This window comes from Flagellimonas olearia (assembly GCF_009184425.1).
In the GTDB taxonomy this organism is placed as follows: Bacteria; Bacteroidota; Bacteroidia; order Flavobacteriales; family Flavobacteriaceae; genus Flagellimonas; species Flagellimonas olearia.
Window position 1 is genome coordinate 661,033 of the sequence record NZ_WELG01000001.1, and the last position, 230,686, is coordinate 891,718.

At 42.5% G+C, this 230,686-nt stretch carries 191 protein-coding genes and 2 tRNA genes (1 of these 193 cut by a window edge); 94 read left to right on the forward strand and 99 right to left on the reverse strand.

The window, feature by feature from the left end; translation table 11 throughout:
- The 3 genes from F8C76_RS18665 to F8C76_RS02730 all read right to left on the reverse strand — a co-directional run.
- Positions 1–3,435, reverse strand: a 3,435-nt coding sequence (locus tag F8C76_RS18665) for a cadherin-like domain-containing protein (RefSeq protein WP_170283964.1), incomplete at its 3' end; no start/stop codon positions are given.
- Between the two features lie 11 nt (positions 3,436–3,446).
- The gene (locus F8C76_RS02725; RefSeq protein WP_152130364.1) at positions 3,447–3,995 is read right to left on the reverse strand and encodes a DUF4347 domain-containing protein; all 549 of its coding nucleotides are present in this window, start codon (positions 3,993–3,995) and stop codon (positions 3,447–3,449) included.
- A gap of 466 nt (positions 3,996–4,461) precedes the next feature.
- Positions 4,462–5,058: a Crp/Fnr family transcriptional regulator gene (locus F8C76_RS02730; protein WP_129654519.1), complete on the reverse strand. Its 597-nt coding sequence runs from the start codon at positions 5,056–5,058 to the stop codon at positions 4,462–4,464.
- Between the two features lie 335 nt (positions 5,059–5,393).
- Between F8C76_RS02730 and F8C76_RS02735 the strand changes: the two genes are divergently transcribed.
- From F8C76_RS02735 to agaR, 7 genes are all read left to right on the forward strand, one after another.
- On the forward strand, positions 5,394–6,530 hold the full coding sequence (locus F8C76_RS02735) for an SIS domain-containing protein (RefSeq protein ID WP_249042345.1): 1,137 nt from the start codon (positions 5,394–5,396) through the stop codon (positions 6,528–6,530).
- Between the two features lies 1 nt (position 6,531).
- On the forward strand, positions 6,532–7,455 hold the full coding sequence (locus tag F8C76_RS02740; protein WP_152130365.1) for a 1-phosphofructokinase family hexose kinase: 924 nt from the start codon (positions 6,532–6,534) through the stop codon (positions 7,453–7,455).
- On the forward strand, positions 7,448–8,398 hold the full coding sequence (locus tag F8C76_RS02745; protein WP_152130366.1) for a carbohydrate kinase family protein: 951 nt from the start codon (positions 7,448–7,450) through the stop codon (positions 8,396–8,398). The genes F8C76_RS02740 and F8C76_RS02745 overlap by 8 nt, the downstream gene beginning before the upstream one ends.
- A gap of 1 nt (position 8,399) precedes the next feature.
- On the forward strand, positions 8,400–9,242 hold the full coding sequence (locus F8C76_RS02750) for a class II fructose-bisphosphate aldolase (RefSeq protein ID WP_129654516.1): 843 nt from the start codon (positions 8,400–8,402) through the stop codon (positions 9,240–9,242).
- Positions 9,223–10,218 (forward strand): amidohydrolase family protein, encoded by a 996-nt coding sequence (locus F8C76_RS02755; RefSeq protein ID WP_152130367.1) that lies wholly within the window; start codon positions 9,223–9,225, stop codon positions 10,216–10,218. The genes F8C76_RS02750 and F8C76_RS02755 overlap by 20 nt, the downstream gene beginning before the upstream one ends.
- Positions 10,219–10,237: 19 nt before the next feature.
- Positions 10,238–11,683, forward strand: a complete 1,446-nt coding sequence (locus F8C76_RS02760; protein ID WP_152130368.1) for a Gfo/Idh/MocA family protein — start codon at positions 10,238–10,240, stop codon at positions 11,681–11,683.
- A gap of 94 nt (positions 11,684–11,777) precedes the next feature.
- A complete protein-coding gene (agaR, locus tag F8C76_RS02765) occupies positions 11,778–12,536 on the forward strand; it encodes a transcriptional repressor AgaR (protein ID WP_152130369.1) in 759 nt (252 codons plus the stop codon).
- Between the two features lie 69 nt (positions 12,537–12,605).
- Here the strand turns inward: agaR and F8C76_RS02770 are convergent, their stop codons facing one another.
- The 5 genes from F8C76_RS02770 to F8C76_RS02790 are packed head-to-tail and all read right to left on the reverse strand — an operon-like array spanning position 12,606 to position 19,130.
- A complete protein-coding gene (locus tag F8C76_RS02770) occupies positions 12,606–13,685 on the reverse strand; it encodes a serine hydrolase domain-containing protein (RefSeq protein ID WP_152130370.1) in 1,080 nt (359 codons plus the stop codon).
- 6 nt (positions 13,686–13,691) lie between these two features.
- A complete protein-coding gene (locus tag F8C76_RS02775) occupies positions 13,692–15,326 on the reverse strand; it encodes a serine hydrolase domain-containing protein (protein WP_152130371.1) in 1,635 nt (544 codons plus the stop codon).
- Between the two features lie 4 nt (positions 15,327–15,330).
- Positions 15,331–16,629, reverse strand: a complete 1,299-nt coding sequence (locus F8C76_RS02780; protein WP_152130372.1) for a M20/M25/M40 family metallo-hydrolase — start codon at positions 16,627–16,629, stop codon at positions 15,331–15,333.
- 9 nt (positions 16,630–16,638) lie between these two features.
- Entirely contained in the window at positions 16,639–18,249 is a 1,611-nt protein-coding gene (locus tag F8C76_RS02785) for an N-acyl-D-amino-acid deacylase family protein (RefSeq protein ID WP_152130373.1), read from the reverse strand.
- 2 nt (positions 18,250–18,251) lie between these two features.
- Positions 18,252–19,130 (reverse strand): aminotransferase class IV, encoded by an 879-nt coding sequence (locus tag F8C76_RS02790; RefSeq protein ID WP_152130374.1) that lies wholly within the window; start codon positions 19,128–19,130, stop codon positions 18,252–18,254.
- A 167-nt stretch (positions 19,131–19,297) separates the two neighbouring features.
- Here F8C76_RS02790 and F8C76_RS02795 point away from each other — a divergent pair, with 167 nt between their 5' ends.
- Positions 19,298–20,434 carry a formylglycine-generating enzyme family protein gene (locus F8C76_RS02795; protein ID WP_249042346.1) on the forward strand — a complete coding sequence of 379 codons (1,137 nt, stop codon included), beginning with the start codon at positions 19,298–19,300 and terminating at the stop codon, positions 20,432–20,434.
- A gap of 25 nt (positions 20,435–20,459) precedes the next feature.
- On the opposite strand, the gene F8C76_RS19000 is transcribed toward F8C76_RS02795, so the two are convergent.
- The 4 genes from F8C76_RS19000 to F8C76_RS02815 all read right to left on the reverse strand — a co-directional run bounded on the left by F8C76_RS19000 (position 20,460) and on the right by F8C76_RS02815 (position 26,837).
- Positions 20,460–22,406 carry an OmpA family protein gene (locus F8C76_RS19000; RefSeq protein WP_152131452.1) on the reverse strand — a complete coding sequence of 649 codons (1,947 nt, stop codon included), beginning with the start codon at positions 22,404–22,406 and terminating at the stop codon, positions 20,460–20,462.
- Positions 22,407–22,417: 11 nt separating this feature from the next.
- Positions 22,418–23,344: a PorP/SprF family type IX secretion system membrane protein gene (locus tag F8C76_RS02805; protein WP_152130375.1), complete on the reverse strand. Its 927-nt coding sequence runs from the start codon at positions 23,342–23,344 to the stop codon at positions 22,418–22,420.
- 33 nt (positions 23,345–23,377) lie between these two features.
- A complete protein-coding gene (locus F8C76_RS02810; RefSeq protein WP_152130376.1) occupies positions 23,378–26,158 on the reverse strand; it encodes a T9SS type B sorting domain-containing protein in 2,781 nt (926 codons plus the stop codon).
- A gap of 205 nt (positions 26,159–26,363) precedes the next feature.
- Positions 26,364–26,837, reverse strand: a complete 474-nt coding sequence (locus tag F8C76_RS02815) for a CAP domain-containing protein (RefSeq protein WP_242502130.1) — start codon at positions 26,835–26,837, stop codon at positions 26,364–26,366.
- A 369-nt stretch (positions 26,838–27,206) separates the two neighbouring features.
- Between F8C76_RS02815 and F8C76_RS02820 the strand changes: the two genes are divergently transcribed.
- From F8C76_RS02820 to F8C76_RS02835, 4 genes are read left to right on the forward strand one after another with little or no spacing between them, the layout of a single operon-like run.
- Positions 27,207–27,728, forward strand: coding sequence for a 5' nucleotidase, NT5C type (locus F8C76_RS02820; RefSeq protein ID WP_152130377.1), 522 nt, complete (start codon positions 27,207–27,209; stop codon positions 27,726–27,728).
- Positions 27,729–27,736: 8 nt separating this feature from the next.
- Positions 27,737–28,465, forward strand: a complete 729-nt coding sequence (locus tag F8C76_RS02825) for a carboxylesterase family protein (RefSeq protein ID WP_152130378.1) — start codon at positions 27,737–27,739, stop codon at positions 28,463–28,465.
- A 5-nt stretch (positions 28,466–28,470) separates the two neighbouring features.
- A complete protein-coding gene (locus F8C76_RS02830; protein ID WP_152130379.1) occupies positions 28,471–29,190 on the forward strand; it encodes a M15 family metallopeptidase in 720 nt (239 codons plus the stop codon).
- Between the two features lie 13 nt (positions 29,191–29,203).
- The gene (locus F8C76_RS02835) at positions 29,204–30,136 is read left to right on the forward strand and encodes an alpha/beta hydrolase (protein WP_249042347.1); all 933 of its coding nucleotides are present in this window, start codon (positions 29,204–29,206) and stop codon (positions 30,134–30,136) included.
- Here F8C76_RS02835 and F8C76_RS02840 read toward each other — a convergent pair.
- Genes F8C76_RS02840 through F8C76_RS02850 form a run of 3 tightly spaced genes read right to left on the reverse strand, consistent with a single transcriptional unit; the run spans position 30,133 to position 33,037 of the window.
- Complete coding sequence (locus tag F8C76_RS02840) at positions 30,133–31,317, reverse strand: THUMP-like domain-containing protein (protein WP_152130380.1); 1,185 nt, start codon at positions 31,315–31,317, stop codon at positions 30,133–30,135. The two genes, F8C76_RS02835 and F8C76_RS02840, sit on opposite strands and share 4 nt — an antisense overlap.
- Positions 31,318–31,324: 7 nt before the next feature.
- Positions 31,325–32,425: an AI-2E family transporter gene (locus F8C76_RS02845; protein ID WP_152130381.1), complete on the reverse strand. Its 1,101-nt coding sequence runs from the start codon at positions 32,423–32,425 to the stop codon at positions 31,325–31,327.
- Between the two features lie 3 nt (positions 32,426–32,428).
- Entirely contained in the window at positions 32,429–33,037 is a 609-nt protein-coding gene (locus F8C76_RS02850; RefSeq protein WP_249042348.1) for a DUF4159 domain-containing protein, read from the reverse strand.
- Between the two features lie 81 nt (positions 33,038–33,118).
- Between F8C76_RS02850 and F8C76_RS02855 the strand changes: the two genes are divergently transcribed.
- Positions 33,119–33,898 (forward strand): DUF1223 domain-containing protein, encoded by a 780-nt coding sequence (locus F8C76_RS02855; protein WP_152130383.1) that lies wholly within the window; start codon positions 33,119–33,121, stop codon positions 33,896–33,898.
- On the opposite strand, the gene F8C76_RS02860 is transcribed toward F8C76_RS02855, so the two are convergent.
- Genes F8C76_RS02860 through tsaD form a run of 3 tightly spaced genes read right to left on the reverse strand, consistent with a single transcriptional unit; the run spans position 33,895 to position 36,014 of the window.
- On the reverse strand, positions 33,895–34,599 hold the full coding sequence (locus F8C76_RS02860; protein WP_152130384.1) for a 16S rRNA (uracil(1498)-N(3))-methyltransferase: 705 nt from the start codon (positions 34,597–34,599) through the stop codon (positions 33,895–33,897). The two genes, F8C76_RS02855 and F8C76_RS02860, sit on opposite strands and share 4 nt — an antisense overlap.
- A 3-nt stretch (positions 34,600–34,602) precedes the next feature.
- Entirely contained in the window at positions 34,603–34,929 is a 327-nt protein-coding gene (locus tag F8C76_RS02865) for a TfoX/Sxy family protein (RefSeq protein WP_152130385.1), read from the reverse strand.
- 56 nt (positions 34,930–34,985) lie between these two features.
- Positions 34,986–36,014, reverse strand: a complete 1,029-nt coding sequence (gene tsaD, locus F8C76_RS02870) for a tRNA (adenosine(37)-N6)-threonylcarbamoyltransferase complex transferase subunit TsaD (protein WP_152130386.1) — start codon at positions 36,012–36,014, stop codon at positions 34,986–34,988.
- A gap of 128 nt (positions 36,015–36,142) precedes the next feature.
- Between tsaD and F8C76_RS02875 the strand changes: the two genes are divergently transcribed.
- The 4 genes from F8C76_RS02875 (at position 36,143) to F8C76_RS02890 (ending at position 43,607) form a co-directional block, all read left to right on the forward strand.
- Positions 36,143–40,537, forward strand: coding sequence for a translocation/assembly module TamB domain-containing protein (locus F8C76_RS02875; RefSeq protein WP_170284010.1), 4,395 nt, complete (start codon positions 36,143–36,145; stop codon positions 40,535–40,537).
- Positions 40,538–40,668: 131 nt separating this feature from the next.
- Complete coding sequence (gene pfkA, locus F8C76_RS02880; protein ID WP_129654492.1) at positions 40,669–41,655, forward strand: 6-phosphofructokinase; 987 nt, start codon at positions 40,669–40,671, stop codon at positions 41,653–41,655.
- Positions 41,656–41,678: 23 nt separating this feature from the next.
- Positions 41,679–42,680 (forward strand): type I glyceraldehyde-3-phosphate dehydrogenase, encoded by a 1,002-nt coding sequence (gene gap / locus F8C76_RS02885; protein ID WP_152130388.1) that lies wholly within the window; start codon positions 41,679–41,681, stop codon positions 42,678–42,680.
- Positions 42,681–42,755: 75 nt separating this feature from the next.
- Positions 42,756–43,607: an N-acetylglucosamine kinase gene (locus tag F8C76_RS02890; protein ID WP_129654490.1), complete on the forward strand. Its 852-nt coding sequence runs from the start codon at positions 42,756–42,758 to the stop codon at positions 43,605–43,607.
- Here the strand turns inward: F8C76_RS02890 and F8C76_RS02895 are convergent.
- Together F8C76_RS02895 and F8C76_RS02900 are read right to left on the reverse strand one after the other, a co-directional pair.
- A complete protein-coding gene (locus tag F8C76_RS02895) occupies positions 43,600–43,980 on the reverse strand; it encodes a RidA family protein (RefSeq protein WP_152130389.1) in 381 nt (126 codons plus the stop codon). The two genes, F8C76_RS02890 and F8C76_RS02895, sit on opposite strands and share 8 nt — an antisense overlap.
- Positions 43,981–44,023: 43 nt before the next feature.
- On the reverse strand, positions 44,024–46,726 hold the full coding sequence (locus F8C76_RS02900) for a putative LPS assembly protein LptD (RefSeq protein ID WP_152130390.1): 2,703 nt from the start codon (positions 46,724–46,726) through the stop codon (positions 44,024–44,026).
- A gap of 130 nt (positions 46,727–46,856) precedes the next feature.
- On the opposite strand from F8C76_RS02900, the gene F8C76_RS02905 reads away from it, so the two are divergent.
- The 16 genes from F8C76_RS02905 to F8C76_RS02980 all read left to right on the forward strand — a co-directional run bounded on the left by F8C76_RS02905 (position 46,857) and on the right by F8C76_RS02980 (position 66,413).
- Positions 46,857–48,062, forward strand: coding sequence for an N-acetylmuramoyl-L-alanine amidase (locus tag F8C76_RS02905; protein ID WP_152130391.1), 1,206 nt, complete (start codon positions 46,857–46,859; stop codon positions 48,060–48,062).
- Between the two features lie 69 nt (positions 48,063–48,131).
- On the forward strand, positions 48,132–49,097 hold the full coding sequence (locus F8C76_RS02910; protein WP_152130392.1) for an MlaD family protein: 966 nt from the start codon (positions 48,132–48,134) through the stop codon (positions 49,095–49,097).
- A 3-nt stretch (positions 49,098–49,100) separates the two neighbouring features.
- A complete protein-coding gene (locus tag F8C76_RS02915; RefSeq protein WP_152130393.1) occupies positions 49,101–50,426 on the forward strand; it encodes a 4Fe-4S dicluster domain-containing protein in 1,326 nt (441 codons plus the stop codon).
- 10 nt (positions 50,427–50,436) lie between these two features.
- The gene (locus F8C76_RS02920) at positions 50,437–51,222 is read left to right on the forward strand and encodes a (Fe-S)-binding protein (RefSeq protein WP_129654484.1); all 786 of its coding nucleotides are present in this window, start codon (positions 50,437–50,439) and stop codon (positions 51,220–51,222) included.
- Position 51,223: 1 nt separating this feature from the next.
- Positions 51,224–51,706: an ABC transporter ATPase gene (locus F8C76_RS02925; RefSeq protein ID WP_152130394.1), complete on the forward strand. Its 483-nt coding sequence runs from the start codon at positions 51,224–51,226 to the stop codon at positions 51,704–51,706.
- Between the two features lie 92 nt (positions 51,707–51,798).
- Entirely contained in the window at positions 51,799–54,711 is a 2,913-nt protein-coding gene (locus F8C76_RS02930; protein WP_152130395.1) for a serine hydrolase domain-containing protein, read from the forward strand.
- 29 nt (positions 54,712–54,740) lie between these two features.
- Positions 54,741–55,883 (forward strand): N-acetyl-alpha-D-glucosaminyl L-malate synthase BshA, encoded by a 1,143-nt coding sequence (gene bshA, locus F8C76_RS02935; RefSeq protein ID WP_129654481.1) that lies wholly within the window; start codon positions 54,741–54,743, stop codon positions 55,881–55,883.
- A gap of 3 nt (positions 55,884–55,886) precedes the next feature.
- The gene (locus F8C76_RS02940) at positions 55,887–56,333 is read left to right on the forward strand and encodes a hypothetical protein (protein ID WP_152130396.1); all 447 of its coding nucleotides are present in this window, start codon (positions 55,887–55,889) and stop codon (positions 56,331–56,333) included.
- Between the two features lie 120 nt (positions 56,334–56,453).
- Positions 56,454–57,626 carry an OmpA family protein gene (locus tag F8C76_RS02945; protein ID WP_152130397.1) on the forward strand — a complete coding sequence of 391 codons (1,173 nt, stop codon included), beginning with the start codon at positions 56,454–56,456 and terminating at the stop codon, positions 57,624–57,626.
- A gap of 138 nt (positions 57,627–57,764) precedes the next feature.
- Complete coding sequence (locus F8C76_RS02950; protein ID WP_152130398.1) at positions 57,765–59,471, forward strand: carbamoyltransferase family protein; 1,707 nt, start codon at positions 57,765–57,767, stop codon at positions 59,469–59,471.
- Positions 59,471–60,919 carry an MBOAT family O-acyltransferase gene (locus F8C76_RS02955; RefSeq protein WP_152130399.1) on the forward strand — a complete coding sequence of 483 codons (1,449 nt, stop codon included), beginning with the start codon at positions 59,471–59,473 and terminating at the stop codon, positions 60,917–60,919. The genes F8C76_RS02950 and F8C76_RS02955 overlap by 1 nt, the downstream gene beginning before the upstream one ends.
- Positions 60,920–60,977: 58 nt before the next feature.
- Positions 60,978–61,886 carry a hypothetical protein gene (locus F8C76_RS02960; RefSeq protein ID WP_152130400.1) on the forward strand — a complete coding sequence of 303 codons (909 nt, stop codon included), beginning with the start codon at positions 60,978–60,980 and terminating at the stop codon, positions 61,884–61,886.
- A 6-nt stretch (positions 61,887–61,892) separates the two neighbouring features.
- Positions 61,893–63,125, forward strand: a complete 1,233-nt coding sequence (locus F8C76_RS02965) for a GNAT family N-acetyltransferase (RefSeq protein WP_152130401.1) — start codon at positions 61,893–61,895, stop codon at positions 63,123–63,125.
- A gap of 15 nt (positions 63,126–63,140) precedes the next feature.
- Positions 63,141–64,145 (forward strand): polysaccharide deacetylase family protein, encoded by a 1,005-nt coding sequence (locus F8C76_RS02970; RefSeq protein ID WP_249042349.1) that lies wholly within the window; start codon positions 63,141–63,143, stop codon positions 64,143–64,145.
- Positions 64,142–65,143 (forward strand): GNAT family N-acetyltransferase, encoded by a 1,002-nt coding sequence (locus tag F8C76_RS02975; RefSeq protein WP_152130403.1) that lies wholly within the window; start codon positions 64,142–64,144, stop codon positions 65,141–65,143. Before F8C76_RS02970 ends, F8C76_RS02975 begins: the two co-directional genes overlap by 4 nt.
- A gap of 139 nt (positions 65,144–65,282) precedes the next feature.
- Complete coding sequence (locus F8C76_RS02980) at positions 65,283–66,413, forward strand: acyltransferase family protein (protein WP_152130404.1); 1,131 nt, start codon at positions 65,283–65,285, stop codon at positions 66,411–66,413.
- Here the strand turns inward: F8C76_RS02980 and F8C76_RS02985 are convergent.
- From F8C76_RS02985 to F8C76_RS03045, 13 genes are all read right to left on the reverse strand, one after another.
- Complete coding sequence (locus tag F8C76_RS02985; RefSeq protein ID WP_152130405.1) at positions 66,350–67,207, reverse strand: formyltransferase family protein; 858 nt, start codon at positions 67,205–67,207, stop codon at positions 66,350–66,352. The genes F8C76_RS02980 and F8C76_RS02985 overlap by 64 nt on opposite strands.
- A gap of 4 nt (positions 67,208–67,211) precedes the next feature.
- Complete coding sequence (gene asnB / locus F8C76_RS02990) at positions 67,212–69,113, reverse strand: asparagine synthase (glutamine-hydrolyzing) (RefSeq protein WP_152130406.1); 1,902 nt, start codon at positions 69,111–69,113, stop codon at positions 67,212–67,214.
- Between the two features lie 10 nt (positions 69,114–69,123).
- A complete protein-coding gene (locus F8C76_RS02995; protein ID WP_152130407.1) occupies positions 69,124–70,281 on the reverse strand; it encodes a glycosyltransferase in 1,158 nt (385 codons plus the stop codon).
- Between the two features lie 9 nt (positions 70,282–70,290).
- On the reverse strand, positions 70,291–71,346 hold the full coding sequence (locus F8C76_RS03000) for a glycosyltransferase (RefSeq protein WP_152130408.1): 1,056 nt from the start codon (positions 71,344–71,346) through the stop codon (positions 70,291–70,293).
- A 1-nt stretch (position 71,347) separates the two neighbouring features.
- Positions 71,348–71,935: a serine O-acetyltransferase gene (locus tag F8C76_RS03005; RefSeq protein WP_152130409.1), complete on the reverse strand. Its 588-nt coding sequence runs from the start codon at positions 71,933–71,935 to the stop codon at positions 71,348–71,350.
- The gene (locus F8C76_RS03010) at positions 71,925–73,016 is read right to left on the reverse strand and encodes an O-antigen ligase family protein (RefSeq protein WP_170283965.1); all 1,092 of its coding nucleotides are present in this window, start codon (positions 73,014–73,016) and stop codon (positions 71,925–71,927) included. Before F8C76_RS03010 ends, F8C76_RS03005 begins: the two co-directional genes overlap by 11 nt.
- A gap of 82 nt (positions 73,017–73,098) precedes the next feature.
- Entirely contained in the window at positions 73,099–74,190 is a 1,092-nt protein-coding gene (locus tag F8C76_RS03015; protein WP_170283966.1) for a glycosyltransferase, read from the reverse strand.
- A 30-nt stretch (positions 74,191–74,220) separates the two neighbouring features.
- Positions 74,221–75,186, reverse strand: coding sequence for a glycosyltransferase family 2 protein (locus tag F8C76_RS03020; RefSeq protein WP_152130412.1), 966 nt, complete (start codon positions 75,184–75,186; stop codon positions 74,221–74,223).
- 49 nt (positions 75,187–75,235) lie between these two features.
- The gene (locus tag F8C76_RS03025) at positions 75,236–76,771 is read right to left on the reverse strand and encodes a lipopolysaccharide biosynthesis protein (protein WP_152130413.1); all 1,536 of its coding nucleotides are present in this window, start codon (positions 76,769–76,771) and stop codon (positions 75,236–75,238) included.
- A gap of 213 nt (positions 76,772–76,984) precedes the next feature.
- Positions 76,985–78,271, reverse strand: coding sequence for a nucleotide sugar dehydrogenase (locus F8C76_RS03030; RefSeq protein ID WP_152130414.1), 1,287 nt, complete (start codon positions 78,269–78,271; stop codon positions 76,985–76,987).
- Positions 78,272–78,298: 27 nt separating this feature from the next.
- Positions 78,299–79,633, reverse strand: a complete 1,335-nt coding sequence (locus tag F8C76_RS03035) for a UDP-glucose dehydrogenase family protein (RefSeq protein WP_152130415.1) — start codon at positions 79,631–79,633, stop codon at positions 78,299–78,301.
- Positions 79,634–79,709: 76 nt separating this feature from the next.
- Complete coding sequence (locus tag F8C76_RS03040; protein ID WP_152130416.1) at positions 79,710–80,708, reverse strand: SDR family oxidoreductase; 999 nt, start codon at positions 80,706–80,708, stop codon at positions 79,710–79,712.
- 142 nt (positions 80,709–80,850) lie between these two features.
- Complete coding sequence (locus F8C76_RS03045) at positions 80,851–81,885, reverse strand: NAD-dependent epimerase (RefSeq protein WP_152130417.1); 1,035 nt, start codon at positions 81,883–81,885, stop codon at positions 80,851–80,853.
- Positions 81,886–82,234: 349 nt separating this feature from the next.
- Between F8C76_RS03045 and F8C76_RS03050 the strand changes: the two genes are divergently transcribed.
- On the forward strand, positions 82,235–83,734 hold the full coding sequence (locus tag F8C76_RS03050; protein WP_152130418.1) for a hypothetical protein: 1,500 nt from the start codon (positions 82,235–82,237) through the stop codon (positions 83,732–83,734).
- 73 nt (positions 83,735–83,807) lie between these two features.
- Here F8C76_RS03050 and asnB (F8C76_RS03055) read toward each other — a convergent pair whose 3' ends face one another.
- The 5 genes from asnB (F8C76_RS03055) to F8C76_RS19050 all read right to left on the reverse strand — a co-directional run bounded on the left by asnB (F8C76_RS03055) (position 83,808) and on the right by F8C76_RS19050 (position 89,665).
- Positions 83,808–85,622 (reverse strand): asparagine synthase (glutamine-hydrolyzing), encoded by a 1,815-nt coding sequence (gene asnB, locus F8C76_RS03055; RefSeq protein ID WP_152130419.1) that lies wholly within the window; start codon positions 85,620–85,622, stop codon positions 83,808–83,810.
- A gap of 84 nt (positions 85,623–85,706) precedes the next feature.
- The gene (locus F8C76_RS03060) at positions 85,707–86,693 is read right to left on the reverse strand and encodes a GNAT family N-acetyltransferase (RefSeq protein WP_152130420.1); all 987 of its coding nucleotides are present in this window, start codon (positions 86,691–86,693) and stop codon (positions 85,707–85,709) included.
- Between the two features lie 9 nt (positions 86,694–86,702).
- Positions 86,703–87,296: a sugar transferase gene (locus F8C76_RS03065; RefSeq protein WP_152130421.1), complete on the reverse strand. Its 594-nt coding sequence runs from the start codon at positions 87,294–87,296 to the stop codon at positions 86,703–86,705.
- 15 nt (positions 87,297–87,311) lie between these two features.
- A complete protein-coding gene (locus F8C76_RS03070; protein WP_152130422.1) occupies positions 87,312–88,529 on the reverse strand; it encodes a DegT/DnrJ/EryC1/StrS family aminotransferase in 1,218 nt (405 codons plus the stop codon).
- The gene (locus tag F8C76_RS19050) at positions 88,526–89,665 is read right to left on the reverse strand and encodes a glycosyltransferase family 4 protein (protein ID WP_335341877.1); all 1,140 of its coding nucleotides are present in this window, start codon (positions 89,663–89,665) and stop codon (positions 88,526–88,528) included. Before F8C76_RS19050 ends, F8C76_RS03070 begins: the two co-directional genes overlap by 4 nt.
- Positions 89,666–89,891: 226 nt before the next feature.
- Here F8C76_RS19050 and F8C76_RS03080 point away from each other — a divergent pair, with 226 nt between their 5' ends.
- The 3 genes from F8C76_RS03080 to F8C76_RS03090 are packed head-to-tail and all read left to right on the forward strand — an operon-like array spanning position 89,892 to position 95,019.
- Positions 89,892–91,841 (forward strand): polysaccharide biosynthesis protein, encoded by a 1,950-nt coding sequence (locus tag F8C76_RS03080; RefSeq protein ID WP_152130423.1) that lies wholly within the window; start codon positions 89,892–89,894, stop codon positions 91,839–91,841.
- A gap of 12 nt (positions 91,842–91,853) precedes the next feature.
- Positions 91,854–92,618: a polysaccharide biosynthesis/export family protein gene (locus tag F8C76_RS03085; RefSeq protein ID WP_152130424.1), complete on the forward strand. Its 765-nt coding sequence runs from the start codon at positions 91,854–91,856 to the stop codon at positions 92,616–92,618.
- 40 nt (positions 92,619–92,658) lie between these two features.
- A complete protein-coding gene (locus F8C76_RS03090; protein WP_152130425.1) occupies positions 92,659–95,019 on the forward strand; it encodes a GumC family protein in 2,361 nt (786 codons plus the stop codon).
- Positions 95,020–95,024: 5 nt separating this feature from the next.
- On the opposite strand, the gene F8C76_RS03095 is transcribed toward F8C76_RS03090, so the two are convergent.
- Entirely contained in the window at positions 95,025–95,768 is a 744-nt protein-coding gene (locus tag F8C76_RS03095; RefSeq protein ID WP_152130426.1) for a tyrosine-protein phosphatase, read from the reverse strand.
- Positions 95,769–96,069: 301 nt separating this feature from the next.
- On the opposite strand from F8C76_RS03095, the gene F8C76_RS03100 reads away from it, so the two are divergent.
- The 6 genes from F8C76_RS03100 to F8C76_RS03125 all read left to right on the forward strand — a co-directional run bounded on the left by F8C76_RS03100 (position 96,070) and on the right by F8C76_RS03125 (position 101,423).
- Positions 96,070–97,344: a sensor histidine kinase gene (locus tag F8C76_RS03100; protein ID WP_152130427.1), complete on the forward strand. Its 1,275-nt coding sequence runs from the start codon at positions 96,070–96,072 to the stop codon at positions 97,342–97,344.
- Entirely contained in the window at positions 97,337–98,041 is a 705-nt protein-coding gene (locus F8C76_RS03105; RefSeq protein ID WP_152130428.1) for a response regulator transcription factor, read from the forward strand. The genes F8C76_RS03100 and F8C76_RS03105 overlap by 8 nt, the downstream gene beginning before the upstream one ends.
- A gap of 73 nt (positions 98,042–98,114) precedes the next feature.
- Positions 98,115–98,357 (forward strand): hypothetical protein, encoded by a 243-nt coding sequence (locus F8C76_RS03110; protein WP_152130429.1) that lies wholly within the window; start codon positions 98,115–98,117, stop codon positions 98,355–98,357.
- A 72-nt stretch (positions 98,358–98,429) separates the two neighbouring features.
- The gene (locus F8C76_RS03115; protein ID WP_152130430.1) at positions 98,430–99,521 is read left to right on the forward strand and encodes a sensor histidine kinase; all 1,092 of its coding nucleotides are present in this window, start codon (positions 98,430–98,432) and stop codon (positions 99,519–99,521) included.
- Between the two features lie 11 nt (positions 99,522–99,532).
- Positions 99,533–100,852 (forward strand): sigma-54-dependent transcriptional regulator, encoded by a 1,320-nt coding sequence (locus tag F8C76_RS03120; RefSeq protein ID WP_152130431.1) that lies wholly within the window; start codon positions 99,533–99,535, stop codon positions 100,850–100,852.
- Between the two features lie 211 nt (positions 100,853–101,063).
- On the forward strand, positions 101,064–101,423 hold the full coding sequence (locus tag F8C76_RS03125) for a hypothetical protein (RefSeq protein ID WP_170283967.1): 360 nt from the start codon (positions 101,064–101,066) through the stop codon (positions 101,421–101,423).
- 54 nt (positions 101,424–101,477) lie between these two features.
- Here F8C76_RS03125 and F8C76_RS03130 read toward each other — a convergent pair whose 3' ends face one another.
- The 8 genes from F8C76_RS03130 to F8C76_RS03165 all read right to left on the reverse strand — a co-directional run bounded on the left by F8C76_RS03130 (position 101,478) and on the right by F8C76_RS03165 (position 111,923).
- Complete coding sequence (locus F8C76_RS03130) at positions 101,478–104,165, reverse strand: hypothetical protein (protein ID WP_152130432.1); 2,688 nt, start codon at positions 104,163–104,165, stop codon at positions 101,478–101,480.
- A 246-nt stretch (positions 104,166–104,411) separates the two neighbouring features.
- Positions 104,412–105,782, reverse strand: a complete 1,371-nt coding sequence (gene mnmE / locus F8C76_RS03135) for a tRNA uridine-5-carboxymethylaminomethyl(34) synthesis GTPase MnmE (RefSeq protein ID WP_152130433.1) — start codon at positions 105,780–105,782, stop codon at positions 104,412–104,414.
- Between the two features lie 157 nt (positions 105,783–105,939).
- The gene (locus tag F8C76_RS03140) at positions 105,940–107,001 is read right to left on the reverse strand and encodes a hypothetical protein (RefSeq protein ID WP_152130434.1); all 1,062 of its coding nucleotides are present in this window, start codon (positions 106,999–107,001) and stop codon (positions 105,940–105,942) included.
- Between the two features lie 155 nt (positions 107,002–107,156).
- The gene (dnaN, locus tag F8C76_RS03145; RefSeq protein ID WP_129654441.1) at positions 107,157–108,275 is read right to left on the reverse strand and encodes a DNA polymerase III subunit beta; all 1,119 of its coding nucleotides are present in this window, start codon (positions 108,273–108,275) and stop codon (positions 107,157–107,159) included.
- 119 nt (positions 108,276–108,394) lie between these two features.
- Positions 108,395–110,059, reverse strand: a complete 1,665-nt coding sequence (gene gldG, locus F8C76_RS03150) for a gliding motility-associated ABC transporter substrate-binding protein GldG (RefSeq protein WP_152131455.1) — start codon at positions 110,057–110,059, stop codon at positions 108,395–108,397.
- Complete coding sequence (gldF, locus tag F8C76_RS03155) at positions 110,059–110,790, reverse strand: gliding motility-associated ABC transporter permease subunit GldF (protein WP_129654440.1); 732 nt, start codon at positions 110,788–110,790, stop codon at positions 110,059–110,061. The genes gldG and gldF overlap by 1 nt, the downstream gene beginning before the upstream one ends.
- The gene (locus F8C76_RS03160) at positions 110,790–111,092 is read right to left on the reverse strand and encodes a putative quinol monooxygenase (protein ID WP_152130435.1); all 303 of its coding nucleotides are present in this window, start codon (positions 111,090–111,092) and stop codon (positions 110,790–110,792) included. Before F8C76_RS03160 ends, gldF begins: the two co-directional genes overlap by 1 nt.
- On the reverse strand, positions 111,093–111,923 hold the full coding sequence (locus tag F8C76_RS03165; RefSeq protein WP_152130436.1) for an SAM hydrolase/SAM-dependent halogenase family protein: 831 nt from the start codon (positions 111,921–111,923) through the stop codon (positions 111,093–111,095).
- Positions 111,924–112,044: 121 nt separating this feature from the next.
- Between F8C76_RS03165 and F8C76_RS03170 the strand changes: the two genes are divergently transcribed.
- The 5 genes from F8C76_RS03170 (at position 112,045) to acs (ending at position 118,043) form a co-directional block, all read left to right on the forward strand.
- Entirely contained in the window at positions 112,045–113,004 is a 960-nt protein-coding gene (locus F8C76_RS03170) for a PhoH family protein (RefSeq protein ID WP_129654437.1), read from the forward strand.
- A gap of 8 nt (positions 113,005–113,012) precedes the next feature.
- On the forward strand, positions 113,013–113,972 hold the full coding sequence (locus F8C76_RS03175) for a phosphoribosylaminoimidazolesuccinocarboxamide synthase (protein ID WP_152130437.1): 960 nt from the start codon (positions 113,013–113,015) through the stop codon (positions 113,970–113,972).
- Positions 113,973–114,044: 72 nt separating this feature from the next.
- The gene (locus F8C76_RS03180; protein WP_129654435.1) at positions 114,045–114,299 is read left to right on the forward strand and encodes a DUF4212 domain-containing protein; all 255 of its coding nucleotides are present in this window, start codon (positions 114,045–114,047) and stop codon (positions 114,297–114,299) included.
- Entirely contained in the window at positions 114,299–116,074 is a 1,776-nt protein-coding gene (locus F8C76_RS03185; RefSeq protein WP_152130438.1) for a sodium:solute symporter family protein, read from the forward strand. The genes F8C76_RS03180 and F8C76_RS03185 overlap by 1 nt, the downstream gene beginning before the upstream one ends.
- A 61-nt stretch (positions 116,075–116,135) precedes the next feature.
- On the forward strand, positions 116,136–118,043 hold the full coding sequence (acs, locus tag F8C76_RS03190) for an acetate--CoA ligase (protein WP_152130439.1): 1,908 nt from the start codon (positions 116,136–116,138) through the stop codon (positions 118,041–118,043).
- A 3-nt stretch (positions 118,044–118,046) separates the two neighbouring features.
- On the opposite strand, the gene F8C76_RS03195 is transcribed toward acs, so the two are convergent.
- From F8C76_RS03195 to F8C76_RS03205, 3 genes are all read right to left on the reverse strand, one after another.
- On the reverse strand, positions 118,047–118,727 hold the full coding sequence (locus F8C76_RS03195; RefSeq protein ID WP_249042350.1) for a 3'-5' exonuclease: 681 nt from the start codon (positions 118,725–118,727) through the stop codon (positions 118,047–118,049).
- Complete coding sequence (locus tag F8C76_RS03200; protein ID WP_152130440.1) at positions 118,724–120,643, reverse strand: DUF294 nucleotidyltransferase-like domain-containing protein; 1,920 nt, start codon at positions 120,641–120,643, stop codon at positions 118,724–118,726. The genes F8C76_RS03195 and F8C76_RS03200 overlap by 4 nt, the downstream gene beginning before the upstream one ends.
- A 430-nt stretch (positions 120,644–121,073) precedes the next feature.
- Positions 121,074–121,147, reverse strand: a tRNA-Met gene (locus tag F8C76_RS03205).
- Positions 121,148–121,285: 138 nt separating this feature from the next.
- On the opposite strand from F8C76_RS03205, the gene F8C76_RS03210 reads away from it, so the two are divergent.
- Both F8C76_RS03210 and F8C76_RS03215 read left to right on the forward strand, forming a co-directional pair.
- A complete protein-coding gene (locus F8C76_RS03210; protein ID WP_116218958.1) occupies positions 121,286–121,669 on the forward strand; it encodes an START-like domain-containing protein in 384 nt (127 codons plus the stop codon).
- Positions 121,670–121,721: 52 nt separating this feature from the next.
- Complete coding sequence (locus F8C76_RS03215; RefSeq protein ID WP_152131457.1) at positions 121,722–122,576, forward strand: aminotransferase class IV; 855 nt, start codon at positions 121,722–121,724, stop codon at positions 122,574–122,576.
- Here F8C76_RS03215 and F8C76_RS03220 read toward each other — a convergent pair.
- The 5 genes from F8C76_RS03220 to F8C76_RS03240 all read right to left on the reverse strand — a co-directional run bounded on the left by F8C76_RS03220 (position 122,569) and on the right by F8C76_RS03240 (position 127,101).
- Positions 122,569–123,129 carry a YqgE/AlgH family protein gene (locus tag F8C76_RS03220; RefSeq protein WP_116219329.1) on the reverse strand — a complete coding sequence of 187 codons (561 nt, stop codon included), beginning with the start codon at positions 123,127–123,129 and terminating at the stop codon, positions 122,569–122,571. The two genes, F8C76_RS03215 and F8C76_RS03220, sit on opposite strands and share 8 nt — an antisense overlap.
- 123 nt (positions 123,130–123,252) lie before the next feature.
- Positions 123,253–123,525, reverse strand: coding sequence for an HU family DNA-binding protein (locus F8C76_RS03225; RefSeq protein ID WP_129654430.1), 273 nt, complete (start codon positions 123,523–123,525; stop codon positions 123,253–123,255).
- 177 nt (positions 123,526–123,702) lie between these two features.
- Positions 123,703–124,665 carry a methionyl-tRNA formyltransferase gene (gene fmt, locus F8C76_RS03230; protein ID WP_129654429.1) on the reverse strand — a complete coding sequence of 321 codons (963 nt, stop codon included), beginning with the start codon at positions 124,663–124,665 and terminating at the stop codon, positions 123,703–123,705.
- Positions 124,643–126,538: a RecQ family ATP-dependent DNA helicase gene (locus F8C76_RS03235; RefSeq protein ID WP_152130441.1), complete on the reverse strand. Its 1,896-nt coding sequence runs from the start codon at positions 126,536–126,538 to the stop codon at positions 124,643–124,645. The genes fmt and F8C76_RS03235 overlap by 23 nt, the downstream gene beginning before the upstream one ends.
- Positions 126,538–127,101 carry an AAA family ATPase gene (locus F8C76_RS03240; protein WP_152130442.1) on the reverse strand — a complete coding sequence of 188 codons (564 nt, stop codon included), beginning with the start codon at positions 127,099–127,101 and terminating at the stop codon, positions 126,538–126,540. The genes F8C76_RS03235 and F8C76_RS03240 overlap by 1 nt, the downstream gene beginning before the upstream one ends.
- An 84-nt stretch (positions 127,102–127,185) precedes the next feature.
- Here F8C76_RS03240 and F8C76_RS03245 point away from each other — a divergent pair, with 84 nt between their 5' ends.
- The 3 genes from F8C76_RS03245 to murA all read left to right on the forward strand — a co-directional run bounded on the left by F8C76_RS03245 (position 127,186) and on the right by murA (position 129,531).
- On the forward strand, positions 127,186–127,473 hold the full coding sequence (locus tag F8C76_RS03245; protein ID WP_129654426.1) for a DUF493 family protein: 288 nt from the start codon (positions 127,186–127,188) through the stop codon (positions 127,471–127,473).
- 84 nt (positions 127,474–127,557) lie between these two features.
- Positions 127,558–128,208, forward strand: a complete 651-nt coding sequence (locus F8C76_RS03250) for a DUF4290 domain-containing protein (protein WP_152130443.1) — start codon at positions 127,558–127,560, stop codon at positions 128,206–128,208.
- Between the two features lie 15 nt (positions 128,209–128,223).
- Positions 128,224–129,531: a UDP-N-acetylglucosamine 1-carboxyvinyltransferase gene (gene murA, locus F8C76_RS03255; protein ID WP_152130444.1), complete on the forward strand. Its 1,308-nt coding sequence runs from the start codon at positions 128,224–128,226 to the stop codon at positions 129,529–129,531.
- 4 nt (positions 129,532–129,535) lie between these two features.
- On the opposite strand, the gene F8C76_RS03260 is transcribed toward murA, so the two are convergent.
- The 10 genes from F8C76_RS03260 to F8C76_RS03305 form a co-directional block, all read right to left on the reverse strand.
- Positions 129,536–129,952, reverse strand: a complete 417-nt coding sequence (locus F8C76_RS03260; protein WP_152130445.1) for an SRPBCC family protein — start codon at positions 129,950–129,952, stop codon at positions 129,536–129,538.
- Positions 129,953–129,965: 13 nt separating this feature from the next.
- Positions 129,966–130,346, reverse strand: a complete 381-nt coding sequence (locus F8C76_RS03265; RefSeq protein ID WP_152130446.1) for a DoxX family membrane protein — start codon at positions 130,344–130,346, stop codon at positions 129,966–129,968.
- 12 nt (positions 130,347–130,358) lie between these two features.
- Positions 130,359–130,856: an SRPBCC family protein gene (locus tag F8C76_RS03270; RefSeq protein WP_152130447.1), complete on the reverse strand. Its 498-nt coding sequence runs from the start codon at positions 130,854–130,856 to the stop codon at positions 130,359–130,361.
- Complete coding sequence (locus tag F8C76_RS03275) at positions 130,853–131,305, reverse strand: SRPBCC family protein (RefSeq protein WP_152130448.1); 453 nt, start codon at positions 131,303–131,305, stop codon at positions 130,853–130,855. The genes F8C76_RS03270 and F8C76_RS03275 overlap by 4 nt, the downstream gene beginning before the upstream one ends.
- Positions 131,292–131,630 (reverse strand): metalloregulator ArsR/SmtB family transcription factor, encoded by a 339-nt coding sequence (locus F8C76_RS03280; protein WP_152131458.1) that lies wholly within the window; start codon positions 131,628–131,630, stop codon positions 131,292–131,294. Before F8C76_RS03280 ends, F8C76_RS03275 begins: the two co-directional genes overlap by 14 nt.
- A 133-nt stretch (positions 131,631–131,763) precedes the next feature.
- Positions 131,764–132,771, reverse strand: coding sequence for a pirin family protein (locus F8C76_RS03285; protein ID WP_152130449.1), 1,008 nt, complete (start codon positions 132,769–132,771; stop codon positions 131,764–131,766).
- A 5-nt stretch (positions 132,772–132,776) separates the two neighbouring features.
- On the reverse strand, positions 132,777–133,661 hold the full coding sequence (locus F8C76_RS03290) for a VOC family protein (protein WP_249042351.1): 885 nt from the start codon (positions 133,659–133,661) through the stop codon (positions 132,777–132,779).
- 3 nt (positions 133,662–133,664) lie between these two features.
- Positions 133,665–135,092 (reverse strand): amidohydrolase, encoded by a 1,428-nt coding sequence (locus tag F8C76_RS03295; RefSeq protein WP_152130450.1) that lies wholly within the window; start codon positions 135,090–135,092, stop codon positions 133,665–133,667.
- Positions 135,093–135,192: 100 nt separating this feature from the next.
- Complete coding sequence (locus F8C76_RS03300; protein WP_152130451.1) at positions 135,193–136,506, reverse strand: cryptochrome/photolyase family protein; 1,314 nt, start codon at positions 136,504–136,506, stop codon at positions 135,193–135,195.
- Between the two features lie 9 nt (positions 136,507–136,515).
- Positions 136,516–137,013: an SRPBCC family protein gene (locus F8C76_RS03305; protein WP_152131460.1), complete on the reverse strand. Its 498-nt coding sequence runs from the start codon at positions 137,011–137,013 to the stop codon at positions 136,516–136,518.
- 191 nt (positions 137,014–137,204) lie between these two features.
- Between F8C76_RS03305 and F8C76_RS03310 the strand changes: the two genes are divergently transcribed.
- Positions 137,205–138,059, forward strand: a complete 855-nt coding sequence (locus F8C76_RS03310) for a DUF2911 domain-containing protein (RefSeq protein WP_152130452.1) — start codon at positions 137,205–137,207, stop codon at positions 138,057–138,059.
- 46 nt (positions 138,060–138,105) lie between these two features.
- Here F8C76_RS03310 and F8C76_RS03315 read toward each other — a convergent pair whose 3' ends face one another.
- The 6 genes from F8C76_RS03315 to F8C76_RS03340 form a co-directional block, all read right to left on the reverse strand.
- Positions 138,106–139,812, reverse strand: coding sequence for a sodium:solute symporter family protein (locus F8C76_RS03315; RefSeq protein WP_129654414.1), 1,707 nt, complete (start codon positions 139,810–139,812; stop codon positions 138,106–138,108).
- 109 nt (positions 139,813–139,921) lie between these two features.
- The gene (locus F8C76_RS03320) at positions 139,922–142,453 is read right to left on the reverse strand and encodes a PIG-L family deacetylase (RefSeq protein ID WP_152130453.1); all 2,532 of its coding nucleotides are present in this window, start codon (positions 142,451–142,453) and stop codon (positions 139,922–139,924) included.
- Between the two features lie 93 nt (positions 142,454–142,546).
- A complete protein-coding gene (locus F8C76_RS03325; protein ID WP_152130454.1) occupies positions 142,547–143,491 on the reverse strand; it encodes a septum formation inhibitor Maf in 945 nt (314 codons plus the stop codon).
- A gap of 34 nt (positions 143,492–143,525) precedes the next feature.
- Positions 143,526–144,125, reverse strand: coding sequence for a Maf family nucleotide pyrophosphatase (locus tag F8C76_RS03330; protein WP_152130455.1), 600 nt, complete (start codon positions 144,123–144,125; stop codon positions 143,526–143,528).
- On the reverse strand, positions 144,118–144,645 hold the full coding sequence (locus F8C76_RS03335) for a KdsC family phosphatase (protein WP_152130456.1): 528 nt from the start codon (positions 144,643–144,645) through the stop codon (positions 144,118–144,120). Before F8C76_RS03335 ends, F8C76_RS03330 begins: the two co-directional genes overlap by 8 nt.
- A complete protein-coding gene (locus F8C76_RS03340) occupies positions 144,629–145,390 on the reverse strand; it encodes a Rossmann-like and DUF2520 domain-containing protein (RefSeq protein ID WP_152130457.1) in 762 nt (253 codons plus the stop codon). Before F8C76_RS03340 ends, F8C76_RS03335 begins: the two co-directional genes overlap by 17 nt.
- A gap of 135 nt (positions 145,391–145,525) precedes the next feature.
- On the opposite strand from F8C76_RS03340, the gene F8C76_RS03345 reads away from it, so the two are divergent.
- From F8C76_RS03345 to bshB1, 4 genes are all read left to right on the forward strand, one after another.
- Entirely contained in the window at positions 145,526–148,693 is a 3,168-nt protein-coding gene (locus F8C76_RS03345) for a cytochrome c biogenesis protein CcsA (RefSeq protein ID WP_152130458.1), read from the forward strand.
- 174 nt (positions 148,694–148,867) lie between these two features.
- On the forward strand, positions 148,868–150,283 hold the full coding sequence (locus tag F8C76_RS03350) for an MATE family efflux transporter (RefSeq protein WP_152130459.1): 1,416 nt from the start codon (positions 148,868–148,870) through the stop codon (positions 150,281–150,283).
- A gap of 38 nt (positions 150,284–150,321) precedes the next feature.
- Positions 150,322–151,488 (forward strand): trans-sulfuration enzyme family protein, encoded by a 1,167-nt coding sequence (locus F8C76_RS03355; protein ID WP_152130460.1) that lies wholly within the window; start codon positions 150,322–150,324, stop codon positions 151,486–151,488.
- A gap of 8 nt (positions 151,489–151,496) precedes the next feature.
- Positions 151,497–152,219, forward strand: a complete 723-nt coding sequence (gene bshB1 / locus F8C76_RS03360) for a bacillithiol biosynthesis deacetylase BshB1 (RefSeq protein WP_152130461.1) — start codon at positions 151,497–151,499, stop codon at positions 152,217–152,219.
- A gap of 6 nt (positions 152,220–152,225) precedes the next feature.
- Here bshB1 and F8C76_RS03365 read toward each other — a convergent pair whose 3' ends face one another.
- Positions 152,226–154,238, reverse strand: a complete 2,013-nt coding sequence (locus F8C76_RS03365) for a tetratricopeptide repeat-containing sensor histidine kinase (RefSeq protein WP_439108297.1) — start codon at positions 154,236–154,238, stop codon at positions 152,226–152,228.
- Between the two features lie 352 nt (positions 154,239–154,590).
- Between F8C76_RS03365 and F8C76_RS03370 the strand changes: the two genes are divergently transcribed.
- A tRNA-His gene (locus F8C76_RS03370) sits at positions 154,591–154,666 on the forward strand.
- Positions 154,667–154,764: 98 nt separating this feature from the next.
- On the opposite strand, the gene F8C76_RS03375 is transcribed toward F8C76_RS03370, so the two are convergent.
- Positions 154,765–156,330, reverse strand: coding sequence for a M28 family peptidase (locus tag F8C76_RS03375; RefSeq protein WP_152130463.1), 1,566 nt, complete (start codon positions 156,328–156,330; stop codon positions 154,765–154,767).
- 168 nt (positions 156,331–156,498) lie between these two features.
- Here F8C76_RS03375 and F8C76_RS03380 point away from each other — a divergent pair, with 168 nt between their 5' ends.
- Entirely contained in the window at positions 156,499–157,755 is a 1,257-nt protein-coding gene (locus F8C76_RS03380; RefSeq protein ID WP_152130464.1) for an NAD(P)/FAD-dependent oxidoreductase, read from the forward strand.
- Between the two features lie 83 nt (positions 157,756–157,838).
- Complete coding sequence (locus F8C76_RS03385; RefSeq protein WP_152130465.1) at positions 157,839–158,774, forward strand: hypothetical protein; 936 nt, start codon at positions 157,839–157,841, stop codon at positions 158,772–158,774.
- 3 nt (positions 158,775–158,777) lie between these two features.
- Here the strand turns inward: F8C76_RS03385 and F8C76_RS03390 are convergent, their stop codons facing one another.
- Positions 158,778–159,422, reverse strand: coding sequence for an alpha/beta hydrolase (locus tag F8C76_RS03390; RefSeq protein ID WP_152130466.1), 645 nt, complete (start codon positions 159,420–159,422; stop codon positions 158,778–158,780).
- A gap of 61 nt (positions 159,423–159,483) precedes the next feature.
- On the opposite strand from F8C76_RS03390, the gene F8C76_RS03395 reads away from it, so the two are divergent.
- From F8C76_RS03395 to F8C76_RS03455, 13 genes are all read left to right on the forward strand, one after another.
- The gene (locus F8C76_RS03395; protein ID WP_129654400.1) at positions 159,484–159,906 is read left to right on the forward strand and encodes a PaaI family thioesterase; all 423 of its coding nucleotides are present in this window, start codon (positions 159,484–159,486) and stop codon (positions 159,904–159,906) included.
- Complete coding sequence (locus F8C76_RS03400) at positions 159,887–160,948, forward strand: chorismate-binding protein (protein ID WP_249042353.1); 1,062 nt, start codon at positions 159,887–159,889, stop codon at positions 160,946–160,948. Before F8C76_RS03395 ends, F8C76_RS03400 begins: the two co-directional genes overlap by 20 nt.
- 54 nt (positions 160,949–161,002) lie before the next feature.
- Positions 161,003–162,739: a 2-succinyl-5-enolpyruvyl-6-hydroxy-3-cyclohexene-1-carboxylic-acid synthase gene (gene menD, locus F8C76_RS03405; RefSeq protein ID WP_152130467.1), complete on the forward strand. Its 1,737-nt coding sequence runs from the start codon at positions 161,003–161,005 to the stop codon at positions 162,737–162,739.
- A 35-nt stretch (positions 162,740–162,774) separates the two neighbouring features.
- Positions 162,775–163,116, forward strand: coding sequence for a DUF2853 family protein (locus F8C76_RS03410; protein ID WP_129654398.1), 342 nt, complete (start codon positions 162,775–162,777; stop codon positions 163,114–163,116).
- Positions 163,117–163,190: 74 nt separating this feature from the next.
- Positions 163,191–164,021 (forward strand): CvfB family protein, encoded by an 831-nt coding sequence (locus tag F8C76_RS03415; RefSeq protein ID WP_152131462.1) that lies wholly within the window; start codon positions 163,191–163,193, stop codon positions 164,019–164,021.
- Positions 164,022–164,182: 161 nt separating this feature from the next.
- On the forward strand, positions 164,183–164,782 hold the full coding sequence (locus F8C76_RS03420; RefSeq protein WP_129654396.1) for an SPOR domain-containing protein: 600 nt from the start codon (positions 164,183–164,185) through the stop codon (positions 164,780–164,782).
- Positions 164,783–164,856: 74 nt separating this feature from the next.
- Positions 164,857–165,693: a 1,4-dihydroxy-2-naphthoate octaprenyltransferase gene (menA, locus tag F8C76_RS03425; RefSeq protein WP_313847393.1), complete on the forward strand. Its 837-nt coding sequence runs from the start codon at positions 164,857–164,859 to the stop codon at positions 165,691–165,693.
- Between the two features lie 33 nt (positions 165,694–165,726).
- Complete coding sequence (locus F8C76_RS03430) at positions 165,727–166,482, forward strand: LytR/AlgR family response regulator transcription factor (RefSeq protein WP_129654394.1); 756 nt, start codon at positions 165,727–165,729, stop codon at positions 166,480–166,482.
- 545 nt (positions 166,483–167,027) lie between these two features.
- Entirely contained in the window at positions 167,028–168,989 is a 1,962-nt protein-coding gene (locus F8C76_RS03435; protein ID WP_152130469.1) for a sensor histidine kinase, read from the forward strand.
- 49 nt (positions 168,990–169,038) lie between these two features.
- The gene (gene menC, locus F8C76_RS03440) at positions 169,039–170,091 is read left to right on the forward strand and encodes an o-succinylbenzoate synthase (protein WP_152130470.1); all 1,053 of its coding nucleotides are present in this window, start codon (positions 169,039–169,041) and stop codon (positions 170,089–170,091) included.
- Positions 170,082–171,020 carry a CPBP family intramembrane glutamic endopeptidase gene (locus tag F8C76_RS03445; RefSeq protein ID WP_152130471.1) on the forward strand — a complete coding sequence of 313 codons (939 nt, stop codon included), beginning with the start codon at positions 170,082–170,084 and terminating at the stop codon, positions 171,018–171,020. Before menC ends, F8C76_RS03445 begins: the two co-directional genes overlap by 10 nt.
- Positions 170,998–172,077, forward strand: a complete 1,080-nt coding sequence (locus F8C76_RS03450) for an AMP-binding protein (protein WP_152130472.1) — start codon at positions 170,998–171,000, stop codon at positions 172,075–172,077. Before F8C76_RS03445 ends, F8C76_RS03450 begins: the two co-directional genes overlap by 23 nt.
- Positions 172,078–172,150: 73 nt before the next feature.
- On the forward strand, positions 172,151–173,890 hold the full coding sequence (locus F8C76_RS03455) for a carboxypeptidase-like regulatory domain-containing protein (protein ID WP_152130473.1): 1,740 nt from the start codon (positions 172,151–172,153) through the stop codon (positions 173,888–173,890).
- 70 nt (positions 173,891–173,960) lie between these two features.
- On the opposite strand, the gene F8C76_RS03460 is transcribed toward F8C76_RS03455, so the two are convergent.
- Positions 173,961–175,736: a carboxypeptidase-like regulatory domain-containing protein gene (locus F8C76_RS03460; protein WP_152130474.1), complete on the reverse strand. Its 1,776-nt coding sequence runs from the start codon at positions 175,734–175,736 to the stop codon at positions 173,961–173,963.
- Between the two features lie 153 nt (positions 175,737–175,889).
- Here F8C76_RS03460 and F8C76_RS03465 point away from each other — a divergent pair, with 153 nt between their 5' ends.
- From F8C76_RS03465 to F8C76_RS03475, 3 genes are all read left to right on the forward strand, one after another.
- A complete protein-coding gene (locus F8C76_RS03465) occupies positions 175,890–177,236 on the forward strand; it encodes a M24 family metallopeptidase (protein ID WP_152130475.1) in 1,347 nt (448 codons plus the stop codon).
- Between the two features lie 170 nt (positions 177,237–177,406).
- Positions 177,407–179,155, forward strand: a complete 1,749-nt coding sequence (locus F8C76_RS03470; protein WP_152130476.1) for a DUF2135 domain-containing protein — start codon at positions 177,407–177,409, stop codon at positions 179,153–179,155.
- A gap of 2 nt (positions 179,156–179,157) precedes the next feature.
- On the forward strand, positions 179,158–181,326 hold the full coding sequence (locus tag F8C76_RS03475) for a DUF2135 domain-containing protein (RefSeq protein ID WP_152130477.1): 2,169 nt from the start codon (positions 179,158–179,160) through the stop codon (positions 181,324–181,326).
- Between the two features lies 1 nt (position 181,327).
- Here the strand turns inward: F8C76_RS03475 and F8C76_RS03480 are convergent, their stop codons facing one another.
- Positions 181,328–182,956, reverse strand: a complete 1,629-nt coding sequence (locus tag F8C76_RS03480; RefSeq protein WP_152130478.1) for an acyl-CoA carboxylase subunit beta — start codon at positions 182,954–182,956, stop codon at positions 181,328–181,330.
- Between the two features lie 63 nt (positions 182,957–183,019).
- Here F8C76_RS03480 and F8C76_RS03485 point away from each other — a divergent pair, with 63 nt between their 5' ends.
- The 3 genes from F8C76_RS03485 to ettA all read left to right on the forward strand — a co-directional run bounded on the left by F8C76_RS03485 (position 183,020) and on the right by ettA (position 185,977).
- Positions 183,020–184,003 carry a Gfo/Idh/MocA family protein gene (locus F8C76_RS03485; RefSeq protein ID WP_152130479.1) on the forward strand — a complete coding sequence of 328 codons (984 nt, stop codon included), beginning with the start codon at positions 183,020–183,022 and terminating at the stop codon, positions 184,001–184,003.
- A gap of 72 nt (positions 184,004–184,075) precedes the next feature.
- A complete protein-coding gene (locus F8C76_RS03490) occupies positions 184,076–184,252 on the forward strand; it encodes a CAL67264 family membrane protein (RefSeq protein WP_236640936.1) in 177 nt (58 codons plus the stop codon).
- 33 nt (positions 184,253–184,285) lie between these two features.
- Positions 184,286–185,977 carry an energy-dependent translational throttle protein EttA gene (ettA, locus tag F8C76_RS03495; RefSeq protein ID WP_152130480.1) on the forward strand — a complete coding sequence of 564 codons (1,692 nt, stop codon included), beginning with the start codon at positions 184,286–184,288 and terminating at the stop codon, positions 185,975–185,977.
- A 10-nt stretch (positions 185,978–185,987) separates the two neighbouring features.
- Here the strand turns inward: ettA and F8C76_RS03500 are convergent, their stop codons facing one another.
- Both F8C76_RS03500 and F8C76_RS03505 read right to left on the reverse strand, forming a co-directional pair.
- Entirely contained in the window at positions 185,988–186,668 is a 681-nt protein-coding gene (locus F8C76_RS03500; RefSeq protein ID WP_152130481.1) for a hypothetical protein, read from the reverse strand.
- 69 nt (positions 186,669–186,737) lie between these two features.
- Positions 186,738–187,532, reverse strand: coding sequence for an MBL fold metallo-hydrolase (locus F8C76_RS03505; protein WP_152130482.1), 795 nt, complete (start codon positions 187,530–187,532; stop codon positions 186,738–186,740).
- A gap of 165 nt (positions 187,533–187,697) precedes the next feature.
- Here F8C76_RS03505 and F8C76_RS03510 point away from each other — a divergent pair, with 165 nt between their 5' ends.
- Positions 187,698–188,585, forward strand: coding sequence for a DUF8428 domain-containing protein (locus F8C76_RS03510; protein ID WP_129654378.1), 888 nt, complete (start codon positions 187,698–187,700; stop codon positions 188,583–188,585).
- Between the two features lie 74 nt (positions 188,586–188,659).
- Here the strand turns inward: F8C76_RS03510 and fumC are convergent, their stop codons facing one another.
- The gene (gene fumC / locus F8C76_RS03515) at positions 188,660–190,057 is read right to left on the reverse strand and encodes a class II fumarate hydratase (protein WP_129654377.1); all 1,398 of its coding nucleotides are present in this window, start codon (positions 190,055–190,057) and stop codon (positions 188,660–188,662) included.
- A 138-nt stretch (positions 190,058–190,195) separates the two neighbouring features.
- Between fumC and F8C76_RS18670 the strand changes: the two genes are divergently transcribed.
- Entirely contained in the window at positions 190,196–190,369 is a 174-nt protein-coding gene (locus tag F8C76_RS18670; protein WP_165357395.1) for a hypothetical protein, read from the forward strand.
- A gap of 51 nt (positions 190,370–190,420) precedes the next feature.
- Here the strand turns inward: F8C76_RS18670 and F8C76_RS03520 are convergent, their stop codons facing one another.
- The 4 genes from F8C76_RS03520 to prfB form a co-directional block, all read right to left on the reverse strand.
- Positions 190,421–192,916 carry a TonB-dependent receptor gene (locus F8C76_RS03520; protein WP_152130483.1) on the reverse strand — a complete coding sequence of 832 codons (2,496 nt, stop codon included), beginning with the start codon at positions 192,914–192,916 and terminating at the stop codon, positions 190,421–190,423.
- A gap of 101 nt (positions 192,917–193,017) precedes the next feature.
- The gene (locus tag F8C76_RS03525; protein WP_152130484.1) at positions 193,018–193,488 is read right to left on the reverse strand and encodes a hypothetical protein; all 471 of its coding nucleotides are present in this window, start codon (positions 193,486–193,488) and stop codon (positions 193,018–193,020) included.
- A 49-nt stretch (positions 193,489–193,537) separates the two neighbouring features.
- On the reverse strand, positions 193,538–193,879 hold the full coding sequence (gene arsC, locus F8C76_RS03530) for an arsenate reductase (glutaredoxin) (protein ID WP_152130485.1): 342 nt from the start codon (positions 193,877–193,879) through the stop codon (positions 193,538–193,540).
- Positions 193,880–193,907: 28 nt separating this feature from the next.
- Positions 193,908–195,003 (reverse strand): peptide chain release factor 2 gene (gene prfB, locus F8C76_RS03535; protein WP_152130486.1). Its coding sequence is split into 2 segments (ribosomal slippage): positions 193,908–194,939 and positions 194,941–195,003, totalling 1,095 coding nucleotides; the frame shifts between segments, so codons are not numbered across the junction.
- Between the two features lie 180 nt (positions 195,004–195,183).
- Here prfB and F8C76_RS03540 point away from each other — a divergent pair.
- A complete protein-coding gene (locus F8C76_RS03540; protein ID WP_152130487.1) occupies positions 195,184–197,586 on the forward strand; it encodes a zinc-dependent metalloprotease in 2,403 nt (800 codons plus the stop codon).
- A 154-nt stretch (positions 197,587–197,740) separates the two neighbouring features.
- Entirely contained in the window at positions 197,741–198,766 is a 1,026-nt protein-coding gene (locus F8C76_RS03545) for a threonine aldolase family protein (RefSeq protein WP_152130488.1), read from the forward strand.
- A 1-nt stretch (position 198,767) separates the two neighbouring features.
- On the opposite strand, the gene F8C76_RS03550 is transcribed toward F8C76_RS03545, so the two are convergent.
- Entirely contained in the window at positions 198,768–199,094 is a 327-nt protein-coding gene (locus F8C76_RS03550) for a YbaB/EbfC family nucleoid-associated protein (protein ID WP_152130489.1), read from the reverse strand.
- Between the two features lie 145 nt (positions 199,095–199,239).
- Here F8C76_RS03550 and F8C76_RS03555 point away from each other — a divergent pair, with 145 nt between their 5' ends.
- The 3 genes from F8C76_RS03555 (at position 199,240) to capB (ending at position 203,792) form a co-directional block, all read left to right on the forward strand.
- Positions 199,240–201,294: a S9 family peptidase gene (locus F8C76_RS03555; protein ID WP_249042354.1), complete on the forward strand. Its 2,055-nt coding sequence runs from the start codon at positions 199,240–199,242 to the stop codon at positions 201,292–201,294.
- 72 nt (positions 201,295–201,366) lie between these two features.
- Positions 201,367–202,407, forward strand: coding sequence for a cysteate synthase (gene capA / locus F8C76_RS03560; protein WP_152130491.1), 1,041 nt, complete (start codon positions 201,367–201,369; stop codon positions 202,405–202,407).
- Positions 202,408–202,532: 125 nt separating this feature from the next.
- A complete protein-coding gene (capB, locus tag F8C76_RS03565) occupies positions 202,533–203,792 on the forward strand; it encodes a cysteate-C-fatty acyltransferase (protein ID WP_116218891.1) in 1,260 nt (419 codons plus the stop codon).
- A 14-nt stretch (positions 203,793–203,806) separates the two neighbouring features.
- Here the strand turns inward: capB and F8C76_RS03570 are convergent, their stop codons facing one another.
- Together F8C76_RS03570 and F8C76_RS03575 are read right to left on the reverse strand one after the other, a co-directional pair.
- Complete coding sequence (locus tag F8C76_RS03570; RefSeq protein ID WP_152130492.1) at positions 203,807–204,328, reverse strand: SMI1/KNR4 family protein; 522 nt, start codon at positions 204,326–204,328, stop codon at positions 203,807–203,809.
- Positions 204,321–204,539 (reverse strand): helix-turn-helix domain-containing protein, encoded by a 219-nt coding sequence (locus F8C76_RS03575; protein WP_129654367.1) that lies wholly within the window; start codon positions 204,537–204,539, stop codon positions 204,321–204,323. The genes F8C76_RS03570 and F8C76_RS03575 overlap by 8 nt, the downstream gene beginning before the upstream one ends.
- 147 nt (positions 204,540–204,686) lie before the next feature.
- On the opposite strand from F8C76_RS03575, the gene F8C76_RS18675 reads away from it, so the two are divergent.
- Positions 204,687–204,845 (forward strand): hypothetical protein, encoded by a 159-nt coding sequence (locus F8C76_RS18675; protein ID WP_165357392.1) that lies wholly within the window; start codon positions 204,687–204,689, stop codon positions 204,843–204,845.
- A gap of 25 nt (positions 204,846–204,870) precedes the next feature.
- Here the strand turns inward: F8C76_RS18675 and F8C76_RS03580 are convergent, their stop codons facing one another.
- From F8C76_RS03580 to F8C76_RS03605, 6 genes are all read right to left on the reverse strand, one after another.
- On the reverse strand, positions 204,871–205,254 hold the full coding sequence (locus tag F8C76_RS03580; RefSeq protein WP_152130493.1) for a hypothetical protein: 384 nt from the start codon (positions 205,252–205,254) through the stop codon (positions 204,871–204,873).
- Between the two features lie 121 nt (positions 205,255–205,375).
- Positions 205,376–206,002 (reverse strand): FMN-dependent NADH-azoreductase, encoded by a 627-nt coding sequence (locus tag F8C76_RS03585; RefSeq protein WP_152130494.1) that lies wholly within the window; start codon positions 206,000–206,002, stop codon positions 205,376–205,378.
- A gap of 54 nt (positions 206,003–206,056) precedes the next feature.
- On the reverse strand, positions 206,057–206,641 hold the full coding sequence (locus F8C76_RS03590) for a Crp/Fnr family transcriptional regulator (protein WP_152130495.1): 585 nt from the start codon (positions 206,639–206,641) through the stop codon (positions 206,057–206,059).
- A 64-nt stretch (positions 206,642–206,705) separates the two neighbouring features.
- A complete protein-coding gene (locus F8C76_RS03595) occupies positions 206,706–207,524 on the reverse strand; it encodes a DUF2490 domain-containing protein (RefSeq protein WP_152130496.1) in 819 nt (272 codons plus the stop codon).
- On the reverse strand, positions 207,521–208,639 hold the full coding sequence (locus tag F8C76_RS03600) for a GTP cyclohydrolase (RefSeq protein WP_152130497.1): 1,119 nt from the start codon (positions 208,637–208,639) through the stop codon (positions 207,521–207,523). Before F8C76_RS03600 ends, F8C76_RS03595 begins: the two co-directional genes overlap by 4 nt.
- A 66-nt stretch (positions 208,640–208,705) precedes the next feature.
- Entirely contained in the window at positions 208,706–209,692 is a 987-nt protein-coding gene (locus tag F8C76_RS03605) for a transporter (protein WP_152130498.1), read from the reverse strand.
- A gap of 85 nt (positions 209,693–209,777) precedes the next feature.
- Here F8C76_RS03605 and F8C76_RS03610 point away from each other — a divergent pair, with 85 nt between their 5' ends.
- Genes F8C76_RS03610 through F8C76_RS03625 form a run of 4 tightly spaced genes read left to right on the forward strand, consistent with a single transcriptional unit; the run spans position 209,778 to position 215,223 of the window.
- The gene (locus F8C76_RS03610; protein ID WP_152130499.1) at positions 209,778–210,038 is read left to right on the forward strand and encodes a DUF4834 family protein; all 261 of its coding nucleotides are present in this window, start codon (positions 209,778–209,780) and stop codon (positions 210,036–210,038) included.
- Positions 210,039–210,062: 24 nt separating this feature from the next.
- The gene (locus F8C76_RS03615) at positions 210,063–212,495 is read left to right on the forward strand and encodes a YfhO family protein (protein ID WP_152130500.1); all 2,433 of its coding nucleotides are present in this window, start codon (positions 210,063–210,065) and stop codon (positions 212,493–212,495) included.
- The gene (locus F8C76_RS03620) at positions 212,495–213,763 is read left to right on the forward strand and encodes a glycosyltransferase family 4 protein (RefSeq protein WP_129654358.1); all 1,269 of its coding nucleotides are present in this window, start codon (positions 212,495–212,497) and stop codon (positions 213,761–213,763) included. Before F8C76_RS03615 ends, F8C76_RS03620 begins: the two co-directional genes overlap by 1 nt.
- On the forward strand, positions 213,763–215,223 hold the full coding sequence (locus F8C76_RS03625; protein WP_152130501.1) for a lipopolysaccharide biosynthesis protein: 1,461 nt from the start codon (positions 213,763–213,765) through the stop codon (positions 215,221–215,223). Before F8C76_RS03620 ends, F8C76_RS03625 begins: the two co-directional genes overlap by 1 nt.
- A 70-nt stretch (positions 215,224–215,293) precedes the next feature.
- Here F8C76_RS03625 and F8C76_RS03630 read toward each other — a convergent pair whose 3' ends face one another.
- From F8C76_RS03630 to uvrA, 5 genes are all read right to left on the reverse strand, one after another.
- Positions 215,294–216,457 carry a hypothetical protein gene (locus tag F8C76_RS03630; RefSeq protein WP_152130502.1) on the reverse strand — a complete coding sequence of 388 codons (1,164 nt, stop codon included), beginning with the start codon at positions 216,455–216,457 and terminating at the stop codon, positions 215,294–215,296.
- A 112-nt stretch (positions 216,458–216,569) separates the two neighbouring features.
- Positions 216,570–218,504, reverse strand: a complete 1,935-nt coding sequence (locus tag F8C76_RS03635; RefSeq protein ID WP_152130503.1) for an OmpA family protein — start codon at positions 218,502–218,504, stop codon at positions 216,570–216,572.
- 10 nt (positions 218,505–218,514) lie between these two features.
- Positions 218,515–219,456 (reverse strand): PorP/SprF family type IX secretion system membrane protein, encoded by a 942-nt coding sequence (locus tag F8C76_RS03640; protein ID WP_152130504.1) that lies wholly within the window; start codon positions 219,454–219,456, stop codon positions 218,515–218,517.
- A gap of 47 nt (positions 219,457–219,503) precedes the next feature.
- Positions 219,504–223,943, reverse strand: a complete 4,440-nt coding sequence (locus F8C76_RS03645) for a T9SS type B sorting domain-containing protein (protein ID WP_170283970.1) — start codon at positions 223,941–223,943, stop codon at positions 219,504–219,506.
- Positions 223,944–224,247: 304 nt separating this feature from the next.
- Positions 224,248–227,025, reverse strand: coding sequence for an excinuclease ABC subunit UvrA (uvrA, locus tag F8C76_RS03650; RefSeq protein WP_152130506.1), 2,778 nt, complete (start codon positions 227,023–227,025; stop codon positions 224,248–224,250).
- 251 nt (positions 227,026–227,276) lie between these two features.
- Here uvrA and F8C76_RS03655 point away from each other — a divergent pair, with 251 nt between their 5' ends.
- Positions 227,277–227,858, forward strand: a complete 582-nt coding sequence (locus F8C76_RS03655) for an RNA polymerase sigma factor (RefSeq protein WP_116218873.1) — start codon at positions 227,277–227,279, stop codon at positions 227,856–227,858.
- Between the two features lie 249 nt (positions 227,859–228,107).
- Here F8C76_RS03655 and F8C76_RS03660 read toward each other — a convergent pair whose 3' ends face one another.
- On the reverse strand, positions 228,108–228,770 hold the full coding sequence (locus F8C76_RS03660; protein ID WP_152130507.1) for an endonuclease III domain-containing protein: 663 nt from the start codon (positions 228,768–228,770) through the stop codon (positions 228,108–228,110).
- A 55-nt stretch (positions 228,771–228,825) separates the two neighbouring features.
- Here F8C76_RS03660 and bcp point away from each other — a divergent pair, with 55 nt between their 5' ends.
- Positions 228,826–229,284, forward strand: coding sequence for a thioredoxin-dependent thiol peroxidase (gene bcp, locus F8C76_RS03665; RefSeq protein WP_152130508.1), 459 nt, complete (start codon positions 228,826–228,828; stop codon positions 229,282–229,284).
- A gap of 147 nt (positions 229,285–229,431) precedes the next feature.
- Here bcp and F8C76_RS03670 read toward each other — a convergent pair whose 3' ends face one another.
- Positions 229,432–230,686, reverse strand: the 3' portion of a protein-coding gene (locus tag F8C76_RS03670; RefSeq protein WP_152130509.1) for a TonB-dependent receptor. 230 nt of this gene lie beyond the right edge of the window; 1,255 of the gene's 1,485 nt are visible here — the last part of the coding sequence; its start codon lies off the right edge, out of view; its stop codon occupies positions 229,432–229,434.

Here is a 230,686-nt window from a genome sequence, read left to right on the forward strand (position 1 = left end):
TCCGTCACCATCGGTATCGGTATCCTCGGTCGGGTCTTTCGGGAAATCGTCATTGATGTCCAAGGTACCATCACCGTCATCATCGTCATCGGTATCATCCGGGATTCCATCACCATCGGTATCTTGGGCGGCAGTTATGCTTGCACTATACGTAGTGGTGCTCACGGCATCATCCCTATCTTTTACCTTAAAGGAAAATGAAGCATAGTTTGCACCATATCCCCCATTTTCGGTGGTGTATGTTAATAAGGTAATGTCATTGATCATGTCGTTGAGGGAGACCGGGTTTCCATTATATTCCAAAGTTCCATTGGCTGGAAGGGAAATAATCTGAATCCCATTGAAAGCATCACTTGGGTCATCATCCGTAAAAGTGAAATCGCTCACAGCAAAAGTATAGGCAATATCCTGAATCACATCCAAGGTAATATTGCCTCCCTCTGGAAGGTCATTCACATTGTTGATATTGAAGGTAACGGTTACAGTCGAAGAGAAAGAAACAGCATCTTCAAAATTATAGGTGAAGCTATCTGTGCCAGACTCATCACCATCATGCTCATAGGAGAAAGTACCATCGGCATTAAAAGTAAAGGAAGCTGCATGCGATGGACCTGAAATCAAATGGTACACCAAGTCATCGCCATCAACTTCCACATCGTTGGTGGAAACATCCTCATTCAATGAGGCGTTTTCATCCAAATTGAAGCTATCCGCATTTGCCACGGGCAAGTCGTCTTTCGGCAAAATGGAGAGTGTAATTTTGGCCGTTGTTTTCTGACCTTGATCATCCAATTCATAGGTAACGGTATCCGTACCATTTTCGTTGGCATTTGGGGTATAGACCACCTGATTGCTTCCGTTGACCACAGCTGTACCTTTGGTACCTTGTGTGGTAATGGTCACTGTTGGGGTCACACCTGTATCATATACGTCATTGTAGAGTATATCAATAGGGTCTGATGGGGTATCCTCGTCCAAAATGGCCAAGTCGTCATCCGCGCTTACGACAAGTGTGATATCGTAAGGACCAAAAGATGCCGTACCTTCGTTGCCAGCATTATCTTTTACCTCAGCATGGATGTACCACCCAGAACCCCCACTGTTGAAGGAAGTCGTTTTTGACTGGCTGTTGCTCCAAGAAGTCCATGCAGCATTGTCCGTGGCTGGAGGGGTGGCACTTTGCACTTTGGCAAAACGTTGCACATCAAAACCACTACCGCCATTTTCATCTTGGAACACCAATAGAATGTCTGTGTCGGTATCCAAACTTCCACTTGCAGGGTTTGCCGTAATGGTCGGTACGGTATTATCGTCCACAATGGTAAGTGTTCTATAAAACGGCTCCGACCATACTCCTGTATCGGTCTGTGTTCGCATACTGATGATATAATCGGCCGATAGATTATTGTAGGCCGAGAAATCAGTGATTGGGGTCGAAGCATTATAAATCTCCGAATCTATCGGGTCCCCGTCGCCATCATAGGTGCGCTGGGTAACAATCCATTCTTGAGTTGACAATGTTCTACCATAAGGGTCGATGGAATTATCAACAATGGTTATGGTCATATTACCAGAATAAGTATTCAATACATCTGGTTGTATTGTAAACTGGGCAATTGGCAAATCTGAAGAACCACCAGATCCAGCTGTTTTTTCAACATAAATACTTGCAGGGCTACTCCAGGTACCTTGGTGATCCTGAACACGTAGCATCACCAAATATTCACCATCACTGACAGCGTTTTTGTCAAAGGCTCCAGTGTTCCAATCGTTGGTGGAGGCTGCATCTACGGATTTCCATTTCCATTCGGATTGGGCAATACCATTGTTGGCACCTCCATCCAAATCATAGGATGTATTATTGATAAAACCGGTATCTGCACTGTAGGTGAAACTTGCTACGGGTCTTCTGTGAAAATAAAGTATGGTAGGTGCCGTTGGAAAATCTTCAAAGGTGAAAGTATACTGGCCTACCTTATCGTAGGTTTCAGGCAAATCATCAAGATATATACCGGACCATGAGACTCTACCTTCGGAATTATCAAAATAGGTTTCGTCATGGGTGATGCGCCATCGACCATTGGGGTAACTGGCATTGGCGGTATTGGTCTTCAATTCTGTGGGTGTCACGTCTATTTCCACAGATCGGTCCGTGAAGAAGACTTCCCCATCAGTAATGGTCCCAAACTGATACTTTTCATAAATGTATTGGGCCATTTCATCAATCCAAGTGGACCAACTGCCTGAATCCCTGTTAATAAAAGTACCTTGGTTATTGTTTTGGGTGATAAAGCGTTCAAACTGCACCTCATTGGTGTTTGTTCCCCATCCAATATAGTGAATGTCCTCGTTGATGGTACGCATTAAAATTTCGGCCAAGTCGGCATCATTGTCAAAATCAGCCACCTCAAGGTCGTCCAAGTTTACGTTAAATCGCAAGGCGCTGTTTCTCCATTGGGGTTCACGCAATACGTCTTTAAAGGCACGTAATTCCAATTTTTCAATGTTGATGTCCTTGAAATATGCTCCGGATTGTTCATGCACGTAAAAACCATAGCTGCCTTGGGCATGGGTAGTGTCATCAAAATTAAAGGCTTCCACCCAATCGGTTCCGGCAGTGCCACCACCACCTCTTCGGGAGACTTTGATATTATTGCCATTTAAGTCAATTTTAAAGTCTATGGTCTGTCCATTGAAATATGCATCAAACATGTCCGCTCTAGTTCCGTTCCATCCATAAGTAGCGGAGCCGGAATTTCCACTATTGGTATTCAATGCCAATACGGTTATTGAGCCATTTTCTACTTTAATGATTGCTTCTGCGGGGTCACCATCGGTTCCATAACCGCTAATATTACCACAAGCTGAGTGGTTATCTATAATGTAGGCATAGAAGTTCTGGTTGTCCACTTTTCTAAAGATGAAACCTACTTCACCATGCGCATAAGGAGCTTCACTGAGTCCCCAAGTTGCTGAAATGGAACCGTCAGCGATATCCCCAGTGGGATCGTACATGGCAAACCCCCATCCGTAGGAAGTATACCTGCCCACAAAATCTGCAATGACCCGGTTGGTTCCAGAGTCAAAGGAGAAATAATCCCCAGTGTATGAGCCGTGTACGGGTGGTTCGGTTCCGTTGAAGTTCATTTTGTTCCAGCTGTTGAAAATGTCGCTGGCATCTGCTTGGTCCGAGGATATGGAGCTTCGTTGAAAAGCCTCTACCCTTAGTTTTCCCAAGGGAATTCCTTTTAAGTGCATGGCTTGTTCCAGATCATCCTCAAAAGTGGATAGATCTAGATTAGCCGACCCTACGGTCACCATTACGTCTACATTGGGTCCTTGTTCTACCTTCATATCCACCGTTTGGGCCTTTACGGTCCCTGCCAGTAGAAATAGTACGAAAAGCGATAAAAAGCTTGTAAAAGTCTGTTTCATGGTCGGTTGATCTATTGAAATATTGAATTTTGTGTGGGTTGGTTCATAGTGGTATGGTCAAACGTAAGGTTGCTCCCGAAAACTGAGCTGCAGTTGGTGGGTACGGCAATGTTGAAGTACGATTTATCACTGATTTTCTTGAGTAGGGCCAAACCTTCCGTATTGGACCCCAGGTTGCAGTCATAGATAATGAGCTGAATGTGGTCGCCTTGGTAGAGTCCTTCCAGCATGGACAGCTCAAATTCTTGATCTACACCATCGGAATCGTAGGTGGTGTTTCCCAGTTCAAAAGTATTATAGCTTGCATTGGCAAACAGGTGGATCGCCAGTGTGGAACGATGATTTTCCAGGTACTCCCTAATGGATTTCCAGGGATTCCCATTTCCATCAATTTCCAATACCTCAGCATTGCTGGGCAAATTGTCCATGACCTGTTGTTTCTGTGAATACTTGGCATCCAGGACTACAACACTGTTGGATTGTGCCATGGTTGCAGTCACTGCAAAAAGGAATAGGCAAAAAAAGGATTGCATAAATTTCATGTAGATTGAATCTTTCATTGATTTTTGGTTTAAGGTTGTGTCAATTGTTTTTTTTGGTCTTTATTTCGGTTGAGTTAAGGCATAGGAAGGTCATGCCTGCAAAATCGAGGCAATTCACTTAGTGGTTCCAAAATCTATGGTACCGTCCTTAAATCAGGAAAATGTATGGGGTGGGTTCTAGTAAATCTCTTCCATAAAAGGGAACTATTTTTAGTTGGTTTTTAGGTTGTCGTGTTTGTTGTTTTCTTACAATCACAACATTGAGAATTGTACAATTTTTCTTATTCTTCACCTAAGAAACGGAGGTGGTATAGTCTTATTTTATGAAATCGTTCGGGGAATTGACAAATATCAATTTAGAATCATTTTCTTACACTAAATGAAGCGGAATAACCCCTAAACCCCCTGTTTCAGTAGAATGGGCAAAGGGTAATTCTTACAAAAGATAGGTTTGGCGGAGGGTTTATAGCCTTGATACGGCCTTCTATAGGATTTCCTTCATGATGCGGGAAAGGGTTTCCGGTCTCATGGCCAAAAAAGAAGCCAGATGTTTTCTGGGGATTCTTCCTACAATATCGGGTCTAATGTTTTCCATAAAATAGAGAACCCGCTTTTTTGCATTGGGAATTCGAGCTAAATACACCCTATGCTCCGCCAAAATATAGTATTGTTCGAGCATGATGCGATTGATTTGGCGTATTTCCGGAAAATGATTGAGGCAATACTTATAATCTTCATAGTCCAGATAGTCGCAATGGGTTTCCTCAAGACTTTGGATAAACTCCCTGCTCTTCTCATTTCTAAAGAAACCTGTTATAGAGGTAAAGATTTCATTTTCAGAGTCAATCCATGTGGTAATCTCTGTGGAATCAATTAAAAAATACCCCCGGACCATACCTTTTTTTATAAGGTAGAGTCTATTGCAGACTTCCCCGGCCCTGCTAATGATTTCATTTTTTCTGAAAAAGCAGCTTTTAATCTTGTTGGCCAGATAGGACTTAAGCTCTGAACTGAGTGGATAAATGGAATTAAGGTACAGGATAATGAAGAGATTCTTCTCTAAATTCTGGTTGGCATGCATTTGGAATGCTGGTTTTGGTATAAAGTATTGAACAATGCTTCAAAAACACCAAAATGGGGCGGGACAGGTATTTTTGGACCCGAAAGATACGGCTTGATACGTATATGAAGTAATGTTTTTGTTAAAAATAAACATTTGCACCACAGATATTGATATTTATCAATTTTCGTCTTTGGTTTAATAGGCCTTGATATAAATACAAATACTTTGAAAATAAATTTATTTTAAATAAAAAGGAAACGAAAGCTTTTTTTTGTGAAACATTTTAGTTTATTTTGTTGATAGGTCAGCTACATAGAGTTGGCCATACCTAACCAATAAAGTAGAATATGACCATGGAAATGGTAGAAAATAATAAAACCTATACAGAAATAGAGATTTTCCAGCAACCTGAAGTTTGGAAAAAAGTCTTCGAGGAAATTCAGGGACAACGGGATGGGATCGGCAAGTTTCTCTCCTCTCATTTGTCGAATGGCAACACAACCATATTGTTGACGGGAGCCGGTTCATCTGCCTTTGTTGGGGAATCGGTGGAACTTGTCATTGCCGAGGCTACTGGGCTCAATACTAGGGCCATTGCCACCACAGACTTGGTTACGCATCCTGAAGCAGTGAACCCTTTATCCGACACTCCTGTTATTTTGATATCCTTTGCACGATCCGGTAACAGCCCCGAAAGCGTGGAAACGGTAAAGTTGTTGGAGTCCAGATTGGGAAAACTAAAACATCTGGTAATTACCTGTAACCCGGACGGAGCCCTCGCCAAAATGGCGGAGCGGGATTCCTCCACACATTATTGTATTGTATTGCCAGAGGAGACCAATGATAAGTCCTTGGCCATGACCAGTAGTTTTTCATCCATGCTGCTTTCCAGTTTATTGGTGTTCAACTTGGACAAGTTGGATGAGGCACAGGCTTGGGTAGAGCATGTTGGAAAGGAAACTTCCAAGATTTTTGATAACGCAGAACTTTTGAAGGACTTGGCTCGCTTGGACTTTGATCGGGCCATCTTTTTGGGGTCAGGTCCACTTTTGGGCATCGCCAATGAATGCCATCTGAAGTTACAGGAACTCACAGATGGTCAGGTAATTTGTAAACACGATTCCTGTTTGGGTTTCAGACATGGCCCTAGGGCCGTGGTCAAGGAAAATACCTTGTTGGTCTTCTTCCTGTCTCCTGATGCCCATGTGGCCAAATATGAGAATGATCTTGTTTCCAGCATTGTTCAAGGGGGTGGTTATCTTGATATGGTCTTGGTGGGACAAGAAAACGAATCCATGGAATCAAACTATATGGTTCCAGTAAACAAGCACCCCAATGATGTTGCAGGTGTTTTTATCTTGCCCTATGTGGTCATAGGTCAGCTTTTGGGACTCTATAAATCGCAGGAGTTGGGACTGAATCCTGATAATCCTTCAGTTAACGGAGCCATTAGCAGAGTGGTGCAAGGAGTAACCATATACGAGAAGTGACATGATTCTTTGTATCTGTCCAAATCCGTCCATTGACAGTTATGCCTATTTTAATGCGTTTGAAATAGGTTCGGTCAACCGTATGGAAAAAATAAAACCCTATCCGGGAGGAAAAGCGACCCATGTTGCCTTGGCTTTGGCCGAAATGGGAAAGCAAGTGACCCTCTTTGGGTTTTGGGGTGGGACCACAGGGCAATGGATTAAGAAAGAATGTGAAAAAAGAGGAATACAGGTTGAAGGGGTAGAGCTGTCTGAAAACAACAGGCAATGTTATACCTTCCGTTCGGAAGATGCTTCTGTGGCCAACACCGAAATTTTGGAACCTGGGCCAACCATAAGTCCAGAAGATTGGGAAGCCTTTACCCTAAAGTTGCAGGAATTTGTGGAGCGATCGGAAATGGTGAACCTGTCGGGCTCTTGGCCCAAAGGCGTACCGGAAAATGCAAGTCAGGTTGTGGCCCAAAGCTGTAAGGGTTTGAACAAGAGATTGATGTTGGACGGAACTGGAATCCAATTAAAGAATGCCCTTCAGTCCGGGTTTTATGGACTGCATATCAATGAACATGAGGCCAAAGACCTTTTTGGAACCGAGGACGCTGAAAAAGTACAGGGAGCTTTAAAGGATAACGTGCAACTTCTGGCGCTGACCAAGGGTAAAAAAGGACTTTACCTAGCGGATGGAGCTGAAGTGGTACATGCCCTAAAACCTTTGGAGAAAGTAATCAGTACCGTGGGTAGTGGGGATTGCCTTACCGCAGGTATATTGTATGCCCTTTCGGAAAATAGGTCCTTGGAGGAAGTGGCCCGCTATGGAGCGGCCTTTGGGGCGGCCAATTGTGTCAATGACGATTTGGGCATGCTAAAACATAAAGATGTAATGGACTTTTTACCATCGACCGAAACCAAACTTTTGTGCCATGGCTAAAAACGATCTACTGGTAGTTGGGGAACTTAATGTGGACCTTATCCTTAATGGAATTCAAGGGTTTCCCCAAATAGGAAAGGAAATTGTGGCCAACGACCTAACGCTCACTTTGGGAAGCTCTTCGGCCATTATGGCCGCCAATGCGGCGGCATTGGGTCTTTCTACCGGTTTCGCCGGAATGGTGGGCAATGATCAATTTGGGGATTATGTCCTGGAAACCTTGGAAGAGCGTAACGTAAGTACGGCTTTCGTGAGAAGGTCGGACAGCTATCAAACAGGGGTGACCGTAGTGATGAATTATGATGAGGACAGGGCGAATGTTACCTATTGTGGGGCTATGGAGGCCATGACCTCTTTGGATATCCCATGGTTTGAAATGTCTAACTATAGACACTTTCATTTATCCAATTTCTTTTTGCAGAAAGGACTCCATCAAGAGATTACGGCCATATTTAAAAAAGTAAAGAGCCTGGGGCTTACTACATCACTGGATTTACAATGGGATCCTGCTGATGTATGGAATTTTGACTACAAAGAATGTCTGCCCTATGTTGATGTATTTATGCCCAATGAAGCGGAAATTTTACGACTCACCCAAGAAGATAGTGTAGAAAGTGCGTTGAAACAGGTGGAACCCTTTGCCAATACCATAGCCCTCAAAATGGGCAGTAAAGGCAGCTTGGGAATCAAGAATGGGAATCGGATCCAAGCATCGGCCTTCAAGGCTGATGTTTATGTGGACTCCATCGGTGCAGGGGATTCGTTCAATTCTGGATTTATTGCAAAATACCTGCAAGGGGCAGAACTTGGGGATTGCCTTTTGAATGGTAATTTGATGGGGGCCATCAACACCACAATGGCAGGAGGAACAGAGGCTTTCAAGGATAAAAAAGCCCTACAAACGAAAATAGAACAATTACAACATAGCAAAACAACATCCTAGTATGGAGCTTAAACAAACACTGAAAGAATTCACAAAACAGGGGCGAGGGCTTTTGGCGACAAACTACTATAATGTGGAAACCTTGCATGGCGTACTTAAGGCGGCATCGGATTTAAATGAACCCATTATTTTACAGCTGACCAAGAGTTCCATTGATTATATGGGACTTGAGACAGCAGTAAATTTAGGACGTTCCGGACTAAAACAGTTTGGCGTTACGGGTTGGATACACTTGGATCATGGAGGTTCCGTTGAGTTGGCCCATAGATGCCTGGATGCCGGATTTGATTCCGTGATGATCGATGGAAGTGAGCTCCCATTTGAAGAAAATGTGGCCATGGCACAGGAAGTAGTGGAATTGGCCAAACAATACAAGGCCCATGTAGAGGCCGAACTGGGTTTTGTGGCCAAATTGGGTCAATCTACAGAAGGAGCAGGTTTCACCCAACCCGGTGAAGCCAAGGATTTTGTGGAACAAACCGGGGTTGATGCCTTGGCCATTGCCATTGGAACGGCCCATGGATTTTACAAGAGCGAGCCCAAGTTGCAGTTGGAGCTTTTAAAGGAAATTGCAGCGATTACCCCTTCAACCTTGGTGTTGCACGGTAGTTCGGGTGTACCCCATGATCAGGTGCAAAAAGCCATATCCTTGGGGATATGCAAGATCAACCTCGCTACGGAAATCAAGAATATCTTCATGAAAACGCTCCAGGAAAGATTAAGGAGCAATGAGGAAATAGACCTTAGGAAAGTCTTTCCTGTGGCAACCAATGCTGTCACGGAATTAGTGAAGACCAAACTATTGATGGTAAAGAACGAAAACCATGCTACGACCATTCTTTGATGCCCATGTGCATCTGAATACAGAAAGTGGGGAAAAGATGAAAATGGCCTTAGGCCATGACGCCTATTTTTTGTCCATAAATACAGAGGTCCCTTTCTTTCCTTCTTTAACAAAACAGGAAGATATGGTCCATTCCTTAAACGCAACTTTTGGAGATCGTGCTGTGTATATCTGTTCCTTTGATATGGAACGATGGGGGAAGGAGGACTGGTTGACCAGTGTATTGAACCAAATCCAGAAGGGTATCGCCCGTGGGGCGAAGGGAGTAAAGATGTGGAAAAATATTGGCATGGATGCCGAACTCCGGGATGAGAATGGAAATTTTCTCATGCTGGACCACCCTGCATTCGATCCCATTTATGAATACATTCAGGCCAATGATTTGGTTCTTATCGGCCATCAAGGGGAACCCAAGAATTGCTGGCTGCCCTTGGATGAGATGACCGTGGATTCGGACCGCAACTATTTTAGTGCGCATCCTGAGTACCATATGTACCTTAACCCCGAGTATCCCTCTTATGAAGCCCAGATTGAGGCGAGGGACAATATACTTAGGCGTCACCCCAAATTAAAATTTGTGGGCTTGCACCTTTTTAGTCTGGAATGGAATCTGGATGAGGTGGCCAAACGGTTGGATGATTTTCCAGAGACCATGACCGACTTGGCGGAGCGAATTTGCCATGTACAATATCAAGCATTGGAAGACCGTGAAGGGGTGAGGGATTTTTTTATCAAATACCAGGACAGGGTCATTTATGGGACAGATGTGATTGATGATGGTTCCCTATCTGGTAAGGAAGTGGCAGATAGATTGGAACACTTATGGAAATTCCACTGGGAGTTCTTTGCAACGGACAATACCATGGAAGCACCGGAATTCAAGGGAAAATTTAAAGGCTTGGCCTTGCCCGAGACGGTGCTTGAAAAGATTTTTTATACAAACGCTGTCAAAACCTATGGGAAGCCAGGGAATTGATGGACTAAAACTCAATCTTATGAAAAACAACAGGAGAAATTTTATACGCTCAGTCTCCATAGCGGGAATTGGCGTTGTCGGTGCCAATGCACTGGTTTCTTGCAAGAATGAATCTTCATCATCGGCTACCGGGGCGGGAACTGCTACATCGGTCAAGGATTATGGGAAACAGATTTTTAATATGTCCGGATATGCGGCTCCAGCATTGGAGACCGTTCGGGTTGGATTTATAGGATTGGGAATGAGAGGCCCGGCTGCTGTCGGGCGCATCAGACTTATTGAAGGCGTTGAAATAAAGGGTCTCTGCGATTTGGTTCCTGAAAAAGTGGAAAAGGCCAAAAAAATATTGGAAGATACCACGCATACCCCCGATACCTATTCCGGTAGTGAGGAGGTTTGGAAAGAGATGTGTGATCGTGATGATATCGACCTGATCTATATTGCCACTCCTTGGGCACTGCACACCCCTATGGCCGTATATGCCATGGAAGCTGGTAAACATGTTGCCGTTGAGGTTCCAGCGGCCAAGACCATAGACGAATGCTGGCAGCTGGTGGAAACTTCCGAGAAAACCAAGAAGCATTGCATGATGCTGGAAAATTGCTGCTATGATTTCTTTGAACTATTGACCTTGAATATGGCCAGACAAGGATTCTTTGGGGACATTATCCATGGTGAAGGAGCCTATATCCATGATTTGGTGGGCCTCAACTTCAATAAGGAAACCGGATATGAGGATATGTGGCGTTTAAAGGAAAATGCCACTCGTAATGGAAGTTTGTATCCTACCCACGGCTTGGGTCCCATCTGCCAGGTCATGAACATCAACCGGGGAGATAATATGGACTACCTTACCTCATTATCCACGAATGATTTCACCATGCATCAAAAAGCGGTGGAACTGGCCAAGGAAGATTCTTTCTTCCAAGAATATACCGATGCTGCCTTTAGGGGTAATATGAACACCACCTTGGTCAAGACCAAAAAAGGAAAGAGCATCATGATCCAGCACGATGTAAGCTCACCCAGACCGTATTCCAGGATACATTTGGTGAGCGGTACCAAAGGTATTGCCCGTAAATGGCCCGAACCATCCAGGGTGGCCACTGGGCATTCTTGGTTCACAGAGGAGGAAATGAAGGCCTTGGAAGAACAGTACACCCCTAAGATTGTGAAGAAAGTGGGGGAAATGGCCAAAAAAGTAGGAGGCCATGGAGGAATGGACTTTATGATGGATTGGAGGCTTATCGACTGTTTAAGAAATGGACTTCCTTTGGATCAAGATGTGTATGATGCAGCACTTTGGAGCGCTGTTGCTCCTTTAAGCGAGCAATCCGTTGCCAATAGGTCGCAATCCATTGATGTTCCAGACTTTACCCGAGGTAGTTGGGAAAGCAATGCCCCAGTGGATATTTCTTTGGAGAAGGGAGCCACTACAGGGGTCAATATGAGCGTCTTAGGATAGCTTTTCAATCAGGATTAATGCCAATAGGCGGTTTTTTGGTTATAAGATTAAAGTTATATTTGCCTTTGTAGCTAACCATAGGCAATAAATTTTGATGAAAAAAACTGCATACCGTAGGGCGAAAATCCTTGAGGAACTCGATAAGGATGGCCAAGTAAATGTCAATATGCTCAGCAAACTCTTTGGTGTCAGTGAAGTCACCATTAGGAATGATCTGGACAAATTAGAGAAGAACAATTTATTGGTCAGGGCCCATGGAGGGGCATTCAAATCCAACAACCTTATTCTAACCTTCAGTCAGAAGAAAAAACTGAATATGGAAGTGAAGACCCGGATTGGAAGAAAAGCCGCCTCACTTATAGAAGAAGGAGATACCATTCTCTTGGATTCTGGAACGACCACTTTTGAGATTTCAAGGTTTTTGCGAGACTTTCAAAAGCTCACCGTAATCACCAATGCGTTGGACATTGTGAACAACTTGGCCCAGCAAGACAATTTGGAAGTGTTCATGCCTGGAGGATATCTCAAGGAATTTTCAATGTCCTTGGTAGGGCCGTTGGCCGAACGTAACCTGAAACAATTGTCCTGTAACAAGCTGTTCTTGGGGGTGGATAGCATTAAACCGGATAAAGGCGTATTTACCCACCATATTGAAGAGGCCCAGTTGAACCAGCTGATGATCAATCTTACCGAAGAGGTGATTCTGGTTTCCGATAGCTCCAAATTTTCCAAATCGGGAATGGCATTTATCTGTGAATGCGATCACATCCATAAATTGATCACGGACAATGGCATTTCGGATGAGCACTTAAAAGCCTTGGAAAAACATAATGTGGAAGTGATAGTGGTATAAGCCCTTCAACAACATAATACAAAAGCCCCATTAATGGGGCTTTTTACTTTTTTGATATTTCTTACGGAATCATTTGAGGGTGTCGTCAAAAATTTCGGCGGCCTTTTGGGCTGCTTTTAAACGCACACTGGAGGAGTTCCTCCGGCCATAAATGGCTTTCGTCTTGAAGGCCAAAACCGTCTCTATGGCAGGATATACCGTTATGTTCTGGCCCATGGCCCCTTTGGCAGAATAGGCTCCTTCAAAACGAGGGTCATCCACAGTTTGCCATAGCCACCACATATATCCGTAGCCATAATTGATGCCTGTTCCCTGGAAAACGGGAACATTGCGGTTGAGTTCTTCATGTGAGGTGCGGGATTTCAACATTTCATTTACCCAAGATTCGCTGAGTACTTGGACATCTTTCCATTTGCCCTTGTTGAGCATCAGTAAGCCCAAACGGGCCATGTCACGGGTGGAAAACCACATGGGATAGGCTAGATATTTTGAAATGGAAGTATTGCCTTCCTTTTGTTGTACGGAGCGGTCCCAATCCTGCATATGCAATGGGTTGGCCAGTTGGTGTTCTACCTCGTCGTAGATGTTGCGGCCGGTCTCTTTTTCAAAAATGTAGCCCGCTACATTAAAGTCCCAATTGCTGTACAGCCAATAGCTTCCGGGTTTTACCGAACCCCGCTTGGGGGCATACTCCTGCATGCCACCGGGATACCCTTCAGGATGATACACTCCTGATCGCGCAGAGATAATATCCTGGATGGTAGCGGTCTGTTCAATAGGGAGGATGCCTTCCACGTCATCTATGCCAAGTTCTTTGATCGTTTTATTGAGGCGGATAGTGCCATCTTCCACATATGGCCCGTAAAGCATGGACAACACACTTTTCCGACAAGAGGCAATATAACTGAGTTCCTCCAAATCGCCATATTCAAAAACTACCTTGCCCTTGTGAACAATCATGAGTCCGGTAATTTTGGTGCTATCGATAAGGTATTCTTGAAACGCCTGTGCCTTTGGATTTTGCCAAGCCATGGCTTCTTCTGGACTTGCTTTGTGCCATACGCGGTCCGGGAACTCTTGTGCCTCAAGAGCAAAGCATGCGAGTATAAAGAAAGCCGTGAAGACTTTGTTGAGGTCAGTTGTTTTCATATTGAATCATTCTGTTTTCTTGAACCAAAGGTTCCGAGCCCTGCCGTTGGATGCCCGCATACCTTTTATGTTTCCCGTATCATCTCTGATAAATGTTAGTACACTCAACGGATACTCGCCCTCGAAGAGGTCTTTTTGCTTTTGATGGAGCTCTAATTTCCCATGCCGGATATGGTGGGCGTACAGTTGTCCATCTGAAAAATGGAGGGTATAGGCCGTTTGGATTTCAGGGGCGTAATATGTACCGACATACTCCTCTGCATTTTTTGGGTCCAACGCCACAGGGGAATATTTTTTAAAGACCAAGGGGGCGCCGCTATTGCGCTGCAAGGTCATTGTATTTCCATCAAAGGTGAGCACGGTTTTGTTTTCAGGGTCAACTGCCTCGAACCTATCGGAGTCCATGGGGATGAATTTTGGACTTCCCCCAATCAAAAGTAGGGTATCCCCACTTACTTCAATTTTCTGCTCTTGAAGGGTAATATCATCCCAATATAAGCCTGCATAAGATTGCATTTTGGCTTTTGAGACTCTTTTTAGAGACTTAGGTGCTGGTGAGTGGGACGGCTCTAAAAGAACTTCTGCAATTTTTGAAACCTTCGAAGCTGGGGACGCGCTGGAAAAATTGGTAAGTACTACAATACTCATTTCTTTTTCGGGAAACACGGCAACGTTGGAACGGAATCCGCCAATGGCCCCTCCGTGGGTAATCCGTTTTTCACCGAAAAGTTCATCCACATTCACCCCAAAGGCATATTGATTGGGACTGCCGTCATTCAAGGGGTCCATGGTTAACATGAGTTCGAATGCTTTTTCCCAACCAGAGATGGGTTCATAAAAGTTTTTCAAGTACCCTAAAAGATCATCGGTGGTGGTGTGCATGTTCCCGGAGCCTACATACCCCCAATATTCCACGGCACGTTCAAAACCATCAACGGTGGGGAGGTACGAAGTTGCATTATTGGGCATAACCCGGTTGTATTGGTCTTCCACGTAGGTATTTTCCATTCCTAAGGGAACAAATACATCTTCCCGCATATAATCCACAAACGATTTGCCCGTGACTTTTTCAATAATGTTCGCCAAGAACATATAACCGGTGTTGCAATACAGGTATTCCGCCCCGGGGTCAAAATTCAATTCTTGCTGATCTATAATGATTCGATCCAGGTCTGCATTGGTCTTGGCATCATCACCCCGCCATCCCGCCAAGGAAAAAAGGGCATGGAGGCTTCGTAGCCCACTGGTGTGGTGCAGCATATGGCGTATGGTGATTTTTTGCCCAAGGTTGGGCAATCCATCAATATAAAGGTCAATGGTATCGTCCACAGATAGTTTGCCTTGTAGATGCAACAGAACAATCCCCAAGGCACTGAACTGTTTGGAAACCGATGCCACATTGAACTGGGTTCCCGGGGAATTCGGCACCAAATATTCCAAACTGGCCAAACCATACGCTTTGGAAAAAACTGTTTTATCCCCCTGCATTACGGCAATGGCCCCTCCGGGGTGGTTGGGACGGTTCCAGTCGAGGAACAGACTGTCAATCTGAGCTGTTTTATCCTCGGATAACTGGGCGAAAGCCATTCCATAAAATAGAAAAGTGACGAGGAACAATGGAGTGTAAAAAGAACGTTTCATGGTATTACTTTTTAAGTCCTGCTTCGGCCAAAGTGATCAATAGGGCCAGTTTAATGGATTCGGGCCCTGTTTCATCATTCAGGTACCATTCGTGGAGGGAGTGTGCCCCTCCACCTTTACCGCCCCTGCCAATACATACGGAAGGAATTCCTTTGGACACGGGGATGTTGATGTTGGTTGAACCACGACCCAATTTGGGTTCCACTCCAAAGTATTCCGTGGCGGCCATTGCTCTTTGAATCAAGGGTAGGGAAGGGGAAAGCTCCCCGGAAGGACGGTCTCCAATTTGGACCAATTCATAAGTGACCTCACCTCTTATACCGCTGGAATTATATTCGGAGATGGCCTCTTCTACGGAGGTCTTGAACAAACGTTCAGTTTCATCCAGATTCTTGGGATCTATTGCGCGCATATCAACTTCCATCCAAGATTCAAAGGGAATGGAGTTCACCGAGGTTCCTCCACCCATTCGGCCCACATTAAAACTAGTTTTTGGGATATTTCCCGAAGTATAGGCCCATGCATCGGATGAAAAGGTGGAGATGATCTTGCCCAGGGCATGGTGCGGATTGGCGAGGCCAAAATCGCCCCACGAATGGCCGCCCTTACCTCTAACAATTACTTTGTAGCGTTTGGAGCCCAGTCCGGCATTGCTGATTCGGCCAATATCACCACCATCTATGGCAATCCAGGAGTCGATATCCAGTCCAGATTCGTTGAACAGATATTTCATGCCCCGAAGGTCTCCCAGACCTTCTTCACCTACGGTTCCAACAATAAGCAGGTCTTTTTGGGTCTGGATTTCGGATTGGTTCATGGCTTTCAACAGACTGATGAGCATGGCAAGGCCACGGGTGTCATCCCCAATACCGGGAGCTTTTAGGGTATCACCTACTTTAGTGACCGTTGCATCGGTACCTTCCGGGAAAACCACATCCAAATGGGCATCCACTCCCACAAAACCGGATTCCCCTGAAGTTCCTTTCCGTAAACCGATAACGTTGCCCACCTTGTCGGTCCACAGACTGTCCACTCCAGCCGCAAGTAACATTTGGCCAAAAGCTTTACCTCTTTCCTCTTCTTTGAACGGAGGGGCCAAGATTTCAGTCAGGGTCACGAGATCTTTTGCGGTTTGATCTTCTTGTGAATCGATATGTCCAAAGGCAGTCTGCACCTTTTTGGACTTGGCCAACTTGGCAATTTCTTTGGTATACTCCTTTTCGGTTTTGACACTCTGCTGTGCAGAAACACAGACAGATATCAGAGCAATGGCTATGAAGGGAGCTTTTAAATATGATTTCATAGGTCTATTCTATTGTTTTCGCAATACTTTACCGGACCGGGCATCTACAAAAGTGCCATTGTCCACGGTTAAATTTCCATTTACAATGACAAAGGGGATGCCTTCCGGATATTGGTGCGGTTTTTCAAAAGTAGCTTTGTCAATGACAGTTTCAGGATTGAAGATGACCATATCCGCCTTCATGTTTTCCTTGATCTGTCCTCTGTCCGTTAGTCCTAGGGTCTGTGCGGGCAAAAGGGTCATTTTCCGAATGGCTTCTTGAAGTGACAAGGTCTTTTTCTCACGTACATAATGCCCGAGTACCCGAGAAAAGGTTCCATACCAACGGGGATGAGGGTGGCCCATACCCGGTTCTACCAAACGCCCATCCGAACCTATCATGGTTTGTGGGTGTTGCATGATCCGCGTTACATCTTCCTCGGCCATGGCATGAAAGACACAGGCAGCTCCGCCGTTCAATTGTGCCTCAATGACCAGTTCCGCACCGTTTTCCACGGTGGGTTCCAATCCTTTTTGTTCTACCCAATATTTTAATGTTTTTCCCTCCAGTTCAGGTTGCCATTCCACTTTTGCAAATTGAATACGGTTCAGGTCGGAACCTCCTCTATCATTTAAAATGTTGAAGACAATGCCATTTCGGATGCTGTCCCTAAGTATGGGGTCCGAAACTCTTTTTTCAAAGGCTTCCAGTCCTCCGGCCATGGACCAACTGGGAATGATGACGGATATTCCGGTATAGCTGGCCGTATACGGATATTGGTCCATTTTGATGTCCAACCCCCTTGCTCGGGCAGAATCTACCATGGACAGGGTACGGGAACTTTTTCCCCACATGGGTTTTCCTATGGCCTTGTGGTGGGTGAGCACCACAGGAATATCGGCCTGCTCGGAAATTTGAATGGCTTCGGCAACGGCATCAAAAAGGCCCAGACCTTCTTCCCGAAGGTGGGAAGTATAGATTCCACCATATTTTGAAGCTACCTTGGATAGGGCAATGACCTCTTCCACATTGGAAAAAGTGCCTGGTAAATACTTAAGTCCAGTGGAAATCCCATAGGCTCCCGCCTGCATGGCACTGTCCACTTGGGCTTCCATGGCTCTTTGTTCTGTTGGGGTGGGAGTTCGGTTTTCCAACCCCATGATGTTTCTACGGATGGTATTATGTCCAACCAAGTAGGCGACATTCATTCCGATGCCTTTGGCTTCAAGGCTGTCCATAAAAGACCCCAAAGGCCATGGAGAACCCCCATCAGGTCCGCCCAGTGCCGTGGTGACCCCTTGCCTTACATGGCTTTCGCAGGAAGAAAGTTCCATAATGGGTTCCAAATGCGTGTGCATGTCAATAAAACCGGGAGCAACAGCAAGCCCTTGGGCATCTATGGTTTGGGTGGCGATGGCATCGTCCAGATTCCCGATCATAACGATCATGGAATCCTTTATGGCAATATCGGCCATGATTGGGGTGTTGCCAGATCCGTCATAAACGGTTCCGTTTAAAATCAGAAGGTCATAATTCTTCGTGCCTCCACACGAAAAAATGAATAAGAGGCATAGTCCCACACCGATTTTTTTAAGGGAATCAAGGTATGGACGGGTATTGGTTTTTCTAAAATTGTGCATGGTTATACTATCAATGTTGAGGAATCCAATTGCTTGAGTTCTGCAAAGGCTTCCTGTAGTTTTAAGGTGGTTTTTCCAATGGCGTCCGGAACATGGAAACGATGTTCCCCAAGTTGTGCAATCGAGGCAATTTGGGTTGTAGTTCCAGTGAGGAAGGCTTCATCCATTGAGGAAACCACATTGGCGGCGATGGGCTCTTCCACCACAGGAATCTCCAGATTCCGGCACAATTCCAGCACAATTTTCCGGGTGACACCATTTAAGATGTGTTCGTTGGCCGGATGGGTGTACACTTTTTCATCCTTTATAAAAAAGATATTGGTATGGGAACCTTCAGTGATCAGTCCATCCCGGACCAGTACAGCTTCATCCGCGTTTTGGTTCATAGCCATTTCATTGGTCATAACATTGCCCAATAAGGAAATGGACTTGATGTCACACCTATGCCAACGGAAATCAGGCTCAAGAATGGCCGTTATATTTTTTGAGTTGATATGGGGAAGTGAAAAAGGCAGGGCATACATCATGGTCGTAGCGGGGTAACCCTTCGGATAGGCATGCTTTCTCGGGGCCACGCCACGGGTCACTTGCATATAGATCAGGCAGGATTTTTCCTCGAGGGAAGCAGCGTGCAACAGAGGAGCAATTTGGGTCTCTAATTGACCAACATCATAAGCAATGTTGATTTTATCCAAATTCTCTTGCAAGCGGTCCAAGTGGGCCTTTTTATAAAATATGCTATGGTCCAATTGCACCATGACTTCGTAGATGCCGTCCCCAAAAAGAAACCCGCGATCAAATACCGATATCTGGGCAGCATCAGAGGGATAAATGGTCCCGTTCAGGAAAACCTTTTCAGGAAAATTACCTCTTGGAAGCATAGTTGGTGGTCGGTTTTAAATGGTATTGCTTGTGAAGGTAACGGTTATTTTCCTAAATAAAAACTCGATTTTGACAGGGCTATGGGGATTTTTTACCGTCTGGATTTAATACCTTGCAAGGGTAACAGAATTGGAAGTCATAATAAAGTTTCAGGAAGGTATTTTGTATGGAAGGAAAGCTAAGGGGCGTGTATAGTGTGAGTGGATTGTTAATGGTATTGATTACCCTATCGTTATTAAGTTGCGGGGAAAAGGAAAAGAAGCAAGAAGAGGATGACAAGGAATCCCAAGTAGAGGAGAAGTTGGACCTTTCCTCTTTGGATACCATACCTCCCATTGCTATTCCCGAAGGGATGGTATGGATTCCTGGAGGGGTGTTTATGCAAGGAGCTGTGTCATCAGACAGGATGGCCATGCCCCATGAGAGTCCTGCCCATGAAGTTGCGGTAAACGGTTTTTACATGGATGCGCATGAGGTCACCAATGCCCAATTTGCTGAATTTGTGAAACAAACGGGGTATATCACTGTAGCGGAACGCGAGATTGAATGGGAGGAAATGAAGAAGCAACTCCCCGAAGGAACGCCCAAACCCCACGATTCCATTTTACAGCCCGGTTCGTTGCTGTTCAAAAAGACAAAATCCAGCGTGCCCAATCTTTATGATTATTCCCAGTGGTGGAAGTGGGGTATCGGCACCAATTGGAAACATCCCGATGGACCGGAAAGTTCCCTTGAAGGAAAGGAGAACCATCCCGTGGTACACATTGCTTATGAAGATGCCATTGCGTATTGTAATTGGGCGGGAAGGCGCTTACCCACCGAAGCGGAATGGGAATATGCTGCCCGTGGCGGTAAGGAAGACGCCATTTTTTTCTGGGGCAATGATTTGGAACAGCTCAGTTCAAATGCCAATACCTGGGAGGGGGAGTTCCCGGTGGAAAACCTCAAAGCCGATGGGTTTGAGAAGCGTGCCCCGGTAATGTCCTATCCCCAAAACGGGTATGGTCTCTATGATATGGCCGGTAATGTATGGGAATGGACCAATGATTGGTACAATACCCAATATTATGGACAGCTCCAAGCCGAACAGCAAGTGGCTTTGAACCCGCAAGGAGCCTCAACGCCCTATAATGCCACTAACCCCTATGCCCGAGAAAAGGTTATCAAGGGAGGGTCTTTTTTATGCAGTGCCTCCTATTGTGCCAGCTATCGCATTTCGGCACGGATGGCTACCAGTCTGGATTCCTCTTTGGAGCATTTAGGGTTTAGGACTGTTCTAGATCCGAGCATGATCAAAGAGTAACTTGCTTGGGAACAGTCCTATGGCACTATTTTCTGGCGTTTTGGTCTCCCAAATCCTTTTCCACAATGATGAAATCGGATCGGCGGTTGACCAGATGTTCCTGTTCACTGCACCTGACTCCGTTGGAGCAGTGGTTCCTGAGTTGATACTCCCCATAGCCTCTTGCGCTTTCAATTCTGTTGGAATCAATGCCTTTGGCAATGAGGTAACGCATGGTAGACTTGGCGCGGTCATCGGACAATTTTAAATTGTATTGATCGGAGCCCCTGGAATCAGTGTGCGATTCAATCTTGATTTTGATGCCTGGAAATTCGCGCATGGCAAAAAGTACCTTTTCCAACTCAATTTCTGCCCGTGGGGTAATGTCAGACTTATCGTATTCAAAATAGATAGGATTCACTTTGATTTTTTCGATGTCTCCATCCTTAATGACCAAGCTTTCGAAGGGGGTTAGATAAATCATGTTGTTCATGGAGGCCTTTTGAGGATTTTCACCAGTGGGCACAAAAATTTCCTTTTTCACGTATTTTGGTTTGATGAACACCAGTTTATTTTCCTTGTTGCAAGGCAATACGAAACGGAAGAATCCGGTTTCATCGGTTTTCATGGCATCCAAAAGTCCCAAGTTCACATCGTAGAGTTCAATACTGGCCAGAGGAATGGGTTCGCCGGTTTTTTCATCCAGTACATATCCGGAATATTCAAGACAATCAATAGGCTTGGCCTTTTTTAAATAGTAGATGTCGTCGTCCCCGGCACCACCAAATCGGTTGGATGCAAAATAACCATCCCCTGAACTGTGGTCCATTACCAATGAAAAGTCATCCATATTGCTATTGATGGGCTTTCCAAGGTTTTGGGGCAGGCCATAACTGGTTTTGGACTTGATCGTTGAGGTGAAAATATCCAACCCACCCAGACCATAATGACTATCCGAAGAGAAATATAGGGTATTGTCATCCACAAAAGGGAACATCTCCCTGCCTCGGGTGTTGATGGTCTCCCCCAAGTTCATGGGCGGGGTAAGAGCATCGCCGTTCAAGCCAAGTTCAACCACGTACAGATCGCTTTCTCCATGCCCACCCGGCATATTGGATGTAAAATACAGATACTTACCATCCGGGCTCAATGCCGGATGTCCACACGAGTATTCCTTACTGTTGAAGGAAAGGGAAGTAACATTGATAAGGGTATTGGCATAAATCGTTCCTTTTAGGATCTGCATATTGGAGAGTCCTTCACTATTGGCATTTAGTTTGTTTTTTTTGATAAAATTCCTGGTAAAATAGATGGTGTTGGACCTTGGGTCAAAGGCCACATTGGAATCGTGAAAAGAGGATTCCAGGTTTTCCAGAAACTTTTCAGGAACAAATTGCGACATGTGGGGGTTGGTGAGGTAGAGGTCTAGGTACGGTTGGTTGTTCCACGGATACAATTTTCCATTGGATTTTAGGGTGTCCCTGGCCGATGCAAATACCAGCATATCATCATAGATTGAAGGGGAAAAGTCTGATTTATCACTATTGAATTCCAGATTCTGAACTTCGTATTTGGGGTTTTTCAGCAAAAGGCTATCGAGGTTTCTTTTTTGTGCCATGATCATATCCAATCGGTTTTGATCGGAGTAAAAATCACGAAGAAGCTTATCAGCTTGATCGGCTTGCATGCTGGCCTTTAGACATTGAACCAGTTTGATGATATTGTTTTCACCCATTCTATTGCCCTCAATGGCGTAGAGTTTCTGATACCAATCCTTGGCTTTTTGATATTCATTCCGGTTAAAATGACTATCGGCCAATCTTTGGATTACATGGATGGAAGGCCTACTTTTTCGCATGGCCAAATCTTGATAGAGTACAATGGCCTTTTCAAATTTGAAATCGTTGAACAGTTCATCGGCCTTTTCCAATTTGCTTTGTGGAAAAACACTGGTAAAGACAGATAGTGTTAGGAAGAGTATTATTTTTTTCATCATGGTGCTTTTTAAAAGAATCTGGGGGACAAAGCCCTTTTGTTGGCATTAAAAACGGTGTATTTCAAAATAATCTCGTGAGAGCCGTCATTGTAGTTGTCCAATCCAGAGGTGGAATAATCATAGGCATAGCCTATAAAGAATTTTTTTGCCAAGTGGAACCCGGCCAATGCGCTGATGGCATCATCGTAGCGATAGGCGAGTCCAAAGCTTACTTTTTCTTGGAATAGGAAGTTTGCCGAGACATCCACGGTCAAAGGGGCTCCCGAAACATGCTTGGTCAATAAGGCAGGTTTGAACATGATGGAGCTGGAAACATCAATAACATAACCTCCCATAAGGTAATATTGGGTTTTCCTATCGGTCACGGTAACCTCATTGTCATTATATATTTGCGAATTCATGAGGTTGTCACTGGACAATCCCACATACCAGTTGGTACTGTAAAAGAAGGCGCCAACCCCAAATACGGGTCTGGTCTTGTTCAGGTTTTCCGCAAATATGGGGTCTTGGTCATCCGCGTAATTTCCCTTGGACCAATCTATGGATAGGATGTCCAGTCCAGCATTCAGGCCAAGGGAGAGTTTGGTCTCTAGCCCTGTTGGGATCTCATAGGCGAAATGTCCGTTGATCTTTACATCGTTGGATGCCCCAATTTTATCATTGATGGCCGTTAGGCCAAGACCGATTCGTTTACCGGTTCTCCCTTGCACGGTGAACGATTGGGTTTCTGGAGCTCCGTCCAAGCCAACCCATTGTGTACGGAAGAGCACATTGGCCTCGAAATTGCCGGAGGTTCCCGTATATCCTGGGTTGAGTACCGTGGTATTGTACATGTATTGGGTGTATTGCGGGGCTTGCTGCGCCTGTAGTTTGGTTAGGGATAGGACCAAAACCAGACCTGTGAGTATGCCGAGATTCTTTATGTTGCTATTCATAATTATTGGATTTATAGGTTTGGGATTTGGATTTTATCGTGCCAGTTGTAGCCAACCCACAAGATTTCTGTTGAGCTCGGGAATATTTACCACATAATAGTAGGTGCCTGAAGGGAGGTGTTGCCCTTTGCCCATGACACCGTTCACATTGGCAATTCCATCCCAATTGTTCTGATAGTCCATGGCTTCGAAGACTTTATTACCATTACGATTGAAAATCTGGAGCGTGTTGGAATAGTTTTCTATACACTCTATTTCAAAGAAATCGTTGTAACCATCATTGTTTGGGGTGAACTCGTTGTAGACCTGTAAACAGAACTCTTCCCCCAATACTTCCCCGCAGTCTTCAACTTCCACTTGTAGTTCTGTGGCTTCGGTCGGGGTACAACTGGTGCTGTCCTCATATAGAACACTGATTGAAGTGTTTTGAAGTTCGGTCCATATGACCGTGGCACTGGAGTCGGTTGTACCTCCACCATCGACTATGGTTCCTCCTGTAACAGTCCAGGTGTAGTTTTGTTTTCCACTTTCCGTGGAGTAAGTGTATTGTTCTTCTTCCAGACAGGCTTCACTTGTTTGCCCCGTCAAGGTTATGGGTTGGTCCTCCAAGAGGGTAACGGTAATCCCAATCCGCGTCAAGACAGATATGGGAATATCCAAAATACCTGCAAAGTATACAGAGCCATCGACCAAAGGAGTATTGAGGTCAAGGGCTACCGAGGCGTCCAAACTATCAAAGAACACGATGTCGTTTCCTGCCACTTGCAAATCCAATAAAGTGGGATTGTCGGATGCACAGAAAATCTGAAGAAGATCATCTACGATAAGTTCGGGAAGATCCACCGTGATATCTCCGGTCAGGGTACAAAGTGCCCCTTCCAAGAATACCTCAATGAGGCCATCAACATCCAAAGCCATGTCGGTACCATCAACTGCAATATCAAAAGCCAAATTGGTATCCAAGACCCCGGTATAGATTTGTCCATTGATGAAAAGGGAGACGGTATCCCCAACATTGGCATCACCGTTTACTGATCCTGTTACATTATAGGAGGGAGCCCCTTGAAAAAAGTCAATCAGATTTGAAAGGCTGATGACAGGGGTTGAGTCAATGGTAATGCTATTGGTAGAGTCAATAATGTCTACCGTGGCTTGGGCCAAATCCCCAGCGGCATTCTCACAACCGGCGGAAGCTTCGGTAATACGCACATAGAAGTTGTAGGGTCCACCGGCTTCATCCAGACCGGTTATGACAAGGGTCCCATTTGAAGTAATGGAATAGGTAACGGGGCCTTGGACAAGTCCATTGGTGATTTCATTGGTGCCATTGATATCAAAATACCACGTATAGGTTCCGTTGATTGTGCTTGAGGGAACAAGGGTAACTTCGCTGGATGAGCATATGGGGCTTTCATCCCCGGTAATGTTGATATCACCTGCCGTAGGGATGTCAACCACGGTAACGGTAACAGGCACCCTTGGAGATTCCTCTGGACAACCTGGCTTGGCTGCTGCCACATAATAGATAGAGGTGGTGTTCAACACAGGAGTTGTATAAGCTTCTCCTGAATTTACGGTGTCCAACAGATTTCCACCCGTTTCGGCATCATACCATCTTAGTTCGTTGCCCCCGGTAGTTGTGGCGATTAGGTCAACGGAGTTTCCGGTGCAAATGCTCACATTTTCCGAATTGGCATCCAATATAGGTAGGGCTGGAGCCCGATAAATATCAAAAATCTGCAGTTGCTGTTCCAGCGCAACATTTAACAAGGATGACAGACGGACTGTGATTCGGGTTGCTTCATCACCAGGTGCAACCGCTATGGTTGCTTTTTGACCATCTTGGAGCAATCCCAAGAGATCTAAGGTCAGTATATTGTTCAGGCTCTCTGTGTAAAAGGGGGACTCAGCACCATTTTGGGCAATTACATCAATGGAATTGGCCACCCCGGCTTGAAGCAGAGAAGGATTTATGGCCAGGGTGATATAATAATTATCATCAGAGTTGGAGGGTGTATCAAAATAGGCAGTCTGTTCTATACTTGCAGCGACACCCAATATACCGAGACTTAGTTCTGAAAACGTATTTATATCACCGTCCAGAACCAGATGGGGATCGGTGACACCAGCCCCGCCCAAGTCCAGTAGGTCCAAAGTGAGCCCAGTACCCGTAAAGGAAGTATAGGTAGGGAGACCACATGAGGCCAATCCTTGATTGTGGAAAGCCCCAAAAACATCCAAGGTCTTGGTATTGTTGAGTCCAAGCAATGCCCCTATCTGATTGGTCATCCGTATGCGGTTGTATTGGGCATTTGGAGTAATGGCCATAAAATAGTCATTATCAACATTGGTCACCACTTTCAGTTGACCGGTAGCAAATGCATTAGCCTCACCTGATGCTTCCTCCAAAACGGTGATACTGCCATTTTTTGCGGTCACTGTAAATTCTTGGTTCCCTATAAGGACAGCACCTGCAATATCCGATAAGAGTCCTCCAAGGCTTCCTCCCAATAGATAGGGAAGAAGTTCATCTTCCGTTTCCAGTTTAACATATGATGTAGTATTGGGGTTCAAAGCTGATGGAAATTCCATTTCCAAATGTCCTGAGTAGGCCCCAACACCCAATAGGATACCGGTGCTGGCCCTTATTCCCGCATTAGTGGTTAAACTACCGTCCACAGCATTTGCGGACAGATCTACTTCGTCTTCACTTACAATGGTTGTTGCAATGGTTTGTCCTGCAATATTAAACGAAATTAAAAAAGATAAAATGAGAAATATGTAATAATATTTCTTAAGTATTGATTTATCCATATCTAAAGCATTTTATTTTTGTATATAACAGAAAAAAATGTTAAATATTTTGAATCGACGGAAAATACTTACTAAAAAAGAAAGAAATATGAATAAATAATTGATTTACAGTATATTGATTATTTTCACTCTTTAAAAGGGTTTAGAGTAAAATTTAGTTATACTAACAAGAAAAGTATCTAGTGGCAGGCCATCAAAAAAGATGTTATCTGTAAAATAGTTGCGTAAAATACAGTACCCCTTCAGGGTCAGATTTAATACTTACTGCAGTAAAATCATAATTCCCTTCCATGACTTTTTGGTGGGTTGGACTTTTGGACCATGCATCAACCAAAGCTTCGGCAGAGATATATCTGCGTCCAAGATTCTCGGCCACATGACTCGCATTGGTCTCCATGGCCAATTCAGACGAGCGTTTTTCAAAATCCTTATGGCTTATTTCTCCATCCTTGACCATGGTATTGGTATGGGCTGTGGCATATGCGTAAGCGGTGACATTAAACTCTAAGGCAGTGAGGTTTTTAGAAAGGCGATATTCATTCACAAGGTGCAAAACTTCCATTTCCATATCAGTGGCCGTGCTGGCCACAAAGAAAGCTTCTTCCTCATCTGTGGAGGAGGTGCTACATGAGACGAAAAATACAGACAAAAACAGTAAGCGAACAACGGCGAATTTCATTCTTTTCACAGCGAATTTTTTAAAATCGTGTGCAAAAGTAGCTTGCTGTTCCAGTTAAAAAACCATCAAAGTGAGTACTTTATATAAACGGTGGATAAAAGGCGATGAAGTGCGTGCTTTTCAAGTTTCACCCTGTGGTATGGCCAATAAATACAGCTCCTTATCGATAAAACACATTCCGCCTTCCAACAGGATTTTGGTCACTATCCCATGAAAAAAAATCATGGAATGAAATCAATCTAAAGAAGAATGTCAGTGAAGGTTTTATTTTATTGTCAAATCAAACAAAATAAGCCCCTATGATTATCATTCTGTAAATTTCTTTTGTTTGTTTTGGATTTTGCCGTACTTCATCAAAAAATATAGAATATGATCATTTTTGTGGATATGGATGAGGTGATTGCGGATACCTACGGAGCGCATTTGGAATTGTACAACTCGGAATTCAATGCCCAAATAAAACTCGAAGATTGCCATGGAAAAGGAATAAAGCAATGTGTTGCCGAAGAACATCTGGAAATGGTAAAGGGATATACGGCTCGGGATGGGTTTTTTAGAAACTTGGAGGTATTTCCAGACAGTCAGGAGGTTTTGCGGGAACTGTCCAAGGAGCATGAGGTCTACATTGCCTCCGCCGCCATGGAGTATCCAAACTCATTACGTGAAAAATCGGATTGGTTGGATGAACATTTTCCGTTCATCCCATGGCAACATCGCATTCTATGTGGTCATAAATATATTTTGAAAGGAGATTTGCTGATTGATGATCATTCCCGTAACCTGAAACCCTTTGAAGGTAGAAAAATCATGTTTACTTCTCCCCACAACATGAGTGATACTGAGTTTGAACGCGCTGATAACTGGAAGGAAATCGCAGCCAAACTTTTGTAGATTTGTGAATGCGATTATTTCTTAGGGTACCCCATACATTGCTTTTAGGCACTTTTTTATTGTTTCAAGCCTGTGCCGCCCAATCCAATCTCATTGAAGGGGAACAAGTGACCGTAACCAAGGAAACCCTACAGTATTATCTGTACTATCCTGAAGATTACCTATCCAACCCTTCACAAACCTATGGTTTGTTGCTCTTTTTGCACGGTGGAGGGGAATCTGGGGAATCTCAAGAGGAATTCAAAATGAATGAGCCCCCCAAACTTTTAAAAGAAGGAAAACAATTTCCATTTTTAATATTGGCGCCGCACAACCCCCATGAAAGAAAATGGTGGAATACGGAAGCCGTTATGCAACTTTTGGATTCCATTGTTGCCGAGAACAGGGTCGATATAAACAGAATATACCTGACAGGGATAAGTAGGGGAGGTAATGCCGTATGGGAGCTGGCTACCCAATACCCGGATAGGTTTGCTGCCATGGCGGTAGTATGTGGTATGGCGCCCTTACCATATGCCCATTGGATTGACAGGGAAATGCCCATTTGGGTGTTCCATGGCGAATTGGATGAAACCATCCCGGTTGAGGAGTCCGATGCCATGGTGGAAAAGCTTAAATCAATGAATTACAATATCCAATATACAAGATATAAAGGGGTAGGCCATAATGCATGGGACAGGGCTTACACCACAGATTCTTTGTATACTTGGTTTGCCAAACAAAAACGGATAAATTAAATGTTATGAGATATTGCATCATGTTCCTGGGGTTGATGTCTATTTTTTCCGGTTGCCAAGGAAAACCGAAAGAAGCCAAAACGGAGGAATCGGTTGAAATGGTTACAACGGAGCCGGTAGACTCCATCGTGGTCCAAGAACCTCAAGGAGCATTAAAAACTTTTGAAGGTCTGGCAGACACCACCTTTGTACGTTTGGCGGATTTTAGCAACGACTTTGCCTATGACCTGAGATACGCCACGGAAAATAATTTCCTAAAGGCAAAGGTGTACGACTGCGCGGAGTGTTATACACGGGTAAAAACAGCCAAAGCGCTTATCAAGGCCAATGCCGATTTTAAAGAAAAGGGGGTAAGAATAAAGTTTTTTGATTGTTACCGACCCAATTCCGTTCAATATAAAATGTGGGCCATTGTGCCCAACCCCCAATATGTGGCCAATCCGGAGAAGGGATCCATCCATAATAAAGGTGGTGCGGTGGACATTACTTTGGAAGATTTGGAGGGAAACGAATTGGATATGGGGACGGACTTCGATTTTTTTGGGAAAAGGGCCTATCATGACAACCTGGACCTACCAAAAGAAATCCTGGAGAATAGAAAACTGCTGAAGGAAACCATGGAGTCCCATGGGTTTTGGTCCATAAGAACCGAGTGGTGGCATTATAATCTTTCAGCAGGTTCCAATGATAAAGTGGCCAATTTTAAATGGGAATGTCCTGAGTGAAAATAATCAAGATATGATGAAAACAATTAAAAAGTTAGCTCTAGTATTTGTATTCATTTCTGTAAACGCATCAGCACAAGATGCTATTGTGCCGCTTTGGCCCAATGCAGTTCCCAACCAAAATATGGATACCGATGAAAAGGAGCAAGTAGAGTATAGGGAGTCAGGTATAATTTGGGTCACCAATGTTCAAAAGCCAACCTTGGAGGTGTATCTTCCTGCAAAGGGAAATGCCAATGGGAAGGCTGTAGTTATTTTCCCTGGCGGTGGATATTCCGGATTGGCGTACGATTGGGAAGGTAGGGATATCGCCAAGGCTCTAAATGGAAATGGTGTTGCTGGAATAGTGGTGAAGTATCGATTGCCACGTTCCAAATCGATTGTGGCAGACCAACACATAGTTCCCCTGCAAGATGCCCAACGGGCCATCAGGTTGGTGCGTAGCAAAGCCAAAGAGTGGAATTTGGCGGAAAATGAAATTGGTGTCATGGGGTTCTCCGCAGGAGGACATCTGGCTTCTACCTTGGGCACACATTTTGAAGACGTGGTATACCCAGCACAGGATGTCATTGATGGGATTTCTGCCCGTCCGGATTTTATGGCGTTGATCTATCCCGTCATCACGCTTAAGGAGCCTGCCGTGAATATGGGGTCAAGGGAATCCTTGGTGGGTAAGGAGCCTACCATGGAACAATTGAATTATTTGTCCAACGAAAAACAAGTGAAGGACAATACACCCCCAACTTTTTTACTTCATGCAGCAGATGATAATCCAGTGCCCGTGGAGAACAGTCTTATGTTTTTTGAAGCTTTAAAGGCCCATAACATTTCGACTACCATGCACATTTACCCTTCGGGTGGACATGGTTTTTCTTTAGGGCATAAGAACAAGGGATTAAAAAATTGGCTTGATCTTTTTGTTGCTTGGCTTGAGAATTTAGATTAATCCAGTACTTTGGAACAGTCAAGAACCAACAAAGAATCGTCATGGTTTTTGGTAAAGAATAGATAGCGATCTCCTCCGTCCTTAATTTTATGTTTTTTTCGTATTTCGGCCACAGATAGTGGAAAGTTTCGGGTGGTGACGTTGGCCTTAGTCTGTGAAAAGCTTCGCAAGGTCTTTTTTGAATAGGGGAGAACCTGTACTATGGAAAACCTTCTCCCTGGGAATTCCACCAGTGTTTCGGACGTGTACAAATGGGAGTGCTGGTGTAACTTTTGCAATCCATATTTCTCCCCCACGATTTTAAATCCACCGGATTTTAAAATGGCGGCATTGGGTTCATAAAGGAACCTTTGGGGGCTCCCCAATTTCGTGGAACTTACTTTTTCTTCATTAAGGACAAAGTCGAATACAACCTCTCTGTCATGGGTGAAATTGATGGTCTTGATCATGACATCCCCGGTGTGATGCTGTTCCAATAGGTAGAGCAATTCCTTTACCTCGTTATTGACGGCCACCACATGGACTTCCTTTACAAAACTAAGTTCTTCCAAGCCTTGGGTGAGGTCCAAAATAGGTGAAACTTTTATCAAGACTTTTTGGGTATGGTTAAAAAGAAGGGGTAGTTGTTCAGGAATATTGGGAAGGCAATCCTTGAGCAAAAAAACCTTTCCGATGTTCTCATTTCTTCGTGATGGATCTACAAAAATCCAGTCGTATTTCTGAGAGTTGTTTTGTAAATAATGAATGCCATCCTCCGGAACGCAAGTGATGTTTTCCTGTCCTAAAACCCCAAAATTATAGGTGGCAATTTCACTGAGTTCCGTATTGATTTCACAATGAAATACCTTCTCGATTTTTTTCGAAAAAAAGTAGGCATCAACCCCAAATCCTCCGGTAAGATCTAACAGGTTTTTTCCGTCTACCAAGCCAGCCTTATAACGAGCTGTTTGCTCGGAACTGGTCTGTTCAATATTCAGCTTATTGGGGTAATATATGTTTGGGGTAGTGAACCAGGTTGGAAGCTTGTCCTTGCATTTTTTCTTGGCTTCGAGCTGCTCTACCAGCTCTTTTTGGGAAATCCCGTCAAAAAGGGGTTTTTGGAGTAAAACTGACAGCGTGTCAGTATCCCAATTTTCATTTATAAATAATTGTACACCAGTATGTAATATCAATTTATTCAAACTGACACTATAAGTTTTTGGTCAATTTCTTCACAAAGGAATATTCCGCCAAAAATTCCTTTAAAATCACCTTTATGGCGGTATATCCAGGTACGGCAACCACCATCCCGACCACTCCAAAAAGTAGTCCAGCGATAATGATCACCAAGAAGATTTCAAGGGGATGTGACTTTACGCTGGTCGAAAAAATAAAGGGTTGTGAAAAGAAATTATCCACCAATTGACCAATGGTCAAACCGATTAAAACATACATGGCTTTGGGCAGGATAACGGTGCTAAAATCGGCTCCCAAAAAACTGGTCATGGTAAGGGTCACCATGATCACTCCGCCAATGATCGGACCAATGTATGGGATAATGTTGAACAGGGCGCAGAGGAAGGCAATCACAATTGCATTTTCCACGCCAACAATCAACAGTGCAATAGTGTAAATCACAAACAGGATAAAAAGCTGAAGAAGGATGCCCGCAAAATATCTTGAGAGCAATCCGTTGATTTTATCAATGGATTTTACGAGGTTACTTTCCTTGTCATCGGGAACGAAAGTAAGCATACCATTTTGGAACAATTTGCTGTCCTTTAAAAAGAAAAAGGAGATGAACAGCACCGAGAACAGACCTATGCTAAAATTGCTCAGTACATTCATAAATGAATTGAGAAAATTGGGAATGAACCCCAAGTCAAGACCTTTAAGAAAACTTTCCTCCAAATGGGATTCCTCCACCAAGCGTTCCACGTTTCCGGAAGAGGCCCCAAAATATTCCAAAATCTGAAAATACAGTTTGTTGATATCGCCTTTTAACGCTTCAATATCCAACAGGGAAAGGTTTTTGCTCTGTTCCGAGATCAGGGGTACAAAAAGCGCCAATATGCCCATAAAAATACCGAGCATGAAAATCATGGTGGCAATTACGGCAAGCGTGTTGGGGAACTTAAGCTTTCTTCGTAAAAAGAGAACCACGGGCCTGCCCAAAAGGGCAATTACCGAGGCAATGGCCAAATAGGTAATCACGGATTGAATTTTGTACAGAAAGTAGCCCAAAAGAACCACGCCCACAATAATGGCAACGGCCCTTAGAATTCCATTGGCAATGGTCTTTGAGGTCATAGATTAGCTTTTAAAGGCATATTCAACAATATTGGAACCCATTTGCAGTGCCTTCAACCGTACCTCTTCGGGGTCGTTGTGCACCGATGGGTCTTCCCAGCCATCCCCTAGATCACATTCAAAGGTAAAGAGCAAGAGTAGCCTGCCCTTGTCAAAAATACCTAAGGCTTGAGGTCTCTTGCCATCGTGCTCGTGTATTTTGGGAAGTCCGTTGGGGAACTTGAATTTTTGATCAAAAATGGGGTGGTCCGAGCCCAGTTCTTCCAATTGTTTATCAGGAAATACCTTGAGAAGTTCCCTTCTCAGGTAGGGTTCCATTCCATAATTGTCATCAATATGTAAAAAACCACCGGAAAGGAGGTAGGTCCTCAGATTTTGGGCCTCTTCGTCTGTAAAAAAGACGTTGCCATGCCCGGTCATATGCAGAAAAGGATACTTGAATAGGGTAATGCTTCCTGTTTCTACCGTTTCTGGTTCCGGATTGATTTTGGTGCCGATGGCATTGTTGCAAAACGCAATGAGGTTGGGCAAGGCCGTTGGGTTGGAATACCAGTCCCCACCCCCTCCATACTTAAGGATGGCAATCTCTTGGGCGCCCACTGTGCCCATCATAAAAAAAGTTAAAATGCAACCTAGTCTGGTAAGTTGTCCCATGGATTTGCGATTAACCAACTACTCAAAAGTACGGTATTCATGATTAAAAAAGCCATAATTGCCTCATTTGCCTTTTTTGCGATGTCCTTGATGGCGCTCTACACGGCACGGACCAAGGAGGTTTCAAGTTTCATACCGGCAATGGAAACCCAAGAAGCACCTGTGGTGGTCTTGGAGCTCTTTACTTCCCAAGGGTGTTCCAGTTGTCCGCCGGCCGATATTCTTTTGGATAAGGTGAAAAGGGAATTTCCCAATGAGGTTTTTGCACTTTCCTATCATGTGGATTATTGGGACTATATAGGATGGAAGGACCCTTTTGCCAAACCGGGCCATAGCCTTAAGCAGCGTGAATACAATAAAAAGTTGGGTTACGATGGCAACTATACCCCTGAGATGGTACTTAATGGGAGTCTTCATTTTGTGGGATCCAACAAAGTCAAACTCTATGAAGAAATCAATTCCCATCTAAAAGAGAAGGCCCAGAACGGAATTCAGATACATAATGTTGTTGCTGATGCGAATGCCGTTTCGTTTGAATATGCCGCTACGGGGGACTTGGGCCATAAAGTGTTGCGGGCCATTTTGGTGATCGATGAACGAACCACAGAAGTGAAACGAGGAGAGAATCGGAATAGGACTTTGCAGAACAGCAATATTGTGGTAGAGGAAGCTTATTTGGATTTGGAGGCTTCGGCTGGAAAAACTAGTATAAAAATTCCCCAATTGGTTTTGGAATCTGACAGTCTGACCCTTGTCTTGTTAGTCGAAACTGAAAATCTTGACATCACTGCTGCAGCCAAGGCCCAAGTAAAGCGCTAACTGTTAATGATGGCCACGGTGGTACAGGCCACAATTGCCGCGGTTTCAGTACGTAATCGGGTATTGCCCAAAGAAATGGGGATGAATCCCTTTTTACGGGCCAAGTCAATTTCTTCTTTGGAAAAATCTCCTTCGGGACCGATAAGGATGGTAAGGTCCATATCGGAAATGACCTTTCGTTTAAGCTCCATCTTTTCACCATCATCACAATGCGCAATGAATTTGAGGCCTGTTTGTTCCTGTTCCAAAAAGTCCCTGAGAGGTATCGCAGGATTCAGTTTGGGCAATACGGTCTGTAAGGATTGCTTCATGGCCGATTGCAGTACACGCTCCATACGGTCCTGTTTGACCACTTTTCGTTCGGAATGATCGCAAATGATCGGGGTGATCTCATCCACTCCGATTTCGGTGGCTTTTTCCAAAAACCATTCGTAGCGATCGTTCATTTTGGTGGGGGCCACTACCATGTGTAGCGCATATCTTTTGGGGATGGTCTTGTGTTTTGATACAATCGTTGCCCTGCATCGCTTTGGGTCGGAAACAATGATTTCCGCTTCGTATCGGTATCCCTTTCCATTGGTGATATGAACAATATCCCCCTCTTTTTTCCGAAGGACTTTGGCAATGTGCTTGCTTTCTTCGGGAGGAAAGGTGAATTGGGTAACGCTGTTGTCCAACAAAGGGTTATAGAAAAGTTGCATAGGCTATAGTTTGGTTTTGGCGTGTTCCAGGCCCAGTTCAATCCATTGGTGCAATTGTTCCTCAGTGACAAAGCCTTTTTGGGAGACAAAGACAAATTCTTTCATGGGTTTCCCGGTAAAATCCATGGGTCGTACACATTCCTGCTGCAAGATACGGTCCATTTTCGCTCGAACCACACGAACCATCAATTCGTCTTTTACCACACCCACGGTCATTTTGCCTTCATGTAGAAAAGCAATGCCCCCGAACATTTTCTTTTCGGTAAACTCTTCTGGTAAGAGACCCAATAGATATTGGACCCTACGGGCTATTTCTTCATTGTAGGCCATGTGCCGGTATTCTGCTATGCTCAAATATCCGAATAATCCATGAATCTAGGGATGTCTTAGCTCCCAATCGCATAACGGGCCTTGGCGGCCACACTTTGGTCTGTAAAATCAACTTTCAGAAATTTTAGGTAGCCCACAATCCCGATCATGGCGGCATTGTCCGTGCAATAGGCAAACTTGGGGATATAGGTTTTCCATCCCAGTTTTTCCTCGGCTTCCTTGAGTCGGGCACGTATGCCGGAGTTGGCGGCCACACCGCCTCCAATGGCAATCTCTTGGATTCCGGTTTGCTCCACGGCCAAGGTCAGTTTATCCATCAAGATCTCCAAAATGGTATGCTGTACCGATGCGCAGATATCGTTAATGTTTTCCGAAACAAAATCAGGGTTCTTTTGGGTTTCCCGCTGAAGGAAATACAGGATACTGGTCTTTAAGCCACTAAAACTGAAATTGAGCCCATCCACCTTGGGTTTTGGAAATTCAAAAGCATGTGGATTCCCTTCCCGGGCATATTTATCTACCAATGGGCCACCGGGATAGGGTAGTCCCATAAGCTTGGCGCTTTTGTCAAAAGCCTCGCCCACGGCATCATCCAGGGTCTCTCCAAGGACCTTCATGTCAAAATGGTCACAGACTTTCACAATCTGTGTATGTCCCCCGCTAATGGTCATCCCCAAAAATGGAAACTTCGGAGGGGTATTGTCACCATCTTCAATAAAGTGGGCCAAAATATGGGCTTCCATATGGTTCACCTCGATTAAGGGAATGTCCAACCCCAAGGCCAAAGACTTGGCAAAGGAGGTGCCCACGAGCAGCGAACCCATAAGTCCGGGGCCACGCGTAAAGGCTATGGCAGATAGTTGTTTTTTATCGATATTTGCCTTGGCCAAGGCCTGATGAACCACAGGGACAATATTTTGCTGATGGGCCCGTGAAGCCAACTCTGGGACAACACCACCATATTGCTTGTGGATTTCTTGTGTGGCCACCACATTGCTCAGTACCTTTGTATGGCACAAAACGGCGGCAGATGTGTCGTCACAAGAAGATTCAATGGCCAGAATATATTTTTTTGGATTTGTCACTGGTTTTGGAACAAAAATTGGTCATCAAAGGTAAAACATAAAGCCCTATCAAAAAACTTCGTAAAATACTAATACGATTCTTTTTGGCCCTAGTACTGCTTATGGTATTGGGGTCTTTGGTGTTGTCCATGCCGGTGGTGCAGACCAAAATTGCGAAGTACGCCACCAATTCCATCAATACGGAGTTCGGGACCAACATACAGATCGATCGTGTTAGCCTTTCACTTTTTACACTCAATGCAGGTATCAAGGGAATTTATATCGAGGATTATCAGAAAGATACCCTGGCTTATATCCATAAGCTGAGCACTTCTATATTGAACATACGGAACATGGCCAATGGAACGTTGGAGTTTGGCGACATGGAAGTGGACGGTATCCTTTTTAACCTGAAGACCTATGAAGGGGAGCGGGACACCAATCTGGACGTGTTTGTGGCCAAGTTGGATGACGGAAAGCCCCGTCCGCCGGGGACACCTCCCTTTTTCATGTCGACCGATGAAATCCAAATCAATAGTGGTAGGTTCCGGTTGATCGATGAAAATTTGGAGGCGCAAGAGGTCCTGAATTTTTCGGAGTTGAAGATATTGGCCAAGGACTTCCAGATCTTGGGGCCAGAAGTGACCTTGAATATTGAAGACCTTTCCACTTTGGCCAAACGGGGCATTCGACTTAAGAAACTGACCACAAATTTTAAGTACACGAAGGAACAGATGCGGTTTGATTCCCTTCTCGTTGACACGGAAGAATCCGAGATCAAAGGGAACTTGGTCTTTAATTATAATCGGGAAGATTTTGCCGAGTTTTTGGACAAGGTGAACATCGAGGCACAATTTGATGAATCCAGTGTGGCCCTAAACGAAGTGAATGCATTTTACAATGAGTTTGGAAAGGACAGGATAGTGACTTTTTCCGGACAGATGGGAGGAGTGCTCAATCAACTGGAAGTGGATGATCTTTATGTGCATATGGAAAATACCGGGATCCATGGCGATTTTGTATTCTCCAATATTTTTTCTGATGAGGCCCCCTTTGTCATGCGGGCCGATTTGGACAATCTTACCTCCAGCTACTATCAATTGAGGGCCATTTTGCCGAATATTTTGGGGGAAAACATTCCTGAAACTGTGCAAAAGCTAGGGCAATTTACGGTTAGGGGCGATGCAGAAGTGACGGAGACGTCCTTAGATGTAAAAATCAACCTCAATACAGCGGTGGGGAGTAGCTATATGGATGTGCAAATGACCAATCTCCAAGCAAAAAATGATGCTTCCTACATTGGATTTATATCCCTTATTGATTTTGACTTAGGAGATTTTATCGAAGATGATGAATTGGGGCTGACCTCCTTGGATTTCAATGTGGAAGGAAAAGGATTTGCCGCTGAAAATTTGAATACTGAGGTTATTGGTGATGTCTATAAACTGCAGTTCAATAATTACGAATACAATAACATTAAGGTTTCAGGAATCTTAAAGGATCAGTTGTTTGATGGCTCCCTGCTTTGCAATGATGAAAATTTCCGATTCGATTTTAAAGGTTTGGCGGACTTTGGCGGTACCGAGAACAAATTCAACTTTATTGCTGCCGTGGATTACGCCGATCTTAAGGAACTCAATTTTATTGATGATAGCATTTCCATATTCAAAGGTCATATAAATATGGATATTGAAGGAAGGACTTTGGATGATATGGTGGGTCAGATGCGTTTTTCCAACACCACCTATCAAAATATAAATACGACCTATTATTTTGAGGATTTTGCTGTTTTTTCCTCATTTGATCGGGATACGGTCCGTACCATTGAGATCAATTCGCCGGATATCATCACAGGGTATGTCAAGGGAAAATTCAAAGTCAATGAAGTAGGGAAATTGGTGCAAAACTCCGTGGGAAGCATTTATACCAATTATAAGCCCTTTGAAATTTCAGAGGGACAACATGTGGACTTCAACTTTAAGATTTACAATAAAATTGTGGACGTTTTCTTTCCAGAAGTGGTCTTTGGGCCCAATACCTTTATGAGGGGTAGTATTATATCGGATGAAGGCGATTTTAAAATGACGTTTAAATCACCAAGTATAGAAGCTTTTGACAATACATTTGAAAATGTAGAACTGAAGATCGATAATAAGAACCCTCTTTTCAACACCTTCGTTTCGGTGGAAGATATGTCCACGGTCTATTATGACATTAAAGATTTCAGTCTTATCAATACCACATTGAAGGACACGCTTTTCTTTAGAACGGAGTTCAAGGGGGGAAGCGAATACAACGATAGCTACAACCTCAATTTCTATCATACCTTCAACGAGAACAACCGATCGGTCATTGGCCTTAAAAAATCGGATATCAGCTTTAAGGGGAACACCTGGGTACTGAACAAAGATGGGAACAGTAAAAACAAGGTTATCATCAACAAGACCTTGGATAGCATAATCATTGAGGATGTGGTGATGGACAATAACAACAAGGAGCAGATCAGACTCCGAGGCGAATTGGCCGATTCCACCTATAAAGATCTGGATCTACAGTTTAAGATTGTGTCCCTCAGCAAGATTACCCCTGCCATAGACAGCCTTAAGATGAACGGATCTGTGGATGGTTTTCTCAACATCCTACAAAAAGATGGGAAGTATCTCCCCACATCCAGTCTAAATGTGAAAGACTTTAGCGTGAATGGCATGCGTTTGGGAGATTTGGAAGTGGGTATTTTTGGGAACAACAATCTTACCCAATTTGGGGTGAGTACTTGGCTCGTTGACAATGGTAAGGAGAAGATGAGTATCAACGGGAAGGTGACCAATATCAACAACAAACAACAGGTGGACCTTGCGGCCAATTTCACAGATTTTAGTTTGGAACCCTTCAGCCCATTGGGCGATGGGGTTATTTCCAACATACGGGGCAGCGTCATAGGAAGTGCCAAGATTACCGGAGATTTATACAACCCGTCCATTAATGGAACCTTAAGTCTCAACAATGCAGGAATCGGTATTCCCTACCTCAATGTGGATTATAATTTTGCGCCCTATTCCCGTGTCCGCCTTTTTGACCAAACTTTCTATTTTGAGAATGTAGGGCTGTCCGATGTGGCGGAAGGCACCAAGGCCACTCTGGACGGAACCATAAGTCATACCGGGTTTTCCGACTGGTACCTTGGGTTGGATGTGGACACCAAGAACAATCGGTTCATGATTCTTAATACGGAATATGATGAAGAATCCCTTTACTATGGAAAAGGCTTTATCAACGGTACAGGAAGTATTTATGGGCCAACCGACGCCTTGACCATTGCTGTGGATGCGACCACGGCGAGGGGCACTTCCCTAAAAATTCCGTTGAGTGATGTTACCAGTATTGGGGACTATTCGTTTATCAATTTCATTGAAAAGGGAGAATCCAATTCTTTTGAACAAGAACGGGTGTTACAAGAGTATCAAGGTCTGGAAATGGCCTTTGACCTCGCGGTGACCCCAGAGGCCGAAGTAGAGATCGTTGTGGATCAGAGTACAGGAAGTTCCCTTAAGGGAACCGGAGAGGGAATTCTGTTGATAGAGATCAATACCAATGGAAAATTCAATATGTACGGGGAGTTTGTTGCTGTAACGGGGGAGTACAATTTTAAATATGGTGGGGTGATTGACAAAAAGTTCAAGGTGCGCCCGGGTGGCACCATTCTTTGGGAACGGGATCCCTTGGCCGCCCAGTTGAACCTCGAGGCCGTATACGCCCTGAATGCCAATCCAGCCCCATTGTTGGACAATTCCGGTTTTGCGGGAAGGATTCCCACAGAGGTAATCGTTCGTTTGGATGGGGAGTTGGAAAGCCCCAATATCAATTTCGATATTGACTTCCCCGGAACCAGTTCCGTGGTACAGTCCGAGCTCCAATACCGATTGCAGGATCCCACCGTAAAGGAGCGAAATGCCTTTTTTCTTTTGGCGCAGGGAACATTTGTGGATTCTCAGTCGGGAATCAACCAACAGGCTGTTACCGGAAACCTAATACAGACTGCCTCCGGCCTCTTGAACCAAATCTTGGGGGGTGACAATGACAAGTTCAATCTGGGAGTATCCTACGAACAAGGTCTTTTGGACCCCAATGCCAGTACACGGACCGAGAATAGGATAGGGGTCACGGTTTCCACCCAGATATCGGATAGGATTTTGGTCAACGGAAGGGTAGGAGTGCCCGTGGGAGGAGTTTCCGAAACTGTAGTGGCCGGCGACGTGGAAGTACAGGTACTATTGAATGAGCAAGGGACCCTAAGCGCAAAGATCTTTAACCGGGAGAACCAAATCCAACGATTTTTGGCCGAACGACAAGGGTATACCCAAGGGGTTGGTCTGTCCTATCAAGTGGATTTCAATAGTTTTAAGGAACTCATGCAGAAGGTCTTCAAAAAGAAAGAAAAGGCACAGGAGCCCCCAAGGCAAAAAGAGGCAACGGAAGTCATGGGACAGGATAGTCTGATCCGGTTTATGCCCAAGAAAGATTCTCCCGCCAAAACAGGGCAATAGGCTTGTTATTTTTCACGCTTTTTGAGGAATTCTTTACGAAAACGTTTGAAAAAATCAATGAAGGTAAATAAATTATTAAGCCATTCATATTTTGGATAAAGTTTCCTAGTTTTGACCCTTTAAAATTTTGAATGGCTTCAGAAATAAAGAAAATAGGAGTTTTTACCTCTGGAGGAGACTCCCCGGGAATGAATGCAGCGATTCGTTCTGTAGTCCGAACTTGTGCTTACTTAAAAATTGAATGTATTGGTATCTATCGTGGATACCAAGGTATGATAGAGGGTGATTTCAAGACCCTTGATGCACGGAGTGTAAACAATATCATCAATAAAGGCGGAACCATTCTTAAATCTGCCCGTTGTGAGGAATTCAGGACAAAGCAAGGAAGACAAAAAGCATACGACCAATTGGTCAAGGAAGGCATAGATGCCTTTGTGGTGATTGGTGGTAATGGTAGCTTTAACGGTGCCATGCTCTTCAACCAAGAGTTTGGTTTTCCAGTTATGGGTATTCCGGGCACCATTGACAATGATATTTTGGGATCTTCCTATACCATTGGTTTTGATACCGCGATCAATACAGTGGTCGAAGCTGTGGATAAGATCAGGGATACAGCCAGTTCCCACAATCGTTTGTTCTTTGTGGAGGTCATGGGAAGGGACGTGGGCCATATTGCCTTGAACGCAGGTGTTGGGGCCGGTGCCGAGGAAATTTTGATTCCCGAATTGAACCTAGGTCTCGAACGTTTGGTAGAGTCCTTGAAACGAAGTAAAAAATCAGGCAAGTCTTCCAGTATCGTAATCGTTGCCGAAGGCGATAAGATTGGAAAGAATGTCTTTGAGCTCAAAGAATATGTGGAGGAACATTTGCCCATCTACGATGTAAGGGTATCCGTTCTGGGACACATGCAACGTGGTGGGAATCCAACCTGTTTTGACCGGGTTTTGGCCAGTAGAATGGGTGTGAAGGCCGTGGAGAGCCTGTTGGAGGGCAAATCCAACTTCATGGTGGGGATAAAGGATACCAAATTGGTGCTTACCCCGATTGCAGAGGCCATAAAGGCACATACGGAAATAGACCAAGAACTCATTAGAGTTTCTGATATAATGACAACATAATTTAAAACCAAAAAGGAGAGAAAATGTCAAAATTGAAAATAGGAATCAACGGATTCGGTAGAATTGGAAGGTTGGTGTTTCGTGCAACCGTAAAAAGGGACAATGTAGATGTAGTGGCCATTAACGATTTGCTGGATGTAGAGCACTTGGCCTATTTGTTGGAGTATGACTCTGTGCATGGAAGATTCGATGGAACCATCGAAATTAAGGATGGAAATCTTATTGTAGATGGAAAAACCATCAGGATCACCGCAGAACGTGACCCTAAAAACTTGAAGTGGGACGAGGTTGGCGCCGATGTTGTTGCCGAATGTACCGGTATTTTCACCACTTTGGACATGGCACAATCCCACATTGATGGTGGCGCCAAGAAAGTAGTTATCTCTGCTCCGTCCAAGGATGCCCCAATGTTTGTTATGGGGGTAAACCACCAAGATGTCAAGGCATCTGACACCATCATTTCCAACGCATCCTGTACCACCAACTGTTTGGCACCAATCGCAAAAGTTCTTAACGATGCCTTCGGTATCGAGGAGGCTTTGATGACCACGGTACACGCCACAACTGCAACCCAGTTGACGGTTGATGGTCCATCCAGAAAAGATTATAGAGGTGGTAGAAGTGCCCTTTTGAACATCATTCCAGCGGCTACAGGTGCTGCAAAAGCGGTGACCAAGGTAATTCCATCTTTGGAAGGTAAACTTACCGGTATGGCCTTTAGGGTACCAACTGCCGATGTTTCAGTAGTGGATTTGACCGTTAAATTGGAAAAGGAGACATCATACGAAGGAATCAAAGCTGCCATGAAAGCTGCTTCAGAAGGTGAATTGGCCGGAATTTTGGGTTATACCGAAGAATTGGTAGTGTCCCAAGATTTTGTAGGTGATGTTAGAACTTCCATCTTTGATGCCGATGCGGGAATTGAGCTGAACTCCAAATTTTTCAAGGTGGTATCTTGGTACGACAACGAAACCGGATATTCAAACAAGTTGGTAGATTTGGCCGAGCACGCTGCGAGCCTTTAATAATAGTATCTTGCATATAAATCCAGAAGAGGGTGTAAAGCCCTCTTTTGGATTCAACCAAAAACTTTGACGCATATGATTTTGATTGTGGATAGTGGAGCCACTAAATCCGATTGGATTGCATTGGATGACAAGGGGAAACAATTGTTCCTTACCCAAACCCTTGGGTTAAGTCCAGAGGTGCTCACACGTGAGGTGATTGAGGACAGGTTGGCCAATAATTTTGAGCTTTCCAAGAATAGAGAAATCGTTAGTCAATTGTATTTCTACGGTGCCGGTTGTGGCACGGATAGAATGAAGAATTTCCTAAAGGTAATTTTCAAGGATTTTTTCCCCAATGCCAAGGCAGAGGTTCGGGAAGACACCTATGCGGCCATATATGCCACGACCAAGATTGGACGTCAAGGAATTGTCTGCATATTGGGTACAGGATCCAATTGCAGTTATTATGATGGTCATCAATTGATGCAAAAGGTTACCTCGTTGGGCTATATCCTAATGGATGATGGTAGCGGTAACTTCTTTGGAAGAAAGTTGTTGCGTGATTATTACTTCCATAAGATGCCGCAGGATTTGGGAATCAAATTTGCCAAGGAATATAATCTGGAGGCAGATGTCATCAAAGAAAACTTATACAAACAGCCCAACCCAAATACCTATTTGGCCACGTTTGCCCGTTTCATTATCGAAAACAAGGAGCACCCGTATTGCAAAGGGGTCATAGAAAAAGGATTGCAACAGTTTGTGAACAACTACATTATGCAGTTTGAACTGGCCACCAAGGTACCTATCAACTTTGTGGGCAGCATAGCACACTTTCTGCAGGACGAACTAAAAGCCTGTTTGGAAAGGAACGATCTTATTCTTGGGGTAATCCGCAGAAGACCTATAGAAGGTCTGGTTGAGTTTCACCAAGAAACTATTTGACCGCGATCATAGAAATTTCAACATTTACAAATTTTGGAAGATTGGCTACTTCCACGGTTTCCCTGGCTGGGGCCGTATCTGCATTGAAATAAGTACCATATACCTCGTTTATTTCCGAAAATTGGTGCATATCCTTGATGAAAATGGAGGTTTTTACCACATGATCAAAGGTTAGACCGGCTTCTTCCAGAATGGCCTTGAGGTTTTCCATGGACTGCTTCGTCTCCTTTTTAATATCCCCTTCCACCAATTTGCCCGTAGCGGGATCTATTGGAATTTGTCCGGAAATGTATAGGGTGTCCTTGATCCATACGGCTTGATTGTAGGGACCAATAGGGGCAGGTGCCTTTGGAGTGTTTATGATTTTCTTCATGGAAGTTTATGCTTTTGTTTAGAGACTTGAAGATATTCAAAAATTATCTTCTACCGCTAAAAGGCTGGCTTCTATTTTCCCACTTCAAGTCACTCAAGATGGAGCTCTTTATACCAATAAAGAAATACCATCGCTCATAACGGCCAAAGGGAGTCCAGTCAAAACTGAGCCTAAAACTGTTCAAATCCCTGTTAAAATTGAACCTTGTATCGGCAAATCCCTTGTTTTTAAGATCATATCCAGAGTTAAAGCCCACTTCCCATTTAGGGGAAAGTTGAACATTTCCAGAAAACATCAAAGAGTGGTTGGTAATTTGTTTTTCCCGATTTCGGTTGCTGTAGGTAGCCACATAAGTGAGCCGTACGTCCCATGGAATCTGGGTGTTGTATGTTGGGTTGTCCACTTCACCATCGGAAGAATCATCTTTGTTCCCAAAGTGGGATTCGCCATTCCTGGTGCCCTTTAACTCAAATGGATTTGCCCCATAGTCCGGTTCTTCCTGTTTCTCTTTGTCCTCCTTGTTTTTTGCTCCTTTCTTAAACATGTCACTGTCCAAGGTAAAGCCTGTATTCAATCGTGCGGATGTCAGTCGAGCCAATCCTCCTCCATTTTTGATGTTAAGGGTATTGATTCTTCTACCATTGTTATCTATGGCATACGGGTCAAAGGAGGCCGAAAAGTTAATGGGCACCTTCTTGATGATCTCTGTGGAACCCGAAAGATTGATAGGGCTTAATTTTAAGGAATCCGCCTCAAAATTATAACTGGTGGAAAGGGTAAGATTACTTAGGATACTGATTTTTTTCGGTTCTGTGGCCGTGGAGTCCTTGTCCCTCACCTTGGCTTCCAAGGTGTTCTGCAATGAAAAATTCAGGGAGCTTCCCTTGCTCAACGAAGGCCTTCCGTAAACACTGGTCTCAAAGGGAGTGTACTGCACCTCATCGCCATCGCCATCAATATAAGTATCATAAAATTGTTCAAAGGACGGGGTGTAACTGTATCCAATGGAGGGTCGCATAACATGGCGTATGGCCTGAATCTTTTTGTCCTCACCAAAATTAAAGGTACCATAGATCACGGTACCTATACTGGCACCCAGGTTGTAGCGGTTAAAGCGGTCAAACCCAGCCACGGTGTCGGTAACAACCGCTTGTTCCTCCTCTACATATCTGCGGCGTATGGTCTCCAAGGTCCATACATCCTCATAACCTCCGTTTAAACTGACACTCAAGTATTTTGCTACCTTAAAGTTGGTGCCAATGGGAATACGGTGTCTGGCCCCGACCCGGGCACCTTCGAACATTTTGCTGGTAAAAAAATCCTCCTCATTGGTGGTGATGCTGTTCTGGGCGTTCACATCATATTGAAAGTTGATATTCTGTAAGATTCCCTTTTTTATTCCATCGCGTTTGGCAAATGGGAATATACGTTCCATACTGGCCTGAAAGGTTGGTAAGGACATATTGATGGTCCTTTCCTCGGTTCGGGTATTTTGGGTATGCGTCAACGTAAGACTGGCATTCACGGAAGGGTATTCCGGAAACGTTTTGGAATAACTGATGGAAGATGCAAAGGTGTTCGTCTGCGAATTGTTCCTATTTATTTGATTGAGCGAGTTGGTGTAATATTGGCTACTTCCTAAGTTCACGGATGCCGAGAACCTCGAATAAGGACTGGCTTTTGGGTCTTGGGTGTGCGATATACGAATGTTGTAGTTGCTCGTTCTACTATAATCATCAAAGCCTTTTTGACTTTGGATCAAGTTTTCGAAGTTAAAATTGACATTCCCCCGGAACTTATAACGCTTGGAATATTCTGATTGCCCCCGGAACCCGTAACTACCGTTGGTGTAGAAATCACCCGTAACGCTAAGGTCAACATACTCGCTGATGGGTAAATAATATCCCCCATTCTGAAGGAAATACCCTCTTTGGGGGTCGTTTCCAAAAGTGGGGAACAAAAGCCCTGCTACCCGACCTGTCGTCAGTGGAAAATAGGCAAAAGGCAATGCTACCGGGGTGGGAACATCCACTATATACATGTTACTGAACCCAGCAATGATTTTTTTCTTGGGCACAAACTTGGCCTTTCGTACCCGTATGTAATAATCGGGATCAACCGTATCCTTTGAAGTGGTGAGTTTGGCCTCGCTTAAAAAGTAAACCGAGTCGTTCTCTTTTTTGGTGACTTGGGCATACACTTTCATGGCATCACTGCCCAATTGGCCCAAACCGGCCTGTTGTTCCGTTCGGGAATTCCAGATAAGGGCCTTCTGCGTATCAAAATTAAAACGAATGGAGTCCGGGCGGACTTCATTGCTCCCTTGTTTAAAATAGGGAATTTGTGAGTAGGTGCCCGTGGAGTCCTTCATTCGGCCCGCATACACCTCATTTTTCACATAATCCATTATAATGACACCTGCTTTGAGCTCGGTATCTTGATAATAGATTTCAGCCTCGTCATACAGATAAATTTTGTTATCTTTCTGACTGAGTTTTACATATTCCTTGGCTTTATATTTAATTTTATCCAATAACAAAGGCTGGTTTTGGGATGCGGAATCCACCTCAACGGAATCCACTGCATTGGGGCCTTTTAGGAAATCTGAAGTAAGGATGGGAGCCGTTATACTATCCTTGATGGCTTTGATGGGCAAAGGGGTAATGAGGTCTTCCTGAGCCACCGAGGATATTGTGCCACAAAGAAGAACAAATAGGAAAACTAAAAGATGTTTGTTTGATTGCAACGTGATAAATCCTATTTTTGTGCTGGTTTGGCTCAGTTTTTGGGCTCAAACTTACATATATTTTTTGTTCTGATTATGGCTGATTACGATATTTTTAACCATTACAGGACACTATAATTACTCGGTTCTTATGAATAAAAGCAGGTCAACATTTTTGGTTTTTCTCCTTACACTCCTCACACTGACATCTTTTACCAAAAATAATACCGAAGTACCTCCCAAGGATAAATTCATTGTGGTTTTGGATGCTGGTCATGGCGGACATGATCCAGGAAACCTTGGAAATGGGTATCTGGAAAAGGATATATCATTGAATATTGTGCTGAAGGCTGGAGAAGAACTAAGCAAGGACCCCAACATAAAAGTCATATACACCAGAAAGGACGATACATTTGTTGACCTCTTCAAAAGAGGGGAAATTGCCAATCAGGCCAATGCCGATCTGTTCGTTTCGGTCCATTGTAATTCCCATAGTTCGGACGCCAGTGGAGTGGAAACCTTTGTTTTGGGAATTCACAAGAACAAGCAAAATTTTGAAGTGGCCAAAAAGGAAAACTCCGTAATCTATTTGGAAGATGATTATGCACAGCGTTATGCCGAGTATGACATCAATTCCCCTGAATCTGTGATAGGCCTTACCATTATGCAGGAAGAATTTTTGGACCAAAGCATCATGTTGGGAAAAAGACTTCAGGACAATTTCACCAAAAAATTGAAAAGGAAGGACAGAAAAGTAAAACAGGCAGGGTTCATTGTGCTGCACCAAACCTTTATGCCCAGTGTTTTGGTGGAAGCGGGTTTTTTGACCAATAAAGGAGAAGGCAGTTACCTGAACTCCTCAAAAGGACAAGGTGAGATGGGCAAGGCCATTGCCAATGCTGTTTTGGCCTACAAGGCAGATATCAGCGGGGCACCTGGACCACGGGAAACAAGTCTCGAAATCGAAGATACCGAGGTTGCCGTGAACCTCCCTGAAGAAACCAAACCCATACAGGAGGAAAAGAAGGAAGAGTCCAAGCCTCAGTCTACACCCCCGGTGGAAATCAAAAAAGAAACGGTGACCCCAACCACCACCAATAAATCGGATGTGGTATTTAAAATCCAACTTTTGGCCAGTGCCAAGAATATTCCGCTCAATGGTCAAAATTTTAATGGTTTGGACCAATTGTCACGGGAGCCGTTTAAAAATCTATATCGATACATGTATGGCAATGCAAGTACTTTGGAAGAGGCAAAACGCCTAAAATCCAATGCCGATGCCAAGGGGTATACCACTTCATACATTGTGGCCTATAAAAACGGAAAACGCGTACCCATATCACAAGCGGTCAATTAGGAGTGTAAAAACAATGACAGTCTTGTTAAAATTATTCCTAATTTTGTTTAGAACCATAAACCGAATCTTTTGAAACTATCCAGGGAAATCAAAACTGGGATTATAGTACTCGTTGGGATTTTGGCCTTCATCTTTGGGCTGAGTTATCTTAAATCCGCCTCCCTTTTTGAAAACAATAAAACATTCTACGCAGTTTATGACAATGTTGGTGGACTGCAACCCGGCACCCAAGTGTCCATCAATGGATTCACCGTGGGTAATGTGAACAATATTAAGTTCAAGGACAGCTCGGGAAAGCTGGTGGTTACCTTTACCGTGAGCAATGAATTTGATTTTTCCGGGAACAGCGTGGCCGAACTTTACGATACCGGTATCATTGGAGGAAAGGGAATCCAGATAAATCCCGTTTTTGATAATGCCCCGCTGGCAAAATCAGGAGATACACTCACTTCAAACATAAAACCGGGAATCACGGAACTGGTGCAGCAAAAACTCACCCCTTTGCAGATGAAGGTGGAGGGAGCGGTTTCCAATGCCGATTCACTACTGATGAACGTAAACCAGATTTTGGACGATCCCACCAAAAAAGAACTCAAACAGACCATTGTGGCCCTTCACGAAATGGTGAATGCCTTTAAGGGAAGCGCGGACAAGCTCAATGGATTGTTGGCGAACAATAAGGAAGAATTGGATAATTCCTTGAAGAATGTGGACAAAATCACCACCAATTTTTCAAAACTGTCCGATTCATTGGCCAATGCAGGTCTGGCCCAGACGATCTCCAATTTTCAGCTTACGGTGAACCGATTGAACTCCGTGCTCGAAAAAATCGAGAAGGGCGAAGGGTCTTTGGGAAAGCTTACGCAGGATGAGCAACTGTATAAAAACCTAACGGATGCCTCAAAGGAATTGGACCTTCTGCTGCAAGACTTCAGGCTGAACCCTAAACGATATGTAAATGTATCCGTGTTCGGGAAAAAACAGAAAGAATATGCCCTTCCCGAAAATGACCCTGCCCAACAACAGGAAAACTAGCCTATGGAATACCTGCCCAACATTCTTTTTCTTATAGCCCTTATTGTGGGAATAGGTTTTTTTACAAGAAATGTGAAAAAACTGTCCAGGAACATCAAATTGGGGAAAGATGTTGATGTAAGCGACAACAAGTCGCAGCGTTGGCAAAACATGCTGCGTATCGCATTGGGACAGACCAAAATGGTGGTTCGTCCCGTGGCCGGTCTTATGCACATTATTGTGTATGTAGGCTTCATTATCATCAACATTGAAGTGTTGGAAATAATCCTTGACGGGATTCTAGGGACCCACAGGCTATTTTCATCTTTGGGAGGCCTTTACGATTTCCTCATCGGTTCTTTTGAAGTTTTGGCCCTTTTGGTAATCGTGGCCGTCGTGGTTTTTTGGATCCGTAGGAACATTATCCGATTGAAACGGTTTATTAAACCCGAGATGAACGGATGGCCCAAGAAAGATGGGAACATGATCCTATACATCGAGTTTGTTTTGATGTTGCTGTTTTTGACCATGAATGCTGCCGATTTTCAACTACAACAATTGGGAGCGGAACACTATACCAAAGCAGGTGCTTTTCCAATAAGTCAATTTATAGTACCGTTATTGGACGGATTGCCCGTATCCACATTGATGGTTATTGAACGCACAGCATGGTGGCTGCACATTTTAGGAATATTGGCCTTTTTGAACTATCTCTATTATTCCAAACACCTGCACATTCTTTTGGCATTCCCGAACACCTATTACGGAAGGGTAAAGCCCCAAGGGGAGTTCAATAACTTGGAATCGGTGACCAATGAGGTCAAATTGATGATGGACCCATCGGCAGACCCATTTGCGGCACCGCCGGAAGGAGCAAGTGCAGTACCTGAAAAGTTTGGCGCTTCGGATGTCATGGACTTAAGTTGGGTGCAATTGCTCAATGCATACACCTGTACCGAGTGTGGTAGGTGTACTTCCGAGTGTCCGGCCAATCAGACCGGAAAAAAACTGTCCCCAAGGAAGATCATGATGGATACCCGCGACCGTTTGGAGGAAGTGGGCAAGGTCATGGATGCCAACAAAGGGGAGTTTGTCCCAGATGGAAAGCAGCTTTTGGGAGACTATATCAGCCATGAAGAGATATGGGCATGCACCACATGTAATGCTTGTGTGCAGGCTTGCCCCGTGAGCATAGACCCCTTGTCCATTATCGTGGAAATGCGAAGGTATCTGGTAATGGAACAATCTGCGGCGCCAACGGAGCTGAACAATATGATGTCCAATATAGAAAACAACGGGGCGCCTTGGCCATACAACCAAATGGACCGTTTAAATTGGGTGAACGAATAATTTTAGGACTATGAGCGAGCAATTGACAGTGAAGACCATGCAGCAATTCATGGCCGAAGGAAAGCAGCCGGAAATATTGTTCTGGGTGGGCTCAGCTGGTAGTTATGATGATCGTGCCAAAAAGATAAGCCGGGCCTTTGTAAAGTTGTTGAATAAAGCCAAGGTGGATTTTGCCGTGTTGGGACCTGAGGAAAGTTCTACCGGGGACGTGGCCAAAAGAGCGGGAAATGAGTTTCTGTTCCAAATGCAGGCCATGATGAACATTGAAGTACTGAACGGCTATGAAATCAAGCGAATTGTGACCTGTGACCCGCATTCCTTCAATACCCTTAAGAATGAATATCCAGGCCTTGGTGGAAAATACGATGTAGTGCACCACACCCAATTCCTAAAGGAATTGTTGGATTCTGGACGTTTGACCATTGAAGGCAACACCTACAAGGGAAAACGCATTACCTTCCATGACCCTTGTTACTTAGGTCGTGCCAATTCGGTTTTTGAAGCGCCCAGGGAAGTACTCTCCAAAACAAATGCCGATTTGGTGGAAATGAAGCGGCACAAGAGTAGGGCATTGTGCTGTGGAGCAGGAGGGGCGCAAATGTTCAAGGAACCGGAAAAGGGAGATATGGACATTAATGTCTTACGAACGAAAGATGCTTTGGAGACCCAACCCAACATTATCGCAACAGGATGTCCCTATTGCAATACCATGATGACGGATGGCATCAAAGCCCATGAAAAAGAAGATAGTGTTTCGGTTTTGGATGTGGCCGAACTTTTAGCAAACTCCATTTAGTATGTTGACAGAATTTAAGGACCTTCCAGGTCACTCAAGAATATGGATCTATCAATCCAATAGAAGTTTTACGGATGCCGAACTCGAGGAAATCGAAGAAAGCTTATCAGCATTTTTAAAGGAATGGACTGCCCATGGTAGTGAGCTGCATGCCGGTTTTGAGATTCGGTATAAAAGATTCATCATCATCGGGTTGGACCAATCCAACACAGGAGCTTCGGGATGTTCCATTGACACATCGGTGCACTTTATCCAAAGTTTGGAACAGAAATACAATGTGATTTTACTGGATAGAATGAACGTCTCCTTCAAACAGGGAGAATTCATCGCGTACAAGCCATTACAGGATTTCAAACGGATGGCAAAGGAAAAGGCGATATCGAAGAACACCATCGTCTTTAACAATTTGGTGGCCAGTAAATTGGAATATTTGGAGAATTGGGAAGTCCCCGCCAGCGATAGTTGGCATGCCCGTTTTGTGTAGCAATACTCTTAAATTATCTTAATTTCCGTGCATTCTTCGATGAAATGCAATATTTTTATATGCGATAAGTTCATGTCATAGGCAAGATATTTATGCGATTAAACTACTACTTTTCCCTTCTTTTATTGTTCAGTGTGTGCCTTCGCGGTCAAAATGACCCTTTGGTTGTAAAAGATTCCTTGGCCCAAGCCCATTGGGTGGAAGGTCAATACCAAAAAATGTCCTTGGAAGAACGGGTGGGGCAACTGTTCATGGTGAGCATTGCTTCGAACCAAGATAAGGCTGCCACCGACAAAATAACCACATTGGTGAAGGAACAGGCTATTGGCGGGGTTATTTTTTTACCAGGCAGCCCTGTAAAACAAGCTAAATTGACCAATACCTACCAATCAGAATCCAAAATTCCTCTCCTGATCGGGTTGGACGCTGAATGGGGGCTAGCCATGCGATTGGATTCAACCTATGCCTTCCCTTGGAACATGACGCTGGGAGCCATTCAGGATAACAAAACCGTGGAAAAGGTAGGATATCAGATAGGAAAGCATGCCAAACGCTTGGGCGTACACATCAATTTTGCGCCAGACCTGGATGTGAACAACAATCCCAAGAACCCCATTATTGGAAACCGTTCTTTTGGTGAAGACCCCATAAATGTAGGTCAGAAGGGTGTGGCCTTCGCAAAGGGTATGGAAGCCGCTGGAGTCCTTTCATGCGGAAAACACTTCCCCGGTCATGGGGATACAGCTACGGATTCCCACAAGGCATTGCCCATTATCGCTTCAAATAGGGAAAGATTGGATTCCATTGAACTTTATCCGTTTGACAAGGCCATCAATAATGGTCTGAGTTCGGTGATGATTGCCCATTTGGCCGTTCCAAGCCTGGAAGAAAGAGAAGGGTTTCCGTCCTCACTTTCCAAAAGTATTGTGGTGGACCTACTTCAAAATGAAATGGGTTTCAAAGGATTGGTTTTTACCGATGCTCTTAATATGAAGGCTGTTTCAGAGTTCGCGCCGGACGGAGAGGTGGAACTACAAGCATTTTTGGCAGGAAATGATATGTTGTTGATGCCTGTGGATGTGCTATCGGCCAAGAAAAAGCTTATGGAGGCCTATGAAGCTGGGACCATTACGGAGGAACGCCTTTCCCATTCCGTGAAAAAGATTTTGATGGCCAAATACAAAGCTGGGTTGTCTGATTATAAGCCCATTGAGCTGGAAAATCTTTATGAGGATCTCAATGGTATTGAAAACGATGTCATTTACGAGGAAGCGATTGAAGGAGCCATTACGGTGGCTAAAAATAATTTCTCCTTGATGCCCATCAAAAAATTGGAGAACAAGAAAATAGCCTATGTCCATTTTGGGGATGATGAGGGAGCACCTTTTTTGGATGCATTGAACCAGTATTTCAAGGTTACGGCCATCAAGGCAAAGGATATTGCTGGATACCGGAAAGAGTTGGCCAATTATAATTTGGTCATCATAGGGTTTCACAAAAGCAATGCAAGCCCTTGGAAAGGGTATAAATTTTCCAAGAATGAGATTTTTTGGCTGGAGGAAATATCGCGTATGCGCACCAGTAATACCATTTTGACCCTTTTTGCCAAACCCTATGCCCTTTTGGATGTATTGAATTTTGATGCAATGGATGGCGTGGTGGTAGCGTATCAGAACAGTAAAATTGCCCAAGAAAAAGCGGCAGAGGTCATTTTTGGTGCCATTGGCGCCGATGGTAAACTTCCCGTCTCTGCACATCCAGAATTTCCAGTAAACACAGGAGAGAAACTGGAATCTTTGAAGCGTTTGGGGTATAGCATCCCGGAACGGGTAGGGTTGAGTTCCACAGGACTTGCCGAAGTGGATAGTTTAGTACATTCAGGTCTGGATTCCCTGATGTTTCCCGGGGCACAGGTTTTGGTGGCCAGAAAAGGTAAAGTGGTCTACAATAAAAGTTTTGGAAAGCCTACTTATGATTCCACGAGACATGTGAATGCCAATTCCATTTATGACTTGGCTTCGTTGACCAAAATATTGTCCACGCTGCCATTGATCATGAAAATGGAGGAGGAGGGAAAAATTGCCTTGAACAATACTTTTCAGGAATTGGTACCAGAATATGGAGAGACGGAACTAAAGGACGTAACCGTCCTCAAGGCTTTGTCCCACTACGGGCGTCTTCCGGCTTGGATCGCTTTTTATCTGGACACGCTTACCAAGGAAAGAAAACCTTCCGATGAATTTTATAGAAAATCACCCACTGAAGGGTATTCTTATCAGGTGGCCGACCATTTGTATCTCACGAATGCCTATAAAGACTCCATCTACGATAGAATAGGTAGGCAAAGTTTAAAATCAAATCGATACCGATATAGTGATGTAGGCTATTATGTTTTTAAAAAATATATTGAGGATACGTATGGCAAGCCTATTGATGAGCTTATCAATGAGTTTCTCTATACGCCTTTGGGATTGCAGCATACCGCATTTAATCCCTTGCATAAGTTCCCGAAAGATGAAATAATCCCTTCAGAGGAGGATGACTATTTTCGATACCAGACCATTCAGGGATATGTGCACGATATGGGAGCTGCCATGCAAGGTGGAGTAGGGGGACATGCCGGACTGTTCAGTACGGCCAGTGATGTAGCCAAGATCATGCAGATGTACCTACAGGGTGGATATTACGGAGGGGTTCGTTTTTTGAACGATAGGACCGTAAAGAAATTCAATACCTGTTATTTCTGCAATAAAAATGTACGACGTGGGGTGGGATTTGATAAACCCCAGTTGGAAGAGAGTGGCCCAACTTGTGGTTGTGTATCCCATAAGAGTTTTGGGCATAGTGGCTTTACCGGAACGTATACGTGGGCAGACCCGGACGCGGAGTTGGTCTATGTGTTTTTGTCCAATAGGACGTATCCATCGGCTACCAATACCTTGTTGATCAAGTCTGGTCTTAGGACGAGGATACAACAAGCTATTTATGATTCCATTATAAATTAACAAGCAAATATTACCGTAGCTTTGTTTTCATGAAAATTGCAATTGTTTGTTATCCCACCTTTGGAGGGAGTGGTGTAGTGGCCACCGAATTGGGAATAGCCTTGGCGGAGAGAGGGCATGAAGTGCACTTTATTACCTATAAACAACCGGTTCGATTGGGACTTTTAGGTAACAACATCCATTTTCATGAGGTCCATGTTCCCGAGTATCCCCTTTTTCATTATCAACCCTATGAGCTGGCATTGTCCAGTAAGTTGGTGGATACCATAAAAATGTATGAAATCGAGTTGCTGCATGTGCATTATGCCATCCCCCACGCTTATGCGGGCTATATGGCCAAAAAGATGCTTCAGGAGTATGGGATTTTTATTCCCATGATCACCACTTTGCACGGAACCGATATCACTTTGGTGGGAAAACACCCTTTCTATAAGCCTGCCGTCACCTTCAGTATCAATAAATCCGATGTGGTCACCTCGGTTTCCGAGGCCCTGAAAAAGAGCACATTGGAGTTGTTTGAGATTGAAAGGGATATTGAGGTAATTCCAAACTTTATAGAAAAAAACAAGTATAGCACAGAATATACAGATTGCCAACGCTCTTTGATGGCCAAGGACAATGAGCGTATCATTACCCACATCAGTAACTTTAGAAAGGTAAAACGTATTCCTGACGTCATTAAGGTTTTTCAGCGTATTCAAAAGGAAGTTCCTTCAAAATTGATTATGGTGGGAGAGGGGCCCGAAAAGGAGAATGCAGAGCAGATGTGCGATGATTTAGGTCTAAAGGATAAGGTGTTGTTCTTGGGTAACAGTACCGAGATTGATAGAATTCTCTGCTTTTCAGACCTCTTCCTGCTACCTTCGGAAACGGAAAGTTTTGGTTTGGCGGCCCTAGAAGCCATGATTAACAAGGTTGCAGTGGTTTCCAGTAACACCGGAGGTATTCCAGAAGTGAACATTGATGGAGTTTCAGGCTTCTTATCCAATGTTGGTGATGTGGATGATATGGCCTCCAAGGCCCTCCAGATATTGAAGGACGACCAGACTTTGGAGAAATTCAAGCAAAATGCCTACAACGTTGCTTCCAAGTTTGATATTGTCAATATATTACCCCTGTATGAAGAAATCTACGAGAAAGCCTATAATTCCAGATTCAAGAATACCGTCTAATATATGAGATATGCCGTGTCTTTACTCATGTTGATTGGTTTGCTTTCCTGTAAGGCGCAATCCCTATATGGGGAAAAAATGGAAGATTTGGTTTTGGTGGCACATGATGGATATAGTGGTATCCCGGAGTATGAGACCAAGGTAATACAGGATGCCAAGTCGTTGAACAAATTTTATGCACAGATCAACAAGACCAGAAAGCCTGGTCTTCCTGTTCCGATTATTGATTTTTCCACGGAAACGGTTTTGGTAGTCTGCTTGGGAGAGCTTCAAGGAGAAAAAGAGCCACTTTTGTCAAGAATTCAACAAACTGAGGATGAACTATTGGTGGCAATAGAGCTGTCCACACCGGCTAAAAAAGGAGAATCCCAAGCTGTTTCGTACCCTTTTTATTTATATAAAATGCCATATACCTCAAAGGAAATCTATTTTAAAAAGGTAGGGTGGTAAACCTAAAACGAATCACTCATTTATTGCGTCTCATCGAAAATTAAAGCACTTGAAAGTGCAAAATTTATCTTTTTGAACAGTTGGTATAGCTTTGTTCTTGATAACCTCAAATCTTACATAATGAATATTTCAAGATTGGCCTGCGTGGCTTTGGCATGTATTTTAACCACATCTACTTTTTCCCAAGAACCAGAATTGGAGCTGACCAAGAAAGATAGCATTGTAAATAGCTATTGGCTTGTTTCTTTGGGAACCAATATGGTGGACGACTCTGGCCATGAATTTAGCAGACTTTTTGATATAGAAGGTGCTTGGAATATGGTTCCTTATCCATCCAGGATCAGTGTGGGTCGCTATTTTAAAAATGGATTGGGCCTGGAAGCCATCGGCAGCTACAACAAGTACAAAGAAGGAAAGATTGTTGATCAAGTAATAAACCCAGAGGACAAGGATTATTTTGGAATAGACTTTAGGGTGAGCTATGACCTTAACATGATATTAGGGGAGACCGGTTTCTTTGACCCTTATATTGGAATTGGAGCTGGATATACAGATGCCAATGACCAAGGTAGGGGAACATATAATGCTACGGTGGGATTCAGGACGTGGCTCTCCGACCATTGGGGATTGGATTTTAATACTACAGGCAAGTGGGCCATGAGCACAGAGAATGCCACCAATCACATTCAACATGCATTAGGTGTAGCCTATAGGTTTAATGTTGAAAAAGGACTTTCCAGAAAAGGACAGGAAAAATTGGCTTTACTGGAAGAAATGGAAAAAGAGCAGCAAAGGGTACAGGATTCCATAGCCAAAGCTGAAGAGGCCAGACTATTGGCAGAGCGCCTGCAAAGAGAAAAGGAGGCTTCGGAACTTGCTGCTGCTGAAAAGGCCAGAAAAGATGCCGAAGATGCCAGACGTGCCGCTTTACAGAATAAAATCAACCAATTGGGCAATGTATACTTTAAGCTGAATTCATCATACCTTACCAGCAAGGACAAAGAATTGTTGGATGAGCTTGTGGCCATTATGGAAAGTGAACCCACAATAACCATAAAAATTACTGCCCATACGGATTCCCGAGGAACCCATAAATACAATCAATGGTTGTCAGAAAAAAGAGCTGAGCGTACAGTGGACTATGTTATCTCAAAAGGAATTTCTTCTGATAGAATAGAACATGATGCTTTTGGAGAAACCCAGCTGATCAATGATTGTAAGGACGGGGTATATTGTACCGAGGAAGAGCATTCTAAAAATAGAAGATCAGAGTTCATTCTTTTGGGCTATTAATCATAGTGCACAGTAACGAATAAAATTAAATTTGGACGATATTCTGGAAATGAAAAAAGTAAAGATCTTATTTTCAGTGCTCAAAACTAAAATTAACCAAGGAACCTCCCCATCCTATTAAATAATTCACTTACAAATATGGTCATACTAGGCTTAAACTATTATTTTCATGATTCATCCTCTTGTATAGTTAAGGATGGAAAACTTCTAACGGCAATAGAGGAAGAAAGGTTGAACAGAGACAAGCATACGCAAAAATTCCCAAAACTATCTGTTGAAAGATGTCTTAAAGATTCTGGACTGAAATTTTCAGATGTGGATCATATTGCGGTTTCCATCAAACCAAAACACAATAGGGGTAAAAAAGTATTGTTTATACTTTCCAAGATGTTTTCCATGCTTAAATCACGCAGCCTGCTCCGGTTTATTGGATATCAGATTGGTTATCCGTATTTGAAGCAACGGGATTTTTGGGCGTGGTACAACGAACATTGGGGGACATCTGATAAGAAACCGAAGGTTCACTTTGTTGAGCACCATTTGTCCCATGTGGCTGGCTCTTTTTTTGTGTCTCCTTACAAAGAAGCCGCGTTGCTGGGAATAGATGGAGCAGGGGAGTGGGCAACTACTTGGATTGGTCACGGTAATGGGTTGAAAATAAATAAGATAAGCGAGAATTTTTTCCCACACTCATTAGGGGCCTTCTATGAAATTGTAACTCAATTTTGTGGTTTTAAACCTAACTATGATGAAGGAAAGACCATGGGGCTTGCACCTATGGGAAATCCTGAGACCTATAAGGCCGAAGTTGAAAAAATCATTCAGGTAGATAAGCATGGAAGGTTTAAAATGGACCTATCCTTTTTTAATCCTCAATTTGTAGGATATTCAGAAAAATTTGTTTCCGTATTTGGTAAGCCAAGGGAAAAAGGAGCTCCTTTTGAAGAAAGGCATAAAGATGTGGCTGCGGCTTTCCAAAGAGTTCTGGAAGACAAAGTTTTGCAAATTTGCGATATACTTTATGAAAAAACCAAGGCAGAGTATTTGGTGATTGCTGGAGGTGTTTCCTTGAACAGTGTCATGAACGGGCGGATTGTTAGGGAGAGTAAATTCAAAGATGTTTATGTGATGCCCGCCGCCGGTGATAATGGGACCGCGCTTGGTGCCGCGTATTATGTTCACAATGGTATTTTGGGCAATGAACGGAACTATGTTCACGATAACCCATATGTGGGGACTTCGTATTCCAATGAAGAGATCAAAAAGGTGCTTGACGGTGCTAAACTATCGTACCAATATGTTGAGGATATTTGTGAGCATGCCGCAGAATTATTGGAAAAAGGAAGGATTCTTGGATGGTTTCAGGGACCTATGGAGGTTGGTCCAAGGGCATTGGGCAGTAGGAGTATATTGGCCAATCCTGCTTTTCCAGATATGAAGGATAAGATAAATTCGGAGGTCAAGTTTCGAGAAGCCTACAGACCATTTGCCCCATCGGCAATTGTGGAAGCAAAGGACGACTTTTTTGATTTGAAAGTGGAAGCACCTTTTATGCTTAAAGTCTGTAATGTATTGCCGGAAAAGCAGAAAATCATTCCTGCGGTAACTCACGTTGATGGAAGTGCAAGGTTACAGACTGTTAGACGGGAATTGCACCCTAGATATTATGATTTGATCAAGGCTTTGGGTGAAAGAACAGGGGTGCCGGTTGTACTGAACACAAGCTTCAATATTCAAGGAGAACCTGTAGTGGAATCACCAAAGGATGCGATACGTTGTTTCTTCTCTACTGGATTGGATGAATTGGTCATTGGTAATTACGTTTTAACGAAAACGGCGTTATAATGCTTTTTAACTCGCTTGAGTTTTTCATATTCCTGCCATTGGTCTTTGTGCTGTACTGGTTTGTAACCAATAGTAACCTTAGACTACAGAATGCATTGATAGTGGTTGCGAGCTATGTTTTCTATGGTTGGTGGGATTGGCGTTTTCTTTCGCTGATAGTATTCAGCACTTTAGTGGATTATGTCATAGGAATTATACTCAGGGGAGAGGAGCGGGAAGGACGCAGGAAGTTTCTTCTTTGGACCAGTTTATGTGTTAACCTAGGTTTTTTGGGTTTTTTCAAGTACTACAACTTTTTTGTGGACAATTTTGTAGAGGCATTTTCTTTCTTTGGCCAACCGATAAGTAAGGGTACCTTGAACATTGTTCTTCCAGTGGGAATAAGCTTTTATACCTTTCAGACCCTTAGTTACACCATAGATGTGTATCGAAGGAAACTGGAACCCACAAAAGATTTTGTTGCTTTTGCGGCTTTTGTAAGCTTTTTCCCTCAATTGGTTGCTGGGCCAATTGAAAGAGCGACAAATTTGTTGCCACAGATTTCAATGCGCAGAGAGTTCAAGTATAATCAAGCAGCTGATGGGGTTAAATTGATTATCTGGGGACTTTTTAAAAAGGTGGCAATCGCGGATGCTCTTGCCCCCATTGTAGATGATATCTTTGCCAATGCAGGTTCTTACCCGGCCAGTACGTTGTTTATGGGAGCCGTATTCTTTGGTTTTCAAATTTATGGGGATTTCTCAGGATATTCAGACATAGCAATCGGAACCGCCAAACTTTTTGGAATAGAATTGATGTCCAACTTTAAGTTTCCTTACTTTTCAAGGGACATAGCAGAGTTTTGGCGAAGATGGCATATTTCGTTGTCCACTTGGTTTAGGGATTATCTGTATATTCCTTTAGGAGGATCTAGGGTCAAGAAAAGTATTGCGATCAGAAATGTTTTTATAATTTTTTTGGTCAGTGGATTTTGGCATGGCGCCAATTGGACTTTTATTATTTGGGGAGCTATCCATGCATTGATGTTTATACCACTTTTTCTGTTTGGACAACACCGTAGGCACTCAGGGGATATAATTGGCTCCACTGGTGAAAATTTCTTTAATGGTCAACTTGTCAAAGTCATAGGAACTTTTATTTTGGTTACTCTTTCTTGGATTTTTTTTCGTGCGGAGAGTGTTAATGATTCTTTTGTATATATAGGTAGGCTTCTTACAGATTTCTCTATGGATAGGTACAATCACCCAAGGGGCTATAGAATGGTAGACTATTTTATTCTTTTGCTGTTTTTTATTGCCTACGAATACATTATAAGAAAGGATGAACGTAGACCGTTCAATTTTAAATATAAAGGTGTTAGATTATTGATGTATATCTTAATCGTCTTCACCACAATTTTGTTTTACGATAGTGGAACGGATAGGTCATTCATTTATTTTCAATTTTAAGGCTGTGGGAAAGTTTTTTAAGCGTATCGTTTTTTATGGTTTCATAATATTTATCGCCATGGAAGTTTTGGTTCGTTTGTTCCATTTATACAATGATACGCCCGATTGGAATCTTGCAAAGGACAATACTTACAAACGAGTTCCCGGACAGACCGGTTATGCGGTTTATGGCAATAGAAGGCAGGTAATGGCCCCATATAGGATCAATAGTTCCGGATATAATTCCTTTAGGGATTTTGACCCTGTTGAGGATGAGATTGAAATTGCCATTTTTGGAGATTCTTTTATTGAAGGGTTTCATCAAGATTATAGGAATTCCTTGGGTAAAAAAGTGGAAAGAGGATTGTCCAATGTCCAGGTCTACGAATATGGCCATTCTAATTTTGATTTAGCCGATGTAATGTACTTGGTGAATACCAATACATCTGACATGGACAAGATTGATTTTATTGTTTACGCTATTGATTATGAGTATGACTTGATGAGGGACACATACAAGGTGGTTCCAAGAAAAGTAGTTTTTCCCTTATTGAGGCATTCTAAATTTTTGGTTTATTTATTGGACATTGGGATGATAGACCAAATAAAGAAGGTTTTGAGAAAATGGAATGTTGGACAAGCTCCCAGAGAAGGTGTGGGGAAAAAGATTGATAGGGATAGCCTATTTTTACACAATTTTAAGACTTTGACCAACAAGTATGGATTGGAAAAGAAAAAAGTTGCTTTTTTGCTTGACGGTCGCCATACCTCAGACCAATTTTTGAAATACTTATCCGACAACGGAATACAAATTATTGATTATGGTTTGGCTTTCCAAGTTTCCGAAGATCAAGGCGTTCCAACGACGCTTATATATGACCAACATTGGAATGACCATGGTAGAGAGCTCATTGCTGAACAAATCATTGATTATTTCAATAAAAAGAACCAATACAATAGCTTTAAGCAGAAAAAAAGTGCAGAATAAATATATATGAATCCATTTGTTCAAAAAGAATTTACTTCAAAATGGGTAAAGTTTTTTTCCAATAACAGGAAGCCTTATCATTTTGATTTCCTTAGTCCGGTGCCTTTTGTAAGGAGTAAGGCTCGATATATTTTTTATAATGTAGGGCGGAATATCACAAATGGTCTGACCTATAAACTCAACGAAAAATTTCAGGACTATAGGAAAAAGGTATTTTTATTATATGATGTGATTTCTTATCAAGAAGAGTCGGGAAACAGTCTTCCTAAAGGTATTGGCATCAAGAAAGTAAGACAATATAAAGGGTATTTAACAAGACTTTCAAGATATACTGATTTCGATGATTTCTTTTTAAGCCACTATTCTTCATCTTCGAGGATGAAGTTGCGGAAGAATGAACGTAAGCTCAATACTAACTTTTCTGTAGACTATAAGATTGTTTATGGCGAAATTGACAAAGATTCATACCATGAATTAATGGACCGTCTTTTTGAGTTAATTGATCATAGGTTCAAAACTCTTAGAATAGACAATGACATCATCAACAAAAAGGAGTATTATCGAGAGCTTTTTTATGACATGATCTTGGCTAAAAAAGCAATCATCCATATGATATGTCATAATGATCTTCCCATAGCGATTTCCCTTTCATTTATTTCGGGGGATACATTACTCTATGCCATAAACACTTTTGATACGAGGTATCGTAGATATAATTTAGGTCATTTAGCCATTGTGAATATGGTTAAATGGTGTTTTGCCAATAATATGCAGATTCTGGACCATTCCAAAGGTACTTATGACTATAAGCTGAGATGGGCTAATGAATCATATTTCTTTGAGAATCATATATTATATGATCGCCATTCAATGAAGTGTAGAATGACGGCCACAATGATGGCTAAATATTTTACGTTTAAACAGCAACTAAGGAATAAAAAAATAAACGAAACTTATGTAAAGCTCAGGTTTAAGTTGAATCCAAAAAGGAATGCCGTTAAGGATGGGGAAAACATAAAGCTGGTAGATTTAAAGGAGAAAAGTATAAATGATAACGATTATGATATTCTGTCAAACAAAGAAGTGCACAAACTTGATATTGCAAGCGTCGTTTATGATTTGATTTATTCAAATCCCCAATCTATGGATAATGTCAAGGTACTTAAGCGAAAAGAAAATTGTTGGGAATATATAGTGCTTGCAAAGGGGATACGAAAAAAAATAATGAGGACTGTTTGAGTAAAGATTGAAATGATGGAAAAAGGAAAATTTGTTATTTCCCTTGATTTTGAGATTTATTGGGGGGTTCGTGACAAAAGAACACTTCAAGACTATGGGGAATCGTTGAAAAAAGTTCATGAGATTGTACCCAGAATGTTAAAATATTTTGATCAATATGGTGCAAGGGCAACTTTTGCGACAGTTGGATTTTTATTTGCCAAAACCAAAAAGGAACTTCTTGAATTTAGCCCAAAGAAAAAACCCGATTATCAAGACAATAATTTGTCGCCTTATGACGATTCATTTATAAAAGTAAAGGAAACCTATAATGATGACCCATACCATTTTGCACCAAATCTTATTAATCTCATTTTAAACCACCAAAATCATGAATTAGGTACGCACACCTTTTCTCATTTTTATTGTCTTGAACATGGACAATCGTCCGAAGACTTCAGAAATGATCTTGAGGCTGCTATAGGGATTTCAGCCAAATATGGCAATCAGATTAAATCAATTGTATTTCCAAGAAACCAAGTTAATATGTCTTATTTGGATATTTGTGAAGAACTGGGAGTCGTATCGTACCGAGGAACAGAGAAAGTTTGGTTTAACAGAGCAGATAGTGAGGCTGATACAAGTTTATTCAAGAAAATATTTAGAACGCTTGACTGCTACTTAAATATATCAGGATATCATACCTATTCAATGAATGAGGTAGCGAAGGTGTTTCCATATAATATTAGATCAAGTAGATTTTTGAGGCCTTATAATTCCAAATTGGGCTTTTTGGAGTTTTTGAAATTGAATAGGATAAAACGGGCTATGACGCATGCAGCCAAGAAAGGTGAGATTTTCCACCTTTGGTGGCATCCTCATAATTTTGGAAATAATACCGAGAAAAATTTTAAAAATTTATTAAACATATTGAAACACTATTCCTATCTCAAAAGAGTGTATGACTTTGATAGTTGTACAATGTTGGAGGTAGCCAAGGATTTGGATTCTCATAAGGATAAATCAACTATGATTAAATGAACCCATTTTTTTCAAAAAGCTTTACGGGTAACTGGATTCGTCACTTTGCTCCCAGACATAAGGTTGTAAGGTTGAACTTTATCAGGCCAATGGAATTTGTGAGGAAAAAATTCTCACCATATTATTTTAATGTAGGAAAAAATCTTACCAATGGGATTCACTATACCATTGATTCAAATGAATCTGATTTCAAGGGAAAAGTCTTACTGATTCACGATGTGCATCAATATTTTCATGAGCAACCAAAACAGGTCCATAAACGTTTAAAAATTAAAAAAGTTCCACAGTATAAAGGTTACCTGTCACGCCTAGATGGTTATAAGGATATAGACGGGTATTTATTGGAGAACTTATCAAAAAAGGGAAGATATAAAGTTAGGGATGGGGAAAAGAAATTAGCGAAACAGCATAGAATCGATTTTAAAGTGTTCACAGGGCCAGTCCCAAAGAATGAATATGATATTGTTATGTCTGCCCTTTATGGGATTTTATCCAAGCGTTGGGATGATTTAGGTAAGGATAATGATATTTTAAGAGACCGTGATTACTATTATGATTTGGTCTACGATATGATGCTGTCGAACAAAGCAAGTTTAAATGTACTTTATGCAGATGATACGATTATTGCCGTATCATTGTGTTTTCTTTCCAGCAAAGTACTTTATTTTGCCATAACATCCTTTGACCCCGATTATTCCAAATATTCTTTGGGACATGTTATTATTGGAAAGATAATGAAGTGGTGTATAGACAATGGTATAAGTTATTTCGATTATTCAAAAGGGGACAATGATTACAAGAATAGATGGGCAACCGACAGTTATTTGTTTGAGAACCATATTCTTTATGATAAAGGTTCCGTGAGCGCATTTTTAATAGGAAATTACCTCTATTATTTTTACAGGTTTAAACAAGAGTTGAGGGATAAGAAGATTAACGTTGTTTATTCAAAGCTAAAGTACCGTTTAAAGAGTATAGGTTTAATGCATAAAAATTAAAAAGAGCAAGAGTTGCATTAGATACATTCCATGAAATTTTTACTTCAACGAAAATGTTACGGTTTTATCGTGTAATTAAATGTTTATTGAATGAAAATGGTAGGTTTGTTTCCAATGTGATGAAAATGATTTTTAGCATATGATAAAAAAATTAAGGTCATTCGGGTGGGATTGGTTTGAAAGGAAATCATCCCAGCGTTATATCCCTGAAATTGATGCGCTAAGGTTTTTTGCGATTATTCCTGTAATGCTTGTACATTTTAGTGGTGCCCTGTTGAGTCATAATGTGAGCTTTGATCGGGCTTTGATCGATGAGGGTAACGCTGCCAGACATCTTCTTTTGCACGGTAATTACGGTGTACACCTGTTCTTTGCCATAAGTGGTTTCATTTTGACGCTTCCTTTTATAAAGAAACAAAGAAGTGAGTTAAGGTTCAAAAAATACTTTATCCGCAGGTTGGTCCGTATAGAGCCTCCTTACATCATAGCCATAACCATTTTTTTAGTGGTACATATTTTTTTGGGAGAGCAGAGTATTACTTTTTTATTGGAGAGATATTTAGCATCCTTTTTTTATGTTCATAACATTGCCTTTCTAGATAGCTCATACATTTTACCTGTGGCTTGGAGTTTGGAAATTGAGGTGCAATTTTATGTTTTGATGCCATTGTTGTTGTTCATCATGAAAATGTTTGACACGGCATACTGGCGTTACTTTATATATGCTTGTCTACTGCTTTGTTCAATGTACACTGATATTTTTCCATTTGTTGACCTAAACCAGTATATGAGGTTCTTTTTGGCTGGAATAATTTCTGCGGATTTATACGTTAACAAGGCTTTCAAAAGGAAAGTGTTTTGGGATATAGTCTTCGTTATTTCATTACCTCTATTTTTTGTTTATGATAACAACTGGCTAAGATTCTTCTGCCTTTTTGGTATTGTGACCTCTTCATTAAATGCTGTCTATTTAAGAAAGTTGTTATCGAATAGGTTGGTGACCATAATAGGGGGGATGTGTTATTCCCTATATTTACTTCATTATCCCTTATACCATTTGATGATGAAAATATTCACCAATAAACTCACGTTTTTTGAGACCTTTGAAATGAACTACTTGTTCCAAGGGATTATCTTTGTCCCTCTTTCAATAGTAATGATCAGTCTTTATTTTATATTGGTGGAAAAACCTTTTATGGTGTTAAGTCAAAAAGTTGGAAAACCCAAAGAAGTTTCAAGTTCGAATGAAACACTTACAACTTCAAAATAGAAACTTCCAATAAGACTTTTTACTTTCATTGCTTTATGAGTCCTGAGCATTCTGAGAAACTGGGAGATTGAAGGTGTGGTATATTTTACACCATTTTTTTGGGACGTACGGGCTAGATGAAAGTGTTCAAAATTTTCCAAAACCTTTACCATGCCTCCAGTGGATTTCTGGATTATATTGGCAAGTGTATGTGTAACGGTATCACCCAATTTATTGTGAAAGGTAATCGGTACAAGTTCCTTTAGCAAAATATTACCCGTATCGATGTGTTTGTCAATTTCATGTATGGTATAACCACTGTGGTCGGATGCGTTGTATATTTGCCAAATTACGGCATTCGCATTTTGGTAAAGTGGCAATTCTTCATAGTGGATATTGATCATACCATACCTTGGGGTTTTAAAAACCCTTTCTCCAATGTAGCTGTTTCCAATACTAATACCCAGTTCGGCCCCTGAATTTTTCATGAATAAAATTGTATCCGGGTGGTTTATGTTAGGAGTGGTTTTAAAAGGAATGTTGTTTTGTCTGCAAATTTCATCTATGGGAGCAATGTTTAAATGATTAATTATGTCTGTGCTATACCATTTGCGCATTCGTACACCATTAAGTGCCCCCAGAGGACCGATCTTGAAAATTTTTCTTACGCGACGCCTATAGTACTTCCGTTTGTTCATTACCTTCCCTTGGTTATAAATAACCATTTTCACATTTAGTTTGTCTGAAGTCAGCAATGTCTCCAAATGGAGAGAAGCACTGTTTCTTAAGTTACTGGTCAATATCAAGACATCCATATTTTCACGATTTTAAGTAGTGATTGTAATACCATTTTTGAAAACAGTAAAAGGTCCATACTGCATCTGAATTATCTTCCTTACCGGTAATATGGTCACCAACAAGCTTTTGTGCCGTTTTGACATTAAATATTTGTTGATTTTCCAAAAACTTTGAATCTATGTAAGATTCCAATTCCTTACAAAGCCCAGATCTAAGCCAGTCACCGACTGGGGTGTTGAAACCTCGTTTACTTTTTTCCAAGAATCCACCAGGAAAATCTTCTTTAAAAGCTTCCTTAAGAATGTGTTTTTTACTCCATCCCTTCAGTAGAAAATCCTCAGGCAGGCTATTGGTGTAATTCCATAAGGCCTTGTTCAAAAAAGGGGCTCTGCATTCTAGGGATGCCAGCATGCTTGTCCGGTCTACTTTTGGCAGCATACCTCCTTCAAGGGAAAGAACCCTATCAATTTCCCTATAATGCGTTAGGGATACAGGTTTATCAATTCCCGTTTTCTGCTTGTACTCCAAAAATAAATCGGGAATATAATTTTTTTCAAGTAAAAGACCTTGGAGCTTTTTTTGGGTATTGCCCAGCGAAATGATGTCCCAATAGTATTCGCCATTGTAATCAATCGTTTGCATCATCCTTTTGGCTTTGTACCGCCGACCTTTTTTATCATCTGGAGTACGCAGCAAGGGAGCAGAGATTTTATTCAAAAATGTATGTAATCCTTTGGGGACGATATTGGTATATCTCTGATTGAGTTTACCCACATAGTATTTGTTATACCCTCCAAAAACCTCATCACCTCCATCGCCAGTAAGTGCTACTTTAACATGTTCCCTTGTTTTTTTTGATACTAGGTAGGTGGGAAGTGCAGCCGCGTCTGAAAATGGTTCATCAAAATTGTCAAGTATTTGGTGGATATCATTTTCCAGGTCCTCCTCGTCTATTATGAACTCGTTATGGTTGCTATTTATCATTTTGGCAACCAATCTGGATTTGTCCGACTCATCAAAGGAAGATTTTTTGAAGCCAATTGAAAAAGTGTTTATTTTCTCACTTTGTGTTCTGGACAAACAAAGCGAAACAATGGAAGAGTCAACCCCTCCAGAGAGAAAGGTACCTAAAGGGACATCGGAAATGGACCTACTTTCAACACTTTGCTCCACAAGTTCCTTAACTTCTTTTTTGGCCTGGGAAAACGAAATTGATCGACTTTCCTTAATCTCATCCGACTGTATTTTTTTAATCTCCATACAGTTGTCTTCCAAATTGTACTGAATGAAGTGATTGGCCTCTAACTTGTTTATATTCCCATAAATGGTATGTGGGGCAGGAATGTACCCTAATCTTAAATATAGATTGAGCCCTTTTTTTGAAATTTCGGGTTTAGAGACCTGTGGTAACAGTGACTTCAATTCTGAGGCCCATACAAATTGATGGTTGTTTTTATAATAGTAAAGTGGTTTTTCCCCAAAGAAGTCACGTGCAATGAATACCTTTCCTTTTTCTTTGTCGAAGATGCTAAAAGCATACATGCCATCTAACTTGGCAAAAGAACTTTCACCTTCTGTCTCATATAGTTTTAGGATGACCTCCGTATCACTGTTAGTTTCAAAATGAACCCCTCTAGCAACCAAAGCATTCTTAAGGACACGATAATTATAGATTTCACCATTGAACACGATAACAAGCTTACCATTTTTACCATAAATGGGTTGCGAACCATTGTTAAGATCAATGATTGACAGTCTCTGCATTCCCAGGGAAATAATAATATCTGATTCTAGTTGCTCCACAAAGGTTCCTTCCTCATCTGGCCCTCTATGCAAGATGAGGTTGTTCATGGCATTTATCTTCTCCTTAGCTTGGGAGAGGTTACCGTTGGAGCGTTCCACAAAACCGTTAATACCACACATTGATTATTGATTAGTTTATAATAAATTGGTTGAAGAGCTTATAGATGTTATCTAATTGGTAATCTTTTGACCGTTTTAAACTTTGCAAGCTCAAGCGTTCCAGTTCTTTTGGATTTTCATAAAGATAATCCAAAGCCATTGCAAGACCCTCTGGGTCATTTACATTCACAAGAATACCATATTTCCCAACAAAGAAATCGCCTTTAAGAACTGTAAAGTCCTCATTTTCATTGAGCAGTTCTTTTGGACCAGAAAAGCAATTGGTCGATATACATGGCAATCCTGCAGCCATGGCCTCTAGCAATGCATTGGGGAATCCCTCGGTATTGGAGGAAAGCACGAAACAATCGTAGGTAATAAGAAATTCGTTAACATTTTTGTATCCTCCCCCTAAGAGCTTTACCTGTTTCTCCAGCCCCATATCTGCAATACTTGAAATAAGGTCATTCTTCAAGTTTCCTTGACCAATTATACTTAAATTATGTTGGTTTTTTGAACATTTAATTGCTTTAACAATGGAAATCTGGTTCTTTCGAGGTATCAAAGACCCTACGGTAATCACATTTATTGGACCAGTTTTTTGAGCAAATTTGGAACTTTCAATTACGTTTTTTGGAATTTCAATGGGGTTATATATGACTTCCATTGGAATTTTTATTCCAAAGTTATCTTTCAGGTCTTGATTGATGTATACGGAATTGGAAAATAGTTTATCGCATCTATTGTAGAATACGGGATAGAAAAGTTTTGAAATGTAATGAGACACCTTTTTGGAGGTATTGTTAGAAGGAAAACCACGCTCGCTGATTAGAAATTTAATGGAAGGATGGAGCATAGAACTTATACCATTTAAAAAATTGGGAAAGGGCAAAAAGGAGATGGCATAACGGATTTTACGCTTTCTTAGGAGCCAATTGTATTTAAATAATATTGCAACGGCACATATTATTTTAATTATCATAGGGCTAGTCGAGGGTCTATTGGTAAAACCTATAACTTCCACCTCTTCTGGAATATTATAATGTCTTTCTTTAAAAATTAGAAAAAGGGTCACACTGTAATCATCCACAAGTTTTTTTAATAGTAAACTTATAACTTTCTCCGCCCCAGCAGGACCTAATCCCAGGTTTAGAATACTTAGCTTTGGCTTATCTGCACAACTTTCCATCTACTTGGTTTAATATATATTTTTGATTTTCATAAGAAGCCTTTCATATTGGAGAAGAATCTTTGATGGATGGAATTTTTCCAAAACCGAATTACTTACTGTTATTGGATTCATTGAATCAAAGACCATTAACTTATTCAGGAACTCGTTTTCATCGTTCACCAAAAACCCATTGACCCCGTTTTCAATAATTTCCTTGGTTCCCCCGGGCACATCAAATGCAATACAAGGAGTGCCAACCGTACAGCTTTCAAGCAAAGCGTTGGGAAACCCTTCTACATAAGAACCTTGAAGAAAAAGGTCATGGGAAGCTAAATACTCATGGACGTTATTGGTATGGGGTACAAAAACAATTTTTTTGTCAATGTTCAGCTGTTTGGCTAAGCCCCAAAGAACATCCTTAAGGGTGCCTTGACCTATTATGGTATAAAGAAAAGGGTTGTCCAAGGCCGATAGTATCCTTAAAATCCTAGAATGCCCCTTAACCTCTTCAAGCCTTCCTACGGTAATATATTTTATGATTTCCCCATTGGAGGGTTTTTTTTTGATTTTTGGAATATAGGTTATTGGGTTGTTGATTACCTCAAGCTTGTTTCGGGGAATATGGTAATTTAAACTTAGGTCTGATGCCATATCATTGGATTGGCAGATTATAGCATCAAATTTTGTATATAAAAAGCGAACCATAACTTTTAATAGGGGGCTACTTTTTCTTTTGCTTAATACTGTGGCTTCCCTTGCTACAAATTTCATTTTCGGAAACAAAAAAGAAATAAATGCCATAATAAGGTTTAGATGGAAGATGCTGCTGACCACTATTTCTGGTCGCTCATTCCTGAGAAAATGTATTAACTTGGGTATGGCATAAAGAACTCTGGGCTTTTCAAAATAGATGATATCCACCCCATCTACATTTAATTTGGTTTCATGGGGACTCCCAATGACCACCAAGGTGCTGTGAAACCTTTTTTTGTCCACATTGGCGGCCACAAAGGAAAGTATCCTTTCAGCTCCACCCGCAGTTAAGGAGGGAAGTATAAAAATTATTTTTGTTTTATCCTTCAAATCAGGCTTTTATATGTTTGATAATCCGGCTGATATCTATTTCCTTTATTTTTTTGGCAGGGTTTCCCGCTATTAAAATGCCTTCCTCTTCAAAAGATCTGTTAACGACAGCGTTTGCTCCAATAGCAATATTATTGGCTATTGTAATGTTTCCATAAATTTTTGCTCCTGGGGCTATATAAACATTGTCCCCTATTTTGGGAGCATTGCTATCCCCTCCTGAAGCACCTATATTGACACAAGCATGAATCCTGCAATTTTTTCCGACCTGTGCTTTTTGATTTATAACGATTGTACCGTAATGTACTATGGACAACCCAGGTCCAAATACATGGGGTGGAATGGAAAATCCAAGTTTGAGTGATAATTTTTTATATCTGAATTTTAGATAATAACAATATAGTTTTGAAAGGACAGAGGTTTTAGTACTGTAATATTCAACCTTCCTCATTAACATTTGAAAATTATAAATGTAATAAGGGCTTAGCAAGTTTTTTATCTTGCTCTTGAGGCTTGGGTTAGTCATTCCAAGAGCAACGGAATCCATTAAAATAGCCTGTTTGTAGTCTTCTTTTGATTTATTGTTCATCTATGACAGATTTAATTTGGTAATAGATCCACAGTGAGGAGAAGATAACGTAATAAAAGTTGAAAAAATTATGACTGGCAAGACACCAAAAGGCCAAAGCAAAGCTTTGGAGAAAAAGATGAGGATGTTGTTTCAGGAAAAATATACTCCTTGTCATCAAGAACCCAATGAAAGCTATAAATAAAAGGAATGGCAAAAAACCTGCCTCTCCTGCAAGTAGCAAGTAGGTATTATGAGCCCCATAGTTAAGCCCGAGTTCATTTCGGTCCAGAACACCTTGAAAAGTACCATAGCCATTCCCCAAAATAGGTTTGTTCATAATAGGCTCGTAGAATGCCGCCCAAGTCTCGGTCCTTGATTGTTTATCTATTTGGTCCATGGAGCCATTTTCAGTATGGACAAGTGATTTAAGTTGCTGTAATCTTACATTGTTTAGACCTAGTTCGGATTCAAAGAAGAAAAGTGCCAAAAGAGTTAAAAAACCAAAAGCGAACATTCTTATGTTTTTAATGTTCACATAAATAGCTAGGATGTTGACAATTATCCAAATAACAATAAATGTCCGTGAAAAGGTAAGTAGTCCTAAAAATGTAAAACAAAATTGTCCTAAGAGTCCCGTTAATCTATTTTTCAGACTATAACATAAAGCATACCCAGATATGCATACAAATCCTGCTTCATTTGGGTTTAGATATAATCCGGAGAATCTTCCATTTGGGCTCACACCAAACATCGCGTGGATTAAAATGCTAAATGCTCCAATTAGATATAGGTAGAATAGCTGTTTGTTGTTCGTTCTTTTCATTATTTCCGTTCCTGATAACACAACAACAACGAATTTTAAAAATTCCTGAATAATATCATTAGGCTCTTCTATATAATTGAAACTGGAAATGAAATAATAACTAAAACCAGTTATTAAGAGTGGGAAAGTTGGTTTAGACTTATCAGAAACAACATAATAAACTGCAAGCAGTAAAAGCATTAAATAGTTTAATACACCACTGAGGCCAAATCCAATGTACCGTGCCACGGCTGAAGGAATGTTTAAAATAACAAACACAATGGCAATTTGGCCCAAAAGATTTAGGCGATATTCGGTACTATTTTCGGTTATAGATTTGATTATGATAAGCTGTTATTTGTTTAAATTATTTCATTGTTCAGTTCAATAATTTATTTATGGTCTTTTCCCATTCTGAAATTACATTTTCTGCTTTATATTTTTCTGATTCCCTTTGGGCATTGTTGCCCAAGGAAGCTATTAATTGCTGATTCCCTGAAAGTTCAATGGTACTTTTTGTCAACTCATCCAGTTCATTGGTGGAAATCAAAATTCCATTGCGCATATTTTCAATAAGCTCTCTTGGTCCATAATCACAATCTGTTGATATGCATGCCAACCCAAAGTGCATTGCTTCAAGCAGTGCATTTGGAAAACCTTCTGAATTGGAAGCAAAAACAAAAATCTTGGCTTTATTGTAATAATTATGAATGTCTTTGACTCCTGAAATGATTTGTATTCTCTCTGTTTGCCCCATCCTTGAGATCATGGCCTCCAGTTCTTTTTTCATTCCGCCATCACCAATAAGCAACAAGGACCAGCTAGGATCTTTCAAGTTGGAAAATGCTTCAATGATACTTTTCTGATTTTTGTTTGTATCCAATCTGCCAACGCTAAGTATTATATTTTTTCTATTTGGGGTATGGTCAACCAATTGAGAGAGTTCTGGTGAAATAGGATTTTTTAATACAAGAATATTGGAGTTTAACTTTTTTGCCAAATAATACTCCTTTACGGCAACGGTTTGAACGGTCAACACATTGGCTAATGGATAAAATAACATTCTTGACATACGCCAAAAAAAGGATAAATATTCTTTCTTTGGATTATTTCGTTCACAAATAATACAGGGTATTCTATTGAGTCGAGCTGCTATTATCGACATCACATTGGAACTGGTAATGAACCCGATCAGTAAATCAATTTTTTCCTCTTTTACTATGGATGTAATATTTCTAGCGATTTTATAATTTAATCGTATTGAGCCTATTGGACCTTTAAGCCGATCCATATCCTTGATCTTGCAAGATTTTAGCAGAACACTTTTGTTTAAAGGATAAAACGAGGGGGACTCCTTAAAAGTTATAATGGTAATGCAATACTTTTGGGACAGCAGGTTGGATAATATTGAAATAACCCTTTCTGCTCCCCCATGGGACATTGAGCCGATTACAAAACCAATTTTTTTCATATTAGAATTAGAGTGAACCACCATTTAAGCCTAATTTTTAATACGCTGGTTATATTCAAGGACTTTTCCAAAACCATGTACCGAAAGGAATCTACTGAGCCATATATGAATGTGCAATCTAATATCAAAAACAAAATTTTCTTTTATTTTTTGTTTTATCCATCTTCTTTTATCAAAGCTAGTGTCAACCTCATGATTATGGAACAGTTTCTTATAATGTAGTATTAACTTTTTTAGCATATGGATTCTAACTACCCTGTCTAACCCCAAACCGATCAATTCCTGTTGTAAATACAAACTGGCGTCAATGGATTGTAAATGTTTTTCTGAATACTTTGATTTTGTGACACTTCCGTAATTTCTGAGGTATTTGTAAAAAGGAAATGAAACATGTACAATCTTGTTCTTGATATTTTTGGACACATCTACTGTAAAATAAACGTCTTCTGCAATTATGTTGGATCTGAACCTTATATTTTGAACAAGTTCTTTTTTGTAAATACGTCTCCACACAGCAGTTTGGCCATACAGTACAATTCTTTTTAAGTATTGTTTTTTTGTTTCAACCGTTATTTGTTCTCTCTTGACGAAAGATTTATCTAGGGGAGATTCATATACATAGTCATCAACTTCAATTGTTTCACATTCTACAATGTCTATTGAGTCAGAATCAAGATAACTTATCATGATTTCCAACATTGATGGGTGAATGTAATCATCACTGTCAACAAAACAAACGTAATCACCGGAGCATTTCTCCAAACCTGCATTTCTGGCACTACCAGCGCCACCATTAGGTTGATTGATTACTAGGATATTATCATGTTTGGCACCAACCTCGTGGCAAATCTCGAGACTTTTATCAATGGACCCGTCATTGATCAATAGTATCTCTATGTTTGAATAGGTTTGGCCAAGAACGCTGGACAAACAGTCTTCAATATATTTTTCCGCATTGTACACGGGAATTATTACGCTAACTTTTTTTGCTTCCATACTATTATTTCTATGTATTAAATGCGATGGGCATAATGCCAAGGACTTTTCATAAAAACTTTCTTTTTATTAGATTGAACAAACGATCTAATAAACTACGGAAACCTTTGCTCAAGGGATACATGATGGCGCTCATGGTTAATATGGCTATGGCTGTAATAATGAACGATTTCAAAAACCATTCTTGATATGAGCCTACATGCATAAAATTAATCTTATGCATTATTTTGTTGATTACAAGGTAAGATATTGGAATTGATGCTGATAATTTGAAGAATTCAACCCAGTATTTTAACAAGCTGAATTTTAAGTGGTATTTAAAAAGAAAGAAAGGTTTCCAAACTAAGGAAATTAGTGTTAAACTTATTGTATAGCCAAGCACTATACCAAGAATACCCCACTTTAGACCCAACCAAATAGAAATGCCCAAATTAAGAACAGCTTGAGTAATTGATGCCCACGTATCATTATAAGCACCGTATCCAATAACAAACTGGTCAACAGGCTTTTTTACTTGGCCAATGTATATGTTTAGGATAAGAAAAAACAATATACTTTGCTCAAAAAGATATTTTTCTCCGATCCAAAGAGTTACAAAGTCATTAGTGAGGAAATATAGAGCAATGAACAGGAAGCCTCCAATGAAATGTCGTAAAGACATAATTTCCCAGAAGACCGAGTTTATATTCTGCTTGTTGTTTTCTGCCAATAAGTTTCCAATACTAGCCTGCATACCGTCCAACAATTTGTTGGAAAAAGTAGATGTATAGTTAAAGATCAACATATAATTTCCATAGTATGCTACACTTTTTAGATTTATAATTGAGTAAATCAATATTTGATCCGTTCCAATAAGAATAAACCAAGCCAATCTGTGAATTACAATTTGTTTAATCTTGCCAAGAACGTCCGGAAACTTTTTAGGCTTTAGTTTAAGCATTGAATCGGTAAAAAGCCAGTCATAAGTCTTCTTGGCTTGACTTCTCAAACCTATTATCAATGTAATCGTAAAAACCACCTCGATTGTTACCCAAACATAATAATTTTGAAAAATGTAAAGCAATACTATCTGAACTATTGTTTTAATCAGTCCAACACCCTGAAAGAATCTGGTAATTACGTAATCCCTTTGGTCTGCCTGAAACAAAATCGTATGGTAATTGAAAAAATAATTGGAAACGGCTGCAAAAAGGGTGGAGAGATATGCGTAATAAATTAGTATAAAGGAGAACGGTAAATCTTTGAAGAAAAAAGGGAAAAAGAGACTTATACCAATTCCCAGGCAAAGAATTATAGTACCTATTTTCTTGTAAAAATGTGCAAGATAAACAACAAGGTCCTTTATTGTTTTGCGTTCCGAGTGCAATAAAGGTTTGTATAGGGCATAACTAACAGCCGTCCCAATCCCTAACTCGGCAATGTTTAGAATTGATAAAACCTTGGTGAACAGGGTGGTAAGTCCTATGAAATCATCACCGAGAAAGTCTAAAAAAACTTTTCTGGAATAAAACCCCAATATTATTGTCAAAGAATAATAAAGGACACTTACTTGTGCATTTTTCAAGCTTTTCTTTATCCTACTCACTACACGATTGGTTAATGTCCATAGAAGGACTACATGGCTATAGTTTTAGTTAAACTGATTCATGGTCAACAACTAGTTTGGACTTATAAAATGTACTGAAACCTAAATTCAGCTTTTATTGATTTTATATATAAAATGTTATGGAACGATTATTAAATACCCAACATGTTGTCATAATACATATGGAAGTTCAATAACAGAATAGTATTTAGGTTAAAGTCTTTTGTTCACTGTAGTTTGGCTTAGGACTCCTTTGACATCATAAAGAATTCCATCATCGGTCAATACTTGATCAAAATTTGTGTTCATGAATTCTTTGTGCGCAACAGTGAGAACAACGGCATCAAATTTTTGGTTTGGAAAATCATTGATGATCGACAAGCCATATTCGTGTTCCACCTCTGTTATTGATGCCCACGGATCATATACTGTAACCGAAGCACCATAGCTGCCGAGGTTCGTTATAACGTCAACAGCTTTGGTATTTCTAACATCGGGACAATTCTCCTTAAATGTAATCCCTAAAACCAATATGTTTGAGCCCTTCACCTTAATATCATTCTGCACCATAAGTTTCACCACTTCAGAGGCGACATATTTACCCATGCCATCGTTCATTCTTCGACCGGCCAAAATAATTTCGGGATGGTAGCCATATTCTTGTGCTTTTTGAGCCAAATAATAGGGGTCTACTCCAATACAGTGCCCGCCTACCAATCCGGGCTTAAAGGGCAAAAAGTTCCATTTGGTGCCTGCTGCGGCAAGGACATCGTGTGTATCAATATCCATTAAATTGAAAATCTTTGCCAATTCGTTCACAAAGGCGATATTGATATCTCTTTGGGAATTCTCGATTACCTTTGCAGCTTCTGCAACTTTTATCGAAGGTGCCAGATGTGTACCTGCTGTAATGACGGAAGCGTATAGATTGTCTACCTTTTTGCCAATCTCGGGAGTTGAACCTGATGTTACCTTTAGAATTTTTTCTACTGTATGCTCTTTATCACCAGGATTTATTCGTTCAGGGGAGTAACCCACAAAAAAGTCTTTGTTGAAAACCATACCACTGACCCTTTCCAGGACAGGAACGCACTCGTCTTCAGTTACGCCTGGGTATACCGTTGATTCATATATCACAGTATCTCCTTTTTTCAAAACTTTGCCAACTGTTTCACTAGCCTTATAAAGCGGGGTCAGGATAGGTCGATTAGTCCTATCCACAGGTGTTGGAACGGTCACCACATAATAATTACAATCGGAAATATGTCCCAATTCATTGGTACAGTACAATCCTGTCGCCTCCATTTCTGGCTCACTTGTAAGCACACTTTGAAGGACACTGTCTTCAACCTCTAAGGTGGTGTCCTTTCCTTGCTGCAATTCACTTATTCTATTTTGGTTAATGTCAAAGCCAATTACAGGATATTTGGTGGCAAAAAGCCTAGCCAAGGGTAGTCCTACATATCCTAGTCCTATTACCGCAATCTTAATATTGTCCATAGAGGTTGTTGTTTCTTTATTATAATGTTAATTTGTTTTACCGATTTGATGATATTCTATTCCTATTTCGGCCAAAAGTTCATGATTGAATTGGTTTCGTCCATCAAATATCACAGGAGGTTGCTCCAATCGATGTTTTATTTCTTCGAAGTCAGGCGATCTAAATTCTTTCCATTCCGTTAAAAGAATCATTGCATCAGAATCCGTTAGGGTATCGTATTTTGAGTCACAATAGGTTATGCTTTCAATATCCTTTAAATAAAAGTGTTTTGCTTCATCCATTGCTTTGGGGTCATACGCTTTGATCTTAGCTCCCCTGGCGACCAAATCTTTGATAATGTAGATGGCGGGTGCTTCGCGCATGTCATCGGTTTCTGGTTTAAAGGCAAGCCCCCATACGGCAAATGTTTTCCCTTTTAAATCATCACCAAACCGTGCGACCACTTTTTTGGCAATTACAAGTTTCTGCCTGTCATTAACATCTTCTACAGCTGAAATCAACTGTGCTTCATACCCTTGGGACTCGGCCATGCGTTTTAAGGCTTTGACATCCTTTGGGAAGCAGGAGCCTCCGTACCCACTCCCGGGATATATAAAACTATATCCAATTCGGTGATCGGAACCTATGCCAATCCTTACTTTGTTTACGTCAGCCCCAACCAGTTCACATATATTGGCAACTTCATTCATGAATGAAATTTTGGTGGCCAGCATGGCATTGGCCACATACTTTGTCATTTCTGCAGATTTAACATCCATGGTTATCAATCGGTCCATGCTACTTCTAAAGAACGGAGAGTACAGAGACCGCATTTTTTTGGTTGCAGCTTCATCATTGGAACCAATCACCACTCGATCGGGTTTCATGAAATCGTTAATGGCATCCCCTTCTTTTAAAAATTCAGGATTGGAAACCACTTGAAAATCTATTTTAACCCCACGTTCATCAAGTTCCTTTTGTATGGCATCTGAAACTTTGTTGGCAGTCCCAACAGGTACTGTAGATTTATCAATTACAATTAAGGAGTTACTCATGTGCTGGCCAATTTCCTTGGCAACTTGTAGTACATATTGTAAATCAGCCGAACCATCTTCACCCATTGGAGTGCCTACCGCGATAAACGCAAGATCACAGGTTGCCAAATGATCTTTCAGTACAGTGCTAAAATGAAGCGTACCGTTGGCCACATTCCTTTTAACCATTTGTTCAAGACCCGGTTCGTATATGGGAATGACTCCTTTTTTGAGGTTCTCAATTTTTTTTGCATCTACATCTATACAGGTAACATTGTTGCCCATTTCGGCAAAACAGGTGCCACTAACAAGGCCTACGTAGCCAGTTCCAATAACGGTTAAATTCATTCTCTATATTGATTTACTTCTTAGGGGTATATGAAAATTTGCAAGATTGTATTTGGATAACGTCCAATATGTTTGTTTATTTTAGGTTGTCCCAGTACCATTTAACAGCTTCTTGCAGTCCTTTTTCAATATCAAAATTAGGACTGTAGCCCAGCAACTCCTTCCCTTTTTCTATGGACGCCAATGAGTGGGGGACGTCACCGGTTCTTTCGGATCCATATTTTACATCTATTTTTGCTATCTCATGATCGTAGTTGCTTAAATAGTGTTTTAAAAGAGACACCAACTCATTTAGGTCCGTTCGCTGTCCATAGGCGACATTGTAGACAGTGTTCACCGCTCTAGGGTCTTGGGACATCAAGGCTCTCATATTCATTTGAACCACATTATCTATATATGTAAAATCCCTGGAATAGCTACCATCACCATTGATAGTGGGGCTTTCATGGTTAATCAATTGGATTACAAATTTTGGGATTACGGCGGCATAGGCCCCATTGGGGTCTTGTCTGCGTCCAAAAACATTGAAATATCGAAGACCTATGGTTTCCATCCCATATGTTTTGGAAAAGATATCGGCATAAAGCTCATTCACATATTTGGTAATGGCGTAAGGGGATAATGGTTTGCCGATTATATCCTCGACCTTTGGGAGCTCCTTGGAGTCCCCATATGTGGAACTACTGGCTGCATAGACAAAGCGTTTCACGTTTGCATCCCTAGCGGCAACAAGCATGTTCAAAAAACCTGAGACATTTACCTCATTGCTGGTTATAGGGTCGTTGATTGAGCGGGGTACAGACCCCAGAGCAGCTTGGTGGAGCACAAAATCCACATCTTTGCAAGCTTCTTTACATGTGGTTAAATTCCTGATATCTCCCTCGATCAGTCTAAAATTCGGATTATTTAAAAAGGGAGCGATATTTTCTTTTTTACCTGTTGCAAAGTTGTCCAAAACAGTAACTTGGTTTCCGTTTTCCAAAAGAAATTCAGTAAGGTTTGACCCTATGAACCCAGCTCCTCCGGTTACCAAAACATGAAAGTGGGATTTGAAGTCCAATATGTTGTTTTTCATTTTTTATTCTATGGTTGAGGCGCAAAAATCCATAAAAAAAAATAAAAAGCTACGCGGTTTTATATTAACTGTACATAAATTCCGATAAAGAGTTTTTAAAAGTAAAACCAAAACAATTTACCAATTCATATAGAGCTGCCTTTTATCCATCTTTTTTATTGTAGTAGTCTTTGTACCACTCGATAAACTTCTTTACACCAAGCTTTACTGGTGTAGAGGGGCTATAACCGTAATCGTTGATCAAATCATCAACATCTGCCCATGTTTTTTCCACATCACCTGGCTGCATGGGCAACATTTGCTTTTTGGCCTTTATATGCAGTTCTTGTTCAATAATATCTATAAAATCCATCAATTTCACGGAATCATTATTGCCAATATTATATATCTTATAAATATTTCCTTCCTCTTTTCTTTTCTGTGAAGGGCTTTCAATGATTCGCAAAATCCCCTCCACGATATCATCTACATAAGTAAAGTCCCTTTCCATTTTACCTTCATTGAATACCTTTATGGGTTTATTTTGGGTAATCGCATCAGTAAAAAGGAACAAGGCCATGTCTGGCCTTCCCCAAGGACCATATACTGTAAAAAACCTTAACCCAGTGGTCACAAACCCAAAAAGATGGCTGTAGGTATGCGCCATTAACTCGTTACTTTTTTTGGAAGCAGCATAAAGGCTTATGGGATGATCAACATTGTCATCAGTTTTAAATGGTATTTTTTTATTGGAACCATAAACACTGGAGCTGCTGGCGTAGACTAAATGCTCAATACCATAGTTTCTACAACATTCCAATATATTCAAAAACCCGGTAATATTACTGTCAACATAAGCTTCGGGATTTTCCAAACTATACCTAACCCCTGCCTGTGCGGCGAGATTACATACAACGTTAAATTTCTCCTTTTCAAATAATTTAGGAAGCTCTTGCCTATTTTCAAGGGACAACCTGATAAATTTTAGATTGGGATACTTTTTGCTTTCACAAAGCATATCCACATTTTCTGCACAATCCTTGGCTATTCCCAGCTGATTTAGCCTGGCATACTTAAGATTTATATCATAATAGTCATTTATATTATCAAGAGCCACCACTTCATGGCCATTTTCAAGAAGTCTTCTGGTAAGATGGAATCCGATAAAACCAGCAGTGCCCGTAACCAATATTTTCATTTGATATATAATTCAATTTGATATTACAAAGTTGCTAAATCCATATTGAAACATCATGGTTTCAAACAGGAAAATATGGGCTAATGTTAAGGTGAAGCAAACAAAATAGGTAGTTCATCGATTTTTCTGTTAAAATCACTCGATGAAGTGATCTGTTTTATCGATGTATTACGTAAGTCCGTGAAAATTTTGTGTATAACTAGATGATAACTTATGAGAGAGGATAAATCATTGATTCTTAATTCCCTTAAATTTGCAATCAAAAGTGCATTTCATCGAATAAATCAATCTTTTTATCTAAAAAACAAAGTTTCATCGTTAATTTTACAGTACCCCAATGAAGATAATTATGAAAAGATTGCTTTTTAAAACAAAAATGACATCAATCATCCTATTCCTTAGCCTTTTGCTTGGATCATGTAATAAGGACAGTGATTTGTTTTACGATATTGTTCAGGAAGATATTGAGGAGACTATAGATGAGAACCAATCTGAACAAGGAGAAACCCCTGGCGAAAGCGTTGTTGACAATGAGGTTTCCAGTGAATTGAAAGCTTTCCCAACCGCTTTTGGAGCTGGTGCTTATGTCACTGGAGGAAGAGGAGGCAAAGTTATTTATGTTTCCAATTTAAATGATAGTGGCCCCGGAAGTCTGCGGGATGCCTTGGAGGCATCTGGCAAACGGATGATTGTGTTTTCCGTTGCTGGAGTCATTAATCTTGAGTCTAGTTTATTCGTTAGAAATGGTGATTTCACAATTTCCGGCCAAACGGCCCCTGCAGGCGGGATAACAATAGCGGGTGCCCGTGTTGTTTTTCAGGATAGTGACAATATGATTATCAGATATATTAGGTTTAGAGGAGGTGTTGGCAGCCATAATGATTCTGTAAGCGGTTATTATCTTGATGGAGCCATATTCGACCATTGTTCTGTTGGATTTGGTGCGGACGAAGCTATTAGTATAATAACGGATGTTGTTGGTAAGACGACAAGTAATATTACACTTCAACGGTCTTTGATGGGAGATAGCAAAACCGGTGGATTGTTTGGTTCAAGCGAAAACCCTTCGGGAGTAGGGGATATCTCTGTACTGGAGAATCTATGGTATAATATAACCCATAGATTTCCCAACATTTATTCTGATGGAAATGTTGAGGTAATAAATAATGTGATTTGGAGATATGTATACAGGACCAGTAGCAATACGGATGGATATAAGTTGAATCATATCAATAACTGGCATTTGTTTTCCCCAACAAACTCGTTTGAATCATTGTATAAAACGGGCCCAAAACATTCCATTTGGAGTTCAAGTGATCGAGCTCCTTCAATTTATAGCCATGGTAATGTTTATGAACCATACTATTCAAATCCTGATATTGACAACTTTGATGATAGTTGGAGTATTCATGTGACTTATGATAATTCATTGAAAAGGGACGACCCTTTGCCTAAAAACTTCAAAAGTGATTTGGACTTTCCATTGTTGGGTGCACCAATTAATATAAAAACGGCATATGAGGCTTTCAGCGACGTATCTACAAATGTAGGGGCAAATGCAAGGCTTGACGCCAATGGAAATGTTTTAAACAATCTCGACGTTTTGGATGTTGAATACTTAGATGCCGTAACTTCCGGTACGATTTTACCAAGGAGAGACCAATTGACCCAATATATAGTGCCGCCTATAAATGGAGGAGCCCATTATGTGGATAATGATAATGATGGTATGCCTGATGAATGGGAGGAAGCCAATGGTTTGGACACCTCTATAGATGACAGTGCTCAGGACAAAGATGGTGACGGGTATACCAATCTCGAGGAGTTCTTGAATCTTGTAGATTTATAGAATAAACCTGAAAAATATGAAAAGAGCCCACTATCCAGTGGGCTCTTTTTTTGACCATATTGGATTTTTTTGATCAAATGGTATTCATCTTATCATACATAGTGTACCATTTTGCCAGCATATACAATTTCCAAATATTGGCGGAATGATCTGCTTGCCCTGTAAAATGTTCATCTAGAATAGACTTGCATTTGGAGACATTTAAATTAGGTACTCTGGTTAAAAAATCATCATTTAGGGTATTTTTAAACTCATCCTTTAAATCCTCCCTTATCCACTTGGCCAGAGGTATTGAAAAACCTTTCTTGGGTTGGTTAAAAATGGTTTCGGGGATATACTCATTTAAGAGATCTCTTAAAATTCGTTTTTGTCGATTACGTTGATAACGAAAAGACACAGGCAAGGTTCTGGCAAATTCTATAATTCTGTAATCAAGAAAAGGACTGCGAACCTCAACGGATGAAGCCATGCTTGCTCGATCTACCTTCACGTTACTGTCGTTTTCCAACCAGAGTTTGATATTAAGATCGGCAGCCTTTTGTAGAAAATCATTGGACCAAGATTTGTAACCTTGGTAATGCTTCATCCAACCCTGTTGCTTTGTTTTAAGGAGCATTCCCTTTCTGGAAAAAATATTTTCAATAAATCCATTTCGATCTTTTGTGAGCAACGCATTTCTTACCCTATGGTTGTTTTGTCCAATAAAATTCAGGAAAACGGGCTTAGAAAGAAATTTGCGGATTCCAAAAGGGATGTCAATAATAGATTTATGTTTGATCAATGAATCGAAATAGGTATAGCCTAAAAAGCTTTCATCGCCACCATCACCTGCCAATGCCACCGTTACATGATTTTTTGCCACTGCATTTAGTAACAACGTAGGCAATGCGGAGCTATCAGCAAATGGCTCTCCATATATTTCGGTGACTTTGGGAATAAGAGATGAGATATCTGAAATACGACAGATTATTGTTCTATGATTGGAACCAATGATCGTTGCATATTCTTCAGCTTTTTGGCTTTCATCATATTCCTTAACATCAAAGCCCACAGAAAAGGTATTAATGGGGTCTTTGGAAACTTTCATGGCAATACTGGATACTAATGCAGAATCAATTCCACCCGATAGAAAAGCACCGATAGGGACATCGGATTGCAGTCTAATCTTAACGGCATCAAAAAGCAATTCTTTTAATTCTTCTTTGGCCAACGCATAATTTCGTTTCTTTTTGGAAACGGGTTTAAGGTTCCAGTATTCATTGATTGTTTTACTGTTATCGTTAAGGTTGATGGTCATAAAATTGCCAGGGGGGAGTTTGTAAACATCCTTTACAATGGTATATGGACTTGGAATGAACATGCAATCCAAGTAAATGGAAACGGCCTCTTCATCCACTTTTTTGCCCTTAAGCAACGGTTGAATTTGGCTACAAATCTCAAAAGTCCCATCTTTCCAGTAATAATAAAAGGGTTTCACACCCAATCGATCTCGAGCACAGAAAATAGTTTTGGCATGTTCGTCATAGATACAGAAGGCAAACATTCCATTTATTTTCTGCAAAAGTGCTTCTCCCCATTCTTGATAACCAACAAGCAATACTTCGGTGTCGCTTTCAGTACAAAAGGTATGTCCAAGACTTTGAAGCTCAACCTTTAAATCTTTGTAGTTATATATTTCCCCATTAAAGACGATGTATAAATGTCCGTGGCGCATGGGTTGATTGGAACGTGGGTCAAGATCCAGAATAGACAGACGTAGGTGTCCAAGATACAGATTGTCTTTTTTTTGGATTCCCATATGATCAGGACCTCTATATTTAATGGATTCCAACTTAAGCCTGACATTTTCTTCTTCAAATGGTATGTTAGTTAGATAAATTCCACACATATGTTGTTGTTTGGTTCAAATATCAATTCCTGAACTCGTTTAAATGGTTAACAAATAAAATAGGTTCATTGGATAAAAACTTGTTTAATTATCCTTTTTGAGGACCTTGCGGTATACTTTCCGGGCAAATTGTTTGAGACGGAAATAAAAGATTAATATAGTAGCAATTAGGATGGACTTGGGTGATCTCTTATCGTACAGTATATGATGTTCGAAAGAATATTTTTTGGTTGCCCATCTGTGTTTGTAACCATAGGAACCTTTGCCCAAATCATAAAACTTGAACTTTTTGTTAATGGAATATTCAATGTTCTTGATTAGACGAATATTTCCAATCCCATACTTAAGGAAATCATCATCCAAGATAGGAATGGCACTAAAAAGAAATTCTGATGAATTATAATTGAAACTTACGGCTATGGGGGTTCCGCTTACTTCAACACTGGTGATAGAAGCCTGGTTGTTCTGGATTAGCCTAAAAAATAGACTTTTATACCAATTCTTGATTTCAATTGGAGAGTGTGCGTTGGTTGTGTTTTTGTTCGTGAATCTTTTGTCTATCAGGAGGAACAGGGATTCAAAAAGGTATTCGTATTTTTCTACTGGGATATTGCTCTCATAAACCTTATATTCCACAAGGAGTTCACCTTCCATTTTTTTCTTGCTTGCAACAAGTTTCTTTTTTCTTCTACCACTTAATTTATCGGCCAAATATGAGTTTATTGAGTCATAATTGTTCAAATCTATAAGGTAGCCGTAGTATTGTTTTGATTTTAGAACCCCCATTTTATTAGGGATGTTGGTGGTATCAATATGCACAAAATCAGGGATGTCATAAATTAAAAATACTTTGCCTTTAAAGTCATCCTCTAGTCCCGTTTGATCCAATGAGTAGGAAATACCACAGGTTTTGTACTTACCTACGTTGGTATAGAGCGGAAGAAATTTGTTCTTGGTAAAAGAGACACCTTTTATAGAACGGAAATTATGGGCTTGCTTACCATGAAAAAAACTTTTCATCCATTCTTCAGCATATATATCGGAAGTAAAAGGATTGTTTTCAATCATCATAATGAAAAATCATTTTAGGTTTAGGATTGATTTCATGGTCAAGCATATTATTTTCAAATCTGTCACAAAACTTTGTTGGCTGATATATTCTTTGTTTAAGCTCAACTTTTTGGGCATAATTTCCTCAATGTACTTTTTGTGTGGATCAGGAGCATCTTTTAATAGCTCATTCTCGTTTCTGAACAAAATGGATGCATAATCGGTTATCCCAGGTTTTACGTTTAAAACCTTTAAGTCTTCAGGGCTGTACAGGTCTACATACTTTCTTACTTCGGGTCTTGGACCAACCATACTCATTTGGCCCAAAAGGACGTTGAACAGTTGAGGCAGTTCGTCAATCTTAAGCTTTCTTAAATAATAACCCACCGATGTGACCCTAGGATCCCGGTCACCTACGGTTATCAACCCTTTCTTGTCCGAGTTGAGATACATTGTCCTGAATTTGAAGATATTAAAATCGTTGTTGTATCTCCCCACACGTTTCTGTTTGTAAATGATTGGTCCCTTGGAACTCAGTTTGATCAATACTGATGAAAGCAATAATATGGGGCTGGTCAGCACTATCCCAACTGATGAAAGAAAAATATCAAGTATACGTTTCATATGATAAAGTCTAGCCTATGTAGTTGCCATTAAAACCGATTCCACACAGGATGCGACCGTTTCGCACACGTGTATTATTTCTTCCTTGGTCAACTGGGGGTATATGGGCAAGGAGATTTCATTCTCGTATAGGGCAAAGGCCGTTGGGCAATCTTCAATGCGGTACCCCATTGATTTGAACAAACTCAAAAGCGGCAGAGGTTGAAAATGTACATTCACGGCAACATCCTTGGAAGAAATCTGATTTATAATCTCATCTCTTTGCTTTTCATTCACATTTTTGATCCGGAGTGCATAGATATGACAAGAAGATATAGTAGCGCCATCACTGTAATTCGGGAGGATGGCCCATTTTTTTTCGCTAAAATACTTGTTGTACGTCAAGAAGATATCTTTCCTTTTTGGTAAAATAACGTCCTTGTAAATGGCCAATTGTCCTAGACCTATTGCGGCAAGTACATCGGGCATATTTATTTTTAGACCTGGGTAAACAATATCATACCGCCAAGCACCTGCCTTTGTTTTGGTAAAGGCGTCTTTGGTCTGTCCGTTAAGGGAGTAACATCGAAGATCGGCATAAAGTTCCGCATTGTCAAAAGGCTCTGGAAAGTTGAGACATATGGCCCCGCCTTCGGCGGTGGTCACGTTTTTTACTGCGTGTAACGAGAAAATGGTCACATCCGTATGCTGGCCTACCGAAACACCTCTGTACTTTGCGCCCAAGGAGTGTGCGGCATCAGAAATAATCAATATTCTTGCAAGCTTTTCTTGAATTTCGTTTGAAGGTTCAAACAGATGTGCTTTGCGGTTTATCAGCGTATTTAAAGCTTCATAATCGCAGGGCCACCCTCCTATATCCACGGGCATTATGGCCTTGGTTTTTTTATTGATGGCTTTCTCAATATTGGACATTGATATATTGAAATCATCACCAACGTCAACAATTACGGGAGTTCCACCTGCATGAATAACACTCAATGCTGTGGCAGCATAGGTGTAGGCAGGAACAATGACTTCATCTCCCTCCTGTATTCCAAACCATTTTAGCATTAGTAAGGCACCAGACGTCCAAGAGTTTACACAGAGAACTTTTGGAGCTTGACAAAATCTCTCAATCTGGTTCTCCAGTTCTTTTACTTTTGGTCCTGTGGTTATCCAACCAGAATTTAAAGAATCTAAAACTTCATTTTTGATATTCTCATCAATATAGGGAGGTGAAAAAGGTATTTTCATAAATATTCTGCTTTGGTTAAAACTTCTTTTCCATTGCTGCTTTTCATGGCCAAGCATGAAAAATATAACTGCATGTAATCTTTACTGATTTTATCAATTGAAAATTGCTCTACATGTACTTTGGCATTCGCCGCGCAACTATCATAAAGTCCTTTATCCCTGGCCAATAGTATCATGGCTTCCGCCAATTGGTTTGAATTGTCGACATCAACAAGAATGCCTTCTTTTCTGTCCCTGATGATTTCTTGGCATCCCGGAACTTTGGTGGTGATGGAGGGAATGCCTGTGGCACAGGCCTCCAGTAAGACCCTTGAAAAGCCCTCCCTGTATGTTGGAAGAACAAATGCGCTGGAAATTTGAAGCCAATGGGGGATATCTGTTCTTGGGCCCAACCACTCCACATATTCTGAATATTCTTCCAATATTTGTTGATTGAGACGTTTGGAATTTTCTTCCAATGGGCCTATTAGCAAGAACTTGAATTTGTAACCTTGATCGGAACAGATTCTTGCGGCTTCCAAATAATTGATTACGCCTTTTTCGTAAACCAATCTGGCCACACAACAAAAAGTGAAGGTTTCTGACTGTTTTTTATGTGAACCAGTATATACGTCAAGCTCTATTCCACTTCCATAAATGAGTGAACTATTGGTCTCATTCACGAGGTGTTTGTTCAAAAAGAAGTCTCTATCTTGCTTATTTTGAAAAGTAGTATGGGTGACCCTATTGCGCACCAATCTATGAAAGGAGGCGTGGACTTTTCTTAATATTCTATTCTTTGGGCCATTTGACATGAAGATTGTCCCTAAGCCTGTTATGGTTCGCACAATTTTTGTGTTAGCACTCTTTAAGGCAAGTGGCACCAAAAAAGCGGGTTTGGTATCAAAAGTTTGGACAATGTCGAACTTTTCATTTCGGAAATAGCGGTTGTAGAACCAAAGAGTATGAATATCTGATATGGGGTTAAGCTTTCTGTTTAAGGCGTACTTTAGATAACGTATCTGCTTAGGGTATGTATAATCTGCTGACCCTATAATGGTCACATCAAAGCCGTTTTGCATCAACCGTTGAGCGAGGGGAATCCTCTTATGGGCATCCTCACCCCCGACTAAGCAAATTTTAACTTTGGTACGCACAATAGCTTTGATTTAGGTTTAAAGCAAATATCTAAATTCTAAAAGATATAGAATTACATTAACCATAGGTTTTAGTTAAAATGAAGGTTTACCTTGTTATATTGTCACTTTAACGGGCCTTTATACTAGGGTAGGGTCATTTAAGCGATTAATAAACCGTTTTACCGATTTATCAGAGCTTGACTTGGGTTTATTTTTACATTTGTTATGTACAAATTTTGCCCCTATGAACTTCTTTAAAACTTTGCTATTTGAGAATATCGGGAGATATGGATCCAAACGAATGGTTCTTTTTATTGACCTATGTCTAATAGCACTGTCCTTTATTTTGGCCTACTTCATACGTTTTAATCTGAGCTTTGATTTTGACGTGCAAAAACTTTGGACCCAATTGCCTGTGGTGCTTTCTCTTTTTTTGGTTTCTTTTTTGATTTCTGGAAGCTACAAGGGAGTTGTAAGGCATACTGGTATGAAGGATGTCTATGCAATTTTCAATGCTGTTTGCTTGGCAAGTATTGGTGCAATTGTAGTTGTTTTGCTCAATAGATATATGGATTTGGTATTGGATTTTACCATTCCTCTGTCAATTATTATTATAAACAGTTTGGTTTCCTTTATCGCTTTGACTGCATCTAGATATGTGTTTAAAATTTGCTATGAGAGTTTAATGAAGAGCGGCCATGACCCTGCTAAAAATATTATTTTGTACGGAGCTGGAGAATCAGGGATAATTACATACAATACATTGACCAATCATTCAAAGTTGCGGGTTAAGGTGGTAGGTTTTGTGGATAGTGATTTACAGAAAGTCGGAAAACATATCAATGGGGTAAAAGTATATGATAAGTCTATATTGACGGACGAGTTTGTCAGATACAATAATATCTCCGAAGTAATTTTTTCAATTCAGAATATAAGCCCCAAACAGTTGAGAATTTTGGTAAATGAGATTGTTGATTTACCGGTTAAAGTGAAAATTGTTCCTCCAGTGGAAGACTGGATCAATGGGGAACTTAAAATCTCACAGATCAAGAGGGTGCAGATAGAGGATTTATTGGATCGCCCACCCATTGAGATAAGAAATAGTAAGGTGGCCAACGATTTTCAGAATAAAGTTATAATGGTTACTGGCGGGGCTGGATCAATTGGAAGCGAATTGGTAAGACAAATTTGTAAGTATAACTACAGAACACTCATTGTTGTTGACCAGGCCGAGTCCGCTCTTTACGATCTTCAACAAGAGTTGAAGCAATCTGGGTTCTATAATTTCATCCCCATTGTAGGTGATATACGTGACAAGAATAAAATGCGGGTCTTATTTGAGGAATATAGACCGGACAGAATCTTTCATGCAGCAGCCTACAAGCATGTCCCACTAATGGAACAAAATCCATATGAAGCTGTAAAAATCAATGTGGCGGGCACAAAGACCATAACTGACTTAGCTGTTGATTTCAAGGTGGAAAAGTTTGTTTTTGTTTCAACGGATAAAGCAGTGAACCCAACCAATATCATGGGCGCATCCAAGCGTATTGCCGAAATGTATATAAGTTGTAGGCAACAGGATGGGTACACAAAATTTGTTACCACAAGATTTGGAAATGTTTTAGGGTCCAATGGTTCGGTGATACCTTTATTTAGAAAGCAAATAGAAAAGGGAGGACCTTTGACCGTAACGCATAAGGAAATCACCAGATATTTTATGACTATTCCTGAGGCATCCCAATTGGTGTTGGAGGCTGGAGCAATGGGAATGGGTGGTGAAATATTTATTTTCGATATGGGAGAGTCGGTTAAAATAATGGACTTGGCAAAGAATATGATTCGCCTTTCCGGATTACATTACCCGGACGACATTGATATTAAAGTTACGGGCTTACGTCCCGGGGAAAAGCTTTATGAAGAACTGTTGGCCAATGGAGAGAACACACTTCCTACATACCACGATAAAATCATGATCAGTAAGGTTCGGGACATTGACTATAATACCACTAGAACATTGATTGAAGAACTTTGCATTTCAAATCTTTTCTTCAAAGACAATGTTGTCCAATTGATGAAAAAGATTGTACCGGAATATATATCCAACAATTCAGATTTTTGTAAATTGGACAACCAGAAAAAATTGGTTGGCACCAAAAGTCATGAAAGTGAAATTCCCCAACTAAATAACTAAATAGATACCTCAATGTACCAAAAAGTAAAATTTGCATGCAGCATTGCTCTTGTATGCATACTGGCGTCATGTACGCCCTCCAAAGACGTTGTTTATTTCCAAGATGCAAGCCAATTTGAAACTTTGGTCGATAATAATACATTTACAACCAAGTTCAAAGTGGACGATTTATTGAGTATTCATGTTTCTACATTGGATCCAGAAGCCAGTGCGCCTTTTAATTTATTTAGAGGGGCAGAGGAAGGGGGCATGAGGGCCGAGCAGGTAAATTATTTGGTTGATAAAAATGGGGAGATAGACTTTCCCGTTATAGGAAAAGTAAAAATTATTGGACTTTCTCCAAGTGAAACGAGAGAGTTGTTACGTGAGAAATTGGCAGATTACCTTAAAGATCCAATTATAAACATAAGGATAAGAAATTTTACTGTTACCGTTATGGGGGCGGTCAATAGACCGGGAACTTATTCCGTAAATGGGGAACAGATCACCATAATGGAAGCATTGGGGCTTGCAGGAGATATTAATATTAAAGGTAGAAGGGACAATGTAATGGTGCTTAGAGACTTTGATGGCACTAAAGTTTATAATAGAATAGACCTGAATAGCAAGGAAGCACTAAAATCCCCCGTCTATTACCTTACCCAAAACGACGTTGTGTATGTTGAACCCAACAAATCAGGAAAGACAGCATCTAGTTTGGACCAACGAGCTTCAATAGCGGTTTCCGTGATATCAATTTTGATTACTTCCACTGTAGTTTTATTGACTAGAAATTAATTCGTTTAGATTGTAAGTTTTATTATTTCTGTAAGATATTATGGCCGACCCCAAATTTGACCTTAAGAGTATTTTAGATTCTTTCCTGAAACAGTGGAAATGGTTTCTTGTTAGTGTATTGGTGTTTATTTCATTGGCATTTTTATACATGAGATATTCAATTCCACAGTATAGTGCATCAGCCAAGATTCAAATTATTGAGGATAAGGGTGGAACATCTGAATTAAGTGTGTTAAAAGATTTGGATATTTTTTCTGGAGGAAAAACTCAAATTGAAGATGAGGTTGAAATTCTCATGTCACGTAGTAATTTGGTAGAGGTTGTCAAGAAATTAAAGCTGAACGTAAGATATTTTGTACTCGGAAATATACGAGACAGTGAACTCTATGGAGGTAAATATCCGTTTAATATTAATTTTATTTCTCCAGATTCAATAGTGAACAAATCCACTCACCAGTTTTTTGTAGAGATTGTTTCCAGTACTTCTTTTAAATACTCAGAAAGCGAAGATTCGCCGTTTAAGCAGTATGATTTTGGATCCAATGTTAAAACCAAAATAGGAGATGTAATATTGATTCCCAATACGGAATACCTTGAATCTTATAGAAATCATCGCCTAAAAATTGTTGTGCGCCCAATACCTAAAGTGGCTTCTGGATACCGACAAAGATTGATGGTAAGTCAGGCCGCAGAATTTTCAAACATAATTAACATAGCGTTGGTCGACCCTGTAAAAGAAAGGGCTATAGATGTGATAGATGAGCTTGTTTTAACCAATAACGCAAATGCTGTTGCAGATAAAAAAGCAGTTGCAGACAGGACTTCCGCTTTCATCAATGATAGAATAGCTGAAATCTACACAGATCTCTCATCGGTTGATGAGTCTGCTGAAACCTTCAAAGAAAATAGGGGTATTGCGGACTTAGGTTCACAGAGTAGTGTTAATTTTAGCCAGAGTGCTGCAAGTGAGCAAGAGCTTCAAAGTGCAAATATCCAGCTGAATATTGCGAACTCAATGAAGGATTTGATTGGTGAGCAAGAAGGTTTTGATATTATTCCTACCAATGTTGGACTGGATGATTCAGGGATTTCAAATGCGGCCCAACGTTACAATGATTTGGTGGCACAAAGGAACAGATTACTGGAAAGTTCCAATGAGAAAAACCCAGTTATTGTAAAACTGGATCAACAATTGGAAGCTTTAAAGCGGGGGATGCAGTCTAGTTTGAATAATGTAACCAACAATTTGGATTTAAGGGTAAATAGCATAAGCAAGCAACTCTCCCAAATTAACTCAAGGATTTATGCAGCTCCAAGTAATGAAAGGGCCTTGAGGGATATTTCCAGACAACAGCAAACCACAGAGTCTCTATACCTGTACTTATTGCAGAAAAGGGAAGAGTCGCAAATAGCTTTTGCCTCTGCTTCCCCAAAATCAAAAATTGTGGATGCTGCATATGGATCTAATCAACCCATCTCCCCCAAACCAAAACTAATCTATTTGGGAGCAATTCTCGTTGGATTATTAATACCATCTTCCATAATCTATTTGAGGGATATTTTAGATAGCAAGATTCACAACAAGTTGGATTTGGAGAACAACGCAGGTGATATCCCAGTACTTGCTGAAATCCCAAAAATTGGCAAGAAAGCCAGTAAATTGGTTAAAAAAGAAGACCGTTCCGTACTCGCGGAGTCCCTAAGGATTTTAAGGACCAACTTGGACTATATCCATAAGTCCAAGGGAAAAAGTGATAAAGCCAATATTATCTTTGTTACTTCCAGTGTCCCTGGAGAAGGAAAGACCCTGATATCTTCCAATTTGGCAAACATCTTTGCCAATACAGGTAAAAAAGTTTTGCTTATAGGAGCTGACATTAGGAACCCAAAATTATATACATTCTTTTCGGGAGATACTGACTCCACAGACAATAAGCCCAAAAGAGATGTGAAAATTGGGTTAACGGAATATTTGAGCAACCCAAGTGTACACTTGAAGGACATCATTAATCCTGCACAGGACCTGTATGGCAATGTAGATTTGATCTATTCAGGTAAAATACCGCCCAACCCTACAGAATTACTTATGAACGACAGAATGGAAGAGTTGTTCAACGAAGTATCTGATGGGTATGATTATGTGGTAGTGGATACAGCCCCTCTGATGGTAGTTACTGATACGCTTCTGATCAGCGAGTATGCAAATCAAATACTATACGTGGTCAAAGCCGGGGTTACGGAAACAAAAGTGTTGGATTTTCCTTTGAAACTCAAAAAGGAAGGAAAACTCAAAAACCTCTCCTTCGTGGTCAACAATGTGAAACAGAACAACTTGGGGTACGGAGGGAAATACGGCTACGGATACGGCAAGACCATTAAAAAATGGTGGAGCTTTGGTTAATATAATCAATAAAAGGTTTGTATTGTATTTTCAATGATGGGAAGCAAAAGGTTTAGGTTGCTTCTGGATATTTTGGTTTCCTTGATGAGGGATAATTGCCTCATATTATGAACATCCGAACCCACATAGTCAATCAACCCGTCGCGCAATAGTTTCATGGCTGTTTTCTGAACCTCATTCCCATAGGCAAGTGGGTTAAGCGACTGAAGATTCAACTGAAACAAAATTCCTTGTCGCTTTAAGGAAGGGTAGATTTTGTACTTTCTATGGTAATACATATAGCGTTCGGGATGGGCAAATATTGGGAAATAGTTGTGCATGGCTATCTTATCAATGGCCTCGTTAAAATTCAGCGAAGGCTGTAGGTAGGACATCTCTATCAAAAGATATTCTCCTTTTAGGGCCATGACCTGCTCACTTTCCAGTAAATTTTCAAAATTGTCATCAATCATGTGCTCAGCCGCTGGTTCAAGCGAAATATTGGCCATTTGCTTGGATATTATTTCATTCACAAGCAATTTATGGGCCGCATATATGGTGTTGGGGGTATTGTCGTAATGATTGTGCATGATATGGGGAGTGCAAACAAAAGTTGTAATACCCAGCTCAGAAAAACCGTTCAACAAGTTTATGGACTCTTTCACATTTTTGGCCCCATCATCTATACCGGGGAGTATATGGTTATGTATGTCCACCAAGCCATGCAGATAATCGGCCAAGAAGTATTTTTTTTGAAAAAAATGAAACATGCTTAAAATTTGGAAAACAAATATAAGGGATATGTGAAACAGGCTACACAAACCTTTCCCTATAAAAGAAGAGATTAAATAAAGAAAAGGGTACAATTAAAAAGGCCAATCCAATGGATTGACCTCTTCAGTGTTTTTCGGAAAAAGTTACACTACTTAATTCTTTATTAACTAAACTCAAGGGTAAAAATAAGGACTTGTACAGTAACTTGGGATTAACAAAAAAACAAAAAGATTAATGAAAGATTAATCTACTTAACCAATGGGTAAATTGCTGGTGTTTTTTTACTTATTTCGCAATATGCTGACAAAGAGAAACGTATATGTTGTTGTTTTTGTGGTCTCTGTCATTGGACTTTTGGTAGTACAGTATCAATATTTGAAGGTAGGGCTGGGCTTGGCCCGGGTACAGTTTTCAAAAAAAATAGACGAAGCAAGAAGCCATATCAATGAGGAACTTTCCGAGTTCAATACGCTTTCCTATACCCTTGCCAATGCCATAACCAAGGATACTTCTGAAGTGAGAATCGGTTTGGACAGTCTGGAAAGAGCCTCACAGTTTTACCTGAATGATTACATATCCTATCAACTGGGCGTGTCGGGGATAGACGCTCCTTTCACATATGCCTTGTATGCTAGGGATTCCACGCTATACCTTAGCTCTCAAAAGCCACATGTAAAGGGTAAGGACATACTCACCTATCCCATAAAAATTGAAGGGTATCTTCCCGAACATCTACAAAAGGAAGTGATCTTGGAGCTGGGCTTTGAGGATATCAATACGTATTTCTACCGTCAGCTGAATGGTCTTACCATTCCAGGGCTGTTATTCCTTTTGGCTATTATAGTGGTAGTGTTTTGGGTGTTACGATCTTTTTATTGGCAGAGCAGTATCATTACCACTACCAACGATTTTATAAACAATCTTACCCATGAGCTCAAGACCCCGGTATTTTCCATAGGCTTGGCAAGCAAAATACTGGAAGATGGTCTTCCGGAGGATAAGAAACCGGTTCTTGAACTCATACGCAGGGAAACAGATAGACTCAAACAACATATAGACAAGGTGTTGGAGTTGGCCAGCTTGGAATCGGGAAAAAAACTGATGCAGTTCGCCGAATTGGATTTTAGACCTGAGCTTAACCGGATATGTGAGGATTTTAAAATGCTTGCACAGTATGAGAATACGGATTTTGAATATCAATTGGAAGAAGGTCCGTATCATATGCGCTTGGAAAAGTTCCATTTGGAAAACGCCATTCTCAACCTATTGGAAAATGCCAAAAAGTATGCGGACGACCCCAAAGTACGGTTAAAGGCCCATGTGCATCGAAGGAAGTTGATCATTGCCATTTCAGATAATGGACAAGGTATTTCAGAAAAGGAACGAAAACGGATTTTTAGAAAATACTATAGGGTGCAAAATGGTGGCCTACACAAAGTAAAGGGGCATGGTATTGGTTTGTCCTACGTGCAAAAAATTGTGCGGATGCACCATGGCCATATTAAAGTGGATAGTGAACTGGGAAAGGGGACTACGTTCACGCTTTCTTTTAACCTAACAAAAAATGGATAACACGTATAAATTGATTTTGGTGGAAGACGATGCCTCCTTGGGGTATTTGCTTTCGGAGTATTTGGGAATGAAGGGCTTTACGGTCTCGTGGGCCAAGGATGCCAAAGATGCACTCTTAAAAGTCAACGCCAATGTGTTTGATTTGGCCGTTTTGGATGTAATGTTGCCAGATATGGACGGTTTTGAACTATCCCAAAAGATTAAAAGCATAAACCCCCAGCTTCCATTTATTTTTCTAACCGCACGATCCTTAAAAATAGATGTGTTGAAAGGGTTTTCCCTAGGTGCTGTGGATTACCTGAAGAAACCCATTGATGAAGAGGAGCTGGTGGTAAGGATCCATGCGCTTTTATCCCGTTTGTCAAGTACGCAACCAGAGGAAGGACAAGTATCCAGTTATCAAATAGGCGATTACACCTTGGACACGGATAGATTTAGCCTGAGATATAAAGATGAGGAGATAAAACTTACGGGTAAGGAGTTTGACCTTTTATCTTTACTGGCGATAAATATGAACCAACTTTGCACACACAAGGAAATCCTGACCACCATTTGGGATAAGAACGACTACTTTAACAAAAAGAGCCTCAACGTTTTCATCTCACATTTGCGAAAACATTTGGCCAAAGATTCCAGAATAAGTATTGTGAATGTAAACAGGAGAGGATTTATGCTCCGTGTGGAAGAAAGCAAATAATCTTTGTCGATTTAAAGTCATGGCCCGGTTTTTGTGGATTTCTCTGGATAATCCAACCAACCATTTTAGTTAAATGTTTAAATTTTTACGTAGCGAATCAAAAAAAACACCATTGGCCCATTTGGATGAACTTTTTAAGCAAACCATTTCAAAGTTGCCGGTCAATGAACAAATTGCCTATTGCCAAAGACTTATAGAAAGTTCCAAATACCAATTGACACAGCAATGCCCAAAAAAGGACTCATCCTATTTAAAGGGCCTCATTTTGGCAGCAGATGATGAAATCCAGAAATTAAGTTCAATAACCACAGATTAACTACACTTCCGTTTATAGTACCCTTCCATTTTGTAGATAGGAAATTAGTAATTTGCAAACAAAGAGAAAGCTTTGCATACTGCTGAAGAAAAATTAAGGGAGCGGATTAAGGAATTGACCTGTTTGTATGAGGTAACTTCTTTGATCGTGAATTGCGACTATGAGCAAATTGAAGAGGTGTTGCGGGCAATAGCCCATTGTCTTCAACGTGCCTGGCAATTTGATACCGATGCCCTTGTGGAGTTACAGACTTCATCATTGAACATCAAAACAGATGAAGAAATGGGGAAATCTGTCTTTTTGCAGTCCTCCATTAAGGTTTTTAATGAGCAAGAAGGTTTTATCAGGGTAGGGTACCCCTCATCCAAGTACACACGGTCCGATTTTCTTATAGAGGAACAGCGGCTTTTGGACAATGTATGTCTTGAAGTGGGAAATCTCTTGGAGCGTAAGGAAATCAAGGAAAACCAAGTGGATATCCGTAGACAGGTGGAGCAAGCAGACCGCTTGCGTATTCTTGGGGAGATTACAGCAGGGATTGCCCATGAGCTGAATACACCATTGGCCAATATTTTGGGCTTTGCCGAATTGTTGCGGGAACGGATTGAAGGAGACGCTGATGCAGAAAAGGATTTGGACAAGATTATTTCCAACGCTATATTCTCTAGGGAAGTGGTCAAAAAGCTGATGTTTTTTGCCTGCGAAATGCCACAGGAGAGGGCCAGGGTCAACATAGTACCCATAATTAAGGATGCCATTGACCTTTTAGGCACCACACTAAGTAGAAATGAAGTGAGTTGTGAATTGGAGCTTGGTCAGGAAAACATCACCCTAAAGATTGATAAGATCCAGTTGACGCAGGTACTTTTTAACCTTATTGTGAATGCCCTGTATTTTTCCCCTCCGAAGGGTAAGATAGTGGTAGCTGTCTGTGAACATCAAGAAACGGTGGTCCTTAAGATTTCGGATGAGGGAATTGGCATACCTGAGGACATGGCGAATAAAGTTTTCGACCCCTTTTTTACGACCAAACCCGTGGGAGAGGGTAGTGGATTGGGATTAAGTGTGGTGCACGGTATTGTAAAAAGCCATCAAGGCACCATCAAACATATGCCCAATAGCCCCAGTGGCACTATCTTTACCATAGAATTTCCCAAACTATAAAAAAAGTCAGGATGTTGAAGAAGGAAAATATACTGCTGGTAGATGATGACATACAGATTTTGGAGCTGCTGCAACGGCATTTAACATCCATGCACTACCATACCTATAGCGCTGTTTCGGTCAAGGAAGCACTGTACATTTTAAAAGATACGGCAATTGACCTCTTGATTACCGACATCAACATGCCGGACATCAATGGCATTCAATTGATCAAATATATGGCGGAACATTATCCGGATATTCCCAAACTGGTAGTTACCGGATTTCCATCAATCGATGATGCCATGAGGGTTATAAAATCCGGGGCCACGGAATATATTACAAAGCCTTTCACGAAATCGGAATTGGCCGATGCTGTTCAAAAATCCTTGGAATGTACCCAACACCGAAAATCCAAAGAGAAGGTGTTTCCAAAGGCGCAGCAAGGCTATGGGGAAATGATCGGCACCTCGGAGGCCTTTAAAGAGGTTGTGGAGATCATTGAACGGGTAAAGGACAACCATGCCACCATTTTGGTCCAAGGTGAAAGTGGAACAGGAAAGGAGCTTGTGGCCCGTTCCATTCATTATTCGGGCAAGTTTGCAAGAGCTCCATTCATTGCCGTCAATTGTGGGGCCATACCCGAGAATCTTCTTGAAGCCGAACTTTTCGGATACACCAAAGGGGCATTTACGGGTGCTTTTGAAACCCGGAACGGTTTTTTTCAGGCAGCCAATAATGGAACCATTTTTTTGGATGAAATTGGGAACGCCTCCCTAGCTGTTCAAGGGAAGTTGTTACGGGTTTTGCAGGAAAAGGAAGTTACCAAAGTAGGTTCACAAAAATCTGAAAAGCTTAATGTACGTGTCATTGCTGCCACCAACAGCAGCTTGACCGAACTTATCGAGAAGAAACTTTTCAGGGAAGATCTGTATTATAGACTCACAGTGGTCTCCATATCCGTACCTCCCCTTAGAGAGAGAATTTCCGATATTCCTATGTTGGTATCCAAGTTTCTTCAAAAGTATGGAGTGGAGTATAAGGACCGATTGGTAGGAATTGCTCCAGATGCGCTTGAAATACTGGAACGCTATCCATGGCCGGGAAATATCAGGGAACTGGAAAATGTTATCCAAAGAGCCGTTATAATGAGCGATGGCCAAGTGACCGTAAAGCATTTACCTGAGCAGGTGAAATTTCAAATAGATTTTCCTGAGCAGGCCTTGAAACCGCTCAAGCAAGTAGAAAAGGAATATATAGAAAAGGTGCTGGTAGCTACCGGGAACAACAAGACAAAAGCGGCTGAAATATTACAAATTGACCGTAAGACCCTTCGGGAGAAATTAAAATAGAGGTGAGGAGAAATGCACCATGCGGGTAATTTTCACCCACTCCCCAATTACGGATTTCCAAGAGTGGTATTTGTAATAGTCTAATTTTCAATTATTTATTTTTAGCAATGGTGGATGTGGCATTTTAGGCACACACTTTGCTTAAATCTGAAAGTATTATCATGTGCTTATGTCACGGAGGCAAAGTAATATGGTAACTTATTGAATTGCTATGAAAAAATACATATTTGCGTTGATGTTTTCAGTTTTCACCCTTGGGCTTCAGGCCCAATCTGTCCATATGGGTGAAATTGCTGTTGGGGATATTCTTGAGGTAGGTAAACCAGAATCCTCCCAATACGCACACATTGCATTCCCCAAACCCAATTTTATCATTAAACGTGGTGGATTGGCCAATTACAAAAGGGTAGAGGGGAACAAGGTTGTGGTTACTTCCGTTAAGGAGAAAAAAGATGGATCCCTACGAATAAAAATAAAAAAGACCGATGGCAGTCGTTTTTTTGGCAGCCATTGGCAAGTAGCGGCCAATGTCAAGGAAGCATTGGAGTCTGGCGAGCTTAGAAGAATCTAGTTTATTGATTGATGTGTTGTGCCCGACCCTGTTTCTCATTTGTTTGCTTAAAGGTTAGTTACTGGGGTCGGGCTTTTCATTAAGCCCTTTTTTTTCTTCCACCGAATATTCTTTTGTGGCATAACCCAAGCGGCCATCTTCCGAAATGGCCTCCACAATGATGATGTACTCTCCCAATATATCACCATTATAGAAACTACTGGAGGTATTCTGTGTTTGGTCCATGAAAATATTCGGTTGCCAATGTATTACCGATCGTAGGTCTGGTTTATCCTCTTGGGATGGAACGGGTTTGTCATATTTGGGAGCATAAAATTGTTTCACCGGTGTAAATAGGGATACCGAGGCCTTGAGGGTTCCTAGCTCTGGTCGGATAGGGGCCTGGACTCCCACGCCACCTTTGGTGGTTATAGAAATGATATGGCCCAAAGATGGTATTTCAAATAAGTCGGCCTGTGGAAATACGGTAAGGTATCGAGACTTGAAAAACTTGGCGTATTTTATGAGTTCCACGCGTTCCACTATCTCGGGAGACATGCTGGGGACATATTCGTAAAGATGGTTTTCCAGCAATTTTCCATCCACCATCAATAAAGTGGCTTCCCTGCTGCCGCCCCTTACGTGCGCCAACATAAACCCGTCCGGGAATCGCTCTATGGCTATTTGATCACCATAGTTGAACAAAAGGATGCTATATAATCCATACGACCATTCTTTTTCTTTGTCCCGTATATCATCACCAGAAATGATCACATCCGGTTCTCCGTATTTTTCATAAAGTTTTGCCCGCTCGGGAGTAAGAAAATGGTCTGAAACCACCACTTCGTCCAATTGGGTAACCCCATACAGAGAGTCAAATACCATCTCGGTACGAAGTCTTTCTTTCCCAGCCTCCATTACAGCCTTGACCACGGTGTCCGATTCTCGGATGATAGGTTTCTGTGTGTAGGTAATCTCAGGTGGGCTTATCGTGTCCAAACGTATATTGTGATTGACCTTCTTTCCCTTGGGGTCTACAGTGCTTAATAGATATTGCATTTTCGGACCGTAATCGTCATCCAATACAAAGCCGAATCGACCTAAACTATCGGTTTCCGTGGTGTAAAATTTGGTTGCTCTCCCAAAAGTGGCCAGGCTAACATTTATAGGTTCTGATGTATTTGATTTGTTTCGCAAAACTTGTACAGCCCCATTGATCTCAAGGCCTTTTTCCGGCCAAAATAAAGTATGCCCCGTTCGTTTTATGGGATATTGGTAATTTCTCCAACCCTGGGTGAGCAATAGCGCGTCCAAAGCCTCGAAACGTTCTGGGGTTTGAACCCTAAAATAATAATCCGGATCTTCTATGTCACCCCGTATTTCTGAATCCAACAGGAGATAGGAACGGATGGTATTGATGGATTCTGGTTGAAAGTGTGCTTTGTTCAGGACAAGGACCGATAAACTGATGTTTTTTGATTCGGATGGTGGCCCAATAATATGCAGGTTCAATTGGGTCTTTTCCCTACGACCATATACGTTTTTATCTGTCTGAACTCTAATATCCAAAGCTTCCCCATCTTTATGATTAAAGAAAAGTCGTTCAGCAATAGGCTGTTTAGCTTGATCCATAAGGGTAAAAACCAAGATTCCTTCAGGAAGTTCATTAGATGGCATATCCTTTACCAGTTTCCCATTTTTTAATGGGCCCTCCAGTAAAAAATAATCCTTCCCCCTACAGGCAACCTTGATATAAATTTTTCCTTTCAATTGGTTTGAAGAGATTCGGGTCCAGATTTTTTCGCCAACTCGGGATACCGATAGAGTACTCCCTTTCGGGGATACCTTGGGCAACGGATGGATATGGGTAGTTGTCCCAGTGGAATCATTATGTTCCGAAACTTTGGCATAATAGGTTCTTGCACTGTCAACCTGTATAGTCAAGGTTCCCATTCCTAAATGATTGGTTGAAAAATCACTGATAGGTTGCCCCTTATCATTAAAAACAGTGCCCTTTAAGCGTGCTCCTTTGCCATCTGTCCCTAAGGACTTAACGCCCAATTTATTGAGGAACCCATGAACCAGCTGTCCGCTTTCTGGAAAAAACTGTACATCAACGGATTTTTTCCTGAGGATGATGGTTTCCGAGTGGTATGAATCGGGGTTTTCTCCCAAGGATAAGGTTACCCAATCCACATTTTCGGGAGTTTCATAATCCAAGGTATAAATCCCATCTTTCTTCTTTAGTTCCAAGGTATCCTTTCCCACTCCATAATTGAGATACACAGGAATTTGTTTTTGGTCGGTGACTCCGATAGTGGAGCTGATTTCTCCAGTCAACAGAAATTTACCCGATTCCAGTTCGGTGGTGGTCAATGTATGTAAGATACCATTGTTGGTTGGGGATTCGGGTGTTATGATGTTGACATAGTCTTCAAAAATGAAATCATTGCCATAATTTCTGTTCCATTGGGTATAGGCGCGAATGAGGTAAAGGCCCACAGGGTAATTTTTACCCAGTTCAAAGGAACCATTACCCAGGCCCGAAGTCAGTTTGGTCAATTTGTGTTCAATGACCTTTCCATCGGGGCCAATTAAATCAACATACAACACCTGGCTTGTTGTACTTGGCAAATGATTTTCGGAGTCCACCACAACAGCTTTGAACCATATGTCCTGGTCCGTAGCATAGACCTGAGAACTCAATTGGATATAAATCTTTTCGGCCAAGGAGACATCCAATCGCCCATTGGTCTGTGCCATGGAAAGTAAAGGGAATAAAAGAAAAATTATGAGCAATCTATATAGGGATAAGGTCCAGAAGGTTCGGACAGTCTTTTTATGTTCACGTATTCTCTTTTTGGGCAAGATACAAGTGATTTAAATTGCTGAAATTTGGATGCTTACACTAAAATAGGGATTTGTTGGAGACTTTAGGCATGGCAACACATATGATGCTTAAATGGGATCAAATCTTTGGCCAAGGGTAAATTTGGAGGTCTTAGGAATTTATTTTCCGATGCAGAAATTGGAGAATATATTCCCCAATAAATCATCCGTGGTGACACTTCCAGTGATTTCACCAAGATGAAAGAGTGCTTGCCTGATGTCTATCGCCACAAGATCGCTTGCCAAACCAACGTCCATGCCCTCTTTTACTTTTTGTATTTCCTCCAGTGCTTTCAACAGGGCATCATAGTGTCTGCTGTTGGAAATAATGGTGCTGTCCCCACTCAACGCCCCTGAGTCTACAAGACTTAGGAGTTTGTTTTGAAGTTCTTCCATACCCGTCTGCTGCTTGGCCGAAAGGAACAATAGATTTGGGATTTCCTTTTTGAGCTGCCCCTTTTGTTCATCATTCAGAAGGTCTACCTTGTTGCAAATGACCAAAAGTTGTTTATTGGGATATTTATTCTTGATTTTTTCCAGCTCGGAACGGTCAAAATCAATGCGATCAAACAAGAAAATGATTAAACGCGCTTTTTCAATCTTGTCAAAAGTACGCTCAATACCAATTTTTTCAACGATGTCCTCGGTTTCCCGTATCCCAGCGGTATCTATAAACCTAAAATTTATACCATTAAGACTGATATGGTCCTCCACCGTATCGCGGGTAGTACCCGCAATGTCGCTTACAATGGCCCTTTCTTCATTCAACAGGGCATTGAGAAGGGTAGACTTGCCCACATTGGGCTGACCCACAATGGCCACGGGTATGCCATGCTTGATGACGTTGCCCAAAGCAAAGGAGTCGATTAGTTTTTTGAGTACTTCGCTGATTCGGTTCAAGAGGGCATTGAACTGGGTACGATCGGCAAATTCCACATCCTCTTGTGAAAAATCGAGTTCCAATTCTATCAAAGAAGCAAAGTTGAGAAGTTCTTCCCTGAGTTTTTGGATTTCGTTGCTAAAGCCGCCCCGCATCTGCTGCATGGCAATGTCATGCGCCGCTTCACTATCGCTGGCAATAAGATCGGCCACTGCTTCCGCCTGGCTCAGATCCATTTTACCATTCAAAAAGGCTCTAAGGGTGAACTCCCCGGCAGAAGCTGTTCGGCACCCTTTCTGTAGTATCAATTGTATGATCTGTTGTTGGATATACGGAGATCCATGACAAGAGATTTCCACCACATTTTCACCGGTATAGGAGTGGGGTCCCTTAAAAATGGAAACCAACGCTTCATCCAAGACCTTACCATCATCAACAATATGCCCCAAATGAATAGTGTGACTCTTCTGCTTGGCCAATTCTTTCCCTTTTACCGATTGAAAAACGGAATCAGCCATGGAAATGGCATCCGGACCCGAAATACGAATCACGGCTATGGCCCCAGTTCCTGATGGAGTGGCAAGGGCAACGATGTTATCATTGTACAACATTTGACAAAATTACAATATTTGGATTGGGTTAAAATACTTTCTATAAATCGAAGCCTATTACCAAATACTTTTAAAAAAATAAAGGCTAGAATTCTTATTCTAGCCTTTATTCGTGTATTATCAGGTTTATAACCTAGTTAAAGGAGTGGTTGTCCCATTATTGACAGACAACTGCATGCGCAATAACATAGATTTCGCCATCTAAATTCTCTTCAATGGAATATTGACCAGGGGCCACTGTGGGTTTACCTTTTTTATCAACTGGGAACATCTCGTTACCAGCATAGGTGTGAGTTTCATCAACATCATAAGCTTCATCAATATTGTAGGTAACAGTCACATTTCCATCCACATAACTTACATCAACGGTGCCTACCAATTCTCCTTTTGAGATGTCGCACTGACCAGCACCGGCATAAATTTCATATGATTCCTCGGTTCCTTCAGCCAATGGACCAATGGACCAGCCCCATCGTTTATTAAAACCTTCTTCAATAAAGCAGGTGTTACCATCGTTTCCTCGAGCAAAAGCGGTTTCGCAAGAAGGTTCACTTACTTGACATTCAATTTTGTAAGGTAGCAGTAACATTTGCAAACCATTATCAGGTACCAATACTATCCCGGCGAAATCACCAGATGCAGGAACAAATCCATCTCCTTCTGAAGTTGCCAAACTAACCAGTTCGCTGATCCTAGATTGTTCATATGTACCCAAACCACTGCAGCTGGTGCACGACTCACCTTCAACAAGTACCCATATAGCTGCTTGTAAATCACCATAGGTAAAAAGTGTACCGTCTGAGGATGGTTCTCCAATAATCTTTTGGTTCAATAACCAGTTTAAAGAATCAAAGTTATCCACAACTTCAAATGGCAAACCAGTCAAATCACTGTAACTGGAAATAACTTGAGCATCGAAACAGCTGGACAATCCTTGATCTTCATCAATGCACCATCCAGGATATATCCCGGCCAAGGGACCATCGGTAATTTCAATATCCCAATATGTTCCAGTGGAAGAGGTAACGCCTTGGCCAATGACACAGGCAGATACGGTTTCGGGCAATGGAGCAAGAGAAGCCTCCAAGCATCCATCTTCAGTAACAATACCCGCGGAGATATTGACTGAGGATAACTCTTCTTTTGAAACAGGTTCGGTTTCGCAAGAGTAGAAAGCAAATGCGAAAATCGCAAATGCGGTTAGTGTTATTTTTTTCATGTTCAAAAGTTTAAGGTTAAAATCATTAATTGAATAAAAGTATAAAACATCTTATTCAACGGATTTTATCCACGATGAACACAGGTTATAATCGATGAAAAGCACACATGGTCCGTGGGGTCACATGAAAAAAGTAAAAACTGTAGGAAACCCCTTTAATTATTGAGCATTACAGGCATAACCAGCATGGTCACGTGCTCTCCTTCATCCAGTCCATCAATAGGGGTAAGGATACCCGCCCTGTTGGGCAAGCTCATTTCCAATGAAACATCATCGGAAGAAAGATTATTGAGCATTTCTACCAAAAAACGTGAGTTGAACCCGATCTGCATATCATCCCCTTGGTAGGAGCAGGACAGACGCTCCTCGGCCTTATTGCTGTAATCCACATCCTCGGCGGATATGTTCAGCTCGGCTCCAGCAACCTTCAAACGGATTTGGTGCGTGGTCTTGTTCGAAAAAATGGAAACCCTTCGTACTGAACTCAAGAATTGATTTCTGGAAATGGTCAGTTTATTGGGGTTTTCCTTGGGAATTACCGCCTCATAATTGGGGTATTTTCCATCAATCAATCTACAGATCAATACTGAACTGTCAAAAATGAATTTGGCATTGCTGTCATTGTACTCGATGGTTACCTCGGATTCCGAACCGGCCAAAATCCCCTTTAACAGATTCAAAGGTTTTTTGGGCATAATGAATTCGGCCACTTCCGAAGCGGTCACATCCTGCCGTTGGTATTTTACCAACTTGTGGGCGTCTGTGGCCACAAAGGTGAGATTCTCCGGGGAGAACTGAAAGAACACCCCGCTCATTACCGGGCGAAGGTCGTCATTGCCAGCGGCAAAAATGGTCTTATTGATGGCCGTTGCCAAAATATCACCCAAGAGCGTGGTAGAACTTGGATTGGAAACTTCAACGGCTTTTGGAAATTCTGCACCATCCGCGTAGGCCAAGGCGTATTTACCGTGGTTTGAGCTTATTTCCACTGTATTGTTATCTTCAACAACAAAGGTCAGAGGTTGTTCTGGAAACGTTTTTAGCGTGTCCAACAACAACCGGGCAGGAACCGCAATGGTGCCTTCGGCATCTGAATCCACTTCTAGTACCGAACTCATGGTGGTTTCCAGGTCGGACGCTGAGACCGTAAGTTGATTTTGTTTTAGATCAAATAGGAAATTGTCAAGGATGGGCAAGGTGTTGCTATTGTTGATAACTCCTCCCAAAACCTGCAATTGTTTCAATAAATATGTACTGGATACAATAAACTTCATCAAAGAAATTCTTTAGCTATGTTGTCCGTTGGATGTTTCATCCAAGTAAACGGGCCGTGTAATCGACAAAAGCAAATATATCTTAAAACGATTAAGCAGAGAAACAAATTTATTAACAGCTAGGCGGTGAATTTTCGCTTTCTCACATAGTTGAAGAAAATGCCCAAAACCAATGTCAATACAACTGGTATACCGATGTTTATTAGCTGCCATCGTGTTTTCTGTTCCGCAATTTTTTCAACATCCAAGAGCGGGATGGACACTTTTCTGTTTCGAATGTTTATAAGTCCGGTATTGTCCAAAAGGTAATTGGTGCAGTTCACCAAGAATTCCTTGTTGCCATAGAAACTATTGGTCCATTTGTCATACCCAAGTTCCAAGGGTCTGCCGTTACGCAATTGGTTTTTGATGACATCCCCATCGGAGATGACAATCATTTTGTTTTCAGGACCTTGTTCCTCGGTATTTCGAAGATCTAAGGGTTTAACCCGGTTCTTGTACATGGAAACAAAATCTCCCTCGATCAAAACGGCCAAGGGTAGGTCACCATTAGTGTACGATTCCCTATCCGGAGGATTGTTTAAAATATCCAAACTGATCTGTCTGGGGATACCATCAGTTTTCGACAGGGGGGAGCTCTGGAGCAAAACGGTCTTTTGGTAATCGTTGTCCAATACTTCCATAGGGCTGGTGAACTGGTATCGAACCGCTTCTATATTGGTGTTGATGGGGTGGTTGTTCCTTGAAAACACCATGGGATTGTAATACCAGGGAAGGGGATTGTATTGGGAATCATTTCCTTCCCCTGTGGCCAATACAATTTGGGTAAAGTACATATCGTTGACCAATACCGGGTTGATACGCACCCCGTACTGAAAGAAAAAATCCTTGAGGTTAAGGTCACGGGGCAAGGCAAATGCACTTCCTTCGCCACTATAGATGCTATCCATTTCCATGGCCACTTGATCCATCAACCAAATGGATTTACCACCCTGCACCACAAATTGATCCAATACGTACTTTTCTTGATCGGTAAAGACTTCTGTGGGTTTAGCCACCACAGCCAAGTCAAAGTTTTTGAGCTGGTCCAGGACCTTTTGGGGGCTGGTTGCCACGGAATCCAAAGTAATGGCCCCAATATTATAATAATCGCGAATGGTGGTCAGGTAATCGGCCAAATATAGATCATCGAGCTCTCCATTTCCTTTGATCACGGCAATACTCTTTTTATCCGTAATGCTCAATTTCGTAAAGGCATCGGCAAAGGCGTACTCCAATTGCTGCACCGAATTGTTGATGCGGTCTTCGGCCGTTGAGCCGAGTTTGTTCTTTAAAAGTGGAACTTTAACGGTATTGTCCTTGTAGTTGACCATGGCCCAAGGAAATACCAATTCTTGGGAAACCTTTCCGTTCTCTTCAACCGTGATATTGGCGGGTTGAAGGCCTAGACCTTGAAGTTCTGCAATGGTCTGTTGGGCCTGACTTTCATCTTCCAAAGGATCTACCAAATTATATTTGATGTTGCTGTTTTTTGAAGCAAAAGATTCCAACAACTGAATGGTCTCGGTTTTGAGTTTGGAAAATTCTGGAGGGATGTTTCCATCCAACAATACATCCACAATGACAGGGGAATCAAACTTTTGGACCACCTCCACGGCTGGTTGGGACAAGGTGTAGCGTTGGTCTTCGGTCAAGTCCAATCGGGTATATACCAAACTTGCAATAAGATTCAGTACAATGACAACAACAACGGCCTTAAGCACGGAAACAAAAAACTTTGACATCATCTGGGCAATTGTTTTAGGCGTTGATGGGTGAGGTACAGAAAAAAGAGGGTCAGGGAGATAAAGTATATCAAGTCCCTGGTGTCCATGACCCCTCTGGCGATACTGTCAAAATGCGATTTGGCTCCCAGACCCTGTATCCATTGTTGGGTTTCCCCATTGGAAAACAGAGAGGACAAGGCATCAAATCCATTGAAAATCATGAAACAAATGAGGATACCCACCAAAAAGGCAATGATCTGGTTATCCGAAAGGGTAGAGGCAAAGATTCCAATAGAGGCATAGGCCGCTATGAGGAACAACAATCCAAAATAGGAGCCGATAACCACTCCTAAATCAAAATTACCCTCAATGACCCCCAAGTTGGAAATCGCAAAAACATAAATGATAGTGGGAACCACGGCAATGACACATAACAGAAATGCGCCCCAGAATTTGCCCAAAACCAACTTCCAAACCGAAATGGGTTTGATCAACAACAATTCCAAAGTACCCATTTTGCGCTCCTCTGAAAAACTCTTCATGGTAATGGCCGGAACCAAAAAGACAAAAATCCATGGGGCCAACAAAAAAAAGTTGCCCAAATCCGCAAAGCCGTAATCAAAAATATTGTACTCCCCTTTAAACACCCATAGAAAAAGACCATTGAGCAGTAAAAAAGATCCTACGATCAAATACCCAATGGGGGATGTGAAAAAAGACTGGACCTCTCTTTTAAAAATTGCAAACATTATTCTGGAGTTGAGGAATTTACCTTGGCTACGCTCCAAGCTTCCGGTTTATCGGCAAACAGGGTTTTGGTATGTCCCCAAACCGTTCTAAAAAAATCTGATGTCCTATAGTTTTCCAAATCTGATTCCTTTTCCCAGAAGCTGTACGTAAAAAACACGCTTGGATTCTTGAGGTCTTGGTAAAGGTCCACCTTGGAACACCCTTCAAAAGCCAAAATCCCGTTTTTCGATTCATCAAAAATTCGCTCAAAACTAGGAATATTTTCGGGTTTAAAGGTGAGTTTTACGATGCGTATCAGCATTTATGAAAAATTTATGGTTACAATGTCCCTGTAGTTCAATCCCAAAAGGGTAGAAGCCCCTCCTACGGAATTCAAGTCACTTTTATAAATGGCAAGCTCAATATATCCGGCAGAATTGAACAAGGCCAGGGCGTCACCGGGACCTTTTCGTTGACTCCTGTCCAAGTCGAAATTGATAATGCCGTTATAGCTTTTCTGGATTTCCTTGATCTTGGTGGTGCGGGCGGTCAGTTCATAGTCCCGTCCATTGCGATAGGCTTCAAACAAGCTTCGCTGTATGTTGGTGACCACATTGCCGTAGTTGTCAATATAAATGACATTTCCAGAAATGGTCCTTCCATCATTGGAGACACGGGGTTCAAATTCCTTGAGTTCCTTGAGTGCGGCAAAAGGTTTTCCAATCACCTCCAATTTACCGCCCCGGGCAATATGGCAGGCCACTTGTACAAAGACATTCAATACGGGAAAAGAACCGGATTGGGTATTGGGCAGTTGTATTTCCACTACTTTTTCGGGAGTCACCTCCGATGTGATCAATGAAATGACCCCACTATTGGCACTTACAAAATAATGTCCATCCACCTGCACCACAATATGCTGGTTTTCAGGGGACAGTTCGGAATCCACCCCAACAATATGTACGGAGCCCTCTGGAAAGGAACGGTAGGCATTTTTAAGGATATAGGCACACTCTTGGATGTTGAATGGACCTATGGCATGGGAAATATCAACAATGTTCACCTCGGGCAGACTACCCAGAATGGTCCCTTTTACAGCACCTACAAAGTGGTCTTTATAGCCGAAATCTGTAGTTAAGGTTATGATTGCCATGCAATACTGTTGATATGTTTTTCCACGCTCGAATTGATTTTTGGTTAAGTTTGTGGAGTAAAATTACATTAAAAAAGAAAGAATCCAATTCTTCAAAAAATAACTCTAAACACCCCGTTTTTTGAACGAACTTATAATTGAACTCACGGATATAAGCCCCCAGGACTTCTTCGGGCAACAGAACGAGAATATTGAACTGCTCAAAAAATATTTCCCAAAACTGAAAATCGTTGCCCGTGGCAATAAGATAAAGGTGTATGGGGATGAAGAACTCTTGGAAGAGTTCGACAAGCGATTTGATATGCTCACGAGCCAGTTTGCAAAGTATAACAAGCTTGATGAGAACATGATCGAGCGCGTACTCACCAGTGATGGAAATGAGGACCATGTGGCATCCAAAAGCAGCGGGGACGTCTTGGTCCACGGTGTAAGCGGCAGATTGATAAAAGCCCAGACCGTAAACCAAAGAAGAATGGTGGATGCTTGCAAGGTGGATGATATGGTCTTTGCCATTGGTCCGGCCGGTACAGGAAAGACCTACACAGGAGTGGCCTTGGCCGTAAAAGCCTTGAAGGAAAAGCAAGTACGGCGCATTATCCTTACCCGTCCCGCTGTGGAAGCAGGGGAAAACCTTGGTTTTCTTCCAGGTGACCTTAAGGAAAAACTAGATCCATATATGCAACCTTTGTACGATGCCCTCCGGGATATGATTCCCGCTGAAAAATTGGCAAAGTACATTGAGGATGGTACCATTCAGATTGCTCCCATGGCCTTTATGCGGGGACGTACCTTGGACAATGCCTTTGTGATCTTGGATGAGGCGCAGAATACCACCCATGCCCAAATGAAGATGTTCCTTACCCGTATGGGAAAGAACGCCAAGTTTTTGCTAACGGGGGATCCTGGGCAAATAGATTTGCCCAGACGCGTCATTTCGGGCTTAAAGGAAGCTTTGCTTATCCTTAAGAATGTGGATGGCATCAGTATCATTTATTTGGATGACAAGGACGTTATTCGCCACAAACTGGTCAAAAAGGTTATCGACGCCTACAAAAACATAGAACACCAAAACCAATTCTAAACAAGATTATGGGGCAAAATACAGTAATGGCCACGGATTTTCATTTTCCGGGCCAAAAATCGGTATACAAAGGAAAAGTAAGGGAAGTATATACATTGGAGAACGATATCCTGGTCATGGTGGCCACGGACCGTCTTTCAGCTTTTGATGTGGTCATGCCCAAAGGAATACCTTACAAAGGGCAGATTCTGAACCAGATCGCTACCCAGATGATGAAGGACACCGAAGATATTGTGCCCAATTGGTTGATGGCCACCCCAGACCCCAACGTGGCGGTAGGAAAGGCCTGTGAACCCTTTAAGGTTGAAATGGTGATACGTGGATATCTTTCTGGTCATGCGGCCAGGGAGTATAAAGCAGGAAAACGTTTGCTATGCGGGGTACCTATGCCCGAAGGCATGAAAGAAAACGATAAGTTCCCAGAACCCATCATCACCCCGGCCACCAAGGCGGAAAAGGGAGATCATGATGAAGATATTTCCAGGGAAGCGATTTTGGAGCGCAGCATTGTCTCGAAAGAGGACTACGAGGTTTTGGAAAAATATACCAGGGCCCTGTTTCAGAGAGGGACAGAAATTGCAGCCAAACGCGGATTGATTTTGGTGGATACCAAATATGAGTTTGGGAAGACCAAGGATGGGGAGATTGTACTCATCGATGAGATCCATACACCCGATTCCTCACGCTATTTTTATGCGGATGGATATGCAGAGTTGCAAGCGAAAGGAGAACCTCAAAAACAATTGTCCAAAGAATTTGTACGTCAGTGGTTAATTTCAAATAATTTTCAAGGTCTGGAAGGTCAGGTTGTACCCGAAATGAGCGACGTCTACATCGAATCGGTTTCTGAAAGGTATATTGAACTGTATGAGAGTATTACAGGAAAAGATTTCGAAAAAGCAGATGTTTCAAACATTGATGAACGCATTAAATTCAACGTTTCGGAGTATTTAAACAAACTTTCTTGAAAATGTTATCCCTTATAATTTTGAGTGCTGTTTTCTGAAGATTTCATATATTTCAGCCACTAAAATTATAAAATGGACATTAAGCAGAGAGAAAAGTATTGGAAAGAAAATTTAAAGTACCTGGGCATTCTTCTTGCCATTTGGTTTTTGGTTTCTTTTGGGTTTGGGATCCTTCTTGTGGATCAACTGAATGCCTTTAAATTGGGAGGTGTTAAATTGGGCTTTTGGTTTGCCCAACAAGGATCGATTTATGTATTCGTGATCTTGATCTTTGTGTATGTCCGACTCATGAACAAATTGGATAAAAAATATAACCTGGACGCATAATGGATATACAAACTTGGACGTTTATTATCGTCGGGCTCACTTTCGCTTTATATATTGGAATTGCTATTTGGTCCAGAGCGGGATCTACCAAAGAATTTTACGTTGCAGGAGGAGGAGTGTCTCCCTTGGCCAATGGATTGGCCACAGGCGCGGACTGGATGTCTGCGGCATCTTTCTTGGGAATGGCAGGAATTATTGCTTTTGCAGGATACGATGGTTCCGTATACCTTATGGGATGGACCGGTGGATATGTGCTTTTAGCATTGTTATTGGCCCCTTATCTGCGAAAATTCGGAAAATTTACGGTTCCTGATTTTATCGGAGATCGTTATTATAGCAACGTGGCCCGTACCGTGGCCGTTGTTGCGGCATTGTTTGTATCGTTCACCTATGTGGCCGGACAAATGCGTGGAGTGGGTGTGGTCTTTTCCCGCTTCTTGGATGTAGAAGTGAATACTGGGGTGTACATAGGTATGGCCGTCGTATTTTTCTATGCGTTCTTGGGAGGGATGAAAGGGATCACTTATACACAGGTAGCACAATATTGTGTGTTGATTTTTGCATTTATGGTACCCGCCATTTTTATTTCCCTTATGGTTACCGGAAATCCAGTTCCCCAATTAGGGTTCGCTTCATCTGGTGAAGATGGGGTTTATTTGTTGGATAAGTTGGATGGGTTGATGACCGAACTGGGCTTTACGGCCTATACGGATGGCACCAAATCCATGACCGATATGTTGTTTATCACTGCGGCCTTGATGATGGGTACCGCAGGATTGCCTCACGTGATCATCCGCTTTTTTACCGTACCAAAGGTTAGTGATGCCCGTAAGTCGGCCGGGTATGCATTGCTGTTTATCGCTATTTTGTATACCACTGCACCGGCGATTGCCGTATTTGCACGTACCAACCTAATCGAAACCGTGGAGGATACTCCCTATGAGGAAATTCCAGCTTGGTTTACCAAATGGGAAAATACAGGTCTCATCGCATGGACGGATAAGAATGGGGATGGAAAGATCCAATACCTTCCGGGTTCAGCGGTTGAAGGCAGACAACCCGAGTTTGTTGAAGGTAGGGGGGCACAAGGACAACGGATGATTTCCAATGCCAGCGCTTCAGCCAATGAATTGTATGTGGACCGTGATATCACCGTTTTGGCAAACCCTGAAATTGCAGGATTGCCCAATTGGATCATTGCTTTGGTAGCCGCAGGAGGATTGGCAGCAGCTCTATCTACTGCAGCAGGATTACTTTTGGTAATTTCCACATCTATTTCCCATGATTTGATCAAAAAGCAGATTGCTCCGGACATTTCGGATAAAAAAGAACTATGGGTTGCCCGTTTCTCAGCACTTTTGGCTGTAGTGGTAGCCGGATATTTTGGTATTCACCCTCCAGGCTTCGTGGCCTCGGTGACTGCCTTGGCCTTTGGTTTGGCCGCATCTTCATTCTTTCCGGCCATTATCATGGGAATCTTTAGCAAGCGTATGAATAGGGAAGGAGCCATCACAGGTATGGTCGCCGGACTTGGTATTACATGCTATTACATTGCCCGTTTTAAACTCGGTTGGATTGGAAACCCGGAAACCAGCACCCAAGAGCACTGGTGGTGGGGTATTTCACCTGAAGGTTTCGGAACCATGGGTATGTTGGTCAATTTTGCTGTGTCTATTTTAGTTTCAAGATTTACACCAGCTCCTCCGGAAGAAGTACAGGGTATTGTGGAAAACATACGTATACCTAGTGGGGCCGGAGAAGCAATTGAGCATTAATTCTGGTGAAAGTCCCTCTCTTTTTTTAATTTTAAAGGCACATAAAAATTTACTATAACTAATGAGTAATTACCATATTAAGCATCTGGAAGAATATTTTCAGGTGTATCGTAAATCTGTTAGAAACCCTGAGGATTTTTGGGAGGAAGTAGCGGAAGAACATTTTTTTTGGAGAAAAAGATGGAACTCCGTTTTGGAATGGGATTTCACAAAGCCCGAAATCAAGTGGTTTGATGGAGCGCAGCTCAATATTACCGAAAACTGTATAGACCGCCATTTGCGCAGTCGTGGCGATAAAACTGCCATTCTTTTTGAACCCAATGACCCCAATGAGGAAGCAGAGCATATTACCTATCGTGAGTTGCACGAAAGGGTTTGCAAATTTGCCAATGTTCTCAAGGATCAAGGAATAAAGAAAGGAGATCGTGTGGTCATTTATTTGCCCATGATTCCTGAATTGGCCATTTCATTGTTGGCCTGTGCACGTATCGGTGCCGTTCATTCTGTGGTGTTTGCAGGATTTTCTTCAACAGCCTTGGCCACACGTATCAACGATTGTGGTGCCAAAATGGTATTGACTTCGGATGGTTCGTACAGAGGCACCAAGACCATCGACCTAAAAGGTATTGTGGACGAAGCTTTGCAGCATTGTCCAAATGTGGAAACCGTATTGGTGGCCAAACGCACCGGAGAAGAAATCCCGATGCAAGAAGGTCGTGACAAGTGGTTACAACCTCTTCTGGACAAAGCATATTCTGATTGTGTTCCGGAAATTATGGATGCGGAAGACCCGCTCTTTATTCTGTATACTTCCGGTTCTACAGGTAGACCCAAAGGAATGATGCATACTACTGCAGGGTATATGGTCTACACGGCTTATACCTTTAAAAACGTCTTCCAGTATAAAGAACAGGATGTGTATTGGTGTACGGCAGATATCGGCTGGATCACCGGGCACTCCTATATTGTATATGGACCTCTTGCCAATGGAGCTACCACAGTGATGTTCGAAGGTGTGCCTTCCTATCCTGATTATGGTAGGTTCTGGGAAGTGGTTGAAAAACATAAAGTAACCCAATTCTATACGGCCCCAACGGCAATTAGGGCCTTGGCCAAGGAGAATTTGGATTTTGTGACCAAGCATGACCTCTCCAGCCTTAAGGTTTTGGGAACTGTTGGAGAACCCATCAACGAAGAAGCTTGGCACTGGTACAACGATCACGTTGGAGAGAAAAATTGTCCCATTGTGGATACGTGGTGGCAGACAGAAACAGGAGGTATCCTGATTTCACCCATACCTTTTTCAACACCTACAAAACCCACATATGCCACACTGCCTATGCCCGGTGTTCAGCCTGCTTTGGTGGATGAGAATGGGAAGGAGATAAAAGGAAACCAGGTGGAGGGTAGATTGTGCATTAAATTTCCATGGCCTTCCATAGCACGGACTATTTGGGGAGACCACCAGCGTTATAAAGACACCTATTTCTCTGCTTTTGAAGGGAAATATTTTACAGGTGATGGTGCCCTTCGGGATGAAGTGGGCTATTACCGAATTACCGGTAGGGTGGATGATGTGATCATTGTTTCCGGACATAATCTGGGTACAGCACCCATTGAAGATTCCATTAATGAGCACCCTGCGGTGGCAGAATCTGCCATTGTTGGTTTCCCTCACGATATTAAAGGGAATGCGTTGTATGGCTATATCATCTTAAAGGAAACTGGAGAGACCCGGAATAGGGACAACCTCAAAAAGGAAATCAATCAATTGATCACGGAACATATTGGACCTATCGCCAAGCTGGACAAGATTCAGTTTGTGCCTGGTTTGCCCAAGACCCGTAGTGGTAAGATCATGAGACGAATCTTAAGAAAGATTGCTTCCAAAGACACTAGTAATCTGGGAGATACTTCAACTTTGTTGAACCCGGAAGTGGTCGAGGTAATCATGAAAGAAAGTCTATAAGACTTAAAGCCCAAATTTTGGTGGATTTTGTTTTTTGAACAGATCTTTCAAATTTTTGGGCTTTAACTTTTCCACAATCGCCAGAAAAGCAATGGCAGTGATCAACGTGTCGCCCAGGGCGGTATGCCTATCTTTTTTGGAAATCCTGAACTTTTCGGCAAGCTCGTCCAAGGAATAGTTTTCTTTCTTTCGGAGTACCGTAGAAATTAGCAAGGTCCGTTTGTAGAGCAGACCGGTATCCAATGTTTTATTGAGCAATTGGGGGAGGCCGTTCCGTTTAAGGGCGGCATTGACCATACCCACATCGAACAATACATGGTGGCCCACAAGCACATGGTTTTTGGCATAGGCCAAAAATTGTTGCAATGCTTCCAGTTCGGATACACGTTCCTTCTTACTTTTCTTGAGGATTCCATGGATTTCAGCACTTTCAGCATCATAATGCTCCTGCTCTATATATACTTCAAAACTTTCTTTCACGACTATGGTGTTGTCCCTGAGTTTTAAGGCCCCGATGCATAGCATTCGGTCTTTGGTCATATTGAACCCAGTGGTTTCGGTATCGAGCACCACAAAAGTGTTCTCGGATATCGTTTCCGGAAGTTTATCCTTGAAATAATTGGCGTAGGTTTCCCAGAATTCCGGAAGTTCCAAGTGCTTCTTTTTTGAGAAAAACCCCATCATCGCAAAAGATTTTTTACTTGAAACCGTATTTGCAATAGCTCTTGGATTTCTTTGATGGTCTTGAAAGTACGCTTGAGCTTTATTTTTTCCTCCTTGTTCAATTGGTCCAAGGCGATGTATCTACCAGAATCATTATGTTGTAGGCCCTGCCTTGTCCTGAACTTTAAAAGGGCCTTGCTGGCATACGAAGCTGCCAAATAGAGTTCTTTGTTTTTGGGTTCCAGTTCGGCCAGTTTTTCATAGCGTTCCGCGGTGTTGTTGATGGATTTTATGGAATGGGAAAGAATCAAGACCCTCGCGGCATCAATAATGGGCATGAGGGCGCGAAGTTTCAAATCAAAGAAATCTTTGTGTTCCCCATCTTGTTCCACCAAAAAGTCCCTAAAAAATCCGGATGGGGATGGATTTTGCAATGCTCCACTGGCCAAATGGGTCAGGAATTGGGGATACTTCTTCGCATTTTCAAAAATGTGAAGGGAAAGCTCATCGGCGAGTGCTTTTTCGCCGTAATTGACATTGAAATCGAAGAAAATGGAAGATAGGAGAATTTCGTCCGGACCGGGATTGTTCATCCAATGGGAGGTAACCTCTTTCCATTCCTCCAAACTATGACACCACAGCGGATTGGAGGCCATCATTTCAGCCGGACAATATTCAAACCCTACTAAGTTGAGTTCCGTTGAAATTTGTTTGCCCAGCTGTAAAAAATAGGCTTGGGTCTCTTCCTTTTGCTCCGTTGGAACATCTTCGTAAAGAATGGCATTGTCCTGATCGGTAGTGAGTAACTGCTCGCCACGGCCCTGACTCCCCATGGCCAACCATGTAAACTTTACGGGAGGAGGGGTCTCCATCTGGTCAATACAAATTTGTATGACTTGTTTGATGGTGGCATCATTGAGTTCGGAAATGATTTTGCAGACCAATCCCATGGGAATGTTCTGTTCCAAATAGCCCTGCAATAGGTTTAAAATGCTATGCCGAATGGTCCGGAGTCTTTGGGAATCCGTTGCCCGTTTTATCGCTCGCATGAGTACGGCAGGGTTATTGCCTAGGGCCACCATAACATCGTGTTTGGAAAGAATGCCAATGGCGGGAGTGTCCGTGGTTCCATCCTCAGTTAGGCACAGATGACTGATCTGGCTTTTCATCAAAGCCATTTGGGCTTGGGTAATGGTCAGGTCCTTCGAGTAGGTAATGACCGGGGAAGACATGATGGCTTCGGCATTCTCTGTAATGGAAACCAATCCTGTGGCAACCTTGTTCCTTAAATCTTTATTGGTGATGATTCCAATGGGAAGTCCATCTTGGGTAACCAGAACACAGCCTACATTTCTTTGGGTCATGGAAGCGGCCAACGATTTTATCTGGGTTTCCTTGGAACAGGTGACCAAATTGGTGGAGTAACGAACGGGCTGTAGGTCCAGCATTTTGGTTTCGGGGTTTCCTTCCGCTTCATTGGGAACCCCGTACAATTTGCCCCTATGTTTAAGAGAATAGGGGTTCCGCGTGTTGGAGGCAAAGCTTTCTATTAAAAAATCCCCAACTTGTTGATTCTCCAGAGCAATGGGCTTGAACTCTTGAATGGGAATGGCATACAAAATGGTTTCTTCGCGTGCTGTGGCCTGAAGCTTGTAGTTTTCGTGCGCCAATAAGGGACGGAGACCAAAAATATCCCCTTCATCACAAATGTCCAGCATTTGTTGCGACCCTTTTTTGGTTAGGGCCACAGCTCCTTTGTGCACCACATAAAAGTAGTTATGGGGAGGCTCCTTTTCAGAAAAGACCAAGCTATTGTTCTCCTTATGGATAATGGTGACCTCATAGGACAATTTTTCCAATTGGTGTTCCGCCAAAATATTGAAAGGAGGAAATTTTTTTAAAAAATCGGCAACTCTTTCAGAAATGGTGTTCTTCATACCATAAATGTAATGGTAAAACCCATGGTAAGGATGCACTTCAAAAGAAAAAAGACCATCGAACAGGACGGCCTTTCAAATATGTATACGGAATTAAGGTAGTTTTTTCTAGAGTGTTGAAAGATACCTTATAATAAGGCCAAACCTAGGCCTATCAATAGCATGGAAGCTACCATAAGGATTTGAACTGTTTTTGTTTTCCCTCTTTTTGTAAGTAAGATTCCTAACATAATTCTCTTATTTTGAATTAAGATACGATTTTGTTTTTACATACCGTTTAAGGATGTGGTTCCATATACGGATTAAAAAAGGTTAGGATGATGAGCTGACAAACAAAAGGGGAGAATTTTTTGTGGGAAATACACAAGAAAGGTGATAAAAGAAGAAGGGCCAACAATTTGATAAACAATTGGTTGACCCTCCGTAAATGTAGCGAGAGGGAGACTTGAACTCCCGACCTCAGGGTTATGAATCCTGCGCTCTAACCACCTGAGCTACCTCGCCGTGGTTTCGCTAAGCGGGTGCAAATATAAAGTTTAATTTTTGCTGAATCAAAATTCAGGATTAATTTATTATTTGATATTTATTTTTTTATCTTCCCAAATTATATCAATTGTTGAAAAGGGATAATAGAACAGTATAATGAGCGATAAGGTAAAATTTGAAATTGAGTTTGTAATCCAAGCATCCCCACAGTTGCTTTACCAATATATTTCCACTCCATCCGGACTTTCCGAGTGGTATGCCGATAATGTGAACTCCAGAGGTGAGATATTCACTTTTATTTGGGACGGGGCCGAAGAACAGGCCAAAATGTTGAAACGAAAAAGCGAGGAATTTGTCAAGTTCACTTGGGTGGACAATGAGGATGACTCCTTTTTTGAGATGCGTATCATTGTGGATGAAATCACCAAAGATGTTTCTCTCTTCATAACAGATTTTGCTGAAGATGATGAAGTGGACGAGGCCAAGATGCTTTGGGAAAACCAAATTTCCGATCTTAAACAGGTATTGGGCTCCAAATAGTGGTATTCTCAACTAAGCCGTATATTTGACCTTGATTTTTCAAGGTTTTTTTATGGTAAATCTCAACGGAGAACTTTTTTCAGCTGAATCGGATATCTTCACTTCTGCCAATAGGGGGCTTAAGTATGGTGATGCCCTTTTTGAGACCCTCAGGTGTGTCAAGGGAGACCTTTTCTTTTGGGAAGACCACTATTTTAGGTTGATGGCTTCCATGCGAATGCTACGTATGGAAATTCCCATGACGTTTACCTTGGAATTTTTGGAAGCGGAAATAAAGAAGACCATTAGCGGAAATCAATGGGATGATGAAGCCGTAAGGGTCCGTATCACTATTTTTAGGAATGATGGGGGATTGTATGCCCCATTGACCAATAATGTTTCCTATCTGATTGAAGTGGGGGCCATGGCATCTCCATTTTATCTCATCCAAGATGACGGTTATGAGGTGGAGCTTTTCAGGGACTATTATGTCAACAAGGATATGCTCTCCACATTAAAGACTACCAATAAAATTCTGAATGTGGTAGCCAGTGTATATGCCCAAGAAAATGGTTATACCAATTGTTTATTGGTGAATACGGATAAAAATGTGGTTGAAGCCATTAATGGCAATCTTTTTTTGATTAAAGGAAATACGGTAAAAACCCCGCCACTGGGTGATGGATGTCTCAATGGAATCATTCGAAAAAAAATCATGGAGATAGTGGAGTCCATGGAGGGCTTTCAAATGTTGGAAGAATCTGTCTCACCTTTTGAGCTCCAAAAGGCGGATGAACTTTTTATAACCAATAGCATTATCGGCATTCAGCCCATAAGCAAATACCGCAAAAAACAATTTGTAAACACCGTCAGCAAAGGTCTTGTGGGCAAATTGAATGCCAAGGCCCGAATGGCCCAGACTAGTTAAGGGAAGGGTTTTCAGGAGCATTGGACCATAAGAGGTAATCGCCACCCAATTCCACCATTTTTTCTTTCCAGAAAGAAATTGAGGATTTTCCCAAAATACTGCTTTCGTACTCGTTTTTGACCACTACCCAAGACTTGGAGGAAAGCTCGTTGTCCAATTGCTGTGACCCCCATCCTGAGTACCCCAAAAAGAAGCGAATGTCCTGTTCGGTAATGATTCCGTTATTGATGAGCTCAACGATTTTCTCAAAGTTTCCACCCCAAAAGATACCATCGGAAATCTCAACACTGTCTTCAATCAATCCGGGAACTTTGTGGATGAAATAAAGATTGTCCTGCTCCACGGGACCGCCATTGAATACTTTGAACGGAATGGTAATTTCGGACACAAGGTCACAAATGGTATAATCCAACGGTTTGTTAAGGATAAACCCAACAGAGCCTTCATGGTTGTGCTCGGCAAGTAAGACCACGGATCTATTAAAAGAAACATCACCCGTGAGCGAAGGTTCTGCAACAAGCAATGTGCCTTTTTCTGGTTTTGGACTTACCATTTTCATGGACTACTTGACTTTAATTGCAGTATAATATACAACATTTACAAAAACAAAAAACCCTTATAACTAAAAAAGCGCCTCCCTAGGGAGGCGCTTTTGTATATTGTAATTACTAATTGATTAGTTTACTGCACCGCTCAATTCTGCACCTGCTTTGAACTTTACTACGTTCTTAGCTGCAATTTTGATGGTCTTACCAGTCTGTGGATTTCTACCTTCCCTGGCGTTTCTTTTGGAAACGGACCAAGAACCAAAACCAACCAAGGAAACTCTGTTTCCTTTTTTAAGCGATCCCTCTACATTTCCCAAGAAAGATTCCAATGCTTTTTTGGCTGCTGCCTTAGTGATGCCCGCATCGGCTGCCATAGCATCGATTAACTCTGTTTTGTTCATAATGGAATTAAATTAATTGTTGTTAAAATAATTTTAATGCTGAACAAATTTATACGGATTTGCATTTAACGCAAGTAAAACCGCGGGAAATAGGGGTTTTTGTTGATAACTTGAAACGTTTGTTGATAAAGTCAGAAAAAACAACCACTTTTTTCCCAGCCCTTTCATAGCAAGGGTTTAGCGCAGATGGGCATTTTCATCCAAGTTCAATCCATTCAAAACTTCGGAAACCTTCATTTTGCGCTTGCCGGGCAACTGTAGTTCCAGAATCTGTAAATAACCTTCCCTTACGGCAACCTTGAGCGTTTTTTTGTCCGCCAAGAGTTTTCCTGATTCCAGATGGTGTTCGCCGAACTCCATATGAGTCCCGTAAATTTTGATGGGCTCTTCCTTACCGTCGTTTACCAGATAGGTCCAGGCAGCAGGATAGGGGCTGAGACCCCGAATGAGATTATGTATATCCCCCAATGGAACATTCCAGTCAATCTGGCAAGTCTCCTTATGTATTTTATGGGCTGGCTTAAGAGGGTTGATTTCCTTTTGGGGCAGACCATCCACGGTGCCGGCAGCTATTTGGTTACAGGTCTCCACGACAAGTTCGGCTCCAAGTTCCATAAGCCTATCATGCAATGAACCCGCATTGTCTTCTGGTAGGATATTCTCTTCCCTTTGAAGAATAACACTTCCGGTGTCAATCTTATTATCAATAAAAAAGGTGGTCACCCCTGTTTTGGTCTCTCCGTTGATGATGGCCCAATTGATGGGTGCCGCCCCACGATACTGGGGCAGGAGTGAGGCATGTAGGTTAAACGTACCGTACTCGGGCATTTGCCAGACCACCTTGGGCAACATCCTAAAGGCAACCACTACATGTAAGTTGGCATTTAACCCCCGTAATTCATCCAGAAAGGATTCGTCCTTTAAATTGGTAGGTTGCAACACCTTGATATGGTGTTCCTCAGCAAACTGTTTTACAGGAGATGTTTGGACTTTCCGTCCGCGACCTGCTGGCCGGTCAGGAGCCGTGACTACCCCGACGACCTCAAAACCCGCTTCTAGGATACTTTTGAGACTGGCCACCGCAAAATCTGGGGTGCCCATAAAAACAATTCGCAATTTATTCTTTGATGGTATACTCATTAATTTGGTTTAAAACAATCACTTCATCCTCCAAAAGTCCCTGTAAGGCCAATAATAGCACTTTTTCATCCACTCCGGTAGCCTTTTCCAACTTTCTGGAAGTGCTTGGGCCAAGTTTCAGAAGGGCCAAGATCCGTTCCTCTAACTTAATGGGGGATTTTAACTTGTTCTGTTTGGTGCAAATATCGCAAGTGCCGCACTTTTCCTTGGCATTTTCCCCAAAATACTTTAGTAAATAAACGCTTCTACAGATTTTCTTGTTTCTGATATAGCCTAGCATTGCCTCCATATTTCCTTCTTTCACGGCATTGAGCTCCCGAATCCTTTTGGCAAATGGGTTTATGGTGTGGTCGTCTTCCCTGGGCACCAAAAAGGTAATTTCAAGGTCGCTGGTATTGTTTTGGTATTCCACGATACCGTCATCCTGCAACTGTTTTAGAAGTTTTTTCAAGGATTTTTCGCTCTTGTTGGTTTTCTTGGACAACAAGTACAGATTTATCTTTGTTTCGTATTCTGTAATTCCGCCATAAGTTCGAAGTATGGTCTGAATGATAGGAGCCGTTTTACGGTTCTTATCCAGATATGCAAAAATACCTGCCTTTGGAGCTACAAACTGAAGCAAGGTCTTTTCCCTAAAATTCTCCGAAAGGGCTATTACAGAGTTTTGGTCCAATACTCGTAAGGCGTTGAAAGCCTTGTTGGGATTGAATCCATAGCGGTTACAGAATTTATTGAACTTAAAACCCAAAGGTTCCTCGACCCATTCCCCGTAGGAAATTTGAAAAAAATTGTTCAGCTTGGAATATACGGTCTTCACAAAAGCCACATCGGGTAGACCTGACAGAAACTGTTGCTTGGCTCTTTCTTGGTCTTCCTTGGTGGTTAATATAATAGCAGTGGACGGTTTTCCATCCCTTCCAGCCCTTCCGGCTTCTTGAAAGTAACTTTCCAAACTGTCCGGAACTTGATAATGCACGACCAAACGAACATTGGGTTTGTCAACCCCCATACCAAAGGCATTGGTGGCCACCATGGTATTGATGTTACCTTCCAACCAAAGGTTGAGTTTTTCCTCCTTCTCGGTTTTGGAGATGCCCCCATGAAAAAATGTAGATCGAATCCCGTTCCGGTTCAAAAACTCTGCAAGTTCTTGGGTCATTTTTCGGGAACGTACATAAACAATGGAGCTTCCAGGGAACTTCTCCATATATTTTTTCAACTGATATAGCTTGTCTTCGGCACGCTTTACCTTAAAGGCAATGTTGGACCTGGAAAAAGAATCCTTAAAAATGGTGGCATTGTCCAGTTTCAAGTTTTGGACAATATCCTGAACTACTTTAGGTGTAGCCGTAGCCGTCAACGCAATGGTAGGAGTATCGGGAACAAGTTCTTTAAGTAGGGAGCAATCCAGATAGGCCGGTCTAAAGTCATTTCCCCATTGCGAGATACAATGGGCCTCATCAATAGCGATAAGATTCACGTTCATTTCTTGGATACGCTCCTGGATCATGGATTGTTGTAATCGTTCCGGCGAGAGGTAGAGGAATTTGTAATTGCCATACAGGCAATTGTCCAAAAGGTCGTTGAGTTCCTCAAAGGGGATTCCTCCTGTCAGGGCAATGGCCTTAATACCTCTTGCCTTTAACTGTTTTACCTGATCTTGGATCAAGGCCACCAAAGGTGACACCACAATGCAAATGCCATCCATGGCCAGTGCGGGGACCTGGTAGCAAATGGACTTTCCGCCACCCGTGGGCATCAGTGCCAATACATCCTGTCCGGAAATGACTTTGTCTATAATGGATTTTTGGGATCCCCTGAAATCATCATAGCCCCAGAATTCCTTTAAAATAACCTTTGCTTCTTTTTGCACTAAAGTTGATTAAGGGTTTCCAAAATAAAATCAATCCGCTTAGGGACTGCATCTTTTGGCACTTCAATGGGGTTATAGCCAAATTGGGTATACGTATTCATCAGCGCATCATGGATATTCTCTGCCTCTTCAAAGGTTTCCAGACGCTCATTGTCCGAAACATAGATTTCCTGCCACGGCGGAACAATGAAAATGGTATCGTATCTATTTTCCTGACAGGTATCTATGAATTCCTTGCCATAGGACTGCCCGAAGAAATCCATGTAAGCCAATACATCTGGGATTCCCCTATCAAAAAAGCTCAGGGGAACGTCCATCATCAAGGACTTTTGATAATGCTTTGCCCTTCCATAAAGGAGGTCCTTGTTGAACTGCATGGCATCTTCCACAAACACCAAAGGATTTGAGATGTGGGTATGTTCCTCCCCTTCAAGCCTGGCCTTGGAGGTCATGTCCCTTATAATTTCATGGAAACAATGGAACCCTTGCTTTTCCAAACCGTGGATTATGGATGTTTTTCCGGTTCCCGGAGCTCCCGTTACAACTACTTTGTTCTTGCCCAAACACTGTGATTTAGTATTACAAAGTAATGAAATCAGCCGATGGAAAAAAAATTGGGCCGTAAGCCATATATTTGTAAAAAAAAGATGGAAAAAGACAACCCGGACGAATTCTATGCGCGGCTCAAGGAGCAATTATTGGAAACCACCAGTTGGCCTTCCAATTATTTGTTCAAGTTTATTGTGCCCACGGATGAAAAGCGCATTGGTGAGATCAATGCTATTTTTGACAATACGGGAGCTGTAATTGAGTCCAAGAAGTCAAAAAAGGGTACATATACCAGTATTTCTATCACCGTGAACATGAAGGATCCGGACGAGGTGATAGCCAAATACAAACAAGTTTCCACTGTGGAGGGCGTTATTTCCCTTTAAAACCGCAGATTGCCATAATTTTATTATTTTGCAGGCGTTATCGGATAGACTTCCCGATAATTTAATTTCAATAAACATTTCAATTTGAACCTAGTAGAGAATTTAGAATACAATACAGAGCGTCCGAAGCTCTTCATTCCCGAATATGGCCGTCATTTTCAAAAAATGGTGGATCATGCTGTTTCCATAGCGGATCGGGAAGAACGCAATAAAGAGGCCCAGGCCATTATCAGTGTCATGGGAAATCTTCAACCCCATTTAAGGGATGTACCTGATTTTCAGCATAAGCTTTGGGACCAATTGTTCATCATGTCCGATTTTAAATTGGATGTGGATTCTCCTTTTCCGATCACTTCCAAGGAAGTGCTGCAACAGCGTCCCGAACCTTTGGAGTACCCACAGAACCACCCTAAGTATCGATTTTATGGGAACAACATCAAAAGAATGATCGATGTGGCCGTAAAATGGGAGAAAGGTGATATGCGTTCTGGCTTGGAGTATGCTATAGCCAACCACATGAAAAAGTGCTACCTTACTTGGAACAAGGATACTGTAGAGGATACGGCTATTTTTAACCATTTGAAGGAAATGAGCAATGGGGAGATTGATTTGGCCAATGATGGCGAAAACCTGACCGAGAGCGGACAGTTCCTTAAAAATAGGCAAGCCAAATCCAACAGGAGTAATGGTGGTGGCAGTAAAAAAGGGCAGCGCAACAGGAAAAAAAGGTATTAAATTCCAAAGGAATCCATGGGAACATTTCGAATAGAGGGTGGACATCAACTACATGGTGAAATTACGCCCCAAGGTGCCAAGAATGAAGCACTGCAAATTCTTTGTGCCGTACTTCTGACCGAAGAGAAAGTCACAATCCATAACATCCCGGACATTGTCGATGTAAACAAACTGATTGCCTTGCTGGAAGATTTGGGGGTTAAAATCCAAAAGAAAGGCAAGGGATCTTACTCGTTCATTTCGGATGACATCAATCTGGAATATCTGCAATCAGCCAAATTCAAGGAAGAGGGCAGGGGACTTCGTGGATCCATTATGTTGGTGGGACCTTTATTGGCCCGGTTCGGCAAAGGATACATCCCAAAGCCCGGAGGCGATAAGATCGGAAGGCGTCGATTGGACACCCATTTTGAGGGATTCATAAAATTGGGCGCTAAGTTCCGCTATAACAAGGAAGAATATTTCTATGGCGTGGAGGCCACAAAACTCAAAGGCACCTATATGCTTTTGGATGAGGCATCCGTGACTGGTACGGCCAATATCGTTATGGCCGCTGTTTTGGCGGAAGGTACCACTACCATCTATAACGCAGCCTGCGAGCCTTATTTGCAGCAATTGTGTAAGATGCTTAACCGCATGGGAGCGAAGATTTCAGGTGTAGGTTCCAATTTATTGACAATCGAAGGAGTTGACAGATTGGGTGGTACGGAACACACCATGCTACCTGATATGATTGAAATTGGTAGCTGGATTGGGCTGGCGGCCATGACCCAAAGCGAACTGACCATTAAAAATGTAAGTTGGGACAATTTGGGGCTTATCCCCAGTGTTTTCCGTAAGTTGGGTATTACTCTTGAAAGAAGGGATGATGATATTTTCATTCCCAAGCACGATAAGGGTTACCAAATCCAAAATTTTATAGATGGCTCCATATTAACCATTGCTGATGCGCCATGGCCAGGAATGACACCGGATTTATTGAGCATTATTCTCGTAGTGGCCACTCAGGCCAGGGGAGAAGTGCTCATCCACCAAAAAATGTTTGAAAGCCGACTGTTCTTTGTGGACAAGTTGATTGATATGGGAGCAAAAATTATTCTTTGCGATCCCCATAGGGCCACGGTGATCGGGCACGACTTTAAATCGACCTTGAAGGCCACTACCATGGTTTCCCCCGATATTAGGGCTGGGGTTTCCCTATTGATAGCGGCACTTTCTGCCAAAGGAACTTCCACAATCCACAATATTGAGCAGATAGACCGTGGTTATGAGAACATTGATGAACGCTTACGCGCCATTGGGGCCAAAATTGTAAGAGTTTAAAACTTCAATTGGATTCAGTATACTTCTTGAAATTGTTTAGAATGGCCTGCCAGCCATTCTTTTGCATCTCCAGAGAGTTCTCTTTTTCAGCATCGAAGGTAATGGTGACCTTGGTTTCTGCATTGGATTCTTCAAAAAGGACAACTGTTTTTCTTCCGTCCTCAAGAGTGAAGACCATTTTCTCTTCAGGAATTACTTCATCGTAAACTGCTTCAAAGTCGAAGCCAAAACTTCCATCCTTGGCTTCCATCCTAGCTAGGTATTTTCCGCCTTTCCGCAAATCATTTTTTGCGGATGGACAGTGCCAGCTATCATCAGCAAAATTCCATTGGGTAATATGTTCCGGCTTGGTATAAAAATCCCAGACTTTATCCAAGGTTGCAGCAATGTGGGCGTCTATGGTGATAGGTGTTGTTTCCATGTGTGCAATTGGTTTAGGATTGGAACATTGGTTGGTACTTCGGCCAGTTCTCAATAATGACCCAAAGGTTGATGGCAAACAAGGGAAGTGCAATGGGAAGTCCAGAAGTGTCGGTAACGGTGTTGATCAACAGTATTCCCACCATTACAGGCAGAATGACAATGGCCCCGAGTGCCCTAGTCTTTTTAAAAAGGAACAGTATACCGCCTACAAGTTCCACTAGACCCACAAGGGGGATTAACCAACCCATGGTCATAATGGCCTGCATCATTTGCATGAGACTTTCCGGAAGATCTTCGGGAACGGGCATGTAGTTGAAGAATTTGTTCAAGCCCGCATTGATGAACATCAGACCGAACAGCACACTGACAACAGTGATGATTTTTTGTTTCATGATTGAGATGATTTATAAATTTGACAATAAGGAATCCAATCCTTGCAAAGCAATGGTAAAGCCTTCTTTGAAACCAAGTTCGATTATTTTTTCCAAATCGGACAAATTTTTGTGCTTGATGGTGATATATACCAAGGTCGTATCCCCTTGATTCTCAAAATCCAAGTTCCAGTCCGACCTTGGAAATTCGTCATTGATGTTTCCGTCCGCATCGCAAAAAGCATCCCAATATTGAAAGTTGGTTTTTGGAGAAATGGAAGTGAAATCGGCCACGGCCCAATGCTCCTCTCCTTCGGGGCCGCACATGGCATAAAGACGCCTTCCACCTACTTCGAACACCATGGACTTGGTTTTGGCCACCCATGGTTGTGGGGCCCACCATTGGTCCAGGATTTCCGGTTTGGTAAAAGCATCCCATACCACGTCCTGTCCGGCGGCAAACTCCCGCTTTACATGTACGCTGTTGTTTTCCTTGTTTACGGTAAAATCAAATAAGAGATTGGTTTTCATAGAGAAAGTTTTAATTGGGATATATAGTTTTCAAGTTTGGCGATATTCTGTTTCATGCCCTCATCGGCTTTGTGGGCCTTGATTATGGTCTGTAGCATTTCCTCGGTATCAAACACTGCAGTCCAGGACATGTGGGTTTCCTCTCCGTTTGGTTCAAATACAATAGTGGTAATGAAATGTGGATTGAAGTGCTCAAACACAATTTTTTCATGGGGAACTATTTCCTTGAAAATGCTTCGGTTGGGGTAGTTGGTGCCATCTGGTCCGTGCATGGTCAGTTTCCATTCACCACCTTCCCTAAGGTCCATCTGCTGTATGGTATTGGTAAAGCCATCGGGCCCCCACCATTGTGCAATGTGCTCAGGGTTGGTCCATACTTCCCATACCAAAGCAATCGGGGCTTTCAGGGTTCTTGAGATTGATAATTGTCTACGTTCAGTGTTTTCCATTCTTTTTTGCGTTTTGAAGGTCGGCCAAGTACCTATCTAGATTGTCGAAACGGTTTTCCCAGATTTTCTTGAACTGTTCCAGCCACAGGTCAATTTCCTGCATCTTGTCAACCTTCAACTCAAAGAAGATTTCCCTACCCTGTTGATTTGATTTGACCAAATCACATTCGTTTAGGATTTGAAGATGTTTGGAGATGGTGGGTCGAGCCGCATCAAAGTTTTCCGCTATGGCACCAGCGGTCATGGTTTGTGATGCAAGCAGGACCAATATGGCCCTGCGTGTTGGGTCGGCAATGGCTTGGAATGGATCTCGTCTCAATTTCATCATGAAGAAATTTAAAATATGAAGCTATTTGACTACAAATATATATGTAGCTATTTGACTACGCAAATAATTTTTAGAAATTTTACCTACGGTTGGGGAGGGTGGTGGTTCTGTTTCAGATAAATAGGCCTAATTACGAGCCTTTTTCCACGAGATTGCCATCGGGATAAAGTGCAAATCTACCTCTGTCCTTATCATGCACATGGTCTGGATAGGGCCAAGGCCAACCTCCAAATTGGGTGAGCTGGTATTCTTCCATGGCCTGCTGGATTTCTTCTTCGGTATTCATTACAAATGGGCCATACTTGGCTACGGGTTCGTCAATGGGCTTACCTTGAAGCATCAAGAAATGGGCTTTTTCCTCACCCACTTTAACCGTGACTTCTTGGGTAGGGTCTAAAGCGATGCCAAATTTGGAGTTTACCTTTCTGTCGCCGATAAAGATTTCGGACCCTTCATAAAAGTATAGAGTACGATTGGTGCCAATACTGGCTTTGGGCAAGGTAAACTGGGTATCGGCCTCTACCAAAATATTCCAAACAGCCACCTCATTTTCTGGATTGGCCGCCCAAGAATCAGGGGCAGGGGAAAGGGCAGGAGTGCCTTTGTAATCCCCTGCGATGACTTTTATTTGTGCCCCGTTCTCTTTTACCACGGGAATATCTTCATGCCAAAGCATTTTAAAATGGGGGTCCACAAATTTGCTGGCCTTGGGTAGGTTCAACCAAATTTGGAACAGTTCCATGGGGTTGTCGGTATCATCATGGAGCAGCGGGAACATTTCGGAGTGTTGCACGCCTCTACCGGCTGTCATCCACTGTACATCACCTTCACCAAACCTACCAGCAGCTCCCAAAGAATCTGAATGATCACAGTATCCTTTGTTCACCACGGTGATGGTCTCAAACCCACGGTGCGGGTGATAAGGGAAACCCGGTATGGTATTGCCATGGTACATACGCCACTTTTGGGCAGGGTCAAAATCATTGCCTATATTTCTTCCCCTGAGTAGTTCAGGGTCTGGTCCCATTTCGCCATTTCCCTTGGGAAAATGGTCTAGGTGATATACGCAAAAGAGGAAGGGGTCCTGGGTGTGCCAAGGAAAACCCAACGGAAATGTATGTAAAACAGGATTGTTCATAATGATCAAGGTATTGCTGTATTGATTTCAATCCAGTACCCTTCCGGGTCTTGGATGTAGATTTGTTTTGCGCCATCAGAGCGGTCGGTAATGGAGTTTTTGTTTCCCGGTCGGTCGTAAAAATCAATGTTCATTGCCATCAAGTGCTCAATGAAACTTTCCAGGTCTTGAGTGGATAAGCACAGATGCATGCTCTTGTCTTTCATAAACCCTTCCACATCTTTTTTGATCAATTGCAACTGGGAACTTCCATGTATTTGAAACCACCTAAAACCAGGAGCGTTATCGGGGTGGGGAATTTCGGTCAATCCAAATACATCACGATAAAAATCACCGGTTTCCATCAACTTGTCCACGATGATGGAATAATGATCAAATATAAAACCAAAATCAGGGGTATCCGCCTTGAATTGGGTTTGAAGATAGGTTTGTTCCCAATTTCCATCCTTGTAACTGCCCACCGTAAAATTATACGTGTTCGCATCCACATATTGCCAATAATCCGTTACCTGTGAGTCGCCATATTGATAGGTATAGACGATGTCCTTGCCTTTTTGGACCACGGTACCTTTGGTGACACCGCCAAAAACATCAAACTCCCAAAAAACAACGGATTGGGTCTGGGCATCGTATTTTCTGATGCCATGGTTTCTGTCACCGTACATGGTCTGCTCCTGATTGGTGAACCCCTTGCTGTGCGATACTACCAAGGTTTGGCCCAAATCATAGGCAAAGGTGATTTCCTGTATAAACTGGGAACCATCTCCCCAAGTACCTTCAGCTTTCCATGTTTTTCCGATGAGAGGTTCAAAAATGGAAAGTGCGGGACTCTGGGCCTGCAAGTTGAAAAAGCCTGCGAGAAGCAGGCTTAAACATATTGTTTTTTTCATTTTCTATTGTCCTTGGATAGGGGGTGGGCCATCGATCATGGCCTCATATTTTTCATCTCCTTTACGGGTCTTGTACTCTTCTTTTACCTTATCCACCAATTTTGGATTTTCAAAAAGGTCCAACATGGTCATTCCCATAGCTTTGGCAGCATAGACCATTCCTTTGTGGCCAATGCTCATTCCACCACAGGCCACTACGGCCCAGGAGTGCCACGGGGTATCTTTTGGGGCAACGGTGACACTTAGGTTGATGTTGGGTACGTTCCAACTCACATCACCCACATCGGTAGACCCACCACCGGGAAGTTCTTCGGTTTCCCGCAATGGATTGATGTTACTGTCCATACCTACTTGCGGTTTTCCAGTAGCCTCTTGAATGGATTTGCCATAGGCAATCTCTTCATCCGTATAGGTAATGGGACCTAAAAGCTCCAGATTCTTTTGCATGATTTCACCTCCGGAACGGTTCACCAAGGTTTCATAAATTCCGGAAACCAAAGAGATTTTGTAATCCACATTGGCCATGATCGCTGCACCTTCGGCCATTTTTTTCACTTGTTCGTAGGTAGGGAGCATTACTTTTCGTTTGGGATCACGAACCCGTACCCAAATCCGGGAATAATCGGGAACCACATTGACTACTTGGCCCCCATCTTGTATATGATAATGGATTCTTGAGGTAGGTCGTATATGCTCCCTATAATAGTTGATTCCCGTGGTGTACAGTTCCAAAGCATCCGAAGCACTACGTCCATTCCATGGGTCGGCTGAGGCATGGGCTGCCTGTCCGTAGAACTCCACAATAAAGTCGATCAACGAAAGGCCACTTTGTACATCGGCCTCGATATTGGCCCCGGGATGCCAGCTTACGTTCACATCCACGTCGTCCCAAAGTCCGGCTTCCACCATCCACACCTTGGCAAAATATTTTTCCTCGGCGGGGGTGCCCAAAAACTTGACGGTACCTTTTATTTTTCCAGCTTCAATCTGTTCTTTGATAGCAATCGCTGCACCCAAGCTGGCCGCTCCGAACATGTTGTGTCCACATCCATGTCCTGGCGCCCCTTCGATACGTGGGTCTTTGGTAGGGACCGTATTTTGTGATAATCCAGGGAGGGCATCAAACTCTCCCAAAATGCTGATTACCGGTTTTCCTGAACCATAGGTGGCCGTGAATGCCGTAGGGATATTGGCCACACCACGGGTGACGTTCATCCCATTCTCTTCGGCGTACTTGGCCAATATTTCGGCGGATTTTGATTCTTCAAAGGCTGTTTCGGCCAAGGCCCAAATGGAATCACTGATCTTGATTAGGTTATCCTTGTGCTGCTCTACGGAAGCAATCAAGGCCTTTTTGTTCGAAGTAAGTTTTTGTGCAGATAGGTTCAATGAAATCAAACCTAAAAAGAGTAAGGTTGAAATTTTTTTCATTTTCAAAATGTTTGAGTCGGTTAAACATGGTGAACAACCTCAAGACCAATAATATAAAATGACAAGAGATTGAACGAATTCTAAAAATACTGAAAATGCATCAACCTACCGCCTCTTTGTATACTTTTAAGCAGCGTTCGCGGGCCATTTTATGGTCCACTATTTTTTGTGGATAGCTAAGTTCCTGCAATTCGGGAACCCAATGATCAATATATTGCCTTTGCTTGTCGAACTTTTCAATCTGGGTCATGGGATTGAAAATCCTAAAATAGGGTGCTGCATCCACTCCACTACCAGCGGCCCATTGCCAATTCCCCACATTGCTGGCGAGTTCGTAGTCCAACAACTTTTCGGCAAAATAGGCTTCTCCCCAACGCCAATCGATGAGAAGGTGCTTGCACAAAAAGCTGGCCACGATCATCCGTACCCTGTTGTGCATGTAGCCCGTGGTATTGAGCTCCCGTATACCGGCATCCACAAAGGCATACCCTGTGTTTCCTGTTTTCCACAGTTCAAACTCGGCTTCATTGTTTCGCCATTCCACACGGTCATACTTGGGTTTAAAAGCTTGGTTGACGGTATGGGGAAAATGCCATAAGATCTGCATAAAGAATTCCCGCCAAATCAGTTCGTTCCAAAACACTTCGTTTTTCTCGGATATGGCTTTTTGAACCATTTTACGGATAGAGACAGTGCCAAATCGTAAATGGGGTCCTAGTTTTGATGTTCCATTGGAAAGGGCAGGAAAGTTTCTGGTTTCTTCGTAGTTCTCTATGAAATTTGGTGTTGCGGTGTAATCAAGAACTGGGATGGTTGATTTAGTAAACCCGATGTCTTTAAGACTTAGATTGGGTAAATTATCATCTTGTAATAATTTTTCTCCAAGCAAACTATACGAGTCATACTCGTTGATATTTTTGGATGGATTGAAATTTTCCTTCCAGCGTTTCATGTAAGGTGTGTACACCACATAAGGGTTGCCATCGTCCTTTACCACCTCATTTTTTTCGAATATCACCTGATCCTTATAGGTGTTGAATCCAATCCCATGCTTGTTCAGGAGTGCTTTTACTTCAGCATCCCGCTTTTGGGCATAAGGTTCATAGTCGTGATTGGTATAGACGGAATCGATATCATAATCGGAAATTAGATTCTGAAAAATTGAAATAGGGTTGCCATAAAAAAGAGCCAGACTTCCTTTGAATTGGGTTTGTAGGGTCTCCCGGATTTTTTGAAGTTGATCGTGAATGAAAGTTACCCGTGCATCATTCTTAGGAAGTTTGTCAAGTATTTCCGTGTCAAAAATGAATATGGGGAGTATGGGGTGCCCACTTTTTAGGGCATGATACAGTCCAACATTGTCATCCAACCTTAAATCCCTTCTGAACCAAAATATGGAAATGGTTTTCTTCATCCCGTTACATTAAATACGCTTGAGCTCCAGTGCATTCTTGGTTTCTTGGACCTGTCCAAAAAGTTGGATCAGTTTTTCTTCCCGATATTTAAAAATATGTTGTAGTTGTTTTTTTATCCAAAAGGAATGGGCCAATCTGCCCATAACACCAAAGGGAAGCTTGTAATCCACAACGTCTTCCATAACCGTCCCGTTTAAGGTTTCCCTTAAAAAATGCTTGTGGTGCCAGAATACATAAGGACCAAAGCGTTGTTCATCAACAAAATAGTCATTTTCCACTACATGGGTGATTTCCGTGACCCATCGTACACTGGAAAAGGGAAAGGGCTTCACTTTATATTGGATAATTTGACCGGGATACATGGGTCTATCCGCCCCACTTAGAATATGGAAACCCATACTACTTGGGGTAATCACTTTCAGGTTTTTTGGGTTTGATAAAAATTCCCAAGCCTTGGATTTGGTCACAGGGACTATTTGTACAGCTCTTAGTTGATACACCTTCACGAGTTTAATGTGATACAAAAATACAAAATGTTTAACTTTACTGTAAATAAATTAAACAAAATATTTTATTTGTGAAATGTCTCAGTAGTAGCTTGAAGTTTTTGAGAAGCTACTTGTTTAGGAATTTCTTAACAAATGGGACATGTCTTTATATTTAGTTTTGTTCAGCTAACAATTAAAACACTATTCCTATGAAAAAATTTGCACTAGTAGTATTTACGGCATTGCTTTCGGTTTCCTTGCAGGCCCAGATACAGACCCCACAACCCAGTCCATCTTCAAAATTGGAGCAAGTGGTAGGACTTTCCAATGTCGTTGTGGAATATTCCCGTCCCTCCATGCGTGGTAGGACTATCTTTGGAGACTTGGTTCCGTATGACGCTCTTTGGAGAACAGGAGCCAATAAGAACACCACAGTTACCTTTAGCGATGATGTAGTAGTTGAGGGGAAAGAGTTAAAAGCCGGCACCTACGCTATTTTTACAAGACCAAGTGAAGCCGTTTGGGAAGTCATTTTTTATTCGGATTCAGAGAACTGGGGAACGCCTAAAGAGTGGGATGCTTCCAAAGTGGCTGCAACGGTCAAAGTGGAAGTTTATCCAATGCCCGTTCCTATTGAAACCTTTACCATGACCATTGATGACCTTCATAACAATGGAGGTTCTTTGGGTATTATGTGGGAAAAAGTATATGTTGGAGTGAAGTTTGTTGTGCCCACCGTGGCCAAGACCACAGAGAGCATTGAAGCTGCTATGGCATCACCTTCCAATTTAAAGGCAGGCGATTATTTTGATGCTGCCTATTACTATTTCAGTGAGGGGATGAACATGGGCAAAGCCAAGGAGTGGATAGACAAAGCGGTTTCCATGGGTGATGGTAGCGCCTATTGGATGACGCGCGTTCAATCCTTGATCTATGCCAAGTTGGGCGACAAAAAAGGAGCCATTGAAGCCGCCAAGAAATCTTTGGTGGCTGCACAAGCCGAGGGTAACCAAGATTATGTAAAAATGAACAAGGAGTCCCTAAAAGAATGGGAAACCGAGTAAGCATTTTTTTAAAGATTTTTGGAAGCCCACTTTATGTGGGCTTTTTTTATGTTTCTATGGGAGAATTCCCCAAGAAGTTGTCAAAGGCTTGGGTGATAAAGGCCAATATAATGACCAGCACACATCCGAAGGCATTGAGCCATAGGTAAGACATCCAATCCATGTACCAACCTATGATCACAATGATTTGGGTGACTATGGCTGCCACAAAAACAGCATTGCCTTTCACAAACTTGAAGAAAAATGCCAAGAGGAAAATACCCAATACGTTACCATAGAATATGGAACCTATGATATTAACCAGTTGTATAAGATTATCAAACAAACTGGCCACACAGGCAATGGCGATGGCAATAATTCCCCAAAGAAGTGTAAAACCTTTTGTGGCAAAAAGGTAATGTTTGTCATCCTTGGGTTTCTTATTGTTCCTTTTGTAAAGGTCCAATGCAGTGATGGTCCCCAATGCATTGAGCTCCGAAGCCGTGGACGACATGGCCGCGGACAAGATAACGGCCAAAAGTAACCCAATGAGCCCCGTAGGAAGGTTGTTCAATATAAAATGTATGAAGACATAATCCTTGTCATTGGTTTCCACCGTGGTGCTAGCTTTGGAAATCAGTTCTTTGGCGGTGTCCCTACTGGCCCGTTCCTTTTCATTGATTTTGATGATATTCTGTTTGGCTTGTTGAATGGCATTGTATTCCTTGAGTTCCAGCGCTGCTGAAAAGGCATTTTGGGCAATCCTTTTCTCCATTTCCAACTCCAGATGGTCTTCCTCCAAGGCCTTGTAATCATCCAAATATTCGGATTGCATTACCGCTTCAGTGGCCGCTGGGTTGAAATTCAAGGGAGAGGGATTGTACTGATAGAAAACAAAGACCATGGCTCCCACCAATAGAATAAAAAACTGCATTGGGATTTTGAGGATTCCATTAAAAATCAATCCCAATTGGCTTTCTCGAACCGATTTTCCTGATAGGTAACGTTGTACTTGGCTTTGGTCGGTACCAAAATAGGCCAGGGCCAAAAAGAAACCACCTGTGATACCACTCCAAAAGGTATAGCGGTTGTTGGTGTCCAATGTAAAATCCAGTATGTCCAATTTGTTGTTGGCCCCTGCAATCTTCAATGCCTTTCCAAAGGAAACATCCGTAGGGAAGGATCCTAAGATGAAGAAAAAAGCAAAGAACATCCCCATCATGATGATGAACATCTGCTGCTTTTGGGTAACGCTTACCGCTTTTGTACCCCCGGATACAGTGTAAATAATGACCAGAATGCCAATGATGATGTTCAGGGTCCGTAAATCCCAACCCAACACGGCCGAAAGGATGATGGAAGGGGCAAAGATGGTGATTCCCGCGGCAAGACCACGCTGTACCAAAAACAGAAATGCGGTGAGTGTCCGGGTTTTTAGGTCAAACCTTCCCTCGAGCATTTCATAGGCTGTAAAGACCTTCAGTTTTTTGTAAATGGGAATGAACACCAGGCAGATAACGATCATGGCCAATGGAAGTCCAAAGTAAAATTGGACAAAGCCCATTCCATCATGGAATGCCTGGCCCGGTGTGGATAGGAAGGTGATGGCACTGGCCTGCGTGGCCATTACGGAAAGCCCAATGGTCCACCATTTGGCATCATTGCCACTTAAAACATAATCGTCAACATTTTTACTCCCACGGGTCTTCCATACGCCGTACCCAACAATAAAGAGCAATGTACTACCAAGAATGATCCAATCTAATAAGGCCATTAAGGTTTAATTATTTAGTATCATGATGAAATAAAAAATAAGGATATAGATCATGTTCAAAAGAATGACAATGGTGTATTCTTTCTTCCACTCGAATTTGGTATTCATGTTATCCTTTGACATGACTTTCTTTTTTTACTTCATCCTTTCCCACGGAAAGCATATTGGCAAAAAGTTTATAGGCTCCGGAAACCCCTGCCGGAAGTTCCCTAAAAAAACTGAGCCCCGTGTAAATATAATGACCTTCTCCATAAGGTGCCACCAAAAGACTTCCATTTTTAGGGGATTCATCCTCATCGTGCATGGAAAGTACCGGAGTGAACTCCGAACTCCATTCCGTGGGGAAATATAACCCTCTTTCCTGGACCCATCCGTCAAAGTCACTTTCTTTAATGGTGTTGGGGAAGTTTACCAAGGAATTATTTGGGGCAATAATGTCCACTTTGGCAGTCTCATCGGTTACACGATCTCTGGACAGGGTGAGGTCATAAGGAGCGATGTTCTCAAATTGCTCGGCCCAGCGTCCAGCGGTATTGTACTGCACGATCATGTTTCCACCATTTTTTACATAGTCGAATAAAATGGGCTGTTTAAATTTAAGGTCATCCACGACGTTGTAGGCGCGAATACCCACAACAACAGCATCGTACTTGTCCAATGACCCTATTTGGATGTCACTGGGGTCAATAGGATGCACTTGGTAGCCAATTTGCTCCAAGCTTTCAGGAACTTTATCACCAGCCCCCATAATATATGCAATATGCTCTCCTGATTTTTGAATGTTCATGCGAACCACTTTTGCTTCCGAAGGCAATAGAATGGATTGCTTTGGAATATGTCCGTAAGTAATCTCCACAAGTTCCTTGCCATACGTTTGGTTTCCTATGGTAACTATTGGAGAAATTTTCCCTTCGCTTTCCATGGAAGGCGGGGTAACGGTAAAGGTCACGGTTTGTTCCTGTCCTTTCTGCGCAATGGAAAAAGGTATGCTGGCAGGGGAGACCACCCACCCTGAAGGATGGTTCAAGCTCACCTGTCCATTAACGCTTTCGGCTCCCGCTTTTACTTTTACTTGGATTGCTTTGGAAGATGCATCGGAAAAAATCAACACTTTTTCATCGATTTTGGAAGTGGCCTTTGGCAAAACCACGAAAGGTTCATACAATTCGCCTTTGTCCGGTTTTGAAAAATGGTGGACCACGTCCTTTTCAAAATTGATGGTGATTCCATTGAAATCCAACACAAACTGGGCTTTAAAAGCACTGGGCGTTTCCGGTTTTCCAATGAGATTCTGATCGGTTACCGTGTACATCCCCAAAGTACCGGGCTCATTTAACCAATACGGACTGGAGTACTGGGCTGTATTGGGGACGGTAAATTCCAGGGAAAAGTTTTCCTTTTGGTTATCTTCAAGTGCTTCGTTGGGTTGTATCGCAGCAGTGGCGCCAATAAGTTTTATCTCCTTGAGCACGATATGCTGTGCGCTACGGTTGACTGCTTCAAGATTTATTTTTGCCAAACTTCCCGGTGTGGTGGATGCCTCTTCAGAATTAGCTTCCAAATACAGACCTGCGCAGGCAAGTATCAGATCCTTGAGTTCTTTGGATTTGATGGATTTCCAATGTTCATCCTCTACTTTTTGCAGAAGTTGGTAGGCTTTTAACAAGTCTGGAATATGCTTGGAAGGATTGGTGAAGTCAAAATTTTTCTCAATAGGGTATAAAATACTCCCTATGGCCGCACCCCCTTTAATGCGTGACCAACTGGTATCAATGCCATCAAAAAGACTGGTGCCGGAAGGTAGGTCACCTTTCAGCAATTCCACATATTCATCGGTGGAACCTCTATCCGTGAGTCTACCAAAACCTTGACATAGGTGTTGGCTACTGGCCATGGCGGCTATTTCATTGTTGGAGAGTCCCAGTTCGGGATAATAGACCCCAACATCCAATTTCAACATTTTGGACTTATCGGCTTTTTCAAAATTTTCAGGACTGCCATAAAACCACCATGAGGTGTTGAAGAATACCCTTCTGGGTTGCCAGGTAGAGGTAAGGCTTAATTGCTCTTGGTAGGAGTTTGGATCATTGGCCAAATCAAAGGCTTCCATACTCAACATGGCCGAAGAGGTGTGGTGTCCGTGTGTAGATCCCGGGGTTCGGTGGTCAAATCGATTAATGATCACATCGGGCTTTAAATTACGAATGGTCCAGACCACATCACCCAACACTTTATCCTTCTCCCAAATTTTGAGGGTTTCCTTGGGATGTTTTGAAAAACCAAAATCGTTTGCACGGGAAAACCGTTGTTCACCACCATCTATGCCTCGGGCAGCCAAAAGTTCCTGGGTTCTCAATACGCCCAACAGCTCCCTAAGTTCGGAGCCGATTAAATTTTGTCCACCATCGCCACGGGTCAAGGAGAGGTATACTGTTCTAGCTTTATCGTGGTTGGATAGGTATGAAATGAGCCGGGTGTTCTCATCATCTGGATGGGCAGCAATATAAAGCGCAGTACCCAAAAAATTCAATTTTTGCAGGTCGTGGTAGATTTCTGCTGAAGTAGGTTTGTCCGGTTTTTGTGCAAAACCATTGGATAGTACCCCAATGATTGCCAAGGTGCAAACCAATAAATTACGCATAGTTTGGTTTTTGTGGTTTCCCAAATATAGAAAGTTTAGCAGCAGGGGTCGGCACTTTAGAACATCTTTAACAAGCCCATCCCCAGTTGTTAACTATAGCCCCAAACTGTCGCGGAGTGCCAAATCTTCATTACTGTTCTGACCCCAATATGCCGTGTTGATGGATTTCATTTTAGTGGCCTTGGTGGTCAGGACTTTGGCATTGGGCCCGAATCCGCTTTTGAAACTTTCCGTCCATCCCTGTATGGTATACGGGAACTCGGGAGAAAAATCAATTTGTAAAGTTCTGTCCAAGCTAGGGTAAGTCAATGTATAGGAGGCCATTCCTTCATTGGATGAAAGTGAACCCACTGCATCATAGGCATCGATTGTGGTATGCCTTAAACGAAGGTATTCCAAAGACGGAATAACCTTGATGTCACCAATGGGAAGGTCAAAAGGGTTGATTCTCAATTTGGTCCAAACCTCATTTTCCAACATGGCTTTGTCCAGACTCAGTTCTTGGTCTGCCTCCTTTTCAAAATACGAATGGGAGGTGTATTCAAAAGTGTTTCTGTTGTTGATCTGTGCGTAGACATGCCCACACCACTCTTGAACAGATAAACTGGTCTTTAGGGCATGTTGGTTGTCATGGACCGGATAAAAAGTGCTACTTAATATGGAGTAGGGGTATATTCCCGTTAAAAAGTTTTTGGTGGCATTGAGTTTTAAGACCGATACGTTGCCAGGATTGCTATGGTCTGCCTTGACTTGTTTTTCAGGAAGGAATGGCTCGGTAACATAAATAAGGACTGCATTCCCATCCCGAAGTTCCCCATAACGTGCTTGCTCCAAGGCATAGGAAGTAATCTCGGCCTTGCCTGCATACCAGTAGTCCTTAAACGCGTTGGAAAGAGGTTTCTTGGGAGCTACCGTTTCCAATATCACCTCCTCCTTGGAGACAAGTATAGCTTCATCCGTGGAACTGGATTTTTGTTTACAGGAAATTGATACAACAAGGAAGGATAAGAGGATAAAAGTAGCGCGTATGGGCGTCATGACACTGGTTTTCAGTAAAGTTAAGCATCCCTACTTAAGAAACCATGTCCATTAACGTTTTGTAAACCAAATGGGTGGGAAGCCCTACAACATTGGTATAGGAGCCCCGTATTTCAGAAATTCCCACCATACCGATCCATTCTTGGATACCATAGGCCCCAGCTTTATCAAAAGGATGACAATTTTCAATATAAAAATTGATTTCCTCATCAGTAAAATCCATGAATTTCACCTCAGTGGTCTCGTTTACGGTCTTTTGATTGGTTTTAGTGGTAAAGCACACGGATGTAATGACCTGATGCCAATCTCCCGAAAGGGTCCGAAGCATGGAGAAGGCCTCTTCCTTGGTGGAGGCTTTGGCCAGGGAAGCCCCGTTATGCCATACCACGGTATCGGAAGTCAATACAATCTCATTTTCTTGTAACTCGGTTTTAAAAGGAGCGGCCTTGAGCTCGGCGAGATAATCCGAAATTTCATGTCCTTGCAAATGCTCAGGATAGACTTCATCCACAGATTTAGGTCGTACCACAAAATCCAATCCCATTTCCTCCAAGAACATTTTTCGTCTAGGAGACCCTGAGCCTAAAATCAGCGTGTATGCCTTGAGTTTTTTGTTGAGTGGGTTGTCAGTCATTTTCTGCACTAAAGTTGTCGTTCCAATCCCCACGGACTTTTAGAACTTGTTCAATAATGTCCCGTACGCAACCATCACCACCATTTTTATGGGAAACATAGTCGGAAATGGCCTTGACCTCCTGTACCGCATTTTGTGGGGATGTGGCTACCGCTACTATCTTCATGGGGGGAATATCCGGCATATCATCACCCATATATAGTACATTTTTTGGGTCTATGTTGTAAATGTCCAGGTATTCTTCCAAGGGGTCTTGCTTGTGGTGCGCTCCCATATAAAAATCCGTCACCCCAAGACCTTGTAAGCGCTCCTTGACCCCTTCATTGGTACCCCCGGTGATGATACATACGTTATACCCTTTTTGAATGGCGGTCTTGAGTGCATAACCATCCTTTACGCTCATTCTGCGAAGCAGTTCCCCTTTTGATGTCACCAATACGGAGCCATCGGTAAATACACCATCAACATCAAACACAAAAGTGGTGATGTCGCTCAACAGTTCCTTATAATTCTTTTTCATAAGCGTTTTCTATAGCCTCGCTGCACAAGGTGTAAAGTGCTATTTGGTTTTTATTTTTTAGAAGTTTCAAATGTTCTTGCATGCTCTTTTGATCCCCTCTCCGAGCCGGTCCGGTTTGGGCTGCTCTTGGAGATATGGACTGTACTTTTTCCGCGGTTTCCTTGATCAAGGGTTTCAATAGGTCGAAGGATAACTGGTTCTCCAAGCAAATTTCTTCGCCCACCCTAAATAGGTGATTGGTGAAATTGTTGACGAAAACGGCCGCAAGATGCAATTTTTTCCGTTGGTCGGAATCTATTTGTTGGACATTATCCGATAGGCAGTTGGCCAATTTTTGAAGGACCAATATATCTTCAGGGCTGCTACCTTCAATGCACAAGGGAATCGATTTAAAATCCAATGTTTTCCCTTCCGTAAAGGTCTGTAAGGGATAAAATACCCCTTTTCGTTCTGCCGCAATGGCAGTTAGGGAAACCGCTCCCGAGGTATGGGCTACCACGCCTTCTTTATGGGATAGGGCTTGGGAGACCTCCGTTATGGCATCGTCCTTGACGGCTATGAGATAGACATCGGCTTCAACAACGGAAGAAAAATCATTGGAAATAGCGGTCTTTTCGGAAAACCATTCCAGGTGATCACGGTTTCTGCCTACCACCTGAACCACTTGGGCACCATCAGTTTCGGTAATGGCAGTGAACAGATGTTTGGCAAGATTTCCGGTCCCTAATATCACAACGCTGAGCATGCCCAAAACTACAAATTTTGAATCGATGGGATGTTTAAAGAATTAACAAAATTGTTTGATTTTTTGTTGATGGCACGAACCACCAAGTTATAAAAAGGCCGTATTTTTGCATGTTGAAAAGTACACCGCATTTACATGATCAACATTCTCAAGAAAACCCTCTTTTCCACTAGACTTATGGCCGTTCTTTTTTTGGTTTTTGCCACGGCAATGGCCATCGGTACATTTGTGGAGAGTCGGTACAGCACGGAAACCGCACGTATCTATATCTACAACGCCACTTGGTTTGAAGCGATCATGGTCTTTTTTGTGATCAATTTTATCGGGAATATTTTCCGGTACCAGTTGTTGCAGTGGAAGAAATGGGCTGTGCTTGTCCTGCACCTTTCTTGGATATTGATCATCTTGGGTGCATTTGTTACCCGATACATCAGTTATGAAGGGGTAATGCCTATTCGGGAAGGGGCCACGGAGAATAAAATGTTTTCGGACAAGACCTATTTAACGGCTTTTGTGGATGGCGATTTTAATGGGGAGACCCGGCGCAAAGTATTGGAAGATAACCTTATTGTAACGCCTGAGGGGAGTCGTTCCAGCCTTCCCTGGAAATCCGATTTCAATGGACAACCTTTTTCTATTGAATATGTTGACTTTATTGCAGGTGCGGACGAAGGATTGGTTCCCGATGAAAACGGAAAGGAATATTTAAAGATTGTCGAGGCAGGGGATGGACAACGCCATGAGCATTATCTGGAAAATGGCCAGATTGCCAGCATACATAACGTTTTGTTTGCCCTGAACAAGGAGACCGAAGGAGCTATCAATATTTTTTATGATGGTAACGATTATCAAATAAAAACCCCGTTTGAAGGAAACTTTATGCGGATGGCGGACCAGTTCCAAGGCAATGTGGCGAACGATAGCCTGCAAGCCTTACAGTTGCGTTCCCTCTATTCATTGGCGGGAATGCAGTTTGTAATTCCCGACCCCATAGTAAAAGGAAGCTACGGAGTGGTCAAGTTGCCCAAGGAACAGGTAGATGAAAGTTCCAAGGACGCGTTGATCGTTTCCATCACGGCCAATGGGGAAACCAAACAGGTGGAGTTGTTGGGTGCGAGAGGTTATGCCGATTTTTCGGATAAGATTACCGTAGGCGGTTTGGATTTTTCATTGAGTTACGGTTCCAAGGTATATGAGCTTCCTTTTTCGATCAAACTCAATGATTTTATCGCGGAAAAGTACCCCGGAACGGAAACAGGGTATGCCTCGTTCATGAGTAAGGTAACGGTAGAGGATGAACGTCCGTTCGACTATGATATTTATATGAACCATATCTTGGACCATAGAGGCTATCGCTTTTTCCAATCCAGTTTCCATCCTGATGAGAGAGGTACCGTTCTGTCCGTTAACCACGATATGTGGGGTACTTGGATTACCTACATAGGCTACTTTTTACTCTATATTGGGTTGATGGGTATCATGTTCTTTGGAAAAACCCGCTTTAGGGATTTGCAACAGGCCATTGAAAAGGTCAAGGCCCAGAAAGCCGCACTTACGGCTGTTGTGCTGCTTTTCACTGCTACCTTGGCAAATGCCCAAGAGAACGACATGAGCCATGAACATGCTGGTATGCCTACACAGCAACAGGTAGATTCCATCATTCATTCCGCAGTGGTTGCCAAGGAACATGCCGAAAAATTTGGCGCCTTGGTCATTCAGGATGAAGGGGGTAGAATGAAACCAGTCCATACGTTTGCCTCCGAGCTCTTACGCAAATTGAGTGGTAAAGACACCTATAAGGATTTATCGGCCAATCAGGTTTTTCTTTCCATGATGATGAACCCCGGAGTATGGTACAGTACAGAGTTCATTGATCTTGCAAAACGGGAAAATGATAGTATTCGGGAAATTGTGGGTGTGCCAAAGAACACGGAATATGTCAAGGCCACGGATTTCTTTGATGAAAAAGGTAGGTACAAGCTACAACCTTATTTGGAAAAGGCGACATCGACCAACAACCCTTCAAATTTTGAAAAGGACTTTAAGAAGGTAGGGGAGAGACTCAGCTTGTTGGACATAGCGTTGAGTGGTCGGATAGTCAAGATTTTTCCTTTATTGGGAGACGAGAACAATAAATGGGTTTCGGCAGTGGAATACCGTTCCGGCCAATACCAAATGCAGGATTCCCTGTATTCCAACTTTGTGCGGAACGCAATGCCCTATTACTTGGGTTCCTTGCAAGAAGCCATAGCTACGGGAGATTATTCCCAACCGGACAAGTTGTTGGATGCTTTCAAACAGAATCAAAAAAACCATGGGGAGGAAATATTGCCTTCCGATAAAAAGATAAAGATTGAGATCATATACAACAAGCTGGATATCTTCAACCGATTGTACAGGTATTATGGATTGGTAGGAGGCCTCCTTTTCCTTATACTGATATTGAAAATCTTTAAGGAGCGGAAAATTTACGATGCATTGGCATACCTGCTCAAGGGGACCATTATCCTCATGTTTATATGGCATACGGCCGGACTGATCTTGCGTTGGTACATTTCGGGTCATGCGCCTTGGAGTGATGCTTATGAAAGTATCCTCTACGTGGCTTGGGCCACCATGGGAATTGGCTTGGCCTTTGCCAAAAAGAGTGAGCTCACCATTGCGGCAAGTGCCTTTGTGACCTGTATGCTTCTGTTCATTGCACATCAAAGCTGGGTGGATCCAGCTATATCCAATTTGGTTCCTGTTCTGGACAGCTATTGGCTTATGATCCACGTGGCCGTTATTGTGGGAAGCTATGGCCCACTTACCGTTGGGATGATTTTGGGGGTTGTGGCCCTTATCCTAATGATTTTGACCACGGAGAAGAACAAAAAACGAATGGACCTCAGTATCAAGGAGCTGACCATTATCAATGAGTTGGCCTTGACCGCTGGCTTGGTGATGCTTACCATTGGAAACTTTTTGGGCGGACAATGGGCCAATGAGAGTTGGGGACGGTATTGGGGATGGGATCCCAAGGAAACCTGGGCCCTGATTTCCATAATGATCTATGCTTTTGTGCTCCATATGCGTTTGGTGCCCGGTCTTCGGGGGAAATGGATCTATAATTTTGCCAGTATCCTTGCCTTTGCCAGTATCATGATGACTTATTTTGGGGTTAATTTCTACCTAGTGGGATTGCACAGTTACGCCAGCGGAGATCAAGTGATAACACCCACTTTTATTTGGTACACCGTACTTGGGGTATTCATTTTGGGAGGGGTCAGTTTGTGGAGGTACAAGGTACACTACGCAAAATAATTTGTCCCCAATGGGATTTCACTTGAAAAAAAATTGCATATTTGCTTCATCATGAAGTTATAAGAATTATGTACGCTATAGATGTCATCTTTGGCTTTACGCCAAGAAAGTAGCCGAAATACGTTTCGGTACCATTGACATTACTTCTTTTTTACACACATAATTCTTTTTAAAATGACACAATCTAATCATAGAAATTTTTCAGTAAAGAAATATCTTAAGTATTTCTGGATTGCGGTATCCGGTAAGGAAACCGAATTTACAACCGGGAGCATCCGCAAGGCTATTTTTATGCTTTCCATTCCCATGATTTTGGAGATGTTGATGGAATCCATTTTTGCTTTGGTGGATATTGCCTACGTTTCCAAAGTAAGCGTAAACGCCGTGGCCACCATCGGATTGACCGAATCTGTCATCACCTTGGTATATGCCTTGGCCATTGGGCTGAGCATGGCCGCAACGGCGGTAGTCGCCCGTAGAATAGGGGAGAAAGACGTTGACGGCGCCAAGATAGCTGCAGTACAGGCCATAGGTCTGGGTGTTTTGGTTTCTCTCGTTTTGGGTGTGGTCGGAATTCTATATGCCAAGGAAATTTTGGCGCTCATGGGAGGAGAACCCGATTTAATTGCGGAAGGATACGGGTACACCAAACTTTTGATCGGAGGGAACATTACCATTATGCTCTTGTTCTTGATCAATGCTATTTTTAGGGGTGCCGGTAATGCCTCCATGGCCATGTGGACCTTGGTGCTTTCCAATGGACTCAACATTATTTTGGATCCCATTTTTATCTTTGGTTGGGGACCCATTCCCGAGTATGGGGTCATGGGTGCGGCCATAGCCACTAATATTGGGCGTGGTACGGCGGTCTTGTTCCAATTGGGAATCCTCTTCTTTGGATGGGGAAAAATCAAATTGGTACTTCGGGATTTGGTATTGAATGTCAAGGTCATGGTCAATTTGATCAGGGTTTCCCTAGGGGGTATTGCCCAATTCTTGATAGGCACTTCGAGTTGGGTGTTCCTTATGCGGATCATGTCTGAGTTCGGTAGTGAGGTATTGGCCGGGTATACCATAGCCATCAGGGTGATGATGTTCACCCTTATGCCTTCATGGGGCATGAGCAATGCCGCAGCTACCTTGGTAGGACAGAATTTGGGCGCAAAGCAACCCGATCGGGCCGAAATATCCGTTTGGAAAACAGGGAAATACAATGCCTATTTTATGGGTGCTGTGTCTTTGGTATATCTCATTTTTGCCAAAAGCATTATTTCTTGGTTCAATGCAACCCCTAGCGTAGTGGAAAATGGAGCCCTTTGTCTACAGGTCATTGCCTTGGGATATGTTTTCTATGCCTATGGTATGGTGGTCAGTCAGGCCTTTAATGGGGCAGGAGATACCAAAACCCCCACCAAGATCAATTTGATATCGTTCTGGCTGTTTCAGTTGCCCTTGGCCTATGTGGCAGCAATGGTTCTGGGGTGGGGAGCGAAAGGTGTTTTTATCGCCATTACCTTGGCCGAGGTGCTATTGGCCATCATGGCCATGGTCTGGTTCAAAAAAGGGAATTGGAAAAAGGTTCAAGTATGATGGGTTTCGTATCTTTAACCTACTAAAGATATACGGTCATGAATACCAATAAAAAAGGGATCAATACCATTTGTACCCATAGCGGGGAACTGGAAGATACTGTGTTCAAGGGAGCTGTGTCCCCATTGTACATGGCCACGTCCTATCCTTTTGATGATGTTGATATAAAGCGATACCCAAGATATTTCAATACGCCCAACCAAGAAGCGTTGTGCAAAAAACTGGCGGCCTTGGAACATGCCGAGGCCGCTTTGATTTTTGGTAGTGGTATGGCCGCCATCAGCACAGCCTTGATGGCTTTTTTGAGGGCGGGCGACCATATTGTGCTACAGCAGACCATGTATGGCGGCACCTACCACTTTGCAGTGACCCAACTCAACAAGTATGGTATAGACTATTCCTTCACCAACGGATGGGCGGTGGAAGACTTTGATAAAGAAATCAGACCCAATACCAAGGTGGTGTATTTGGAAACCCCTTCCAATCCTCTGCTTACCATTACGGATATCAAGAGGGTGGCGCAGTTGGCCAAATCCAAAGGATTGATTTCTATGATAGACAACACATTTGCAAGTCCCATCAACCAAAATCCTATTGATTTTGGAGTGGATGTGGTGTTGCACAGTGCCACAAAATATATGGGAGGGCATTCCGACATTTGTGCCGGAGTGGTCGCGGCTTCACAAGAACATATGGACCAAGTATTCCAATCCGCCATATGTTTTGGAGGAAATCTAAGCGATTATACCGTTTGGCTCTTGGAGCGAAGCATCAAGACCATGGGAATCCGGGTGAAGGCGCAAAACGATAATGCCCTAAAAATGGCCACCTATTTAGAGAGTAACCCAGAGGTGGAGAAAGTTTATTATCCCGGGTTAAAGAGTCATCCCGATTATGAATTGGCTCAATCACAGATGAGCGGCTTTGGGGGAATGCTTTCCTTTGAATTGCCCCATGTGGACATATCCCAATTCTTTAAACAGTTAAAATTGATAAAACCGGTAATGAGTTTGGCCGGGGTGGAAAGCACAATGATTTTGCCCGTGACCACTTCCCATGCCTTGATGAGTCCTGAAGACCGGGAGAAGCAGGGCATCAAGGATTGTTTGATTCGGTTCTCTTTGGGGATCGAGGATATTGATGACCTTATTGGAGATATTGAACAGGCCATTACACAGGCCAAAACCATGACCATACCCGCATAACAAGACCTATGAAATTAGATATTTTAGTTTTTGGGGCCCATCCGGATGATGCCGAGCTGGGTGCCGGAGGTACCATAGCCAAAGAAGTTTCCCGTGGAAAAAAAGTGGGGATTGTTGATTTGACCCGAGGCGAACTTGGAACCCGAGGTTCTGCTGAACTAAGGGACAAGGAAGCTGCCAAGGCCGCAAAAATTCTGGGCATAGCTGTTCGGGAGAATATGGAATTCGATGACGGCTTTTTTGTGAACGACAGGGAGCACCAAATGGAAATCATCAAAATGATTCGGAAATATCGCCCGGAGATTGTGCTTTGCAATGCTGTGGACGATCGCCATATTGACCATCCCAAAGGAAGTAAATTGGTCAGTGATGCCTGCTTTTTAAGTGGACTGGTTAAAATTGACACCCAAATGGATGGGGATGACGAATGGCAGGAACCTTGGCGTCCGAAGTTGGTATATCATTTCATCCAATGGAAGAATCTGGAACCTGATTTTGTCATGGATGTTTCTGGTTTCATGGAAACGAAGGTCGAGGCGATCATGGCCTATGCTTCCCAATTCTACGACCCAGACAGTGATGAACCGGAAACCCCTATCAGCAGTAAGAACTTTACGGACAGTGTTATTTATAGGGCCAGGGATCTGGGTAGGTTGGTAGGCGTGGAACATGCCGAAGGTTTCACAGTGGAACGCTATGCCGCTGTGGATAATTTGGATGCCCTTATTTAATTTGGATCAACTGGCTTGCTGGTACCGTTTTTCGGCCTTTGGAACGGTGAAGAAGAAGGAAGTACCTTTGCGAGGAACACTTTCTACCCATATTTTGCCCTTGTTTTTTAGGATCATTTCCTTACATAGCGACAGCCCTAGACCGGTACCTCTTTCGTTGTTGGTACCATAGGTGGTGATATTGGAGGAGTCTTCGAATATCTTTTTCTGGATCTCCTTGTTCATTCCAATACCCGTGTCCTTTACGGTTACCTGCCACATGCCGGACTTTTCTATGGCTTCAATGGTGATTAGGCCATTGTCCGGGGTAAACTTGATGGCATTGCTCAGGAGATTTCGGATGACAATATCAATTTGGTTTTGATCGGCCCATATTTGTGGATTCTCCGGCAATTGGTTGATGATCTTGATGGCTTTCCCAGAGGCTATCTCGGAAAGCAACTGGATGTTGGCGTTCACCAAATTATCCAAAGAGACCCGTTTGGGTTTGGTAACTACTCCATTGAGCTGCGTCTGCCCCCATGATAATAGGTTGTTCAATGCAAAGGAGATGTTCTCCACATCGGCTTTGAGTTTTGGGATAAATGATACAAATTCATCTTTGTTCACTTCTCCATCCGTATATAATTTCAACAATCCATGTAACGCGCCAATAGGCCCCCTAAGATCATGCCCGATAATGGAAAAGAGCTTGGTCTTGGTCTTGTTCACCTCGTTCAACTGGCTTTCCCTCTCGGTTACGGCCTCGGTTTTTTCGTGAAGTTCCTTGTTCAGTTTTTTCTGGATTTTCTCACTACGGCGTATCACAAATGTAATCACACTGAGAATCAATAGGATGATTACCGTAAAGTAGATATAGTTCCTTTGCTTGGCCAAAGCCGCCTCATTGACCTCAATGAGTTGTTGTTTTTCTTGCTCGTACTGTATTTTGGTTTCCAAAAGGGAAAGACTTTGTTTGTTCTTGTCCCGGAACAAGGAATCGGAAAGTGCTTTGAAGCTTTCAAGATAGTTGAGGGCGGCCACATGCTCCTCATTGTTTTTGTAGACCTTATAAAGCGTTTCGGAACAATCTATCTGGCCTTGCAATGATTGTATTTTTCTGGAGATTTCAAGGCCTTCATTGGCGTACTTCATCGAGAGACTGTCCCTTCCCAAGCCCAAATACACCTTGGCCATACCGTTCATCAGGTTGATTTTTTCCCGGTCGTCATCCAGTTGTTGGTTGTGGAGCATGTTACTCTGGTCATACCAATAGAGGGCCCACTGATATTTTTCCTGTTCCAGATAAATGCTTCCCTTTACCTCATAGGCATAAGCCAGCCAATCATATACTTTGTTTTTTTCAAACGTATTGATGCTCTTATTGATGTTGAACATGGCCAGATCAAAATTCTTGGCATCCTTGTAGAGTGAGGCCATATTGCTCGAGGTTTCGGCGTCTATGATATCATTGCCCAGTTTACGGTTGATCCGTTGTACGGTGTCATAAAAAATAAGGGCGTTCTTATAATCTTTCTGGTCGGCATACAAGCTGGCTATATTTTCATTTAATATGGACAGCATTTCTTTGCAATCTATACGCCGGGCCACATCAATTCCTTTTAAATAAAGATTTAGGGCTTCGGCATAATTGCCCTCATAACTATAATCATGGGCCAGACCATTAATGATGTCCAATTCGGAAATTTCATTCCCGGTTTCTTCGGTAAGGATAAGCGCCTCCTTAAAAAGGGCCATGGACCTTTCGCGATTCCCCTGATCCGAATTGTAATTGGCCATTCCGCTCAACGCTTTTATGATTCCTTTGGTATACTCTATATCAGTACTATACTTTAATACCCTTTGCGAAATGGCATTAAGACTATCGCTATTGACAAAGCGATATGAATAGGCAAGGTCGGAAAGTAAGTTAATATGGGTAGTGTCCTTAGTGTTGAACCGATTGGTGGATTGCAACCTTTTTAGTTTATAGGAAAGACTATCCTTTTTGGTCAATTGGGTGTGTGCCAAGGATGACATTAGAAGTACGCACCAAAGAATGGCAACTTTCCCAAGTTGGAATTTGAATAGTGAAAGGTTGAATATTTTATGGGGCATACTTCGCTAATCTAGCAAGTGTAAAAATACCTTTCCATACGCGTTGTAAGAAACTAAATGTTGTGAAAGGGCAAAAAATGTGTGTTTTGTCCATTTAAAAGTGCATTTCATCGATATTTGTAAGAAATGGACTTCAATTCATATAGTGCTGGATTTATGGGATTTAACCAACAGCAAGTGAACACGATTAAAAAAAGTTGATTTTACTTTCGGGAAGTATTAAATTCTTTTGGTTGAATCAATACAAAAAAGTATTTTTGCATCCGCTTTTAATGGTGGTTGTAGCTCAGCTGGTTAGAGCGCTGGATTGTGGTTCCAGAGGTCGCCGGTTCGAACCCGGTCTTCCACCCTTAAGTTTACTTGAATCCCAAACCAAAAGGTTTGGGATTTTTTTGTTTGGGACATAAAAAAACCCTCTAAATGAGGGCTTTGCATAAAGTCTTTCCACTTATTCAATGGGTTTGTCCACCAGAACCTTATTGGGCCTGTTGGCCACTTCCCATGCGGTATGGAAAATAAGACGGCTTCGGTTCTCCAAAAGATCGTAGTTGATTTTGTCCGGGGTATCACCCGGTCTGTGGTAATCCGCATGGGTTCCATTGAAATAGAAAATTATAGGGATATTGTTTTTGGCAAAGTTGTAGTGGTCACTTCGATAATAGAACCTATTGGGGTCGCTTTCATCGTTGTATTTGTAATCCAACTCCAGATGGGCGTATTTTTTATTGACTTCCTCAGAAAGATTGTGCAGTTCCGTGCTCAGTTTGTCGGAACCAATAAGATAGATATAGTTCCGGTCTCCATTCCTGTTGGGGTCTATACGGCCAATCATGTCTATATTGAGGTCGGCCACGGTTTGATATAGAGGAAATATAGGGTCTACATCCGTATAGTATCTGGAACCCAACAGTCCTTTTTCCTCTCCGGTCACATGAAGAAAAACAATGGACCGCTTTGGTCCATGGCCAGCATCGGCCGCCTGCTTAAAGGCTTGGGCTATTTCCAAAAGGGCCACGGTCCCGGAACCATCGTCATCCGCGCCGTTGTTGATATCACCATTGGCATTCACCCCAATATGATCTAAATGCGATGAAATAATCACATACTCATCGGGTTTTTCGGACCCTTTCAATACCGCAACGACATTTTCAGAATCGATTTTTTCGTTTCCGCTCTCCACGTTCAATTTTAAATCTACCGTTATTTTTTCCGGTGTGGCATTGGCATCAATATCCTTTTTAAGTGTGGTGGCGGATTTTTCATTGAGCATGATCAAAAACACCTCGCTATTGTCCCCTGCCAATTCCATTTTATCCGTAGTGTTGGTTTTCATAAAATCAAAGTACCCTTGGTATCGAGGGTAGTTTACGGAGTCATAATATAAGATTCCACGCGCACCCTTATCAATGGCCAGATTGGCTTTTTTTTCCATACCATCGGACATACTGCCCCAAACAGATTTTTGATCGGTACCGGTCACTACATAGGTTCCGTCCGCATTGGAGGGTTCCCCTGCTTTAATGAGAACTACCTTTCCATTTACATCCAGTCCGGTATAATCGGAATAGTTATCGTCTTCGACCCCATAACCTACGTATATGATTTCATGATAATCCCCATGGGCCACCGTGAAGGTCACCGCATCTTCCCCTAAGGGGAAAGTGGTATTGTTGATACTGATACTGCCATTGGGGACACCAGTCACTTCAAGCGGAACTTTTTGAAAGTAGTCACCATCTGCCTTGGCCGCAGGAATGCCCATGGCCTCATATTGGGCTCTTAGGTATTCCACGGCTTTCTTTTGACCGGGTTTACCGGTTTCCCTACCCTCAAACTCATCCGAAGCATACGTATATAAGTGTTCTTTTAATTCATCTTGGGTAATGGTATGGGCGTAGGTGATGGACAAATCCGGTCCTTGCTGGGTTCCTGTTGATGGATTCTCTGAAACTGTTTTTTGGGAGGAGTTGCAGGCAAACATCAGGCCCAAGGCAAACAAGCAGATTTTTTTCATTATATGATCGGTTTTCAAAATTTACCAAAAGTAGTTAAAAGATTACGAAAGAAATGATTGGTGCCCGATTAACTTTTCCGCGCCCTTTATGTATCTTGGCTCCCTATTTTAGAGCTTTGTGGATAACCTAAAACAGGGCGATATTTAGCCTTGGAAATGATTTAAAGTATGGGTAAGAACAAAAACGTCATAGTGGTCGGTGGAGGTATTGTTGGACTGTCAACAGCCTATTTTTTGCATAAGGAGGGACATGAGGTAACGGTTTTGGACAAGTCCGACATTACTTCTGGGGCCTCTTTTGTCAATGCGGGCTATTTAACCCCGAGCCACATCATTTCTTTGGCCTCACCGGGAATGATTTCCAAGGGGATCAAGTATATGTTCAATTCTTCCAGTCCATTTTACATGAAGCCCAGATTTGATATGGATTTCTTCAAATGGGCTTGGTACTTCAAGAAATCATCTACCAAGGACAAGGTGGAGCGATCCATGCCGATCATCAGGGATATCAACCTTATCAGTAGAAAATTGTATGAGGACATGAAGGCTTCGGGCGATTTGGGTGACTTTCATTTGGAAGACAAAGGTCTGCTCATGATGTATCAGACCGATCAGGCTAGGGACCATGAATTGGAGGTAATGGAGAAAGCCGGCGCATTGGGATTGGAAGGCAGGCATTTGACCAAGTCCGAACTCCAGAAGATGGAACCCAATGTTGAATTGAATGCTGAAGGCGCCATTTTATACGAATGCGATCGTCATACCACCCCTCCCCAGATTATGAAAAGTATGGTGGACTTTCTCACCAAAGCGGGAGTGACCATCAAAAAGGACGAAGAGGTGGTAGACTTGAAGATTTTGGGAAACACCATATCGGAAGTAATCACCAACAAAGGAAGTTATTCTGCGGATGAAGTTATTTTTGCGGCAGGTTCATGGACTTCGATTCTCTCCAAAAAATTGAAAATAGAACTTCCGCTTCAGGCGGGGAAGGGCTATCGCATCAATGTGGAAGCACCAACAGGAATATCCATGCCCGCGATTTTAATGGAATCCAAAATGGCGGTGACCCCAATGAAAGGCTTTACCCGTTTTGCCGGGACCATGGAGTTTTCAGGAATCAACAGCATTATTCGCAAAGAAAGGGTGGAAGCCATTGCCAAGGGAGCGGCGCATTATTATAAAGGACTTACCATATCAGAAGAGGACCAGAAAAATGCCCAGTGTGGTTTGCGACCAGTTACCCCAGACGGACTTCCTTATATTGGACGACCCAAAGGGTTTGATAATCTCATCATAGCCACAGGCCATGCCATGATGGGCTGGAGTTTGGGCCCTGCCACGGGTAAATTTGTAACCGAGTTGGTTTCGGGGAAGAAGCTGTCCATGGACTTAAGTGCGTTTCATCCGGACCGTAAGTTTTAAAGTCCATATTTTCTTTGGGTTAATTTAGGCACGGTATGTGCCATAAATTTTTTAGTTGCTCTTTTTAAAAGTAATTTTGTCCTATGATAAAAGACTACACCATACTTTCATTCTTTTTCTTTTTTCTGAATCTCAGTCTATATCCGCAAGAGGTCCGTATATTTCATGTGGGGGATTTTGACCTGAATGGGAAGGTGAAGTCGTGTTTGGTGATCACGGATTATGGTAGGGAGTCTTTCGAGTTTAATGAAGAGGGGGTGTTGAAACGTACGGTGACCCAATACAACGATTCCGATCAAGATATTACCTACTACAAATATGATGGTGACGAATTGGTGGAAAAACGTATGGAAAGTTATAAGAACAATGCATTGGATACATCCACCTCCATGGCCAATTTCTACACCATTGATACGGTACCACAGCGCAAAGTATTGGAAAAAATCGTTTCCTATGACAAGCAATTCTTGGAACAGCAGGAATACCAATACAATGAAGAAGGTAGGTTGGCACGGATTATTACTTCCAATGCCGAAGGAGTGGATGAGACCACGTTTGAATACACTCCGTATAAAAATGAAATTACGGTAAGTACTTTTACCAATGGTATTTTGGAGAAATCCGTACGTACGTCGGAACGAAAAGGTAAAAAAGGGGTACAGGAAGTAGTCCTAACCAAGGAATATATCGATGGGCAACCCAACCGCGCCACGGAAGAAGTCTTTAGTCCAAACGGTAAACTTGTGACCAGTGAAGACTTTTTGTACAGTGTAGCGGAAAAGGAGTTTATCTCACAGGAGAAACGCTTTTACCATTATTCGGATGGGGTATTGGGCAAAGTGGTGACCAAGACCGTGACCACGGAAGCTGTTGAGGAATACATATTTCAGTTTGATAACCACCAGGAGAAAAACTGGGTAAAGCAAATCATCACCCCAAACAACACCTACATCACCCGGGTGATCACTTATTACCCAGAGAAAGAAGAAACCCAACAGGGGCCCAATGATAGAAAATAGGAATTAGACCAAATCCCGAATGAGTTTTGGTTTCACCTCATGGCCACCTTTGAACATCACAATTTCAGCCTTTCCTTGAAACAAGTCCTCAATCTTGACTTTTTCAGTGGCTAACCGTTCCGGGGTTATAAATTCATCTTTGTCCCCATACATAAGTTTTACTTGTGTAGTGTCTCGATCAAGGAAATCAAAATCCTCTTTTTTGAGTTCGTTGGGAATTCCTCCTGCATACAGAATCAGGGCGTGACATTTTAGTTTTCTATGGACCAGGTATCGCGTGGCCACCGACACCCCTTGGGAAAATCCAAAAAGAATGAGGTTGACGTGGGAGGGAAGCTGTTCCGTTTGGAGAACCGCATCCACATAGTGGATGACATTTTCAATCTCGATGGACGTATTTTCCTTGGTCAGCCAACTGGCCCCAACATATTTGTACTCGTTCTTCAGATAATATTTTGAGGGAGCTTGGGGAACAATAATGTAGTTTTCCTCAGGGTCAAGACCTTCAAAATATTTTACAAAGTATCGACTTAGATACCCTATACCATGGAATACCAACCAAACATTTTTGGTTTTTTCTCCAAGGGTATTCTGTGTAAGATAGGTGTTTTTAGCGGTATACGTAACCGTTTCTTCTTTGGGGAACATAAAGTGGATTGTAGGGGTACTATTGATAAAGCTTTGTGTAATTTTACAAAAAAATAGAACGATGGAAGCGCATAAAGCGAAAATTCTATCCGTTTGCAACGACATTTGCAAGGGGACTTTGATGGAAACGTTGGATATAGATTACATAGATGTAGGGGAGAATTTTTTACTTGCCCGTATGCCCGTGACCCCAAAAGTACATCAACCCGATGGTGTTCTGCACGGAGGGGCCACAGTAGCATTGGCCGAGAGCGTGGGCAGTGCCGCCTCCTATATTTTTTTGGATGGAAAGAAATTCTTTGTGCGGGGTATTGAGATTGCCGCCAACCATGTCAAGTCCATAAAGGAAGGCTATGTGTATGCGCGTGCTTCCATGCTGCATAGGGGAAGGACCACCCAACTTTGGGAAATCAAGGTCACCGATGAAGAAGGGAAACTCATTTCCAACTGTAAACTTACCACCATTGCCCTACCCAGAGAATAAGGATTTTACAACCGTTATGGAACAAGTGGCCCTTTGGTTTCAAAAAGGTCTACCGTTCTGTATCTATCGGAAACCTAAAGAGGAGCAAATAACGGCGGTATTCCAAGCGGATGACCGCTTGCACCCCGTTGTGGATTTTACGGAAAGTGGGTTTGTCTTTGCGCCATTCCGTTTGGAGGATGGAGCGGTATTGCTGAAACCGGATCAGATCTATTTGTGTGAGCATACCAGTAGTGTTCATGCCAAGGCCGAAGATATTTCTGTTACTGAAGTAGGCAAGCAGGCCCATCTTGATTTGGTTCAAAAAGGGATTCAGGAAATCGCTGTAGGCCGATTGGGAAAGGTGGTCCTCTCCAGAAAATTGGAAAAGGAAACCGAGAAACCCATAACCGAAATTTTCGACAAACTTCTGCAGTCGTATCCTAATGCGTTCTGTTATCTTTTTTTCCATCCTAAAGTGGGTACCTGGTGCGGTGCCACTCCAGAAACCTTGGTGCAGATTCAAAACAAAACAATGCGCACCATGTCCTTGGCGGCCACCCTTCCGTTTGTTCAAGGTGAAACCCCAAACTGGGGCCAAAAGGAACTGGAGGAACAGCAAATGGTCTCGGACTACATCAAGGAACGTTTGACCTCCTCCATGGAAACCTTGGATGTAGAAACCGCCAAATCGGTAAGGGCTGGAAACCTTTGGCATTTGCGCTCCGAAATTAAAGGGGTGTTGTCCCAAGAAGGCTCAGTGGAGGAAATCATTTCCCTATTGCACCCCACACCCGCGGTTTGTGGCATTCCTACTCAAGCGGCCAGGACCTTTATCCTGAAAAATGAAGGCTATCAACGAACCTATTACACAGGATTTTTGGGGGAACTCAATCTTAATGCCAAGGCAGAAGTTTCCTTGTTTGTAAACTTGAGGTGTATGGAGCTTCAGGGTAGCACAGCCTCAATCTTCGTAGGAGGGGGTATTACCCAAGCCTCTGACCCTGAACGGGAATGGATTGAGACCCAGAATAAAAGTAGGACCATGCTCAATATCCTATAATTTGGTGTGGCATAATTTAGGGCAATCCCATTTTCAGATGTATTTTTGTATTCCATGATGTACTCAGATATCCCCTCGGCGCAGACACTGGTCCTACATTTTAAATCCCGAGGTATCAGAAATATTGTGATTTCTCCGGGATCTAGAAATGCTCCTTTGACTGTTGGGTTCACCAAGCATCCATTTTTTAAGTGCTTTAGTATTGTGGATGAACGATGCGCGGCTTTTTTTGCTTTGGGCATGGCGCAGCAATTGCAGGAACCCGTTGCCGTGGTTTGTACATCGGGCAGTGCGTTGTTGAATTATTACCCTGCCGTGGCCGAAGCATTTTACAGTGACATTCCGCTGATCGTGGTTTCTGCTGATCGTCCCAGTTATCGCATCGATATTGGGGACGGACAGACCATCCGCCAAGAAAATGTATTGGAAAAGCATGTTGGGTACTCCGCCAACTTAAAACAGGATGTTTCCCATGCCTCTGCTGCTGTTTCCAAATTGGGAGGGGAACGCTCAAAAGAAAATCAAGAAGATATACAGGCCTATAACGAAGAAGCTATTCAAAGAGCGCTGCAAACCGCTCTCCTTGAAAAATCCCCGGTACATATCAACATTCCTTTTGAGGAACCTTTGTATGGGACGGTATCAGAGCCAACCATACCCATTCCTGTGGATAAACAAAGAATGGAATTGGAAGAAGTCCAAATGGATTGGGACCGTTTGGCTTCGGTTTGGAAAGCCAGTGAACGGAAAATGGTATTGGTGGGGGTAAACCAGCCCAATGCAATAGAGCGGGAAGTGCTTGAAGCCTTGTCCAATGATGACAATACCTTGGTCTTTACCGAGACCACTTCAAATCTGCACCACCCCGATTTTTTCCCTAGTATTGATAGCATTATCGCCCCTATAGAAAAATCAACCGACCGGGAAACCCTTTTCCAGGATTTGCAACCCGATTTGTTGGTTACTTTTGGTGGACTCATCGTTTCCAAAAAGATCAAGGCATTTTTACGAAAGTATCAACCCAAAACCCATTGGCATGTGGATTCCAAAAAGGCTTTTGACACCTTCTTTTGTCTGACTGAGCATTTAAAGGTGGACCCCAACACTTTTTTAAAGGCGATACTTCCTGATGAAAGTACCCTCGGTGCCTACAAAACCAAATGGCTCAACATAAAGAAAGGCTATGAAGAGAAGCGCAAGGCGTACCTGAACCTGATTCCGTTCACGGATTTTTCGGTTTTTGATGAGGTACTCCGAGGAATACCCAAAGGGTATCAGGTGCACTTGGCCAATAGTTCCACCATACGATATACCCAATTATTCCCAATGCATCCTTCACTGAAGGTATTTTGTAACCGAGGAACAAGTGGGATAGATGGCAGTACCTCCACGGCGGTGGGTGCCTCCATTTTTGAAGAAGAACCCACTATCTTGATTACAGGCGATCTGAGTTTTTTCTATGATAGCAATGCGTTGTGGAACGCTCACATACGTCCAGATTTTAGGATTATATTGATCAATAATTCTGGAGGGGGAATATTTCGAATCCTTCCAGGAAATGAAGATACGGATGAGTTTTCTACCTTTTTCGAAACCCATCATGGCCATACGGCCGAGCATTTGGCAAAGATGTACGGGTTTTCGTATCAAAAAGTGGATGATGGGGAACAATTGAAAAATGGTTTGACCAATTTTTATGATGCGTCGGACAGTCCCAAGATTTTGGAGGTTGCCACCCCTCGATTGCTGAACGATAAAATTTTGCTTGGCTACTTCGATTTCATATCTTAGAGCAAGTATACATCATCAACAATAACCATTTAAAAATGAGCAAACGAGACGAACTCATCCAGAAGTACGCAGAGGAGATCAAAACAAAATTCGGGGAGGAACCCAATATGGACCTTTTGACCAAGGTAACCATAGGATTGGGACCTTCCATTTATAATCTGGACGCTTCAAAAGTTTCTGGATCCAATGAAAAGGAGATGGAGACGGTAAAGACCAATTTCCTGATTAAAAAACTGGGCCTTTCGGATGGTCCCCAATTGTCCGAAGCCATCAATACCGTCATAGACGCCTATGGCCGGTCGGACAAGAATAAATATCGTGCCGTGATCTATTATATGTTGGCCAAGCATTTTAAGAAGGAATCCATCTATAATTAAGAAAAAGCCTCTCAAGTAAAGCTGCTGAAAGGGCAGCTTTTTTTATACCCATAATTTCAATCTACCTTTGCCATATGATTCAACTAGGCAACTATAACACCCTACAGGTACTGCGGAGTACCAGCGTAGGCCTCTTTTTGGGAGATGATGAAGGAACAGAAATCCTTCTGCCCAACAAATATGTTCCGGAAGATTTTAAGATAGATATGGATATGGAAGTGTTCTGCTATCTGGACAACAATGAACGCCCCGTAGCCACAACATTGAAGCCGCTCATTATCAGAAATGGCTTTGCTTTTCTGGAAGTGGTAGAGGTAGGGGAGTTTGGGGCCTTTATGGACTGGGGCGTGGAGAAACATTTGTTGGTTCCGTTCAAGGAGCAGACCGTGCGAATGGAAGAAGGGAGAAAGTATGTGGTGCACTGTTATTTGGATGAAAAAACGTTCCGCTTGACGGGTTCCAGCAAGGTGGACAAGTTTTTATCCAATGTGGAAGTAGCCTATGGGGTAAATGATGAAGTAGATTTGCTGGTCTACAGGAGAACCCCGCTGGGATGGGAAGTCATTGTGGATGAAAGACACAAAGGACTCATTTTTGAAAGTGATGTATTTCGGCCCATTGCTATTGGGGACGCTCTTAAAGGATACATCAAAAATGTAAGGGAGGACAAAAAAATAGACCTGTCCCTTCAACCCATTGGAGCAAAAATGTTGGAGCCCACGGCCAAAATGATCTATGATAAGTTAGTGGAGAGCGATGGATTTCTGCCTTTGCATGATAAATCATCGCCAGAAGAAATACAGCAGATAATGCGTATGAGTAAAAAGGCCTTTAAAAAAGGGATTGGCATTCTGTACCGCCAGCGAAAGATCAATCTTCAGGAGGATGGCATCTACTTGTTGTAAGTAAAATACCATAAAGGCCCAAATAGCAAGGATTTATAAGGGATTTTGATACCATTGGGTTTTTTTCTTTCGCCAAAAACTTTACATTTGTAAGTGTGTATATTAACTCATTGACAGTTATGTGCTTAGCAGAACTGTAGAACCCGTAACCTTTTAGCAGTATGCCTTTTATTGAAGAAAGCGATTTGTTGGACCTTCATAAGGATATCGATAAGGCCCAGATTATCAACGAAAGACTTCTAGATCAGATAAAATATAAGAACAAGGATTTGCGAAAAATAAAGTTGCAACGGAACATTCTTTTAGGTTTTGTTGGACTTTTTGTAATTGGCACCCTGGCCATCACATCCTTTACCGCAGGGTTGAGCAGCAAGCAATCCTATGAGAACCAAAACAATCTTTTGGTAAGTATAGACAGTCTGGATGCCATCAAGACCCGAATAGATAACCTCAAAAGTCAAAATGAAGAGCTCAGCTTGGTCAAGGAGTTTTACTTGGCGAAAGAGTTTCTGAACAAGGAAACCATCTATTCCGTGCAGGTAAAGTCGTTTGTAGATAATAATGTAACGCTTGCCTCGGAGGCATTGACCAATACACTTTTTGTAAAGACCAATCCGTTTTACGCCTATTCCTTGGGGAACTTTGAGACCTTGGATGAAGCACAATCTTTCCGCAAACAATTGGTACAGATGGGCTTTCAGGATGCCTTTGTGGCCTCGTACCAAGACGGAAAACGAATTAAAATAGAAGATCCGTATTAATCTTGGGAAATTTTAAGGCCTGGGTACAGGCTGCTAGACTACGCACCCTTCCGTTATCTTTATCTGGAATAATAATGGGTACCGCCTTGGCTGCCAAACAAGGTGTTTTCGATGGAACGATTTTTATTCTTGCCTTGCTGACCACGGTCGGTTTTCAGGTCACCTCCAACTTTGCCAATGACTATGGTGACGGGGTAAAGGGAACCGATAATGAAGACCGGATAGGTCCGGCACGTGCCCTGCAAAGTGGGTGGCTTACCCGTTCTGCGTTGAAGAAAGGAATCATTGTATCGATAGGGATTTCACTTTTGTTGGCCATTGGTTTGATCTACATCGCTTTTGGGTTGGATAATCTACCATATATCGTATTGTTTTTAGTGCTTGGCATTCTTAGCATTTGGGCCGCATTGAAATATACCATGGGTTCCAATCCATATGGTTATATGGGCTTGGGCGATGTGTTCGTGTTTTTGTTTTTTGGACTTTTGGGCGTGTTGGGAAGCATGTTCCTCTATACAAAAAGCATAACTTGGACTTCTTTGCTACCCGCTATTGGTATAGGAACATTGTGTGTGGGAGTTCTTAATTTGAACAACTTGCGGGATGTGGTTTCAGATGGAAAGCATGGTAAGAACACCTTGGTGGTAAAAATGGGCTTTCAAAATGGAAAAAAATATCATTTTCTATTGTTGGTGTCCGCTCTTATTAGTTTTATGGCCTATATCTTTATTGAAAGATTGAGCATTGTGCAATCCTTTTTTATGATCGCTTTTGTGCCCATAGTGGCCCACTTGATAAAAGTCATGTCCACCCAAGTGCCAGGAGCCTTGGATAATGAGCTTAAAAAACTGGCCCTCAGTACTTTTCTGTTATCCGTACTCTTCTATGCGGCAGTAAATTATTTTTTGTAATTTTGAGATATAACCAGATAAACTTTAAGGAACGTGGAGCAACCGATTAAAATTTTGATTGTAGAGGACAACGTCATCATTGCAGATGATATGCAGTCCATGTTGGAAGAGATTGGTTATGAGATCGTGGACAATGTCATTGTTTACGAGCAAGCCGTTGAGGTATTGAAGAACAACCATGTAGACTTGGTTTTGATCGATATTATCTTGGCTTCTGACAAAACCGGGATAGATCTTGGAAAGCACATTCGCGATGTGTACAATATTCCATTTATTTTTGTGACCTCCAACTCGGATAGGGCCACGGTTGAAAATGCCAAAACGGTAAAACCGGATGGGTATTTGGTAAAGCCATTTGAGCAACAAGATTTATATACTTCCATAGAAATTGCCCTTTCCAACTTTAACTATTCAAAAAAGGCGGAAATAAAGGAAACGGATAGTGAGGATGGAGATACCATCACTTCCAATTCAGTGCTAAAGGATTCCATATTCGTCAAAAAGCAGCATTTGTATTACCGAATCCAGTTTGGTGACATCCAGTTTATCAAAGCGGACAATGTGTATTTGGAAGTCAATACGGTGGACAAGAAATTCTTGGTACGTTCTCCCTTGAAGGATTATTTGGAGAAATTGCCCAAGAACAAATTCTACAGGGCACACAAATCCTATATTGTTAATGTGGATCATATAGATGCCATCAACTCCAAGGATATTATGATCAATAACAACCTGATTCCCATCTCCAAGGATTTCAAAGAGTTTATTCTCTCCTCAATGAACAGTTAGTGTTCTTGATGTGAAAAAAGATATCATTGAGTGCCCAATAGGGCACTTTTTTTATGCAACAATCTTTTTTAAATACATGACCACAACTTTCAACGGGTTCACAACAAAGTTTTCATGCTTTGGAAGGATGCAAGTACTTTAGCAGTGTAATTGATTCAGAAAGTAATTTTTTCATTTTCATATAGTGTTCTCGTAAAAGGGTCTTGTTCAAATTGGCAAGGCCTTTTTTAGTTTGGTACATGGGCCAATACTCTGTAAAATCCATGAAATGCACAAAACATCGACAAAAGACCCTTTCACATAGCCAAAGGGTAGTTTCACAACAGAAATCCATGGTTTCACAACATTGGCGGGCAAGTCTTTCCGTTTGCATTTAATTTTGAAGATAAACTAGCGTTCTTTATATACCCCATACTTGCATTGCAAAGCTTCATTTTTAGGCTTAGGCTGATTTGCCATTTTGCGTAATGGGGACATGAAAAAGGGCACAAACAATAGTATGGACCTTGAGGGTAACTCCCAAGGTCGATATATTTAATAGATTAATGGGACGTTACGTAAGATTCTTATTTACCATCATATACTTTGCTTTCCTATTCAGTGGTTCTGCGCAATCCATCACTGGTGAAGAACCCAATACCCTAAAGGAATTTCAGGATATAAACACCCCGTCTGGGAGGTTCAATGTCTTTTTCAATTCCGTGAACAGGTACCAGGAGCATTCGGCATACGACTGGTTGGATACTGTAAAAATATACCTCTCCAATGCCCAAAAGACCAACGATACCATAGCCACTAGGCTGTATCAGGTTATGCAGGCCCAGATATACAATGATCTTGGGGAATACGATAAGAGCACCGCACTGGCCAAGGAACTCTATTTTGCCAAGGATTCCCTGGACACGGAATCTCAGAAAATTGTTTTGGACGTCTTGGATGACAACTATGCCAATCTTCAATTGTACGACAAGCAAATTGAGATCCGTAAACAGAAGCGGGAAATGGGTATTACCGAAAATGTGGCCTTTTATGATATTTACAGCAATTTAGGACTCTACCGAAAGGCTCGGAACCAATACATTATGGAGGTAAAACCCACCATAGCGGACAATGATTCCTATGGGTTGGCCAAATACCACAGCAAAGTGGGCAATTACCTGAGATTGGACAATTCGGCCCCAACTGCTTTAAGTGAGTTGAAAAAGGCAAAAGCCTATTTGGATGTCTATCTTAATGACATTTCGGTACAGAAAAGCGAAGCCGAGATATTTGAGAGTGATTTGCTGAAAGCAGATATTGAAGGTAATATTGCCAAATGCCACGTCATGTTGGGGGAATATGAACAAGCCATTCCTTTGCTCAAGGGTAGTATTGAAGCCTTGGAGGCTTCTCCCAAAAATGCACATAGAAACGAAATCATCGAAAACACGCTTTATTTGGCCGATGCCAATCTTCAATTGGAGCGTTACTCGGAAGCCAAGAAAAGTCTGGATGTCGATTTTGAGAATATTGGCATACTCCAAAGCATCAAACGAAACAGTTTGTTGGCTGCCTATTACGATAAGGTGGAGAATTACAAAAATGCCGCCATGTACTATAAGCGTAATGAGCGCATAAAAGATTCCTTGGCACAAAAACAATCTTCCATTATCAAGCAACAGTTGGTGACCATAGTGGCCAATGAGGATTTGGAAAATTCACAACGCTTGATTGATGAACAAAAAAGGATCAACGAATTGGCACGTAGTGAGATGAAGGCCAAGGACGAGCGCATCAACCTAGTGTTCATTTCCTTGATTTTCACTTTGCTTGGTTTTGCCGGATTGGTATATGCCTATGTAAAGAGTATTAAAAACCAACGGTTGATCGCGGAGCAGAACCACATCATCGAGAATGCCCTTATCGAAAAAGATTCCCTTTTGAAGGAAATCCACCATAGGGTAAAGAACAACCTTCAGATGGTTTCCAGTCTTTTGAGCCTGCAAACAAAAAATACGCGGAGCAAGGCTGCCATTGAGGCCTTGGAAGAAGGAAAGAGCAGGGTAAAGGCCATGGCATTGATCCACCAAAAGTTGTATCAGAACGATGACCTTTCCGTAATTGAAATGCAGGGATATATTGAAAGTTTGATCAATAGTGTACAATCCGTTTATAAGAAAGGTGGACATAACATCAGCATTACCATTGATGCTGAAGGCACCGAACTGGATATAGACCGTGCTATTCCGTTTGGATTGATTTTGAACGAATTGGTCTCGAACTCTTTTAAATATGCGTTTCCGGAGAATGATGAGAATGGAAAAATTTATATCCATCTCAGAAAAAATGGAGATCAAGGCTATTTTGAATATACCGACAATGGGGTAGGACTTCCGGAAGATGCCGAGGAACGTGCCCATTCCTCCATGGGTATCCGACTGATGAACAGACTTGTGAACCAGCTTCAATCCAAATTAAATATTGATAGGGATAATGAAGGGGTGCGGTTCTGGTTCAACTTTAGCTAAGATCTTTTCTGCTTGGGCTTTTTAAAATGGTTACATTTGATACCATTGGATGAAAGCGCATTATACAAAGTACACCCTTGATTTTAAAAGACCCAGTGGGACCTCCCGCGGCATTCTTACCCAAAAGGAGACCTGGTTTTTGATTCTCGAAGAAAAAGACCACCTTGGAATAGGGGAGTGTGGTATTTTAAGGGGTTTGAGTGTGGACGATGTCCCCGAATACGAAGAGCAACTTGCCTGGGTCTGCGATAATATCCATTTAGGTGAGGTGGAACTACTAAATAGGCTCCAAGAGTTTCCTTCCATTCAGTTTGGACTGGAACAGGTTTTTCGCTCATTAAAGTCCTCGAATCCATTTGAATTGTTCCCTTCGGAATTCACCCAAGAAGAAGCGCCCATATCCATCAATGGTTTGATTTGGATGGGGGACGAATCCTTTATGCTTTCCCAATTGGAGCAGAAATTGGAGGAAGGGTTCCGCTGCATCAAGATGAAGATAGGGGCCTTGGATTTCGAGAAGGAAATCGCCATTTTAGAAAGTATTCGTAACAACTTTGGTCCGGATGAAATTGAACTTCGGGTAGATGCCAATGGTGCATTTACACCTCATGAAGCTTTGGGAAAACTCCACCGATTGTCAGAATACCAATTGCATTCCATAGAGCAGCCCATCAAGGCTGGTCAATCTGCGGAGATGGCAGATTTATGCAAAAATACCCCCTTGTCCATTGCTTTGGATGAGGAACTTATAGGCGTTTTCGATGTAACGGAAAAGGAAAAACTGCTACAAACCATACAACCCCAATATATAATATTGAAACCAAGTTTGGTAGGAGGTTTTTCGGGGAGTTTGGAATGGATTGATTTGGCCAAAGGACAAGGAATTGGGTGGTGGATCACTAGTGCCTTGGAGAGTAACATTGGACTCAATGCCATTGCCCAATGGACCTATACCTTGGGCAACCAAATGCCACAGGGTTTGGGCACGGGAAGCCTGTATACCAACAATTTTGAGAGCCCGTTGAAAGTGGGACACGGCAATTTGTATTATAAGTCGAATAAGAATTGGAAGAAAGATTTAATCAAAAGTTTATGTATATAGAACAAGGCTATAAAGGAGAAATTGGGTTATGGAAATATTTTGTGATCCCATTGGCATTTATGGGTTTTATGGTAATGAACTATGTCATCACGATCAATTCGCCCATAAGTGTGGAGGACACTATGCAGCAGTTGATAGAACAGATGGGTTCCAATACCGTGTTGATTATTCTTTTGCTGCCTTTATCCGTTGGATTGTTGGTGGTATGGGGATGGACCTATTTGGTCCATAGGCAGTCCATAACCTCATTGACCACCTCTAGAAAAAAGGTGGATTGGAAACGGATTTTTTTCTCGTTTGGGGTATGGACCTTACTGACGATACTTCTGACAGGAATCGATATTTACGCTTCCCCGGACAAATATGTGCTCAATTTTGATTGGGCCAAATTTATTCCGTTGGCCATCATTGGGGTGGTCCTGATTCCTATGCAGACCAGTTTTGAGGAGTACCTTTTTAGGGGACATATGATGCAGGGTCTTGGTATTTTGGCGAAGAACCGATGGGTGCCCTTGGTGGTGACCTCCACTTTGTTTGGTTTGATGCATATTGCCAACCCAGAAGTTGAAAAGCTGGGGCATGGCATTTTGGTCTATTATATTGGTACCGGTTTTTTCTTGGGAATCCTCACCTTGATGGATGAAGGGCTCGAACTGGCCTTGGGTTTTCATGCCGCCAACAACTTAATAACCGCTTTATTGGTGACAGCAGACTGGACGGCTTTTCAAACCAATTCCATTTATAAAGATGTTTCCGAACCAGCATTGGGATGGGATGTGCTCATTCCCGTATTTGTGATTTTTCCCTTGTTGTTATGGTTCTTCTCCAGAAAATATGGGTGGAAAAACTGGAAACAGCGATTGTTCGGAAAGGTAATGACCAAAGAGGAATTTGTAGCATTGACCCATGGGGAATCCGATATGGCATAATATCCATCCAGAGTTTAAGCTCAATGGTATTCCTTATTCGCATGCTGAGCTTTGGGAAGTGGGGTATAGTTTGGTCAAAGAGGGTAGTGCTTTTGAAAGCTCCATGGGTGATTTTTTATTGGATTGGCTTTCAGGAAATCCGGTACTGGAGGTTTTCACCTCGGGATCTACGGGAACACCCAAGAAAATCCATTTAAAAAAGGAGCATATGGTCAATTCGGCCAAGGCTACTGGTCAATATTTCAACTTGAATGCGGGTCATACGGCCCTGCTTTGTCTTCCTTTTTCAGGGATTGCCGGTAGAATGATGTTGGTTAGGGCCATGGTCTTGGGTTGGCAATTGGATTATGTGGAACCTACCTCCACACCCTTGTCCCATACCAGCAAACCATATGATTTCGCTGCCATGGTTCCGCTTCAAGTGCAAAACTCACTGGAACAATTGGGGCAGGTTCGTACCTTGATCATAGGAGGGGCACCGGTGAATGCTGCTCTTAAAAAAACCCTTGACACCCTTGGCACCAACTGTTATGAAACCTATGGCATGACCGAAACCGTGACGCATATTGCCATAAAAGCCATTAACGGCCCAGAAGCTTCCGATCTTTTTAAAACACTTCCCGGGGTTAACATCTTAAAGGATGGGAGGGAATGTTTGGTCATAGAAGCTCCTGCTATTGCAGCGGAGACTATAGTGACCAATGATTTGGTGGACATTGTTTCAGAAAATACATTTCAGTGGTTGGGCAGGTTTGATTCCATTATAAACTCGGGCGGTGTTAAGTTGGTCCCAGAACAGATTGAGAGAAAATTGGCACATCTCATGAATTCACGTTTTTTTGTAGCAGGTGAGCCGGATGAAAAATTGGGACAGCGTTTGGTCTTGGTCGTGGAAGGAAAGTGCGATGCAACGCAGCTCCTTCATGAAATAAAATCCCTTGAAACACTTCAAAAGTTTGAAGTACCCAAAGTCATTTACTGTGTCCCCAAGTTTATGGAAACCAAAACAGGGAAAATATTGCGCAGTGAAACCCAGGAACTTACTTACACTGCGTAAGCTTTTTTTTTCATATCTTCATAAAGTTCCCCGGTTGATTTATAATCAGTTATATCATTGAAATCTCTATAAGATGAAGAATGCACTATTGTTTTTGGTTTTGTGTGCTGTTTTGCCACTCTACCCCCAAGCTACAGATAGGATAGTTACCGGACAGGTCACCGATGTTTGGGAAACGCCTATTGAAGATGTGAACGTTTTGGTAAAAGGTACAAAACGTGGGGTACAGACCGATGCGGAAGGAAGGTTTTCTTTAAATGCGGACACAGGGGAAGTTTTGGTATTTTCCGCAGTAGGGTATGGAAATGTTGAAATGGAGGTACTGGATATTGAAGAAAGATTTAAAATCATCCTTTCACCTAGGACCACAAAGTTGAAAGAGGTGGTTGTGGAAGAGACCAAGCGTAAGACCAGACAAGACTTGATGATAGAGTATACCACCAATAAGAATTTGATTAAGACCACAATAGGTATTTTGGACAAAGATCGTTCTTCCACGGCCCTAGAGATCATTGATGGTGATAATCTGTTGCCAGTGGGTCCAGATTTTTTGACGTCTTTGCAGAATCATAACCTTAATATGAGGGTGGTACGGCCTCCAGAAGCTGATGAAGTGATAGTATATTTACGAAAAATCTCGTATGGAGGCGATTCCCTTCATGCTTCACAACCCAAGGCTATTTATGATGTAGATGGTTTTGTACAGGAAGCGGCCCCTACCTATTTGGCCGGTTCGGATATTGACCGTGTGGCCATATTGGAGCGTAATGCAGCTATATCTCGCTATGGACCAAGGGCTATTGGAGGGGTCATTATTGTTAATACCAAGGCCAAAAGTGAAATGGATGCGCTGGGATATGGCAAGGATTATACCACTGCCGATGTTCGCAACAGTATGAACAACTTGTTTGAGGGAGCGGATTATGTACCCGCAATTCCGGAGTATATGGAAGCCTTTGGAACCATTGCCTCAGAAGGAGCGGCAATGGAGTTGCTCCAAACGACCAAGGGGGATTACTCGAAGGATTCGTATTTTCTTATGGATATGGCTTATTATTTTCGAGTACGTTGGAAAGACGAAAAGGAAGCCAACAATATCCTAAAGGAAGTTCATGAAGAATTTTCGCAAAACATACCTGCTTTGAGAGGTTTGGCCTATAGATACGCCATGTTGGATAAACATGATAAGGCTTTGGAGATTTTCCTTGAAGTATTGGAGCAAGACCCCTTGTCCGCACAATCCTATTGTGATGTCGCGCAGGCCTACGCGGAAAGGATGAACTATAAAAAAGTTTCCAAGACGTATGAAGATTATAAAGCCATGAGAGGGAATGACCTACCTTTTGATGCGTATGGCGCAGATTTGTTCATGACCACGGATTCCTATGGATATGTGAAGTCCAATAAAGAAAAACCAAGCTGGGAAAAAATAAGTGAAGGAATGGGAGGAGAGATTTCACACACCCGAATCACTTTGTCTTGGAACAACCCTGATGTCAAGATTGGGTTCCAATTGGAGGATCCCGAGTCTTCATTCAAGACATGGGAAGTAAAATCCCATGATAATGAAACGGACAGGGGATATGCCAGTACTCAATTTTTTCTGGACGAAAAAGTGGAAGGAGAATGGCTATTAAATTTACTTTACTATGAGAGTGAGACCCAAACCCCTACCTATTTGAGGATAACCAGTTATTTCAATTATGGACTTCCCACGCAGCGTTCAGAAACCCGAGTGCTAAAATTAACCCATGATTATGAAGGGAATGGGTTGGTAAAGATCAACACTTCCATTGGAACACTAGGGAAATAGTTTTATAAGCTCTTTTCTGGAGGAAGAAGGGTCTTTTTAAAGATGAAATTGGTTTTGAAGAAATTGATTTTTACCGCATTAGTGCAAAATTATCAATCTTCAATCGTGATTTTATTCTACCGTTCCATTTGCGCAATGCCTCAAGGTCATCCCCATGATCGGTCTCCTTCCTCATGTTTTTAGCTTCGGCATTGGCGCCATCGTAGACCTCATCATAAATGATTTTCATTTCGTCAAAGGTCATCCCTTCCTTGATTCGGGAATTGGCCAACCGTCTATATATCTCATATACATCAAAGAGCAGATTAATGTAAATAAGTTTGTTCTTGGTATGCTCATGATGAAATTCGGAAGAGCTGATATCCATAAGGGTCCTTCCCACAATTTTTCTATTACCGTTCATATCCCAGTACATATCCAGCATATAACCGATATTGATCTGGTTCTTCCCTTTGGGGCCAGAGGTTTTCCTTAAAACTTGAAAGGGGGAATCATAGTCCTTTCCCGTTTTATATTCTTTATCTCCTTGAATGCCCTTGGGGACATCCTCGGTTTCATCCCGTAAATGGTCCCATTCAAAACGTTTGTCTTCTTGCCATGAAAGCACGGAAGGTCGCGCATAGGCCAAATCTTCGATGGGAATATAGCTGTCATAATTGATCAGGTATCCTTTTTCTTTCATATAATCCAAGGATCTTTGGTCATTGAAGCTTTTTGGGTATTGGTAATTGGTTTCCCAAAAATCATCGGATGCCTGTAGGGCGATTATTTTGTCATAGTCATTGCTAAAGGAAATGTCTTTTGTAAAATAAGGTTCCTCAAACGATTTATTGTAATCATAAAAATAGATGAATGTTCGTGAGTTGATGATTTCCGAAATACTTTCCGTGGTGTAATTCATCTGAAAGGTGAAATCCAAATATTGGATTTTCCCATAATCCAAAGGATTGAAAACAATGTTGAACCCAATTTCCATTGGGGTCAGGGAGACGGTTTCATTTATGGAGGTCAGAGCATTGGTTACGGGGTCCTTGATGCCAAGTTCAATTTTCTTGACAATCAAGTTTTCATAATCCACGATCATTTTTCCATAGAACAGTCTTCCATTCGGGTTTTTAGGCGTAAAAGAAAGCGATGCTTCTTCTTGGGTGCACGAACTGCAATCGTCAATTCGAACAGTATATTTTCTTTTGAGGGCATTATAGTCCATATTGCCCGGGTGATCGGGCAATATTTGACCGGTTTCCTCGAAAAAAGTGAAGTCACTTAAAATCTGGGTGTTGTCCAGACTATAAAACGCAAAAGATTTGTTGAGGCCAAATCGTCCGCTTTTGACTTTTAGATCTGTAATGCCACCTGAAAGGCTTTGCTCACTGTTGTAAAAACCTTCTATCTGTTCGAGGGGGATACCTCTCACTGCGGAGGTCAGGGTCAAAAAGGCCTTACTCGGAGTGGTTTCCCCTTGCTGCCTATACTTCTGAACAATATTATCCAATAACCTATAGGGATATTCTTTGTCTTCCCCAGCGGTGAGCACAACTTCCTGTAGGGAAGAAACATCGGGCTCCAAAAAAAGTTTGGACTCATCCGTAAAGTAGGTCAAGGCCACTATTTTTGTTTTAAACCCCAAATGCCGTACTTCCATGGAATCTTTTTGGATATGCCCATCCACTGCAAATTTGCCATCCTCATTGGTGATGGTGTGATGGGTATCCTCTCCAAAAATGGTAATTGTGGAAAAGGGCAATGGTTCTTGGGTAGCTTTATCAACGACAACCCCCTCAATTTTTGTTTGAGACCAACCTACAGCGCAAACAAATAGAAGTAAAAAGCAAACTTTCTTCATCCTTGGTTTGGTTTAACGGGGGAGTTTTCCTTGACTTCTAATATAAGTATTTGATTCTTAGTAAGAAAATGGCTTTCTTTTGTGTTGGGTAATCCTCGATACCATTTTAATGGAATATGGATGGATTTTGTAACTTCATCCAAAATCGACCCTATGAACAGACTGTTTACCTTCCTTGGCATATTTTCATGTTTTGTATTGCAATCCCAACAAATCCTTCCCGAAGTGGAACGCGCTCGGGTGGTAGACGAATTGCTGGAAGATCGGTTTACGAACTTACTTCCAAAATTGATGGATGATGTGGGTGTGGATATGTGGGTTTTGATTTCAAGGGAATACAATGAAGACCCGGTTCTACGGACTATGCTTCCCGCTACTTGGCTGAACGCAAGGCGAAGGACCATTCTACTGTTTTATCGGGATAAGGAAAAGAACACTATGGACAAGCTCGCCGTGGCACGTTATAATGTAGGGAAAAGTATTGTTTCGGCTTGGGACAAGGAAAAGGAACCCGATCAATGGAAGCGGTTAATGGAATTGATTGCAGAGCGAAACCCAAATAAAATTGGATTGAACTTCTCCAAAGACCACAACATTGCAGATGGTTTGGACAAAACAGATTACGATGAGTTCATGGTTAATCTGCCCAAGAAATTCCATTCTAAAGTAGTTTCTGCCGAATCATTGGCCGTACGTTGGATCGAAACCCGCACCGAACGTGAAATGGTCATCTACGATCAATTGGTGGACATTACCCACGATATCATTGCAGAAGCATTTTCAGAAAAGGTGATTACTCCCGGCATAACCACAACCACCGAGGTAGAATGGTGGATGCGGCAAAAAGTGACTGATCTGGGTTTGGAAACCTGGTTTCATCCAACGGTCGACATCCAGCGGAGTAGTGAAGAATTGGTGGGTCACTTATATTCCTTTTCGGGCCGTCCAGATGATATGGTGATACTGCCCGGAGACCTATTACATTGCGATTTTGGAATCACCTATTTGCGCCTCAATACGGATTGCCAGGAATTGGCCTATGTGCTGAAACCAGAGGAAACGGAAGCGCCTTCCTTTTTGGTGAATGCCTTGTACGATGGAAACCGCGTACAGGATTTCCTCACCAAAAATATGGTCAAAGGAAGAACAGGAAACCAAATATTGGCCAAAGCTTTGCAAGATGCCAAGGATAATGGATTGCAACCGGCCATTTATACCCATCCATTGGGAGCTTATGGCCACTCGGCAGGGACCACCATTGGCATGTGGGATGCCCAAGGAGGGGTCATGAAGGATGATGGTGAAAACTATCCCTTGAACCCCAATACGGTTTATGCCATAGAACTGAATGCCACTGTGAACATACCTGAATGGAAACGAGACATCCGCATTATGCTGGAAGAGGCTGGTTTTTATGGAGAGAACGGTTTTAGGTATGTAAATGGCCGGCAGACCGAGTTGTTGTTGATTCCAAGGGTAATACCACAACAGGGCTATTGACCTGTACCGTGTGAAACCACATTTTTAGTTCGACCAAACCTAAGGACGTGGTGATTTATCCCTTTTGTATTTGAATGTCTATGATACGGTTTTAATTCGTAAAACCCAGATAACTAAATATTTGAATATTATTTTTAACTTGTAGGAAATCAGTCAAAAAACACATCGCCATGCTTCGTAATACTGTGTTCTCTCTTTTTCTGTTTTCTTTTTCAATAGTTTTTTCCCAATCCCAGATAAAGAAGGTTTGGGGTAGGGTATCAGATGGAGTATCACCCATATCCAATGTCAATATTTCCGTGAAGGATACCGACACGGGTGTGCAGTCCAATACGGATGGAACCTATGAAATTTATGTGGATGAAGGACAGACTTTGGTATATAGTTATGTGGGTATGCGGACCATTGAAATTATTGTGGAAGACATCACCTCGGTCTTAAACGTGACGATGTATCCCAATATTGAGCAATTGGATGAAGTGGTGGTGACCAAGAAAAAAAAGAAAACCCAAAAAGAGCTGTTGTATGAGTATGAGTCCAACAAAAACCTGATCAAAACCGGATTCGGTATTTTGGATAAAGATAGGGTTGGGTATTCTTTACGAATTTTTGATGGGGATGAGCTCAACCCGGCAGCCATTGATTTTGTTAGGGCACTTCAAGGAAGACTTCCAGGGGTGATTATAGAACCATCACCAGATGACCCAAATACCCCAGTGATGTATCTTAATACCATGAAGAAGCTTTTGGGCCAAAGCGCCATTTATGAAGTGGACGGTATGATATATAGAACGGCACCAACTTTTGTTCTTCCCAATAATATCAAACGGGTGGCAGTGATTGGCAGTTTGGCGGGAGCTTCCAAGTATGGAACGGGATCGGCAGGTGGAGTCATAGTAATCAACACGAAAACGGGCAATTACGCTACAAGAGAGCCGGGAACGAACAAACCCTATGATTTGGCCCGCCGTCGTGATAATTACTTTGAAAAAGGAAGTGCCGTGGCCATTTCCAAGATGGCTGCTCCAAAGTATATGGAGGAGGTGTCTGTCGCTGCCAGTAAAACAGAAGCTGTTGCCCTGTATCAAGAGATGGAGAAAAAGTATCAATCTTCTCCTTTTTTCTATCTGGATATGTTTTGCTTTTTTGGTGAAAAGAGGAAAGACGATGGGATGCAAAAAAACATTGGGGAAGAAATTGAAAACAAGTTCGCCACCGATCCTACAGTACTCAAGGCATTGGCATATCTGTTGGAACAGCAGCAGCAATACGAATGGGCCAGTGACCTATATAAACAGATTTTCGCCATGAGGCCCCATTATGCCCAATCCTATTCAGACCTGGCAAGGAGCTATGAAAATATGGGCGCGGTGGAAAGTGCAATGGTCCTGTATGCACGCTATTTTGATTTAGTGGAGAAATCGCTTTTGGATTCCTCCAAAACCTTCACACCTATCATTAAAAGAGATGTCAATAGCCTGTTTGCCCGGCAAGGCTCCCTGATGGGGAGTACCAGCGTTGTCCAAACAGAAGTTGAGGATTTTGATGGTGTCCGGTTGTTGCTTGAATGGAACAACAGCGAGGCAGAATTTGAGCTTCAGTTGGTTAACCCGGAGAATCAATATTATTTATGGGAGCATACGATGTTTTCCAATGCAGAGCGTATTCAAGAAGAAAAAACTAGCGGATTTTCATCGGAAGATTACCTGTTCTACAAACCCATTCAAGGCAATTGGACGGTAAATGTGAAATATTTGGGAAACAAAAGCTTGACGCCTTCATATCTCAAGGCCACCACCTTCTATGATTTTGGCACCAAAAACCAGCGTAAAGAGATCAAAGTTTTTAAACTTACCGCCAAGAATATCAACCAAGCTCTTTTCCAAATCAAGAATGGTAGCTCCATAACAACATTTTAAAAATGGGAAAGTTTTTATCCATATTCATTATCACGTTTGGGTTGCTTTTGGGAACCCATGTACAGGCGCAAAACCCTGAGAATATTACAATCTGCTGGGATGCGTCCCTATCCATGCAGAATAGGGACTTGGATAAGGATTTTTATTTTTTGGACACCTACTTTAAAACAGTACAGAACGCCAAGGTTACTGTTCTGACCTTTAGTGATCAAGTTTTGTCAAAGGACGACTTTACGGTTTCAGCGGGAAGTTGGACTGATATCAAGGAAAAACTAAAAGGATTTTCCTATGATGGTGCTACTTCCTATGCCTCCTTGGGGAATTATGTGACTGGTGGCACCGTGTTTTTGTTCACAGATGGAAAACAGAATCTAGGAACAAGCACCCCGAATTTTGGAGGAAAATTGTTCATTGTTAATAGCAGTAAGAGTTTTGATAGGGGAAGCCTTAATTTATTATCCATTGTCAATAATGGCGATGTGGTGAATTTTATGGAAAAGAAATCTATGGATGATTCCATTGATGATATTGAGGAATACTCTGGAACCATTTTAAGCGGTACTGCTGGTTTGTCCAATGCCGAAGTCTATATCCAAGGTAATGAAGAGGGAAAAGTAAAATCGGACGAGAAAGGAGGTTTTAGAATTGATGGGAAGCCAGGGGATACCCTTATCGCGGTGTATGGAAACAAAATGGAAAAACAGGTTTTAGGTGATCTCAAGACCATGAATTTTTCATTGGGCGATGGAGGTGTGCAGCTACAGGAAGTGGTGGTCAGTGAAAGAAAAGCAGAACCCGAAGAAAAGATAAACACGGCTTATGGGGAAGAGAACAAGGATGCCGTGGGTTATGCCGTTCAATCCATTACTGAAGACGATATTCCCGATGCCGCATCCACGGTAAATATGGCCGTACAAGGAAAATTTTCTGGTGTCAATCTGGGCATCAATGAAGATTTAAGTCAGGTTAAAATGCGTCCTCGGAACACCATTTTGGGAAACGTTTATGGTCTGATTGTGGTTGATGGAGTTCCTCTGAGACAATCCGGGTCACACAGTGGAGTGGTGTACAGTACAGATTTTGTAAATCCGGAAAACATAGCGGATATAACGGTTTTAAAAGGTTTGGCTGCTACCAATAAATATGGAAGCTTGGGAGCCAATGGGGTATTGTTGATTACCACAAAAACAGCAACTTATGCCAAACAAACTGGTGAAAAGAAAGACTTGGCCCGTTTGACGGATAACATCTACGAAGAAAAAATCAAGGTGAATACCAAAACCTTGGTCACTCCATATTTAAAGGAACTAAAAGGGGGCAAAAACATCCGGGAAGCGTATGATATCTATCTTGCCCAAAGGGCAAAATATCAAAATGAGTCATCGTATTTTTTGGATGTCTCCAATTTCTTTTATGGTACCAGTCCAGAAATTGCCTTGCGTATTTTATCCAATGTGTTGGAGAATGAGGATACCGATTATGGTACTTTGAGAAGCCTATACCTACGGTCCATGGAAATTAAAAATCATGATATGGCCCTTTTGGCGGCCAATCGAATGTTCGAAGTATTTCCCAACAAAATCCAGTCGTATATGGATGTGGCTATGGCACAGGAACAGTTGGGGAACTATCAAGAAGCACTCAATATGTACAATGGGATGCTAACGGGCGATGCCAACCCGCAATTGAATTTTAGGGGAATGGAAAAGGTGGTGGGGACAGAGGTTCGAAACTTGGTGAACACACATAGAGCGCAATTGGATATTTCAAAAGTCAACCCAAAATACCACAACAACCTTACCTATAATGCCCGATTGGTCTTGGATTGGAACCAACCTGACGCAGAATTTTCCGTACAGTTCGTAAATCCGCAGAAACGATTTTTCACTTGGGAACATACTGAAGTAGGAGATCGAAAAAGAATCTTGGATGAACTGGAAAATGGAAATTCCACCGAACAATTTGAAATTGTAGGTTCCGACACCAAGGGAGAATGGATTTTGAACGTCACTTATGACGGGAACAGAACCCCTGCCAATACATCGGCAACTTTTCTAAAATGTACTGTGGAGTACAACTTTGGAAAACCCAATCAAAGAAAAGAGGAGTTTCTAGTTCGTTTACAAGAAGTAGGGGAAGAGGTCCAATTGGCCAAATTTTCTGTGGATTAAATTATACCTGAAGCACTCCCATATTGAATTTTTTCTCAATGGGGGCATGGTTGGCGGCATCAATCCCCATGCTGATCCACTTTCTCGTATCCAAGGGATCTATAATGGCATCCGTCCATAACCGTGCCGCAGCATAATAGGGGGATATTTGGTCGTCATACCGCTGTTTGATTTTATCGAACAATTCTTTTTCTTTTTCGGCATCCAAAGGTTGTCCGCTTTTTTCAAGGGATGCCTTTTCAATCTGTAACAGCACCTTTGCGGCTGAGTTTCCGCTCATCACGGCGAGTTCGGCACTGGGCCAGGCCACGATCAATCTAGGGTCATAGGCCTTGCCGCACATGGCATAGTTTCCTGCCCCGTAACTATTCCCTATGATTATGGTAAATTTGGGTACCACGGAATTGCTCACTGCGTTCACCATTTTGGCACCATCCTTAATGATGCCCCCGTGCTCGCTCTTGCTGCCTACCATGAATCCGGTCACGTCCTGTAGGAACACCAAGGGAATCTTCTTTTGGTTGCAGTTGGCAATAAAACGAGTGGCCTTATCTGCAGAATCCGAATAAATGACTCCACCAAAGCGCATTTCACCTTTTTTGGTCTTGACCACTTTCCGTTGGTTGGCCACAATCCCCACGGCCCAACCATCAATTCGCGCATAGCCGGTCAAAATAGTTTTACCATAACCCTCTTTGTACTGTTCAAACTCGGAGTTGTCCACCAATCGTTTTATAATTTCAAGCATATCGTATTGATCACTCCGGGAACTAGGTAGGATACCGTAAATATCTTCTTGGTTTTCCGTTGGGTCTTTTGCTTCAATCCGATTAAAACCAGCTTTGTCAAAATCACCGATCTTGCCTACGATACTTTTTATTTTATCAAGCGCATCCTTATCGTCCTTGGCCTTGTAATCCGTGACTCCACTGATTTCCGAGTGGGTGGTGGCCCCACCTAGGGTTTCGTTATCAATGCTTTCACCTATGGCCGCTTTCACCAGATAGCTTCCAGCCAAGAAAATACTTCCTGTTTTATCAACAATAAGGGCTTCATCGCTCATAATGGGCAAATAGGCTCCACCCGCCACACAACTACCCATAACGGCGGCAATCTGGGTAATACCCATACTGCTCATGATGGCATTGTTCCTGAAAATTCGGCCAAAATGTTCCTTGTCCGGGAAAATCTCATCCTGCATGGGAAGGTATACCCCGGCACTGTCCACCAAATAGATAATGGGCAGTTTATTTTCCATGGAAATTTCTTGGGCCCTGAGATTCTTCTTCCCGGTAATGGGGAACCAAGCACCGGCTTTTACCGTGGCGTCATTGGCCACTACCACACATTGCTTTCCTTGGATATACCCTATTTTCACCACCACCCCGGCAGACGGACATCCGCCATGTTCCTCGTACATGCCATCTCCTGCAAACGCACCAATTTCAACAGCCTTGGAATTGGGATCCAACAAATAAGCAATACGCTCACGGGCGGTCATTTTACCTTTTTCGTGATGTTTCTCGATGCGTTTCTTTCCCCCGCCCAGTTTAACCTCGGCAAGTCGCTTTCGCAGTTGGGAAAGCAAGAGTTTATTGTGGTCTTCGTTTTTATTGAAGTTGATATCCATGTACCGTCAATTTCTTCTTATTGGCTAAAGATAAGGAGTTATAATCATTACTTTTGATTCCATATGGAAACTAAGATACGATGGGGCATCGTGGGCCCGGGAAAAATTGCACGGAAGTTTATTTCGGATTTACAATTGGTGGAAGATGCAGAGGTTACGGCAGTTGCTTCCCGTTCATTGGGGAAAGCACAGGATTTTGCCGCAGAATATGCCATTGAAAATGTGTTTGGAAGTTATGAAGAGATGTTTGCCTCGGACACGGTAGATGTGGTTTATATTGCCACACCACATCGGTTTCATAAGGCATTGACCTTGCAAGCTCTGGAGTCTGGAAAACATGTACTTTGCGAAAAACCTTTGGGGATCAGCAAAGCTGAAGTGCAGGAAATGGTGGATGCAGCCCAACGGAACAAGGTCTTTCTTATGGAGGCACTTTGGTCCCGGTTTAATCCCTCGATTCAAAAAACAAAGGAATTGGTGGATGATGGGGAGATAGGGGATTTGACCCATATCAATGCAGATTTTGGGTTTTATGCTTTGGACAGGGATGAGGAATCAAGGGTTTTGAATCCTGATTTAGCTTCTGGGTCGTTATTGGATATTGGGATCTATCCTATCTTTTTGGCCTACCTATTTTTAGGGAAGCCCAATGAAGTTCTTGCTGTATCGAACTTCCACAGTAATGGAACGGAATTACAGACCTCAATGATTTTCCAATATCCCAAGGCGCAAGCCGTGCTTTACAGCGGATTTACCAGCAGGACCCGTACCGAAGCGGAACTATCAGGAAGCCAAGGGGAAATTTTCCTTCCTTCGAGATGGCACGAGGCCGATGCCTATACCTTGCTGAAGGATGGTGTTTCCGAGACTTTTGAACACCCGTTAAAAGGAATAGGATTTTACTACGAGATTTTGGAAGTTCATCAATGTTTAAGGGCGAAGAAAATGGAAAGTGATCTTTGGTCACATCAAAATAGTTTGGATGTAGCTGAATTACTGGACACTGTGCGTGAAAAATGCGGGATTCGGTTCCCTTTTGAGGGATAATCGACATATAACCATTTTGGAATAGTCCATTTTTTACGATATTTGACCTTCTACAGAACAATATATATGGGAATGAACAAAAATACTGTGCTCGCTTGGGCCACTTGGATTATGATTTTTGTGGGAGTCGGAATGATAGCGCTTGGCGCTTTCAAGTACGATGAAGTGGCCGGATACGGTTTTGGAGCAGTGGGCATTGGTTTTTTTGCCGTAGCTTGGGTTTTCAATGCACTCAAGGGACGGGTATAAAGTTCTCTTTTCTTAATTTTTAAACACAGCCAAATGTCAGACGATAAAAAGGTCATTTTTTCAATGTCCGGGGTTACCAAGACCTTTAAAACGGCCAATACCCCAGTACTTAAAAATATTTATCTAAGCTTCTTCTATGGGGCCAAGATTGGGATTTTGGGTCTCAATGGTTCCGGTAAATCCACCTTGCTCAAGATCATTGCAGGAGTGGATAAGAACTATCAAGGCGATGTGGTGTTTTCTCCAGGATATACGGTGGGATACTTGGAACAGGAGCCCCAATTGGATGAAGAAAAGACCGTCCTTGAAATTGTCAAGGAAGGGGCTGCCGAGACCGTTGCCATTTTGGACGAATACAATAAGATCAACGATATGTTCGGTCTACCCGAAGTATACGAAGATGCGGATAAGATGCAAAAGTTGATGGATCGCCAAGCGGTACTCCAAGATCAAATCGATGCCTCGAACGCATGGGAATTGGACACCAAATTGGAGATTGCCATGGATGCGCTGCGTACGCCGGAATCGGACAAAAAAATAGGCGTTCTTTCCGGTGGGGAACGAAGACGTGTGGCCCTATGTAGGTTACTGCTCCAAGAACCCGATGTGCTTTTGTTGGATGAGCCTACCAACCACTTGGATGCAGAGTCCGTACACTGGTTGGAACATCATTTGGCACAATACAAGGGAACGGTGATTGCTGTAACGCACGACCGTTATTTCTTGGATAATGTGGCGGGCTGGATTTTGGAACTCGATAGGGGGGAAGGTATTCCTTGGAAAGGAAATTACTCTGGATGGTTGGATCAAAAAGCCAAGCGTTTGGCCCAAGAAAGCAAGCAGGCCTCCAAAAGACAAAAGACATTGGAGCGGGAGTTGGATTGGGTTCGTCAAGGAGCCAAAGGACGACAGACCAAGCAAAAAGCCCGTCTTAACAACTACGATAAACTTCTTAGCCAAGATCAAAAACAGCTGGAAGAGAAACTGGAAATCTACATCCCCAACGGACCCCGATTGGGTACCAATGTCATAGAGTCCAAAGGGGTAAGCAAAGCGTACGGGGATAAATTGTTGTATGAAGACCTAAACTTCAATCTGCCCCAAGCAGGGATTGTGGGAATTATTGGTCCCAACGGTGCTGGTAAAACCACTATTTTTAGAATGATCATGGGAGAGGAAACCCCTGACAAAGGTGAATTCATTGTCGGGGATACCGCCAAGTTGGCCTATGTGGACCAAAGTCATTCCAACATTGACCCGGAAAAGAGTATTTGGGAAAATTTCAGTGATGGACAAGAATTGGTCATGATGGGAGGGAAGCAAGTGAATTCCCGGGCTTATTTAAGTCGATTTAACTTCTCTGGTAGTGAGCAGAATAAGAAAGTGAACATGCTTTCCGGTGGAGAGCGTAACCGACTTCATTTGGCCATGACCTTAAAAGAGGAGGGTAACGTTTTACTTTTGGATGAGCCTACCAACGATTTGGATGTGAATACCTTAAGGGCTTTGGAAGAAGGTCTCGAAAATTTTGCTGGTTGTGCTGTTATCATTTCCCACGACAGATGGTTCTTGGATAGGATTTGTACCCATATTTTGGCGTTTGAAGGGGATTCACAGGTATATTTCTTTGAGGGATCTTTCTCAGATTATGAGGAGAACAAAAAGAAACGCTTGGGAACGGATATCATGCCCAAGCGTATCAAATACAAGAAACTTATTAGGTAAAACGGGAGTACTATTCCTCTCCGCCAATATTTTTCAGTCCTTCCTCAAGAAGTTTTCTGGCCTTTTCCAGATACATTTTTTGGTGATATTCCAAACTATTCGGGTCACTGTTGTTTCCATCGGGAGAGTTTCCAATGGTTTTGGAAAGTTCCACAAGTTGGTCAATGGCCTGTTGGGCCGAATTGAGTTTTTCGCTGGAGTGTTTCTCAAATACCTTGATCATCTCCATTTCCATAGCATTCTCGGGAGCTTCAGCATCAGCATGGGCCTGATGTTCCATAGTGGTGGTTGCATTATCGGCTATGGTCACCGTGGAGGAAGCCCCTAAGGTACATTCATCCAAAATAGTGATCAATTCATTGATTTGTGCCAAGGCCTTTTTGGTAAAGAACCTGCCAGCTTCCCAATCAACGGGTTCAATGGCTTTGTCCAATGTCTCTAGGGCGTCCAAGGTTTTGTTCTCAGCCTTGGCGCAGTCACATTCTTCCCTAAAAGCTTTGGATTTTTCAAGAGCGGTCAGCGCCCTTTCGGCATAGTACATTTGGTGTTCAAAATTGGTGGCCGACATTCCTTTTTTGCAATGGTTCAGCGCATAGGTCACCTTTGAATAAAAATTGTCACATTGGGAGAAAGCAGCTTGGAATGCACAGAAAAATGCAATAGCTACTAAAACATGGGATTTGGGAGCCATGATAAAGTATTTTTTGATTTGGTTAAGTCTGTTATCTTAACGACAATGTTACGGAAATATTTTATTCCATCAAAAATCGTCGTTTGGATACCAATCCAATTGAACCACTTTAATGTCTGGATTTCCTTTGTTCACAAGCTCTTTAAATTTTTTAACATCACTTACATCGGGTCGACCTCTATAGTGGTAAGGATAGACTTCCTTGGGTTGAAATTCCAAAACAGCATCCGCGGCACTTTCCTCGGTCATGGTATAGGGAAGGTTCATGCATACAAAGGCTTTGTCAATGCTTTTTAGTGCTCGCATTTCAGGGATGTCCTCGGTGTCCCCGGAAAAATAGAGACGCTCCCCACCTATAGTCAGGACATACCCATTTCCACGCCCTTTGGCATGAAAACTCAAAGCTTCTTCTCGTAAGTTGTACATGGGAATGGCTTCAACCTCTATTCCTGAATAGGTTTTTGTATCACCATTGTTCATGATATCCAAGGTCAAGGTAGACTCGCTCGGAATTTGATCCGCAACAGCTTGGGGAGCAATCAGTATAGTGTTCTCTGTTGCAATTTCTTGTAGGGTTTCCAAGTTAAAATGGTCGCCATGAATATCAGTCACGAAAATAATATCAGGGCTATTTTGACCTTCAAAGGCGGATTTTCCTCCTACAGGGTCTATATATAAGGTAACATCGTTCCATTCCAAAACCGTTGTGGCATGCTCAATAGGGATTATCGAAACTTCTGAAGAGACATCAACCACTTTAGCTTCTACAGCGGTCTCCTCTGTTTCTTTATCTGGGTTGTTTTTTGATTTACAACTGGAAATCAGTACTATCCCTAAACACAAAATGGTGATTTTTCTCTTCATGATGATTTTTTTGAAGTTCCTTTAAAATTAAGGTATATGGATGTTAACGTCGATTTTTTTTAAGATTATTTTATTTGAAATGATCCAAACAACAATCTGAAGCGTATATAAACCAAACACGATTGATTAAAAACCTTAAACGAGAATCAATTAACACAAAAAGTTATGACAGAAGCAAAAAATAACAACGGATTGAAGGTAATTGCTGGTTTGTTGGGTGTAGTTCTTTTGGGAACCATTATTTACACCGTTAGCCTTTACCAAGATAAAAAGGAGACCACTCAAGCTCTTACCCAAGAAAAAGAGTTGGTTGTAGAAGATTTGAACAACTTAAAATCTGAGTACGACAAGGCTATCCTTGAAAGCAACGCCACAAATGAGGAGTTGGTTGCCGCAAGGGACAATATTGCAAAGTACATCGATTCTGTACAGGGTATGAAAGCTGATATCGCTTCCCTTTCAAGATACAGAAGACAAGTGAGCGTTCTAAAGGCTGAAAGAGAAAAACTATTGAAGCAAGTAGATTCCTTGACACAGTCCAACAGCTTGTTGGCCATGCAGCGTGACAGTACGTTCACTGAATTGGAAAAGCAAACTGTTTTCAACGATTCCTTGATTGTACAGAACACCCAATTGGCCGATGCGGTTGAAAGAGGTTCTGCACTTAATCTTTCCGTTATCAGCGTAGATGCTGTGAAGGAAAGAACCAGCGGTAAATTGGTATCTACTTCAAGAGCTAGAGCTACCGATAAACTTAAAGTATGTTTTACAGTAGCCAGTAACACCATTGCCGAGGCTGGTGACAGGGAGTTCTTTATTGAAGTATTGGGCCCTCAAGGAAACGTTCTTGGAGAAGGATTGACCAAAGCTACTGAGGAAGGTGCTTCCATTACATATAGCAAAGGAACCAATTTCTATTATGAAAACAGCTCTTTGGATGTATGTGATTACGTAAACAAGCCTGCAGGTGACTACCAAAAAGGGAACTACATGGTTAATGTTTATGACAGCAAGTTGAAATTGTTGGGTACTTCCAAATTTGAGTTGAAATAATACACACACTATCCATAAACCATAAAAGGCCCGTCCAAATTGGACGGGCCTTTTGTTTTTTAAGAAGGTCACAACTATTTTAAGCTGCCTACCATGTCTTCCGGTTTTACCCAAGCATCGTATTCTTCTGGGGTAACATAGCCAAGATTGACGGCTTCCTCTCGTAAGGTAGTACCATTTTTATGGGCCGTATTGGCAATTTCCGCGGCTTTATAATAGCCAATTTTGGTATTCAACGCAGTAACCAACATTAAAGAATTGTTCAGTAGGGTCTTGATGACTTGATGGTTGGGCTCAATACCCACAGCACAGTTTTCCTCGAAACTTACACAGGCATCACCCAATAATTGGGCCGACTGCAGAATGTTTGCGGCCATCATGGGCTTAAATACATTCAGTTCATAATGTCCTTGTGTGCCCCCAACGCTTATGGCCACATCGTTGCCCATTACCTGTGCGCACACCATGGTCAGTGCCTCGCATTGTGTAGGGTTTACTTTCCCGGGCATAATGGAGCTTCCAGGTTCATTGGCAGGGATAATGATTTCCCCAATCCCGGAACGGGGGCCTGAGGCCATCATCCGGATATCATTGGCAATTTTATTGAGTGATACCGCCAATTGCTTTAGGGCACCGTGGCTTTCCACAATGGCATCATGAGCCGCCAAAGCTTCAAATTTATTTTCGGCAGTTATGAATGGAAGTCCTGTAAAATCCGCAATATATTTGGCAACCAACACATCATAGCCTTTTGGTGTATTAAGTCCGGTACCTACCGCTGTTCCACCCAAGGCAAGTTCGCTCAAATGGGGTAATGTGTTTTTCAAGGCCTTTAGTCCGTGCTCCAATTGTGATACATATCCGGAGAACTCTTGTCCTAAGGTCAGGGGAGTGGCATCCATTAAATGGGTACGTCCAATTTTTACGACTTCCTTGAACTCTTTTGATTTTTTCTCCAAGGTATTTTTGAGCTGTTCCACACCGGGAATGGTAACCTCTACAATCTTTTTGTAGGCGGCAATGTGCATTCCTGTGGGGAAGGTGTCATTGGAGGACTGGCTTTTGTTCACATCGTCATTGGGCTGAATGGTCTTTTCGCCCTCTCCAATTTTTTTTCCTGCAATTTCGTGCGCCCTGTTCGCAACCACTTCATTGACATTCATGTTGCTTTGGGTCCCCGATCCTGTTTGCCAGATCACCAAAGGAAATTGATCATCGTGTTTTCCGGCAAGGATTTCGTCACAGACTTGGGAAATCAAATCTCTTTTTTCGACAGCTAGGACACCAAGCTCATGATTGGCATATGCCGCCGCTTTTTTCAAGTAGGCAAAGCCGTATACCACATCCAAGGGCATGGAAGCGGAAGGACCAATCTTAAAATTGTTTCGGGAGCGTTCGGTTTGTGCACCCCAATATTTATCAGAAGGCACTTTTACCTCCCCCATGGTATCTTTTTCAATTCTAAAGCTCATTTCTTAAAATTTTGAGTTACAAAGGTAATTGTTAACAGAATTATATGGTAGTGCTTGTTGTCAAATACACTTTTTTGATTTCAGATTTGTTTTTTTTAAAAAGAAGAAAGTATCTTTGTTATACAAAAGGAAAGAATAATGTTCGAATTTGACCAATATCTAGGATTTTTAGCTTTTTTGACAATTTTGACCATCGGTTTTTGGTTGATGATTTTCTTATTGACCTTTGTGGTCCCTTATTGGTTGGTCGGCAACCTTAGGGAAATGATGAAAGAAAAACGCGAGGCCAAAAAAGCCCAGCTCGAAGAATAAAAAAAGAAGACAAAAAAAAGAAGCCTATTGGCTTCTTTTTTTTGTCCCAGCTTAGGAATTTCCTCCTCCTTTAAACTCTCCCTGCTCTTCACCTCCACGTTCATCCCCGTCGGGTCGGTTTCCTTGCCTTCTGTCCTTAGGCTGGTTAAATCGGTATATAAATGATAGGTTCACCTGTCTTTTTCTCCACTGAAATTCACTGTCTCTGATAAATGAAGCAGTTTGTGTATAGCTTTGACGCCTTCTTGAGTTGAACATATCACTGACATTCAATGAAAGCGTAGCCTTATCTTGGAACAAATCCTTGCTCAGTGCCATGTCCAAAGAAAACATTGCATCGGTTTCGGTTTGGGCATTTTGCCTTGGACCCATGTAAAATGAATTAGCCTGAAGTTCCATTTTGGCCGGTAGTGTAAACTTGGAACTTAACCTAGTGAAAAAGCTCGAGTTGGAGGCACCGTAATCTACGTTGTTGAACTCTCCATCCGTGCTGAACAAAAAGAAGTTGACACTCCCATTCAATCTCCACCATTTTGCAGGACTGTACATTACACCTGCTTCCGCACCCACACGTTCATTGGTGGATAGGTTAATGGGCAAAGATCGGATGATCTGGATGCCGTCTGAAGTTACCTGGCCTGTTTCTTCCGTAATGAACTCAAAAGATCTTGTTTCCTTTTGGTAATAAATGGAAGACGTGAAGGTCAAAGTTCTCCATCTTTTCATATATCCTAGGTCAAACGCATTGGCAAATGCAGGATCTAGGTCCGGATTTCCTTGAAAAACGTTGGTTCTACTAGATCTTGATGGGAAGGGGTTAATAAACCAACCCCTAGGTCTATTGATCCTTCTGTTGTATCCAAGAGAGATGTTCTGGGTCTCGGAAATTTCAAAAACCAAGTTTATCGTAGGGAACAGCCCCAAATAATTCTTATCAAAATTAAGGTCAACATCTTGCCCGATGAGCTCATCCAATACAGCGCCATCAATGTCAGAATCCACACTCCCTTTCATTTGGGTATTTTCCAAACGCAAGCCTAGCAAAACAGAGAACTTGCCATATTTGTTGCCATATTGGGTGTAGAGTGCGTTTACGTTTTCGTGGTACGTGAATATATTGGTCAAGTCGGTATTGGTCTCAAAATTGCCTGTACCTTGATTCAAGGTATCCAATTGATAATCATTGACTTCCTTTTCAAAATTGCCTCGGTAACCCGCTTCAAATTGCGCATCGCCCATGGGTAGGACATAATCTATCTGGGCTAAAATATCATCTTGGGTCTGCTTTTCATAAATGTTCTCAAGCGCCAATAAATTGTCATTTGGAAAGGTGTTGTTTTCCTTTATTACCGTCAAAAGATCTTCATCATCCGTTGAATACTGAAAATCTGCGGTAAGCTTGTGGCCGCTATCATTTATATTATTGGTATAGTTTAAGGAATACTGACTGCTGCGGTCATCCTCGCCTTGATCTTCTGTTCTAAAGGTTCGGCTATCCAAGTCGTTGTCTATAAACCGCTGGTTGTCGTTTTCCGTCAAATCATTTTCATCAGACCATCTAAAGAAAACACTACCGGTAATGGAAGATTTATCCGTTAGGAAATATTCCATCCCAAGATTTATGTTAAAACCATCATCATTACGGCTGATGTCCCTTTCTTCAATAATCCTATCAAACTGACTTGTATCGGAAAGGTAAGTATTGTCATTTCTTCCTTCTCCCGGAGATTCCCTGTGGAAATACCCCAATGTGTTGAAAATGTTGAACTTTTCGGTGCGAAGATTAAAATTGGTCGTTGCCCTTGCATTGAAGGGAATACCCACGGTGGTATTTACGGACCCGTTGATACCCAAGGTCTTTTCCTTTTTGAGTATGATATTCAGGATTCCCGCTGTTCCTTCTGCATCATAACGGGCAGACGGGCTGGTAATTACCTCTACTTTTTCAATGGCATCTGCCGGTAGTTGGCGTAGGGCGTCGGTTGAACCAAATCCTGCCAATGCGGAAGGTTTCCCATTGATCAATATCCGAACATTTTCGTTACCCCGTAAACTTATGGCACCTTCAACATCCACGGAAACAGAAGGAATATTGCCCAGTGCATCACTTACGTTTCCTCCACTGGTGGTAATATCTTTTCCAATATTATAGACCTTTTTGTCCAGTCTTACCTCCACAGTGGTTTTTTCCCCAACCACTTCAACTTCTTGCAGTTGTGCTACGTCGGGTGCCAAGATAATGGAACCTAAATTTGTGGAAGCGCTATAGGTTTGATTGGTACGGGCATAGGTTTTATAGGAAATATATTCAACCCGGATATTATATTGACCTGGTGAGGCTTCAACCTCAAACTTACCATCCAAATCTGTTATTCCACCGGTGACCTGGGCGGGGTCATTGGAGCTTTGAAGTACAAAAGTGGCATACTCCAATGGTTGACCGGAGTCTTGATCGACCACTTTTCCTGAAATGGTAATGGAATTTTGAGCTTGGGTATTTACCGCAAATAGAGCGAACAAAAATAACGGGACAATGATTTTGTGCATAGTTTGGTTTTAAGTCGACAAAAGTGGTAGGAAATTCAGAAGAACTGAAATTAATATCTGTCAACAGCACAATTGGGCCCGTCAATGACCTTAAGGATTTGTTAATCTTTTTTCTTTTTCTTTTTCTTCTTTTTCTTCGTGGATTTGAAGCGGTTTTCTTGGAGTTCCATGAATGCGTTGTATTTGTCCTCCGGTAAGCCGGCCTTTAACTCCTCATTTTGTATTTTTTCGATCTTCTCTATTTCTTCTTTGGCCTTCAATGGCTCGAGACCCAAAATTTGAAGTTCTATGCGTTTTTGGACCGATTGCACCAAAGTAGTACGCACTACGGCCTCCTCAAAAGGATTAAGGCCCAAAGCCTCTGTAATCGAGGGCATCTGCCCATCTACCACCTCTTCTGCTGTGGGTGGCTCCTCTTCTTTTGGGGTAGACTGTACTTGAGGGAGGGTACTTTGTCTTCTTCCATACCTGTTTCCATAGGGTGAACCATATCCATACTGGGCAAAAGCCTCACTGGCACATAACAATCCTATACATAAGGTGAGAAGACTAAGGATGCTAATTTTTTTCATGACTATTGATTCAATTTATTGTAGCACTGGATACATTTGAGCTCCAATACTATAGCAAGGTATTGATTTTTTCGGCAGGTCTGCCAATTACGGCTTTTTTCCCGTTGATCACAATGGGGCGTTCAATAAGTTTGGGATGCTTTGCCATGGCTGCAACGATTTCAGCATCGGAAAGTTCCTTGCCCTTATAGTGTTCTTTCCATATAGCCTCGTTCTTACGGACCAGTTCAATGGGCGAAATGCCCAAATACCCTATAATTTCCTTGAGCTCATCCTCGGTGGGGACCTTGTCCAAATACTTGATGACTTCAAAGTCTTGTCCTGATTGTTCCAAAACTTCCAGCCCTTCTCTAGACTTCCTACATCTTGGGTTGTGGTATATTTTGATCATATTTCTATAATTGTCCGATGTCTGAATTTTATTCCTCTTTTTGTCCCATCATCATCAAGAAGGCTTTCAAAAATGCACCAATGTCCCCGTCCATAACGGCATCCACGTTCCCGGTTTCTTCTCCGGTGCGTACATCCTTGACCAATTTATAGGGATGCATCACATAGTTTCGGATTTGGGAACCCCATTCAATCTTCATTTTGGAGGATTCAATTTCTTTACGTGCCTCTTGCTTTTTCCGAAGCTCAATTTCATACAGCTGTGACTTTAACATCTTTAAAGCTGTGGCTCGGTTATCGTGTTGCGAGCGTGAATCTGAACAGGAAATTTGTATTCCCGTGGGCTTGTGTACCAATTGCACCTTGGTTTCTACCTTGTTTACGTTCTGTCCACCAGCACCACTGGAACGTGCCGTGGTTATCTCAATATCCGATGGATTTATTTCGATTTCTATGGTATCATCCACCAAAGGGTACACATAGACCGAAGCAAATGAGGTGTGGCGTTTGGCATTACTGTCAAAAGGGGAGATGCGCACCAAACGATGCACCCCATTTTCACCTTTGAGCCAACCAAAAGCGTATTCACCATCAATTTCGAGGGTTACGGTCTTAATACCGGCAACATCACCTTCTTGGTAGTTGAGTTCCTTGACCTTAAAGCCATTCTTTTCGGCCCACATAAGGTACATCCGCATAAGCATGGAGGCCCAATCACAACTTTCGGTACCTCCGGCACCAGCCGTAATCTGAAGCACTGCGGTAAGCTCATCGCCTTCATCGGAAAGCATGTTCTTGAACTCCAGGTTTTCTATGATCAACAAGGTTTTATCGTATTGTTGAGTCACTTCTTCCTCAGAGACTTCCCCTGCTTGTTGAAATTCCATCAGGACCTCAAGGTCACCCAATAGGGCTTGGGCAGCATTGTAATCCTCAACCCATTTCTTTTTGGATTTTAGCAATTGCATCTGTTTTTGGGCTTCCTGCGGATTGTCCCAAAAACCGGGTTCGAGGGTTTTTTCTTCCTCGTTCTCTATTTCAATAAGTTTGGCATCAATGTCAAAGATACCTCCTTAACGCACCAAGGCGCTCAATAAGATCTTTCTGCTGATCTGTAGTGGTCATATACTTAACTTTCGCACAAAAATAAACTTCTTTTGGAATATAACTGAATCAAACTTGATTGGTAAACCAACACTTGTTTTGCTACTGCCAGATTCATCTCACACCCAATCTTTTAAAAAGACGTTTTCATATGTTTTTAAAAATGAAATACATATTTTTAAGTCCAATTTCCACACCATTATGAAGAAAAGCATCACTCTGGCCATTATACTGTATTCGTTCTGTACTGTATTACAAGCGCAGACCTTTAACAAGGCAAAGGATTTTCAAAAGTTCAGCGGATATTTCAACTTTTACTACGACGATGAATCCGACAAAATATACCTCCAGGTGGATGAATTGGATAAGGAGTTCCTTTATGTGTATGCCTTGAGCAGTGGAATAGGGAGCAATGATATTGGGCTTGACAGGGGACAACTCGGGAACGAACAGGTGGTCTTTTTCAAAAAAGCAGGTAATAAATTGTTATTGGTACAACCCAATTTGGAATACAGGGCCATCACCCAAAATAATCTGGAACGAAAATCTGTGGAGCAGGCTTTTGCCAAATCCGTATTGCATGGATTTAAGATTGAGGAAGAGTCCCGCGGAAGTTATTTGATTGACTTTACTGATTTCTTGATGCGGGATGCCCATGGAGTGGCCAATCGGTTGAAAAGCACCAAGCAGGGTTCGTACAGTTTGGATAAATCCAAAAGCGCCTTGGATTTTGAACGTACCAAGGCTTTCCCAAAAAATGTGGAGTTTGATGCCATACTCACCTTTGAAGGAACTCCTACGGGAAGCTGGATCCAATCCGTGACCCCCAACCCGAGTCTGGTTACCGTGGCGCAACACCACTCACTGATCGAATTGCCTGATGATAAATACCAAAAAAGGGAGTTCGACCCACGTAGCGGGTCATACCCTTTTTCATATTATGATTATGCCACCCCGGTCCAAGAGTCCATTTTAAAACGGTTTGTGACCCGTCACCGATTGGAAAAGAAAAACCCAAGTGCCCCGGTCAGTGAAGCTGTGGAACCCATCATATACTATCTGGACAATGGCACCCCTGAACCGGTTCGCTCTGCTCTTTTGGAAGGAGGAAGGTGGTGGAACCAGGCCTTTGAGGCCATCGGTTACAAAGACGCATTTCAGTTAAAAGTATTGCCCGATGATGCCGATCCTTTAGATGTTCGTTATAATGTGATTCAATGGGTGCACCGTTCCACAAGGGGTTGGAGTTATGGCAGCAGTGTTACCGATCCACGTACAGGTGAAATCATAAAAGGGCACGTCAGTTTGGGAAGTCTACGCATTCGTCAGGACTTTTTAATCGCCCAAGCCTTGATGAACCAACCGTTTGCCGAGCGGGACGACAATTACCAGCCCATGCTGAATATGGCCTTGGCCCGTATCCGACAGCTTTCTGCCCATGAAATAGGCCATACCCTTGGCTTTGCCCATAATTTTGCGGCAAGCACCAACGATCGGGCATCGGTGATGGACTATCCGCATCCCCAGTTTGAACTGAAAGGAAGCACCATAGATTTCTCCAACGCCTATGACACGGGGATAGGGGAGTGGGACAAAGTGACCGTAGCCTATTCCTATTCCGATTTTCCAAAAGGTACTAATGAAAAAATAGCCTTGAATGCCATCCTAAAGAAAGCCCAAGATGAAGGGTTACGGTATATTTCCGATCAGGATGCCAGACCAACCGGAGGAGCCCATGCCTTGGCCCATTTGTGGGACAATGGCAAGAGTGCCAGTCAAGAGTTGGAAAATGTGTTGCAGGTCAGGAAAACGGCCATCAACAATTTTTCCATGGATAACATCCGGACCGGCGAACCCAATTCAGTTTTGGAAGATGTATTTGCCCCCTTGTATTTTTTCCACCGTTATCAAACGGAAGCAGTTTCCAAGCTTGTAGGTGGACTGGATTACAATTACGCCACCAAGGGTGACGGACAGCGGACAGTCCATATGGTGAACGAAGCGGTACAGGAACAGGCCTTGGAATCCATACTGGAAACCTTGGATGCCAAAGTAATTGCCATTCCACAGGATAAATTAGATCTCTTTCCACCCAGGGCCATTGGATATTCAAGAACCCGGGAATCGTTCAACGGTAGAACAGGGGTGAGCTTTGATGCCCTTTCCGCTGCCGAAACCGCTGCGGATATGACCTTGGGGCTTTTGTTGCACCCGGAACGTGCCTCTAGATTGATTCAGCAAAAGAGTTTGGACAAAAACCAATTAGGGCTTTCGGAAGTTTTGGAGGAAACGATAAAGAATACCATGGGAGCGTCTAACCGAGATGCCTATTTGGATGAAGTACAGCAGACCATTAATTTCAGGGTATTGTACCATATCATGAACTTGGCAGCCCATGATGCGGTGCATCCTCAGGTGAATGCTCTTGCCCATGAATCCCTTAAAAACATCAAGGCGTCCTTGCTTGGAGGTGAAAAAACAGCCATTGCGATAGAAATGGTTCGACGAATTGATGCCTTTTTGGACAATCCCGAAAATTTTAAATTGATACCTACTCCGAAAATTCCAGATGGGTCACCCATAGGAATGGATTGTATGAATTAGCTAAAGACAAGTACAAGTTCAAGCACATAGAAAAATATGGTATAAGTAATGCTAGAAAGGGCAGGTTTTAGGTAATAATAAAATGATGAAAGGGGAATTAAAGTGAGTATTCTACGGCTTGGTGTTGGGCCTTGATATTGAATTTTGAACTTTTATGGAAATCAATCTGATCAGTGATACGGTTACCCGGCCTACAGCGGGAATGTTGGCGACCATGCTGGCCGCCAAAGTAGGGGATGATGTATTTAAAAACGACCCTACGGTAAATGCTTTGGAGGAAAAAGTGGCCAACTATTTTGGTATGGAAGCTGCTTTGTTCTTTCCCAGTGGCACCATGGCCAACCAAACGGCCATAAAACTCCATACCCAACCCGGTGAGCAATTGATTTGTGATAAATACGCCCATGTCTTTAATTATGAAGGAGGTGGGGTCAGCTTTAACAGTGGGGTAAGTTGTAGATTGGTGGATGGGCATCGAGGGATGATGACTGCCGAACAGGTGGAAGCCTCCATAAATCCTCCAGATTTCTACCACAGTCCTTTGACCTCTTTGGTTTGTATCGAGAACACCACCAACAAGGGTGGGGGAGCCTGTTGGGATTTTGCCGAACTTCAAAAAATCAGAAAAGTTTGTGATCAACACCACCTCAAATACCATTTGGATGGGGCCAGGTTATGGAATGCGTTAGTGGCCAAGAAAGAGGACCCAAAAAGCTACGGAGCTCTTTTTGATACCATAAGTGTGTGTTTGAGCAAGGGGATGGGCTGCCCTGTAGGTTCTGTACTCGCAGGCGATTCCGAAACCATTGCAAAGGCGCTTCGTGTTCGTAAAGTGTTGGGTGGGGGAATGCGTCAAGCCGGTTTTTTGGCCGCAGCAGGAATCTATGCCATGGACCACCATATTGACCGATTGGCGGATGATCACAAAAAAGCTGCCGAAATCGGAAAAGTTCTCTCTAAGCTGGGCTTTATCAAAAAAGTGGAGCCCATAGAAACCAATATCATCATCTTTGAGTTGGATGAATCCCAGATGTCATCCCCTAATTTTTTGAAAAAGCTGGAAGAAAACCAGATATCCATCATTGGAATGGGGCAGGGAAAGCTGCGTATTGTCACCCATTTGGACTATACGGATGCCATGCACGACCATTTCCTCACTATCTTGAAAAAAATAGGATAGCTTATTTCATAAAGGAATCCATTCCCGGGATATTGGGCATCCCTTCTTTGGCCACGGCAGCCAATTCCGTTTCATTGACCTCGGTAGCTTTGGTGATGGCCTTATTAAGGGTCAATACCAAATAATCTTCCAGTTGCTCTTTGTCTTTCAATAAAGAATCGTCCACACTTATGGATTTTATTTCCCTATTGGCGGTAAGGGTCACTTTCAAAAGGCCATCAGCGGATGTTTCATCAATCAATACGGTGTTCAAACGCTCTTTGGTGGCTTCAACCTTTTTCTGGGCTTCTTTGAGTTTGCCCATCATACCCATTAAATCTCCAAACATAGTCGCAATTTTTTAGTTGTAATTGACTTCAAAAGTAATACATTGAAAGAAATCTAAATCTATGGGACATGCCAAAACACTAGCTTATAGTATCATTTTAAGCCTTATTTTTGCAGGCTCTTGCCAAAATACTAAACAAGAATCCATGAGTATACAACCCCCGGTGGCCCAAAAGAAACCGACAAAACTGGAGAAACACGGTGATGTACGGACCGATGATTATTATTGGATGAACAATAGGGAAGATCAGGATGTGATCGATTACCTGAATGCCGAAAATGAGTATTATCAACAGATGACCGCTCATACCAAAGTGTTCCAAGAGACGCTGTTTCAGGAAATCAAGTCCCGAATCAAGGAAGACGACTCCTCCGTGCCCTACAAATTGAATGGCTACTGGTATATTACCCGTTACGAGGAAGGAAAGGAATACCCTATTTTCTCGCGCAAAAAAGAAAGTTTGGAGGTCGAGGAGGAACTCATGTTCGATGGTAACCAGATGGCCAAAGGCCACGAATACTTCAACCTAAAAGGGGTTACCATAAGCCCCGACAATACCTTGGCCGCTTTTGCCACGGATACGGTATCCAGAAGACAGTATAATATACAGATAAAGAACCTCCTGACCGGTGAAATTTTTCCCGATTTAATAGAAAACACTACCGGGAGCTCGGTTTGGGCCAATGATGGAAAAACCTTGTTCTATACCAAAAAGGACCCTGTAACCTTGCGTTCGGATAAAATTTATAAACATGTATTGGGGACTTCATCAGCGGATGATGTATTGGTGTTCCATGAAGAGGATGATACGTATAATACCTTTGTCTATAAGACCAAGTCCCGAAAATTTATCGTGATCGGTTCGGTGAGCACGCTCACCTCTGAATATCAAATTTTGAACGCCGACGACCCCAATGGGGATTTCAAGATATTTTCGCCCCGTGATTTAGGTGTGGAATACTCCATTTCACATTACGAAGGCAATTTTTATGTCCTTACCAATAAGGACAAGGCCACCAATTTTAAGCTGATGAAAGTCAGTGAAGGCCAGACCTCATCTGAACATTGGGAAGATTTTATCCCGCACAGGGAAGATGTATTGTTGGAGGATGCTGAAATCTTTAGGGACTATTATGTGCTTTCTGAGCGGGAGAACGGACTCAACCAGCTCAAAATCTCCCGTTGGGACGGTACGGACAGCTATTATCTGCCTTTTGATAGTGAAACGTATGTGGCTGGACCTTCGGTAAACTTGGATTTTGATACCAACGAACTTCGGTATTATTACAATGAGATGGGGGCACCCTATGCCGTCATCGATTTCAACATGCAGACCAAGACCAAAAAGGTTTTGAAGGAGCAAGAGGTCCTTGGAGGCAAATTTGACAAGGCCAATTATACCACGGAACGTTTGTGGGCCACGGCATTGGATGGCAAAAAAGTGCCTATTTCCTTGGTGTACCGAAAAGATACCCCTTTGGATGGGACCAGTCCGTTATTACAATACGCCTATGGCTCTTATGGGAGCACCATTGACCCATACTTCTCATCCGTACGGTTGAGTTTATTGGACAGGGGCTTCATTTTTGCCATTGCCCATGTAAGGGGAGGGGAGTATTTGGGAAGACCTTGGTACGATGATGGTAAAATGCTTCATAAAAAGAACACCTTCACCGATTTTATAGCCTGTTCCCAATTTCTGATTGAGAAAAAATACACCAGCCCGGAGCATTTGTACGCCAGTGGCGGCTCTGCAGGAGGTTTGTTGATGGGTGCCATCATCAATATGGCCCCTGAACTCTATAACGGAGTCATTGCCTCGGTGCCTTTTGTGGATGTGGTCACTACCATGTTGGACGATACCATTCCTTTGACCACAGGAGAATATGACGAATGGGGAAATCCCAATGACAAAGAATACTACGATTATATCAAATCCTATTCACCTTACGACAATGTAGAGGCCAAGGAATATCCCAATCTTTATGTTACCACAGGGCTGCACGACTCGCAAGTACAGTATTGGGAACCAGCTAAATGGGTGGCCAAGCTAAGGGACTATAAAACAGACGATAGCCTGTTGTTTTTGGATACCAACATGGATGCCGGGCATGGTGGGGCATCCGGTAGATTTGAGGCTTTACGGGAAACGGTGAAGGATTACGTATTTATTTTAGATCTTGAAGGAAAAGCCTTTTAAAAATAAAAATGTTACTTTTGTGCCGGACTTTTGGCGAAATATGGCTAATTTGTCCCTTACCTAATACCAGTTATGAAGAAACAGATAAATGCGCACAGCAGTATCCTTGACCTAATTGGAAATACCCCCTTAGTTAAGCTTAACACTATTGCAGCTCCCCTAACCGGAAACTTTTATGCCAAGTTGGAGTCCTTTAACCCAGGACATTCCTCCAAGGACCGTATAGCCGTCCATATTATTGAGGAGGCCGAACGAAAGGGAATCCTTAAGCCAGGAAGTACTATTATTGAGACCACATCGGGCAATACGGGCTTTAGCTTGGCCATGGTCAGTATAGTAAAAGGGTATGATTGTATTTTGGCCGTGAGTTCAAAATCATCGCCCGATAAGATAGATATGTTGCGTTCCATGGGTGCCAAGGTATATGTATGCCCTGCCCACGTAAGCGCAGACGACCCGCGTTCGTATTACGAAGTGGCCAAACGTCTTCACCAAGAAACCAAGAACTCCATTTATATCAACCAGTATTTCAACGAACTCAACATTGAGGCCCATTATCAGACCACCGGGCCGGAGATTTGGGAGCAGACCAACGGGAACATCACCCATTTGGTGGCCTGCAGCGGTACTGGGGGAACCATTTCCGGGATTGCACGGTATTTAAAGGAACAGAACCCCAATGTGAGGGTTTTGGGTGTGGATGCCTATGGTTCCGTACTGAAAAAATACCACGAGACCGGGGAGTTCGATCATAATGAGGTATATCCCTACCGTATTGAAGGTTTGGGAAAAAACCTTATTCCAACAGCCACGGATTTTAACAGCATAGACCGTTATGTAAAGGTCACCGATGGTGAAAGTGCCCATATGGCCCGAAAAATAGCCCATACCGAAGGGATGTTCGTAGGCTATACCAGTGGGGCCGCCATGCAGGCACTGTTCCAGTTGAATACCGAAGGTGAGTTTACCGAGGACAGCAATGTGGTGGTAATCTTCCCAGACCACGGCTCACGTTATATGAGCAAGGTTTACAGTAATGAATGGATGGAAAACCAAGGCTTTTTTGATATCCAAAATGCCGAGGTACCAGAAAAAATAGAATACATTAAGTAGTAAGATGTACTACATAACCTAAATAAAGACGGCAATGATCTCATTGTCGTTTTTTTGTATAAAAATTTCGTTGTGCGTACTTCGTAAAAATCTATACTTTTGCAATTCAATCAATTTTAAGGTAGATGAAAGATTTATTTGATAGGATCATTGAAAACAAAGGACCTCTAGGGAAATGGGCATCGCAGGCAGAAGGGTATTTTGTATTCCCGAAACTGGAAGGACCCATCTCAAATCGAATGAAATTCCAAGGAAAGGATGTGATAACGTGGAGTATCAATGACTACTTGGGACTTGCCAATCTACCAGAGATCAAAAAAGTTGATGGGGACGCCGCATACGAGCACGGTGCCGCCTATCCCATGGGCGCCCGTATGATGAGCGGCCATACCGATTACCACGAACAATTGGAAAAGGAGCTTGCCGAATTCGTTCATAAGGAAGCCTCTTATTTGTTGAACTTCGGGTACCAAGGATTTATGTCCGTAATAGACGCCTTGGTGGCCAAAGACGATATTATTGTCTATGATGTGGATTGCCACGCCTGTATCATTGACGGGGTGCGCTTGCACATGGGCAAACGCTTCACATTTAAGCACAACGACCCAGAGAGTTTGGAGAAAAACCTGGAACGTGCCACCAAATTGGCCAACGAGACCGGTGGTGGTATCCTTGTAATTTCCGAAGGGGTGTTTGGAATGCGTGGAGAGCAGGGAATCCTTAAAGAAATCGTGGAGCTGAAGAAAAAATTCCAGTTCCGTTTGTTGGTAGATGATGCCCACGGCTTTGGAACCCTTGGTAAAACAGGGGCCGGAGCAGGAGAGGAGCAAGGTGTACAGGACCAGATTGACGTCTACTTGGCCACTTTTGCGAAATCCATGGCAGGTATCGGGGCTTTTGTGGCTGCCGACAAAGAAATCATAGAATACCTTAAATACAACCTAAGATCGCAAATGTTCGCCAAATCGTTGCCCATGGTCTACGTGAAAGGGGCATTGAAGCGATTGGACATGCTTCGTTCCAGACCAGAGCTCAAGGCTAAACTGTGGGAAAATGTAAATGCCCTACAAAACGGACTTCGCGAGCGTGGTTTTGATTTGGGAACCACCAGTAGCTGTGTTACCCCGGTCTATTTGAACGGAAGTATCCCAGAGGCTATGGCCTTGGTAAAGGATTTGCGTGAAAACCACGGTATCTTCTGTTCCATTGTGGTATATCCGGTTATCCCAAAAGGATTGATATTGTTGCGATTGATTCCAACGGCCACCCATACCCTACAGGATATTGCGGAGACCTTGGATGCCTTTTCATCCATTAGGGAACGATTGGAGAACGGTACCTACAAAAGACTTTCTGCTGCCGTGGCGGCTGCAATGGGGGAGTAACGAGTAGAATAAGCTTAGATGCTATCTATACTACTTATTACATCAAGAAAGTAATCAGTAAGATTTTTGTATTCGATTTCACCTGGAATCCAACTGGCGAACTTCCAATATCGCCATACGGTTGTTGTGTTATTAGGAGGTATTAACAAAAAGTATTGCTCCTCGTTCATTCCGGCAATGATAATGCTTTGTTCAAGTATAGCACCTGTTTCATCATTTCCAGTTCCTTTCCAAATTTCAACAATTTCATGGTCGTAAGTTTTTAAATATTGAATTTGACCTACTTCTAAAAAACTTGGTTCTACAGCATCATTGTGTGTAGGGTATCCATTTGCTATGGAAAGGAATTCTTTATAATCCTCAGGAAGTTGGATTCCAAGTCTTAATTCAGTTTCTTGAACTTCGGAAGTGGTTGCAGCAGGATTTCCTATCCAATTTTCTTGAACTTGTTGAGGAGTAAAATAATTATTGCCTACTTGGGTCAATGATTTTTTAAAAAGATCTGAAAGTATTTTTTCCACTCCTTCTTTAATCATTTTTTAAGGAGAGATCCTTATACATCTCTTTAAACATTTCTCCCGGGTCTACATCCAAGGCCAATGCAATCAAATAAAGTTCCCAAGCCCGAAGTTGGGTAGAAGGGTTAAGGGTCAATTCACTTATCCTTGATTTACTGATGCCAGTTTTTCTGGAGATTTCTGCCTTGCTAGCTGACTTTTTGGATAAAAACAATCCTAATTCTGTCATGATAATTTTTGATTTTCGATACTCTAATTTAACAGATTGATATCCGAGTTTAGAAAATCTGTACTAAAATTTTGATTTATTCCCGAAAGTAATTACCTTGGTTTTGATTTTCGAACTATAATATAGAATTTCTAAACTTTTTGACAAATGAAAAAATACACCAAATCTGACCTTGAGGCCATTATTGGCACCCAACAAGAAAACCTGACCGTGATACAGGATTTTTTGGGCATCATTAAACACCAGAACGAACTGTTGCACCAAGCCAACCAAAGGTTGCGGGACCAGATTGCAAAGATGGAGTAGGGGATGCGACAAGATTCCAAGGGTTTTAGGATTCTGTCTGGACTAATAATGTGCTTCCCGGTTCTGGTTTGGCGTTTGAATGGCCCATGGTCGGGGTTAAAAGGTACCCATAAATGTTACGTCTTCTTTTTTCCAGCTCATTATTGAAGGCTTTATCGCGCTCGCCCTCTGTCTTAAAGGCAAAACTTAGGTGCTCAAACTCAGTTTCGCAATCAAAAACTATTTCGGAATCGGCCATCATAAGCAGTCCGGAAAAGACCCTTTTCTTTACTATCCATGCTTGTTTGGAGTTTGGGTCCATCAGTACGGTATTGGGTGGCAGCCCATCAAGGCTATGCTGAATTTCAGTCAACAACCCCCTGCCAGTAATCGTATAACATTCAATGATTTTTACGGAAGTATGGTCCATGATGCATCTCGGTCAATGGTTTTTGTTGTGATTTGGGGTATTCTAAGATCATAAAAATCCTTCAAAAACAAAAAAAGTGAACCCAATGGCCCACTTTATGTTCAAAATTTTTGAAATGACTTTAGGGAATGGAGTTGATTTGCTCATAGATCCTTTGTTTCGACTTTTCAAAGATCTCCCCGCCAAACTCCTCATTGTCCAATGAAATAATGGTGGTATCGGTAACACCCATCATCCCAAAAATAAATTTCAGGTACGTGGTCTGAAAGTTCATGTGCCCGTTTTTCTCGTTTTCCCCATATCCGGTATCGCCCCGGGTGGACAGGATAAACAGTTTCTTGTTTTCCAATAGTCCCACATAATCCCCATCCGGTTCTCCCGAACGGAATTTCCAAGTCTCGTTGATCCGCATGATTTGGTCTATATACGCCTTGAGGCCACTGGGAATGGACCAATTGTACATGGGGGTTCCCAAGACATAAACATCATTTTCTTGAAGTTCCTTGACCAGTATGTCGCTCAAAGCAACTCCGGTTTGGTTTTGTTCCTCCCTGTTTTCGGGCCTTACAAAGGCACTGGCGATCCATTTTTCATCAATGGGCGGGATTTCTTCCAGTCCCACTTCCCTGTGGGTAAAGGAATCATCGGGATTCTTTTTTCGCCAATTGTCCAAGAACAGTTGCGTAAGTTGTCTACTCTGCGATCTTTCGTTTCGCACGCTGGCGTTGATAATAAGTACTTTTTTCATTTGCTCTCCATTTTGAAAGCAAAGTTGTACCAAATGAAAACCCTAAAAATTGACCTAGTTCAATTTCGGTTTGTTTTTTCGTATTCGGCTTATAAATTCGGGAGTGACTCCCAGATAGGAGGCAATGAGGTATTGGGGCACCCTTTTGGCGAGTTGGGGGTAGTTTTCCAAAAAATCGGCGTAGCGATGGGCGGCATCGTACGTATTGTTAATGACGATTCTCCGTTGTAGACTGGCCGTGTAGCCTTCCAGAATGATACGAAAATACCGTTCCAACCTTGGGATTTCCGCCAACATGTTCTGGAATGCCAAATGTTGGATTTGGAGCAGTTCTGTCTTTTCCAACGCCTGAATGGTGTACATGGAGGGTTCTTGTTTTTGAAAGCTCAGGATATCCGTGGCCCACCAATCATCAATGGCAAAATAGAGAATCTCTTCTGTGCCTTTCTCAGGATTGATGTAGAAAGCTTTCAACGAACCGGAAATGACATAATTGTCCGTTTTGCACACTTCCCCATTTTGGAGCAAATAATCTCCCTTCTCCAAAGTCTTGGTGGTCCAAAAAGTATTGAAAAGCCGAATCTCTTCGGGAGAAAGCTTTACATGCTTGGATATGTTTAGTAGCAGGGATTCGTGCATCGGACCAAATGAGAGTTTAAAATTCACCAAAACTTGGCAGAAAAACAATTCTAAGTCCTTCTCATTAGTCCGCAGCGGCCTGCTGAAAATTGGAATTGGCCGGAGGCAGTATAAATTCCTCATCCTGCCCATGCGTCTTTTTGGAGAGGTGTAGGGTATGGGTCAGGTGCACCCACAGGGCATTGGTGTAGATATAGTGCCCGGCCGTGGTGGTACTGGCAAACTGGTTGTTCCAGCCAACGGATACGGACATCCAGCGGTTAAACTGTACCGTGGGCATCACGATGAACCTGTTTTTGTCGAATACGTTGTGTACAATGTGGTCCCCGGCATTGAACATGACCTCGTCACTGATATTGATCCTAAACTTGCAATCCGGTCTGGTCTTGGAAAGGGAAAAGAGATTGAACCCGGTCATTAGGGCATAACGGAGGCGGAGGGCAAAGATATTATCGGATTGTACCTTCCCTTCCACCACGGGATTGTAGAAACGCTGCTCGAACCGGAACCTATGGTTCAGTCGGAACTTGTCGCCATTCCCACGGACAAAAAGCTCTTCGTAGGGGCGGTATTCCACTTGATATCGATGGTCCTCGTTATAGAATTCAACATAGGTGAAGCCTGTGGCCACACGGATGTTGTCCGCAATAGCACAGCTTCCGCCCAATCTGCCAAAGAAAATGGAGAATGTATCAAATCCATCCTTCCAACGGACACCAGTATTTCCGAAAAGCATCCATTTTTCGTTCAGGTGGGTGATGTTGTTGTACTGAAACCATTGCTCGCCCCTGTGCGTGACCTCTCTTTGCTGTCCAAATACTTCTTGAACCCAGAGGGTCAACAGCATTAGGCTTAAAAAAAGGGTCTGACGGGATGGGTTCATAAATCTTTTCGATAGGTTCTTCGGCGTTTGTGCACCACGGGATCAAAATGCTTCCACATTTGTCGTATGGCCACATTCTCTTCCAATTCTGGGGTTCGGATGCAGTTGACAACGCCTTTTTCACTAAAAGTTTTGTAATACTCGTTAAAAATGATGGCCGTGACGCCCTTGTTCTGATAATCGGGGCGGATGCCGATCAGGTAAAAAATAACATCCTTGCTTTTCTTTTTGGCTTTCAGCAAATGATAGATGCCAAAGGGGAACAATTTTCCATTGGCCTTTTGCAACGCTTGTGAGAACGAAGGCATTACTATAGCAAAGGCCACAAGTTTGTCATCGGAATCCACCACAAACTTGATATACTCCGGATTGATGAAACTGATGTACTTCTTTTTGAAATACTCTTTTTGGATGTCCGTGATCTTTACAAAAGAGGAGAGCTTGGAATAGGTGTCGTTGAACAGGTCGAACATTTTATCCACCCACGGCATAATGTCCGCACTCTTGGTAAAGTTCATTTCCCGAAGTCCATACCGTTTTTTCACCAATAAATTAGCCTTGTGGAACAAGGCGGGGTCTGCTTTCGCTGCCAAAAACTTGTTTTCGAGATATTCCTTTTCCTTGACAAATCCGTGTTTTTCGTAATGTGACTGATAGTAGGGGTGGTTGTACCATGTGATCATGGTCCCGATATGGTCAAAGCCTTCAATAAGTACGCCTACCTTGTCCAGATTGGAAAAGCCCACGGGGCCTTCCATATAGTTGAGTTGGTGCTGTTTGCCAATTTCCGCAACCTTGTCCAATAAGGCTTTGGACACTTCAAGATCGTCCACAAAATCGAACCACCCAAAGCGCATTTTTTTGAGTTGTTGTTCGTTCACTTCCAGCCAATTGACAATGGCGGCGACCCTGCCCACGATTTTCCCATCCTTGTAGGCCAAGAAAAAAGAAGCTTCGGCATTTTTAAAGACCGGATTCTTGGATTCATCAAAGGATTCCATTTCATCCTTGATGATGGGCGGAACCCAATAGTCGGAGTTTTTATATAGGGAAAAGGGAAACTTTACAAAGTCCTTTAGTTCTGCTTTGGATTGAACCTGTTTAACCGTGATCATACATCAACTTTTACAGGTTCAATAATAGGAATATTACCTACAGCATGAAAGCGTTGGGGGAAAAACTTAGAAATCTATGTCGTCTTTGTTTTTCTTGTCGCGTTTTTTTGATTTTTTCTTATTGGAATTCTTTTTGATCTTTCCATTTTGACCACCACTTTGTTCGTCTATGGGGATTAGCTTGTCCTTGTGGAAATCCAATCGGTAGGAGAAACCTGCAACGGCAAACATCCGTGATGGGGCACTTTTAAAGTTGGAACCCACGTGAAAATCGGCTTGGAAGTTTTCGCTGAACAGGTAAGCCAAACCAGTACGCGCCAGGATATCGGAATAGCGGTCACTGTTGATGCCTTGACCTTCCAGGAAAACACTCCATTTAGGGTTTTTGAAGGCATGGGTCACGGAAAGGGCATAGCGCCATTCCGGAAAATCGGTACCAATACGGTCATACGCAATGTTGGAAATCAGCACAAACCTTGGGGATAGTCTACTCTGGGTAGCAACGGCTCCACGGTATGCTACTACAGGGTCGCCCACATAAAAAGGGTTGTCCCCAACGGTAAACGTAGCTCCACCATACAACGAAACGGCAGGAATCAGGTTTTTCAACTGAAACACATTATTGGCTCGCCAGCTATATAGGTTGGGTTTGTTCTTTTCTGGATTTTTAAAGGGATCGAACACCAAATATTTTAGCCCCACACGGTTTCTGGAAAAATCGGTCCGCCTACCATCCGTTCCCAGCGGGGAGGAATAGTCAACATTCTGCGAAATAAAGGAACCCTCGTATACAATCTCCAGTTCCTCAAAAAGGAGTCCGTACCGTAGGGCAATATCAGTCCCAAAAATATTGGAGTCAAAATTTTGCTCGGAATCGTTTCGTTGCTCATACAACAGCCCCATTTCAACCTGCGCCACATTTTTCCCAACGGCATAGGCACTAACTGCTCGGCCCGGTCTATTGGAATTGATGACATCGGTATATTGGGCACTTAAAAGGGTAGGGGCAAAAAGGGATAGAAACAGTGCTTTTCTGACGAAGGAAAAATCCATATAACTGATTTTAATACTATTTTATGAAACGTTTGGGTTTATTAAGCAACTAACAGTGTAATTTTGATACAATAACTAAGGTTATATGGTTGTACTAAAAACGATTTTATTCCTCATATTAGTATACTACGCAGCCAAATTACTGCTAAAGTGGTTGGCCCCCAGATTGTTCAATTATGCCATGAAGAAGACCCAAGAGCGTTTCGGACAGGATTTTGGACAGTACCAACACTATACAAATGAGCCTACAGAGGAAGGAAAGACCACTATTTTTAAAGGAACCTCCAAAGGTTCCAAACCCTCAAAAAAAGTTGGAGAATACATAGATTTTGAAGAAATTGACTAATATTTGTCTTTTCAAAACCTATCCATGAAACTTTCTCCCAAGGCTTTTATCGTACATCTTTGTGTTTTAGGCTTATTTATACTTACGGCATTGGTCTACTTTTATCCTGTATTGCAGGGAAAGGCCATTTTTCAGTCCGATATTGCCCAGTACAAGGGTATGGCCAAGGAACGTAACGATTATAAAGAGCTTACCGGTGAGGAATCGTATTGGACCAATAGCGCCTTTGGTGGTATGCCCACCTATCAATTGGGGGCCAATTATCCGCATGATTACGTAAAAAAATTGGACCGATTGATTCGGTTTTTGCCTAGACCTGCCGATTACCTTTTTCTATATTTTATAGGGTTTTATATTCTGCTATTGTGTCTTAAGGTAGATTTTAGACTGGCGGCCTTGGGGGCACTGGCCTTTGGGTTTTCTACTTATCTCATCATCATTCTAGGGGTGGGACACAACGCCAAGGCCCATGCCTTGGGTTATATTCCCATGGTGCTGGGGGGTATCGTTTTGGTATTTCGAAAAAAGTATCTCTGGGGCTTTATCTTGACCGCGTTGGCCATGGCCTTGGAAATCAGCGCCAACCACTACCAAATGACGTATTATTTTATGTTGTTGGTGTTGGTGTTGGGATTGGTTCAGCTTATTTATGCCATCAAGGACAAGACACTAAAACATCTGTTCCTTTCCGTAGGGATTTTAATTTTGGCCGTGGCCCTTTCCATAGCGGCCAATGCCACAGGACTTATGGCCACAAAGGAATATGCGGATTGGAGTACACGCGGTAAGTCAGAATTGACTGTAAACCCGGATGGAACGCCCATGCAGGCTTCCAATGGATTGGACAAGGAATACATTACACAGTACAGCTATGGAATTGCTGAATCGTTGGATTTGTTTGTCCCAAGGATGTTTGGAGGTTCAGGCAATGAAGACCTAGGAACGGATTCCAAGGTGTTTGAATATTTGGTAGGCCAGGGGCTACCACCCTCCAAAGCTTTGGAATTGTCCAGTGGATTGCCGTTGTATTGGGGAGACCAACCGATAGTTGCAGGACCTGCCTATGTGGGGGCCATTGTGGTGTTCCTTTTCTTTTTAGGACTTTTTCTGACGAAGGGCAAGCGAAAATGGTGGCTTTTAACCGGTGCTATATTGGCGCTAGTGCTTTCTTGGGGTAAAAATTTCCCAGCCCTTACCAATTTTATGATTGATTACTTCCCATTGTACAACAAGTTTAGGGCAGTTTCCTCCATTCAGGTGGTGTTGGAGCTCTGTTTACCTGTTTTGGGCATATTGGGTCTGTGGGAGCTTTTCAAAAAATCCGGGGACGACAAAGAAAAACTAAAGGCTTTGAAGTTGAGTTTCTTTATCACTTTGGGGTTGGGCGTATTTATTTTTCTTCTAAAAGGATTCTTTGATTTTGAAGGACTGCGTGATGAGATGTACCGCGGATATTTTGGTGATGACGTCATGACCATGATCCAAAGGGATAGGGAAGCAGTGTATACCAGCGACACGATACGATCTTTAATTTATGTAACACTTGCCGCGGTGGTCCTATGGTTGTTCATAAAAGAGAAAATAGGCAAGAATTTCTTGGTATTGGCTCTGGGTGTTTTGATAGTGTTTGATTTGGTCGGGGTGGCGCTTCGTTACGTGAATGAGGGGGATTTTGTACGCCAACGTCAGGTAAATACTCCCTTCCAGGCGAGTGAACTGGACCAAATGATTCAACAGGATGATTCCATCTACCGAGTATTTGATCCACAGGAAGGCCTGAACGGTGCCCGAACCTCCTATTTCCATAAGTCCATTGGAGGGTACCATGCCGCAAAACCTAGAGCATTGCAAGATTTGTTCGAATACCATCTGTACCAGAACAATCTGCAGGTGTTGAACATGCTCAATGTAAAATATATCATCCAGCAAGATGAGGAAGGGAACAGCTTTCCTGCATTGAATGATAATGCCAATGGCAATGCTTGGTTCGTGGAACGTCTGCTTTCGGTTTCATCGGCCAATGAGGAGATTGCAGCGCTCAAGGATTTTGATTCAAAATTGGAAGCGGTGGTCAATACCACTGCATATCCCCGTTTGACCAAGAACCGATATGAGTTGGATTCACTGGCTTCCATTCGATTGGAAGACTATCGCCCCAACTATTTAAAATACCAGACTAACAATGGCAACGAAGGTTTTGCCGTGTTTTCCGAAATGTATTACCCTTCAGGTTGGAATGCCTTTATTGATGGTAAACCCGAGCCCCATTATAAGGTAGATTATGCACTTCGTGGGATGAAGGTGCCGGCGGGAACCCATGAAATCGAGTTCAAATTTGAACCCAAGGTGGTGGAAACGGGGAGTCAGATTAGCTTGGCGGCCTGTATTTTACTCGGATTGATCATTGTGGGAGGCGTTGGCTATTCCTTTGTTTCCAACAAATCCGAGGAATCCTGATGCAAAAGATCCTGGTCATAGCGTATTATTGGCCTCCAGCCGGAGGACCAGGGGTACAGCGGTGGCTAAAGTTCACAAAATACCTGCCCGAATTCGGATTCAGTCCCATAGTCTATGTACCGGAAAATCCCAGCTATCCTATCATTGATGAAAAGCTGGTCGGGGAAGTTCCCAAGGGAGTCAAAATACTGAAACAACCCATAAAGGAACCCTATGCTTGGGCTTCCTTGCTTTCCAAAAGGAAAACGAAGACCATCAGTTCCGGAATCATTAAGGAAAAGAACCCCTCGTTTATGGAAAAATTGTTATTGTGGATACGTGGCAATTTTTTTATCCCCGACGCCCGTAAGTTGTGGGTAAGCCCTTCTATGGAATATTTGGCCAAGGTCATAGCGGATGAAGGCATTAAAACTGTGATCACTACAGGACCGCCCCATAGTTTACACTTGATAGGCTTGGGTTTAAAGAAACGATACGCCATCCAATGGATTGCCGATTTCAGGGACCCATGGACCACCATAGGATACCATAAAAAACTACGCTTGACCTCATACGCAAAGCGAAAACACAAAAAACTGGAACAAGAAGTATTGGTTTCCGCCGATAAAATTGTGGTGACGAGCCAAACCACCAAAAAGGAGTTCGAAGCCATCACGGACAAACCCATTAAAGTGATCACCAATGGGTTTGATGAGGATTTAAAACCTACCACCCAAGATACCAACTTTACGATTTCCCATATTGGGTCATTGCTTACAGGGAGGAATCCTATCGGCTTATGGCAAGCTCTTGCCGAACTTGTCCAAGAAAACAAGGATTTTGGGAATACGCTTCGGATTCAATTGGCTGGAGTGGTAGGGGAGGAAGTGCTCAAGTCCATCCATGAATTTGGACTTGACACCTACCTGAATCAGATGGGATATCTTTCCCATGACCAAGTTTTGGAAGTACAGCAAAAGTCGCAGGTATTGCTATTGCTGGAAATTGACTCCGAAGAAACCAAGGGTATTATCCCAGGCAAGCTTTTTGAATATTTGAATGCCAAACGACCCATTTTGGCCATAGGTCCGGAAGATTGGGAAGCGGGTACCATGGTGACCACGGCTCAAGCCGGAGCGTTCTTTTTACATGCTGATGTGGCATCCCTAAAAAGAGTACTTTTGGATTGGTTCAATACGTATCAACAGGGGGAATTGCAAATAAATTCAATTGATGTGGAGCAATACCACAGAAGAGCTTTGACCCATAGTTTGGCTAAATTTATCTAATGGGAATCGTACTAAAGCAGTCCATACAAAATGTTGTGGTCACCTATCTGGGTTTTTTGTTTGGTGCGGTGAACACCCTTTTCCTATATACCAAAATTTTACCGGATGCCTACTACGGATTGGTCACTTTTATCTTGGCATCAGGCGCCATTTTAATGCCCTTGATGGCCTTTGGGGTGCACAACACTATGGTGAAATATTACAGTTTCTGCCAAGATTCCGAAAAGGATTCTTTTTTAACATTGATGCTATTGATTCCCTTGCTGGGGACTGTTCCTGTGGCTTTGGTAGGGTTCCTTTGGTATGAGCCTTTGGGGAATTTGATTTCGGAAGTAAACCCAATGGTCAAGGATTATCTCTGGTATGTTTTTGTGGTTGGGTTGGCCATGGCATATTTTGAGGTTTTTTATGCCTGGTGCAAAGTACATCTGAAATCGGTCTTTGGAAATTTCATGAAAGAGGTGTTCGGTAGGATAGGGGTTTCCATCCTTTTGATTCTATTGTATTTTGAAATTATTTCGCTGGATGTCTTTTTCAAAGGTTTGGTGGGACTGTACCTGTTGCGAACAGTGATTATAAAGATATATGCCTATACCCTTAGGTTTCCCCGGTTGGATTTTAATTTTCCGGCGCATACCAAAGAAATACTTTCCTATTCCTTTTTGATTATTTTGGGGGGTTCGGCCGCCTTGATTTTATTGGAAATCGATAAGGTGATGCTCAACCAGTTCATCAGTATTGAAAATGTAGCGTACTATGGGGTTGCTGTATATATTGCCACAGTGATCATAGTGCCATCGAGGTCCATGCACCAAATCACCTATCCACTGACTGCTGAATTGTTGAATACCCAAGACCTAGTGGGTCTGAAAAAATTGTATCAAAAAACCTCATTGACACTATTTATTGCATCGGGGATTTTATTTGTTTTGATCATACTCAACTTGAACGATCTATATCTGTTGCTCCCGGAATCGTACCGGAATGGGTTCATCATTGTTTTCTTGATTGGTCTGGCCAAGGTGTTCGATTCGCTTTTGGGAAACAACAACTCCATCCTGTTCAACTCCAAGTATTATAAAACGGTTTTAATTTTCGGGGTCTGCTTGGCCGTGTTGACCATTGTGTTGAATTTTTTACTTATTCCAAAGTGGGGCATGACAGGGGCAGCTTTGGCTAGTTTTGTCTCCATTTTCATTTTTAATGTGGTGAAGTTGGGTTTTGTAAAGCAAAAGTTTGGCTTTTTGCCTTTTACAGGGGCTACTTTTAAGGTTTTTGCTACATTGTTCTTATTGGCCGTTTTGTTCAATATGTTGCAGTTTCCCTTTCATCCCATCGTTAATATTGCGCTCAAATCCATGCTGATTGTTGTGATGTATGTTGGGATTTTATATCGGTTTGAAATTTCAGAGGATGTTTCCGGCGTACTTTCCAAATGGTTGAAGAAAAGACAGGAGTAGTGCAAAAGAGAACCCCGTAGCGGATAAATCCAACTACGGGGTAAACAACTAACCAACCTAAAAACTATCTTTATTGCCTTCTGGAACTTTTTGTTGTTCTTCCAGCGCTACTGCTTCTATTGCTTGTACGACCAGTACTTTTTCTCACATTAGTACTTTTTGTACTTCTGGAAACCGTCTTCTTGGGAGCACTTTGTCTGCTCACTACAGACCTACTTGAATTGCTTCTGGCCTGTGGCTTTTTGTAAGTACTTGTAGTGGTCCTGGTCACCGTTTTACGATTAGGGGTAGTGGTAACCTTTCTTTGCGATACGGTTTTCCGGTTTGGGGTCCGGGTCACCTGCTTTTGGGCTACGGTTCTACCACTGTTTCGGGATACACCATCCGCTTTCTGGTACACTCTTTTACTGCTGGTCCTGTTAGGGGCAACCTGTCTTTTTACAGTGTTGGAGCGAGATACGGTATTTCCTTTCCTATAATCGTTGCGGGCCACAGTTTTGTTGCTACGCCCTGTGTATCCTCTTCGTATACTGGCGTTATCGCGTACCGCTACTCTTTTGTCATTTCTATAGACCCTACTTCTTCTGTCAGGATTGTACTTGTACGACCTTCCAACTTTGGCGTAAGCCCTTCTATAGTTGTTTCGGTAAGGAGCATAGTACGTATATCTGATAGGACTGTAATATCTTCTATATGGCGAAGAATATACCGTACAGAATCCTATGGCAGGTCTGGCAAAGTACCTGTGGAACGGACGATATACATAATGTCTGTTATAGATATTGATGAATCCTGTGTAATGACTGAATACACCACCATTATAATATACATGCAATCCACCTAGGCGTCTTACCCTACCGTTATTGTACCAGATATCCACACTTCCTATCTGTGAAACCCGACCATAATAATCATAAAAAATGGGGGTGTTCTCTACTTGGATCACGGCACCATAATCATCATACTGCACATAAGGATCGTAGTTATACCCAGAGTTGAAGGTAATGCCCACATTTCCAATTTGGGCACCTACACCAACATTCACTCGGTTGTCCAAGTAAAAATCGAACTCACCATCAGGGTATACTGAAAAAGTTACCCCGTCTTCCACGAAGATGAATGAGTTTCCATATCGATATGTTGTGGCGGTCACAACATTATCTTCTGTTTTGGCGGCTTGGGTACCTAGTGTACCGAAAGCGATCGCTGCTATAAAGAGTACTAACTTTTTCATACTACAAGGTTTTATGTTCTAGATGTACCTATTTACATCCACCTATGTAATAGCAAGCAGCGTGCCAAAAAAATAAAATTTTTATAACATATTGATTATCAATAAAATAAATTTAATCTTTGATGATGAACATCGAACGTCTATTGAGTTGGTGTTCTTCTTCTGAGCACCTCACTCCATTGGAGCAGTTGTTCAACAATTGGGTTTCTCCATAGCCCTTTGCAGATAACCTATTTCGGTTTATCCCTTGTTTCACCAACCATTCCAGAGTGGCTCGGGCACGTCTTTCGGATAGGTTAAGGTTAAAACGGCTACTAGACCTTGAATCGGTGTGCGATTCAATATGTATGGAAAGTTCCGGATACTGTTTCATGGCTTCAAGGATTTTAGCCAGCTCTACTTCGGCATCAGGGCGTATTCTGGATTTTCCGTAATCGAAGTAAATTGGCTGTAGAGTCAGTCTACATCCCAAATCATCAATAGGACACTCTGGAGGCGTGAGTTCAATATCCATTTGCTCGGTATGGGAACCCCGTGGAGTGACCGTGCTCTTCTGGTTGGGAGAATAATCTTTGTATTCCGCATGAACCGTGTACTCTTTGCTGCAATCCACTATACCCTTAAATATGTAATTGCCACTGCTGTCCGTGGTGGTTTCGGCCACAATATTGTTGTTCTTGTTCAAGAGGGTCACCGTAGCCCCATTCAAGGGTCGGCCTGTTTTGGAATCTGAAATGGCTCCTTGTATAATGGTTATGCCACAGCTTTCCCACACTCTGTAGATGTCATCGGAACTACTTCCGGCATCACCATCCCGGTTGGAGGCCAGATAGCCAATCTTTTTTTCTTCATTCAAGATAAAACCAAAATCATCCTTATTGGAATTAATGGGTTGCTTGAGATTGGTCACTTCCTCAAATTCTCCTTGGGGCTCCAAGGAAACCACAAAAATGTCAAGTCCTCCCAGTCCCAAACGCCCATCACTGGAAAAGTAAAGGTTGTTGTTCTTTCCAATAAAAGGAAAGCCTTCCCGTGTTTCCGTATTGATTTTTGGACCAAGATTGACAGGCGTTCCAAAGGAACCATCCCCAAGAATATCCACATACCAGATGTCCGACTCTCCATGCGTGCCCTCCATATCTGATGAAAAGTACAGGCGCTTTTCATCTGGGGATAAGGCCGGATGTGCCACGGAGTGCGAATCACTGTTAAAGGGTAGTTCAGTGATGTTTTTCCAAGAACCATCATCCATTTTGGTGGCTTGGTATATTTTAAGGCTGACCAGTTTTTGTCTGCTTTTTCTTTTTCGTCCCTTGAAATAGTTGTTTCGGGTAAAATACACTGTTTTTCCATCCTTGGTAAAAACGGCATTGGATTCATGATAAGGGGTGTTAATGTCACCTTCAAGCGGTTTAGGATGGGACAACCGCCAATCCTCATCCACTTCGGCCTCAAACAAATCCAGATAGGGCAGGCCCGTCCAATTGTGTATTTTGTCTCCTTCGGTTTTTCCTGAAGAGGATGCGAAAACGACCTTGTCCCCATAAAAGGCTGGGGAGAAATCAGAACTGGTGAGTAAACCTGTAATATTGGCCACTTCATAGGTACTGGATTTAATTCCTACCAAACTGTCCAGTTTGGCATAACCCTCCATAAAGTTTTTTGCAATTTCCGTATTGGAAGATAAGCTGGCATAGGTTCCCATCATTTTTTTGGAGGTTTGGTAATCGCCAATACTCTTGAAACTTTGGGCAGCCCTGTAGTAATAAATAGGGTCTACATCATTAGGGAATTTCTCCATCAATTTTTTATACCACTCCGCAGCTTCGGTATACTCACTATTAAAATAGTAGGTATCCCCTAATTTTTTAAGTACCTGTGGGGACTCATAACCGTCATCTACAATCTTTAGATAAATTTCCCGGGCATCTATGAAATAGTAGGAGTCAAAATCTTCATTGGCTTTTTTAATAACGCTTTTTTGAGGGTATGAAATGGATATGGTAAAAATGATACATAGAATTCCAAGGATGGTTTTGTGGTTCATATGGTGAATTTTAAAAGAATCTAGGTGTAAGGACTTTGTCTGTTTTATGGAATAGGTCAAATCGGAGCAGTGCTTCATAGGAACCACTATTGTAATCTTTGATCGAGGTTGAGTCATAATCATAGGCCACTCCCAAGAACATGGATGGGGAAATCTGAAACCCTGCCATGGCACTTATGGAGGAATTCCACCGGTAAGACGCTCCCAAAGCAACCTTTTCATTGATCAAAAAATTGGCGGACATGTCCCATTGCAGTGGTGAGCCACTCACAAACTTTACCATGGTCGCGGGTTTGAACTTTAGGTTGGACGAGAGGTCAAACACATAACCCGTGATAAAAAAATAGTGCAATCGCTCTACGGCTATACTTTCCAAGTCCGCATCGTTCAATGAACCCTCATCAAAATGCGTTGAGTTCATGAAATTAGGTACAGAGAACCCGGCATAGAATTTTTGGGTATGGTAATAGATTCCGGCCCCGACTTGGGGTTGCAGTTTATTGTCCACTGTATTTTGAAAAAAGGGATCATTGGGGTCATAGATGTTCAACTTGGTGTAATCCACATCCAAGAGGTCTATGCCCGCCTTAAGCCCAAAGGATAGTTTGCTGATATTATGCCGGGCCAACTGGATGGAATAGGAATAGTCCACAATGGCATTGGATTCCGTGGCCGGACCAATTTGATCATAAATGATAGACAGCCCAAGCCCCATATTCTTTGAAACACCAATGGGCGAGTTGAGCGTAAAAGTACCTGTTTGGGGAGCACCTTCCAGGCTCAACCACTGGGTACGGCCCAAAACCCCAATGCTCATTACTTCCCTAGAACCTGCATAGGCAGGGTTTACAATCTGGGTGTTGTACATATATTGGGTGTATTGGGGGTCTTGTTGACCTTGAGCGTTGTATAGCGCCAATAGAAATAATAGTGCAATTAAAAATCCTTTCATATTGGGTATTCTGAATGTTGACGTCATTATATAATGGCTTGGTTGCATTAATCCCGGTTGATATAGAGGTATCCTGAATAGGCGGCTTCACCCGGATTCTCGGTTTCAAATTCCAGAATATAGAAGTAAGTGCCACTGGGCAGGCTTCGGTCTTTCATGATCGTGGCCTGACCTTCGGATACACCTGTGAACACTTCATTTCCTATGCCGTAGCCATCGGCTTCGTAGACCAAGGCCCCCCATCTGTTGAAAATTCTCAGGGTATTATTGGGATAGGCTTCAATGCCATCAATCCTAAAGAAGTCGTTGATACCATCCCCATTGGGGGTAATTCCGGTGTAGATTTCAAAATTGGGGTCGGTGCCCTCACTAGGACAGGCATCACTGGGTACCATGGTTACAGTTTGATCGTTTTCATCAAGGCTGTTGTCATCGGATAGGTCAATGACCTGAGCTTCAAACCCTACGGGTTGCGAAGTAACCATGGCTTGGTTGGTCACCGAACCGTTGTCTATATCCTGTTGGGTAAGGGGGTGTGAAGTCCTAAATGTCCAGCTTTCGCCGATGGACAATATCCCGTCATTACCATCGTCCGTTCCAGGGACAGGGCCTGCAATATAGCCTCCCAGTTTTTCATCTTCCAAGAGCAATTCCTCAAGATCTACCTCTCCGGTATTGGTCACGGTGAACGTATAGGTAATGGAATCCATACAACCATCCCCTTTGGCATCTGCCAAATCACCTTTTTTGATCAGTCCTATTCCTGCGGAGCCGTTGGTACAGGCATTCGCTGGGACATCCGTAATGGTGGGGCCATCGGATAAGGGGTCGCTGGGGTGCGAAGTATCCTGAACGCCAATGGCCGTATTGATTAACTCTGCGGTTACTTGGGCCGTGTTCTGAACATAAGTGTTGTTGATATCGGTATCAAGGATGGCATACAGGGCTTGATAGGTCCAACTTTCACCTATGGACAAGATACCATCATTGCCCTCATCTTCGCCCGGTAGGGGTTCATTCAAGGTAGCACCAAGGACATTGTCGGTGATTTCAACCGTGTCCAAATCCACTTCCCCATTGTTGATCACCACAAACGTGTACAGAATACTCTCAAAGCACCCATCTTGGTTCACATCGGCGAGAGCACCCATCTTGGTCAAGCCCAGACTGGCCGAACCTGTGGTACAGGCATTATTGGGCACGGTGGTACTGGTGATATCATTTTCCAACAGGCTATTGTCATCGGAATCATCCTGTATTTTGATGTCAAAACCAAGAGGTTCGGCCGATACCGTAGCTTGGTTTTCCTTGGATCCGGCATCGATATCTTCTTGGACCAAATCATATAGGAATTCATAGGTCCAGGTCTCGTTGGGGGAAAGCACACCATCCTCGTTCTCATCGGTTCCGGGCACGGGGCCGGGTATAGCTCCACCCAAAGCGTCATCCATAAGTTCCACAGTATCCAGACCAACGTCCCCGTTGTTGGTCACGGTAAAAGTGTACAGAATGCTTTCAGGGCAGTTGTCTTGGTTCACGTCCTGAATTATTCCTGTTTTGATAAGGCCAATGCTGGCATTGCCATCGGTACAGGCATCATTGGGGATGGTGATGTTGGTGGGGTCGTCCTCCGTATTGGAATTATCATCTGAAGTATCTGTCGCTTCCGCAGTGGCACAGAGATTGGACAGGGTCACAGTGGCGGTGTTCTCCACAAAACCGTTATCGATATCCGTTTGGACAATGTTGTAAATGGCTTGGTACGTCCAGATTTCGCCTACGGAAAGGATACCGTCCCCGCCATCATCACTTTCTGGGGTAGGGCCGGGCACCTCACCGTTCAGCATATCATCGTTTAACACGGCTTCATGCAGGTCTGCATCCCCTATATTTTCCAAGGTAAAGGTATAGGCCACACTTTCTGGGCAGCCATCGTTGTTGATGTCCAACAGTTCCGCTTGTTTAATAAGGCCCACGGCTGGGTTTTGGCAACTGCTCAGGTCCACTTCGGTGACATCGTCCTCATCGGGGCTATTATCGTCCGAAAGGTCTTGCACGGGTAGATTGACAAAGCCCAGTACATTGGCTGTCACTTGCGCTTGGTTGTGGAAACAGCCAAAATTGATATCGTCAGGGCTTATGGGCTGGGTGGCCGTATAGGTCCATGTCTCATCAGGATCTAGTAAGGTATCATTGTTTAAATCCCCAACAGGGCCATTGATGACCAAGGGCAGGTCCAAATCCGTGACGACCACATTTTCAAATACTTCACCAGTATTACTTTCATTGGTTACCGTAAAAGTGTAGTCTATGGCCGAACAATCTGCATTGACCATGCCTGTTTTGATCAAAGCGATTCGGGGTTCACAATCGGAGACTTTTGTAATAGTAGGTCTATCCTCGTCAATACTTTCATAGTCGGAATAATCTTCTATTGTTATTTCTGGAAAACCAGCCATTGTAGCCGTAACCACAGCTCGATTTTGAACTTCTCCTGCAATTCGATCGTCTGTGGTAAGCAGGTAATCAACGTTGGAATAAATCCATTTTTCATTGGGGCCCAAAAGTCCATCATTTCCTATGTCACCTTCTGTTGGTGCATTTAATACAAACCCTAAATCAAGATCATTAATGATGACATTATCTACGGTTTGATTTTCTGTACTTTCATTGGTGAGCGTAAAAGTGTAATCGATATATACACAGCCTCCATCGTTACCAAAACCATCTTTGGCAACTCCGGTTTTAAGCAAGGCTATTCTTGGTACGCAATTGGAAATATCCGTAACCGTGGGGCGGTCTTCATCCACATTTTCAAAATCGGACCAATCTTCTACAGTAAGGCCCAATAAAGGATCTTCTCCCGAAACATGTGCTGTGTTCTCTACCTTTTTTGCTGCAAGATCTTCTGGGGTAATGGCATAGAATCCAGTATATTCCCATGTTTCACCAGCTTGCAGAATGTTATCACCATTGTCTCCCGAAGTATAACCAATATTCCCCACCAAATCATCCGTCAGGGTTATATTATGCAATGGATTGCCATTTTCGCCTTCATTGGTCACCAAAAATGTATATCGTATTCTAAAACAGCCACCATCATTGCCCATATCGTCTTGGGCAATACCCGTTTTAACAATGGCAATGTCTGGAGCACAGGCAGACAGGTCGGTAACAGTTTCCCGGTCTTGGTTAGGATCACTGGGGTCGGAGGCATCCACGGATACGATCAAAGGAGTTTTTCCTTCGGCTTCGGCTTTGGCATAGGCTTGGTTGACCACTTTACCGTCTGTAATGTTATCCAAAGTAATATTATAGAATAACTGATAGGTCCAGATTTCGCCGGGCTCCAGTTTGCCATCGGCATTCATGGTTTCTATGGGTGGAATGGCAATATAACCCCCAAAAACAGGGTCTTCAACAGTTACATTGATAAAACTATAGGGTACGGTATTTAAGTGGGTCAGGGTAAAGGTGTACAAAATTTGATTACAGGTCCCAAGGTCTGTAGCTGTTTTGATCAAGGAAATGGTTCCTTTTTCACAGTTGATATCGATATCTGTGGTACCGTCATCCAAAAAATCACTGGGATGGGAAAGGTCACTGACTGTGGCCGCAGGATTGCCATCTACTTCCGCTGAGACGGTTACTTGTTCTTTTAAGGTAATGATATCATAATCATTCTGGTCCAAAGGGCGGGTGGCGGTGTATTTCCAAATCTCATTGGCATCCAGGAAATTGTTGCTATTAACATCACCTGCGTTGGGGGTTTCCAACACAAAAGTGAGATTGGGACCAATGTTGGTTATCTGTATATTGGTCAAGGATTCTTTGACCACACCATTATGTTGTACAGAAAGTTGATATTCTATGGTTTCACAGCCTGGGGCATTGCCAAACCAATCTTTGGTTTCAACAGAGAGTACCGCACCTATGCTACGGCAGCGCGAAATATTGGTAAGGGTGGGGTCATTACTGCCCGGTAAAGCCAGATCATCCGAGAGAAAATCTATGCCACCAGCGGTAACCGTAGCTTGGTTTTGGATTTGGTCCAAGTTTAAATCTGTTGCGCCAAGAGCCCGGGTCGCCATGTATTCCCAAGAATCACCGGGGTCAAAAGATGCAGGTGTGGCATCCCCGGTCTTATCCGAAGGCACCATGTTAACTATGAAAAGAGGGTCGTTGCTATCTCCAATGGTGATTTGGTTCTCGGCGAAAGATTCACCTGCTGTACTCGCATTTCTAATAGTTATGGTATAATCTATCGCACTGCAATCCGAGTTAACAATTCCTGCCATAAAGACCAATAGATTGGTTACATAAAGACCCTCTGCCTTGGTACTCGGGTTAGGTGTGGTGATAGACCATGTCCCTTTGGGCTCCATGGCACCTCGGCCCAAATGGTAAAAACTGAGTCCAAACAAGGCCAGCAACAGCCCAACAAGACTTTTTCTATACGGTATTAGATTGCGTTTTAGGGAGTACATAGTTTTTGGGTTTGTAGGTTTTGGGGGTTGAGAAGCCTCCATCTGAAGGGAAGTGCCCCAGATGTTTTTGTTTCCAATGGGTGTAACACAAGATTGTTGATCATGGATAGATCATTTTGTCCGCTTTTAACCTACTATATTAAGGTGTGGGACCATTTTTACAGGGTGTAAATTGATGGATGCCCCTTACGAATTGACGAAAAGGGGTTTTGGGTTGATGGGAAAAATCAACCTAAATGAAAAAGAGGGGTGCCATGGCCCAAGCTTTTGCTATAGGATCATGCAATAGGGAAACGTAAATGGGTCAGAGTTTTTCACGCAAATAGACCGCAGTATGGGAGGCTTGGTTTTGGACGACTTCCTCGGGTGTGCCTTCGGCCACCAAATGTCCACCGTTTTCCCCGCCTTCGGGGCCAAGGTCTATCAGGTAGTCGGCACATTTGATAAGTTCAATATTGTGTTCGATCACAATCACCGAATGCCCCTTCGCAATGAGTTCGTCAAAGGACTTCAACAGTTTTTTGATGTCATGGAAATGCAACCCCGTGGTGGGTTCATCAAAGATGAACAGGGCTTTCTCCTTGGTGTTTCCCTTGACCAAAAAGGAGGCGAGCTTTATCCGCTGTGCCTCACCCCCGGATAGGGTGGAGGAGGACTGTCCCAAGGTCACGTAGCCCAACCCCACATCTTGCAGGGGCTGTAACTTGGTCACAATTTTGTCCTGCTGATGGGCCTTGAAGTGTGCCACGGCATCATCAATGGTGAGATTAAGGATATCGTCAATGTTTTTGCCCTCGAACTGTACTTCCAGAATCTCTTTTTTAAAGCGTTTGCCGTCGCAGGCGTCACATTCCAAATGGACATCGGCCATAAACTGCATTTCCACCGTGATCTCGCCTTCACCCTTGCATTTTTCGCAACGGCCTCCGTCCACATTAAAGGAGAAATGCTTGGCTTGGTAACCCCGAAGTTTGCTCAGTTTTTGTGATGCAAAGAGATTTCGGATATCGTCATACGCCTTGATATAGGTGACCGGATTGGAACGGGACGAACGCCCAATGGGGTTCTGGTCCACAAACTCCACATGTTTGATATGGGCATACTTGCCTTCCATGGCCGTGAACTGACCCGCTTTTTCGCCATAACCCCCCACTTCCTTTAATATGGAAGGATAAAGTATTTTTTTGACCAAGGTACTTTTGCCACTTCCGGAAACGCCCGTGACCACCGTCAACATATTTAAAGGAAAGGTGACGTCTATATTTTTAAGGTTGTTCTCCCGGGCTCCCTTGATTTGGATATAGCTTTTGGAATTGCGACGCTCTTTGGGTACTTCAATGGCCTTGGTGCCATTCAGGTAGTCTGCTGTTAGGGAATGGGCCTTGAGAATGGCCTCCAAACTTCCGGTGGCCACCACCTCGCCGCCCAAGGTACCTGCCTCCGGTCCTATGTCAATGACCTCGTCCGCGGCTTTCATGATGTCCTCATCGTGTTCCACTACAATTACGGTATTGCCCAAATCCCGAAGGGAAATAAGAACCTCGATTAGATTTTCGGTGTCTTTGGGGTGCAGACCGATACTGGGCTCGTCCAAAATATACATGGAACCCACCAAGCTACTGCCCAACGAAGTGGCCAGGTTGATGCGCTGACTTTCCCCACCCGACAATGTATTTGATTTTCGGTTGAGGGTGAGATAGCTCAACCCCACTTTGTGCAAAAAGTCCAACCGGGTGGTGATTTCCTTGAGCAAACGATTGGCAATGGTTCTGTCGTGCTCCGAAAGCTGGAGTTCCTCAAAGAAGGGGATCAACCGTTTGATGGGAAGTTCAATGATATCTGAAATCGATTTCCCGGCAATCTGTACATAATTGGCCTCGGCCCTGAGTCGTTTTCCTTTACAGACAGAACATTTTGTCTTCCCACGGTAGCGGGAGAGCATGACCCTGTTCTGGATTTTATAGCTTTTCTCCTCGAGCTGTTCAAAGAATTGGTTGAGGCCCGTGAAGTGCTTGTTGCCCTCCCACACCAGTTGTTTTTGTGCTTCGGACAGTTCAAACCAGGGTTTATGGATGGGAAAGTCAAATTTGTAGGCCGAGTTGACCAATTGGTCACGGTACCAGCCCATACTTTCGCCCCGCCATGGGAAAATGGCATTTTCATACACCGAAAGTGCGGTGTTGGGAATGACCAAGTCTTCATCGATACCGATAACATCCCCATACCCTTCGCATTTGGGGCAGGCCCCGTAGGGATTGTTAAAACTGAAGAGGTGCACATTGGGTTCCAAAAACTTTAGTCCATCCAGTTCAAACTGGTTGCTGAATATTTTGGTCTCCCCATTTTCCAAATTTTCAATGGCACATTGCCCCTTCCCTTCAAAGAAGGCATTGTCCACTGCATTGGCCAAGCGGTTGTAAAAATCTTCATCCTCCTTAATAATGATACGGTCCACCACCAAATCAAAGGTGCGCCCGATATCTTCGGGCACTTGATCTATTCGGATGACCTTGCCGTTGTGTTTTATCCTTGCGTAACCCTGTTTGGAAAAAAGCTCCAAAGATTTTATGGGGTCCCGATCTTCCTTGATGGTCACTGGGGCCAATAACAATAGTTTGGCACCTTCCTGCAATGACTTTATATACTTAATGACATCCGTTACCGTATGCTTTTTGACTTCTTTTCCAGAAATGGGGGATATGGTCTTCCCGATACGGGCATACAATAGTTTTAGGTAATCGTAGATTTCGGTAGTGGTGCCCACCGTAGATCTTGGGTTGGTGGAGTTCACCTTTTGCTCAATCGCAATGGCAGGGGCTATACCTTTTATATAATCTACTTTGGGTTTGTCCAGTTTCCCCAAAAACTGTCGGGCATAGGAGGAGAGGCTTTCCACATAGCGGCGTTGCCCTTCGGCATAGAGGGTATCAAAGGCCAAGCTGGACTTTCCCGAACCGGACAATCCCGTGATTACCACCAGCTTATTGCGGGGGATGACCACATCGATATTCTTGAGATTGTGCAGTTTGGCACCTTTAATGATAATATTCTGCTTGGGATCTACGTTTATAGGGGTTGCCATCTGTTAAAATTAGATCCCCAAAGATACGATACCCCCCACTTAATACGTATATTGTATCAGTTAACATATAAAAACGGGCAAATCACAACATAGATTTTCAGGTCACCTACCTAATTTTCTATATTTGGGATGTAATTAAAAATCTGATAGGCCTATACAGCGATAATTACTTTTTTACAAAAAACTAAATACCTAAAGGCTTCCCTTGGAAAAGGGAGACCCTAGATGTTAACCAAAAAAAAGTAATTTGTATGGAACTACAGATTAATGACTCGATCTTAGTAAAGAGCTATATTGCCGGTGACGAAAAGGCCCTTGAGACCTTGATCAACAGGCACAACCAAAGAATCTCCAGTTTTATTTACTCCAAAGTTTTGGATAGGGATGTTGCAGAGGACATCTTCCAAGACACTTTTATCAAGGTGATCAAAACTTTGAAAAGGGGTAAATACAGTGAAGAAGGCAAGTTTTTGCCTTGGGTGATGCGAATTGCCCACAACCTGATCATTGACCATTTCCGTAAGAACAAACGGATGCCCAAGTTTGAGGGAAGTGATGACTTCAACATCTTTTCCGTGATCAAGGATGAGAAGCTCAATGCAGAGAAACAACTCATCAAAGATCAAATAGACAGCGATCTTACCCTTTTGATCGAGGAATTGCCCGAAGATCAAAAAGAAGTGTTGATCATGCGTATCTATAAGGACATGAGTTTTAAGGAAATCTCCGAAAACACTGGGGTGAGCATCAATACAGCCTTGGGAAGAATGCGATATGCCTTGATAAATCTTCGAAAAATCGTAGATCGTAAGAATATCGTTTTAACGAATTAATCGGGCATTACATCGAAGCCTGCAATATTTCCATTCTAGCGGCGTTATCTATTTGAAACATTAATGCTAGAATATGGAAAACATTTACTCTGAAGAACAAAAAGCCGTTACATCGGTAAGAGCTAGCCAAAAGACTATCGATTTTTTGCTTAGCTATTCCAAATCGATTCATGTAGTTGATTGTAAAAAACATGCATTTGAAGTTACCTTGAACTAAGTACTTCAAAAGAGAATTAAAAAGAGCCGCGATCAGCGGCTCTTTTTTGTTTTATAATAGTCGTCAAGAACCGTTTTTCGGCCAATGGTCTTGGTAATGATGTCTTTTTCCAGATTCCAGCCCCTTGCCGGTGAATATTCCCTTCCGTACCAGATGATCTGTAGGTGCAAACGGTTCCATATTTCCTTTGGAAACAGGCGTTTGGCATCCCTTTCGGTCTGTACCACATTTTTTCCGTTACTGAAGCCCCAACGGTACATCAACCTGTGAATATGGGTGTCCACAGGGAAAGCGGGTATACCAAAAGCCTGGGAAACCACCACACTGGCCGTTTTATGCCCCACACTGGGCAACTCTTCCAAAAGTTCAATATTTCTGGGTACCTCACCGTTGTATTTTTCAATCAGGATTTGGGACAGCCCATGGATTCCCTTGGATTTCATGGGGGAAAGCCCCACGGGTTTTATGATCTCCCGTATCTCGTCCACGGAAAGTTTTACCATATCAAAGGGATTATCGGCTCGTTCAAAAAGCAGTGGAGTAATCTGGTTGACCCGTACATCCGTACTTTGGGCCGATAACAATACCGCAATCAACAGCGTATAAGGGTCTTTATGGTCCAGAGGAATGGGAATGGTAGGGTAGAGTTCATCCAAGGTTTTGATAGTGAAATCAACTTTTTCCTGTTTAGTCATTTTTGTTTAATTTTGAAATATAAATATTAAACAATAAAATTAAGACCATTCGCATATGAACATGTTAAAAGTAGGGGATAAAGTACCTGAATTTTCTTCAAAAGACCAAGATGGAAACACAATTAATCTGAGCGACTACAAAGGCAAGAAGCTAGTGGTCTTCTTCTACCCGAAGGCCAGTACGCCAGGTTGCACCATGGAAGCCTGTAACTTACGCGACAATTATAAAGTCTTGACCGATGAAGGTTATGAACTCTTGGGCGTAAGTGCCGATACCGAGCGCAAGCAGGCCAATTTTAGGAATAAGTACAAATTTCCGTTTCCCTTATTGGCAGATGTGGACCATACCGTGATCAATACCTTTGGCGTATGGGGACCCAAAAAATTCATGGGACGTACTTTTGATGGTATCCATAGAACCACTTTTGTCATTGACGAGCAAGGTGTGGTGAAAAAGGTCATTGAGAAAGTAAAGACCAAGGACCATGCGGCGCAATTGCTTAGTGAAGGATAGATTTGATGGATTCAGATAAGGGATAAATGGTGCAAGAACCAAGAAGAATTCCAAAAATCTAAAATACCAACAATCCAAATTCTACCTCATACCTCAACTTTTGAATATTTTGGTAAGATAGTGAATCGGTGTTTGTTATAGAAGGAATTATGCTTTTTCCTTTTCTTTTTTCTGTTCCGGAGATTCTCCTTCGGTAAGTTCCTTTTGGGAGAACAGGTGTTTTTCCTTGATGATTTCCGCAATACCTTCCGGAAGCTCGTCTTCCCAACCTGGTTCTCCGTTCATGATTTTTTTCAAGACGTCCCTGGAGAAAATGTGCATTACATCAGGATCATAATCAATAATGTCCATCACCTTACCGTTGTACTTGAAGAACTTGTAGAGTTCCTTCATCCGCGGATGCACCTTGACATTGTTGCTGGTCATGATCTGTCCAGTTTCTGGATCTTTCATGGGGTAGAGGTACACTTTCAAATCCTTGAAGAACAATTTCCCAAAGGCCTCCAAGATACCACCACTTAAGTGGCGATAGTATTTTTCATCAAAAACGTCCACCAAATTGTTCACACCCATGGTAAGACCAATACGGGCCTTGGTGTAGTTGTTGAAATACTCCACCAACTTGTAATATTCCTGGAATTTGGAAATGAGAACCGTATGGCCCAACGAGCAGAGAAGCTCCGCACGGTCCATAAAATCCTGTTCGTCAATTTCCCCAGCGGCCTTTAGATTGGACAGGGTTATCTCAAAGACCACAATGGTGTTGTCCATATCAACCGTCTGTTCCCGGATAAAAATGTCGTAGGACTTTTGGAACATGTCCATATTCACCTTGGTCACGGGTCTAAAACTTCCCCGTAAGGCCAAGATGTTCTTTTTGTAGAGTGCGGCAGCGGGCAAAAGGTTGTTGCCATCAGGACCAAACATCACGGCATCCGTCATGTCGTTCTTGATCAACTGCAAGCTCATCAATCGGTTATCGACCTCTTTAAAATTAGGACCTGTAAAATTGACCATGTCAATTTCAACGGTGTCCTTGTCAATATGATCGTAAAGATATTTTAGAAGTTTTTTGGGCTTGTTGAACTTAAAATAAGCCCCATAAATAAGATTCACTCCCAAAATTCCTAGGGTTTCCTGCTGCAAACGGGCTTCATTTTGTTTAAAGCGAATGTGCAGGACAATCTCATCATATTCTTTTTGATCGGGATCCAATTGAAATCGGATACCAACCCAACCATGGCCTTTGTAGCGTTTGGAAAAATCAATGGTCGCAACGGTATTGGCATAGGTAAAGAACAAATAATTGGGGTTGTTTTCCCTACTGATACGCTCCTCTACCAGCTTCATCTCATGGTCCAACATCTTTTTCAAGCGGGACTGGGTCACATACCGTCCGTCT

What these genes read in the sequence shown, in the direction of transcription:
- F8C76_RS03620 (WP_129654358.1), top strand. Translation starts at nt 212,495, where the DNA reads ATGCAAAAGATCCTGGTCATAGCGTATTATTGGCCTCCAGCCGGAGGA.
- gap (WP_152130388.1), top strand. Translation starts at nt 41,679, where the DNA reads ATGTCAAAATTGAAAATAGGAATCAACGGATTCGGTAGAATTGGAAGG.
- F8C76_RS03490 (WP_236640936.1), top strand. Translation starts at nt 184,076, where the DNA reads ATGAACAAAAATACTGTGCTCGCTTGGGCCACTTGGATTATGATTTTT.
- F8C76_RS02735 (WP_249042345.1), top strand. Translation starts at nt 5,394, where the DNA reads ATGGAAATGGTAGAAAATAATAAAACCTATACAGAAATAGAGATTTTC.
- F8C76_RS02745 (WP_152130366.1), top strand. Translation starts at nt 7,448, where the DNA reads ATGGCTAAAAACGATCTACTGGTAGTTGGGGAACTTAATGTGGACCTT.
- F8C76_RS02810 (WP_152130376.1), bottom strand. Translation starts at nt 26,158, where the DNA reads ATGGATAAATCAATACTTAAGAAATATTATTACATATTTCTCATTTTA.
- F8C76_RS02950 (WP_152130398.1), top strand. Translation starts at nt 57,765, where the DNA reads ATGGTCATACTAGGCTTAAACTATTATTTTCATGATTCATCCTCTTGT.
- menC (WP_152130470.1), top strand. Translation starts at nt 169,039, where the DNA reads ATGAAAGCGCATTATACAAAGTACACCCTTGATTTTAAAAGACCCAGT.
- F8C76_RS03140 (WP_152130434.1), bottom strand. Translation starts at nt 107,001, where the DNA reads ATGAAAAAAATAACACTAACCGCATTTGCGATTTTCGCATTTGCTTTC.
- F8C76_RS03460 (WP_152130474.1), bottom strand. Translation starts at nt 175,736, where the DNA reads ATGAAGAAAGTTTGCTTTTTACTTCTATTTGTTTGCGCTGTAGGTTGG.
- F8C76_RS03590 (WP_152130495.1), bottom strand. Translation starts at nt 206,641, where the DNA reads ATGCACGAATCCCTGCTACTAAACATATCCAAGCATGTAAAGCTTTCT.
- F8C76_RS03555 (WP_249042354.1), top strand. Translation starts at nt 199,240, where the DNA reads ATGAGTATACAACCCCCGGTGGCCCAAAAGAAACCGACAAAACTGGAG.
- F8C76_RS03070 (WP_152130422.1), bottom strand. Translation starts at nt 88,529, where the DNA reads ATGAAAATACCTTTTTCACCTCCCTATATTGATGAGAATATCAAAAAT.
- F8C76_RS03300 (WP_152130451.1), bottom strand. Translation starts at nt 136,506, where the DNA reads ATGAAGAAAACCATTTCCATATTTTGGTTCAGAAGGGATTTAAGGTTG.
- F8C76_RS02805 (WP_152130375.1), bottom strand. Translation starts at nt 23,344, where the DNA reads ATGAATAGCAACATAAAGAATCTCGGCATACTCACAGGTCTGGTTTTG.
- agaR (WP_152130369.1), top strand. Translation starts at nt 11,778, where the DNA reads ATGAAAAAAACTGCATACCGTAGGGCGAAAATCCTTGAGGAACTCGAT.
- F8C76_RS03625 (WP_152130501.1), top strand. Translation starts at nt 213,763, where the DNA reads ATGGGAATCGTACTAAAGCAGTCCATACAAAATGTTGTGGTCACCTAT.
- F8C76_RS02970 (WP_249042349.1), top strand. Translation starts at nt 63,141, where the DNA reads ATGGAAAAAGGAAAATTTGTTATTTCCCTTGATTTTGAGATTTATTGG.
- F8C76_RS02945 (WP_152130397.1), top strand. Translation starts at nt 56,454, where the DNA reads ATGAATATTTCAAGATTGGCCTGCGTGGCTTTGGCATGTATTTTAACC.
- F8C76_RS03020 (WP_152130412.1), bottom strand. Translation starts at nt 75,186, where the DNA reads ATGGAAGCAAAAAAAGTTAGCGTAATAATTCCCGTGTACAATGCGGAA.
- menD (WP_152130467.1), top strand. Translation starts at nt 161,003, where the DNA reads ATGATGTACTCAGATATCCCCTCGGCGCAGACACTGGTCCTACATTTT.
- F8C76_RS03510 (WP_129654378.1), top strand. Translation starts at nt 187,698, where the DNA reads ATGACAGAAGCAAAAAATAACAACGGATTGAAGGTAATTGCTGGTTTG.
- F8C76_RS03030 (WP_152130414.1), bottom strand. Translation starts at nt 78,271, where the DNA reads ATGGACAATATTAAGATTGCGGTAATAGGACTAGGATATGTAGGACTA.
- F8C76_RS03180 (WP_129654435.1), top strand. Translation starts at nt 114,045, where the DNA reads ATGGACATTAAGCAGAGAGAAAAGTATTGGAAAGAAAATTTAAAGTAC.
- F8C76_RS03410 (WP_129654398.1), top strand. Translation starts at nt 162,775, where the DNA reads ATGAGCAAACGAGACGAACTCATCCAGAAGTACGCAGAGGAGATCAAA.
- F8C76_RS03120 (WP_152130431.1), top strand. Translation starts at nt 99,533, where the DNA reads ATGTTGAAGAAGGAAAATATACTGCTGGTAGATGATGACATACAGATT.
- F8C76_RS18675 (WP_165357392.1), top strand. Translation starts at nt 204,687, where the DNA reads ATGAAAAAATACACCAAATCTGACCTTGAGGCCATTATTGGCACCCAA.
- F8C76_RS03185 (WP_152130438.1), top strand. Translation starts at nt 114,299, where the DNA reads ATGGATATACAAACTTGGACGTTTATTATCGTCGGGCTCACTTTCGCT.
- F8C76_RS02855 (WP_152130383.1), top strand. Translation starts at nt 33,119, where the DNA reads ATGATTAAAAAAGCCATAATTGCCTCATTTGCCTTTTTTGCGATGTCC.
- F8C76_RS03415 (WP_152131462.1), top strand. Translation starts at nt 163,191, where the DNA reads ATGATTCAACTAGGCAACTATAACACCCTACAGGTACTGCGGAGTACC.
- F8C76_RS02960 (WP_152130400.1), top strand. Translation starts at nt 60,978, where the DNA reads ATGGAAGTTTTGGTTCGTTTGTTCCATTTATACAATGATACGCCCGAT.
- menA (WP_313847393.1), top strand. Translation starts at nt 164,857, where the DNA reads ATGGGTACCGCCTTGGCTGCCAAACAAGGTGTTTTCGATGGAACGATT.
- F8C76_RS03550 (WP_152130489.1), bottom strand. Translation starts at nt 199,094, where the DNA reads ATGTTTGGAGATTTAATGGGTATGATGGGCAAACTCAAAGAAGCCCAG.
- F8C76_RS03435 (WP_152130469.1), top strand. Translation starts at nt 167,028, where the DNA reads ATGGGACGTTACGTAAGATTCTTATTTACCATCATATACTTTGCTTTC.
- F8C76_RS03575 (WP_129654367.1), bottom strand. Translation starts at nt 204,539, where the DNA reads ATGACAGAATTAGGATTGTTTTTATCCAAAAAGTCAGCTAGCAAGGCA.
- F8C76_RS03580 (WP_152130493.1), bottom strand. Translation starts at nt 205,254, where the DNA reads ATGGACCATACTTCCGTAAAAATCATTGAATGTTATACGATTACTGGC.
- F8C76_RS03310 (WP_152130452.1), top strand. Translation starts at nt 137,205, where the DNA reads ATGAAAAAATTTGCACTAGTAGTATTTACGGCATTGCTTTCGGTTTCC.
- F8C76_RS03125 (WP_170283967.1), top strand. Translation starts at nt 101,064, where the DNA reads ATGAAAAAATACATATTTGCGTTGATGTTTTCAGTTTTCACCCTTGGG.
- capB (WP_116218891.1), top strand. Translation starts at nt 202,533, where the DNA reads ATGAAAGATTTATTTGATAGGATCATTGAAAACAAAGGACCTCTAGGG.
- F8C76_RS03365 (WP_439108297.1), bottom strand. Translation starts at nt 154,238, where the DNA reads ATGTCATCCTTGGCACACACCCAATTGACCAAAAAGGATAGTCTTTCC.
- F8C76_RS03165 (WP_152130436.1), bottom strand. Translation starts at nt 111,923, where the DNA reads ATGGCAATCATAACCTTAACTACAGATTTCGGCTATAAAGACCACTTT.
- F8C76_RS02755 (WP_152130367.1), top strand. Translation starts at nt 9,223, where the DNA reads ATGCTACGACCATTCTTTGATGCCCATGTGCATCTGAATACAGAAAGT.
- F8C76_RS02920 (WP_129654484.1), top strand. Translation starts at nt 50,437, where the DNA reads ATGAGCGAGCAATTGACAGTGAAGACCATGCAGCAATTCATGGCCGAA.
- F8C76_RS03335 (WP_152130456.1), bottom strand. Translation starts at nt 144,645, where the DNA reads ATGAAAAAGAATTATAAGGAACTGTTGAGCGACATCACCACTTTTGTG.
- F8C76_RS03350 (WP_152130459.1), top strand. Translation starts at nt 148,868, where the DNA reads ATGACACAATCTAATCATAGAAATTTTTCAGTAAAGAAATATCTTAAG.
- F8C76_RS03630 (WP_152130502.1), bottom strand. Translation starts at nt 216,457, where the DNA reads ATGAAAAAGTTAGTACTCTTTATAGCAGCGATCGCTTTCGGTACACTA.
- F8C76_RS03225 (WP_129654430.1), bottom strand. Translation starts at nt 123,525, where the DNA reads ATGAACAAAACAGAGTTAATCGATGCTATGGCAGCCGATGCGGGCATC.
- F8C76_RS03035 (WP_152130415.1), bottom strand. Translation starts at nt 79,633, where the DNA reads ATGAATTTAACCGTTATTGGAACTGGCTACGTAGGCCTTGTTAGTGGC.
- F8C76_RS03480 (WP_152130478.1), bottom strand. Translation starts at nt 182,956, where the DNA reads ATGGATATCAACTTCAATAAAAACGAAGACCACAATAAACTCTTGCTT.
- ettA (WP_152130480.1), top strand. Translation starts at nt 184,286, where the DNA reads ATGTCAGACGATAAAAAGGTCATTTTTTCAATGTCCGGGGTTACCAAG.
- F8C76_RS03470 (WP_152130476.1), top strand. Translation starts at nt 177,407, where the DNA reads ATGCTTCGTAATACTGTGTTCTCTCTTTTTCTGTTTTCTTTTTCAATA.
- F8C76_RS03375 (WP_152130463.1), bottom strand. Translation starts at nt 156,330, where the DNA reads ATGAAAAAAATCTGCTTGTTTGCCTTGGGCCTGATGTTTGCCTGCAAC.
- F8C76_RS03420 (WP_129654396.1), top strand. Translation starts at nt 164,183, where the DNA reads ATGCCTTTTATTGAAGAAAGCGATTTGTTGGACCTTCATAAGGATATC.
- F8C76_RS03160 (WP_152130435.1), bottom strand. Translation starts at nt 111,092, where the DNA reads ATGCTGATACGCATCGTAAAACTCACCTTTAAACCCGAAAATATTCCT.
- F8C76_RS03605 (WP_152130498.1), bottom strand. Translation starts at nt 209,692, where the DNA reads ATGGATTTTTCCTTCGTCAGAAAAGCACTGTTTCTATCCCTTTTTGCC.
- F8C76_RS03540 (WP_152130487.1), top strand. Translation starts at nt 195,184, where the DNA reads ATGAAGAAAAGCATCACTCTGGCCATTATACTGTATTCGTTCTGTACT.
- asnB (WP_152130419.1), bottom strand. Translation starts at nt 85,622, where the DNA reads ATGTGTGGAATTTATCTAACTAACATACCATTTGAAGAAGAAAATGTC.
- F8C76_RS02975 (WP_152130403.1), top strand. Translation starts at nt 64,142, where the DNA reads ATGAACCCATTTTTTTCAAAAAGCTTTACGGGTAACTGGATTCGTCAC.
- F8C76_RS03175 (WP_152130437.1), top strand. Translation starts at nt 113,013, where the DNA reads ATGGGGCAAAATACAGTAATGGCCACGGATTTTCATTTTCCGGGCCAA.
- F8C76_RS03465 (WP_152130475.1), top strand. Translation starts at nt 175,890, where the DNA reads ATGAACAGACTGTTTACCTTCCTTGGCATATTTTCATGTTTTGTATTG.
- F8C76_RS03655 (WP_116218873.1), top strand. Translation starts at nt 227,277, where the DNA reads ATGGAACTACAGATTAATGACTCGATCTTAGTAAAGAGCTATATTGCC.
- F8C76_RS03545 (WP_152130488.1), top strand. Translation starts at nt 197,741, where the DNA reads ATGGAAATCAATCTGATCAGTGATACGGTTACCCGGCCTACAGCGGGA.
- F8C76_RS02995 (WP_152130407.1), bottom strand. Translation starts at nt 70,281, where the DNA reads ATGGAAAGTTGTGCAGATAAGCCAAAGCTAAGTATTCTAAACCTGGGA.
- gldF (WP_129654440.1), bottom strand. Translation starts at nt 110,790, where the DNA reads ATGTTTGCAATTTTTAAAAGAGAGGTCCAGTCTTTTTTCACATCCCCC.
- F8C76_RS02965 (WP_152130401.1), top strand. Translation starts at nt 61,893, where the DNA reads ATGAATCCATTTGTTCAAAAAGAATTTACTTCAAAATGGGTAAAGTTT.
- F8C76_RS03320 (WP_152130453.1), bottom strand. Translation starts at nt 142,453, where the DNA reads ATGCGTAATTTATTGGTTTGCACCTTGGCAATCATTGGGGTACTATCC.
- F8C76_RS02915 (WP_152130393.1), top strand. Translation starts at nt 49,101, where the DNA reads ATGGAATACCTGCCCAACATTCTTTTTCTTATAGCCCTTATTGTGGGA.
- F8C76_RS03520 (WP_152130483.1), bottom strand. Translation starts at nt 192,916, where the DNA reads ATGCACAAAATCATTGTCCCGTTATTTTTGTTCGCTCTATTTGCGGTA.
- F8C76_RS03615 (WP_152130500.1), top strand. Translation starts at nt 210,063, where the DNA reads ATGAAACTTTCTCCCAAGGCTTTTATCGTACATCTTTGTGTTTTAGGC.
- F8C76_RS03275 (WP_152130448.1), bottom strand. Translation starts at nt 131,305, where the DNA reads ATGGAAAACACTGAACGTAGACAATTATCAATCTCAAGAACCCTGAAA.
- F8C76_RS03315 (WP_129654414.1), bottom strand. Translation starts at nt 139,812, where the DNA reads ATGGCCTTATTAGATTGGATCATTCTTGGTAGTACATTGCTCTTTATT.
- F8C76_RS03065 (WP_152130421.1), bottom strand. Translation starts at nt 87,296, where the DNA reads ATGAAACGTATACTTGATATTTTTCTTTCATCAGTTGGGATAGTGCTG.
- gldG (WP_152131455.1), bottom strand. Translation starts at nt 110,059, where the DNA reads ATGTCAAAGTTTTTTGTTTCCGTGCTTAAGGCCGTTGTTGTTGTCATT.
- F8C76_RS03585 (WP_152130494.1), bottom strand. Translation starts at nt 206,002, where the DNA reads ATGAAAAAAGTACTTATTATCAACGCCAGCGTGCGAAACGAAAGATCG.
- F8C76_RS03200 (WP_152130440.1), bottom strand. Translation starts at nt 120,643, where the DNA reads ATGAAGAACACCATTTCTGAAAGAGTTGCCGATTTTTTAAAAAAATTT.
- F8C76_RS02875 (WP_170284010.1), top strand. Translation starts at nt 36,143, where the DNA reads ATGCCGGTGGTGCAGACCAAAATTGCGAAGTACGCCACCAATTCCATC.
- F8C76_RS02850 (WP_249042348.1), bottom strand. Translation starts at nt 33,037, where the DNA reads ATGATGGGCACAGTGGGCGCCCAAGAGATTGCCATCCTTAAGTATGGA.
- F8C76_RS03390 (WP_152130466.1), bottom strand. Translation starts at nt 159,422, where the DNA reads ATGTTCCCCAAAGAAGAAACGGTTACGTATACCGCTAAAAACACCTAT.
- F8C76_RS03260 (WP_152130445.1), bottom strand. Translation starts at nt 129,952, where the DNA reads ATGGAAACAACACCTATCACCATAGACGCCCACATTGCTGCAACCTTG.
- F8C76_RS02725 (WP_152130364.1), bottom strand. Translation starts at nt 3,995, where the DNA reads ATGAAAGATTCAATCTACATGAAATTTATGCAATCCTTTTTTTGCCTA.
- F8C76_RS03270 (WP_152130447.1), bottom strand. Translation starts at nt 130,856, where the DNA reads ATGAAAACCAATCTCTTATTTGATTTTACCGTAAACAAGGAAAACAAC.
- F8C76_RS02835 (WP_249042347.1), top strand. Translation starts at nt 29,204, where the DNA reads ATGATGAAAACAATTAAAAAGTTAGCTCTAGTATTTGTATTCATTTCT.
- F8C76_RS03395 (WP_129654400.1), top strand. Translation starts at nt 159,484, where the DNA reads ATGGAAGCGCATAAAGCGAAAATTCTATCCGTTTGCAACGACATTTGC.
- F8C76_RS03045 (WP_152130417.1), bottom strand. Translation starts at nt 81,885, where the DNA reads ATGAAAATATTGGTTACGGGCACTGCTGGTTTTATCGGATTCCATCTT.
- F8C76_RS03050 (WP_152130418.1), top strand. Translation starts at nt 82,235, where the DNA reads ATGAAAAGATTGCTTTTTAAAACAAAAATGACATCAATCATCCTATTC.
- F8C76_RS03220 (WP_116219329.1), bottom strand. Translation starts at nt 123,129, where the DNA reads ATGGTAAGTCCAAAACCAGAAAAAGGCACATTGCTTGTTGCAGAACCT.
- murA (WP_152130444.1), top strand. Translation starts at nt 128,224, where the DNA reads ATGGGAACATTTCGAATAGAGGGTGGACATCAACTACATGGTGAAATT.
- F8C76_RS03640 (WP_152130504.1), bottom strand. Translation starts at nt 219,456, where the DNA reads ATGAAAGGATTTTTAATTGCACTATTATTTCTATTGGCGCTATACAAC.
- F8C76_RS03610 (WP_152130499.1), top strand. Translation starts at nt 209,778, where the DNA reads ATGGTTGTACTAAAAACGATTTTATTCCTCATATTAGTATACTACGCA.
- F8C76_RS02740 (WP_152130365.1), top strand. Translation starts at nt 6,532, where the DNA reads ATGATTCTTTGTATCTGTCCAAATCCGTCCATTGACAGTTATGCCTAT.
- F8C76_RS03525 (WP_152130484.1), bottom strand. Translation starts at nt 193,488, where the DNA reads ATGAAAAAAATTAGCATCCTTAGTCTTCTCACCTTATGTATAGGATTG.
- F8C76_RS03455 (WP_152130473.1), top strand. Translation starts at nt 172,151, where the DNA reads ATGAAGAATGCACTATTGTTTTTGGTTTTGTGTGCTGTTTTGCCACTC.
- F8C76_RS02925 (WP_152130394.1), top strand. Translation starts at nt 51,224, where the DNA reads ATGTTGACAGAATTTAAGGACCTTCCAGGTCACTCAAGAATATGGATC.
- F8C76_RS02790 (WP_152130374.1), bottom strand. Translation starts at nt 19,130, where the DNA reads ATGCTTCCAAGAGGTAATTTTCCTGAAAAGGTTTTCCTGAACGGGACC.
- F8C76_RS02985 (WP_152130405.1), bottom strand. Translation starts at nt 67,207, where the DNA reads ATGGATGTCTTGATATTGACCAGTAACTTAAGAAACAGTGCTTCTCTC.
- F8C76_RS03635 (WP_152130503.1), bottom strand. Translation starts at nt 218,504, where the DNA reads ATGAACCACAAAACCATCCTTGGAATTCTATGTATCATTTTTACCATA.
- F8C76_RS03570 (WP_152130492.1), bottom strand. Translation starts at nt 204,328, where the DNA reads ATGATTAAAGAAGGAGTGGAAAAAATACTTTCAGATCTTTTTAAAAAA.
- F8C76_RS03015 (WP_170283966.1), bottom strand. Translation starts at nt 74,190, where the DNA reads ATGAAAAAAATTGGTTTTGTAATCGGCTCAATGTCCCATGGGGGAGCA.
- mnmE (WP_152130433.1), bottom strand. Translation starts at nt 105,782, where the DNA reads ATGTTGTACAATGATAACATCGTTGCCCTTGCCACTCCATCAGGAACT.
- fumC (WP_129654377.1), bottom strand. Translation starts at nt 190,057, where the DNA reads ATGAGCTTTAGAATTGAAAAAGATACCATGGGGGAGGTAAAAGTGCCT.
- F8C76_RS02795 (WP_249042346.1), top strand. Translation starts at nt 19,298, where the DNA reads ATGGAAGGAAAGCTAAGGGGCGTGTATAGTGTGAGTGGATTGTTAATG.
- F8C76_RS03450 (WP_152130472.1), top strand. Translation starts at nt 170,998, where the DNA reads ATGGGGAATCCGATATGGCATAATATCCATCCAGAGTTTAAGCTCAAT.
- F8C76_RS02730 (WP_129654519.1), bottom strand. Translation starts at nt 5,058, where the DNA reads ATGCATGCCAACCAGAATTTAGAGAAGAATCTCTTCATTATCCTGTAC.
- pfkA (WP_129654492.1), top strand. Translation starts at nt 40,669, where the DNA reads ATGGCTTCAGAAATAAAGAAAATAGGAGTTTTTACCTCTGGAGGAGAC.
- F8C76_RS03660 (WP_152130507.1), bottom strand. Translation starts at nt 228,770, where the DNA reads ATGACTAAACAGGAAAAAGTTGATTTCACTATCAAAACCTTGGATGAA.
- F8C76_RS03475 (WP_152130477.1), top strand. Translation starts at nt 179,158, where the DNA reads ATGGGAAAGTTTTTATCCATATTCATTATCACGTTTGGGTTGCTTTTG.
- capA (WP_152130491.1), top strand. Translation starts at nt 201,367, where the DNA reads ATGAAGAAACAGATAAATGCGCACAGCAGTATCCTTGACCTAATTGGA.
- F8C76_RS03110 (WP_152130429.1), top strand. Translation starts at nt 98,115, where the DNA reads ATGTTTAAATTTTTACGTAGCGAATCAAAAAAAACACCATTGGCCCAT.
- F8C76_RS03215 (WP_152131457.1), top strand. Translation starts at nt 121,722, where the DNA reads ATGGTAAATCTCAACGGAGAACTTTTTTCAGCTGAATCGGATATCTTC.
- F8C76_RS02830 (WP_152130379.1), top strand. Translation starts at nt 28,471, where the DNA reads ATGAGATATTGCATCATGTTCCTGGGGTTGATGTCTATTTTTTCCGGT.
- F8C76_RS03485 (WP_152130479.1), top strand. Translation starts at nt 183,020, where the DNA reads ATGGAAACTAAGATACGATGGGGCATCGTGGGCCCGGGAAAAATTGCA.
- F8C76_RS03280 (WP_152131458.1), bottom strand. Translation starts at nt 131,630, where the DNA reads ATGAAATTGAGACGAGATCCATTCCAAGCCATTGCCGACCCAACACGC.
- F8C76_RS03345 (WP_152130458.1), top strand. Translation starts at nt 145,526, where the DNA reads ATGATCAACATTCTCAAGAAAACCCTCTTTTCCACTAGACTTATGGCC.
- F8C76_RS03040 (WP_152130416.1), bottom strand. Translation starts at nt 80,708, where the DNA reads ATGAAAAACAACATATTGGACTTCAAATCCCACTTTCATGTTTTGGTA.
- F8C76_RS02770 (WP_152130370.1), bottom strand. Translation starts at nt 13,685, where the DNA reads ATGAAAACAACTGACCTCAACAAAGTCTTCACGGCTTTCTTTATACTC.
- F8C76_RS03060 (WP_152130420.1), bottom strand. Translation starts at nt 86,693, where the DNA reads ATGATGATTGAAAACAATCCTTTTACTTCCGATATATATGCTGAAGAA.
- F8C76_RS03210 (WP_116218958.1), top strand. Translation starts at nt 121,286, where the DNA reads ATGAGCGATAAGGTAAAATTTGAAATTGAGTTTGTAATCCAAGCATCC.
- bshB1 (WP_152130461.1), top strand. Translation starts at nt 151,497, where the DNA reads ATGAAATTAGATATTTTAGTTTTTGGGGCCCATCCGGATGATGCCGAG.
- F8C76_RS03195 (WP_249042350.1), bottom strand. Translation starts at nt 118,727, where the DNA reads ATGATGGGGTTTTTCTCAAAAAAGAAGCACTTGGAACTTCCGGAATTC.
- F8C76_RS02955 (WP_152130399.1), top strand. Translation starts at nt 59,471, where the DNA reads ATGCTTTTTAACTCGCTTGAGTTTTTCATATTCCTGCCATTGGTCTTT.
- F8C76_RS02865 (WP_152130385.1), bottom strand. Translation starts at nt 34,929, where the DNA reads ATGGCCTACAATGAAGAAATAGCCCGTAGGGTCCAATATCTATTGGGT.
- F8C76_RS03385 (WP_152130465.1), top strand. Translation starts at nt 157,839, where the DNA reads ATGATAAAAGACTACACCATACTTTCATTCTTTTTCTTTTTTCTGAAT.
- F8C76_RS02890 (WP_129654490.1), top strand. Translation starts at nt 42,756, where the DNA reads ATGATTTTGATTGTGGATAGTGGAGCCACTAAATCCGATTGGATTGCA.
- F8C76_RS03340 (WP_152130457.1), bottom strand. Translation starts at nt 145,390, where the DNA reads ATGCTCAGCGTTGTGATATTAGGGACCGGAAATCTTGCCAAACATCTG.
- F8C76_RS03005 (WP_152130409.1), bottom strand. Translation starts at nt 71,935, where the DNA reads ATGAACAATAAATCAAAAGAAGACTACAAACAGGCTATTTTAATGGAT.
- F8C76_RS03285 (WP_152130449.1), bottom strand. Translation starts at nt 132,771, where the DNA reads ATGAACAATCCTGTTTTACATACATTTCCGTTGGGTTTTCCTTGGCAC.
- F8C76_RS02785 (WP_152130373.1), bottom strand. Translation starts at nt 18,249, where the DNA reads ATGCACAATTTTAGAAAAACCAATACCCGTCCATACCTTGATTCCCTT.
- bshA (WP_129654481.1), top strand. Translation starts at nt 54,741, where the DNA reads ATGAAAATTGCAATTGTTTGTTATCCCACCTTTGGAGGGAGTGGTGTA.
- bcp (WP_152130508.1), top strand. Translation starts at nt 228,826, where the DNA reads ATGAACATGTTAAAAGTAGGGGATAAAGTACCTGAATTTTCTTCAAAA.
- F8C76_RS19000 (WP_152131452.1), bottom strand. Translation starts at nt 22,406, where the DNA reads ATGAAAAAAATAATACTCTTCCTAACACTATCTGTCTTTACCAGTGTT.
- F8C76_RS02820 (WP_152130377.1), top strand. Translation starts at nt 27,207, where the DNA reads ATGATCATTTTTGTGGATATGGATGAGGTGATTGCGGATACCTACGGA.
- F8C76_RS03355 (WP_152130460.1), top strand. Translation starts at nt 150,322, where the DNA reads ATGAATACCAATAAAAAAGGGATCAATACCATTTGTACCCATAGCGGG.
- F8C76_RS03090 (WP_152130425.1), top strand. Translation starts at nt 92,659, where the DNA reads ATGGCCGACCCCAAATTTGACCTTAAGAGTATTTTAGATTCTTTCCTG.
- F8C76_RS03500 (WP_152130481.1), bottom strand. Translation starts at nt 186,668, where the DNA reads ATGGCTCCCAAATCCCATGTTTTAGTAGCTATTGCATTTTTCTGTGCA.
- F8C76_RS02860 (WP_152130384.1), bottom strand. Translation starts at nt 34,599, where the DNA reads ATGCAACTTTTCTATAACCCTTTGTTGGACAACAGCGTTACCCAATTC.
- F8C76_RS03130 (WP_152130432.1), bottom strand. Translation starts at nt 104,165, where the DNA reads ATGGCACAGACCAATGGGCGATTGGATGTCTCCTTGGCCGAAAAGATT.
- F8C76_RS03325 (WP_152130454.1), bottom strand. Translation starts at nt 143,491, where the DNA reads ATGACGCCCATACGCGCTACTTTTATCCTCTTATCCTTCCTTGTTGTA.
- F8C76_RS03095 (WP_152130426.1), bottom strand. Translation starts at nt 95,768, where the DNA reads ATGTTTCATTTTTTTCAAAAAAAATACTTCTTGGCCGATTATCTGCAT.
- F8C76_RS03330 (WP_152130455.1), bottom strand. Translation starts at nt 144,125, where the DNA reads ATGACTGACAACCCACTCAACAAAAAACTCAAGGCATACACGCTGATT.
- F8C76_RS02750 (WP_129654516.1), top strand. Translation starts at nt 8,400, where the DNA reads ATGGAGCTTAAACAAACACTGAAAGAATTCACAAAACAGGGGCGAGGG.
- F8C76_RS02980 (WP_152130404.1), top strand. Translation starts at nt 65,283, where the DNA reads ATGATAAAAAAATTAAGGTCATTCGGGTGGGATTGGTTTGAAAGGAAA.
- dnaN (WP_129654441.1), bottom strand. Translation starts at nt 108,275, where the DNA reads ATGAAGTTTATTGTATCCAGTACATATTTATTGAAACAATTGCAGGTT.
- F8C76_RS03505 (WP_152130482.1), bottom strand. Translation starts at nt 187,532, where the DNA reads ATGAAGAGAAAAATCACCATTTTGTGTTTAGGGATAGTACTGATTTCC.
- F8C76_RS02760 (WP_152130368.1), top strand. Translation starts at nt 10,238, where the DNA reads ATGAAAAACAACAGGAGAAATTTTATACGCTCAGTCTCCATAGCGGGA.
- F8C76_RS03245 (WP_129654426.1), top strand. Translation starts at nt 127,186, where the DNA reads ATGGAAAAAGACAACCCGGACGAATTCTATGCGCGGCTCAAGGAGCAA.
- F8C76_RS03600 (WP_152130497.1), bottom strand. Translation starts at nt 208,639, where the DNA reads ATGATCACGGTTAAACAGGTTCAATCCAAAGCAGAACTAAAGGACTTT.
- F8C76_RS02780 (WP_152130372.1), bottom strand. Translation starts at nt 16,629, where the DNA reads ATGAAATCATATTTAAAAGCTCCCTTCATAGCCATTGCTCTGATATCT.
- F8C76_RS03295 (WP_152130450.1), bottom strand. Translation starts at nt 135,092, where the DNA reads ATGAAAAAAATTTCAACCTTACTCTTTTTAGGTTTGATTTCATTGAAC.
- F8C76_RS03105 (WP_152130428.1), top strand. Translation starts at nt 97,337, where the DNA reads ATGGATAACACGTATAAATTGATTTTGGTGGAAGACGATGCCTCCTTG.
- F8C76_RS03380 (WP_152130464.1), top strand. Translation starts at nt 156,499, where the DNA reads ATGGGTAAGAACAAAAACGTCATAGTGGTCGGTGGAGGTATTGTTGGA.
- F8C76_RS03085 (WP_152130424.1), top strand. Translation starts at nt 91,854, where the DNA reads ATGTACCAAAAAGTAAAATTTGCATGCAGCATTGCTCTTGTATGCATA.
- F8C76_RS02905 (WP_152130391.1), top strand. Translation starts at nt 46,857, where the DNA reads ATGAATAAAAGCAGGTCAACATTTTTGGTTTTTCTCCTTACACTCCTC.
- F8C76_RS18670 (WP_165357395.1), top strand. Translation starts at nt 190,196, where the DNA reads ATGTTCGAATTTGACCAATATCTAGGATTTTTAGCTTTTTTGACAATT.
- F8C76_RS03100 (WP_152130427.1), top strand. Translation starts at nt 96,070, where the DNA reads ATGCTGACAAAGAGAAACGTATATGTTGTTGTTTTTGTGGTCTCTGTC.
- uvrA (WP_152130506.1), bottom strand. Translation starts at nt 227,025, where the DNA reads ATGGCAACCCCTATAAACGTAGATCCCAAGCAGAATATTATCATTAAA.
- asnB (WP_152130406.1), bottom strand. Translation starts at nt 69,113, where the DNA reads ATGTGTGGTATTAACGGTTTTGTGGAACGCTCCAACGGTAACCTCTCC.
- F8C76_RS02940 (WP_152130396.1), top strand. Translation starts at nt 55,887, where the DNA reads ATGAGATATGCCGTGTCTTTACTCATGTTGATTGGTTTGCTTTCCTGT.
- F8C76_RS03080 (WP_152130423.1), top strand. Translation starts at nt 89,892, where the DNA reads ATGAACTTCTTTAAAACTTTGCTATTTGAGAATATCGGGAGATATGGA.
- F8C76_RS03645 (WP_170283970.1), bottom strand. Translation starts at nt 223,943, where the DNA reads ATGTACTCCCTAAAACGCAATCTAATACCGTATAGAAAAAGTCTTGTT.
- F8C76_RS03445 (WP_152130471.1), top strand. Translation starts at nt 170,082, where the DNA reads ATGTATATAGAACAAGGCTATAAAGGAGAAATTGGGTTATGGAAATAT.
- F8C76_RS02815 (WP_242502130.1), bottom strand. Translation starts at nt 26,837, where the DNA reads ATGAAATTCGCCGTTGTTCGCTTACTGTTTTTGTCTGTATTTTTCGTC.
- F8C76_RS03595 (WP_152130496.1), bottom strand. Translation starts at nt 207,524, where the DNA reads ATGAACCCATCCCGTCAGACCCTTTTTTTAAGCCTAATGCTGTTGACC.
- acs (WP_152130439.1), top strand. Translation starts at nt 116,136, where the DNA reads ATGAGTAATTACCATATTAAGCATCTGGAAGAATATTTTCAGGTGTAT.
- F8C76_RS03290 (WP_249042351.1), bottom strand. Translation starts at nt 133,661, where the DNA reads ATGAAAAAAACAATATGTTTAAGCCTGCTTCTCGCAGGCTTTTTCAAC.
- F8C76_RS02825 (WP_152130378.1), top strand. Translation starts at nt 27,737, where the DNA reads ATGCGATTATTTCTTAGGGTACCCCATACATTGCTTTTAGGCACTTTT.
- F8C76_RS02775 (WP_152130371.1), bottom strand. Translation starts at nt 15,326, where the DNA reads ATGAAACGTTCTTTTTACACTCCATTGTTCCTCGTCACTTTTCTATTT.
- F8C76_RS02930 (WP_152130395.1), top strand. Translation starts at nt 51,799, where the DNA reads ATGCGATTAAACTACTACTTTTCCCTTCTTTTATTGTTCAGTGTGTGC.
- F8C76_RS02895 (WP_152130389.1), bottom strand. Translation starts at nt 43,980, where the DNA reads ATGAAGAAAATCATAAACACTCCAAAGGCACCTGCCCCTATTGGTCCC.
- F8C76_RS02845 (WP_152130381.1), bottom strand. Translation starts at nt 32,425, where the DNA reads ATGACCTCAAAGACCATTGCCAATGGAATTCTAAGGGCCGTTGCCATT.
- fmt (WP_129654429.1), bottom strand. Translation starts at nt 124,665, where the DNA reads ATGAGTATACCATCAAAGAATAAATTGCGAATTGTTTTTATGGGCACC.
- F8C76_RS03265 (WP_152130446.1), bottom strand. Translation starts at nt 130,346, where the DNA reads ATGAAACAAAAAATCATCACTGTTGTCAGTGTGCTGTTCGGTCTGATG.
- arsC (WP_152130485.1), bottom strand. Translation starts at nt 193,879, where the DNA reads ATGATCAAAATATACCACAACCCAAGATGTAGGAAGTCTAGAGAAGGG.